Origin of the sequence: Quadrisphaera sp. INWT6 (assembly GCF_015390235.1) — a bacterium.
Lineage (GTDB): Bacteria > Actinomycetota > Actinomycetes > Actinomycetales > Quadrisphaeraceae > Quadrisphaera.
This window is the reverse complement of record NZ_VUOH01000001.1, coordinates 918014-1108529: the sequence shown is the minus strand read 5'-3', so window position 1 is coordinate 1108529 and position 190516 is coordinate 918014. Positions and strand designations below refer to the sequence as shown.

Annotated in this window: 164 protein-coding genes, 3 rRNA genes, 16 pseudogenes and 1 riboswitch (1 of these 184 only partly in view); of the genes and pseudogenes, 67 read left to right on the top strand and 116 right to left on the bottom strand. The window is 75.7% G+C overall.

The genetic code is table 11. The features are described from left to right. The 8 genes and pseudogenes from F1641_RS04985 to F1641_RS04950 form a co-directional block, all read right to left on the bottom strand. A partial coding sequence (locus tag F1641_RS04985) for an NAD(P)-binding domain-containing protein (RefSeq protein ID WP_194903413.1) occupies positions 1-852 on the bottom strand: 852 nt, incomplete at its 3' end. A gap of 65 nt (positions 853-917) precedes the next feature. Next, complete coding sequence (locus tag F1641_RS04980; protein ID WP_194903237.1) at positions 918-1205, bottom strand: MSMEG_0570 family nitrogen starvation response protein; 288 nt, start codon at positions 1203-1205, stop codon at positions 918-920. Continuing rightward, positions 1198-2132, bottom strand: a pseudogene (locus tag F1641_RS23710) (carbon-nitrogen hydrolase family protein). Before F1641_RS23710 ends, F1641_RS04980 begins: the two are co-directional and overlap by 8 nt. Continuing rightward, positions 2132-3670: an MSMEG_0567/sll0787 family protein gene (locus F1641_RS04970; RefSeq protein WP_194903236.1), complete on the bottom strand. Its 1539-nt coding sequence runs from the start codon at positions 3668-3670 to the stop codon at positions 2132-2134. Before F1641_RS04970 ends, F1641_RS23710 begins: the two are co-directional and overlap by 1 nt. Further along, entirely contained in the window at positions 3667-4770 is a 1104-nt protein-coding gene (locus F1641_RS04965) for an MSMEG_0568 family radical SAM protein (RefSeq protein WP_194903235.1), read from the bottom strand. Before F1641_RS04965 ends, F1641_RS04970 begins: the two co-directional genes overlap by 4 nt. Positions 4771-4798: 28 nt before the next feature. After that, positions 4799-5347 carry an MSMEG_0572/Sll0783 family nitrogen starvation response protein gene (locus tag F1641_RS04960; RefSeq protein ID WP_194903234.1) on the bottom strand — a complete coding sequence of 183 codons (549 nt, stop codon included), beginning with the start codon at positions 5345-5347 and terminating at the stop codon, positions 4799-4801. A 58-nt stretch (positions 5348-5405) separates the two neighbouring features. Next, positions 5406-6263, bottom strand: coding sequence for an amidohydrolase family protein (locus tag F1641_RS04955; RefSeq protein ID WP_194903233.1), 858 nt, complete (start codon positions 6261-6263; stop codon positions 5406-5408). A 396-nt stretch (positions 6264-6659) separates the two neighbouring features. After that, positions 6660-8288 carry a CYTH and CHAD domain-containing protein gene (locus F1641_RS04950; protein ID WP_194903232.1) on the bottom strand — a complete coding sequence of 543 codons (1629 nt, stop codon included), beginning with the start codon at positions 8286-8288 and terminating at the stop codon, positions 6660-6662. Between the two features lie 75 nt (positions 8289-8363). On the opposite strand from F1641_RS04950, the gene F1641_RS04945 reads away from it, so the two are divergent. Beyond that, positions 8364-8936 (top strand): GNAT family N-acetyltransferase, encoded by a 573-nt coding sequence (locus F1641_RS04945; RefSeq protein WP_194903231.1) that lies wholly within the window; start codon positions 8364-8366, stop codon positions 8934-8936. A gap of 19 nt (positions 8937-8955) precedes the next feature. After that, entirely contained in the window at positions 8956-9519 is a 564-nt protein-coding gene (locus tag F1641_RS04940; protein ID WP_194903230.1) for a GNAT family N-acetyltransferase, read from the top strand. Between the two features lie 10 nt (positions 9520-9529). Here F1641_RS04940 and F1641_RS04935 read toward each other — a convergent pair whose 3' ends face one another. Continuing rightward, positions 9530-9931, bottom strand: coding sequence for a RidA family protein (locus tag F1641_RS04935; protein WP_194903229.1), 402 nt, complete (start codon positions 9929-9931; stop codon positions 9530-9532). Between the two features lie 62 nt (positions 9932-9993). Here F1641_RS04935 and F1641_RS04930 point away from each other — a divergent pair, with 62 nt between their 5' ends. The 5 genes from F1641_RS04930 to F1641_RS04910 all read left to right on the top strand — a co-directional run bounded on the left by F1641_RS04930 (position 9994) and on the right by F1641_RS04910 (position 14431). Then, the gene (locus tag F1641_RS04930) at positions 9994-10374 is read left to right on the top strand and encodes a VOC family protein (protein ID WP_194903228.1); all 381 of its coding nucleotides are present in this window, start codon (positions 9994-9996) and stop codon (positions 10372-10374) included. After that, complete coding sequence (locus tag F1641_RS04925; protein WP_194903227.1) at positions 10374-10760, top strand: VOC family protein; 387 nt, start codon at positions 10374-10376, stop codon at positions 10758-10760. The genes F1641_RS04930 and F1641_RS04925 overlap by 1 nt, the downstream gene beginning before the upstream one ends. A 130-nt stretch (positions 10761-10890) precedes the next feature. Next, complete coding sequence (locus F1641_RS04920) at positions 10891-11868, top strand: ATP-dependent DNA ligase (RefSeq protein ID WP_194903226.1); 978 nt, start codon at positions 10891-10893, stop codon at positions 11866-11868. 146 nt (positions 11869-12014) lie between these two features. After that, the gene (locus F1641_RS04915) at positions 12015-12971 is read left to right on the top strand and encodes an aminoglycoside phosphotransferase family protein (protein ID WP_194903225.1); all 957 of its coding nucleotides are present in this window, start codon (positions 12015-12017) and stop codon (positions 12969-12971) included. A 29-nt stretch (positions 12972-13000) separates the two neighbouring features. Beyond that, positions 13001-14431, top strand: coding sequence for an FAD-binding oxidoreductase (locus F1641_RS04910; RefSeq protein WP_255514177.1), 1431 nt, complete (start codon positions 13001-13003; stop codon positions 14429-14431). On the opposite strand, the gene F1641_RS04905 is transcribed toward F1641_RS04910, so the two are convergent. Beyond that, positions 14418-14657, bottom strand: coding sequence for a toxin-antitoxin system YwqK family antitoxin (locus F1641_RS04905; RefSeq protein WP_206690477.1), 240 nt, complete (start codon positions 14655-14657; stop codon positions 14418-14420). The two genes, F1641_RS04910 and F1641_RS04905, sit on opposite strands and share 14 nt — an antisense overlap. A 37-nt stretch (positions 14658-14694) precedes the next feature. Then, on the bottom strand, positions 14695-15582 hold the full coding sequence (locus F1641_RS04900; RefSeq protein WP_194903223.1) for a methylated-DNA--[protein]-cysteine S-methyltransferase: 888 nt from the start codon (positions 15580-15582) through the stop codon (positions 14695-14697). Between the two features lie 168 nt (positions 15583-15750). Between F1641_RS04900 and F1641_RS04895 the strand changes: the two genes are divergently transcribed. Both F1641_RS04895 and F1641_RS04890 read left to right on the top strand, forming a co-directional pair. Further along, positions 15751-16983 carry an acyltransferase family protein gene (locus tag F1641_RS04895; RefSeq protein ID WP_194903222.1) on the top strand — a complete coding sequence of 411 codons (1233 nt, stop codon included), beginning with the start codon at positions 15751-15753 and terminating at the stop codon, positions 16981-16983. Between the two features lie 56 nt (positions 16984-17039). Next, positions 17040-17420, top strand: a complete 381-nt coding sequence (locus F1641_RS04890; protein ID WP_255513861.1) for a VOC family protein — start codon at positions 17040-17042, stop codon at positions 17418-17420. A 91-nt stretch (positions 17421-17511) separates the two neighbouring features. Here the strand turns inward: F1641_RS04890 and F1641_RS04885 are convergent, their stop codons facing one another. Next, positions 17512-17973 (bottom strand): hypothetical protein, encoded by a 462-nt coding sequence (locus tag F1641_RS04885; RefSeq protein WP_194903220.1) that lies wholly within the window; start codon positions 17971-17973, stop codon positions 17512-17514. A 128-nt stretch (positions 17974-18101) separates the two neighbouring features. Here F1641_RS04885 and F1641_RS04880 point away from each other — a divergent pair, with 128 nt between their 5' ends. The 3 genes from F1641_RS04880 to F1641_RS04870 are packed head-to-tail and all read left to right on the top strand — an operon-like array spanning position 18102 to position 20086. Next, positions 18102-18509, top strand: a complete 408-nt coding sequence (locus F1641_RS04880; protein WP_309225395.1) for a helix-turn-helix transcriptional regulator — start codon at positions 18102-18104, stop codon at positions 18507-18509. A 34-nt stretch (positions 18510-18543) separates the two neighbouring features. Continuing rightward, positions 18544-19110 (top strand): pyridoxamine 5'-phosphate oxidase family protein, encoded by a 567-nt coding sequence (locus F1641_RS04875; RefSeq protein ID WP_194903219.1) that lies wholly within the window; start codon positions 18544-18546, stop codon positions 19108-19110. A gap of 49 nt (positions 19111-19159) precedes the next feature. Beyond that, positions 19160-20086: an alpha/beta fold hydrolase gene (locus F1641_RS04870; protein ID WP_194903218.1), complete on the top strand. Its 927-nt coding sequence runs from the start codon at positions 19160-19162 to the stop codon at positions 20084-20086. Here the strand turns inward: F1641_RS04870 and F1641_RS04865 are convergent. The 3 genes from F1641_RS04865 to F1641_RS04855 form a co-directional block, all read right to left on the bottom strand. After that, positions 20083-21000 (bottom strand): DMT family transporter, encoded by a 918-nt coding sequence (locus tag F1641_RS04865; RefSeq protein WP_194903217.1) that lies wholly within the window; start codon positions 20998-21000, stop codon positions 20083-20085. The two genes, F1641_RS04870 and F1641_RS04865, sit on opposite strands and share 4 nt — an antisense overlap. A 134-nt stretch (positions 21001-21134) precedes the next feature. Continuing rightward, a complete protein-coding gene (locus F1641_RS04860; RefSeq protein ID WP_194903216.1) occupies positions 21135-21590 on the bottom strand; it encodes a TipAS antibiotic-recognition domain-containing protein in 456 nt (151 codons plus the stop codon). A 75-nt stretch (positions 21591-21665) separates the two neighbouring features. Continuing rightward, on the bottom strand, positions 21666-21944 hold the full coding sequence (locus tag F1641_RS04855) for a MerR family transcriptional regulator (RefSeq protein ID WP_206690476.1): 279 nt from the start codon (positions 21942-21944) through the stop codon (positions 21666-21668). Positions 21945-22260: 316 nt separating this feature from the next. Here F1641_RS04855 and F1641_RS04850 point away from each other — a divergent pair, with 316 nt between their 5' ends. The 6 genes from F1641_RS04850 (at position 22261) to F1641_RS04825 (ending at position 29212) form a co-directional block, all read left to right on the top strand. Next, complete coding sequence (locus tag F1641_RS04850; RefSeq protein WP_206690475.1) at positions 22261-23634, top strand: potassium transporter TrkG; 1374 nt, start codon at positions 22261-22263, stop codon at positions 23632-23634. Continuing rightward, positions 23627-24289: a TrkA family potassium uptake protein gene (locus F1641_RS04845; protein ID WP_194903215.1), complete on the top strand. Its 663-nt coding sequence runs from the start codon at positions 23627-23629 to the stop codon at positions 24287-24289. Before F1641_RS04850 ends, F1641_RS04845 begins: the two co-directional genes overlap by 8 nt. A gap of 81 nt (positions 24290-24370) precedes the next feature. After that, entirely contained in the window at positions 24371-25591 is a 1221-nt protein-coding gene (locus F1641_RS04840; protein WP_309225394.1) for a thiolase family protein, read from the top strand. 181 nt (positions 25592-25772) lie between these two features. Next, positions 25773-27821: a 3-hydroxyacyl-CoA dehydrogenase NAD-binding domain-containing protein gene (locus tag F1641_RS04835; RefSeq protein ID WP_194903407.1), complete on the top strand. Its 2049-nt coding sequence runs from the start codon at positions 25773-25775 to the stop codon at positions 27819-27821. 45 nt (positions 27822-27866) lie between these two features. Then, entirely contained in the window at positions 27867-28289 is a 423-nt protein-coding gene (locus F1641_RS04830; RefSeq protein ID WP_194903214.1) for a nitroreductase/quinone reductase family protein, read from the top strand. A gap of 5 nt (positions 28290-28294) precedes the next feature. After that, positions 28295-29212, top strand: coding sequence for a PhzF family phenazine biosynthesis protein (locus F1641_RS04825; RefSeq protein WP_194903213.1), 918 nt, complete (start codon positions 28295-28297; stop codon positions 29210-29212). On the opposite strand, the pseudogene F1641_RS20985 reads toward F1641_RS04825, so the two are convergent. Beyond that, a pseudogene (locus tag F1641_RS20985) lies at positions 29209-30047 on the bottom strand (GGDEF domain-containing protein). The gene F1641_RS04825 and the pseudogene F1641_RS20985 sit on opposite strands and share 4 nt — an antisense overlap. 330 nt (positions 30048-30377) lie before the next feature. Between F1641_RS20985 and F1641_RS22925 the strand changes: the two are divergent. Then, the gene (locus F1641_RS22925; protein WP_194903210.1) at positions 30378-31805 is read left to right on the top strand and encodes a CoA transferase; all 1428 of its coding nucleotides are present in this window, start codon (positions 30378-30380) and stop codon (positions 31803-31805) included. Positions 31806-31829: 24 nt separating this feature from the next. Here F1641_RS22925 and F1641_RS04805 read toward each other — a convergent pair whose 3' ends face one another. From F1641_RS04805 to F1641_RS04790, 4 genes are all read right to left on the bottom strand, one after another. Further along, on the bottom strand, positions 31830-33014 hold the full coding sequence (locus F1641_RS04805; protein ID WP_194903209.1) for a winged helix DNA-binding domain-containing protein: 1185 nt from the start codon (positions 33012-33014) through the stop codon (positions 31830-31832). Next, on the bottom strand, positions 33007-34884 hold the full coding sequence (locus F1641_RS04800; protein ID WP_194903208.1) for an ABC transporter ATP-binding protein: 1878 nt from the start codon (positions 34882-34884) through the stop codon (positions 33007-33009). The genes F1641_RS04805 and F1641_RS04800 overlap by 8 nt, the downstream gene beginning before the upstream one ends. 7 nt (positions 34885-34891) lie before the next feature. Continuing rightward, positions 34892-36358 carry an amino acid permease gene (locus F1641_RS04795; RefSeq protein ID WP_194903207.1) on the bottom strand — a complete coding sequence of 489 codons (1467 nt, stop codon included), beginning with the start codon at positions 36356-36358 and terminating at the stop codon, positions 34892-34894. Positions 36359-36467: 109 nt separating this feature from the next. Further along, positions 36468-38012 (bottom strand): amino acid permease, encoded by a 1545-nt coding sequence (locus tag F1641_RS04790; RefSeq protein WP_194903206.1) that lies wholly within the window; start codon positions 38010-38012, stop codon positions 36468-36470. Between the two features lie 231 nt (positions 38013-38243). On the opposite strand from F1641_RS04790, the gene F1641_RS04785 reads away from it, so the two are divergent. Then, positions 38244-39200 (top strand): hypothetical protein, encoded by a 957-nt coding sequence (locus F1641_RS04785; RefSeq protein WP_194903205.1) that lies wholly within the window; start codon positions 38244-38246, stop codon positions 39198-39200. Positions 39201-39221: 21 nt separating this feature from the next. On the opposite strand, the gene F1641_RS04780 is transcribed toward F1641_RS04785, so the two are convergent. The 4 genes from F1641_RS04780 to F1641_RS04765 all read right to left on the bottom strand — a co-directional run bounded on the left by F1641_RS04780 (position 39222) and on the right by F1641_RS04765 (position 45313). Beyond that, positions 39222-40268 carry a hypothetical protein gene (locus tag F1641_RS04780; protein ID WP_194903204.1) on the bottom strand — a complete coding sequence of 349 codons (1047 nt, stop codon included), beginning with the start codon at positions 40266-40268 and terminating at the stop codon, positions 39222-39224. Positions 40269-40287: 19 nt separating this feature from the next. Then, positions 40288-42276 carry a 1-deoxy-D-xylulose-5-phosphate synthase gene (dxs, locus tag F1641_RS04775; RefSeq protein ID WP_194903203.1) on the bottom strand — a complete coding sequence of 663 codons (1989 nt, stop codon included), beginning with the start codon at positions 42274-42276 and terminating at the stop codon, positions 40288-40290. A 133-nt stretch (positions 42277-42409) separates the two neighbouring features. Continuing rightward, the gene (locus F1641_RS04770; protein ID WP_194903202.1) at positions 42410-42778 is read right to left on the bottom strand and encodes a hypothetical protein; all 369 of its coding nucleotides are present in this window, start codon (positions 42776-42778) and stop codon (positions 42410-42412) included. A 393-nt stretch (positions 42779-43171) separates the two neighbouring features. Continuing rightward, the gene (locus tag F1641_RS04765; RefSeq protein ID WP_194903201.1) at positions 43172-45313 is read right to left on the bottom strand and encodes a glycogen debranching N-terminal domain-containing protein; all 2142 of its coding nucleotides are present in this window, start codon (positions 45311-45313) and stop codon (positions 43172-43174) included. A 109-nt stretch (positions 45314-45422) separates the two neighbouring features. Here F1641_RS04765 and F1641_RS04760 point away from each other — a divergent pair, with 109 nt between their 5' ends. From F1641_RS04760 to F1641_RS04745, 4 genes are read left to right on the top strand one after another with little or no spacing between them, the layout of a single operon-like run. Beyond that, the gene (locus tag F1641_RS04760) at positions 45423-46472 is read left to right on the top strand and encodes a LacI family DNA-binding transcriptional regulator (protein WP_194903200.1); all 1050 of its coding nucleotides are present in this window, start codon (positions 45423-45425) and stop codon (positions 46470-46472) included. Between the two features lie 44 nt (positions 46473-46516). Next, positions 46517-47770, top strand: coding sequence for an extracellular solute-binding protein (locus F1641_RS04755; RefSeq protein WP_194903199.1), 1254 nt, complete (start codon positions 46517-46519; stop codon positions 47768-47770). A 3-nt stretch (positions 47771-47773) separates the two neighbouring features. Beyond that, on the top strand, positions 47774-48835 hold the full coding sequence (locus tag F1641_RS04750; RefSeq protein ID WP_206690473.1) for a carbohydrate ABC transporter permease: 1062 nt from the start codon (positions 47774-47776) through the stop codon (positions 48833-48835). Next, the gene (locus tag F1641_RS04745) at positions 48835-49734 is read left to right on the top strand and encodes a carbohydrate ABC transporter permease (RefSeq protein WP_194903198.1); all 900 of its coding nucleotides are present in this window, start codon (positions 48835-48837) and stop codon (positions 49732-49734) included. The genes F1641_RS04750 and F1641_RS04745 overlap by 1 nt, the downstream gene beginning before the upstream one ends. Before the next feature lie 395 nt (positions 49735-50129). On the opposite strand, the gene F1641_RS04740 is transcribed toward F1641_RS04745, so the two are convergent. The 4 genes from F1641_RS04740 to F1641_RS04725 all read right to left on the bottom strand — a co-directional run bounded on the left by F1641_RS04740 (position 50130) and on the right by F1641_RS04725 (position 56034). Further along, entirely contained in the window at positions 50130-52973 is a 2844-nt protein-coding gene (locus tag F1641_RS04740) for an aconitate hydratase (RefSeq protein WP_194903197.1), read from the bottom strand. Positions 52974-53117: 144 nt separating this feature from the next. Continuing rightward, positions 53118-53915, bottom strand: a complete 798-nt coding sequence (locus tag F1641_RS04735; protein WP_194903196.1) for an ABC transporter ATP-binding protein — start codon at positions 53913-53915, stop codon at positions 53118-53120. Beyond that, complete coding sequence (locus F1641_RS04730; RefSeq protein ID WP_194903195.1) at positions 53912-55024, bottom strand: iron chelate uptake ABC transporter family permease subunit; 1113 nt, start codon at positions 55022-55024, stop codon at positions 53912-53914. Before F1641_RS04730 ends, F1641_RS04735 begins: the two co-directional genes overlap by 4 nt. Continuing rightward, a complete protein-coding gene (locus F1641_RS04725; RefSeq protein WP_194903194.1) occupies positions 55021-56034 on the bottom strand; it encodes an iron ABC transporter permease in 1014 nt (337 codons plus the stop codon). Before F1641_RS04725 ends, F1641_RS04730 begins: the two co-directional genes overlap by 4 nt. Before the next feature lie 107 nt (positions 56035-56141). Between F1641_RS04725 and F1641_RS04720 the strand changes: the two are divergent. From F1641_RS04720 to F1641_RS23700, 3 genes and pseudogenes are all read left to right on the top strand, one after another. After that, positions 56142-57186 (top strand): annotated as a pseudogene (locus F1641_RS04720) (iron-siderophore ABC transporter substrate-binding protein). Positions 57187-57230: 44 nt separating this feature from the next. Further along, positions 57231-57602: pseudogene (locus F1641_RS23705) on the top strand (siderophore-interacting protein); the annotation flags it as partial. Positions 57603-57685: 83 nt separating this feature from the next. Then, positions 57686-58066 carry an SIP domain-containing protein gene (locus tag F1641_RS23700; RefSeq protein WP_375541462.1) on the top strand — a complete coding sequence of 127 codons (381 nt, stop codon included), beginning with the start codon at positions 57686-57688 and terminating at the stop codon, positions 58064-58066. A gap of 34 nt (positions 58067-58100) precedes the next feature. Here F1641_RS23700 and F1641_RS19710 read toward each other — a convergent pair whose 3' ends face one another. The 3 genes from F1641_RS19710 to F1641_RS04705 are packed head-to-tail and all read right to left on the bottom strand — an operon-like array spanning position 58101 to position 61547. Next, on the bottom strand, positions 58101-58466 hold the full coding sequence (locus F1641_RS19710) for a hypothetical protein (RefSeq protein ID WP_206690470.1): 366 nt from the start codon (positions 58464-58466) through the stop codon (positions 58101-58103). Further along, entirely contained in the window at positions 58447-59490 is a 1044-nt protein-coding gene (locus F1641_RS04710) for a class I SAM-dependent RNA methyltransferase (RefSeq protein ID WP_206690469.1), read from the bottom strand. The genes F1641_RS19710 and F1641_RS04710 overlap by 20 nt, the downstream gene beginning before the upstream one ends. After that, positions 59487-61547 carry an APC family permease gene (locus F1641_RS04705; protein ID WP_309225392.1) on the bottom strand — a complete coding sequence of 687 codons (2061 nt, stop codon included), beginning with the start codon at positions 61545-61547 and terminating at the stop codon, positions 59487-59489. Before F1641_RS04705 ends, F1641_RS04710 begins: the two co-directional genes overlap by 4 nt. A gap of 72 nt (positions 61548-61619) precedes the next feature. Between F1641_RS04705 and F1641_RS23695 the strand changes: the two are divergent. After that, positions 61620-62280 (top strand): annotated as a pseudogene (locus tag F1641_RS23695) (potassium channel family protein). Positions 62281-62361: 81 nt separating this feature from the next. After that, positions 62362-63045 (top strand): TrkA family potassium uptake protein, encoded by a 684-nt coding sequence (locus tag F1641_RS22915; RefSeq protein WP_194903192.1) that lies wholly within the window; start codon positions 62362-62364, stop codon positions 63043-63045. Here the strand turns inward: F1641_RS22915 and F1641_RS04690 are convergent. The 4 genes from F1641_RS04690 to dut are packed head-to-tail and all read right to left on the bottom strand — an operon-like array spanning position 62996 to position 65437. Next, a complete protein-coding gene (locus F1641_RS04690) occupies positions 62996-63781 on the bottom strand; it encodes a DUF3159 domain-containing protein (protein WP_309225391.1) in 786 nt (261 codons plus the stop codon). The two genes, F1641_RS22915 and F1641_RS04690, sit on opposite strands and share 50 nt — an antisense overlap. An 8-nt stretch (positions 63782-63789) precedes the next feature. Beyond that, positions 63790-64179 (bottom strand): OB-fold nucleic acid binding domain-containing protein, encoded by a 390-nt coding sequence (locus F1641_RS04685; protein WP_194903191.1) that lies wholly within the window; start codon positions 64177-64179, stop codon positions 63790-63792. Positions 64180-64235: 56 nt separating this feature from the next. Further along, on the bottom strand, positions 64236-64988 hold the full coding sequence (locus tag F1641_RS04680; RefSeq protein WP_194903190.1) for a DUF3710 domain-containing protein: 753 nt from the start codon (positions 64986-64988) through the stop codon (positions 64236-64238). Next, complete coding sequence (gene dut / locus F1641_RS04675) at positions 64985-65437, bottom strand: dUTP diphosphatase (protein ID WP_206690646.1); 453 nt, start codon at positions 65435-65437, stop codon at positions 64985-64987. The genes F1641_RS04680 and dut overlap by 4 nt, the downstream gene beginning before the upstream one ends. Before the next feature lie 132 nt (positions 65438-65569). Between dut and F1641_RS04670 the strand changes: the two genes are divergently transcribed. Further along, positions 65570-66238, top strand: a complete 669-nt coding sequence (locus tag F1641_RS04670) for a DUF3093 family protein (protein WP_194903188.1) — start codon at positions 65570-65572, stop codon at positions 66236-66238. Positions 66239-66247: 9 nt separating this feature from the next. Here the strand turns inward: F1641_RS04670 and F1641_RS04665 are convergent, their stop codons facing one another. From F1641_RS04665 to F1641_RS04655, 3 genes are all read right to left on the bottom strand, one after another. Further along, the gene (locus tag F1641_RS04665; protein ID WP_194903187.1) at positions 66248-66547 is read right to left on the bottom strand and encodes a DUF4193 domain-containing protein; all 300 of its coding nucleotides are present in this window, start codon (positions 66545-66547) and stop codon (positions 66248-66250) included. A 134-nt stretch (positions 66548-66681) separates the two neighbouring features. Next, a complete protein-coding gene (locus tag F1641_RS04660) occupies positions 66682-67632 on the bottom strand; it encodes an inositol monophosphatase family protein (protein WP_309225390.1) in 951 nt (316 codons plus the stop codon). Beyond that, entirely contained in the window at positions 67629-68801 is a 1173-nt protein-coding gene (locus tag F1641_RS04655; protein WP_194903402.1) for a ferrochelatase, read from the bottom strand. Before F1641_RS04655 ends, F1641_RS04660 begins: the two co-directional genes overlap by 4 nt. A 164-nt stretch (positions 68802-68965) precedes the next feature. Here F1641_RS04655 and sepH point away from each other — a divergent pair, with 164 nt between their 5' ends. Next, on the top strand, positions 68966-70723 hold the full coding sequence (gene sepH, locus F1641_RS04650) for a septation protein SepH (RefSeq protein WP_194903186.1): 1758 nt from the start codon (positions 68966-68968) through the stop codon (positions 70721-70723). A 12-nt stretch (positions 70724-70735) separates the two neighbouring features. On the opposite strand, the gene F1641_RS04645 is transcribed toward sepH, so the two are convergent. Genes F1641_RS04645 through F1641_RS04630 form a run of 4 tightly spaced genes read right to left on the bottom strand, consistent with a single transcriptional unit; the run spans position 70736 to position 76063 of the window. After that, the gene (locus F1641_RS04645) at positions 70736-71380 is read right to left on the bottom strand and encodes a thymidine kinase (protein ID WP_194903185.1); all 645 of its coding nucleotides are present in this window, start codon (positions 71378-71380) and stop codon (positions 70736-70738) included. Positions 71381-71414: 34 nt separating this feature from the next. Beyond that, positions 71415-72626, bottom strand: coding sequence for an alkaline phosphatase family protein (locus F1641_RS04640; protein ID WP_206690468.1), 1212 nt, complete (start codon positions 72624-72626; stop codon positions 71415-71417). After that, positions 72623-73315 carry a DUF5998 family protein gene (locus F1641_RS04635; protein WP_206690467.1) on the bottom strand — a complete coding sequence of 231 codons (693 nt, stop codon included), beginning with the start codon at positions 73313-73315 and terminating at the stop codon, positions 72623-72625. The genes F1641_RS04640 and F1641_RS04635 overlap by 4 nt, the downstream gene beginning before the upstream one ends. A 30-nt stretch (positions 73316-73345) precedes the next feature. Continuing rightward, the gene (locus tag F1641_RS04630; protein WP_194903184.1) at positions 73346-76063 is read right to left on the bottom strand and encodes a GNAT family N-acetyltransferase; all 2718 of its coding nucleotides are present in this window, start codon (positions 76061-76063) and stop codon (positions 73346-73348) included. On the opposite strand from F1641_RS04630, the pseudogene F1641_RS23690 reads away from it, so the two are divergent. Both F1641_RS23690 and F1641_RS19700 read left to right on the top strand, forming a co-directional pair. Continuing rightward, a pseudogene (locus F1641_RS23690) lies at positions 76057-76341 on the top strand (nitroreductase family protein); the annotation flags it as partial. The gene F1641_RS04630 and the pseudogene F1641_RS23690 sit on opposite strands and share 7 nt — an antisense overlap. A 182-nt stretch (positions 76342-76523) precedes the next feature. Next, positions 76524-76808, top strand: a complete 285-nt coding sequence (locus F1641_RS19700; RefSeq protein WP_206690466.1) for a nitroreductase family protein — start codon at positions 76524-76526, stop codon at positions 76806-76808. A gap of 21 nt (positions 76809-76829) precedes the next feature. Here the strand turns inward: F1641_RS19700 and F1641_RS22400 are convergent, their stop codons facing one another. Then, positions 76830-79253 (bottom strand): SCO7613 C-terminal domain-containing membrane protein, encoded by a 2424-nt coding sequence (locus tag F1641_RS22400; protein WP_194903183.1) that lies wholly within the window; start codon positions 79251-79253, stop codon positions 76830-76832. Between the two features lie 138 nt (positions 79254-79391). Between F1641_RS22400 and F1641_RS04615 the strand changes: the two genes are divergently transcribed. Further along, the gene (locus F1641_RS04615; RefSeq protein ID WP_194903182.1) at positions 79392-81908 is read left to right on the top strand and encodes a DNA topoisomerase (ATP-hydrolyzing) subunit A; all 2517 of its coding nucleotides are present in this window, start codon (positions 79392-79394) and stop codon (positions 81906-81908) included. Between the two features lie 2 nt (positions 81909-81910). Here the strand turns inward: F1641_RS04615 and F1641_RS22910 are convergent, their stop codons facing one another. The 3 genes and pseudogenes from F1641_RS22910 to F1641_RS04600 all read right to left on the bottom strand — a co-directional run bounded on the left by F1641_RS22910 (position 81911) and on the right by F1641_RS04600 (position 86726). Then, on the bottom strand, positions 81911-82942 hold the full coding sequence (locus F1641_RS22910) for a GNAT family N-acetyltransferase (protein ID WP_194903181.1): 1032 nt from the start codon (positions 82940-82942) through the stop codon (positions 81911-81913). Positions 82943-83009: 67 nt separating this feature from the next. Beyond that, a pseudogene (locus tag F1641_RS22395) lies at positions 83010-84439 on the bottom strand (APC family permease). A 103-nt stretch (positions 84440-84542) separates the two neighbouring features. Then, a complete protein-coding gene (locus F1641_RS04600; protein WP_194903180.1) occupies positions 84543-86726 on the bottom strand; it encodes a type IIA DNA topoisomerase subunit B in 2184 nt (727 codons plus the stop codon). 200 nt (positions 86727-86926) lie between these two features. Here F1641_RS04600 and F1641_RS04595 point away from each other — a divergent pair, with 200 nt between their 5' ends. Both F1641_RS04595 and F1641_RS04590 read left to right on the top strand, forming a co-directional pair. Next, positions 86927-87145 carry a hypothetical protein gene (locus F1641_RS04595; protein WP_194903179.1) on the top strand — a complete coding sequence of 73 codons (219 nt, stop codon included), beginning with the start codon at positions 86927-86929 and terminating at the stop codon, positions 87143-87145. 88 nt (positions 87146-87233) lie between these two features. After that, positions 87234-87713, top strand: a complete 480-nt coding sequence (locus F1641_RS04590) for a DUF456 domain-containing protein (RefSeq protein WP_309225388.1) — start codon at positions 87234-87236, stop codon at positions 87711-87713. An 89-nt stretch (positions 87714-87802) separates the two neighbouring features. On the opposite strand, the gene F1641_RS04585 is transcribed toward F1641_RS04590, so the two are convergent. The 39 genes and pseudogenes from F1641_RS04585 to infC form a co-directional block, all read right to left on the bottom strand. After that, the gene (locus F1641_RS04585) at positions 87803-89422 is read right to left on the bottom strand and encodes an RNA polymerase sigma factor (protein ID WP_194903177.1); all 1620 of its coding nucleotides are present in this window, start codon (positions 89420-89422) and stop codon (positions 87803-87805) included. A gap of 310 nt (positions 89423-89732) precedes the next feature. Continuing rightward, complete coding sequence (locus tag F1641_RS04580) at positions 89733-90092, bottom strand: universal stress protein (RefSeq protein ID WP_194903176.1); 360 nt, start codon at positions 90090-90092, stop codon at positions 89733-89735. A 99-nt stretch (positions 90093-90191) separates the two neighbouring features. Next, positions 90192-91388 (bottom strand): homoserine O-acetyltransferase, encoded by a 1197-nt coding sequence (locus tag F1641_RS04575; RefSeq protein WP_194903175.1) that lies wholly within the window; start codon positions 91386-91388, stop codon positions 90192-90194. Then, on the bottom strand, positions 91385-92698 hold the full coding sequence (locus tag F1641_RS04570; RefSeq protein ID WP_194903174.1) for a bifunctional o-acetylhomoserine/o-acetylserine sulfhydrylase: 1314 nt from the start codon (positions 92696-92698) through the stop codon (positions 91385-91387). Before F1641_RS04570 ends, F1641_RS04575 begins: the two co-directional genes overlap by 4 nt. 59 nt (positions 92699-92757) lie before the next feature. Beyond that, a riboswitch (SAM riboswitch) is annotated at positions 92758-92873 on the bottom strand. A 129-nt stretch (positions 92874-93002) separates the two neighbouring features. After that, positions 93003-94283 (bottom strand): DUF4192 family protein, encoded by a 1281-nt coding sequence (locus F1641_RS04565; protein WP_194903173.1) that lies wholly within the window; start codon positions 94281-94283, stop codon positions 93003-93005. 96 nt (positions 94284-94379) lie between these two features. Continuing rightward, positions 94380-94859, bottom strand: coding sequence for a YkvA family protein (locus F1641_RS22905; protein WP_206690462.1), 480 nt, complete (start codon positions 94857-94859; stop codon positions 94380-94382). Further along, positions 94856-95590, bottom strand: a complete 735-nt coding sequence (locus tag F1641_RS04555) for a hypothetical protein (protein ID WP_194903172.1) — start codon at positions 95588-95590, stop codon at positions 94856-94858. The genes F1641_RS22905 and F1641_RS04555 overlap by 4 nt, the downstream gene beginning before the upstream one ends. A 3-nt stretch (positions 95591-95593) precedes the next feature. Continuing rightward, the gene (locus F1641_RS04550; protein WP_194903171.1) at positions 95594-96259 is read right to left on the bottom strand and encodes an NUDIX hydrolase; all 666 of its coding nucleotides are present in this window, start codon (positions 96257-96259) and stop codon (positions 95594-95596) included. Further along, positions 96256-97902 (bottom strand): CTP synthase, encoded by a 1647-nt coding sequence (locus F1641_RS04545; RefSeq protein ID WP_375541455.1) that lies wholly within the window; start codon positions 97900-97902, stop codon positions 96256-96258. Before F1641_RS04545 ends, F1641_RS04550 begins: the two co-directional genes overlap by 4 nt. A gap of 149 nt (positions 97903-98051) precedes the next feature. After that, positions 98052-99836 (bottom strand): DNA repair protein RecN, encoded by a 1785-nt coding sequence (gene recN / locus F1641_RS04540; protein WP_194903169.1) that lies wholly within the window; start codon positions 99834-99836, stop codon positions 98052-98054. Positions 99837-99839: 3 nt separating this feature from the next. Next, positions 99840-100814, bottom strand: coding sequence for an NAD kinase (locus tag F1641_RS04535; RefSeq protein WP_309225387.1), 975 nt, complete (start codon positions 100812-100814; stop codon positions 99840-99842). Beyond that, positions 100811-101668: a TlyA family RNA methyltransferase gene (locus F1641_RS04530; protein WP_194903168.1), complete on the bottom strand. Its 858-nt coding sequence runs from the start codon at positions 101666-101668 to the stop codon at positions 100811-100813. Before F1641_RS04530 ends, F1641_RS04535 begins: the two co-directional genes overlap by 4 nt. After that, positions 101665-101841, bottom strand: a complete 177-nt coding sequence (locus tag F1641_RS04525) for a hypothetical protein (RefSeq protein ID WP_194903167.1) — start codon at positions 101839-101841, stop codon at positions 101665-101667. The genes F1641_RS04530 and F1641_RS04525 overlap by 4 nt, the downstream gene beginning before the upstream one ends. Beyond that, positions 101838-102545, bottom strand: coding sequence for a hypothetical protein (locus F1641_RS04520; protein WP_194903166.1), 708 nt, complete (start codon positions 102543-102545; stop codon positions 101838-101840). Before F1641_RS04520 ends, F1641_RS04525 begins: the two co-directional genes overlap by 4 nt. 107 nt (positions 102546-102652) lie before the next feature. Next, positions 102653-103702 (bottom strand): HAD-IIA family hydrolase, encoded by a 1050-nt coding sequence (locus F1641_RS04515; protein WP_194903165.1) that lies wholly within the window; start codon positions 103700-103702, stop codon positions 102653-102655. Next, the gene (locus F1641_RS04510) at positions 103695-104105 is read right to left on the bottom strand and encodes a tetratricopeptide repeat protein (RefSeq protein ID WP_194903164.1); all 411 of its coding nucleotides are present in this window, start codon (positions 104103-104105) and stop codon (positions 103695-103697) included. Before F1641_RS04510 ends, F1641_RS04515 begins: the two co-directional genes overlap by 8 nt. Positions 104106-104159: 54 nt before the next feature. Beyond that, positions 104160-104972 carry a hypothetical protein gene (locus tag F1641_RS20340; protein WP_219729476.1) on the bottom strand — a complete coding sequence of 271 codons (813 nt, stop codon included), beginning with the start codon at positions 104970-104972 and terminating at the stop codon, positions 104160-104162. Between the two features lie 989 nt (positions 104973-105961). Continuing rightward, a 5S ribosomal RNA gene (rrf, locus tag F1641_RS04500) occupies positions 105962-106078 on the bottom strand. Positions 106079-106211: 133 nt separating this feature from the next. After that, positions 106212-109325: ribosomal RNA gene (locus tag F1641_RS04495) — 23S ribosomal RNA — on the bottom strand. Positions 109326-109885: 560 nt separating this feature from the next. Continuing rightward, positions 109886-111398, bottom strand: a 16S ribosomal RNA gene (locus tag F1641_RS04490). The 16S, 23S and 5S rRNA genes sit together here, the layout of an rRNA operon. A gap of 461 nt (positions 111399-111859) precedes the next feature. Continuing rightward, positions 111860-113146: a tyrosine--tRNA ligase gene (gene tyrS, locus F1641_RS04485; protein WP_194903163.1), complete on the bottom strand. Its 1287-nt coding sequence runs from the start codon at positions 113144-113146 to the stop codon at positions 111860-111862. Continuing rightward, positions 113143-113843, bottom strand: a pseudogene (locus F1641_RS20335) (DNA-3-methyladenine glycosylase). Before F1641_RS20335 ends, tyrS begins: the two are co-directional and overlap by 4 nt. Before the next feature lie 46 nt (positions 113844-113889). After that, positions 113890-115287: an argininosuccinate lyase gene (gene argH / locus F1641_RS04475; RefSeq protein WP_194903397.1), complete on the bottom strand. Its 1398-nt coding sequence runs from the start codon at positions 115285-115287 to the stop codon at positions 113890-113892. 32 nt (positions 115288-115319) lie between these two features. Then, a complete protein-coding gene (locus tag F1641_RS04470; RefSeq protein ID WP_194903162.1) occupies positions 115320-115901 on the bottom strand; it encodes an arginine repressor in 582 nt (193 codons plus the stop codon). Continuing rightward, positions 115898-116875, bottom strand: a complete 978-nt coding sequence (gene argF / locus F1641_RS04465; protein ID WP_194903161.1) for an ornithine carbamoyltransferase — start codon at positions 116873-116875, stop codon at positions 115898-115900. Before argF ends, F1641_RS04470 begins: the two co-directional genes overlap by 4 nt. Then, the gene (locus F1641_RS04460; protein WP_194903160.1) at positions 116872-118224 is read right to left on the bottom strand and encodes an acetylornithine transaminase; all 1353 of its coding nucleotides are present in this window, start codon (positions 118222-118224) and stop codon (positions 116872-116874) included. The genes argF and F1641_RS04460 overlap by 4 nt, the downstream gene beginning before the upstream one ends. Beyond that, positions 118221-119126 (bottom strand): acetylglutamate kinase, encoded by a 906-nt coding sequence (gene argB, locus F1641_RS04455; protein ID WP_309225385.1) that lies wholly within the window; start codon positions 119124-119126, stop codon positions 118221-118223. Before argB ends, F1641_RS04460 begins: the two co-directional genes overlap by 4 nt. Then, positions 119123-120286 (bottom strand): annotated as a pseudogene (argJ, locus tag F1641_RS04450) (bifunctional glutamate N-acetyltransferase/amino-acid acetyltransferase ArgJ); the annotation flags it as partial. The gene argB and the pseudogene argJ, both read right to left, overlap by 4 nt. A gap of 49 nt (positions 120287-120335) precedes the next feature. Further along, on the bottom strand, positions 120336-120770 hold the full coding sequence (locus tag F1641_RS22900; protein ID WP_309225384.1) for an ACT domain-containing protein: 435 nt from the start codon (positions 120768-120770) through the stop codon (positions 120336-120338). After that, on the bottom strand, positions 120767-121840 hold the full coding sequence (gene argC, locus F1641_RS04445) for an N-acetyl-gamma-glutamyl-phosphate reductase (RefSeq protein ID WP_309225383.1): 1074 nt from the start codon (positions 121838-121840) through the stop codon (positions 120767-120769). Before argC ends, F1641_RS22900 begins: the two co-directional genes overlap by 4 nt. A 59-nt stretch (positions 121841-121899) precedes the next feature. Further along, positions 121900-122733, bottom strand: a complete 834-nt coding sequence (locus F1641_RS04440) for an SDR family oxidoreductase (protein ID WP_194903158.1) — start codon at positions 122731-122733, stop codon at positions 121900-121902. Between the two features lie 3 nt (positions 122734-122736). Continuing rightward, positions 122737-125348, bottom strand: a pseudogene (gene pheT / locus F1641_RS04435) (phenylalanine--tRNA ligase subunit beta). Beyond that, positions 125348-126450: pseudogene (gene pheS, locus F1641_RS04430) on the bottom strand (phenylalanine--tRNA ligase subunit alpha). The pseudogenes pheT and pheS overlap by 1 nt, the downstream one beginning before the upstream one ends. A 142-nt stretch (positions 126451-126592) precedes the next feature. Then, positions 126593-127637 (bottom strand): annotated as a pseudogene (locus F1641_RS23685) (ATP-binding protein); the annotation flags it as partial. Positions 127638-127714: 77 nt separating this feature from the next. Next, positions 127715-128095 (bottom strand): ATP-binding protein, encoded by a 381-nt coding sequence (locus tag F1641_RS04420; protein WP_194903157.1) that lies wholly within the window; start codon positions 128093-128095, stop codon positions 127715-127717. Beyond that, positions 128092-129117, bottom strand: coding sequence for an RNA methyltransferase (locus F1641_RS04415; protein ID WP_194903156.1), 1026 nt, complete (start codon positions 129115-129117; stop codon positions 128092-128094). The genes F1641_RS04420 and F1641_RS04415 overlap by 4 nt, the downstream gene beginning before the upstream one ends. Before the next feature lie 71 nt (positions 129118-129188). Then, positions 129189-129578: a 50S ribosomal protein L20 gene (gene rplT / locus F1641_RS04410; RefSeq protein ID WP_194903155.1), complete on the bottom strand. Its 390-nt coding sequence runs from the start codon at positions 129576-129578 to the stop codon at positions 129189-129191. An 86-nt stretch (positions 129579-129664) separates the two neighbouring features. Further along, positions 129665-129859, bottom strand: coding sequence for a 50S ribosomal protein L35 (gene rpmI / locus F1641_RS04405; RefSeq protein ID WP_194903154.1), 195 nt, complete (start codon positions 129857-129859; stop codon positions 129665-129667). Between the two features lie 718 nt (positions 129860-130577). Beyond that, a pseudogene (gene infC / locus F1641_RS20935) lies at positions 130578-131218 on the bottom strand (translation initiation factor IF-3); the annotation flags it as partial. 301 nt (positions 131219-131519) lie between these two features. Between infC and F1641_RS04395 the strand changes: the two are divergent. The 4 genes from F1641_RS04395 to F1641_RS04380 are packed head-to-tail and all read left to right on the top strand — an operon-like array spanning position 131520 to position 134093. Then, positions 131520-131900 (top strand): DUF1844 domain-containing protein, encoded by a 381-nt coding sequence (locus tag F1641_RS04395; RefSeq protein ID WP_194903153.1) that lies wholly within the window; start codon positions 131520-131522, stop codon positions 131898-131900. Beyond that, positions 131879-132676: an alpha/beta fold hydrolase gene (locus F1641_RS04390; protein WP_194903152.1), complete on the top strand. Its 798-nt coding sequence runs from the start codon at positions 131879-131881 to the stop codon at positions 132674-132676. Before F1641_RS04395 ends, F1641_RS04390 begins: the two co-directional genes overlap by 22 nt. Then, positions 132673-133404, top strand: coding sequence for an alpha/beta fold hydrolase (locus F1641_RS04385; RefSeq protein WP_194903151.1), 732 nt, complete (start codon positions 132673-132675; stop codon positions 133402-133404). The genes F1641_RS04390 and F1641_RS04385 overlap by 4 nt, the downstream gene beginning before the upstream one ends. After that, entirely contained in the window at positions 133401-134093 is a 693-nt protein-coding gene (locus F1641_RS04380; RefSeq protein ID WP_194903150.1) for a triacylglycerol lipase, read from the top strand. Before F1641_RS04385 ends, F1641_RS04380 begins: the two co-directional genes overlap by 4 nt. 13 nt (positions 134094-134106) lie before the next feature. Here F1641_RS04380 and hrpB read toward each other — a convergent pair whose 3' ends face one another. After that, a complete protein-coding gene (gene hrpB / locus F1641_RS04375) occupies positions 134107-136770 on the bottom strand; it encodes an ATP-dependent helicase HrpB (protein WP_309225381.1) in 2664 nt (887 codons plus the stop codon). A 26-nt stretch (positions 136771-136796) separates the two neighbouring features. After that, positions 136797-138545 carry a phosphoenolpyruvate--protein phosphotransferase gene (locus tag F1641_RS04370; protein ID WP_194903149.1) on the bottom strand — a complete coding sequence of 583 codons (1749 nt, stop codon included), beginning with the start codon at positions 138543-138545 and terminating at the stop codon, positions 136797-136799. Between the two features lie 204 nt (positions 138546-138749). On the opposite strand from F1641_RS04370, the gene F1641_RS04365 reads away from it, so the two are divergent. The 4 genes from F1641_RS04365 (at position 138750) to F1641_RS04350 (ending at position 143006) form a co-directional block, all read left to right on the top strand. Further along, the gene (locus tag F1641_RS04365) at positions 138750-139514 is read left to right on the top strand and encodes a DeoR/GlpR family DNA-binding transcription regulator (RefSeq protein ID WP_194903148.1); all 765 of its coding nucleotides are present in this window, start codon (positions 138750-138752) and stop codon (positions 139512-139514) included. Continuing rightward, entirely contained in the window at positions 139511-140479 is a 969-nt protein-coding gene (locus F1641_RS04360) for a 1-phosphofructokinase family hexose kinase (RefSeq protein ID WP_194903147.1), read from the top strand. The genes F1641_RS04365 and F1641_RS04360 overlap by 4 nt, the downstream gene beginning before the upstream one ends. Before the next feature lie 93 nt (positions 140480-140572). After that, complete coding sequence (locus F1641_RS04355) at positions 140573-142693, top strand: fructose-specific PTS transporter subunit EIIC (RefSeq protein ID WP_194903146.1); 2121 nt, start codon at positions 140573-140575, stop codon at positions 142691-142693. A 55-nt stretch (positions 142694-142748) separates the two neighbouring features. Next, positions 142749-143006, top strand: a complete 258-nt coding sequence (locus tag F1641_RS04350; RefSeq protein WP_194903145.1) for an HPr family phosphocarrier protein — start codon at positions 142749-142751, stop codon at positions 143004-143006. A 62-nt stretch (positions 143007-143068) separates the two neighbouring features. Here the strand turns inward: F1641_RS04350 and F1641_RS04345 are convergent, their stop codons facing one another. Together F1641_RS04345 and F1641_RS04340 are read right to left on the bottom strand one after the other, a co-directional pair. Continuing rightward, the gene (locus F1641_RS04345) at positions 143069-143368 is read right to left on the bottom strand and encodes a helix-turn-helix transcriptional regulator (RefSeq protein WP_194903393.1); all 300 of its coding nucleotides are present in this window, start codon (positions 143366-143368) and stop codon (positions 143069-143071) included. A gap of 847 nt (positions 143369-144215) precedes the next feature. Then, positions 144216-144656 carry an SRPBCC family protein gene (locus F1641_RS04340; protein WP_255514135.1) on the bottom strand — a complete coding sequence of 147 codons (441 nt, stop codon included), beginning with the start codon at positions 144654-144656 and terminating at the stop codon, positions 144216-144218. 238 nt (positions 144657-144894) lie between these two features. Here F1641_RS04340 and F1641_RS04335 point away from each other — a divergent pair, with 238 nt between their 5' ends. The 5 genes from F1641_RS04335 to F1641_RS04315 all read left to right on the top strand — a co-directional run bounded on the left by F1641_RS04335 (position 144895) and on the right by F1641_RS04315 (position 149166). Then, complete coding sequence (locus F1641_RS04335; protein ID WP_194903143.1) at positions 144895-145830, top strand: ABC transporter ATP-binding protein; 936 nt, start codon at positions 144895-144897, stop codon at positions 145828-145830. Continuing rightward, positions 145827-146639 (top strand): ABC transporter permease, encoded by an 813-nt coding sequence (locus F1641_RS04330; RefSeq protein ID WP_194903142.1) that lies wholly within the window; start codon positions 145827-145829, stop codon positions 146637-146639. Before F1641_RS04335 ends, F1641_RS04330 begins: the two co-directional genes overlap by 4 nt. Positions 146640-146656: 17 nt before the next feature. Further along, positions 146657-147967, top strand: a complete 1311-nt coding sequence (locus F1641_RS22895; RefSeq protein ID WP_194903141.1) for a sensor histidine kinase — start codon at positions 146657-146659, stop codon at positions 147965-147967. After that, positions 147964-148581, top strand: a complete 618-nt coding sequence (locus F1641_RS04320; RefSeq protein WP_194903140.1) for a response regulator transcription factor — start codon at positions 147964-147966, stop codon at positions 148579-148581. Before F1641_RS22895 ends, F1641_RS04320 begins: the two co-directional genes overlap by 4 nt. A gap of 153 nt (positions 148582-148734) precedes the next feature. Next, the gene (locus tag F1641_RS04315) at positions 148735-149166 is read left to right on the top strand and encodes a protein-tyrosine phosphatase family protein (RefSeq protein ID WP_255513856.1); all 432 of its coding nucleotides are present in this window, start codon (positions 148735-148737) and stop codon (positions 149164-149166) included. A gap of 11 nt (positions 149167-149177) precedes the next feature. Here the strand turns inward: F1641_RS04315 and F1641_RS04310 are convergent, their stop codons facing one another. The 4 genes from F1641_RS04310 to priA all read right to left on the bottom strand — a co-directional run bounded on the left by F1641_RS04310 (position 149178) and on the right by priA (position 153793). Then, positions 149178-150821 carry an alpha-amylase family glycosyl hydrolase gene (locus F1641_RS04310; RefSeq protein ID WP_206690460.1) on the bottom strand — a complete coding sequence of 548 codons (1644 nt, stop codon included), beginning with the start codon at positions 150819-150821 and terminating at the stop codon, positions 149178-149180. Then, positions 150821-151921, bottom strand: a complete 1101-nt coding sequence (locus F1641_RS04305; RefSeq protein WP_194903139.1) for a TIGR03885 family FMN-dependent LLM class oxidoreductase — start codon at positions 151919-151921, stop codon at positions 150821-150823. Before F1641_RS04305 ends, F1641_RS04310 begins: the two co-directional genes overlap by 1 nt. A gap of 74 nt (positions 151922-151995) precedes the next feature. Continuing rightward, complete coding sequence (locus tag F1641_RS04300) at positions 151996-152991, bottom strand: SseB family protein (RefSeq protein WP_194903138.1); 996 nt, start codon at positions 152989-152991, stop codon at positions 151996-151998. 55 nt (positions 152992-153046) lie between these two features. Further along, a complete protein-coding gene (gene priA / locus F1641_RS04295) occupies positions 153047-153793 on the bottom strand; it encodes a bifunctional 1-(5-phosphoribosyl)-5-((5-phosphoribosylamino)methylideneamino)imidazole-4-carboxamide isomerase/phosphoribosylanthranilate isomerase PriA (protein ID WP_194903137.1) in 747 nt (248 codons plus the stop codon). Between the two features lie 417 nt (positions 153794-154210). Here priA and F1641_RS04290 point away from each other — a divergent pair, with 417 nt between their 5' ends. Continuing rightward, positions 154211-155614, top strand: a complete 1404-nt coding sequence (locus F1641_RS04290) for a DUF2252 domain-containing protein (protein WP_375541461.1) — start codon at positions 154211-154213, stop codon at positions 155612-155614. A gap of 35 nt (positions 155615-155649) precedes the next feature. On the opposite strand, the gene F1641_RS04285 is transcribed toward F1641_RS04290, so the two are convergent. Then, positions 155650-157308: an amidohydrolase gene (locus F1641_RS04285; protein ID WP_194903136.1), complete on the bottom strand. Its 1659-nt coding sequence runs from the start codon at positions 157306-157308 to the stop codon at positions 155650-155652. Continuing rightward, positions 157305-157987 (bottom strand): annotated as a pseudogene (gene hisH / locus F1641_RS04280) (imidazole glycerol phosphate synthase subunit HisH). The gene F1641_RS04285 and the pseudogene hisH overlap by 4 nt, the downstream one beginning before the upstream one ends. A 191-nt stretch (positions 157988-158178) precedes the next feature. Here hisH and F1641_RS04275 point away from each other — a divergent pair. Further along, on the top strand, positions 158179-159588 hold the full coding sequence (locus tag F1641_RS04275) for a D-arabinono-1,4-lactone oxidase (protein WP_194903135.1): 1410 nt from the start codon (positions 158179-158181) through the stop codon (positions 159586-159588). Further along, a complete protein-coding gene (locus F1641_RS04270; RefSeq protein WP_255514129.1) occupies positions 159588-160430 on the top strand; it encodes a glycosyltransferase family 8 protein in 843 nt (280 codons plus the stop codon). Before F1641_RS04275 ends, F1641_RS04270 begins: the two co-directional genes overlap by 1 nt. Positions 160431-160520: 90 nt before the next feature. Here the strand turns inward: F1641_RS04270 and F1641_RS04265 are convergent, their stop codons facing one another. The 7 genes and pseudogenes from F1641_RS04265 to F1641_RS04235 all read right to left on the bottom strand — a co-directional run bounded on the left by F1641_RS04265 (position 160521) and on the right by F1641_RS04235 (position 166105). Beyond that, positions 160521-160829 carry a DUF427 domain-containing protein gene (locus tag F1641_RS04265; RefSeq protein WP_194903133.1) on the bottom strand — a complete coding sequence of 103 codons (309 nt, stop codon included), beginning with the start codon at positions 160827-160829 and terminating at the stop codon, positions 160521-160523. Positions 160830-160970: 141 nt separating this feature from the next. Next, positions 160971-161513: a DUF1440 domain-containing protein gene (locus F1641_RS04260; RefSeq protein WP_194903132.1), complete on the bottom strand. Its 543-nt coding sequence runs from the start codon at positions 161511-161513 to the stop codon at positions 160971-160973. Positions 161514-161647: 134 nt separating this feature from the next. Next, positions 161648-162706, bottom strand: coding sequence for a potassium channel family protein (locus F1641_RS04255; RefSeq protein WP_309225378.1), 1059 nt, complete (start codon positions 162704-162706; stop codon positions 161648-161650). After that, positions 162703-163260, bottom strand: a complete 558-nt coding sequence (locus F1641_RS22890; protein ID WP_194903131.1) for a hypothetical protein — start codon at positions 163258-163260, stop codon at positions 162703-162705. Before F1641_RS22890 ends, F1641_RS04255 begins: the two co-directional genes overlap by 4 nt. A gap of 40 nt (positions 163261-163300) precedes the next feature. Next, positions 163301-163896 (bottom strand): annotated as a pseudogene (hisB, locus tag F1641_RS22885) (imidazoleglycerol-phosphate dehydratase HisB). An 83-nt stretch (positions 163897-163979) separates the two neighbouring features. Further along, positions 163980-165164 carry a histidinol-phosphate transaminase gene (locus tag F1641_RS04240; RefSeq protein ID WP_309225377.1) on the bottom strand — a complete coding sequence of 395 codons (1185 nt, stop codon included), beginning with the start codon at positions 165162-165164 and terminating at the stop codon, positions 163980-163982. A gap of 5 nt (positions 165165-165169) precedes the next feature. Further along, positions 165170-166105, bottom strand: coding sequence for a DUF2127 domain-containing protein (locus F1641_RS04235; RefSeq protein WP_194903130.1), 936 nt, complete (start codon positions 166103-166105; stop codon positions 165170-165172). 208 nt (positions 166106-166313) lie between these two features. Here F1641_RS04235 and F1641_RS23680 point away from each other — a divergent pair. After that, positions 166314-166844: pseudogene (locus tag F1641_RS23680) on the top strand (DUF3626 domain-containing protein); the annotation flags it as partial. A 199-nt stretch (positions 166845-167043) separates the two neighbouring features. Further along, positions 167044-167199, top strand: coding sequence for a hypothetical protein (locus tag F1641_RS22880; protein WP_309225376.1), 156 nt, complete (start codon positions 167044-167046; stop codon positions 167197-167199). Between the two features lie 210 nt (positions 167200-167409). Here F1641_RS22880 and F1641_RS04225 read toward each other — a convergent pair whose 3' ends face one another. Both F1641_RS04225 and F1641_RS04220 read right to left on the bottom strand, forming a co-directional pair. Next, on the bottom strand, positions 167410-168012 hold the full coding sequence (locus F1641_RS04225) for a helix-turn-helix domain-containing protein (protein ID WP_194903129.1): 603 nt from the start codon (positions 168010-168012) through the stop codon (positions 167410-167412). Next, positions 168005-168724, bottom strand: coding sequence for a carbon-nitrogen hydrolase family protein (locus F1641_RS04220; RefSeq protein ID WP_309225375.1), 720 nt, complete (start codon positions 168722-168724; stop codon positions 168005-168007). The genes F1641_RS04225 and F1641_RS04220 overlap by 8 nt, the downstream gene beginning before the upstream one ends. Positions 168725-168803: 79 nt before the next feature. On the opposite strand from F1641_RS04220, the gene F1641_RS04215 reads away from it, so the two are divergent. Genes F1641_RS04215 through F1641_RS04205 form a run of 3 tightly spaced genes read left to right on the top strand, consistent with a single transcriptional unit; the run spans position 168804 to position 170860 of the window. Beyond that, positions 168804-169790 carry an NAD(P)/FAD-dependent oxidoreductase gene (locus tag F1641_RS04215; protein WP_194903127.1) on the top strand — a complete coding sequence of 329 codons (987 nt, stop codon included), beginning with the start codon at positions 168804-168806 and terminating at the stop codon, positions 169788-169790. Continuing rightward, on the top strand, positions 169787-170539 hold the full coding sequence (locus F1641_RS04210; RefSeq protein ID WP_206690457.1) for a class I SAM-dependent methyltransferase: 753 nt from the start codon (positions 169787-169789) through the stop codon (positions 170537-170539). Before F1641_RS04215 ends, F1641_RS04210 begins: the two co-directional genes overlap by 4 nt. Before the next feature lie 33 nt (positions 170540-170572). Beyond that, complete coding sequence (locus F1641_RS04205) at positions 170573-170860, top strand: YciI family protein (protein WP_194903126.1); 288 nt, start codon at positions 170573-170575, stop codon at positions 170858-170860. Between the two features lie 95 nt (positions 170861-170955). On the opposite strand, the gene F1641_RS04200 is transcribed toward F1641_RS04205, so the two are convergent. Next, positions 170956-171459 (bottom strand): hypothetical protein, encoded by a 504-nt coding sequence (locus tag F1641_RS04200; protein ID WP_194903125.1) that lies wholly within the window; start codon positions 171457-171459, stop codon positions 170956-170958. Continuing rightward, complete coding sequence (locus tag F1641_RS04195) at positions 171456-171725, bottom strand: helix-turn-helix transcriptional regulator (RefSeq protein WP_194903124.1); 270 nt, start codon at positions 171723-171725, stop codon at positions 171456-171458. Before F1641_RS04195 ends, F1641_RS04200 begins: the two co-directional genes overlap by 4 nt. A gap of 121 nt (positions 171726-171846) precedes the next feature. On the opposite strand from F1641_RS04195, the gene F1641_RS04190 reads away from it, so the two are divergent. From F1641_RS04190 to F1641_RS04180, 3 genes are read left to right on the top strand one after another with little or no spacing between them, the layout of a single operon-like run. Continuing rightward, positions 171847-172791, top strand: coding sequence for a DUF1524 domain-containing protein (locus tag F1641_RS04190; protein ID WP_194903123.1), 945 nt, complete (start codon positions 171847-171849; stop codon positions 172789-172791). Further along, positions 172788-173651: an NmrA family NAD(P)-binding protein gene (locus F1641_RS04185; RefSeq protein WP_309225374.1), complete on the top strand. Its 864-nt coding sequence runs from the start codon at positions 172788-172790 to the stop codon at positions 173649-173651. The genes F1641_RS04190 and F1641_RS04185 overlap by 4 nt, the downstream gene beginning before the upstream one ends. Continuing rightward, positions 173648-174124, top strand: a complete 477-nt coding sequence (locus F1641_RS04180) for an NUDIX domain-containing protein (protein WP_194903122.1) — start codon at positions 173648-173650, stop codon at positions 174122-174124. Before F1641_RS04185 ends, F1641_RS04180 begins: the two co-directional genes overlap by 4 nt. On the opposite strand, the gene F1641_RS04175 is transcribed toward F1641_RS04180, so the two are convergent. Continuing rightward, positions 174121-174390: a hypothetical protein gene (locus F1641_RS04175; RefSeq protein ID WP_194903121.1), complete on the bottom strand. Its 270-nt coding sequence runs from the start codon at positions 174388-174390 to the stop codon at positions 174121-174123. The two genes, F1641_RS04180 and F1641_RS04175, sit on opposite strands and share 4 nt — an antisense overlap. A gap of 68 nt (positions 174391-174458) precedes the next feature. Here F1641_RS04175 and F1641_RS04170 point away from each other — a divergent pair, with 68 nt between their 5' ends. Further along, positions 174459-174941, top strand: a complete 483-nt coding sequence (locus F1641_RS04170) for a MarR family transcriptional regulator (RefSeq protein ID WP_309225373.1) — start codon at positions 174459-174461, stop codon at positions 174939-174941. A 56-nt stretch (positions 174942-174997) separates the two neighbouring features. Here the strand turns inward: F1641_RS04170 and F1641_RS04165 are convergent, their stop codons facing one another. From F1641_RS04165 to F1641_RS04155, 3 genes are all read right to left on the bottom strand, one after another. Beyond that, entirely contained in the window at positions 174998-176560 is a 1563-nt protein-coding gene (locus F1641_RS04165) for an AAA family ATPase (RefSeq protein WP_194903119.1), read from the bottom strand. 479 nt (positions 176561-177039) lie between these two features. Beyond that, the gene (locus tag F1641_RS04160; RefSeq protein WP_194903118.1) at positions 177040-178701 is read right to left on the bottom strand and encodes a bifunctional 3'-5' exonuclease/DNA polymerase; all 1662 of its coding nucleotides are present in this window, start codon (positions 178699-178701) and stop codon (positions 177040-177042) included. Between the two features lie 60 nt (positions 178702-178761). Beyond that, entirely contained in the window at positions 178762-180063 is a 1302-nt protein-coding gene (locus tag F1641_RS04155) for an MFS transporter (RefSeq protein ID WP_194903117.1), read from the bottom strand. 129 nt (positions 180064-180192) lie between these two features. Between F1641_RS04155 and F1641_RS04150 the strand changes: the two genes are divergently transcribed. Next, entirely contained in the window at positions 180193-181419 is a 1227-nt protein-coding gene (locus tag F1641_RS04150; protein ID WP_194903116.1) for an MFS transporter, read from the top strand. Between the two features lie 254 nt (positions 181420-181673). Here F1641_RS04150 and F1641_RS04145 read toward each other — a convergent pair whose 3' ends face one another. Further along, positions 181674-181937, bottom strand: coding sequence for a helix-turn-helix domain-containing protein (locus F1641_RS04145; RefSeq protein ID WP_255513851.1), 264 nt, complete (start codon positions 181935-181937; stop codon positions 181674-181676). Between the two features lie 51 nt (positions 181938-181988). Here F1641_RS04145 and map point away from each other — a divergent pair, with 51 nt between their 5' ends. Beyond that, on the top strand, positions 181989-182771 hold the full coding sequence (gene map / locus F1641_RS04140) for a type I methionyl aminopeptidase (protein WP_194903115.1): 783 nt from the start codon (positions 181989-181991) through the stop codon (positions 182769-182771). Positions 182772-182995: 224 nt separating this feature from the next. On the opposite strand, the gene F1641_RS04135 is transcribed toward map, so the two are convergent. From F1641_RS04135 to F1641_RS04125, 3 genes are all read right to left on the bottom strand, one after another. Then, positions 182996-183730 (bottom strand): class I SAM-dependent methyltransferase, encoded by a 735-nt coding sequence (locus tag F1641_RS04135; RefSeq protein WP_194903114.1) that lies wholly within the window; start codon positions 183728-183730, stop codon positions 182996-182998. A 137-nt stretch (positions 183731-183867) separates the two neighbouring features. After that, positions 183868-185184, bottom strand: coding sequence for an MFS transporter (locus F1641_RS04130; RefSeq protein WP_194903113.1), 1317 nt, complete (start codon positions 185182-185184; stop codon positions 183868-183870). Positions 185185-185290: 106 nt separating this feature from the next. Beyond that, positions 185291-186199, bottom strand: a complete 909-nt coding sequence (locus tag F1641_RS04125) for a helix-turn-helix transcriptional regulator (RefSeq protein WP_194903112.1) — start codon at positions 186197-186199, stop codon at positions 185291-185293. A gap of 158 nt (positions 186200-186357) precedes the next feature. On the opposite strand from F1641_RS04125, the gene F1641_RS04120 reads away from it, so the two are divergent. Both F1641_RS04120 and F1641_RS04115 read left to right on the top strand, forming a co-directional pair. After that, positions 186358-187383 (top strand): zinc-dependent alcohol dehydrogenase family protein, encoded by a 1026-nt coding sequence (locus tag F1641_RS04120; RefSeq protein ID WP_194903111.1) that lies wholly within the window; start codon positions 186358-186360, stop codon positions 187381-187383. An 89-nt stretch (positions 187384-187472) separates the two neighbouring features. Beyond that, positions 187473-187910 (top strand): cupin domain-containing protein, encoded by a 438-nt coding sequence (locus tag F1641_RS04115; RefSeq protein WP_206690456.1) that lies wholly within the window; start codon positions 187473-187475, stop codon positions 187908-187910. A 187-nt stretch (positions 187911-188097) separates the two neighbouring features. On the opposite strand, the gene F1641_RS04110 is transcribed toward F1641_RS04115, so the two are convergent. Beyond that, positions 188098-188664 (bottom strand): TetR/AcrR family transcriptional regulator, encoded by a 567-nt coding sequence (locus F1641_RS04110; protein WP_194903110.1) that lies wholly within the window; start codon positions 188662-188664, stop codon positions 188098-188100. Positions 188665-188804: 140 nt separating this feature from the next. Between F1641_RS04110 and F1641_RS19680 the strand changes: the two genes are divergently transcribed. Together F1641_RS19680 and F1641_RS19675 are read left to right on the top strand one after the other, a co-directional pair. Continuing rightward, positions 188805-189548, top strand: a complete 744-nt coding sequence (locus F1641_RS19680) for a zinc-binding alcohol dehydrogenase family protein (protein WP_206690455.1) — start codon at positions 188805-188807, stop codon at positions 189546-189548. Positions 189549-189649: 101 nt separating this feature from the next. Beyond that, positions 189650-189856, top strand: a complete 207-nt coding sequence (locus tag F1641_RS19675) for a hypothetical protein (RefSeq protein WP_206690454.1) — start codon at positions 189650-189652, stop codon at positions 189854-189856. A gap of 129 nt (positions 189857-189985) precedes the next feature. Here the strand turns inward: F1641_RS19675 and F1641_RS04100 are convergent, their stop codons facing one another. Beyond that, positions 189986-190516, bottom strand: partial view of a hypothetical protein gene (locus F1641_RS04100; protein ID WP_194903109.1) — the 3' portion only. The gene runs 51 nt beyond the window's last position; only the last 531 of its 582 coding nucleotides appear in the window; its start codon lies beyond the right edge, outside the window — the gene reads right to left on this strand; the stop codon is at positions 189986-189988.

Here is a 190516-nt window from a genome sequence, read left to right as displayed (position 1 = left end):
GACCCACCGGTCGATGTCGTCCTTGATGGACTCCGCGACCGCGTCGGCGGCGTCCAGCGATGCGGCGGTGGTCGGCGCGAAGCGCAGCGACGGTCCGTGCACCGCCGCCAGCCGGCCGTGCAGGTGCATGCCGTCACGCGCGAAGGCCCGCAGGTCGATGTCGCGACCGCCACCACGGCCCGTGACGTAGTGGTTGGTCGACTCCCGCTTGGAGAGGCCGCCGGCGTGCGCCTCGATGCCGACGTCGTAGACGCCCATGTCGTGCAGCCACGCCACGCAGTCACGCCCGCGGTAGCGCCGCGCCACCCGTGGCGCGCTGCCCAGGGCGAGGTGCACCTCTCGGCCGGCGAGGTGGAGGTCCTCCGCGATCTGCGCGCCGGACTGCCCCGACCCGACCACGAGCACCGCTCCCGGCGGCAGGGCCTCCGGCGAGCGGTAGCCGGCCGAGTGCAGCTGGACGACGTCGTCGGGCAGGCGCTGGGAGACCGCGGGCAGCACCGGCTGGTGGTACCCGCCCGTGGCGACGACCACTTGGTCGGCGGTGAGCGCGCCCGCCGTCGTCGCCAGGGAGAAGCCCCCGCCGGGGGCCTCGCGCAGCGCTGTCACCGACACCCCCTCGTGCAGGGGCGCGCCGAACGCCGCGGGGTAGCGGCGCAGCCACGCCACCACCTGGTCGCGGGTCATGAAGCCGTCCGGGTCGTCGCCGTCGTAGCCGTACCCGGGCAGCTGGCACTGCCAGTTGGGCGTGACCAGCGTGAACGCGTCCCACCGGCGGTCGGCCCAGTCGTGGCAGGCGGTCCCGCGCTCCAGGACGACGTGCTCCACGCCCGCCCGCACCAGGTGCCAGCTCATCGACAGCCCCGCCTGTCCCCCGCCGACGACGACGACGGGGACGTGCCGCCCGTCGAGCTGCCCGCTCACAGCGGCGGCTCGATCGACAGCACGCGCACGACGCCGCCGGTGGTGAAGGCCGACGCGCGGGAGCGGACCCCGGCAGCCGTGGCCGCGGCGCTGGTGCACGCCATCCCGTACCGGGCGCGGACCCGCTCGGAGGCCTCGTCCATCGCAGCGGTGACGCGGGCGCTGAAGTCGGCGACGGGGTACTCGCTGCCGACGGCGAGGTGGTCGTGGACCACCAGGCTCGGCGAGTAGCAGGCCTCCGTGCTGCCGTCGGGCCAGCGCACGCGGAACGTCGCCTCAGGCACGACCAGCCCCCGCGCGCTCCCAGACCGGCTCGGGCAGCGGAGCCGGGACGGCCGCCAGGGCGGCGCCGTAGGCGTCCGGGCGCCGGTCGCGCAGGTGGTACATCCCGCCGCGCGCGGCCGCCAGGCCTCCGTCGAGGTCGATGGTGGCCACCGCCGTGCCCGGCCCGGTGCCGGTGTGCGCGAGCACCGCGCCGCCCGGGTCGACGACCTTGGCCGACCCCACGTAGCGCAGCGACCCGAAGGTGCCGGCCTGGTTGGACGCCACCCAGAACAGCTGGTTGTCCAGCGCGCGGGCCCTGTCGAGGAGGTCGAAGCGGTGCGTCCACCGGTCGTCGGCCAGGACGGCGGCGGCCCCGGTGCGCGAGGCCGGCCACGCCGACATGCTCACCACCAGCTGGGCGCCGTCGAGCGCCAGCGCGCGGGCCGCCTCGGGGAAGGCCTTGTCGTAGCAGATCTGCATCCCGATCCGCCCGACCGGCGTCTCGAAGGCGCCGAAGCCGCTGCCCGCGGCGTAGGCCAGGTGCTCCCCGAGGGCTGGTGCACCTTCCGGTAGGCGCCCAGCACCGCGTCGCCGGTGAGGCACACGGCGGTGTTGTAGCGCGCCCCCTCGTCGTCGCGGGCGTCGTCCGCGCCGGCGAGCTCGCACAGGCCGACGCAGAGGACGAGGTCACCCGCGATCGCGCGCAGCCGCGCGACCTCCGGGCCGTCCAGGCGCAGCGCGGGCGGCTGCGAGCGCGCGGGCCGGGTGGGGTCGGCCACGTCGCCGTGGGAGCCGAGCGCGGACAGGTAGCCGCCGACCGCCGCCTCGGGCAGGGCGAGCAGGCCGGCGCCTCGCTCGCGCGCGTCGTCGACCAGCCGCTCGACCTGGGCGAAGCAGGCGTCGAGGTCTCGGGTGAAGCCGGCGGAGACCGCCGCGACGGTGAGCATCAGGGGTTCACCTCCAGGTGGGGAGCTGCTGGGTCCGGCTGGGCCGCGGGACCGAGACCCGTGGCCCGCCCCCCGGGGGTGGTGCCGGGGGTGGTCTCGCCGTCGGGCCAGCGCAGGAGCACGCCGGGGGCGCCGGCGCGGGCGTCCACGAGCTCGCCGCAGCGCTCGAGGCGGAAGCCGTCCACGGCCAGCAGCTCCGGGGCTGCGGCGGCGAGGTCGCGGGCGGGGTCGTCGGTGAGCAGGAAGCCGGTGCCGGGGAAGCAGGTGAGCCAGTCCCCTGCGCCCGCCGCGGTGGGTCGCGGCACGGCGGCGACGTCGAGCACGGCGCCGGTCCCGCTGGCCTCGGCGAGCATCGCCAGGGTGCCGACCACGCCGGCCATCGAGACGTCCTTGGCGGCCGCGGGACGGGTCCGCCCCACGACCCCGGTGAGGGCGCGGAGCTCCTCGGGCGTCCGGGAGGTGGTGGAGTCCCACTGCCGGCCGGCGTGGCCCCGGCGCCAGCCGCCGGCGGTGTCGACGGCCAGCCAGACCGCGTGACCGGGCCGGCCACCGCCGCCGGGGACGGGGTCGAGCCCGCCCGGTACCCGGCCGAGCGCCGTCGCCGACAGCGCCGCCGGCACGCCGAGCTGCGTGTGCCCGCCGAGGAGCGGCACCCCGTACGCCTCGCAGGCAGCCCGCAGGCCCGAGAGCACCCGGGCCGCGAATGACGCGTCGCGGGCGCCCACGGCGTCGAGCAGCCCCACGGGGACGGCGCCCATCGCCGCGACGTCGTTGACGTTGACCAGGGCGGCGCACCAGCCCGCCCACTCCGGGTCGCGCTCGACCATGGACGGGACGACGGCGTCGCACGCGGCCACGAGGTCGCTGCCGGGGACGGGCGCGGAGTCGTCACCGAGGTGAGCCCCACCGCTCAAGAGCCCCGCCAGCAGCCCGCCCAGCGGAGCCTTGGTGGCCTCCAGCAGGGTCGCGGTCCTGCCGATGGGCCAGCGCACCAGGACGTGAGGCACGGCCTCGGCCCCCGGGACGACGACGTCGCGCACGCGCTCCCAGCCGAGGCGCCGGAACATCGGCTCGGCGGAGTCCTGGACGGTCGCGTCGAAGCGCAGCGCCCCGGCCGCCTCGGCGTGCGCGCACGCGGCCCGCACCAGGGCGGGGCCGATGCGTGACGCACGGGCTCCGCGGGCCACCGCCAGGCGCGACCCGGCCCACCAGCCGACGTCCACCCCACCGGTGAGGTGCTGGCCGGCGGGCGCGAGGCGCACCCCGCCCAGCACCCGTCCCGGCGAGCCGTCCCGGGAGGGCTCGCGAGCGACGAGGACCACGGTGCGCCCGTCGTGGTCGAGCGCGTCCTCCTCGGCGGCCCTGGCGCCGAAGAGGCCCTGCTCGGCCACGAACACCTCGCGCCGGAGCGCCCGGTGGGCGGCGACACCCGCGGCGTCGGCCACCTCGATGCACCACGACGGCGCCTCGGCGCGCACCGGGAGGGGCACCGCGCCCAGGAGCACGCCGCCGACGTCGGTGCTGCCGGCGAGGCTCATGCGCCGGCCGCCTGCAGCGCGCTGCACGCCCCGCACGCCGCGCAGCCGGCCTTCTGACCGCTGCTGAGCATGCCGCGGGAGCGCAGGTCGGCGGCCACGCGGGCCGTGACGTCGGCGAGCACCTCGGGGGCGGGCGGCCGAGCGCCGTCGACGTCCACCGCGAGCGTCCCGGCGATCGGCCGGAACGGGACGACGAAGGGGTAGACCCCCATCGCCGCCAGCTCGGCGGCGCCCGCGACGAGCTCGTCGCGGTCCTCCCCCAGCCCGAGGATCAGGTACGTGGAGACCTGGTTGCGGCCGAAGAGGCGCACGCCCTCGGCCCACGCCTCGCGGTAGCGCTCGAGCGACACGGTGGCCTTGCCGGGCATCCAGCGGCGGCGCACGTCGTCGTCGAGGGACTCGACGTGGATGCCCAGGGAGTCAGCGCCGGCGTCACGCAGCTCGGCGAGCGCGCCCAGGTCCTCCGGGGGCTCGACCTGCACCTGGACGGGCAGGCCCGGGACCGCCTCCTTGACCGCCCGGACGCAGCGCGCGACGTGGCGGGCGCCGCGGTCGCGCCCGTTGGAGGTGCCCGTGGTCATGACCACCTGCCGCACGCCGTCGAGCCGGACGGCGGCCTCGGCCACCTCCGCCAGCTGCTCGGGACGCTTGACGGCGGTCGTCGCCCCGGCCCGCAGCGACTCCTCGATGGAGCAGAACCTGCAGCGCTGGTCCTCGGCGTACCGGATGCACGTCTGCACCACCGTGGTGGCCAGGACGTCAGCGCCGTGCAGGCGGGCCAGCTGGTCGTAGCGGACGCCGTCCGCCGTCACCAGGTCGTAGAAGCGGGGCCGGGCGACGGCCTCGGCCTCCAGGCCGGTGTCGACCCACACCTCTTCCGCGTCACCCGTCCCCGGGTCGCCGCAGCCGGCGGAGCGCAGCAGCCGGCCGTCGCGCACCAGGTAGGGGCTCGTCGGGTCGATCGGCAGTGCCGCGCCCCGCCCGCCGAGGCGGAGGTGGCCGTCGTCGCTCGGCCCCGCTCCGCCCCGGCGGTTCACCGGCACGCCGGTGGCGGTCCGCACGCCGCGGATGGCGACGGCGACCCTGGTGTCCAGGCTCATCGCTGGCGTCCCCCCTGGAGCCGCCGGCTCAGACCATGTACGTGCTGTTGATGATCGCGCCCTTGCTGGCGTAGTGGATGAGCGCGTCCTGCACGTCGAGCGGGTGGCAGGGGATGACGCCGGCGATGAGGTCCTCCTCGCGCAGCCCGTGCAGCGACAGGCCGAAGCGGCAGCAGTAGACGGTGCCGCCCTCGGCGATGAAGGTCTCCAGGCTGTTGTTGATGTTGTGCTCGCCGGGGAAGGCGGAGTCGCCCGTGGTGGGGAAGCCGCGGGTGGCCATGCAGTTCATGGAGCCGGGGCCGTAGAAGTACAGGACGGAGTCGAAGCCCTTCCGCAGCGCGCGGGTGGCCTGGAGGATCGCCACGAAGCTCACCGACGACTCGTGCGCGATGCCGTGGACGAGCGTGAGGTAGCTCTGGCCGGGCTCGGCCTGGTAGTCCGGGAAGATCTTGGTGGAGCCGTAGAGGCTGCTGCCCTTCTCCAGCGAGGGGTGCTGGATCTCGTTCTTCGACTTCTCGGCAGCCTCCGCGATGGCGGCGGCGGTCTCGTCGGACGTGGCGGCAGCGGTGGTGGTCATCTCGGGCTCCTCCTGGTGGGTGCGGGTGGGGTGGACGAGGTGGGTCGGTGGTGGTCGCTCAGCCGTAGAGGGCTGCGGCGTTCTCGGTGAGCCACAGGCGGGCCAGCTCGCCGTCGCCGGCGGCGGCGCGCAGCCGCGCCAGCTCTCCGGCGGCATCCCCCCAGGGCTCGTCGGAGGCGTAGAGCACGCGGTCGTGGCCGACTCCGCGGCGCTGCACCTCGGCGGCCAGCCAGCGCGGCGCGAAGCCGATGGCCCAGGAGGTGTCGGTGTAGACGCGCTTGCCGGCCTCGACCCAGTCGAAGAAGCGCGAGCCGATGAGCTTGATGTGCCCGCTCATGCCGCCGCCCAGGTGGACGAGGTGGATGGCGACGTCGTCGCCGTAGCGCTCCACCAGCTCACCGACCTCGTCGACGTCGGAGGCGGCACCCGGGCTCGTGTGCACGTGGACGACGAGCCCGTGCTCCCGCGCGGTGCCGAAGACGGCGTCGAGCTGCGGGCGGCACGCCTCGTCGCTGGCGCGCCCGCCCAGGAGGAACGACGTCTTCAGCGCGACGACGCCGCTCTCCCCCGCGAGCGCCAGGGCCGCGGCCGTGAGCTCGGCGTCCTGCGGCCGGGGTGAGACCCACAGGCCGGCGCGGACCCGGTCGTCGCGGTCGGCGGCCTCGAGCACGAGCTCGTTGAGCGCGAAGGAGGCGCTGACGTCGGGGACGCCGTAGTTGGGGATGACGAGGGCGCGCTCGACGCCCTCCTCGTCCAGCGAGCGCAGCAGCGCGTCGACGTCGGCGACGGCGGCCGTGTCGGGGTTGACCGGTGGCCCCCCGTAGAACGGGTGGGCGGGCAGCACGCCGAGGTGGCGGTGGGCGTCGTGGACGCCGCTCCCCACGCCCCGGCGTCCGCCGCCGTCCCCTGCTGCCATGCCGGGGAGTCAACGAGCGGGGTGTTTCCGCCTGGTCACATCCGTGGCAACCGAGGGTTGCCAGGTGCTCACCTCGATCGACACCTCCGCCGCGCCAGAGGCACGAACCGCAACCAGGCGCTCGACTGCGATTCCGGAGGGGTCACGAACCGCAACCAGGCGCTCGGCTGCGGTCCAGGAGGGGTCACGAACCGCAACCAGGCGCTCGACTGCGACTCCGGAGGGGTCACGAACCGCAACCAGGCGCTCGACTGCGATTCCGGAGGGGTCAGGAACCGCAACCAGGCGCTCGACTGCGATTCCGGAGGGGTCAGGAACCGCAACCAGGCGCTCGGCTGCGATTCCGGAGGGGTCAGGAACCGCAACCAGGCGCTCGACTGCGATTCCGGAGCCGGGTCAGCCGAGCCAGGAGCGGTGAGCCCCGTGGGAGACCTCGGGCCAGATGTCCAGCAGGTCGGCGCGCAGCACGCGCACCTCGGCGCGCTGGGCGGCGTGCAGCGACCCGAGCGCGAAGCCCACCTTCGCCGCCGCGGCCGCGCTGCGCGGCAGGTGCAGCGCACGGCTGCGGTCGGTCGCGAGGTGGTTGAGCACGTCAGCCGCGACGGCGGCGTCCTGGTGCTGCCCCAGCACCTCGGTGACCCGCTCGACCTGCTTGGCGAACCTCTTGGCCGGCTTGCCGAGCGCCGGCGCCACCGCCTCGGCGGCGTAGCGGACGCGCTTGGCGGTCTTGCGGGCGTCGTGCCAGGAGTCGTCGTCGCCGGCCATCCGCAGCGCTGACACCTCGCGGGCCAGCTTCTTCCACGCCCTGCGCACCAGCGGGGGCAGCACCTCGCGGCACTCCCCCTCCGCGGCGGGGGTGGTGGGCGGCGCGGTGGCGGCGTCGACCAGCCGGTCGAGGAGCGCCGCGTACCGCTCGCTGCCCAGGGCCGCGCGCGCCACGGCCTCGCCGTCGCGGTGCTGCTCGGCGAGGTGCTCGCGCAGCAGGCGCGTCGCGTCCCCCGCGTCGACCTCGGCCGGCAGCCCCTCCAGCGCCACGGCCAGGCGCTCGGCGAGCACCTCCCCGTCGCGGGCGGCCCCCAGCTCACCGGCGAGCCAGGCGAGCTCGCCGCGCAGGTCGTCGGCCCAGGCCTGGTCGAGCAGGGGGCGGAAGACGCGCAGCCCGCTGCGCAGGCGGCGCGCGGCGACGCGCATCTGGTGGACGGCGTCGTCCTCGCCGCGGCGCACGCCGAGGTCGTGGCGGCGCAGCGCCCGGACCTGCTCGGCGGTGTAGGCGCGCACGAGCTCGGCCGCGGTCGAGCGCGGCCCGACCTCGCCGGGCTCGGGGACGTCGGACAGCGCCGTCGCCGGGTCACCGAGAGCGCGCCTGGCCTTGGAGACCTGCGCGCCGAGCACCGCGCCGCCGGCCACGAGGGCGTCGGAGACGGCGTCGAGGTCGGCCTCGTCGCCGTCGTCGAGCAGCTCGACCTCGAGCTCGCGGAAGCGCCCGGGCACCACGCCCCGCGAGCCCTCGCCGGCGCCGGAGGGGACGGCGACCTCGACGTCGTCGAGCGCCGCCTCGGCGAGGGCGCGGCCCTCGGCGTCGCGCAGCACCCGCACCTCGCGGTGGGTGCGCAGCTCGGCGACCGGGCCGAGCGGCGAGACGCGCACGAGCGCCGTCACCAGGGCGGTCAGCGCCCTCGGCGCGGTCGGGTGGGCGCCCTCGGCGGCCTCGCCCCCGTCGGCGAGCGGCACGGACAGCTCGTCGCGGTCGGTGCTGGAGCCGACGGGCAGCTTGAGGTGCCACCCGTCGTCGGCGCCGCCCTCGCGACGGCGCAGGGTCACGCCCTCGCGGGCCAGGCGCAGGTCGGCGGTGTCGTAGTAGACGGCGACCATGTCGTGGGCGACGACCTCGTCGACGGCGGCCACGCGACCGGCTCCGACGAGGTCGGGGAGGGTCGCGTCCTCCCCGAGGGAGAACTTCCGCTCCGACTCCCGCGAGGTGGACACCCCGCCGGTCGCTGAGCCCTCCGACGACTTCCTGGCCATGCTCCAGACCGTAGTGATGATCACCGACGACGGCTCGCCGAGACGGCCGCCGACGCACCTGCCACGGTGGGGCGCGTGCCCGACCTCCCCCCGGCCCCCGTGCTCGACGCGGGCGGCGGCGTCGTCCTGCGCCCCGTGCGCGCCGACGACCCAGCGGAGCTCGCGGCGGTGGTCGAGCAGCACCGAGACCCGCAGGTGCAGCGCTTCACCTGGATCCCGGAGACCTACGAGCTGGTCAACGCAGAGGCCTTCCTCGCGAACGCCGAGCGCGGCTGGCGCGAGGGCGACCTGGCCACGCTCGTCGTCGACGTCGACGGCGCCTACCGCGGCACGGTCGACCTGCGGCCGGAGGACGGCGCGTGGGCCGAGCTGGGGTTCGGGCTGCACCCTGCGGCGCGGGGCCGCGGCGTCGCCACGCGGGCGGTGACCGCCCTGCTCGCCTGGGGCTTCGACGCCCTCGGGCTGGCGGGGGTCACGTGGCGGGCCGACGTCGAGAACACCGCCTCGCTGCGGGTGGCCCAGCGGTGCGGCTTCACCGTCGAGGGGCGGGTGCGCGGGCTGCTCCTGCACCGGGGCGAGCGCGTCGACGGGGTCATCGCGACGCTGCTGGCGAGCGACCTCCGCGGACCGGTGGATCACGCGGGCTGAGTCCTGTCACCGTTGCTCGGTGACCGCTGACCCGCCACCGCGACCTCCGCTCCCGCCCCGCCCGGTGCTGGATGCCGGGGGCGGCGTGCTGCTGCGCGAGCACCGCCCCGAGGACGCCGAGGCGGTGTTCGAGCAGTGCAACGACCCCGACATGCAGCGCTGGACCACCGTCCCGGTGCCCTACGAGCGCCACCACGTGGAGGGCTTCTTCACCCACCTCGCGGCGGGCTGGGACGACGGCTCGCTGGCGGGCTTCGCCATCGAGGCCGACGGCCGGTTCGCCGGCACCGTCGACCTGCGCCTCGGCGAGGCCGGGTGGGCCGAGGTGGGCTTCGGTCTCCACCCGGCGGCGCGCGGTCGCGGCGTCATGACGCGCGCCGTGAGCACCCTGCTCGACTGGGGCTTCACCGAGCTCGACCTCGTCGGGGTGCACTGGCGCGCCGTCGTCGGCAACCACGCGTCGCGGCGGGTCGCCGAGAAGTGCGGGTTCCGCGTCGAGGGCGAGGTGCGCGGCCTGCTCGTGGCCCGCGGGCAGCGCGACGACGGCTGGATCGGCTCCCTGCTGGCCACCGACCCGCGCTGAGGTCCGCTCGTCAGGGGGTGGGGACGACGGCGTCGGCCTCGACCTCCACGAGCAGCGCGGGGTCGATGAGGGCGCTGACCTCGACCATCGACGTGGCGGGGCGGATGGCGCCGAACACCTCGCCGTGGGCGCGCCCGACCTCCTCCCAGCGGGAGATGTCGGTGACGAAGAGGCGGGTGCGGACGACGTCGGCCAGGGAGGCGCCCGCCTCCTCCAGCGCGGCGGCGACGCGCCGCAGCGCCTCCCTGGTCTGCTCGGCGGGGTCGTCGGGGCCGACGACCCCGCCGCCGGGCAGGGACGCGGTGGTGCCCGCGACGCTCACCCACGGGCCCACGCGCTCCGCCCGGGAGCAGCCGACGACCTCCTCCCACACCGCACCGGAGGAGACCAGCTGCCGCTCGCTCGACGTCATGGCGGCATCTCAGCAGGTGATCGGCGAGCCGCTGTCAGGGGTCGGGTCCACGATGCGGTGGCATGCGAACGCCTCGACTGTCCATCGCCTTCGACGCCGCCGACATCGCCGCCGAGAGCCGCTTCTGGGCCGACCTCCTCGACGGCGAGGTGGTCCGCGCCGACGACGACTGGCACACCGTGCAGTTCCCGAGCGGGTCCGGCGTGCCCGACATCTGCGTGCAGCGGGCACCCGGCCACGTCGCCCCCACCTGGCCCGACCCGGCCGTCCCCCAGCAGGTGCACCTCGACGTGGACGTGGAGGACGTCCGCGCCGCGGAGCAGGAGGCCCTCGCCAAGGGCGCGAGGCTGGTGGAGGAGACGGTCGACCTCGACGCCGACGAGGGCTTCCGGGTCTACGCGAGCCCCGCGGGCCACCCGTTCTGCCTCTGCTGGGGCCAGTGATGCGCCCGCGGAACCGCCTGGTCGTCCTCGACGCGGCCGACGTCGCCGCCGAGAGCCGCTTCTGGGCCGACCTCCTGGAGGGCGAGGTGGTGGTCCCGTCGTGGTCGGACGGCCGCTGGCACAGCGTGCACGTCGACGGTCAGCCGGTGGTGGGCGTGCAGCTCTCCCCCGACCACGTCCCGCCGACCTGGCCCGACCCGGCGGTGCGCCAGCAGGTGCACCTCGACCTGGAGGTCGACGACCCCCGCGCCGCCGAGGCGGAGGCGCTCAGCAAGGGCGCCCGCCTGCTGCTGGCGGCCCACGACCTGGAGGCCGCCGAGGGCTTCCGCGCCTACGCGGACCCCGCTGGCCACCCCTTCTGCCTCACCTGGGGCGAGCAGGCCTGAGGGTGCTCCCGGGCCGACGCCGTAGGACGGCGCCGGGCCGCGCCACGTGATCTCCTCGCCCGTCAGCTGCAGGTCCACCCGGGCGACGCCAGGGGCGGCGAGCCGCCTCGGACACCCCTAGCGTCGGGGGATGGCCCGAGCAGACGCCGGTGGCGCCGAGGTGGTGGAGGGCGTCGAGCTGAAGAACCTCGACGCCGAGCTGTTCGAGGGCGCCGGCGCCACCAAGCGCGACCTCGTCGAGCACGTGCGGGCGCTCGCCGGGCCGCTGGTCGCCGAGCTGCACGGACGCCCCCTGACGGTGACGCGCGTGCGGCCGGGGCAGCGCCCCTTCGTGCAGAAGAACCTGCCCGAGTCGGCTCCGGGGTGGATCGCCACGAAGGACGTGTGGGCCGAGGCCTCGCACCGCACGGTCCGGTACCCGCTCGCCGACGACGCCCGCACCCTCGTCTGGCTGGCCGGCCAGCGCGCCGTCGAGCTCCACCCGACCGTCCTGGACGGTGACGGCGCCGTGACGCACCTCGTGCTGGACCTCGACCCGCCCGCCGAGGCCCCCTTCTCCGCCGTCGTCGCCGCGGCCCGCCTCGTGGAGCGCGCCCTCGGCGAGGCGGGGCTGGCCGGCGCCGTCAAGACGAGCGGGGCGAAGGGGCTGCACGTGGTGGTCCCGGTGCGCGACGTCGCGGCCGACGACGCCGCGGCCGCCACCCGCGCGCTCGCGGCCCGCGCCGAGCGGCTCGACCCCGAGGCCGCCACCACGGCGTTCCTGCTGGCCGACCGCGGCGGACGCGTCTTCCTGGACCCGACGCGCGCCGGCGGTGGGAGCCTGGCGTGCTGCTACAGCCCCCGGGTGCGCCCGGGCACACCCGTGTCGTTCCCGGTCCCGTGGGACGCGCTCGACGACGTCGTCCCGACGGACGTCACCGTGCACAACGCCGCACGGCTCGCCGGGCAGGCGGCCCCGACCAGCGGCGACCCCTGGCGCGACGCGCTCCCGGCGGCCCAGGTGGTTCCCCGGGTGCTGCTCGACGAGGGCCACGCGATCCCCGTGCCCCGGGTCGCCGCGATGCACGAGGGCAAGCGCCGCGCCCGCGAGCGCCGCGCGCCGGCGTGACGGCTCGTGCACCGGTGTTCCCGGAGTCCATGATCACGGACCGGAAGTGCGCCGGAGGTCCATGATCACGAGGAGGTGGGGCCGGTGGGTGAGCAGGTGGTGAACTCCGTTGCCCCGGGGCCGCAGAGCCGCCAGGGTGGGTCCCGATGCCCTCGCCGCTGCTCCACCGCGACCAGGTCCCCACCGACTCCCCCCTCGTCAGCGCGCTCCTCGCCGAGCAGCACCCCCAGCTCGCGGGCTGCGCCGTCGTCCCCGTCACCTCCTCGGGCACCGACCACGACGTCTACCGGCTCCCGGGAGCGGGCGGCGCCGGTGGCCCTGACGGGCCGGGGCTCGCGGTGCGGCTGCCGAAGATCGCGTGGGCCGAGGGACAGGCCGCCCTGGAGGCGCGCTGGCTCCCGTCGCTGGCGGCGCGGCTGCCCCTGGCCGTGCCCCGCGTGGTGGCCGCGGGCCGTCCGGGGTGCGGGTACCCGTTCGCCTGGTCGGTGGTGACCTGGCTGCCCGGCCGACAGGCCGACCCGGCGCTCGACGACGGCGAGCGCACCGCCACCGACCTGGCCCGCCTGGTCCGCGCGCTGCGCGAGCTGCCGCCGGCGCTCAGCCGCCTCGGGGGCCCGCCGGTGCGCGAGGCCGGGCGGCGGGGCGGCCCGCTGGAGGCCCTGGACGAGCAGGTGCGGACGGCGGTCTCCGAGCTCGGCGACAGGGTCCACGCGCGCGCGGTGCTGCGCTGCTGGGACCGGGCCCGCGAGGCCGCTCCGCACGCCGGGCCGCCGGTGTGGGCGCACGGCGACCTCCTGCCCGGCAACCTCCTGGTGGGCGGTGACGGGGCTGCAGCAGGTGGTGCGCTCAGCGGCGTCATCGACTGGGGCTCCCTGGGGCTGGCCGACCCGGCCGTCGACCTCCTGCCCGCCTGGAACCTCCTCACCGGTGCGGCGAGGGCGCGGTTCCGCGATGAGCTCGGGGTGGACGACGACGCGTGGGAGCGCGGACGCGGCACGGCCGTGCACCAGGCGGTGCAGGCCCTCCCCTACTACTGGGACACGAACCCGCCGATGGTCGCCCAGGCCCTGCGCGCGCTGGCGGGCGCGGTGCACGACAGCTGACCGCAGCGACTGGCAGTGTCGGGCCCGTGATGGTCGACGACGTCCACTCCGCCCTCAACGCCACCGAGGTGCTCGAGGTCCTCCGGCCGCGCGACGCCGAGGGCGTCGCCGCGGCCCTGGCCCGGGCCCGCGCCGAGGGACTGCGCCTCACCGCGGCCGGGGGGCGCCACGCGATGGGCGGCCAGCAGTTCGCCTCCGGAGGGCTGCTGCTGGACACCAGCGGCCTCGACGCCGTCGGCCCGGTCGACCGCGAGCGCGGGCTGGTCGAGGTGGGCGCCGGGGTGCAGTGGCCCGAGCTGGTCGCGGCGCTCGGCGCGCAGCAGCAGCGCGGCGACGGGCCCGCCTGGGGGATCCGGCAGAAGCAGACCGGGGCCGACGGGTTCAGCGTCGGGGGCTCGGCCTCGGTGAACGCCCACGGACGGGGGCTGGCGATGGCGCCCCTGGCCGCCGACGTGGAGTCGCTGCGCGTGGTGCTCCCGGACGGCCGGCTCGTGGACGCGAGCCGCACCCGCGAGCCCCAGCTCTTCCGGGCCGTGCTGGGCGGGTACGGGCTGTTCGGCGTGGTGGTCTCGTTGGTGCTCCGCCTGGCGCCTCGGCAGGTGATGCAGCGCGACGTCGAGCTCTCCAGCACCACCGAGCTCGCCCGGCGCGTGGACGAGCGGATCGCGGCCGGCTACCTCTACGGCGACCTCCAGCCGGACATCGACCCGGCGTCACCGGGCTTCCTCCGCGACGGGGTCTTCTCCTGCTACCGGCCCGTCGACGGACCGGCCGGCGGGTCGGCCGGCGGCTTCGAGACCGTGCCCGAGGGCCAGCAGCGCCTCTCGCGGGAGGACTGGTCGGAGCTGATCGCCCTCGCGCACGCTGACAAGGCGCGCGGCTACGCCCAGTACGTGCGCCACTACCTGGCGACCTCGGGCCAGCGGTACTGGTCCGACACCCACCAGCTCGCCGACTACGTCGACGGGTACCACCTCCGCCTGGACGCCCTGCGCGGTGGCCCGCGCGCCAGCGAGGTGATCGGCGAGCTCTACGTGCCGCCCGAGCGCCTCGCGGACTTCTGCGCGGCGGTGGCCGACGACGTCCGCGCGCACGGGGTCGACGTCGTGTACGCCACCGTGCGCTTCGTCGAGCAGGACGTCGACACCGCGCTGCCCTGGGCGCGCCACCGCTCCGCGTGCCTGGTGCTGAACATCCACACCGAGCACACCCCCGACGGCCTCACGAGCAGCGAGGCGGCCTTCCAGCGGCTCATCGACCTGGCGCTGGAGCGGGGCGGCAGCTACTTCCTGACCTACCACCGGTGGGCGCGCCCCGACCAGCTGCTGCGGGCCCACCCCGGCCTGCCCGCCCTGGTGGAGCGCCAGCGCGCCCTGGACCCCGACGGCGTCCTGCACAGCGACTGGTACCGGGAGCACGTGCTGCCCGCCGTGGCAGCAGCGGGCGTCAGCGGCGGGTGACCCTGTGGACCTCGCCGCGCCGGTCGTAGGTGGTCCACTCCCCCACCGGCTCGCCGCCCGTGAAGTGCCCCGAGCGCAGGCGGGTGCCGTCCAGGCGGTACCACTCCCAGTAGCCCTCGGGCTGCCCGTCGAGCACGGTGCCGCGGGCCCGCACCGAGCCGTCGCGGTGGTGCTCGACGTGCACGCCGTCGTCACCGAACTGCTCGGCCCCGATCTGCCCCGCCACACCGCCCCCTCACCGCTGCCGCCTCCCGGCCGGAGCGTCAGCCGCGCTCCGCGTCGAGCAGCGCGCGCTTGACCTCCAGGCCCCACCGGAAGCCTCCCAGGCCCCCGTCGGAGCGGACCACCCGGTGGCAGGGCGTCACGAGCGCGGCGGGGTTGCGGGCGCACGCCGTCCCGACGGCGCGGACCGCTCCGGGGCTGCCGACCTCGGCGGCGACCTCGGCGTAGCTGCGCGTCTGACCAGCGGGGATGCGCCGCAGCGCCGCCCACACCGCCGCCTGGAACGCGGTGCCGCGCACGTCGACCGGCAGCACCGGCCCGGCGGAGCCCCGCGCGAGGGCCCGGACGGCGCCGAGGACGTCGGTGAGCGCGTCGTCCTCGCGGGCCAGCTGCGCCAGCGGCAGCTCGCCGGCGACCTCCGCGAGGAGCGCCTCGACGTCGGACCCCAGCCGGACGGCGACGACGCCCGCGAGGGAGGCCACCACGAGCAGCTGCAGGTCCTCACCGGCCAGCGAGCACGGGCCGGCCGTCCACAGCAGGCGCTCCCCGCGACCGCCGCCGGCCCACGCCGACGGGGTCATGCCGAGCCGGGCGGCACCCTGCTCGTAGAAGGCGCGCACCGAGCCGTACCCGGTGGCGAACGCCGCGTCGAGCACGGTGTCCCGGGTCTCCGCGAGCGCCGGGCCCAGCCGGGCCGCGCGCAGGGCCTCGCCGTAGGCGCGCGGGGTGGTCCCCGTGACCTCGGCGAACCGGCGGTGCAGCTGCCGGGTGCTCCAGCCGGCCGCGGCGGCGAGCTGCTCGGGCGGGAGGGGGCCGCCGGCGTCGTCCATCGCGCGGCAGGCGGCGAGCACGCGCTCGCGCCCGTCCGCGGGGGTCGCGGGCGGGGACGGCGGGGCGGGGGTCGTCGCGCGCAGCATCTCGACGGGCATGCTGCGACGGTAGGAGCGCCGCGGTCCACCGGGCACTCCGCTGAGCGCCACCCGTCCGGGTGCCGGGCGGCCGGTGACACCCGCGCGGGGGTCACGACTCGGCACCAGATCCGACCGGACGGTCGGGATCGGGCGCCCTGGACGAGCGCCCTCACGTACGGTCGAACGGTGACGAGCCGGCCCAGCAGCCCGGCCGCCGGAGCTCCGTCGGCCCCACCCGCGACACCCCGCGGGCCGGCGGCGAGCACCCGTCTCCACGGCCTCGACGCCCTGCGCGCGGTGGCCCTGGGCCTCGGGGTCGTGCTCCACACGCTGTCGCCGTTCCTGCCCGGGAGCACGCTCGTCGACGTCACCCCGCTGGAGAGCGGCACGGCAGAGAGCACCGTCCTGGTGATCCACCTGTTCCGGATGGTGCTGTTCATGGCGCTCGCCGGGTACTTCGGCCGGCTGGTCCTCGTGCGCCGCGGCGCCGCCTCGTACGTCCGCGACCGGGCCGTGCGGATCCTCCTGCCGCTGGCGGCGCTCTCCCCCGTCGTCCTCGTGGCGATCATCGGGGTCGAGCACTACGCGGCCTGGCTGCGCGGCGAGGCCGGCAGCGTCCCGCCGCTGCCGAGCGGGGTGCCGTACTGGCTGTTCCTCGACCCGGCGCACCTGTGGTTCCTGTGGGTGCTGGTGCAGGTCATCGTCGTCGTCCTGATGGGGCGGGCCCTGCTGCTCGCGACGGCGGGCGCGGAGCGCCTCGCGCGGTGGGGCGCGGCCGCCGGGGGTGTGCTCTCGGCCCGCGGCGGGGTGCTCCTGGCCGCCGTCCCGTACCTGGCGGCGCTGCTGCTGCAGGGGACGGCGCGGCACGGCGTGCACCAGCCGCCGGACCTGCTGCCCGACGTGGTGCCGCTGATGACCTACCTCGGAGCGTTCCTCGTGGGGTGGTTCCTGCACGCCCGCTCCGACGCGCTCGCCCGCCTCACCGCGCAGTGGCGGGGGCACCTGGTGCTCGCCGTCGTCGTCAGCGCCGCGGCGGTGGCGCTGGAGCGCACGACCAGCTGGGAGACGACGCCCCTGTTCGTGCACGCACCGCTCGTGGCGCTGGCGGGCTGGGCGTGGGTGCTCGGGCTCGTGGGGCTGTTCCTGCAGCTGCTCCCCCGCGAGTCGCCGGCGGTGCGCTACCTCGCCGACTCCGCGTACTGGGTCTACATCGCGCACCTGCCGCTCACCGCCGTGGTGCAGCTGACGCTGGCGCACCTGGCGTGGGCGCCCCTGCTGCAGCTGCTCGTCGCCTGGGCCGTCAGCGGCGTGGTGCTGCTCCTCAGCTACGACCTGCTCGTGCGCGGCACGTGGGTGGGCCGCTGGCTGAACGGGCGCCGGTACCGCCCCCTGCTGGGCGCCTCGCTCGGGGCGCGCTGAGCCCGAAGGGCCGGCCGCGGCCGATGAGTCCTCCCGCCCGACGGGGTCGTCGCGGCATGGGACTCACCACCGGCATCTTCAGCACCTCCGTGGAGGTCACCGACCTCGACCGCGCGCTGGCCTTCTACCGCGACGTGCTCGGCTGCGAGGTCCGCTTCGACAGCGTGCTGTGGCCGGGCGCCCGCCTGGTCGAGGTCGCACCCCCGGGCAGCGAGGTGCTCGTCGCGCTCGTGACGCGCGCGAGCGGCCTGCCGATCGGGGTCCGCTACTGGACCGACAGCGCCGACGCCGCCCACGCCGGCCTCCTCGCCGCCGGTGTCGAGCCCCACTCGGAGGTGCTGCACCTGGAGGGGGCGCCGCCGATGTTCACCTTCTCCGACCCCGACGGGAACACGGTCATCGTGCTGGAGGGCCCGCCCGCCGACCCGGCGTCCTGAACCGCCCGAGCCGACCGAGACGGTCTGTGCAGATCTTGGCGATCGGTGGTTCATCACGGCCTCTTCGACCCACCGATCGCCAAGATCTGCGTCAACGACCGAGCCAGCGCCCGGGCCGCCTCCGCCCGCGCAGGCGCAGCGGCCGCTGCCACAGCAGCTCCTCCGGGGTGACGTGCGTCAGGTGCAGGTAGACGCCCGCGGCCGCCCACGCGACCTCCTGGTCGGGCACGAGCGCCTCCGCCTCGGGGACGGCGAGGCCCCGCCCGCGGCCCCAGGCCGCGCCGTCAGCGGTGTGGTCGGCGGAGTACCCCAGGCCGGGCACCTCGGTGCGGGCCAGCTCCAGCAGCGCCGAGGCGATCCCGCGCCGGCGGTGCTCGGGCGCGGTGTGGACGAGGTCGACGTCGTCCTCGAAGGCGAGGAACGCCACGGGGACGCCGAGCGCGCCGTCCGCCCCGCGGCGGCGCTCGAAGACGGCGAGGAGCCGGCACGTGGTGAGGTCGCGGGCGTCGACCTCGGCGACGAGGAGCCCGCGGCGAGACCCGCCCAGCAGCACGCGACCACGGTCCCACCGGAGGCGCTGATCCGGGAGGTGGTCGCGGAGTTCACCGGCGGTGAACACCGCTGGACCGCGGTGCGGGTCGAGGGGTGTGCTGTCGGGATGCAGACCCCCGCAGGCCCCCGGTGAGCCCTCGGACCGCGACCAGCGGGCTGCGCCTGGTCCGCGAGGAGCCCGCGGAGCGGCCCGTCCTGCGGGAGGTGCTCGGGGCCCGGCTGCGGAGGGCGCGGCTCGCCCAGGGGCGGAGCCTGCGCGAGGTCGCGGGTGGCGCACGGGTGTCGACGGGCCACCTGTCGCAGGTGGAGCGGGGTCTGGCGGAGGCCTCCTCGGAGGTGCTGCGGGCCCTGTGCCAGGCGCTGGGGCTGCCGATGTCGGCCCTGCTGCGGGCCGTCGCGGCGGACCTCGCCGTCCTGGACCTCGCCTCCGCGCCGTCCGCCGTGTCCGCGCCGTCCGCGGTGCCCGCGCCGGCCGCGCTGGCGGTGCTGGACGCGACGGTCCCGGCCTCCACGGCCGTCCAGGCGCGCGCCGCCTGACCACCCGGCGCCCCAGCGGGTGCACGATGGCCGCATGGCGAAGATCTACGACGGCATCAGCGACGAGCTCGCCGCCTGGATGGTGGAGCAGCCGGTCTTCTTCGTCGGCAGCGCGCCGCTCGCGGCGGACGGCCACGTCAACGTCTCGCCGAAGGGGATGGCGGGCACCTTCGCCGTCGTCGACGAGCGCACGGTGGCCTACCTCGACTACAGCGGCTCCGGCGCCGAGACCATCGCCCACCTGCGCGAGAACGGCCGCGTGGTGCTGATGTTCTGCGCGTTCTCCGGCCGGCCGACGATCGTGCGCCTGCACGGCCGCGGGCGCGTCGTCCTCGCCGGCGACCCCGGCTTCGCCGAGGTGCGGGCCCTGTTCCCCAAGGAGCGCGAGGTGGGGCAGCGGTCGGTGGTGGTCGTCGACGTCGACAGGGTCGCCGACGCGTGCGGCTTCGCCGTCCCGCTCATGGACTTCCGCGGCGACCGCGACGTGCTCGACGCCTCCCAGAGCCGCCGCGACGACGCGCACTTCGAGGAGTACTGGCGCACCCGCAACGCCGAGAGCATCGACGGGCTCCCCGCGGTGACGCTCCCACCCCGCGGCTGACCCACCAGCGCCACCGATGAGTCGCGGCGCTGCAGCCGGTCAGCCCGGCATGAGCACCCGCTGGAGCACCCGCACCCTCGACGTCCCCGGCGCCAGGCTCCACCTCGAGGTGTCCGAGGTGTCCGAGCCGGCCTCCGCGGACGGCGCTGTCCCGCCCCTGGCGCTCGTCGGCCACCCGATGGGCGCCGGCGACTTCCGCGACCTCGCCGAGCACCTCACCCGCGACCGGACGGTGCTGCTGCACGACCCCCGCGGCTTCGGCGCGAGCCCCCTGGACGACCCGACCGACGACGCCGACCCGGACCGCCTGGCCGACGACCTCGTCGCCCTCCTCGACGCCGCGGTCCCGGGGCAGCGCGTCGACGTCCTCGGGAGCAGCGGCGGGGCGGTGACCGCGCTCGCCCTCGCGGCGCGCCACCCCGAGCGGGTGCGCGTCGTCGTCGCCCACGAGCCGCCGCTGACCAGCGCGCTGCCCGGGCCCGACGCCGCCGCCGCGCGGCGCGGCTCCGAGCGCGTCGTGGCGCTCCTGCACGAGCAGGGGGTGTGGGCGGCGATGGGCGCGTTCCTGGCCCTCGCCGGCTTCGGAGCGGCAGGCGACGGCCACGACGGAGCAGAGGACGGGGCGCAGGACGGTGCGCAGGACGGTGCGCAGGACGACGGCGACGGCCAGCACGTCCCGCCCCCGGAGCAGGTGGCGGCGCTGGAGCGCATGATCGCCCACGGGCTGCTCACCGTCTGCGGGTACGCGCTCGACGTCCCGGGGCTGCGCGCGGCGCAGGACTCGGGCGTGCGGCTCGTGCTCGCCGCCGGGGAGGCCTCCGACGGGCAGCTCGCGCGGCGCTGCGCCGAGGCGGTCGCGGGGCGGCTCGGCCTTCCCACGACGCTCTTCCCCGGCGACCACGCCCCCTGGGTGGTGGCGATGGGTGACGACCCCGCGCCGTTCGCCGCTCGGGTGCGCGAGGTGCTGGGGCGCTAGACCGCAGCGGGTGCGGTCTCGGGGGTGGCGCGCCGGCGGGGCGGCGCCGTCGCCAGGACCGACCCGGCCAGCACCAGCGCCGCCCCGACCGCCGTCCACCCGGTGAGCCGCTCGCCCAGCACCACGGCCCCGGCGACCACCGCGACCAGGGGGTTCACGTACACCACCGTGGTGGTGCGGACCGGCCCGACGGCGCTCACCAGCGCTCCGAAGAGCAGGAACGCGCCCGCCGTGCAGACCACCCCGAGGACGACCACGGCGACCACCACCGAGGCGGACGGGAGCTGCGCCGGGAGCCCGGGTCCGAGGAGCACCACGGGCAGGTAGACCAGCGCCGCCAGGGCCAGGGAGCACGCCATCACGCCGACGCTCGGGACGTCGTGCAGGCGCGCCCCCAGCACCCAGGCGCCGACGGCGTAGCAGACCACCACGACGGCCATCTCCAGCACGGCCACCGGGTCGGCCGCGGTCAGCGAGACGCCCACCAGCGCCGCCACCCCGAGCGTGCCCACGCCCAGGCCGAGCGCCCCGCGGGCGCCGAGGGGGCGGTGCGGGGAGCTGTCGAGGCCGGCGCGGCGCGCCGCGGCACCCACCAGCAGCCCGACCAGCGGCACGGCGGCGATGAGCAGGGCCGTGGTGGAGCTGGGCAGCGACCGCTCGGCGCGGGCCAGCAGCAGCCAGGGCACGAGCACCTCGGTGGCGGTGTAGGCCAGCAGCGCCGGCCAGCGGCGCAGGGCGGCCAGCACCTCGCGGCGGGCGAGCGCCAGCGGCACCAGGAGCAGCGCACCAAGGGCGGTGCGCGCGAGCACCAGCACGGACGGCTGCAGCTCCGTGACGGCGATCGCGATGAAGAGGTACGGCACGCCCCAGGCGATCCCGAGGCCGGCGAAGAGCAGGGCGGAGCGGCGGTTCACGAGCGCATCACAGCGACATCCTCGGCGTCCGGGCGCTCCGCTCCGCGCCGTCCCGCGCCGTCGGGACCCGTGCGCCGGAAGGTCGGCAGGATCTCGACGGCGCGGTGGCAGGACCCGCGCCCGGCGTCGGGGCGTCAGCTCGTGCAGCCCTCCTCGACGCCGTGGCGCGCCGCGTTGGCGTGGGCGGCGTCACGGACGTACTGCGCGAGCCCGGGGGCGACGGCCTCGTAGGTGGCCGTGAAGCGCGCGTCGTCGACGTAGAGCTGGCTGACCGACCGGTGCATGGCGTGCGACATGTCGTAGAAGCGCTCGCACACGTGGAGCCGGTGGCGCTCCGCGACGTCCATCGCGCCAGCGCCGTCCGCCGGCTCCCCCGCGGCGAGGAGCGCGGCGAAGTCGGCGTTGAGCGCGTCGGCCTCGGCCTTCACCTCCTGCCAGTCGGCCTTCGTGTACCGGGCCGTGCGCTCCTGCGACTGCGTCCACTGGGGCGTCTCGCCCCAGCGCTGCTCCGCCTCGGCGGCGTACTCCTCGCTGAAGGAGTCGCCGAACAGCTCGCGCTGCTCCTCCGGCGTCAGCTGGGTCCCGCTCACGTGCACCTCCAGTGCTCTGTCGATCGCTGCGAGGAGGGCGGTGTCCTCCTGCAGCCGGGCCGTGACCGCGTCGCGCTAACGCCGCAGGTGCTCGAGCTGCCCCGAGCCGTCGGCCGCCAGCAGGTCCGCCACCTCCTCCAGGGAGAACCCCAGCCGGCGGTAGACCACGACGGTCCGCAGGCGCTCGACGTCGTCGGGCGCGTACAGGCGGTACCCGGCGGCGCTGCGCCCGGAGGGCCGGACGAGGCCGACGGCGTCGTAGTGGTGCAGCGCCCTGACGCTGACGCCCGTCGCCTCGGCGACGCGCCCCACGGTCAGGTGGTCACCGGGCTGGTCCCCGTGCTGTTCGGTCACGAGGACCACCGTGGTGCCTCACGCCGCGTCAGGGTCAAGCCCGCAGCGCCAGCGGCACCGACCACGGGGTTCCGGGCACCGATCACGGGGTTCCGGGAGCGCCTGCTGGGGCGGTGCCTCCGCGGGCCCGTGATCGCCGCAGCAGCCACCCATCCCCCGCGACGATCACGCACCTCAGCGCCACATCGACGGTCGCAGCAGACCGGAGGCGGCGCTCAGGTGCGTGATCGTCGCGGGGAAGGGGCGGACGGCGGGGCGGCGGGTCGCCCGGGAGGACGACGCCGAGGGACCGGGGGCTCTGGCAGTGTGGGCGCCCGTGCCCGACAGCCCGGCCCGCAACGCCACCCGCCGCGGTGCCCCGCACCCCGGCCGGGTGATCGCGGGGGGCTTCGCGGCGGCGATCGCGGTCGGCACGCTCCTGCTGTCCGTGCCGTGGGCGCACACCGACGGGCGCTCCGACGTCGTCGTCGCCGTCTTCACCGCGACGTCGGCGGTGTCGGTGACGGGCCTGTCCATCGTCGACACGGGCAGCTCGTGGACCACCTACGGCCACGTGGTGCTCATGCTGCTGGTGCAGCTGGGCGGCCTGGGCATCACCACGGCGGCGACCCTGATCGCCCTGGTGCTCTCCCGCCGGCTGGGGCTGCGCGCGCGGCTGGTGGCGCAGGCCGAGTCGCGCTCGCTGAGCGCCGGCGACGTCCGCACGGTGGTCCGCACGGTGTTCCTCTTCAGCATCGCCAGCGAGGCCGTCGTCGCCGTCCTGCTGTGGCTGAAGTGGGCGCTGCTCGACGGCGAGCCGGTGCTGCGCACCGCCTGGCGCGCGGTCTTCTACGCGGTGATGTCGTTCAACAACGCCGGGTTCTCGCTGTCGAGCGACAGCCTGGTCCGCTACGCCGAGGACCCGGCCACCCTGCTCGTCATCTGCGCGGCCACGCTGCTGGGCGGCCTGGGCTTCCCGGTGGTGTTCGAGCTGGCCCGCGGCGGGTTCCGCAACGGGGGCTGGCGCCACCCCCGCTCGTGGTCGGTGCTGACGCGCATCACCGTGACCGTGACGTTCTGGCTGCTGGCGGTGGGCACGGCGCTGCTCGCCGTCTTCGAGGTCCCCAATCCCGGCACCCTGGGCGGGCTCGGCATCGGCGACGAGGTGATGGGGGCGTTCACGATGGCCGTGATGGCGGGCAGCGCCGGCTTCAACGCCGTCGACATCAGCCAGCTGACGCCCGAGGGGATGCTCGTCACCGACGTCCTCATGTTCATCGGCGGCGGCTCGGCGAGCACCGCCGGCGGCATCAAGGTCACCACCTTCGGCCTGCTGGCCGCGGTGCTGTGGGCCGAGCTGCGCGGCGACGAGGACGTCGAGGTCGGACGGCGGCGCGTGCCCGCGGCCACCCAGCGCCAGGCCCTGGCCGTGGCCCTGCTGGGCATCGGCATCGTGGCGGTCGGCACGCTGGCGCTGCACGCCACCACCGACCAGCCCACCGACGTCGTCCTCTTCGAGGCCGTGTCGGCGTTCGGCACGGTGGGCCTGTCCAGCGGGGTGACGGCCGACCTGCCGACCCCGGCGCACATCGTCATCGTGGTCCTCATGTACATCGGCCGCATCGGGCCGGTCACCCTGGCGTCGGCGCTCGCCCTGCGCGAGCGCGCGAAGCTCCACCACCTCCCCGAGGAGCGGATGATCGTTGGCTAGTCGCAGAGACCCCGTCGCCGTCCTGGGCCTGGGCCGCTTCGGCTCCGCCCTCGCCCTGGAGCTGCACCGCGGGGGCACCGAGGTGATCGGCGTGGACGCCCGCGCCGACGTCGTCCAGTCGCTGTCGGGCGTGCTGCCGCAGGTGGTGACCTCCGACACCACCAACCCCGAGGCGCTGCGCGAGATCGGCATCCAGGACTTCCCCCGCGCCGTCGTGGGCATCGGGACGCACCTGGAGGCGAGCATCATCACGACGGCGGTGCTCGTCGACCTCGAGGTGCCCACGATCTGGGCGAAGGCGCTGTCCGACCAGCACGCCACGATCCTGCGGCGGGTCGGCGCCCACCACGTGGTGCTCCCCGAGCAGCAGATGGGCGAGCGCGTGGCCCACCTGGTCGCGGGGCGCATGCAGGACTGGGTCGAGCTGGGCCCCCAGTGGGTGCTGGCCAAGACCAAGCCGCCGCGCGACCTCGTGGGCATCCCCCTCGGGGAGTCCAAGCTGCGCAGCAGGCACAAGGTGACGGTCGTGTCGGTGAAGCCCGAGGGCTCCGGCCAGTACACGCACGCCGGGTACGACACGGTGCTGAGCTACGGCTCGGTCATCGTCATCGCCGGCAAGCCGTCCGACGTGGAGCGCTTCGTCGAGCTCGACTGAGGGGGCGCACCGGGCCGTTGGCCAGAACCCGGTACCGCGGGTACCGTGTAACTCGTCATCAGGCTCGACGAGGAGGTCGGCGTGCTCCAGGGGCGCGACGTGGTGTTCGTGGACGGCGTGCGGACGCCGTTCGGCAGGGCCGGCGAGAAGGGGATGTACGCGCAGACCCGCGCCGACGACATGGTCGTCCGGCTCCTGCGCGAGGTGCTGCGGCGCAACCCCGGCCTGCCGCCCGAGCGGATCGACGAGGTGGCCGTCGCCGCCACCACGCAGGAGGGCGACCAGGGCCTCACCCTCGGCCGCAGCGCCGGCATGCTGGCGGGCCTGCCGCAGTCGGTGCCCGGCTTCGCCATCGACAGGATGTGCGCCGGGGCCATGACCGCGGTGACGACGACGGGGTCGGGCATCGCCGCCGGCGCCTACGACGTCGTCCTGGCGGGCGGCGTCGAGCACATGGGCCGCCACCCCCTCGGCGCGAACTTCGCCCCCAACCCGCGCTTCGTGGCCGACCGCGTGGTCGACGGCGACGCGCTCGTCATGGGCCGCACCGCCGAGAACATCCACGACAGGTACCCCCAGCTGACCCGCGAGCGCGCCGACGCGTTCGCCGCGGCGTCACAGGCCAAGCTCGCCGCCGCGTACGAGCGGGGCGACGTGCAGCCCGACCTGGTGCCCGTGGCCACCCGCCACGCGCAGAAGGGCTGGGGGCTGGCCACGGCCGACGAGCCTCCGCGCCCCGGCACCACCGTGGAGCAGCTGGCGGGCCTGAAGACGCCGTTCCGCCCCCACGGCCGCGTGACCGCCGGCAACGCCGCCGGGCTGAACGACGGCGCGACGATGTGCCTGATGGCCTCCGGCGAGACCGCCGCCGAGCTGGGCCTGCCGGTGGCGATGCGCATGGCGGGCTTCGCCTTCGCCGGCGTCGACCCCTCGGTGATGGGCATCGGGCCGGTGCCGGCGACCGAGAAGCTGCTGGCCAAGACGGGTCTCAGCATCGACGACATCGGGCTCTTCGAGCTCAACGAGGCCTTCGCCGTGCAGGTGCTGGCCTTCACCGACCACTTCGGCATCGCCGACGACGACCCGCGCGTGAACCCCTGGGGCGGCGCGATCGCCGTCGGCCACCCGCTGGCCAGCTCGGGGGTTCGCCTCATGACGCAGCTGGCGCGGCAGTTCGCCCAGCGCCCCGACGTCCGCTACGGCCTGACCGCGATGTGCGTGGGCCTGGGGCAGGGCGGTGCGGTGCTGTGGGAGAACCCGAACCACGACGGGACGACCGGGTCGAAGGAGCAGGCGGCGTGAGCGAGCAGACCGTGCAGTCCCAGCCCGAGCGGGCCCGCCTCGACAGCGGCGGCGGGGGCGCGGTGCGCCCGAGGACCTCGTCGACCCCGCCGGCGGGGAGCGCGTGACGCACTTCCCCTGGCAGGAGGTGCCGCTCGACCCGAAGCGCGGCTCCAGCGCGGGCACCATCGCGCTGATCACCATGGACAACACCCCCGACGACCCCGACGACTTCTCGCGGCCCACCACGCTCGGCCCCGCCGGGCTGCTGCAGCTGCGCGCCACCCTCGACGAGGTCGAGGCCCTCGTGGCCGAGGGGCCGTGCGTCGCCGTCGCCATCACCGGCAAGCCGTTCGTCTTCGCCGTCGGCGCCGACCTCAAGGACGTCGCCCGCATCAGCACCCCGGGGCAGGCCCGCGGCATCGCGGAGCTGGGGCACGCCCAGCTGCGCCGCCTCGGGGAGCTCGGCGTGCCGTCGTTCGCCTTCGTCAACGGCCCTGCCCTCGGCGGCGGCTTCGAGGTCGCGCTGCACTGCACCTACCGCACCGCGTCGTCGACGGCCCGCGGCATCGGGCTGCCCGAGGTGGCGCTCGGCCTCGTCCCGGGGTGGGGCGGCACGCACCTGGTGCCGGCGCTGGTCGGCGTCGAGAAGGCCGTGCAGGTCGTCGTCGCCAACCCGCTCGCGCAGGGGCGCACGCTCACGGCGCAGCAGGCCCGCGAGCTGGGCCTGGTCGACGTCGTCCTCGACTCCCCCGACTTCCTCGAGGAGTCCCTGGCGTGGGCCGCCCGCGTGGTCAGCGGCGAGACCACCGTCGAGCGGCCGGAGGTCGACCGCGACCAGCAGCGGTGGGACGGCGTGCTCGCCGCCGCGCGCGCAGCCGTCGACGCGAAGCTGCACGGCGCTGCACCGGCCCCCTACCGGGCGCTGGACCTGCTGGCCCGCGCCCGCACCGACTCCGGACCGGACGCCCCCGAGGGCGCGCGCGACGCCGCCTTCGCCGCCGAGGACGACGCGCTGGCCGAGCTGATCCTCACCGACGAGTTCCGCTCCGGGGTCTACTCCTTCGACCTCGTGCAGCGGCGCGCCAAGAAGCCCGCCGGCGCCCCCAGCTCGAAGCTGGCGCGGCCCGTCGGCAAGGTCGGCGTCGTCGGCGCGGGACTCATGGCGAGCCAGCTCGCGCTGGTCTTCGCCCGCCAGCTGAAGGTGCCCGTCGTGCTCACCGACCTCGACGAGGCCCGCGTCGCCAGGGGCGTCGCCTGGGTGCACGGCGAGATCGCGAAGCTCGCCGCCAAGGGTCGGCTCTCGCCCGGCGCGGCGCAGCGGCTCACGGCGAACGTCTCCGGCACCACGGACACCGCGGAGGCGTTCGGGGACGCCGACCTGGTCATCGAGGCGGTGTTCGAGGAGCTGTCCGTCAAGCAGGACGTGTTCCGCGCCGTCGAGCGCGTGGTGCGCGAGGACTGCGTCCTCATGACCAACACCTCCTCGCTGTCGGTGACCGCGATGGCGTCCGTGCTGGAGCACCCCGAGCGCCTCGTCGGGTTCCACTTCTTCAACCCGGTGGCCGTGATGCCGCTGGTGGAGGTGGTCCGGACCACGGGCGAGACCCCCACCGACGACGCGACGCTCGCCACGGCCTTCGCCGTCGGCAAGGGGCTGCGCAAGTCGTGCGTGCTCGTGCAGGACGCGCCCGCGTTCGTGGTGAACCGGCTGCTGACGCGGTTCATGAGCGAGGCCAGCGTCGTCGTCGACGAGGGGACGCCGGTCGAGGTCGCCGAGCGCGCCCTCGACGACCTCGGCCTGCCCATGAGCAACTTCGAGCTGCTGCGCCTCGTGGGCCCCGCCGTGGCGCTCCACGTCGCGGAGTCGCTGCACGAGGCCTTCCCGGAGCGGTTCCCGGTCTCGGAGAACCTGCGCCGGATCGTGGAGGCCGGGCTGCCCGGCGTCTACGAGGACGGGTCGCGCACCCTGACGCCGCAGGCGCAGGAGCTGCTCGTGCTCGGGGACTCGCCCTCGAGCGCCGAGCAGGTGCGGGAGCGGGTGCTGTCGGTGCTCGCCGACGAGGCCCGCCGGATGCTCGACGAGGGCGTCGTCGCCGACCCGCGCGACATCGACCTGTGCCTGCAGCTGGGCGCCGGGTGGCCGGCGCACCTCGGCGGGATCCTGCCGCTGCTCGACAGGTCGGGCGTGGCCGAGCGGGTCACCGGTCAGCGCTTCCTGCCCCGCGGCGCCGCCTCGGTCCCCGCCTGAGGGGGGCGCAGGCGGTGCCGGGGCGGGCAGGGGCATGCTGGGCGCGTGGCTGAGGACTTCAACACGCGCGTCATCCGGGAGTTCCGCGAGAACGGGGGCCGCGTCGGCCCTCCGTTCGAGGGGGCGCCGATGATCCTCGTGCACCACCGCGGGCGGAAGACCGGAGCCGAGTTCGTCGCCCCGCTCGTCTACCAGGCCGTCGGTGACGGCTTCGCCGTCTTCGCCAGCAAGGCCGGCGCCCCCACGCACCCCGAGTGGTACGCCAACCTGCTCGCCTCCCCCGAGACCACCGTCGAGGTGGGCGGCGAGCACGGCGGCGCCGAGGTCGCCGTCCGGGTGCGCGAGCTGACCGGCGCCGAGCGCGACGAGGTGTGGGAGGAGCAGAAGCGCCGCTCCCCGGGCTTCGCCGACTACGAGGTCAAGGCCGCCCCGCGCGTCATCCCCGTGCTGCTGCTCGAGCGGCGCTGAGCGCGGTGGCCCGCCGCTTCAGCCAGGTCGACGTCTTCACGGCCGACCTCTCCTACGGCAACGCCGTCGCCGTCGTCCACGACGCCGACGGGCTGGACGACGACGCGCTGCGCGCCTTCGCCCGCTGGACCCAGCTCGCGGAGACGACCTTCCTGCTCGCCCCCACCGCCGAGGGCGCCGCGGGCGGGGCCGACTACCGGGTGCGCATCCTCACGCCCGGGCGCGAGCTGCCCTTCGCCGGGCACCCGACGCTCGGCAGCGCCCGGGCCTGGCTGGCCGCCGGGGGCGCGCCCCGCACCGGGGGCGTCGTCGTCCAGGAGTGCGGCGCCGGCCTCGTGCGCGTCCGCCGGGGCGCCGGGCCCGACGGGACGGGCGAGCTCCTCGCCTTCGCCGCTCCCCCGCTCCTGCGCAGCGGGCCCGTCCGGCACGCCGACGTCGTGGCGGCCGCGGCCGCCCTCGGGCTCGACGACGACGCCGTGGTCGACGCCGCCTGGGTCGACAACGGCCCCGGCTGGGTCGGGCTCCGGCTCCGCGACGCCGCCGCGGTGCTCGCCGCGGCGCCCCGCCCGGGCGCGGGCGGCCCGGCGAACGTCGGGCTGGTCGGGCCCCACCCCGACGGCACCGGCCCCGACGGGGCCGCGGTCGAGGTGCGGGCCTTCACCCGCGAGGGCGGCGACGACGGGCCCTGGCACGAGGACCCGGTCACGGGCAGCCTCAACGCCGGCCTGGGCCAGTGGCTCACCGCGCCGGGCTCCGACCGGCTCGCCGGTGACGGCTCCGCCGTGCTCCCCGGTCGCTACACCGCTGCCCAGGGCACGGCGCTGGGCCGTCGCGGACGGGTGCGCGTGGAGCGCGACGCCGAAGGCCAGGTCTGGGTCGGCGGCGACACGGTCGTGGGGGTCAGCGGCACCGTCGCGCTCTAGGAGCTCGGGCTGAGGACCGGGCCGCCGGTCCGGCCGGCCACCGCCACCTGGTCGCGCCCGCCCCGCTTCGCCTCGTACAGCGCGGCGTCCGCAGCGCGGTACAGCGACTCGACGTCGGGGGCGTCGACCGGGCTGTGGGCCACGCCGATGCTGACCGTCAGGGACAGCGTCCCGCCGTCGGGGAGCTCGAGCGGCGTGGAGCGCACGGCCTCGACGGCGCGCTCGCTGCACAGCAGACCGGTCAGCGGGGTGGCGCCCGGCAGCAGGACCGCCAGCTCGTCACCGCCGAGGCGGCTCACCACGGCCTCCGCCCCGGCGGCTCCCACCAGCAGGCGCCCCACGTGCGAGAGCGCGGCGTCGCCCACCGGGTGGCCGTGGCGTCGTTGACGCTCTTGAAGTGGTCGAGGTCGGCGATGATCAGCACCGTGCCCGGGCACGGAGCTGTCGGGTCCGCCCCGGAGCGCAGAGCCGTGCTGAGGGCCTCGTCGAGCACGCGGCGGGTGAGGAGCCCCGTCACCGGGTCGATCGCGGCCTGCCGGCGCAGGACCTCCAGGAGGGCCTCCTGGCGGTCCGCGGCGCGGCTGAGCAGCGCCACGAAGATGGCCGTGAACACCGTCAGGCTCGCCCAGTCCACGAGGGACGCCGGGGGCTCCAGCAGCGACAGGACGAGCACCAGCTCGGCGGCGGAGCAGGCTCCGGCCACCAGCCACGCGCCCAGGGGGCGCAGCTGCGCCGCGGAGGCCACCGCGGGCAGCAGGAAGTAGAGCTGCCCGGCAGCGGACGCGTCCCGGGTGACGAGGTTGCTGGCGAGGATGAGGCCCGACGACCCCAGCATGCAGAGCAGCCAGGGCAGCGCGCCGGGGCGCCAGCCGCGGCGCACCAGCACCACCAGCCCGACGCAGAAGGCCGCGCAGGCGGCGGTGACGGCGAGCACGAGGGGGCTCAGCTCAGCGGTCAGGGGCGTGACGACGACCAGCAGCACCGCGGCGAGGAGGACGAGCACCGACAACCACCGGGCTGCTTCCTCGGGGCGGCGGGGGGCGAAGGCGTCCACGAGGACTGTCTCGGCAGGTCCCACCCCCACCTGGAGCAGCCAGGAGCCCCGGGCACCCGTTCGTGCGGGCTGCCCCGGCGTCGCTGGCCGGCTCGGCTCGCGCGGGTCAGGATGTCGTGCGTGGCCGTCCCTCTGCTGGCGCAGGTCTGGGCCGAGCTCCTCGGAGCCCCGGACGCGGTCGACCGCGTCCGGGCCCGCGGCAGCGCCGGGCTGGGCGGTCCGCTGCCCGTCGGCCAGCTGGCCGTCGGGACGGCGGTGGCGCACCTCCTGGCCGCCCGGGAGCTGCGCTCACGGGGAGCCCCCGGCGAGCTGGCGGACCAGTACCTCCACCTCGACGCCGCCCACGTCGGCGTGGAGTTCGGCAGCGAGCGGCACCTGCGCGTCGACGGCGTCCCCCGGGCCGGCGGCTTCGCGCCCCTGTCGCGGGCCTGGCCCACCAGCGACGGCTGGGTGCGCACGCACGCCAACTACCCCCACCACCGCGCGGCGCTGCTGGCGGCCCTGGGCCTGGACGCCGGCGGTGGTGACGAGGCGACCTCCCCGCGGCTCGCTGCGGCCCTGGCCGAGCGGTCCGCCCTCGACGTCGAGGAGGTCGTCACCGCCGCGGGCGGGCTGGCCGTGGCGGTCCGCACGCCGCAGGAGTGGTCGGCCACCCCGATGGGTGCCGCCGTGGCGCGGTCGCCGCTGGTGTCGCTGCGCCGGGTCGGCGACGGCGCGGCGCAGCGGGCCCGCGGCGGGGCCGGGTCGGGGGCCGGGTCGGGGGTCGGGTCGGGGGCTGAGGGCGTCGAGGGCGCCCGGGTGCTCGACCTGACCCGGGTCATCGCCGGGCCCACGGCCACGCGGGCCCTGGCGGCCCACGGCGCCGACGTGCTGCGCGTCGACCCGCCCCACCTGCCCGAGCTGCCGGAGCAGTGGCTCGAGACGGGCCCGGGCAAGCGGTGCTGCGAGCTCGACCTGGCCGCTCCCGCGGGGCGGGCCTGCCTGGAGGAGCTGCTGGCCGGCGCCGACGTGCTGGTGCACGGCTACCGGCCCGGAGCGCTGGCGCGGCACGGCCTCGACGAGGCGTCCCTCGCCGAGCGCCACCCCCATCTGGTGGTGGCCTCGCTGTCGGCGTGGGGCGAGCAGGGGCCCTGGGCCCACCGCCGCGGCTTCGACTCCCTGGTGCAGGCCGCCTCAGGAGTGGCGGTGATGTCCGGTGGCGCCGACGGGCGGCCCGGGGCCCTGCCGGTGCAGGCGCTCGACCACGCCGCGGGCCAGCTGCTGGCCGCCGCGGTGCTGCGCGCGCTCGCCCTGCGCCGCGACGGCGGCACGTGGCACGCCAGCACCTCCCTGGCGGCCCAGGCGCGCTGGCTGCTGGCCAACGCCGTCGTCTCCGCCTCCGACGCGCCCCAGCCGCCGCCGGCCGAGGCCCCGCAGGCCGAGCGCTACCTGGTCGAGGTGCCCTCGCCCGACGGCGCCCTCACCGTGGTGCGGCCCCTGGGGGCCGCGCCGTGGGCGTCGGGGCCGGTGCGCACCGCCGCGGAGTGGCTGCCCCGCTGACGCCCGCGCGCGGCACCGGGCCGGTCACTCCGGTAGCGGCAGCCGCGAGAACGCCTCGTGCGCGGCGTCGAGGACCCCGGGGGCGAGGTCGCCGAAGGGCTCGACGGCCAGCTGGTCGCGGTGGCGGCCGGTCCGCGCCCAGGTGCCGACCGCGCGCCCGTCGGCCACGACGACCGGCCTGAACACCCCGTTGCCCCCGGGCACGACGAGCACCTCGTGCGCCGGGTCGAGCACGGCGCTGCGGTCGGCGTACCCGAGGACGACCTCGTCGAAGGCGGCCAGCAGCAGCACCTCCGCGGTGCGCTCGCGCACGGCGTCGAGGTCGGCCACCAGCCCGGCCAGCTCGGGACCGCCGACGAGGGTGCGCCCCTCGCAGGTCACGGTCACCAGCCGGCCCCGCGCCGCCGCGGCGGCCAGGGCCCCCTTGGCGACGCCGGCGGTCTGGTAGGTCCACCGGACGAGGTCGGCCACCGAGACGGGGCCGTGGCCGGCGGCGTACCGCCCGGCGAGGTCGGCGAGCAGCACGTCGTCTGGGTCGTCGCTCGCATAGTCACCGGGCCGTGAGCCCTCGGGCAGCCAGGTGCTGGCCAGGGCGACGAGCTGCTCGAACCGGCCCCCCGGGCCGCCGGTGCCCTGCGTCGGGCCGAGGACCAGCTCGCCGCGGGTGGCCAGCCCGTTGAGCAGGCGGTACGTCGTCGCGGTCCCGGGCTCGAAGCCCGCGGCGGTCCACGCCTCGCCGAGGGCGTCGCGGCTGGCGGGCCCGCCGGCCAGCCGCTCGGCGGCGACGGCGCTGGCGCGGTCGAAGGCGGCGTCGTCGAGGCCGGCGTCGAGCCAGCGCTTGGACGCCGCTCGTGCGGCGCGCGGCCCGAGCAGGCGCGTCATCCACGCGGCGTCCTGCGCGGCCAGCAGGTGCAGGGTGCCGCGCATCGGCCAGGTGCGCACCACCGCGCCGTCGTCGAGCGCGGCCCGCACCGCGTCGGCGTCGCGCTCCGGCGTGCGGCTGGCCACGGCGACCAGCGAGGCGGGCAGGTCCTGCCCCTGGACGGCGAGCAGGTGCGCGACGGCTGCGGCGGGGTCCTCGGGCAGCCCGGCGCCCCCGCCGGGTCCGGGCGGGGCGACGAGCCTCTGCGAGACCAGGCGCAGGCGCGCGACGTCGTCGGGGGTCAGGTCGGCGACGGGCGCGGGCACCGCCGGGAAGGCCTCAGGCACGGGTGGGCTCCTCGTCGGCGAACTGGGTGCGGTGCAGCTCGGCGTACCGGCCACCGGCGGCCAGCAGCTCGGTGTGGGTGCCGCGCTCGACGACGCGGCCGCCCTCGACCACGAGGATCAGGTCGGCCTGCCGCACGGTCGAGAGGCGGTGGGCGATCACGAGGGCCGTCCTGCCCGCGAGCGCCTCGCCGAGAGCGGCCTGGACGGCGGCCTCGGAGGTGGAGTCGAGGTGGGCGGTGGCCTCGTCGAGCACGACCACGCGCGGGGAGGCCAGGAGCAGCCGGGCGATGGTGAGGCGCTGGCGCTCCCCGCCGGAGAGGCGGTAGCCGCGCTCCCCCACGACGGTGTCGAGGCCGTCGGGCAGCGCCTCGACGACGTCGCGGAGCCGGGCCCGCTCCAGCGCCGACCAGACGTCGGCGTCGCTGGCCCCCGGCGCTGCGAGGAGCAGGTTGGAGCGCAGCGTCTCGTGGAAGAGGTGGCCGTCCTGCGTGACGACGCCGACGGCGGAGCGCAGGTCGGCGAAGGACAGGTCGCGCACGTCGACGCCGCCGAGGCGCACCGCGCCGGTGTCGACGTCGTACAGGCGGGGCAGCAGCGACGCCGTCGTCGACTTGCCCGCGCCCGAGGAGCCGACGAGGGCGACGACCTGGCCGGGCTCGGCGCGGAAGGAGACGCCGTGGAGCACCTGGGTGCCGCCGCGCGGGTCGAGGACGGCGACGTCCTCGAGGGAGGCCAGGGAGACCTGCTCGGCGGAGGGGTAGGAGAAGCAGACCCGGTCGAGCTCCACGGTGAGCGGGCCCTCGGGCAGCGGGACCGGGTCGGGGCGCTCGCGCACCAGGGGCTCGAGGTCGAGCACCTCGAAGACGCGCTCGAAGCTCACGAGCGCCTGCATGATGTCGAGCCGCGCGCTGGCCAGGGCCGTGAGCGGGGAGTAGAGCCGCGTGAGCAGGAGCGCGAGGCTGACCACGGTGCCGGCCTCGAGGGTCCCGCGCAGGGCCAGGAAGCCGCCCAGGCCGTAGACCAGCGCCAGCGCGAGGGCCGAGACGAGCACCAGGGCGGTGACGAAGGAGTACGACACCATCGCGGTGCGGACGCCGATGTCGCGGACCCGCTCGGCGCGGCCGGCGTACTCGGCGGACTCCCGGGCCGGGTCTCCCATGAGCTTGACCAGCGTGGCGCCCGCGGCGGAGAACCTCTCCGTGGTCTGGTCGGTCATGGCGGCGTTGTGGCCGGCGGCCTCGCGCTGCAGCCCGGCCAGGCGCCGCCCCACCCGCCGCGCGGGCAGCAGGAACAGCGGCAGCAGCACGAGGCTGAGCAGGGTGATCGGCCACGACAGGGCGAGCATCACCCCGAGCGTCAGCAGCAGCGTGACCGTGTTGGAGACGATGCCGACGAGCGTGTCGCTGAAGGCCCGCTGCGCGCCCATCACGTCGCTGTTGAGCCGGCTGACGAGCGCACCGGTGCGGGTGCGGGTGAAGAAGGCGACAGGCATGCGCTGCACGTGGTCGTAGACGGTGGTGCGCAGGTCGAGGATGACCGACTCGCCGAGGTTGGCCGAGAGCCAGCGGCTGAGCATGCTCGCCCCCGCCTCCAGGACGGCGATCAGCGCGATGAGCGCCGCCAGGCCCACCACCACGGAGGGGGCGGCGCCGTCGGTGATGGCCTGCACCACCCGGCCCGCGAGCAGCGGCGTGGCGACCGTCAGCACGGCGAGCACCACCCCCACCACGAGGAAGCGCAGGATGCGCGCGCGGTGGGGGCGGGCGAAGGCCATGACCCGGCGGAGGGTCTCGCGGGAGAAGGGGCGCTGGTCCTGCTGGCCGTAGGCCGACTTGTACAGGACGCTCCAGGCGGTCCCCTCGATGCTCACCCGCTCATCATGCGGGTCGGGTCTGACGCTCCCGGGACTCCTGGCGCTCCCGGGCCCGGCGGCGCCACGGCGCGGTGACGGCGAACAGCACGAGGAAGGCCGCCCAGCTGCCCAGGCTCAGGAGCAGCTGGGTGCGGGTGTCCGCCCCCAGGCCCATCGCCACGAGGATCGCGACGATGGCCACGATCGTGACGATCGTCAGCACCGGGTAGGCCCACATCCGCACCACCAGGCGCGACGGGTCGGTGCGGCGGCGCAGCACCAGCTGGCTCACGGAGATCAGCAGGTAGACGAACAGGATCACCGCGCCGGAGGAGTTCAGGAGGAACAGGAAGACGCCCTCGGGGTCGATGGCCGCCGCGACGACGCACAGGAACCCGACCACCGTCGAGGTGAGGATGGCGGCGCGCGGCACCCCGCCGCGGCCCAGGCGCACCAGGGCCTGCGGGGCCTCGTGGCGCTCGGCGAGCACGAAGAGCATGCGCGAGGCGGTGTAGAGGCCGGAGTTCAGGCACGAGAGCACCGCGGTGAGCACCACGAGGTTCATCACGAGCGGCGCGTACGGGATGCCCATCACGGCCAGGGCCGAGGCGTACGGCGAGACCCGCAGCTCCTCCGAGTCCCACGGGACGATGCACACGAGCAGGAAGATCGACCCGACGAAGAAGATGGCCACGCGCACGACGACGCTGCGCGTGGCCCGGGCCACGGCCTTGACCGGGTCCTTGGACTCGGCGGCGGCGATGGTGGCGATCTCGGCGCCGACCATCGAGAAGACCACGACGACGATGCTCGAGAAGACGGCTCCGACGCCGAGCGGGAACAGCCCGCTGCCCTCGCCGGCCTCGGTGGAGCCCGCGGCGGTGAGGCCGGAGAAGTCCATCGGCTGGCCGGGCCACAGACCGAGGACGAAGGCGCCGCCGAGCACGAGGAACAGGACGATCGCGGCGACCTTGATGCCGGCGAACCAGTACTCGAACTCCCCGAAGGAGCGCACCGAGACCAGGTTGGTCACCGTCATCAGGACCATCAGCACCAGCGCGATGAGCCACAGCGGCAGCCCGGTGTACTCCTTGATGATCCGCGCGCCGGCCACGGCCTCGAAGCCGACGACGATGACCCAGAAGTACCAGTACAGCCACGCCGTGGAGAAGCCCGCCCAGTCGCCCAGGGCGGAGCGGGCGTAGTCGCTGAAGGAGCCGGTGCCGGGGTTGGCGGTGGCCATCTCGCCCAGCATCCGCATCACCATGATCACCAGGACGCCGGTGAGGGCGTACGTGAGGAAGGCGCCCGGCCCGGTGCTGCGGATGACCTCTCCGGAGCCCACGAACAGGCCGGCCCCGATGACGCCGCCGATGGCGATCATCGTGAGGTGCCGCTGGCTCAGGCCCTTCTGCAGGCCCGGGCCGCCGTGCCCGCCGTGGCCGTCTGGTGCGGCCGGTCCGGGTGGGGTGCCCTCGGTGCCCGTCGTCATCGTCCCGTCCTCTCACGAGCGGTCAGGCCGTCGCCCAGGGTGCTCTCCCCCGGCGCCGTCCGCCCAGGGGGTGCGGGCGATCCGCCTCGCACGGGGGACGGCGCCGCCGTCACGACCGGCGGGCGGAGGCGTCCGGGCGGCCGGTGCGCTCGGGGTGGCCCGCGAGGACGCTGTGCTTGCGGGCGTAGACGAAGTACACGACGTAGCCGAGCGCCATCCAGACCAGGAACCGGATCCAGGTCTCCAGGCTCAGGTTGAGCATCAGGTACAGGCACGCCAGCACCGACAGCGAGGCGACGACGCCCACGAGCGGCACCCGGAAGGAGCGCTGGAGGTCGGGCCGGGTGCGGCGCAGCACCACGACGCCGACGGACACGAGGATGAAGGCGAACAGGGTGCCGATGTTCACCAGCAGGCTCAGCTCGGACAGCGGCACGAACGCCGCCAGCACCGCGATGACCGTCCCGGTGATGACCGTGATGCGCACCGGGGTGCCCGTGCGGGGGTCGGTGCGGGCCAGCGAGCGCGGGAGCAGCCCGTCGCGCGCCATCGCGAAGGCCACGCGGGTCTGGCCGATGATGAGGATCATCGTGACGGCGATGAGGCCGAGGCAGGCGCCGACGGCGACGACCGAGCCCATCCACCCCACGCCGATGGCGGTGAAGGCGGTGGCCAGCGGCGCGCCGTCCTCGGGGTCGATCTCGGTGTACGGCCGGACCCCCGTGATGATCAGCGACACCGCCACGTACAGCACGGTGACGACGGCGAGCGAGCCCAGGATGCCGATCGGCACGTCGCGCTGGGGGCGGCGGGTCTCCTCGGCGGTGGTGGCGACCACGTCGAAGCCGATGAAGGCGAAGAAGACCAGGGCCGCGGCGGCGACCACGCCGCCGACGCCGAAGACGGAGGGCTCCAGGCCGAAGAGCGTCTGCACCAGCGGTGCGGTGAGGGTGCTCTCCTCGGCGCCCGGACCACCCGCGCCGGCGCCCTGCGAGGGGGGCACGAAGGGCGACCAGTTGGCGGTGGAGACGTAGAAGGCGCCGACCACGATGACGAGCAGCACCACCCCGACCTTGATCGCGGTGAGCACCTGGTTGAGGCGGCTGGAGAGCTTGATGCCGGTGGCGATGACGACGGTCAGCCCGAGCACGAGCAGGGCCGCGGGGAGGTTGAGCACGCCGTCGCTCAGGTCGGTGAAGCTGTCGCCGGCCGTGGTGATCGCCGTCGGAAGGGTGATGCCGACCTGGCCGAGCACCACCTGCAGGTAGGCCGAGAACGACGTCGACACCGCCGCCGCACCGACCACGAACTCGAGGACGAGGTCCCACCCGATGGTCCACGCGACCAGCTCGCCGAGGGTGGCGAAGGAGAACGTGTACGCGCTGCCCGCGACCGGGACGGTGCTGGCGAACTCGGCGTAGCAGACCGCCGCGAGCGCGCAGGCGACCGCGGCGATGACGAAGGACAGCGCCACCGCCGGCCCGGCGTTGGACGCCGCCGCCTGGCCTGTCAGCACGAAGATGCCCGCCCCGACGCTGACGCCGACCCCGAAGACCACGAGGTCGAGGGCGCCGAGGCCCTTCTTCAGGGAGTGCTCGGGTTCTTCGGTGTCGGCGATCGACGCCTCGACCGACTTGGTGCGCCACAGGTCCACGGGGGCGGATCCTCGTCCTCCCGCTCGGCGGACGCCAGCCGGGGCGGGCTGCGACCCGTCACGATCCGATCACGGCCCCGCCCCTGGCCGGCAGCGGTGCGGCGCAGGCGCGGGGTGGGCGCGGTGCGGGCGTGACGCAGGGTCACCCGAGGTGTCCGCCTCGTCCCCCTCCATCCCCTCGCGGAGGACCACCCCCGCGACGCTCGGTGAGTCTCTGGTTACGGTCCTGTCATGCTCGACGACGCGGCGACCCGTCCCGGGGCTGCCCCCGAGGAGCCGGCCCAGGAGTCCGCCCAGGAGTCCCCACCCGCGTGGCGCCTCGAGCTCCGCCGGGCCCTGCTGGAGGTCTGCGTCCTCGACGAGGTCGACCTGGTGCCCACCGAGACCGGCCTCAGCCTGCTCACCCCCGACGGCCCCCGCGAGCTCTCGGCCCGCCGCGCCGCCCTCGTGGTCGGCGACCGCCGCGCGGGCGACCCCGAGCTGCGGGTGCGCCTGCGCAGCTGGCTGCGCTGCCACGCCCACACCAGCGCCGAGCACCTGCGCACGGCCGAGCTGCGGCCGCTGGCGCTGGGCCGCGGACACGCGCTGCACCCCGGGAGCGGGTGGGTCCGCGAGCGGGTCCCCGGCGGGGTGCTGGACGTCGGCCTCGGCGTCGTCGGCGTGCCCGGAGAGGCGGGCGCGGCGCCGCTGTGGCCCGACGTGGTGGAGGCCGTGGCCGCCGCCGCCGCGGAGCGCGGGCAGCAGCCGCCCGACACCGGCGCCGCGTGGGGGGCGGCCCGGCTGCACCTCGACGCGATGGGCCTGCTCGCCTCCCGGCGGGTCGAGCGAGCGCTGCAGACCCGGCTGGAGCGCGACGGCGCCGCTCGCGGCGCCGGGGGCGAGGAGGGCGACGCGGTGCTCGACGGTCCCGGCCCGGAGCTGACGGTCATCGACCCGGCCGGCGGCTGCGACGCCGTGACGCTGCTGGCCAGCGCCCCGCTGCGCCGCTGGCTGGCCCGCGCCGACGGCACCGGCCTGCGCGCCGTGGCGGTGCCCACCCGGGCCAGGGGGTGGACCGACCTGGCCCGCACGGACTCCACCTTCGTGGCCGCCGCCTGGTCGGCGACCGACGCCGACCGCCGCGGGCTGCAGCGCCCGGCCCTGGTCACCGCCGAGGAGGTCGTCCTCGCGCCGCACTGGCTGCGCTGACGGCAGCGGGACGGCCGACCGTCAGCGGAGCGGGCGGCGCCGGCCCCGCGCCAGCAGGACGCCGCCCGCCACCACGGCCAGCCCGATCAGGGCGAGGGCGGGCGCGAAGAACAGCGAGTCGCCGAAGACGTCGAACGCGAAGTACGACAGCCCGCCCACGAGGTACAGCCCCCCGACGGCGAGGTGCACCCTGCGGTCGAGCCAGACGCCAGCGGCGATGGCCGCCGCACCCAGCACCAGGTACGCGACCGCGACCGGGGTGCCGCTGGTGCCGACGTCCTCCAGCGACAGCAGGACGGCCAGGCCGGCGACGAGGACCGCCCCGAGGTGCGGCCAGAAGCCCTCGCGCCGCATGCCGCGGCGGTCCAGCAGCAGGGCCCCCGCGAACAGGCCCGCCGCCAGCAGCCAGGCGGCCACCTGGCGCCCCAGGTCGGAGTCGGTCGCGTCCCCCAGGTCGAGCACCAGCCAGCTGAGCGCGACGGTGCCGGGGGCGAGCAGGAAGCTCGCGCGGTGCCGCAGCCAGGCGGCGACCGCCGCGACGAGGGCCGAGACCTCCATCGCCATCCACGCGGAGGTCCCCCAGTCGTCGAAGGCGTCGTAGTCGGCGTACGGCGGGAGGTCGAGCAGCCCGGAGGCGGCGTGGGCGGCGTAGACCACCAGCGGCACCGTCGCCACGGCGACGGCCGCCACGACGCCCGCCGGCTGGGGGTGCCGGCGGCGCAGCAGCTCGGCGAGGAGCACGAAGACCAGCAGGTAGGTGGTGACGATGGCGAGGCCGGCCCCCGCGCCGTACGCGGCCCAGCCGCTGCCGGCGAACACCGTCATCGCCAGCAGGGCGATCACGCCACCGGTGTAGACGGCCACCTCCGCGGCCCGGGAGCGGCGGCCGGCCGGCGGCTCGTCGGTGCGCCGGAAGCGGTGTGCCGGGAGGTCGCCGGGGGCGGGCCGCACATCGGCCTGATGCACGAGCGCCGCCCAGAGGGCGGGGGCCGCCTGCGGCACGCCCGCCTGCTCCGCGGCGCGCTCCAGCTCCCCGCGGGTGACCCTGACCACCGTCTCGTCGTCCACCCCGACAGGGTGGCGCGGGTCAGCTCCGCTCGGCCAGGGGCGCGCCGGAGCGCTCGCCCGTCTGCTCGCCCGCCCGGTCGACCGGCGGCAGGCCGGCGACGCGCTCGGCGACGCCGCGGGCGATGTCCTGCGCCGTCAGTCCGGCGGCGGCCAGCACCTGGGCGCGGCTGCCGTGCTCCCAGAACCGCACCGGCACCCCGACGACGCTGACCGGGACCTCCACGCCGGCGTCGGCGAGGGCCTGCGTGGTGCAGGAGCCGACGCCGCCGGTCCGCACGCCGTCCTCGACGGTGAGCACCAGGCGGTGGTCGCGGGCGAGGTCGACGACGGCGGCGGGCACGGGGAGCACCCAGCGCGGGTCGACGACGGTCGCGCTGATGCCGTGCGCCGCGAGCCGGTCGGCCACGTCGAGCGCCAGCGGGGCGAAGGCCCCGACGGCCACGACGAGCACGTCGCGCGCGGGCCGGCGGGCGCCGTCGGCCCCTGCGGGAGCGACCTCGCCCGTGCGGGCCAGCACGTCGACGCCGTGGGGCCCCCCGAGGCGCTCCAGCGCCGGGATCCGCTCCGGGGCGGCGCCCTTGGAGAACCGGACCACGGTGGGGGCGTCGTCGACGTCGAGGGCCTCGGCGAGCTCCTCGCGCAGCGTCTCGGCGTCGCGCGGGGCGGCCAGGCGCAGGCCGGGCACGGGGGCCAGCAGGCTCATGTCCCAGATGCCGTGGTGGCTCGGCCCGTCGTCTCCGGTGATGCCGGCCCGGTCGAGCACGAAGGTGACGCCGGCGCGGTGCAGCGCGACGTCGAGGAGCACCTGGTCGAAGGCGCGGTTGAGGAACGTCGAGTACACCGCGACCACGGGGTGCAGGCCGGTGAAGGCCAGGCCCGCGGCGGCGGTCGCGGCGTGCTGCTCGGCGATGCCGACGTCGATGACGCGGTCGGGGTGCTCCGCGGCGAAGCGGTGCAGGCCGACCGGGATGAGCATCGCGGCGGTGATGCCGACGACGTCGGGGCGGCGGCGCCCCACCTGGACCATCTCCTCGGCGAAGACCTTGGTCCACGTCGGGCCGGTGGCGGCCGGCGCGAGCGACGCGCCGGTGTCGGGGTCGATGACGCCGACGGCGTGGAACCTGTCGTCCTCGTGGGCCTCGGCGGCCGAGAAGCCGTTGCCCTTGCGGGTCAGCGCGTGGACGATCACCGGGCCGCCGTACGCCTTGGCGCGGCGCAGCGCGTGCTCGAGGGCGTCGACGTCGTGCCCGTCGACGGGGCCGACGTACTTCAGGCCGAGGTCCTCGAAGAGGCCCTGCGGGGCCACGAAGTCCTTCAGCCCCTTCTTCATGCCGTGGAGGGTGTCGTAGGCCATGCGGCCCGGGGCGCCGCCGCGCGTCAGCGTGCTCTTGCCCCACTCCAGGAAGCGCTCGTACCCGCGGGTGGTGCGCAGGGTGGCCAGGTGGTGGGCCATGCCGCCGATGGTCGGGGCGTAGGAGCGGCCGTTGTCGTTGACGACGACGACGAGCCGCCGGTCGACGTCGGCCGCGATGTTGTTCAGGGCCTCCCAGGCCATGCCGCCGGTGAGGGCGCCGTCACCGACGACGGCGACGACGTGGCGGTCGGTCTGCCCCTGCTGGGCGAAGCCGCGGGCGATGCCGTGGGCCCAGGACAGGGAGGTGGAGGCGTGGGAGTTCTCGACGACGTCGTGCGCGGACTCCTCGCGGCTGGGGTAGCCGGCGAGCCCGCCGCGCTGGCGCAGGTGGGAGAAGTCCTGCCGGCCCGTCAGCAGCTTGTGCACGTACGACTGGTGGCCGGTGTCGAAGACGACGGCGTCGTGCGGGGAGTCGAAGGTGCGGTGGATCGCCAGCGTCAGCTCGACGACCCCCAGGTTCGGCCCCAGGTGGCCCCCGGTGCGGCTGACCTCGCGCACCAGGAAGGCGCGGACCTCGTCGGCCAGCTCGCCGACCTCGGCGAGGCTGAGACCGCGCAGGTCGCGCGGGCTGGTGATCTGCGACAGCAGGCCCACCGGCTGCCCCCCTCGGTGCTGGACGATCCTCGGCGGCCGCGCTCGCCGCGACCGCCCGGTGTTCGAGTCTAGGAGGCCCTGCGGATGGGGCCCGCCGACGGCCGGGCTCCTGCACCCCTCCTCCACAGGACCTTCACAGGCGGGGGCGGTGGCGGACCCCCCGCAGCGACTCCTCGACCAGGGCCACCCCGCGCACCGCGGCCATGAGCCTGGCCTGCTCGGCGTCGAGGGCGTCGAGGGCGCGGTCGAGCACCCCCGGACCCACCGCGCCTCCGAGGTCGGTGCGCAGGGTGGCCACCGCCCGGCGCTGGCCCTGCACCTGCGCCGCGACGTGGTGGCCGGCCAGCACCGCGAGGAGCAGGGGGTGGCGCACCAGCACCTCGTGGGCGCGGTACTCCGGCGGGCTCAGGTCGAGCAGCCACGCGCTCGCCGTCCTCTCGAACCCCTCGGTGCCCGGGGGATGCACCGCCGCGGGCCAGCCGGGCGGGACGTGCGCGCTCACGCGCCGTCCCCGCACGCCACGAGTTCAGACAGGTGTTCGACCACGGACGCATCACACCAGGTCCGCCGCGGCAGCGCCACCGGCGACCCCCACCGCCGCGGTCCGCACCCTCGCCCGCAGCTCCGGCTCCATCAGCTCCCCCGACGGGGCCGGAGCTGCACGCGAACCCACCTGGCGCTCAGCTGCATGATCGTCGCCGGGAAGGCCCCCACCAGCGACGATCACGCACCTGGGCGCCACCCCGGGACGCCCCCTCCGCGACGATCACGCACCTGGGCGCCACCCCGGGACGCCCCCACCAGCGACGATCACGCACCTGAGCGCCACCCCGGGAGGCCCCCCTCCAGTGACGATCACGCACCTGAGCGCCACCTGCGGCGTCGCACGGGACGGTCACACGGGGGCGTCGACCGCCAGGGCGTCCAGCGCCGGTCCCGACACCTCGACGGCGCCGTCCGCACCGGCGACCACGTCCAGCGGCGACCCGGCCACGCGCAGGCCCCTCACCGACGGCACCGACGGCACCAACGGCACCGCGGTCGGGTGCACCGATAGCCGTCCCCCGGGGACGTCGGGCCGCAGGCCCAGGACCGCCCCCAGCAGCGCCACCGACGACGCCGCCGACCAGGCCTGGGGTCGGCACGACGCCGGGTAGGGCACCGGCACCGGGACGCTCCCCGGACCGGTGCGCGGCTCGCCCCCGTGCAGCTCGGGCACCCGGTAGCCGAACGCCTCGGCCGCCTGCAGCAGGCCCTCCCCGAGCACGGCGACGACGTCGTCGTGCCCGTCGCGGGCGGCGCCGGCGACGACGATCACGGTGTCGTGGGTCCACACCGAGCCGCCGTGGTAGCTCAGCGGCGAGAAGCCCGCCGCCAGCGACGACATCGTCCGCAGCCCCCGGCCCTCGGCGAGGTCGGGCTGCACCAGCCGGGCCGCGACGAGCGCGGACTCCGCCGGCGAGAGGATCCCGGTGCCGAGCAGGTGGCCCGGGTTGGAGGTCACGGAGTCGACGGCGTCGCCGGCCGCGTCGAGCGCGATCGCGACGTGCGGCCCCGGGCCGGCGGCCCCTCCGGCGGGGTGCACCCAGAAGTGCTCGCGGAAGCGCGCGGCGAGGTCAGCGGCCCAGGCCCGCCACCGGTCACCGCCCGGGCGACCCAGCGCGTCGAGCAGCGCCGCTCCCCCGAGGGCCGCCTCGTGGGCGTAGCCCTGCACCTCGCACAGGGCGATGGGCCCCTGCGCGAGCCGCCCGTCGGACCACTGGACGGCGTCGCCGGAGTCCTTCCAGCCCTGGTTGGACAGCCCGGTGCCCTCACCGGCCCCGGCGTAGCGCAGGAAGCCCCCGCCGCGCTCGGCGGCGCGGGCGCACCACTCCAGGGCGGCCTCGAGGTGGTCGGCCAGCGGCGCGACGTCGTCCAGCGGCAGGCCCCAGCGCCAGGCGTCGTGCAGCAGGCAGACCCACAGGGGCGTCGCGTCGACGGTGCCGTAGTAGACCGGCGGGAGGAAGGCGGTGCCGCCGGCCTGCTCGGCGGTGCTGGCGGCGCGGCGCAGCTCGTGGAGCACCTTGCCGGGCTCCTCGCCGGTGGCCGGGTCGTCGCGGACGCCCTGGCGGGCCGCCAGCACCCGCAGCGTGGACGCGGCTAGGTCGGTGCCCAGCGGCAGCAGCAGCCGGGCCGCCCACAGGGAGTCGCGGCCGAAGAGGGTGAAGTACCAGGGGGCGCCCGCGGCGAGGAAGACGTCGTCGCTGTCGGCGGGGCGCATGCGCAGGGCCTCGAGGTCGGCCAGGGAGCGCTCCACCCAGCGGGCCAGGCGCTGGTCGCCGCCGGTGACGGCCACCTGCTCGACCCACCCGGCGGGCGGGGCGCCGCTGACGACGGCGGACGCGTCCGACGCCTCCACCGACCACGAGCCCGTCCAGCGCTGGCCGGGGGCCAGCTCGACCCGCCAGGTGAGGACCAGCCCGTCCTGCGAGGCCACGACCGCCGCCCCGGGGGCGGAGACGGCGGCGCGCACGCCGTCGCGCTCCCAGAGCGCCGAGGCGCCGTCGCCCCCGTCGACCGACGGGGCGACGGGGTCGCCGGTGCGGCCGGACTTCACCGCGTCCATGGCGAGCAGGTCGGCGGCGAGGTGCACGGCCACCTCGGTCACCACCGGCGCGTGCGCGGCCGAGACGAGCACCAGCTCCTCGACCAGCCCCTGCGCGCTGACGCGGCGGCGCTGCTCGAGGCGGACCGTGGGGTCGGGGGCGTCGTCGCCGAGCTGGCGGGCGACGGAGACGACGAGCTGGCCGTCTGCGCCGTCGGGGGCCGCCAGCACCGGCGCGGTCGCCTCGCCGCCGACCGTCGCGACCAGCCGGGACAGCACGCGCACGTCACCGCACCACAGGCCCTGGGCGCCCAGCGGAGCCCCCACCCGCCCCTCGACCCGTCCCTCGGGGCCGCACCACAGCTGCACCGGCGGCGCGAGGGCCGCGACGAGGTCGTGCAGCCAGGGCTGCAGCAGGCGGGGCGACGGGTGGGGTGCGGGGCTGGAGTGCACCGGTGGACTCCCTCGGTTTGACAGCGAGATCAACGGCAACGACAGTACCGACCACCGGTTTGAACGATCAAACCGGGTGAGCGGCCCTCGACGGCGAGAGGAGGCAGCGGTGGACGCAGCAGGCAGCACCCCCGGGCGGGCGACCCTCGTGAGCGTCGCGGAGGCCGCCGGCGTGTCCCGCCAGACGGTCAGCAACGCGCTCCACGCCCCCGACAAGGTGGCCCCCGACACCCTCGAGCGGGTCCTCGCGACGATCGAGGAGCTCGGCTACCGGCCCTCGCTGGCCGCCCGCCAGCTGCGCACGCGCCGCTCCCGCACCCTCGGGCTGCGCCTGGAGCACTGGGGCGGCGGCATCAGCGGCTCGGTGCTCGACAGGTTCCTGCACGCCCTGGTCGACGAGGCCCAGGCCCGCGACCACCGCGTGGTGCTCTTCACCGCCGACGACGACGCGGGCGAGGTCGCCGGCTACGACGAGCTGCTCACCACGACGCAGGTCGACGGCTTCGTGCTCACCAGCACGCACGCCGGTGACCAGCGCACGTCGTGGCTCAGCCGGCGCGGCGTGCCCTTCGCCACCTTCGGCCGCCCGTGGCCGGAGGAGGGCGCCGCGGAGGGCGCGGGTGACCAGCCCGCCCACTGCTGGGTCGACGTCGACGGCGCCGCCGGCACGCGCGCCGCCACCGAGCACCTGCTGGCCAGCGGGCACCGGGCGCCTGCCTTCCTCGGCTGGCCGGCGGGCTCCGGCACCGGCGAGGACCGCCGCCGCGGCTGGGCCGAGGCCCTCGACGCCGCCGGCGTCCCCGCCCGCGAGCGCCGCGAGCTGGCCGTGCCGGAGTCGACGGCGGCCGCCGCCTCGGCCGTGTCCGCGGCGCTGGAGGCGCCGGGCGCGCCGTCGTCGGTGGTCTGCGCCAGCGACACCCTCGCGCTCGGGGCCCGCGGCGCCGCGACCCGCCACCGCGCGGCCCTGGACGTCGTCGGCTTCGACGACACCCCCGTCGCCGCCGCGATCGGGATGAGCAGCGTCGCCCAGCCGCTGGCAGAGGCCGCGCACCTGGTCGTCGACCTGCTCGTGGCGCAGGTCGAGACCGGCGCCGGCCCGCCGCAGACCTGCCAGCACCTGCTCGCGCCGCGGCTCGTGGTGCGCAGCTCCCCCACCTGACGACCCGCCCGACCTGATCCCCCTCGACGACGAAGGAGACCCCTGTGTCCCGCACCCGATCCCTGGCCGTGGCCGCCTCGCTGGCCTCGGCGACCCTGCTCCTGTCCGCCTGCGGCGGCAGCGGCTTCGACGACGCGCCCGCCGCCGGCGGCGGCAGCGGCAGCGCGGGCACCGGCCAGCTGCAGGTGCTCATCGGCTCCTCGGGCCAGGCCGAGACCACGGCCGTCACCGACGCCGTGGAGGCCTGGAGCTCGGAGTCGGGCACGGCGGCGACCGTCACCGCCGCCTCCGACCTCAACCAGGAGCTCAGCCAGGGCTTCGCCGCCAAGACCCCGCCGGACGTCTTCTACGTCTCGGCCGACCTGTTCAACTCCTACGCCGCCAGCGGTGCGCTGGAGCCCTACGGCGACCAGCTGTCGAACGCCGACGACTTCTACCCGGTGCTCACCGAGGCCTTCACCCGCGACGGTGAGCTCTACTGCGCCCCGAAGGACTTCTCCACCCTCGCCCTCGTCATCAACACCGACCTGTGGACGCAGGCCGGCCTGACCGACGCCGACGTCCCCACCACGTGGGACCAGCTGAGGGCCGTGGCGCAGAGGCTGACGGCGAACGGCGTGACCGGTCTGTCGACGTCGGCCGAGTACTCCCGCCTCGGGGCGTTCATGGCCGAGGCCGGCGGCGGGCTCGTCACGGACGGCGAGGCCACCGCCGACAGCCAGCAGAACGTCGAGGCGCTGCAGTACGTGCAGTCGCTCATGGCCGACGGGTCCTACGCGTTCGCCGCCGACCTCGGCGCGGGCTGGGGCGGCGAGGCCTTCGGCACCGGCAAGGCCGCCATGACCATCGAGGGCAACTGGCTGGTCGGCGCCATGGCGTCGGACTACCCGGACGTCGAGTACGAGGTGGTCGAGCTGCCCGCGGGCCCCGCCGGCAAGGGCACGCTGACGTTCACCAACTGCTGGGGCGTCGCGGCGGACTCGCAGAACAAGGAGGAGGCCGTGGAGCTCGTCGAGAGCCTCACCTCCTCCGACCAGCAGCTGGCCTTCGCCAAGGGCTTCGGCGTCATGCCGTCGCTGCAGAGCGCCGCCCAGCCGTTCTCCCAGGAGTTCCCCGCCCAGGCGGCCTTCCTCGCCGGGGCCGACTACGCGACCGCCGTCCCCAACCAGGAGGGGGTCAGCGACGTCATCACCGACCTGAACTCCCAGCTCGAGGGGCTGGAGACCGGCGACCCGCAGGCGGTCCTGCAGCGCACCCAGACCAACCTCGAGGCCGCGCTGAAGAGCTCGGGCAGCTGACCCGTGGCCGCCCTCACCACCACGAGCGCGGCCACGCCCCCCACCCCGCGGCGGCGCTCCGGATCGGCGCGCCGCCGCGAGGCCGGGGCCGGGTGGCTCTTCACCGCCCCCGCGCTCGCGCTCGTGCTGCTGTTCATCGCCCTGCCCGTGCTCATGGCGCTGTGGGTGTCGATCACCGACTGGCGCGGGCGCGGCAGCCCGTTCGAGCCCGGCGTGCCCGTCGTCGGGCTGGACAACTACCGCGACCTCCTGGCCGGGGGCGGCCTGCCCACGCAGGACCTCGGGACAGCGCTGCGCAACAACCTCTGGTACGTGCTGCTCGTCGTCCCGACGCAGACCGTGGTGGCGCTCCTGCTCGCCACGGCCGTCAACGACAAGCTGCTGCGCGGCCGCGGCTTCTTCCGCACGGCGTTCTACTTCCCGTCGGTGACCAGCTCGGTCGCCATCACGGTCGTCTTCCTGTTCCTCTTCAGCGCGTCGGGTGCGGTGAACCAGGTGCTCTCGTGGCTCGGGATCAACGGGCCCAACTGGTTCGCGGACCCCGACGGGGTGCTGCACCTGCTGCTGGGGGTGGTGGGCGTCGACTCCGCGCCCGCCGTCCTGGCCGACCACGGGCTGCTCGGGGTCTCCTGGTGGGAGTGGCTCGCCGGGCCGAGCGTGGCGATGAGCGCCCTCGTCCTCCTGGCGATCTTCACGACGTCGGGGACCTTCATGCTGCTGTTCCTCGCAGCGCTGCAGAACATCGCGGGCGAGGTCTCCGAGGCCGCGACGATGGACGGCGCGAACGCCTGGCAGAAGTTCGTCTTCGTGACGGTGCCGATGCTGCGCCCGACGCTCTTCACGGTGCTGACCCTCGGCCTCGTGGGCACCTGGCAGGTCTTCGACCAGATCTACACCGGCACGCAGGGAGGCCCGGCGAAGACCACGATCACGCCGGCGTACCTGAGCTACACCGCGTCGTTCACCAACGGCCAGTGGGGTCAGGGCGCGGCCATCGCGTTCATCCTCTTCGCGATCATCATCGTGCTGACCCTCGTGCAGCGCGCCGTCCTGAGGGAGCGCTGATGGGCACCACCACCACCGCCGAGCGACCGGCCACCGCCGCTCCCGCCCCGGAACCGACCCGTCGCCCCGGCAGGCGGTTCCGGTGGACGACGGCGACCTCGTACACCGTCCTGTCGGTGCTGGCACTGGTCTACGTGCTGCCCTTCCTGGTCCAGCTGGCCAACTCCTTCAAGACCGACGCGGAGGCGGCTGCCGACCCGCTCGACCTGGTGCCGGTGCCGCCGACGCTCAACGCGTACGCCCAGCTCTTCCAGGGCCTGCCGTTCGGACTGGCGGCGACCAACAGCGTCGTCGTCGCCCTGTCGGTGACGGCGGGGCGCGTCTTCTTCAGCTGCCTGGCCGGGTACGCCCTGGCGCGCCTGCGCTTCCGCGGGGCCTCGCTGGTGATGGCGGTCTTCCTCGCCGTCATCGCGGTGCCGCCCGTCGTGCTGCTGATCCCCAAGTTCCTGGTGCTGAACCAGCTGGGGATCTACAACTCCTACGCCGGTCTCATCATCCCGCTGATGGCCGACGCCGCCGGCGTCTTCATCATGCGGAACTTCTTCACGAGCATCCCCACCAGCGTGGAGGAGGCCGCGAAGCTCGACGGGGCCGGCGCGTTCCGCACCTTCTGGTCCGTGGTGCTGCCCATGGCCCGCCCCGCGGTCATCACGATCACGATCCTCAGCTTCCAGGCGTCGTGGAACGAGCTCAGCCACTTCATCGTGGCGTCGAACTCGCCCGACCTCATCACGCTGACCAAGCTCGTGGCGCAGCTGGCCTCGGGCGGGCAGGGGCAGGCGACGCAGTACCCGCTCAAGCTGGCGGCGGCGCTGCTGATGACCATCCCGGTGGCGGTGCTCTTCTTCGTCTTCCAGAAGAAGATCATGTCGACCGCCGAGGGGGCCGTGAAGGAGTAGCCCTACCGCTACAGCCAGGCGCCGGGAGCGGAGTGCGCCCCCCCGGTCTGACGCTCAGGCGCATGATGGTCGCCGAGGCCCCCCCTTCGGCGACGATCATGCGGCCTGGCGCCACCTCCACGACGGGCAGCACGACGAGGGGACGACCCTCCGCAGCTCCCGCCCCTTCGATGCAGTTCCGGCCCCATCGACACCCTCGATGGGGCCGGAACTGCGAGCAACGTGCGCCGCGGGCGTCCACGTGGCGCTCAGGTGCGTGATCGTCACCGAGGGCCGCCCCTCCCCAGCGACGATCATGCAGCTGTGCGCCACCTCGACGTCCGGGCCCGCCGCAACGCCAGGACCCCCAGGCCGGAGGCGGCCTGGGGGTCCTGGCGCTGGTGCAGGAGCGTTGGTCAGGCGCTCAGGAGGCTCCGCAGGACGTACTGCAGGATGCCGCCGTTGCGGTAGTAGTCGGCCTCACCGGGGGTGTCGATGCGCAGGCGCGCGTCGAACTCCACCACGGAGCCGTCCGCCTTGGTGGCCTTCACCGCGAGGGTGCGGGGCGTGGTCCCGGAGTTGAGCTCGGTGACGCCGGAGATGTCGAACACCTCGGTGCCGTCCAGGCCCAGGGAGTCGGCCGACTGCCCCTCGGGGAACTGCAGCGGCAGCACGCCCATGCCGATGAGGTTCGAGCGGTGGATGCGCTCGAAGCTCTCGGTGATGACGGCCTTGACGCCGAGCAGCGTGGTGCCCTTGGCCGCCCAGTCGCGCGAGGAGCCGGAGCCGTACTCCTTGCCGCCGAGCACGACCAGCGGGGTCCCGGCCGCGGCGTAGTGCTGCGCGGCGTCGTAGATGGTCTCCTGCGGCGCGCCCTCGACGGTGAAGTCGCGGGTGAAGCCACCGGCGACGTCGTCGAGGAGCTGGTTGCGCAGGCGGATGTTCGCGAACGTGCCGCGTATCATCACCTCGTGGTTGCCGCGGCGGGAGCCGTAGGAGTTGAAGTCCTTGCGGTCCACGCCGTGCTCGGCGAGGTAGCGGCCCGCGGGGCTGTCGGCCTTGATGGAGCCGGCCGGGCTGATGTGGTCGGTGGTGACCGAGTCGCCCAGCTTGGCCAGCACGCGCGCGCCGGAGATGTCCGAGACCGGCGACGGCTCGGTCTGCATGCCCTCGAAGTACGGGGGCTTGCGGACGTAGGTCGACTCGCCGTCCCAGCTGAAGACGTCGCCGTCGGGCGTGGGCAGCGACTGCCAGCGCTCGTCACCGGCGAAGACGTCGGCGTAGCCGCGGTCGAACATCTCCTGGGTGATGGAGGTGCCCACCACCTCGGCCACCTCGGCCGCGGAGGGCCAGATGTCCTTCAGGAAGACCTGCTGGCCGTCGGAGCCGGTGCCGATCGGGTCGGTCTCCGGGTCCCAGTCCATCGTGCCGGCGAGCGCGTAGGCGATCACCAGCGGCGGGGAGGCCAGGTAGTTGAGCTGCACGTCGGGGTTGATGCGGCCCTCGAAGTTGCGGTTGCCCGAGAGCACCGCGGCGACGGCGAGGCCGCCCTCCTGCACGCCGGCGGAGATCTCCTCCGGCAGCGGGCCGGAGTTGCCGATGCAGGTCGTGCAGCCGTAGCCCACCAGGTGGTAGCCGAGCTTCTCGAGGTACGGCACCAGGCCGGCGCGCTCGTAGTACTCGGTGACGACCTTCGAGCCGGGCGCCATGGAGGTCTTCACCCAGGGGCGGACCGACAGGCCCTTCTCGACGGCGTTGCGCGCCAGCAGGCCCGCGCCGACCATCACGAACGGGTTGGACGTGTTGGTGCAGGAGGTGATCGCGGCGATCACCACGTGGCCGTGGTCGAGGTCGAAGCTCGACCCGCCGCCGACGCTGACGGACACCTTCTTGGAGGGGCGGCCGTCGGGGGTGGGCAGGTCACCGCCGGAGTGGACGGGCGCTGCGCCGTTGCCGCCGGAGCCCGTGGGCGCGTCGGAGGCCGGGAAGGTCTCCTCGAGGGCCTCGTCCTGCGAGGTCCCCGCGGTGGCGTCGACCGGGTCGGCGTCGAGCTCGTCACCCACGTACGTCGGCAGCGTCTTGCGGAACGCGGCCTTCGAGGCGGACAGCTCGATGCGGTCCTGCGGGCGCTTCGGGCCGGCGATGGAGGGGACCACCGTCGACAGGTCGAGCTCGAGGCGCTCGGAGAAGCGGGGCTCGGCCGACGGGTCGTGCCAGAGGCCCTGCTCCTTGCAGTACGCCTCGACGAGCGCGACCTGCTCGTCGGAGCGGCCGGTGAGGCGCAGGTAGTCGAGGGTGATGTCGTCGACGGGGAAGATCGCGCAGGTGGAGCCGAACTCCGGGCTCATGTTGCCGATCGTGGCGCGGTTGGCCAGCGGCACCGCGCCGACGCCCTCGCCGTAGAACTCGACGAACTTGCCGACCACGCCGTGCTTGCGCAGCTGCTCGGTGATGGTGAGGACGACGTCGGTCGCCGTGGCGCCGGCCGGGATCTCACCGGTGAGCTTGAAGCCCACGACGCGCGGGATGAGCATCGAGACGGGCTGGCCGAGCATCGCGGCCTCGGCCTCGATGCCGCCGACGCCCCAGCCGAGCACGCCCAGGCCGTTGACCATCGTGGTGTGGGAGTCGGTGCCGACGCAGGTGTCGGGGTACACGACCCCGCCGCGGTCGTAGACCACGCGCGCCAGGTGCTCGATGTTGACCTGGTGGACGATGCCGGTGCCCGGGGGGACGACCTTGAAGTCGTCGAACGCGCCCTGGCCCCAGCGCAGGAACTGGTATCGCTCGCCGTTGCGCTCGTACTCGATCTCGACGTTGCGCTCGAAGGCGTCCTGGCGGCCGAACACGTCGACGATGACGGAGTGGTCGATGACCAGCTCGGCGGGGGCCAGGGGGTTCACCTTGGACGGGTCGCCGCCGAGCTCCGCGACGGCCTCGCGCATGGTGGCGAGGTCGACGATGCAGGGGACGCCGGTGAAGTCCTGCATCACCACGCGCGCGGGGGTGAACTGGATCTCGGTGTCCGGCTCGGACGACGGGTCCCACCCGGCGAGCGCGCGCACGTGCTCGGCGGTGGTGTTCGCGCCGTCCTCGGTGCGCAGGAGGTTCTCCAGCAGCACCTTCAGGGAGAAGGGCAGGTCAGCGGCCCCCTCCACCGCGGAGAGGCGGTAGAGCTCGTAGCTCTTCGAGCCGACCTGCAGCTCGCCCCGCGCTTTGAAGCTGTCGACGCTGGTGCTCTTCGTGCTTCCCGAGCTCATGCTCGTCCTCCCGCTCGACCCGATCTCCGGTGACCGCAGACCATCCTCGCCCACGCCAGCGACTCGTTCGTCACCGGGCATGACCGACTGAAGTACCTTGAGCTCAAGATACCTCGTCGGGTCAACGGCCACCGGCCGCGCGGGTCAGCGGGGGCGGCGCGACTCCCTGCCCCGGGGCACCACCATCGGCGTCCCGGTCACCGGGTCGGGCACGACGACGCAGGCCAGGCCGTAGACGTCCTCGACGAGCTGGGCCGTCAGCACCTGCGCGGGAGCGCCCGCGGTCACCACCGCGCCGTCCTTCATCACCACGAGGTGCGTCGCGTAGCGCGCGGCGTGGTTGAGGTCGTGCAGGACGGCCACCACCGTCGTCCCCGCCTCGTGGAGGTCGGCGAAGAGGTCGAGCAGCTCGACCTGGTGGGAGACGTCGAGGTAGGTGGTCGGCTCGTCGAGCAGCAGCAGCGGGGTCTGCTGGGCCAGGGCCACGGCCACCCACACCCGCTGGCGCTGGCCGCCGGAGAGGTCGTCGACCAGGCGGTCGCGCAGCTCCTCCACGCCGGTGGCGAGCATCGCGTCGGTGGTGGCGACCTCGTCAGCCGCGCTCCACTGCCGCACCAGCCCCTGGTGGGGGTACCTGCCGCGGGCCACCAGGTCGCCGACGGTGATGCCCTCGGGCGCGGTCGCCGACTGCGGCAGCAGCCCGACGCGGCGCGCGGCCTCCTTGGGCCGGTAGCTGGCGATGGCTGCCCCGTCGAGCACGACGGCGCCCGCCTGGGGCCGCAGCAGCCGTGAGAAGGCCCGCAGCAGCGTCGACTTGCCGCACGCGTTCGGCCCGACGACGACGGTGAACGAGCCGTCGGGCACCGCCAGCGACAGGTCGCTCGCCACCACGCGGCCCTCGTAGGCCAGGCGCACCCCCCGGGCCTCCAGCCGAGCGCTCACGCCGTCCTCCTCGCCCGCACCAGGAGCAGCACCAGCAGGTACGCCCCACCTCCGACCACCGTGACCACGCCCACCGGCACCCCCGACAGCAGCCGCTGCGAGACCTGGTCGGCGCTCACGAGCAGCAGGGCCCCCACCAGGGCCGACCCCACCAGCGACAGCCCCGGCCCGCGCAGCAGCAGCCGCGCGACCTGCGGCGCGGCCAGCGCCACGAACGCGATCGGCCCGCTGCTGGCGGTCACCACCGACACCAGCGCGACCCCCACCACGACCAGGCCCAGCCGGGCGCGCTCCACGCGCACCCCGTGGGCGCTGGCGGCGTCGTCGCCCAGCTCCAGCTGCCGCAGTGCCGGCGCCAGCAGCGCCAGCGCGGGCACGAGGACGACCAGCGCGCCCAGCGCCCACGTCAGGTCGCCCCAGCCGGTGGTCGACAGCGACCCGGCGCCCCACACCGCCCCGGCCATCGCCACCTCGGTCTGGGCGCGCAGCAGCAGGTAGGTGTTGGCGGCGTGGAGCACGGCCGTCGCGGCGATGCCGACGACGACGAGGCGGTAGCCCTGCACCGCGCCGCGCACCCGCGCCAGGGCGTACACGGCCAGCGCGGTGAGCAGCCCGCCCGCGAGCGCGCCCGCCGTCGTCGCCGCTCCCCCGCCGGTGGCGCCCGTGGCCGAGCCGGTGGCGGAGGCGAAGGCGCTCGAGACGCCGCCGACCGTGAGCACGAGCAGCGCCCCGGTGTACGCGCCGGTGGAGAAGCCGATGACGTCGGGCGAGCCGAGGGGGTTGCGGGTCAGCGACTGGAAGACGGCGCCGGAGGCCCCGAGCGCCGCGCCGAAGGCGAGGGCCGCCAGCACCCGCGGCATCCGCCACTCGAGCACGACCGTCCGGGCGAAGCCGGCGCTCGGGTCGAGGGCCGCCTGCACCACCTGCAGGGGCGTGAGCGGGTAGTCGCCGGTGCCGAGCGCGACGACGGCGAGGGCGAGGCACGCGGCGGCCAGGAGCGCACCCACCACGAGCGCGCGGCGGCGCAGCGGTGCGCCGAGCACCGGCAGGCGGTGGACCGCGGTCCTCGTGGTGGTCCTCGTGGCGCGGCTGCTGGTCGTGGCGGTCACGGCGCGCTCACCCGGGACCGGCGGACCAGGGCCACGAGCACCGGCGCCCCCAGCGCGGCGGTCACCACGCCGGCGGGCAGCTCGCCCGGGCGCAGGACGACGCGGCCGAGCACGTCGGCGAGCAGGAGCAGCACCGGGGCGGCGAACGCGCAGGTGGCCACGACCCAGCGCTGGTCGGGGCCGACCAGCCAGCGCACCGCGTGCGGCACCATCAGGCCCACGAAGGCGATCGGGCCGGCGGCCGCCGTCGCCCCGCCGGCGAGCAGCGTGACCGCGAGCACCGCGGACGCGCGGACCAGCCAGACGCGGGCGCCGAGCGCGGCCGCGAGGTCGTCGCCGAGGGCGATGGCGTTGAGGGCCGGGGTGAGCACGAGCGCCACCACCAGCCCGGCGAGCAGGAAGGGGGCGACGGCCGCGAGCCCGTCCCAGCCGCGGTCGGCGAGGACGCCGCTCTCCCAGACGGTGAGCGCGGAGAAGGTCTCCGGGTCGGACAGGCGCAGCGCCGAGGTGAGGCCCGCCAGCACGGCTCCGAGGGCCAGACCGGCCAGCAGCAGCTGCACCGGGGAGCCCTTGCCCCGGCCCGACGCGCCGATGAGCTGCACGACGACGGCCGCCAGCAGCGCCCCCAGCAGCGCCGCCCAGACCCCGCCGCCGGTCGCGGTGGCGCCCAGCACGCCGACGGCGACCGCGGCGGCGAAGGAGGCGCCCGCGGTGACGCCCAGGATCCCCGGGTCTGCCAGGGGGTTGCGGGTGACCGCCTGCACGAGGGCCCCGGCCACGCCGAGCGCGGCGCCCACGGCCAGGCCGAGCGCCGTCCGCGGGAGGCGCTGGGTCAGCACCACGGACCCGTCGGTGGTGGCGGCCAGCGCACCGCCCGGGTGCCGCAGGACCTCGACGACGGTCCCCAGCCCGATCTGGCGCGAGCCGACGGCGAGGCTCAGCGCCACGGACGCGCCGAGGAGCACCGCGAGCGCGAGCAGCGCCACCGGGCGCCGTCGCACCCCCGTCATGCCGTGACCACGGGTTGAGGTTAGCCTCCCCTCACCTGGTCGCTGCGACCGTCCCCGCTCGCCGGGCCGCCGGCCGCCGCCGGACCCAGCCACCACCAGCCCCCGACCTGGAGGACCCCGTGCGCCGCCGCGCCCTCGTCTCCCCCGTCCTGATCTCCGCCGCCGCCGTCCTGCTCGCGGGGTGCTCCTCCGGCTCCGCCGAGCCCGGCGCCTCGAGCTCCGCTCCGGCCAGCTCCGGTGCCAGCTCCGCCGCCGCGGGGGCCTTCCCCGCCACCGTCGACACCAAGTTCGGCGAGGTCACCGTCGAGTCCGCCCCGCAGCGCGTCGTCGCCCTGGGCTGGGGCGACGCCGAGACGGCGCTCGCCCTCGGCGTCCAGCCCGTCGGGGCCTCCGACTGGCTGGGCTTCGGCGGCGAGGGCGTCGGCCCGTGGGCGCAGGGGCTCTACACGACCCCGCCGACGATCATCGAGACCCTCGAGCCCTCCTACGAGGCGATCGCGGCCCTGCAGCCCGACCTCATCCTCGACACCAAGAGCTCCGGCGACCAGGCCCGCTACGAGCGGCTCTCGCAGATCGCCCCCACCATCGGCGTCCCCGAGGGCGGCGACAGCTACCTGACCACCACCGAGCAGCAGATGGACCTCGTGTCCGAGGCGCTCGGCAAGGAGGAGGAGGGCGACCAGCTGGTCGACGCCCTCGAGAAGGAGTTCGAGGACGCCGCCGCCGCGCACCCGCAGTGGGACGGCCGCACCGCCACGGTCGCCGCGAAGAACCTCCAACGGCTGGGGCGCCTACATCGAGCGCGGCGAGGACGACGAGCTGGGCGGGCGCGTCGCCTTCATGGAGGGGCTCGGCTTCGAGCAGAACCCGCAGGTCGCCGCGCTGCCGGCGAACAGCGGCGGCTTCAGCGTCGACATCTCCACCGAGCAGCTCGACCTGCTCGACGCCGACGTCGTCGTCGCCTTCCCGATCTTCATCCCCACCACCGAGGTGACGGGTGACGCCGCGTGGAACGCCGTGCCCGCGGTCGCCCAGGGCCGGGCCCTGGTCATCGAGGGCGACACCCAGTCGGCGTTCTCCCTCGGCACCACCCTCGCCACCTCCTACGCCCTGCAGCAGCTGGTGCCCGAGCTCGAGCGGGTCTCGCCCTGACCCTCCAGCCCACCGAGGAGGCGGCTGAGCCCGCGGTCCGGGAGGTGCGCGTCGTGCGCACCTCCCGGGTGGGCCACAGCTACGTGCGGGTGACCCTGGCGGTCGACGACGGCGGCCCGGCCCTCGCCGACCGCGGCTGGGACTCCTGGGTGCGGCTCTTCATGCCCCGCCCCGACGCGGACGGCGCCCCGCTGGTGCTCCCCCACGGGCCCGCCACCGGCTGGTACGCCCGGTGGAAGGAGCTGCCCGAGGGCACCCGCGCCGACATCCGCAACGAGACCCTCCGCGCCGTGCGCACCGACCCGGTGACGGGGGTCTGCGAGGTCGACCTCGACCTCGTGGTCCACACCGGGCCGGACGGCGCGGTGACCGGGCCCGCGGGCCGCTGGGCCACCACCGTCCGGGCCGGTGACCGGGCGGGCCTGCTGGAGCAGGGGACGATCCTCGACGGGGCCCTGGGCCTGCACGCGGGCACCGCCTCGACGGCCCGCTCGTCCTCCTGGCCGACGAGGCCGGGGTCCCGGCGGCCGAGAGCACCGCCCGCAGCCTCGCGGCCGGCAGCCGGGCGCTCCTGGTGCTCGAGGTGCCCAGCGCGGACGACGCCCGCGCCACCTGCTCGGCGGCCGACGTCGACGTCCGCTGGGTGGTGCGGGCCCCCGGCGAGGCGTCGGGGGCGGCGGCGCTGGCGCACCTGCGACGGCTCGTCGAGGCCGACCCGTCGCTCCTGCCCCCCGACGCGCGCCTGATCGCCGTCGGCGAGACGGGCGCGGTGGCGGGGGCCCGGCACTTCGCGCTCTCCCGAGGACTGGAGCCGGGACGGGTGCGGGCCTGCCCCTACTGGCTGCTGGACCGCCCCGGGAAGCGCCGCCGCGCCTCCTGAGGAGCGGCCCGGGAGGAGCGGCCCGGGGAGCGCGTCAGACCCGCACGAGCCGCGCGACGGCCTCGACGTGGTGCGTCTGCGGGAACAGGTCGAAGGCCCGCAGCCCCTCGAGGCGGTACCCCAGCTCTCCCAGCACGGCGACGTCGCGCGCGAGCGCGGCCGGGTCGCAGGCCACGTGCACGACGGTGCGGGGCCGCAGGGCCGCCACCCGCTCCAGCACGCCGCGGCGGGCACCGACCCGGGGCGGGTCGAGCACGACGACGTCGGTGGTCTCCCCGTCGGCCGCCATCGCGGCCAGCGCCCTGTCGACGCGCCCGGCCTGGACCCGCACGTGGGGCAGGTCGCGCAGGTTGCGGCGGGCGTCGGCGACGGCGCGCGCGTCACCCTCGACGCTCACCACCACGCCGTCCTCCCCCCACCTCGGCCGCCAGGGCGGCGGTGAGCAGCCCGGCGCCGGAGTACAGGTCGGCGACCCGCTCCCCCGGCTGCAGCTGCGCGAAGCCGACGACGGCCTCCGCGAGCGCCGCCGCGGCGCCGGGGTGCACCTGCCAGAAGCCCGAGCCGGTGACGCGGAACGAGCGGGGCCCGCGGGGCAGGGCCACCTCCTGGGCCACCCAGGTGCGCCCGCGGACGCGGGTGAGGCCCTCGTCGCCGACGACGGCCAGCGAGGACGCCTCCGGCGGGGTGGGCAGGCGCAGCCGCCGGGTCCCGCCGCTGCCGGCGTCCGAGCGCCGCGGCGTCACCACGAGCAGGCGGTCCTCCCCCGGCTGCGGCGCGACGACCTCGACGCTCTCGGCGCCGGGCCACGCCGTGGCGCGGGGGTCGACCTCGGCGGCGCGGGGCGCGGCGATGCGGCAGTCGTCGACCTCCACCACGCGGTGGGAGCGGTGCTCGCGCAGGCCGAGCCGCCCGCCCGGACCCGCGGCGTACTGGACCCGGGTGCGCCAGCGCAGCCCGGCCTCCACGTCCACGCCGTCGCCGTCCACGGCCTCGACCTCCAGCGGGCGGCCGAGCAGCCCGGGCACCGCGGCGACGTCGACGCCGCCCAGGCGCTCCAGCTGCTCGGTGATGACGGCCGCCTTCAGCCCGCGCTGGGCCTCGACGCGCGCGTGCTGCCAGTCGCAGCCGCCGCAGAGCCCGGGGCCGGCCCACGGGCAGGGCGGGGTGACGCGGTCGGCGGAGGCGCGCAGCACCTGCACGGCGTCCGCGCGCCAGTAGCTGTCGCGGGGCGCGCCCTCGGTGACGCGGGCGAGCACGCGCTCGCCGGGCAGGGCGTGGCGCACGAAGAGCACCCGCCCCTCGTGGCGGGCCACGCAGTGCCCGCCGTGGGCGACGGCGCCGACGTCGACCTCCACCTCCAGGCCCACGGGCGAGGAGTCGGCGGGGACCGGTCCGCTGGTGCGGGTGGGGGGCTGGGTGCTCATCGGTCGCCTCCGTCGTGGGGGGTGGGGCTGTCGGGCCGGCCGGCGGGTCGTCGCGCGACGGCGCCCTGGCGCACCGACCCGGCGGCGGGACCGCGCCAGCGGTCCTCCGCGCCCTCGGACGAGCTCAGCTGGAAGGGCACGCTGGCCACCACCACACCGGGGGTGAACAGCAGCCGCCCCTTGAGCCGCAGCGCGGTCTGGTTGTGGAGCACCTGCTCCCACCAGTGGCCGACCACGTACTCGGGGATGTAGACGACCAGCAGGTCGCGCGGCGACTCGCGCCGCAGGTCGCGAACGTACTGGACGATCGGGCGGGTGATCTCGCGGTAGGGCGACTCCAGCGCCTTGAGCGGCACCGGCAGGTCGAGCTCGTTCCACCGCCGCTGCAGGTCGGCGGTCTCCTCGGGGTCGACGTCGACGGTGAGGGCCTCCAGCACGCTGGGCCGCGACACCCGGGCGTAGGCCAGGGCCCGCAGCGTGGGCCGGTGCACCTTGGAGACCAGCACGATGGCGTGCACCCGCGAGGGCAGCACCTTGGCCGCCGGCGTCGACTCCACGGCCATCTCCTCGGCCACCCGGTCGTAGTGCTTGCGGATCGCCCGCATCACCACGAACAGCACGGCCATGCCGAGCAGGGTGATCCAGGCGCCGTGGGTGAACTTGGTGATCAGCACGATCACCAGCACCGAGCCGGTCATCGCGACGCCGACGCCGTTGATGACCCGCGACCGGCGCATGCGGGTGCGCTCGCGGGGGTCGGTCTCGCCCGCCAGCAGGCGCGTCCAGTGCTTGACCATGCCGGTCTGGCTCATGGTGAAGGAGATGAAGACGCCGACGACGTAGAGCTGGATGAGGCGGGTGACCTGGGCGTCGAAGGAGACGATGAGCACCACGGCCACGGCCGCCAGCGCGATGATCCCGTTGCTGAAGGCGAGGCGGTCGCCGCGGGTGTGCAGCTGGCGGGGCAGGAACCCGTCGCGGGCGAGGATCGAGGCCAGCACCGGGAAGCCGTTGAACGCCGTGTTGGCCGCGAGCACGAGGATGACGCCGGTGGCCGCGGTCACCACGAAGAACGCCGGCGCGAAGCCCGCGAACACCGACTGAGCGATCTGCCCGATCACCGGGTCCTGCACGTAGGAGTCGCCCACGGGCGCGCCGTCGCGGATCAGCTGGGTGGCCGGGTCCTCGGCGAACTGCACGTGGGTCGCGCGGGCCAGCAGGATGATCGCGAACAGCATGACGATGCTGATGCCGCCGAGCAGCGCGAGCGTGGTGGCGGCGTTCTGGCTCTTGGGCTTGCGGAAGGCCGGCACGCCGTTGCTGATGGCCTCGACGCCGGTGAGGGCGGCGCAGCCCGAGGAGAACGCCCGGGCCAGCAGCAGCGCCCCGCCCAGGCCCGTCAGGCCCGCCTCGTAGCCCGGCTCGGCGACGAGGCCCAGCCCGGCGCTCTCGGCGGCCGGGAGCTCGCCCAGGGCCCAGCGGACCCCGCCCACCACGGCCATCGCCCCGATGGCGGCCATGAAGACGTACGTGGGGATGGCGAACGCCGAGCCCGACTCGCGCACCCCGCGCAGGTTGAGCGTGGTGAGGACGACGACGAGGCCCACCGCCAGCAGCACCTCGTGCCCGTTGAGGAAGGGCAGCGCGGCGGCGGCGTACTGGGCCCCCGAGGAGACCGACACCGCGACGGTGAGCGTGTAGTCGCACAGCAGGGCCGCGCCGACCGTGACGCCGCCGGTGCGCCCGAGGTTGGTGGTGACCACCTCGTAGTCGCCGCCGCCCGAGGGGTAGGCGTGCACGTTCTGCCGGTAGGAGGAGACGACGACGACGAGCACCAGCACCACCGCGAGCGCCACCCAGGGCGAGAGCAGGTAGGCCCCGGTGCCCGCGATCGCGAGCGTCAGGAGGATCTCGTCGGGGGCGTAGGCGACCGAGCTGAGGGCGTCGGAGGCGAACACCGGCAGCGCGATGCGCTTGGGCAGCAGCGTCTCGCCGAGCTTGTCGCTGCGCACGGGACGACCGACGAGCAGTCGCTTCACCGCATCCGTGATGGGCACGAGCGACGATGGTAGGTCGCGCTGGCGGTGCGGGCGCGCACCGCGGCGCGGTCCGCCTGTAGGTTCGCAGCCGTGCGAGTGGTCATCATGGGCTGCGGCCGCGTCGGGTCCGCGCTGGCGCTGCGCCTCGACGCGCTGGGCCACCAGGTGACGGTGGTCGACCAGAACCCCGACGCGTTCCGGCGGCTGGGGGCCTTCGACGGCCTGCGGGTCACCGGGATCGGCTTCGACCGCGACACCCTCGCCGAGGCCGGCATCGAGCAGGCCGACGCGTTCGCCGCGGTCAGGCAGCGGTGACAACTCCAACATCCTCGCCGCCCGCGTGGCGCGGGAGACGTTCGGCGTGACCAACGTCGTCGCCCGCATCTACGACCCGGGCCGCGCGGAGGTCTACGAGCGCCTCGGCATCCCCACGGTGGCCACGGTGCCGTGGGCCGCGGACCAGGTGCTGCGCCGGATCCTCCCGCAGGGCGCCAAGAGCGAGTTCACCGACGCCACCGGCGCCGTCTCGCTGGCGCAGACCGCGGTGCACCCGGGGTGGGTGGGCACCCGCCTGACCCACCTCGAGGCCGCCACGGGCGCCCGCGTGGCCTACCTGGTGCGCCTGGGCCGGGCCCTGCTGCCCGGGCCGGACACGGTCCACCAGGACGGCGACCAGCTCTTCGTCCTGGCCCCCGTGGGCGAGCTCGACGCCGTCGAGCGCTCCCTCGGGCACCCCCCGGCGCAGGACTGACGCCGTGGCGCAGCCCCCGTCGTCCCCGCCGCCAGCGGACACCCCGCCCCACCAGCTCCCCCAGACCCCCCGGAGGCCCTCGTGCGCGTCGTGATCGCCGGAGCCGGCAGCGTGGGGCGCTCCATCGCCCGCGAGCTGCTGGGCAACGGGCACCAGGTGCTCCTGGTCGACCGCGACCCGCGGGCCATGAAGATGCAGTCCGTGCCGGAGGCCGACTGGCTCCTGGCCGACTCCTGCGAGACCTCGACCCTGTCGGAGGCGGCGCTCGACACCGCCGACGTCGTCGTCGCCGCGACCGGTGACGACAAGGCCAACCTCGTCACCAGCCTGCTCGCCAAGACCGAGTACGGGGTGCCCCGCACGGTGGCGCGCGTGAACAACCCCAAGAACGAGTGGATGTTCGACGAGGCGTGGGGCGTCGACGTCGCCGTCTCGACGCCGCGGCTCATGACGGCGCTCGTCGAGGAGGCCGTCTCGATCGGCGACCTCGTGAGGATGTTCACGTTCCAGCAGGGCGGGGCCGCCATGGTGGAGCTGACGCTGCCGGCGTCCTCGCCGCTGGCCGGCACCCGCGTCGGCGACGTCGCCTGGCCGCTCGACACGGTGCTCGTCGGCATCATCCGCAGCGGCCGGCCGATCGCGCCGTCACCCGACGACGCCCTCGAGGGCCGCGACCAGCTGCTCCTGCTCACGGTGCAGGACAGCGAGGCCGACCTCAAGGAGCTGCTGGTGCCTCCGGGCCCGACCGGTCCTGCGGCCGGCTGACCCCGGGGTCGCCGTCGCCGTCGCCGTCGGCGGCGTCGGCGTCGCTGGCGTCGGGGCCGGGGCCGACCCGGCGCAGCGCGAGCCACGTCACCCACGCAGCGGCCGCGAACAGCGGGATCCCCATCGCCAGGCGGGCCACGCCCAGCGCCGTCACCGCACCCGCGAGGTACAGGGGCGTCTGCACCGCGAGGCGCAGCGCGAACAGCCCCACCCACATCCAGGTCAGCCGCTGGTGCAGCCGCAGCTGGGCGGGGTCGGTGCGCCAGGCGCTCCCGCCGCCGGTCGCGGCGGCCACCAGGAGCCCGGTCACGGGCAGCGGCCCGCCGGGCAGCGGACCGGCCTTGGGCAGCGGGAGCGTCGAGACGGCGAGCACCACCGCGTAGACGGCGTTGAGCAGCAGCCCCCACCAGTAGAAGTCGGCGGCGTCGCCGGTGCGCCACGCGGTCAGCGCGCAGATGCCGACGCCGACCGCGCCGGCCAGCGCCTGCTGGAGGGGCTGGCGCGAGACCAGCCGCGCCACCGAGGCGACCGCGGCGACGCCGAGGGCGAGGCCGCCGGCCCAGGCCAGCGACCGGGTGGCGGTGATGGTGACGACGAACACGAGACCGGGCAGCACCGCCTCGACCACGCCGCGGGGGCCGCCGATCGCGTCGGACAGCGAGAACCTGTCGGCGGTGGCGACGCGGCCCAGGCCGGGGCGCGGGACGTCGGGGGACGAGCTCGTCGAGGGGCTCACCGCAGGGCTCAGGCGACCGGGGCGGGGACGATCTCGTAGCGCGGGTTGTACAGCGTCTTGGTGCCGTCGTCGCAGCCGACGAACCCCTCCACCCGCACGGCCGCGCCCGGCACGATGCCCGGGATCTCGCGGCGGCCCAGCCAGATCACCGTGAGGGTGCCGGTGCCGTCGAAGAGCTCGGCGACGAGGGCGGGCACCCCGGCGCGCGGGCGCAGGGTCACCGTGCGCAGCGTCCCGGAGACGCTGGCGCGGCGGCGGCCCGACAGGGAGGCGCAGGGCGTGCCCCCCATGGCGGCAGCCCGCTCCTGGGCGTCCTCGGCCAGCAGCTGCTCGTTGCCCGCCGACAGCCGCGCCAGGGCGCGTCGCAGGGGGTTCCGAGTGGCACTCAGCGGACTCATGTGCTCGAGGGTAGGCGCTCGCGCGGGTGCGCGTGCCCGGGTCCCTCGGGCGGCCCTCAGACCTGGGGGCCGGGCTGGCCGTCGGGCTGGCCCTCGGGCTGGGCGCCGGGCTGGGCCGCCGCCTGCGGCGGGGCGGGCAGCGGGGGCTGGCCCTGCGGCAGCTGCAGCGGCAGCAGGTCGCGGGGGGCCATGGCCTCGCCGCCGCGGACGACCACGAGGGAGCGCAGCAGCGCCTCCAGCGGGACCGCGGCCTCGGAGTCGACCGCGGCGGGGCCCGAGAAGACCGCCCGCAGGAACCACCGCGGCCCGTCGACGCCCACGAAGCGCGCCGGCGCCGTCCCGGGGGTGCCGTCGGGCGCCTGCGCCGGCACGCGCGCCAGCAGCTCGGTGCCGTAGGGCCCGGGCACCTCCTGGGTGGCCCCGCCGGCGCCGGCCAGCGACGCGGCGATCTCGCCGCGCACCTCGGCCCAGATGCCCTGGGTGCGGGGCGCGGCGAAGGCCTGGAACTGCGCGGTCGAGCCGGCCAGGGCCACGGTGACGGCGATGACGCGGCGCGAGCCGTCCTCGACCTCCAGGCGCAGCTCCATGCCGGGCACGCCGGGCACGCGCAGCGCGCCGAGGTCGACGCGGTGCACCTCGTCGGTCACCTCGGTGACGTCGAAGGGGCCCTGCGGGCGCGGCGACAGGCCGGCGGGCGCCGGGGCGGCGGCCGCCTCCGCCGCGGCGGGGGCGTCCTGCACGCCGGAGGCGCCCTCGGCGGCCTCGTCGGCCCCGGTCTCGGCGGCCGGGCGTCGGCGGAACAGGCTCATCGTGGGACCTCCGTGGTGGTGGGCGCGTCCCAGCCGCCGGTCGAGCCGTGGCCCCCGGCTCCGCGCTCCGTGGTGTCGAGGGCGGTGGTGGTGGTGAAGCGGGCGCGGGCGACCCGCTGGAGCACGAGCTGGGCGATGCGGTCGCCCCGGCGCACCTGGAAGGGCTGCTCGAGGTCGGTGTTGAGCAGCGTCACGCGCACCTCGCCGCGGTAGCCCGCGTCGACGGTGCCGGGGCCGTTCAGCACGGTCACGCCGTGGCGGGCCGCGAGCCCGGAGCGGGGGTGCACGAACGCGGCCCACCCCTGCGGCACCGCGACGGCGACGCCGGTGGGCACCGTGGCGCGCGCGCCGGGGGCGATGAGCGCGTCGGCGGCGGCGCGCAGGTCGGCGCCGGCGTCGCCGGGGTGGGCGTAGGAGGGCAGCGGCAGCCCGGGGTCGAGCACCTGCAGGGGGACCTCGAGCTCCTCGGCACCGCTGTCCGGACCCGCGGGGGCGGACGCCGGGAGCTCCGCCCCTGACTGCGCTCCGCGACCAGACACGCGAGGAGAGTAGGCGCCCGAGCGACGTGGGAGGCTGGCGGGGTGGCCCAGGCAGCACCTCACAGCGGTCCCGGCGGCGGTCCCAGCGGCGGTCCCGGCGGCCGCTCGCCGCGCGCCTTCTCCGAGCGGCTGTGGCCGTCGGCGGCGACCTGGCTGCTGGTGCCCCTCGCCGGGGCCTTCGGCGCGGCGACCGGCTACGTCGGCGGCCCGGCGTGGGCCGCCGTCGGCGGCGTCGTGCTCGCCGCCGTCGTCGTCGCCGTCATGGTCTCCGCCAGCACGGTGGTCTCCCTGTCGCCCGAGGGCGTCCTCCGGGTGGCGCGCGCCTCGATCGGGGTGGAGCACCTCACCGGCGCCGTCGCCGCCCGGGGCGAGGAGGCCCAGGGCCTGCGCGGCCCGTTCCTGGACGGGCGGAGCCACCTGTGGGTGCGCGGCTGGGTCGACCCGGTGGTCGCGGTCGCGCTCGGCGACCCCGCCGACCCCACGCCGTCGTGGGTGTTCTCCACGCGGCGCCCCGAGGAGCTGGTGGCGGTGCTGGCGGAGCACGGCGTCGTCGGGCCGGTGCCGGTCCACCGGCCCGCCAGCAGCGCCCGCGACGAGGCCGCGGCGCTGGCCCGGGCGGCGCAGCAGCGGACCGCCGGGCTCCGCGGCGGCCCGGACAGCACGACGCCCCACCCGGAGCTGGGCTCCGAGCGGGGCGCGGAAGGGCGCTGAGCGCTCGCGTCAGGCGGCGCACTCCGTGCAGACGAGCTGTCCGCCGGAGTCGCTGGCCAGCTGGCTGCGGTGGTGCACCAGGAAGCACTGGGAGCACATGAACTCGTCGGCCTGCCGGGGCAGGACGCGCACCGAGAGCTCCTCGCCGGACAGGTCTGCGCCCGGCAGCTCGAAGCCCTCGGCGGCCTCGGTCTCGTCCTCGTCGACCGAGGCGGTGCTGGGCTCGTTGCGGCGGGCCTTCAGCTCCTCGATCGAGTCCTCGGACAGCTCGTCGTCGGTCTTGCGCGGTGCGTCGTAGTCGGTCGCCATCGTGGCAGCTCCGGATCTGGCTGGTGGTCTGGCTGGTGGTCTGGGCCGGCCCGGCCGTGGGGCGGGCGGTGCTGGTGCAACGCCCCAGCCGGTGCTGGCATGCCCGGCTGCGCGTGGATGATGCCCTACGGACCTCAGCGCTGCTCGGCGGGGCCGCCGCCGGAGCCGTCAGCGGGCTCCGCGGGCGGGCCCCCGGAGCGGCTGGCGGCGGTGAGCGCCGCGGCCAGCTCGTCGGCCAGGGCGGGCGCGGCGGCCACCAGCATGTCGCGGCTCGCGCCCCGGCCGGCCGTGCCGTCGAGCCCCACGAGGACGGCTCCGGCCTCGGCGGCCACCAGCCAGCCCGCAGCGGCGTCCCACGGGTTCAGGCCCCGCTCGTAGAAGGCGTCGAGGCGGCCGCTGGCGACGGCGCACAGGTCGAGGGCGGCCGAGCCGATGCGGCGCACGTCGCGGACCCGCGGCAGCAGGTCGGCGACGACGGCGGCCTGCTCGGCCCGGCGCTGCGCGGTGTACCCGAACCCCGTGCCCACCAGCGCCTCCGCCAGCGGCGGAGCACCGGGCCCGCTCAGCGGCGCGCCGTCGAGCCGCGCCCCCGCGCCGAGCACGGCCGTCCAGGTCTCGCCCGTGACCGGGTTGTGCACGCACCCCGCCAGCGGCTGCCAGTGCGGCGGCTCCGGCGGGCCCGCCACCACCGCGACGCTCACCGCGTAGGCGGGGATGCCGTAGACGTAGTTGACGGTCCCGTCGATGGGGTCGAGCACCCACGTCAGGCCGGTCGCACCCCCACCCGCGGGCGCGCCCGAGGACGCGCCGCCCTCCTCCCCCAGGACGGCGTCGCCGGGGCGCTCCGCCAGCAGCAGCGAGCGCAGCAGCTCCTCGGAGGCGGTGTCCATGGCGGTCACCACGTCGGTGCGGCTCGACTTGGTCGCGGTGACGCCGCCGTGCTCGGCCCGTCCGCGCAGCACCAGCTCGCCGGCGGCCCGGGCCGCTCGCTCGGCGAGCTCGCCGAGGCGCGCCAGCTCCTCCGCGCCCAGGCCGGCGCCCGGGTCGGCGCCGGGGCCGCCGCTGGGCCCGCCGGCGGGGCTCACGGGGCTGTGGCGGTCGCCGGGGCGCTGGTGGGCGGGTCGACCCAGTCCAGCCCGCACGCCGCCGGGCGGTCGGGAGCGCGCAGGTTGGCGCAGCACCCCACGGGGCACACGTCGTGGCTGGGCCCCAGGGAGCCCGTGGCGGCCCGCTGGGGGCCCTCGCCCCGCTCGGCGGCGGCGCGCTCCAGCACCAGGTCGACCAGCGCGGTGACGAAGGCGGTGTGCACCCCCGCCGTCGCGGCGCGGGCGAACGGCAGACCGATCTCCGCGGCGGTCTCGGCGGCCTCGGTGTCGAGGTCGTACTTGACCTCCATGTGGTCGCTGATGAACCCGATGGGGGCGACCACCGCGGACGCCGCACCCCGCTCCCGCAGCGCGGTGAGGTGGTCGTTGACGTCGGGCTCCAGCCAGGGCTGGGTCGGCGGGCCCGAGCGCGAGCAGTAGACGAGGGCGCTGGGGTGCTCCACGCCGGTGACCTCGGCCACGCGGCGGGTCACCTCGGCGACGACCGACTCGTGCTGGCGCTCGTAGGCGTGCCCGTCGGGGCCCGCCGCGGCGGCCATCGCGTCGGGGATGGAGTGCGTGGTGAAGACGAGGTGGGCGCCGTCGCGGACGTCGTCGTCGAGCTCGGCCAGGGCGGCCAGCACGGCGTCGGTGTTGGCCTGCACGAAGCCGGGCGCGTTGAAGTAGTGGCGGACCTTGTCGGCCAGCAGGCGCCGGCCCTCGCCGGCCAGGGCGATGAGGGAGGCGGCGACGTCCTCGCGGTACTGGCGGCACCCCGAGTACGACGCGTAGGCGCTGGTGGTGAGCACCAGCACCCGGCGGGCGCCGGCCTCGTGGGCCTCGCGCAGCGCGTCGGTGAGGTACGGGTCCCAGTTGCGGTTGCCCCAGTGGACCGGGAGGTCGCCCGCGCCGCGGGCGGCCAGCTCGGCGCGCAGCGCGGCCAGCAGCTCGAGGTTCTGCTCGTTGATCGGGCTGCGCCCGCCGAAGGCGAAGTAGTGCTCGCCCACCTCCACCAGGCGCTCGCGGGGGATGCCGCGGCCGCGGGTGACGTTCTCCAGGAACGGGACCACGTCGTCGGGGCCCTCGGGTCCCCCGAAGGAGAGCAGGACCAGGGCGTCGTAGGGCGCGAGCAGGGGTGCGGGCGCGGCGGGGGCGGCGCTCTCGGGGATCACCCGGACATCTTGCCCTCCGACGCCCGGCGGGGCGCGGCGCGTCCGACGCGGCGCCTCGACGGGCGGGGAGCGCGGGTGGCACCCTGGCTGCTTCGGTTCGCGGCGGGTGCTGCGGCACCGCCGTGCGCCGGGTGCGAGCGGCGCAGAGACGAGGAGGCCGTGTGCGCGAGGGGCTGGAGGACGCCCGCGGGGGCGCCGCCGCCGGGGTCGGCGGGTCCGCCGGCGCCGTCGAGGTGTCGCTGGTGGGGGCCGACCCCTCCGACCCGTCGGTGCTGCTGCTCCGCGCACCCGACGGGAGCACCGTCCGCCTGCCCGTCGACGGCCGCCTGCGGGCCGCCGTGCGCAGCGCCGGCCCCGCCTCCGCTCCGCTGCCCGCGGTCAGCGAGCCGCTGCGCCCCCGCGACATCCAGGCCCGGATCCGGGCCGGCGAGACGGCCTCCGACGTCGCCGCCGACGCCGGCGTCCCGATCGAGCAGGTGCGCCGCTACGAGGGGCCCGTGCTCGCCGAGCGGGCGCACGTCGCCAGCCTCGCGCGCCTCGCCGTCGTCCGCGGCGGCCCCGGCCGCCTGACCCTCGAGGACGCCGTCCGCACCCGGCTGCTCGCCCGCGGCGCCGACCCGGCCTCCGCCGCGTGGGACGCCTGGCGCCGCGACGGCGGCTGGGCGGTCCAGGTGGCCTTCCGCGCCGCCGGGCGCGACCGCTCCGCCCAGTGGTCCTTCGCGCCGTCCTCCCGCGTCCTGGAGCCCCTCGACGACGAGGCCCGCTGGCTCACCGCCCCCTCCGACGACCCCACCGGCCGCCGCCTCGCCGCGGTGCGCGTCTACGACGTCGAGACCGACGACGGCGGCGTCGACGGGCTGCCGGCGCTCGCCGTGCCCGGTGACGAGCCCGGTGACGAGCCCGACACCCCCACCGGGCGGGGCGCTCCGGTGGACCGGTGGGACGCCCGCCACGAGGAGCACCGCGACGACCGCCGCGACGACCGGGCTCCCGCCCCGTCCGAGCGGCAGCCCGCCTCGCCGTCCGGTGAGCAGCGCCCCGCGGCGCCGCTCGTCGGCGCGGGCGGCGGCGCGGCCCCCGAGGCGCCCTCGGCGGCGGGTGACGACACCGACGGCGCTGACGAGGCCGAGGGCGCCGCGGACGGCCCCGACGACCTGGCCTCGCGCACCCTGGAGCTGCTCGACGCGCTGCGCGACCGGCGCGGCCGCCGGGTGCCCCTCGACCTCGACCCCGACGGCAACCCGTGGGACGACGACGAGGAGGACGACGACCTGCTGAACGCCCTGCTCGACCTCCCCCCGGGCTCGCACCCCGGCTCGGAGGAGCTGCAGGAGGAGGTCGACCGCGCCCGCGCCCGCCTGCGCATGGTCACCCCGCCCCGGGGCCTGTCCCTGGGCGGACCTGCCGACGACGACGGCGCTCGTGACGACGACGCCGCCGACGGGCGCTCCGACGCCCCGGCCCCCGGGGAGGGGACTGCGCCCTCCCCCGCCCGCGCCCCGCTGGGCCTCGTCCCGGCGCCCCCGCCCACCGAGCCCGTCGCGACGAGCCCCCGGCCCCCCGCTACCCCGGTGGCGCCGGTGCGCACCCTCAGCGCCGCGCCGCCGCCCGCCGCCCGCGACAGCGGGACCCCTGCGCGCACGCCGGCCCCGGCCCGCCCGGGCGGCACCGACGCCGGCGACGCCCCCCGCGAGGAGGCCTCCGCCCCGCTGAGCCGGCGCGAGCGCCGCGCGGCGGAGGAGGCCGAACAGCCCGCGGCCCGCGCTGACCGGGCCGACCGCGCTGACCGGGCCGACGGGGCTCCGGGGGCCCAGGAGGCCGAGCACGACGGCGACGACCCGTCCGAGCAGCCCGCCAAGCGCCGCCGCAGCGTGCCCAGCTGGGACGAGATCGTCTTCGGCGCGCCCCGCCGCGACTGACGCGGCGCCGCGTCAGTGGACGGCGGCCTCCCGGCCCAGGTCGATGACGGCGCGGTGCGCGGCGGCGGTCTCGCGGCGCATGTGGTGGCGGCGGCAGAGCACCTCGTAGCCCACCTCGCCGGCGTCGGCGGCGACGTCGCCGACGACCACCTGGGCGCCCTCCACCACCATCGTCCCGTCGACGGTGCGTGCGTTGTGGGTGGCGCGGGCCCCGCACCAGCACAGCGCCTCGACCTGCAGCACCTGGACCCGGTCGGCGAGCTCCACGAGCCGCGCGGAGCCGGGGAACAGGCGGGTCATGAAGTCCGAGGTGATGCCGAAGGCGTAGACGTCGACGCCCAGCTCGTCGACCACGCGCGCGAGCTGCTCGACCTGCGCGGGCGCGTAGAACTGCGCCTCGTCGCAGACGAGGTAGTCGATCGGGCCGCCGTCGCGGGCGGCCACCGCGACCACGCGCTCGAAGTCGGTGCCCTCGGTGACCTCGTGCGCGGGGCGCTCCAGGCCCAGGCGGCTGGAGATGACGTCGGCCCCGGCGCGGTCGTCGCGGGTGAACAGCAGGCCCCGGCGCCCGCGGGCGCGGTGGTTGTGGTCGACCTGGAGCGCGAGGGTCGACTTCCCGCTGTCCATGGTCCCGGAGAAGAAGACGAGCTCGGCCACGGCGCCATCCTCTCGCGAGGGGTCGCGCGGGGGTTCAGCCCCCCAGGCCGCGGCCCGCGGCCACCAGCAGCGGCACCAGGACCTCCTCGGGCGTGCGCCCCCCGTGCATGCCCACCAGCCCCTCGAGCTCCGGGCGCTGGACGCGCGAGTCGTGCACCGAGACCGGTGCCGTCGCGGCGGTGACGACGTCGCCGGCGCGGGGCAGCACCCGCGGGTCGACGCCGGCCGGGCCGAACCACCCCTCGTCGACGGCCTGCTCGCGGGTGACCACCTCCAGGACGTGGCCGAGCCGCTCGCGCCACGCGGCCAGGACGTCGGCGGCGGCCCCGGGGGCGCAGTGCAGGTGCGGCGCCCGGGGCTCACCGGCGACCACCTCGACGCCGGCGGCGAGGTCGGGCTCGCGGGCGACGTCCCAGCGGGCGTCGTCGGGCACGTCGACCATGCCGTGGTCGCCGGTCACCAGCAGCAGCGCCCGCGGCGGCAGGCCGGCGGCGAGGTCGGCCACGGCGGCGTCGACCCGCTCCAGCTCGGCCCCCCAGGGGGCCGACTCCCACCCGTGGGTGTGGCCGGTCTTGTCGAGGTCGCCCCAGTAGACGCTGACGAACGCCCGGGAGCGCTCGCGCGCGGCGGCGCGCAGGGCCCCGAGCCCCACCTCGACGCGCGCGTCGAGCGTGGAGGCGGTGCGGAACCGCCCCCCGCGAGAGGCCGCCTCGGTCAGCCCGGAGCCGTCGAAGAAGCCGGGGCCGGTGCGCGTCACGGCGACCCCGGCGGCGGCCAGGTGCTCGGCGACCGTCGGGTGCGGCTGCCAGCGCCGGGGGTCGGGGGCGCGGGCCCCGCGGGCGGCGCCCGGAGCGGGCTCCCAGGACAGCTCGTTGAACAGCGTGCCGGTGTCGGGGTCGCGCACCTGGTACCCGAGCAGGCCGTGCTGCCCGGGGTGCAGGCCGGTGCCCAGGGAGGCGGTCGAGGTGGCCGTGGTCGAGGGGTAGCCGGAGGCCAGCACCGCGGCGCCGGGTGCGCGGCCCGCGGCCATCGAGCGCATCCGGGGGGCGTGGCCGCCGCGGGCGGCGAGCAGCTGGGCGCCGAGCCCGTCGACGAGCAGCACGCACACCTGCTGGACGCCGTCGTGGGCCTCGGCGAGCGCAGCGGTCAGCGGGGAGGGCTCGGGGCGGACGGGGGCGCCCAGCAGGTCCGCGACGGCCGGCATGACGTCGGCCAGCCCCCCGCCGACGAGGGGCGACCCGGTCACGGGCGCGGGGCGCGGGTGCCGCGGGTGAGGCTCCGGGCGAAGCGCCGGGCCGCCAGCACCGCGGCCTCGCCCTCGGCGTCGGCGCTGATGCGCAGCGACACGTCGTCGGCCGTCGTGGTGCCGGTGTACCCGTGGTCGGCCTCGCACTCGGGGTCGCCGCAGGTGGCGGGCTCGACGTCGACGCGGTTCAGCGTGCCCCACGCGACGGTCAGGGTGAGCTCCTGGGGCGCGGCACCGGGGCGGTGGCGCTCCGGGGCGGTGACGCGGTGGCCCACGACCACCGAGCGCACGTCGCGCAGGGGCACCGACTCGGCGGAGGCGACGGCCACCGGGGCGGCGCCGGCCTCGGCCGGGTCGTGGTCGTCGACGTGCGCGGTGACCAGGCGGGTCTGGGTCAGGGCGAGCACGGTGACGTGACGGCGCACGGCGTCGGCGTCGAAGGTGGTCTCGAGGTGGACCAGCGCGTCGAGCAGGGGCTCGCCGGCCAGCGACTGGAGCACGACGTCGGCCAGCAGCTGCGGGTAGTACCCGGTCTGCTCCAGCTCGGCCACCAGCTCGGCGGGCAGCTGCTCGTGCTCGCCGTCGTCGCCGCTGCGCCAGCCCGCGGGCACAGCGGCGCGCGGCGCTCCCGGGACGTCGCCGTGCGCCTCGTCCGACCGCCGCCTGCCTGCGCCGTCACCACCCCACACGCGCGCCATCCTCCCACCCGGGCGTCGGCGTCAGGCGGGGAGCACCCGCCGGCCCGCGTCGGAGCGGCCCACGGGGACGGCCAGCTCGACCGCGGCGCCGAGCACCGCGAGGCCCCGCTCGCCGACCTGCACCGGCGACAGCTCGCTGGAGAACACCTCGGGCAGGTCGTCGGCCATCACCGAGACGCGGGCCAGCAGGTCCTCCAGGGAGGCGACGTCGACGGCGGGGGTGCCCATGTAGCCGAAGAGCCGGGGCGAGGCGCGCAGCGTGCGGACCAGGTCGGCGACGTCGACGTCGGTGAGCGGCGGGATCCGGTGGGACACGTCGCCGAGCAGCACGGTGGTGTCGCCCGCGAGACCGAAGGACACCAGCGGGCCGAAGAGGGGGTCCTCCAGGGTGCGCACGAGCACCCCGATGCCGGTGCCGGCCATGGCCTGGACCAGCAGCGCCGGCTCGCGGGCGGGCCCGCCCGCGCCGTCCTCGCCCGCGGAGCCGCCGCCGGCGGGGCCGGCGAGCATCGCCTCGACGTGGGCCCGCAGCTCCCGCTCGCTGGCGATGTCGAGCCGCACGCCCCCCAGGCCGGGGTGGCGCAGGTGCCGCTCGGTGGCCTTGACCGCCACCGGCCAGCCGACGCGGTCGGCGGCGCGCACGGCCTCGTCGGCGCTGCGCACCCGCACCGACGGCCACAGCTGCACGCCGTAGCAGGCGAGCAGCGCGGTGACCTCCTCCGGCTCCAGGCGCAGCGGGTCGTCGTCGGGCGTGCGCCCGACCAGGAGCGACTCGACCAGCGCGCGCGCCGCCCGCGAGTCGGTGCCGGCGGGGGCGACCCGGGTGCCGTGGTCGCGGCGGCGCCAGGAGGCGTAGCGGACGGCGGCGGCCAGCGAGCGGACCGCGTCCTCCGGGGTCGGGTAGACCGGCAGGGCGCGCACGGCCGGGCCCCCGTCCTCGGCGGGCGCGGCGGACAGGCTCAGGGCCTGCTCCGAGCCGCCCACCAGCGCCACCAGGCACGCCGCGCAGGGCTTGCCGGCCGCGGCGGCGACCTCCTGCAGCGCCTGCACCACCTCCCGGTCGACCTCGGCGACCGGCGGGATGAGGCAGGCGACGACGACGTCGACGTCGGGGTCGGCGAAGACCCGCTCCAGGGCCTCGCGGACCCGGGCGGCGTCGGCCTCGGGCGCCACGGTGACGGGGTCGGCCACGTCCAGGCCCCAGGACACGGCGGCCTCGGCCGCCAGCGCCGCGAGGGCCGGGGAGTTGGCGACCACCCCGACCCGCTCCCCCGCCGGCAGGGGCTGGGTCTGCAGCAGCTGCGCGACGTCGAAGAGCTGGTGCACGTTGTCGACGCGGATGACGCCGGCCTGGCGCAGCATCGCGTCGAGGGCGTCGCGGGGGGCGCGGGTCTCCCGGACGGCGTGCCCGGGCGGCACGGTGAAGGAGCTCACACCCGACTTCACGACGACGACGGGCTTGGTGCGCGCGAGCCCCCGGGCCACGCGGGAGAACTTGCGCGGGTTGCCGACGCTCTCGAGGTAGAGCCCGACGACCGTGGTGGCGGGGTCGTCCTGCCAGTACTGCATGCAGTCGTTGCCGGAGACGTCGGCGCGGTTGCCCGCGGAGACGAAGGAGGAGACGCCCAGGTGGCGGCGGTGGGCGGCGTCGAGCACCGCCACGCCGAGCGCGCCGGACTGGCTGAACAGGCCCAGGCCCCCCGGCGGCGGGACCACCGGCGCCAGCGAGGCGTTGAGGCGCACCGCCGGGTCGGTGTTGATGACGCCGAAGGAGGTGGGCCCCACCAGGCGCATGCCGTTCAGGCGGGCGAGGCGCAGCAGCTCGCGCTGGCGGGCCAGCCCCTCCTCACCTGTCTCGGCGAAGCCGCTGGAGACCACCACCAGGCCCTTGACGTCCAGGCGCGCGCAGTCGGCGACCACCTGCGCCACCGCCTCGGCGGGCACCGCCACCAGCGCGAGGTCGACGGGGCCCGGCACGTCGGCGGTGGAGCGGACCGCGGGCACGCCGCGCACCACGTCGGCCTCGGGGTGGACCACGTGCACGGCGCCGGTGAAGCCGCCCTCGACCAGGTCCTGCAGCAGGCGGCCGCCGACCGACCCCGGCCGGCGCCCCGCCCCGACGACGACCACCGAGCGGGGGTGGAGCAGCCGCCGCAGGCTCTCGGCCTCGGCGCGGTGCTCCCGGGCGGCCATGACCTCCAGGGAGCGGTCGGTGGGGGCGATGTCGACGGTGAGCATCACCACGCCGTCCTCGACCTCGCGCGTGGTGGCGAAGCCCGCCTCGGCGAAGACGTCGAGCATCCGCCGGTTCTCGGGGAGCACCTCGGCCACGAAGCGGGTCAGGCCCTGCTCGCGGGCGGCCACCACCAGGTGCTCCAGCAGCACCGAGCCCACGCCGCGGCCCTGGTGGGCGTCGGAGACGTTGAACGCCACCTCCGCCTCGGAGGGGCCCACCCGGTCGTAGCGGCCGACGCCGATGATGGCGTCGCCGACGAGCACCACCAGCGCCACCCGGTCGGAGTGGTCGACGGTGGTGAAGCGGGCGAGGTCGCGGGACGACAGCCGGGGCATGGCGGCGAAGAACCGCAGGTAGGTGGAGCGGGGCGACTGCGCGACGTGGAAGGCCTGCAGCGCGTCGGCGTCCTCAGGGCGGATCGGCCGGATGTGCGCCGCTCCGCCGTCCCGCAGGACGACGTCCGCCTCCCACGCTCGGGTCCACACCGGGTGGGTGGGTGACACGCTCCGAGGGTAGTCCGACGGCTGCGGCGCGGCACGGTCCCGGTGCGAACCCGCCGGTCCCCCTGCGCGGCGCCGCGCGCCGCCGTGGCACGGTCGGCGCCGTGGAGCTGCACGAGGCCGTCCGCCGCCGACGCGCCGTCAGGAGGTTCGACCCCGCCCCCGTCGCCCCGCGGGTGCTCGACCGGCTGGTGGACCTCGCGGCCCACCACCCGAGCGCGGGCGGCAGCGGCGGGCGGGCGCTGCTCGTGCTGCACCGGCCCGACGACGTCGGGCGCTTCTGGCGCGCCGCCAGCGACGACGTCGACGCCCCCGACCGCTGGCTGGCGGGGATGATGATGGCGCCGGTGGTGGTGCTCTGCCTGGCGGACCCCGGCGCCTACGCCGAGCGCTACGCGCGCCCCGACAAGACCCGGGCGCGGGGCGACCTCGGTCCCTCCCCGAGGACCCGGCCAGCTGGCCGGTGCCGTGGTGGGACGTCGACAGCGGGATGGCGGGCCTGCTGCTCTGGCTCGCCGCCGTCGACGCGGGCCTGGCCGGCTGCCTGGTGGGCGTCCCGGGCCAGCGGTGGGACGCGGTGCGGGCCGCCTTCGGCGTGCCCGCCGAGCACCGGGTCGTCGCCGCGGTGGCGCTCGGGCGGGCGGCGCCCGAGCAGCCCGTGGCCCGCCGCCGGCGGCCGGTCGGCGAGGTGGTGCACGACGGCGCCTTCGGGCGCCCCTGGACGGCGGCCGGGCCGCCGCGGGCCTGAGGCCGGGCCGCTCGCGGACCGTCAGCGCAGGGCGCGGACCCAGCCGAGGGCGCGGCCCGCGTCGCGGCGGGCCTGCTCGATCCGCACGGCCAGGACGATCACCAGCGCTCCCGCGGCGAACAGGCCCACCGACGCGGGCAGCCGCAGGGCGTACGGGCCGAGCTGCCCGACGGCCACGACCAGCGCCGCGCCCGCGCCGAGCACCACCGGCGCCTGCCAGCCCCACCGCACGCCCGCGGCGCACACCCCGGCGGCGACCACCGCGACCACCGCGACGCGCCACCCCCCGGTGACCAGGACCCCCTCGGCAGCGCCCTGGAGCGCCGAGGGCAGCAGGCCCGCGGCGAGCCCCGGGCCGAGCACCACCCACGAGCCGAGGCCAGGGTGGCCCTGCCAGACCAGCACGCCGACCGCGAGCGCCAGGACCGCCGGTGGCAGGGACCACCACTCGACCCCCGCGCCCGCGGGGGCCAGGTCGCCGACCTCGGTCCACCACGCGGCTGACAGCAGCGCGACGCCCGGGGCCACCCAGCCGGTGCGGGTCGGGTCTCCGGCGCGCAGCAGCGCCGCCAGCCCGGCGACCCCCAGCACCACCGCGACCGGCACCGGACCGTCGGCGGCGGAGGCGGCGCCGACGAGCACGGCCACCGCCCAGGCCGCCACGAGCACCACCTCGGTCGAGCGGCGGACCACCGCCGACGCCGCGACCAGGGCGGTGGTGGCCACCAGCGCCACCAGCACGGTGGCGACGGAGCTCGTGGGCGGGGGTGCCAGCAGGTTCCCCCCGACCACCGCGAGCCCGGCGGCGGCGGCCCACGGGCTGCGGGCGACCTCGAGCTGGCGTCCCGCGGCGTGGCGCAGGCGCAGCTCGGCCCACGGCAGGGGCGCTGCCGCGGGTGCTGGGCGCCGCAGGCCCGCGAGCGCCGAGGCGGCCGCCAGCGCGTACCAGGCGGCGGGGCGCCACCAGGTGCCCTCGGTGGTGCCGACCACGGGCTCGGACAGCAGGGCCCCGCCCGCCAGGGCGAGGGCCGCGACCACCACGGGCCAGGGCAGCAGCCGCGGCCGCGCCGCGAGCAGGACGGCGACGGCCGTGGAGACGCCGAGCGCCAGCAGGAGCATCGCGAACGGGCCCCCTGCGGCGGCCAGGGAGACCACCGCGCCCACCACACCGGCGTAGCCGGTGACGACCGCCGTGCGCTGGACGCGGGGGCGACCCGCCAGGAGCCGGCCGAGCGGCCCGCCCGGGAGCGCCTCCGACCGCCCCTCCACCCGACCCTCCGGCTGGCCGCCGGGAGGTCCCGCGGGACGGCAGCGCGCGGCCAGCCACGACGCGGCCCCCGCCAGCAGCGCGAACTCCAGCGCCGCGCCGAAGGGCTCCCAGGAGCCGGGCCCGGCGTCGACGTCGACCACCAGCAGCACGAGGACGCCGCCCACCAGGTGCGCGGCGCCGACCACCAGCCCCGTCGCGCCCAGGCCCGCGGAGCGGCGGTCCAGGGCGCGGGTGGCGACCACCGACAGGACCGCCAGCACCAGCGACGCGGCGGCCCAGGTCAGCAGCTCCCCGCCGACGGCCGCGGTCAGCAGCGACGGGACGGCCGCCGTCGCCAGCACCGCCGCCCACGCCAGCGAGAGCGGGTGCCCGCCCGAGCGCAGCCAGCGGTCACCGGCGGCCGAGGCCGCCACCACCGCGAGCAGCGCCCCCAGCGCGTAGGCGTCGGCGTCGACAGCGCCCACCCCCAGCACGTCGAGGGCCCTCGCCGCACCCAGCAGCACGACCAGGACCACCACCGCCAGCACCGCGAGCGCCTCGGCGCTGGCCGCCAGGTGGCGCCGCGCCGAGGCGCGCGAGCCCGCGGCGGCGCCGGCGCACACGCCGAGCAGCACCGCGGCCTGCCCGAGGACGCCGATCGCCGACCACGCACCGGAGCCGAAGACCACGGCGGCGACCACGACGAGGAGCACTCCCGTCACCAGCAGCAGCACCTGGGCACCGAGGCGACGCGGCGGCCTCGGTGGGGCGGTTCCCCCGCGGGTCGGGGGCGTCCTAGCGCTGAGCTGGGTACGTCCGCGCGTGGTCCGCGCGAAGGGGTCGTGCGCGGTCGCCAGGGCGGCGGCCGGGGCGGTGGCCGGCGCTGTGGCCGGCGCTGCGGCCGGCGCTGGGACGGGCCTGGCGGGGGCGGCCTCCGGAGCCGTCCACGCGCCGCCCCTCCCCGAGGCGGGACGAGCCGATCGCGGCGTCGGGCGCTCGCGGGTGCCCGCGGACAGCGACGCCAGGAGCTCGGCCCGGCGGCGCTGCATCACGGCCAGCTCCTGGTCGAGCGCCCACAGGTCCGCGGCGTCCTGCCCGACCAGGCGCAGCCCGCAGGCCCCGCACCGGGGCGCGCCGGCGACCAGGGCCGCAGCGCAGCGCGGACAGCCGGGCACGGGGGGTCGGGCGTCGCTCACCCGGCCACTCTGGCAGCGGGCGACCCCCGGCGTCAGCGCCCGACCGGTGCCTGTGGACGACGGCCGCGACCGCTGCGCCGCAGGTCCTGCTCGGCCGACCCCGCCCCGGCTGTCGGGGCCCCGCGCCAAGATGGGGGCATGGCCCGCCGCAGCACCTCACGACCCGCCGACCAGGGACCGCCCCCCGCGGAGCGCATCCTGGACGTCGACGTCGACGAGGAGATGCGGTCGTCGTTCCTGGAGTACGCGTACTCGGTCATCTACTCCCGCGCCCTGCCCGACGCCCGCGACGGGCTGAAGCCCGTGCAGCGCCGGATCCTCTTCCAGATGGGCGAGATGGGCCTGCGGCCCGACCGCGGCCACGTCAAGAGCGCCCGCGTCGTCGGTGACGTGATGGGCCGCCTCCACCCCCACGGCGACACCGCCATCTACGACGCGCTCGTGCGCATGGCCCAGGACTTCTCCCTGCGCCTCCCCCTCGTCGACGGCCACGGGAACTTCGGTTCGCTCGACGACGGACCCGCAGCTTCGCGGTACACGGAAGCGCGGATGGCGCTGTCGGCCACGGCCATGGTCGACGGGCTCGACGAGGACGTCGTCGACTTCGTCCCCACCTACGACAACGCCGCCACGCAGCCGTCGGTGCTGCCCTCGGCCATCCCGAACCTGCTGGTCAACGGGGCCTCGGGCATCGCCGTGGGCATGGCGACCAACATGCCGCCGCACAACCTCGGCGAGGTCGTGGCCGCGGCCCGGCACCTCATCGCGCGCCCCGACGCCACCCTGGACGACCTGATGCGCTTCGTGCCCGGGCCCGACCTGCCCTCGGGCGGCAGGATCGTGGGGCTCGAGGGGATCCGGGACGCCTACGCCACCGGACGCGGCACCTTCCGCACCCGGGCCACGGCCCGCATCGAGGACATCACCGCGCGCCGCAAGGGCATCGTCTTCACCGAGCTCCCCTACACGGTGGGCCCGGAGAAGGTGATCGAGAAGGTCAAGGACGCCGTCAGCGCCAAGAAGCTGCTCGGCATCGCCGCCATCGACGACTTCACCGACCGCGAGCACGGCCTGCGCCTGGTGGTGGAGGTGAAGACCGGCTTCACGCCCGAGGCCGTGCTGGCGCAGCTGTACAAGCTGACGCCCCTGGAGGACTCCTTCGGCATCAACAACGTGTGCCTGGTCGAGGGCCAGCCGCGCACGCTGGGCCTGCGCGAGCTGCTGCAGGTCTTCATCGGGCACCGCCTCGAGGTGGTGCGCCGGCGCAGCACCCACCGCCTGGCCAAGCGCCGCGAGCGCCTGCACCTGGTGGAGGGCCTGCTGATCGCGGTGCTGGACATCGACGAGGTGATCCAGGTGATCCGCACCTCCGACGACGGCGCCGCCGCGCGCAGCCGGCTGGTGGAGGTCTTCGACCTGTCCGACGTGCAGGCCGAGCACATCCTGGAGCTGCGGCTGCGGCGGCTGACGCGGTTCTCCCGGCTGGAGCTGGAGACCGAGCAGGCCGAGCTGCTGGCGGCGATCGCCGAGCTGGAGGCGCTGCTGGGTGACGAGGCGCTCCAGCGCGAGGCGGTCTCCGACGGGCTGGCCGAGGTGGCGCGGGTGCACGGCACGCCCCGGCGCACGGTGCTGCTGGAGGCGGGTGCCGCCCCGGCGACGGCCGCGGTGCCGCTGCAGGTGGCCGACGACCCGTGCTGGGTGCTGCTGAGCGCCACGGGCCTGCTGGCGCGCACGGCGGGCTCCGAGCTGCCCTCCGGTGGGCCGCGGACCGCTCACGACGTGCTGCGCAGCGCCGTCCACAGCACCGCGCGCGGTGACGTCGGCGCCCTGACGTCCCGGGGTCGGGTGCTCAGGGTCGGGGTCGTCGAGACGCCGTCGCTGCCCCCGACGGCGGGGGCGCCGAGCCTGTCGGGGGGTGCTCCGCTGCGGGAGTTCGTCACCCTGGAGGCCGGTGAGGAGGTCGTGGCGCTGGTGCCGCTGACCCAGCAGCCCGGTGACGGCGAGGGCGCCGGCCTGGCGCTGGCGACGGCGCAGGGCGTGGTCAAGCGCGTGGCCGCGGAGCCGGTGGGGGCGAAGGACTCCTGGGAGGTCATCGGCCTGGACCCCAGTGACGCGGTGGTCGGCGCGGCGTGGCTCGCGCGCGGTGACGAGGAGCTGGTGCTCACCACCAGCGACGCCCAGCTGCTGCGCTTCAGCGCGTCACTGGTGCGCCCGCAGGGCCGGGCGGCCCGCGGCATGGCCGGGGTGCGCGTCAGCGCAGGGGCACGGGTGCTGTCGTTCGCGGCCGTGCCCGCCGACGCCGCAGACCAGGCGGTGGTCGTGACGGTCGCAGGAGCCGCCGGTGCCCTGCCCGGGTCGCCGGGGGTCACCGTGAAGGTGGCGCCCTTCGACGAGTACCCGCCCAAGGGGCGGGCCACCGGTGGGGTGCGGTGCCACCGGTTCCTCAAGGACGAGGGCGAGCTGGCTCTGGCCTGGGTGGGCCTCGGTCCCGCCCGGGCGACCAGCGCCACGGGGGCCCCGGTGGAGCTGCCGGCCCCCACGGGGCGCCGCGACGGCTCGGGGGTGCCGCTGGCCGGTGCCGTCGTCGCTGTCGACGGGACGCGGGGCGACCTGCCGGACGGGCTGCCGGAGGCGGTGACCGGGGGCCACCTCTGAGGTCAGCGGGGCACGGCGAGCCCGTAGACGACCTCGACCTGGCGCGGGACGTACCCGAGGCGCTCGTACAGGCCGAGGGCGCCGCTGGGGTTCTCCCTGTCGACGTCGAGGCCCGCGGCGTCCATCCCCGCGTCGGCGAAGGCCCGCAGGCTCGCCGCGAGCAGCGCCCGGCCCACGCCGCGACGGCGGTGGGCGCGGCGGGTGCCCAGCAGGCCGGTCCAGCCCTCCCTGACCCCGTCGGTCCAGTCCTGCTGGAAGGCGAAGGCCACGGTGTACCCGGCGACCTCCGGCCCGGCACCACCGTCGGGGTCGTCGACGAGAGCGACGAAGCTCCAGTCCGTCCGGGCGTCGCGGTGCCCGCTGACCCAGCGCTGCCAGTCCTCGCGGGTGCGGGGCTCGCTGCCGCGGTGGTCGGCGAAGGCCTCGTTGTGGGCCAGGCGCACGGCCTCGTCCAGGTCGGCCGACCACGGGACCAGGCGCACACCCGCCGGCACGTCGACGTCGGGCAGGGGGGCGGCGTCCGGACCGGTCAGGCGGCGCTGCATGACGAGGTGGTACCGGCGCACCTCGAACCCGGCGCGCTGCGCGAGGGCGGTGCGGTCGGCCATCCGCTCGTCGACGTGGAGCACCAGCTCGCCGGGCGCGCTGCCGGGCGCTCCAGCCACCAGCTGCCGCGCCCGCGCGCACTGCCAGTCGAGCAGCGCCGTCCCGGTGCCGAGGCGGCGGTGCTCGGGGTGCACCCCGCCCCACAGGTGGGCGCGGACCGCGCCGACGTCACCGGGCCGCACGTCGACCAGCCCGAACGCCACCACGCGGCCGGCGCCGTCGACGGCCGCCAGCGACCGGTGCTCGGGGTCCTTCCAGGAGCCGCCGAGCAGCTCGTCGTGCAGGTCGTCGGGGGTGAAGCGCTCGGCGGGCGCGTCGACGGCCTCGATGGCGACGACGGTCTCGTGCCAGGCCGGGACGTCGTCAGCGGTCAGCGCCCGCCAGGTGAGGCCGGGTGCGCTGGGGACCGGGACGTCGGAGGGTGCCACGCGCTCCGACGGTACCCAGGGCCCACCCGTCGCGCACGCTCCCGCTCGGGGGCCTGTGGCGGACGCGTCAGCCCAGGGCGGCGGGGTCGTCGACGCGCGTCGCCTGCCCGCTGCGGCGGCGGTGCAGGAACGTGAAGAACCACAGCACCAGGCCGAGCGCGAGCAGCGCGCCGGCGATCGAGTACTGGATCGGGTCGCGGTCGGTGAGGGGGGTCACCAGGTAGAGGCAGACCGCCGCGCCCAGCCACGGCAGGAAGGTCGGGGCCTTGAAGTGCTGGTGCTCGACGGTGTCGCGCCGGAGCACCAGCACGCAGATGTGGACGACGGCGAAGACGGCCAGCAGCAGCAGCGACGTGGTGCCACCCAGGTTGGCGACCACGGACGACTCCGGGTCGGCAGCGGCCACCGCGGACACGACGCTGATGAGCACCAGCGACAGGCTCGTGCTGAACAGGACCGCGGTCCACGGGGTGCGCCGTCCGCGCAGCACCCGCCCGAGGAAGCGCGGCAGCACGCCCTCGCGGGACATCCCGTAGATCAGCCGCGACGCCATGAGCATGTTCAGCAGCGCCGTGTTGGCGACGGCGAAGACCGTCACCAGCGCGAAGACCTCCAGCGGGAAGCCCGGGGCCCCGGCGGAGACCACCTGCAGGAGGGGCTGGTCGCCCTCGGAGAGCTCCTCCAGGGGCACCAGCGTCACCGAGATGACGCCCACCAGCAGGTACAGCACCATCGCGATGCCCAGCGCGGTGAACATCACCTTCGGGAAGGTGCGGACCGGGTCGTGCGTCTCCTCGGCCATGTTGACCGAGTCCTCGAACCCGACGAGGGCGAAGAACGCCAGCGCCGTCGCGGCGGTGATGGCGGCGAAGGGCGTCTGGTCATCAGCGAGGTCGATGGCGGTGGCCCTGGAGAGGTCTCCCTGGCCGCCCAGGATCGCCCAGGCACCGACCCCGAGCACGATGAGCAGGCCGGACAGCTCGATGCACGTCAGCACGACGTTGGCCTTGACGCTCTCCCCCACCCGCGCAGGTTGACCAGGGCCACCAGCACCATGAACAGGAGCGCCACCACCGTCACCACCAGCGGTGCGGGGGTGTCGACCCCGAAGACCGTCAGGACGTTCGAGGAGAACGCCCGTGACGCGGTGGACGCCGAGGTGATCCCCGAGCACATGACCGTGAAGGCGACCATGAACGTCACGAGGTGGATGCCGAACGCCTTGTGCGTGTACAGCGCCGCCCCGGCCGCGCGCGGGTACTTGGTGACCAGCTCCAGGTAGCTGGCGGCGGTGACCATCGCCACGGCGAACGCGACGAGGAAGGGGATCCACACCGCCCCGCCGACCCGGCCTGCCACCGTCCCGGTGAGGGCGTAGATGCCCGTCCCGAGCACGTCGCCGATGATGAACAGCAGCAGGAGCTTGGTGCCGATGGCACGCTTCAGCTCCGGCTGGTCGGTTCCGCCGGAGGCGGTCACGGGTGTCGGCGTCGCCACCCGCCACAGAGTGGCCCGGGTGCCTGCCGAGCGCCAGACCAGGGGCCCCCATCCGCCGCCCGCGTGCGTCGCAGGGCCCCGCCGCGGCGGGGCCCTGCGCGGCTCAGGCGTCGATGCGGTCGGAGTCCAGGCCGCTGGCGCCCTCGACGATGAAGTCCTTGCGGGGGGCCACGTCGTTGCCCATCAGCAGCTCGAAGACCCGCTCGGCGGCGGCGGCGTCGGCGATGCCCACGCGCCGCAGGGTGCGGTGGCGCGGGTCCATCGTGGTGCCGGCCAGCTGGTCGGCGTCCATCTCGCCCAGGCCCTTGTAGCGCTGGATGTCGGGCTTCCAGCGGCGCCCGGAGGCCTTCAGCCGGGCCAGGGTGCTGGCCAGCTCGGCCTCGGAGTAGGTGTAGACGAGCTCGTTCTTGGCCTTGCCGCTCCCGACGACCTCGATGCGGTGCAGCGGCGGGACCGCCGAGTAGACCCGGCCCGCCTCGACCATCGGCCGCATGTAGCGGAAGAACAGCGTCAGCAGCAGCGTGCGGATGTGGGCGCCGTCGACGTCGGCGTCGGCCATGAAGATGACCTTGCCGTAGCGGGCCGACTCCAGGTCGAAGCTGCGGCCCGACCCCGCGCCCACGACCTGGATGATCGCCGCGCACTCCGCGTTGCGGAGCATGTCGGCGATCGAGGCCTTCTGGACGTTGAGGATCTTGCCGCGGATGGGCAGCAGGGCCTGGAACTCGCTGGAGCGCGCGAGCTTGGCGGTGCCCAGGGCGCTGTCTCCCTCGACGATGAACAGCTCGGAGCGCTCGACGTCGTTGCTGCGGCAGTCGGCGAGCTTGGCGGGCAGCGAGGAGGTCTCCAACGCGGTCTTGCGGCGCTGGGTCTCCTTGTGCTGGCGGGCGGTGACGCGGGCCCGGGACTCGGCGACCACCTTGTCGAGCAGGGTGGCCGTCTGGAGCTTGGTGGACTTGGCGGGGCTGGAGAAGAGGGCCGCGACCTCCTTCTCCACCACCCGCGCGACGATGCCGCGCACGGCGGAGGTGCCGAGGACCTCCTTGGTCTGGCCCTCGAACTGCGGCTCCGGCAGGCGGACCGTCAGCACGGCGGTCAGGCCGGCGGTGACGTCCTCCTTGGAGACCGGCTCCTCCTTGGCGCCCACCTTCAGGCGGCGGGCGTTGTCGGCGACGGCCTTGCGCAGCGTCTTGAGCAGCGCCGCCTCGAACCCGGCGACGTGGGTGCCGCCCTTGGGCGTGGAGATGATGTTGACGAAGCTGCGCAGCTCGGCGTCGTAGCCGGTGCCCCAGCGCAGCGCTAGGTCGACCTCGCACTCGCGCTCGACCTCCTGGCTCACCATGTGGCCGCGGTCGTCGAGCATCGGGACGGTCTCGCGGAAGCGGCCCGAGCCCTGCAGGCGCCAGGTGTCGGTCACGGGCGGGTCGGTGGCGAGGTGGTCGACGAACTCGGTGATGCCGCCGTCGTGGCGGAAGACCTCCTCGTGGGGACCGGCCTCGCCCGGGGTGCCGGGCACGCCGCGCTCGTCGCGGATGCGCAGGCTGAGCCCGGGGACGAGGAACGACGTCTGGCGGGCGCGCGTCACCAGCTCGTCGTAGGAGAACGCCGCCTCCTTGAGGAAGATCGTGGGGTCGGCCCAGTAGCGCACCCGGGTGCCCGTGCGGCCGCGGCGCACCTTGCCGGCCAGGCGCAGCTCGGAGGCGTCGGTGAACGGCGTGAAGGCGCTGGTCGGAGAGGGCTGCGCGGCGGCGCCGGTGCCCGGGTCGGCGAAGGTGCCCGGCTCGCCGCGGCGGAAGCTCATCGCGTGCGTGGCGCCGCCCCGGTCGACCTCGACGTCCAGGCGCGCCGACAGCGCGTTGACGACGCTGGCGCCGACGCCGTGCAGGCCGCCGGAGGCCGCGTAGGAGCCGCCGCCGAACTTGCCGCCGGCGTGCAGCTTGGTGAAGACGACCTCGACGCCGGTCAGCCCGGTGCGGGGCTCGACGTCGACCGGGATGCCGCGCCCGTCGTCGCGGACCTCGACGGAGCCGTCGGCGTGGAGCACGACGTCGATCGCGGTGCAGTGCCCGGCGAGGGCCTCGTCGACGCTGTTGTCGATGACCTCCCACAGGCAGTGCATCAGGCCGCGGGAGTCCGTCGAGCCGATGTACATGCCGGGGCGCTTGCGCACCGCCTCGAGGCCCTCCAGGACCGACAGGTGGCGAGCGGTGTAGTCGCCTCCGCCGGAGGCGCCTCCGCTCCCGCTCCTGGGCCCGGAGGACGCGGGGCGCTGGGGGGTCGACGTCACCCGAGGAGCGTAACGACCAGCACCGACAGCCAGGCCGGTTCCGCCGGAGGGGGGTCGGCCGCGTTACGCGCACGGCGAACGGGTCGCGTCGACCTGCCGGGAAGCCCCGGGGCGTGGTTCGATGCTGTACCGGGTGGACGTCATCCGACGCCCGGCCACGGTGCCCACCAGCACCACCACGCTCCTCGGAAGGGGCCCCAGTGACCGCTGTCCTGACGACTCCCCCCATGACCGCTGCCGAGCGGTGCGACCGCTGCGGCGCGCAGGCGTACGTCCGCGTGCTCCTCGCCTCCGGCGGAGAGCTGCTCTTCTGCGCCCACCACGGGCGCGAGCACTCCGCGAAGCTCCGGGAGGTGGCCGCCGAGATCCACGACGAGTCGGCGCGCCTGACCGCTGCTCCGTCCGACGCCGAGCGCTGAGCGCACGACGCCGGCCGTCAGCACCGCTCAGCGGCCCCGCGGCCGCTGAGCCCCTAACCCCCGACCGCGCAGGGCGCCGGTGGGGAGCGTGATCACGCTCCTCGCCGGCGCCCTCGTCGTCGTCGGGCTCGTCGGCATCGTGCTGCCCGTCCTGCCCGGCAGCCTCCTCGTGGGGCTCGGGGTGCTCGTCTGGGCGATCGCCCAGGGCACCCTCGGCGGCTGGCTGGTGTTCAGCGCCGCCGCCGTCCTGCTGGCGTGCGGGTGGGCCACGTCGTACGTGTGGACCGGCCGCCGGCTCCTGCGCGCCGGCGTGCCTACCCGCTCGCTCGTGGTGGGCGCCCTCGCGGGCGTCGTCGGGATCTTCGTCATCCCCGTGGTGGGGCTGGTCGTCGGATTCTGCGTCGGCCTCTACCTGGCGGAGGCGGTGCGCCTCGGGTTCGGCAGGCGCTCGTGGGAGTCCACGCGCCTCGCGCTGACCACCGTGCTGCTCTCCACCGGCGTCGAGCTGGGCCTCGCGCTCGTCGCGACCACCGTCTGGGTGCTCGCCGCCTGGAACGCCGCGACCTGACCGCCGCGGTCGCCTCGCCCGGTGACCGCAGCACGACGAAGCCCCCGCTCCGGCCGGAGCGGGGGGCTTCGTCGTGCTGGCTGGAGAGGTCAGTCCAGGTAGTCGCGCAGGACCTGCGAGCGCGAGGGGTGGCGCAGCTTGCTCATGGTCTTGGACTCGATCTGGCGGATCCGCTCGCGCGTGACGCCGTAGACCTTGCCGATCTCGTCCAGGGTCTTCGGCTGCCCGTCGGTGAGCCCGAAGCGCATGGAGACCACGCCGGCCTCGCGCTCGGACAGGGTGTCGAGCACCGAGTGCAGCTGCTCCTGGAGCAGCGTGAAGCTCACGGCGTCGGCCGGGACGACGGCCTCGGAGTCCTCGATGAGGTCACCGAACTCGGAGTCGCCGTCCTCGCCGAGCGGGGTGTGCAGCGAGATGGGCTCGCGGCCGTACTTCTGGACCTCGACCACCTTCTCGGGGGTCATGTCCAGCTCCTTGGCCAGCTCCTCCGGGGTGGGCTCGCGGCCCAGGTCCTGGAGCATCTGGCGCTGCACGCGGGCCAGCTTGTTGATGACCTCGACCATGTGCACCGGGATGCGGATGGTGCGGGCCTGGTCGGCCATGGCGCGGGTGATCGCCTGGCGGATCCACCAGGTGGCGTACGTGGAGAACTTGTAGCCCTTGGTGTAGTCGAACTTCTCCACCGCGCGGATCAGGCCGAGGTTGCCCTCCTGGATCAGGTCCAGGAAGAGCATGCCGCGACCGGTGTAGCGCTTGGCCAGCGACACCACGAGGCGCAGGTTGGCCTCGAGCAGGTGGTTCTTGGCGCGGCGCCCGTCGTGGGCGATCCACTGCAGCTCGCGCTTGTAGGCGGGGTCGAGCGTGGCGTCCGAGGCGAGGGTCTCCTCGGCGAACAGGCCGGCCTCGATGCGCTCGGCGAGCTCGACCTCCTGCTCGGCGTTGAGGAGGGCGACCTTGCCGATCTGCTTGAGGTAGTCCTTGACCGGGTCCGCCGTGGCACCGGCGGAGACCACCTGCTGGGCGGGGGCGTCGTCGTCGTCGGCGTCGGACACGACGAAGCCGGTGTCGGAGTCCTTCTCGCCCTTGCCGGCGGGCTTGGCGTCGTCGGCGTCCGCGTCGGCCTCGACGTCCGCGGCGGCCTCGGGGCTCTCGTCGGCGACCTCGACGGCCGCGTCGGCCTCGACGTCCTCACCGACGAGCGCCTCGACGTCCTCGGGGGTCTCCTCGTCCGGACCGTCCTCGGAGGCCTTGGCGGAGCTCTTCGCGGGGGCCTTGGCCGCGGCCTTCGGCTTGGCGGCGGCCTTCGGCTTGGCGGCGGCGCGCGGCTTGGCCGGGGCCTTCGCGGCGGGCCCGTCGGCCTCGGGCGACGGGGCGCCGTCGGCCTCGAGGGTCGCGGTGGAGGAGGTGGCGCGGCGCGAGGCGGCGGCCGCGACGGCCCGGGCGGGCTTCGCGGCGGCGGGCTTCGCGGCGGCGCGCGGCTTGGCGGCGGCCTTGGCGGGCGCGGGCTGCTCGACGACGACCGTGACCTCGGCCGCCTCCAGCGCGCGCAGCACCGCCTTCATGCGCTTCATGGGGACCTGGGCGTCCTCGCAGGCGGTCCGCAGCGACGCTGCCTGGACCGAGCCGCTGGCGGTGCCCTCCCGCAGGAGCTCCTGCAGGCTGGGGTGGCTGAACTCCGGCGGGAGCGTGGGCGTGGAGACCGACGACACGGACTGCCTTTCGTCGACTGCGGATCTCGGACTGGGGGGCGGTCTGCACCGCCCTGACAGGGTTCACAACACCCGGAGTGCCGGCCTGCTTCCCGCCTGGACCGGAAGAGGGCATGCGTCGCCGAGGACCTTGGCAAGCATTGTGCCACGTCCGGCGCCGTCCCGGAGCCCCCGGTCCCAGGTCGACCCGTGCGGCCCAGCCGACCCCGCCGCGCGGGACCGCGGGAAGCGCCGGGACGACCGCAGGACGACGACGGGCGGACCCCCTCCTCGGGGGTCCGCCCGTCGTGCGGCGCCTGGGCGCCGGGCCTCACTGCTGCGGCTTGACCGTCAGCACGGGGCACGGCGACTCGAGCAGGATCCGGGTCGCGTTGGCCCCGAGGATCAGCTTGCCGACGGCGCTGCGCCGCCGCAGGCCGATGACCACGAGCTCGGCGCCCTCGGCCGCGGAGATGACCTCGTCGGCGGCGTCGCGCACGACGGCCGGCGGGACGACCTCGGTCTCGACACCGGACGCGGCGAGCTCCGCGTCGATCTCACCGGGCGCCATGGGCTCCCGGCCGGTGTCCACCACGCGCAGGGAGGTCTGCCGCTGCACGGCCTCGGCCACCGCCCGCCCCAGCGCGGCGCGCCCCTCGTCGGTCCCGGCGTAGCCCACGACGACTGCCACAGCAACCCCCTCGCTCCCCCGCCCGCTCGGGCGAGCGCCGGCGCGGTCCGTCCGACTGGCGCACCGTACCCAGGTCACGGCACCCGCGGGGCACCGGCCTCAGCCGCCGAGCAGCTCTTCGGCCACCTTGGCGATGGCCCCGCTCTCGATCAGGAAGCCGTCGTGGCCGTACGGGGAGGCCACGACGTCGAGCTCGGCACCGGGCACGGCGTCGGCGACCTCCTGCGACTGGGAGACCGGGTAGAGGCGGTCGCTGTCGACCGCGACCACGCGGGTGCGGGCGCTCACCCGGCGCAGCGCGGCGGCGGTGCCCCCGCGCCCCCGGCCGACGTCGTGGCTGTTCATCGCCTCGGTGAGCACCACGTACGAGCCGGCGTCGAAGCGGCGCACCAGCTTGTCGGCGTGGTGCTCGAGGTAGGACTCGACGGCGAAGCGGCCCCTGCCGCCCAGCGGGTCCTCCCCGGGCTGCGCCGCCCGCCCGAAGCGGGAGTCCAGCTCGGCCGCCGAGCGGTAGGTGGTGTGGGCGATCATCCGGGCGAGCCCCAGCCCGCGGTGGGGCCCGTGCCCGGGCGGGGCGTCGTGGTAGTCGCCGCCGCTCCAGCCCGCGTCGCCGCGGACCGCCGCGAGCTGCGGCGCGCACCAGGCGATCTGGTCGGCGGAGGTGCGCGCCGTCGTTGCGACGGCGAGCAGCCGCGCCACCCGCTCGGGGTGGGTGACGGCCAGCTCGAGAGCGCGCATGCCGCCCATGGAGCCGCCGACGACGGCGGCCCAGGTGCTGACGCCGAGCGCGTCGGCCAGGGCCACCTCGGCGGCGACCTGGTCGCGGACGGTCAGGTGCGGGAAGCGGCTGCCCCACGGCCTGCCGTCGGGGGCCGTCGAGGACGGCCCGGTACTGCCCTGGCAGCCGCCCAGCACGTTGGGCGCCACCACGAACCAGCGGTCGGTGTCGACGGCGAGCCCGGGGCCCACCAGCTCCGACCACCACCCGGGGGTGGGGTGGCCGGGGCCGGCGGGCCCGAGGACGTGGCTGTCCGCCGTCAGGGCGTGGCAGACCAGCACGGCGTTGTCGCGGGCGGGGCTGAGCTCGCCCCAGGTCTCGTAGGCCAGCCGCACGGGCAGCGAGCCACCGGTCTCCAGGGCGAGGTCACCGAGGTCGGCGAACCGGCGGTCGCCCGCCGGGTCGCCCTCGCGCCACGCCCCGCTGGCCGGGGGCCGGGGACGCAGGGCCGGGGGGACCGCCGACGCGGCGGTGGTCGGCGCCGCCGACCCCGGCTGCCCGGGACCGGCCCCGCTCATGCGCCCTTCGCGGCGGTGAAGCCGGCCTCGAGGTCGGCGAGGACGTCCTCGACGCCCTCCAGACCCACCGACAGGCGCACCAGGCCGGGCGTGACGCCCGCGGCCCGCTGCTGCTCCTCGGAGAGCTGGCTGTGGGTAGTGGAGGCGGGGTGGATGACGAGGCTGCGCACGTCGCCGATGTTCGCGACGTGGCTGTGCAGGGACAGCCCCTCCACGAAGCGGCGCCCGGCCTCGGCCCCCCCGGCGATCTCGAAGGCCACGATGCCGCCGACGCCCCGGGGCAGCAGGCGCTGGGCTCGCTCGTACCAGGGGCTCGAGGGCAGGCCCGCGTAGGAGACGGACTCGACCTCGGGGCGGCCCTCGAGCCACTGCGCGACGCGGGTGGCGTTCGCCACGTGGCGCTCCACGCGCAGGCTCAGCGTCTCCAGGCCCTGCGCCACCAGGAAGCTGTTGAAGGGGGCCACCGAGGCGCCGAGGTCGCGCAGCAGCTGCACGCGCGCCTTGAGGATGTAGGAGAGGTTCGCCCCCAGGGCGCTGCCGACGCCGAGGTCACGGGCGTACACGAGGCCGTTGTAGCTGTCGTCCGGGGTGGTGAAGCCGCGGAAGCGGTCGCCCTGGCCGTAGTCGAACCGGCCGCCGTCGACGATGACGCCCGCGATGGCGGTGCCGTGCCCGCCGAGGTACTTGGTGGCCGAGTGGACCACCACGTCGGCGCCGTGCTCCAGCGGCCGCAGGAGGTAGGGCGTGGCGACGGTGTTGTCGACGACGAGCGGCACCCCCACCTCGTGCGCCACGCCCGAGACGCCCTCGAGGTCGAGCACGTGGGAGCGCGGGTTCGAGACGGTCTCGGCGAAGAACGCCCGGGTGCTCGGGGTCGCAGCGGCGCGCCAGGCGTCGAGGTCGTCGGGGTCCTCCACGAAGGTGACCTCCACGCCGAAGCGCGGCAGCGTGCGGCGCAGCAGGTTGTACGTGCCGCCGTACAGGCTGGCGCTGGCCACGACGTGGTCGCCGGCCTCGGCGACGTTCAGCAGCGCCAGGGCCTCGGCGGCCTGCCCGGAGGCGACCGCGAGCGCCCCCACGCCGCCCTCGAGGGCGTTGACGCGCTGCTCCACCACGTCGGTGGTGGGGTTCATGATGCGCGTGTAGATGTTGCCGAACTTCTTCAGCGCGAACAGGTCGGCCGCGTCAGCGGCGTCGCTGAAGACGTAGGACGTGGTCGAGTAGATCGGCAGCGCGCGCGCACCCGTGGCCGGGTCGGGCGCCTGGCCCGCGTGCACCTGCTTCGTCTCGAAGGACCATCCGTCGCTCATGTCGCACTCCCTGGGGTCAGGGCCGGGCACGGCGGCGCCGGGGCGACCACCGGGCCGCTGGCCCGCGCTTGCCGCGACCCGGAACGGGGCGAGGCCCGGTCATCACCCGGGGCACCCCACCGCGAGCGAGGGTTGCCGGCCAGCGAGCCGGGGCTTGGTGCTGGCACTCATGACCTGGCGCGAGGATAGGCGGGCGCGAGCGGCGGCCTCCACCGCATCTCACGATGTGGACACCGATCGGCCCACAGCAGCGGCCCCGGCACCGCCCGCCGCACCGCCCGCCGCACCGCCCGCCGCGGTGTGCTCACCCGGCGCGCCGCGCCTCCCGCACCGAGGGCGGAGGCACCCCCAGGCGGACGCTCTGCAGGACCAGCCCGCTGAGGGAGTGCCCGGGGTCGTCCTCCAGGGCGAGCTCCGCGAGCACCCCGGCCGGAGCCGACGCGCCCCGCGACCACTGCACGTAGGCGGCGCACCCGAGGGGTGCGGCCCTGCGCCCGGGCGGCGCCAGGCGCGCGAGGTCCTGCAGCACGCGCACCGCGGTGGCCGCGTCGTCGTCCTGCTCCGCGCCGGTCCGGACCCGGGCCGCCCCCGGCGGCGGGCACAGGGGGCAGTCGTCGCTGCCGCCGTCCGCCTCGCACCCGAAGGGGCAGGGCAGTGACGCCTCGGCCACGACCGACCCCAGCACGGCGTCGCGCACCGGGACGCGCACCAGCGCGTCGAGCAGCACGGCCGCGGCCTCCGGACCGACCCCAGGACCCACCTCAGGACCGGCTCCCGGGCCGACGGGGCCGACGGGGACGCCCCCGCGCCCGAGCTCGAGCAGGCCGCGCCACAGCTCCAGCGCGACCACCGGCGGCTCGTCACCCGGCTCCGCCCACCCGTCGCGCTCCCAGCGGCGCCACCGCCGGTCCGCGAGCTCCAGCAGGTCGGCGACCTCCGCGACGGCTCCGGCGTCCGCAGGGGCGACCGCGGCGCGCTGGGCGGCCTCCCACTCCTCGCGGTCACCGGCCAGGCCGCGCCCGGCGAGGACCATCTCGGCGGCGACCCGCGTGGAGTCGACCTCCTCGACCGGCAGCCCCTCCGGCGGGCAGCAGGGGCGCCGGCACGTGTAGGAGTGCAGCCGACCGCGGTGCACGAGCCACAGCTCGGGCCGCACCCCCGCCTCGCGCAGGGCCGCCGCGGCGAGGTGCGCGACGTCGGCCCCGGGCAGGTGCGCCCGCCGGTCGCCGCGCCCCGCCGGCGGGAGGGGGCCCGCCGCGCCAGGAGCGGACCGGTGGCCGCTGCGCGGGACCGGCACGGACGCCGCGAGCGCCCGCCCCGGTGCCGCGGCGGGCGGCAGCTCACCGGTGTCGGTGGCGACGACCACGAAGGCCCGCCCGGCGCCGTCGGCCCTCAGGTGGTGCACCAGGTCGGGCACGGCCGCCGCGGCGTCGGCGAGGTCGGCGCGGGCGACCAGGCCGCTGCGCCAGCGAGGGGGCCTCAGCGACACCACGACCAGGCTCTCCCGGGGGCGGAAGCCGAGGGTGCGCTCGGCGAGGGCCAGGACCTCGAAGGGGCTGCTGCTGCGGATGGCGGTGGGTTCCACGAGCGCCAGGCTCCGCGAGCCGGCACCGCCGCGACACCCCTCGGGACGGCCTGTGGACGGGGTCCCGCCGCGGGGGCGGCTGTGGGCGGAGCGGCGTCAGCCGATGACGTCGCCCTGCACGACCTCGGGGCCGTCGTCCGGCCGCGAGCTCCCCCACCGCCGGCGCGGGCCCGCCGCGGGCCGCTCCGACGACGGCCCGGTGCTCGCGCCCGGGGCCGGCCCCGCCCCGGCGCCCCGCTGCTGCAGGCGCTCCCACTCCAGGTAGTCGCCCACCTCGGTCATGAGGGCACCGGCCAGCCAGGCGAGCACGGCGGCGTCGTCGGCGAGGCCGATCGGGCCGAGGATGCCCTCGGGCAGGAGGTCGACCGGGGAGACGACGTACCCCGCGGCGGCCACCATGAGCCCGAGCTTCACCCGCGAGCAGCCGGTGTAGCGGCCTGCCGCCGTCGCCGCGGCCATGCGGGGCAGGGCCTTCAGCAGCTCGGCGGGCTTGGGGCCCCCGCGCGTGCGGCTGCGGCGCATCGCCCACCACAGGGAGCGCGCAGCGCCCGAGGCGCTGCGTCCGGCCGCGCTCACCGCTCCTGCCCCTGGGTCCCACCGCCGGAGACCGCCCCGGCCGTGCGCAGCGGGAACGCCTTCTTGGCGCCCTTGACGGTGCGGCGCAGGGCGTAGACGTCCAGGCCCGCGCCGAGCAGGCCGCCGGCCAGCGGCAGGCCGCGGCCCAGGCGCGACAGGCCCGACCGGCCCAGGCGCGAGAGCAGCTGGAAGCCGATCGCCTTGTTGAGCACCGCGAGCCCGGGGCCGGCGAGCTGCTTGCGGGCGAGGCGGGTCACCAGGCCGCCCGGCCCGGCGAGGCCGAACTTCGACAGCAGGGCGCCGCCGTCCTCGTCGGCGAGGACCAGAAGCACCGCCGAGCGCACCTCGGGCGAGGAGAGGTCGTAGCCGCGCAGCGCGGCCGTGCCCGCGACGGTGCGCGTGGCGATGACGTAGTAGCCCAGCAGGTTGGCCGGCAGCGCGACCGGCAGCGTGACGAAGCCGCCGAGCCCGGTGACGAAGCCCCCCACCGCGGCCGAGCGCGTGGCGCCCGAGACGAGGGCGCTGATCGCGTCCTCGACGTCGGGGTGCTTGCGGCGCACCGACTCGGCCGCCTCCGCCGCCGGCGACAGGGGCCCCGCGCCGTCGATGCCCAGGTCGACCAGGCGGCGCACCAGCTGCGTCGCGGTCTGCGACAGGCGGCCCTCGTCGGCCGCGTCAGCAGCGGCGCCAGCGCCGTCGGAGGAGGACTTCGAGCGTCGGAAGAGGGCCATGGGTCAACGGTAGGCCCGGTGCTGGGGCCACGGCGCGTCGGCGGCCCGCAGGCCCTCCCACCCGCGCTCGCGCAGGGTCCAGGCGGCCAGCACCCCGGCGACCAGGCTGGGGCTGTGCAGGTCACCGGCGAGCACCGCGTCGCGCACGGCCGCCAGCGGCACCCACGCCGAGACCATGCCGGCCTCCTCGTCGGTGCGGGCGTGGCGCTCGTCGTCGGGCACCGGCGACAGGTCGCGGGCGAGGAAGAGGCGGAACGCCTCGTCGGACCCGCCCGGGGAGAGGTACCAGTCGAGCAGCACGTGGTAGCTGCCGGCGCGCAGGTCGGCCTCCTCGGCCAGCTCGCGGGCGGCCGCCAGGTGCGGCGGCTCCCCCGCGACGTCGAGCAGCCCCGCGGGCAGCTCCCACAGCAGGTGCTCCACCGGGTGGCGGTACTGGCGGACGAGCAGGATGCGCTCGTCGTCGTCCAGCGCGAGCACGCCCACCGCGCCGGGGTGGCGCAGCAGCTCGCGGGTCACCGTGCCGGAGCCCAGCGCCCCGTCCGCGACGCCGTCGAGCTCGACGACGTCGCGGACCAGGTCCCAGACGTACCCGCGGTGCAGCAGCTCGCGGGTGCGGGGCGCCGAGGTGACCAGCTCGTCGCGCGGCGCCCCCGCACCCGCGGGGGTCACGCGGGGACCTCGAGCAGGCGCTCGGAGGCCTGGCGCGCGAGCGCGGCGGCGATGAGCCCCTGGAACAGCGGGTGGGCGCGGTCGGGGCGGGAGCGGAACTCCGGGTGCGCCTGCGTGCCCACGTAGAAGGGGTGCACCTCGCGCGGCAGCTCGACGTACTCCACCAGGCCGCGGTCGGGCGAGGTGCCGGAGAAGACCAGGCCGGCCTCCTCCAGGCGCCCGCGGTAGGAGTTGTTGACCTCGTAGCGGTGGCGGTGGCGCTCGGAGACCTCGGTGGCGCCGTAGGTCTCGGCGACCACGGAGCCCTCGGCGAGGACCGCCGGGTACAGGCCCAGGCGCATGGTGCCGCCCATGTCGCCGCCGCCGGAGACGATGTGCTCCTGCTCGGCCATGGTCGCGATGACCGGGTCGGGCGAGTCCGGGTCGAACTCGGTGCTGCTGGCGCCCTCGATGCCGGCGACGTGGCGCGCGTGCTCGATGACCATGCACTGCAGGCCCAGGCACAGGCCGAGGGTGGGCACCTGGTTCTCCCGGGCCCACCTCAGCGCCCCCAGCTTGCCCTCGATGCCGCGCACTCCGAAGCCGCCGGGCACGCAGACCGCGTCGACGCCGGACAGCTCGCGGCGCGCGCCCTCGGGGGTGGCGCAGCCGTCGGAGGCGACCCAGCGCAGCTGGATCTTGGCGTCGCACGCGATGCCGCCGGCGCGGATGGCCTCGGTCACCGAGAGGTAGGCGTCGGGCAGGTCGATGTACTTGCCGACCAGCGCCAGGGTCACGGTGTGCGCGGGGCGGTGCACGCGGCGCAGCAGCTCGTCCCACGCGCCCCAGTCGACGTCGCGGAAGGGCAGGTCGAGGCGGCGCACGAGGTAGGCGTCGAGGCCCTCGGTGTGCAGCACCTTGGGGATGTCGTAGATCGAGGCGGCGTCGACGGCGTTGACCACAGCCTCCTCGTCGACGTCGCACATCAGCGCGATCTTGCGCTTGACGGACTCCGGCACGGTGCGGTCGCTGCGCAGGACGACGGCGTCGGGCTGGATGCCGATGCTGCGCAGGGAGGCCACGGAGTGCTGCGTGGGCTTGGTCTTCAGCTCGCCCGAGGGGCCCAGGTAGGGCACCAGCGAGACGTGCACGAAGAAGCAGTTGTCGCGGCCCACGCGCTGGCGGACCTGGCGCGCGGCCTCGAGGAACGGCAGCGACTCGATGTCGCCGACGGTGCCCCCGACCTCGGTGATGATGATGTCCGGCGCCGGCTCGCCGTCCGGGCCGGGCACCGCCTGGGCGCGCATCCGGTCGACGATCTCGTCGGTGATGTGCGGGATGACCTGCACGGTCTGCCCGAGGAACTCGCCGCGCCGCTCCTTGGCGATCACCGAGGAGTACACCTGGCCGGTGGTCACGTTGGCCGCCGCGTCGAGGTCGACCCCGAGGAAGCGCTCGTAGTGGCCGATGTCGAGGTCGGTCTCGGCGCCGTCGTCGGTGACGAACACCTCGCCGTGCTCGAACGGGTTCATGGTGCCCGGGTCGACGTTGAGGTAGGGGTCGAGCTTCTGCATCGAGACCCGCAGGCCCCGGGCCCGGAGCAGGTGACCGAGGCTGGAGGCCGTCAGGCCCTTGCCCAGGGAGGAGGCGACCCCTCCGGTCACGAAGATGTGCCGCGTCGTCGTACCGCGTCGTGCTGATGTTCCGCGCTTCGCCACGGGCTGCCAACCTACCAGCGCGCTCCGCCGGGTCACCCCCGGCGCCGCGAGCACCGCCCGTCCGGCTCCCCCCTCGACGCTGCCTCGACGCTCCCTCAGCGCTCCCGGGCCGCCGCCACCAGCAGCTCCTCGGCGTGGGCGCGCGCGGAGCCGGAGTCCTCCTGGCCCGCGAGCATCCGCGCCAGCTCGGCCACCCGCTCCTCGCCGTCGAGGGCGCTGACGCCGCTGACGGTCACCTGGCCGTCGACGGCCTTGGCCACCCGCAGGTGCTGGTCGGCCCACGCCGCCACCTGCGGGAGGTGGGTCACCACGATGACCTGCCGCTCGCGCGCCAGGCGCGCCAGGCGGCGACCGATCCCCACCGCGGCCCTGCCGCCGACGCCCGCGTCGACCTCGTCGAAGACGAACGTCGGCACGACGTCGCTCGCGGCGAGCACCAGCTCCAGGGCGAGCATCACGCGGGAGAGCTCACCGCCCGAGGCGCCCTTGGCGATCGGGCGCTCCGGCTGGCCCGGGGAGGGCCGCAGGAGGAACGCCACCTCGTCGGCGCCGCTGGGCCCGAGCCCGGCGAGCGACGGCGCGCCGTCCTGCTCGCCGTCGGGCTGCGCGGGGGTCACCCGCACCAGGAGCTGGGCGTGCGGCATGGCCAGCTCCGGCAGCTCGGCGGTCGCCCGCGCCGACAGGTCGAGGGCCGCCGCCGTGCGGGCCTCGGTGACGGCGCCGGCCAGCTCCAGCAGCTGGGCCACCAGCCCCTCGCGCTCGCCGCGGAGCCCGGCGGTGCGGTCGTCGTCGCCGTCCAGCTCCAGCAGGCGCGGGGAGGCGACCTCGGCCCACGCCAGCACGGCGTCGACGCCCTCGGGCACCTCCGCCGCGCCAGCCGCGGCCAGCTCGGCCGACCGCTGGGAAGCGGCGGGCAGGGCCCGCACCAGCGCCGAGAGCTCGGCGCGGCGGTCCTGGACGGAGGCCAGGCGCACCGGGTCGACGTCGACGGCCTCGGCCGCCGTGGCCAGCTCGGCGGCGGCGTCGGCGATCAGGTAGCCGACCTCGGCGAGCTGGTCGGCCAGGGAGCCCAGGTGCGGGTCGTGCTCGCGGACCAGCTCCAGCGGGCGCCGGGCGGCGTCGACCAGGGAGGCGGCGTCGGGGGCGTCGTCGGCGAGGGGGTCGCCCGCGAGCGCGGCGTGGGCGAGGGCGGCCGCGGCGCGCAGCTCCTCGGCGTGGTCGAGCCGGTCGGCCTCGGCGGCCAGGGCGCGGTCCTCCCCCGGCTGGGGGGCCACCGCCTCGACCTGGGCCAGCCCGGCGCGCAGCAGCTCGGCCTCGGCGGCGCGCTCCCGGGCCGCGGAGGTGATGGCGGCGATCTCGGCGTCGAGGGCCGACAGCCGGCGCCACAGGGTGCGGTACCGGGTGAGCGGCTCCCCGACGGCGGCGCCGGCGAACCTGTCCAGCGCCTGGCGCTGGCGGGCCGAGGAGCGCAGGAGCACCTGCTCGGACTGGCCGTGGACGGCGACGAGGTCGTCGGCGAGCTCGGACAGCACCGCGACCGGGACCGCGCGGCCCCCGGCGTGGGCGCGGCCGCGGCCGGTCGCGGCGACGCTGCGGGCGACGATGAGGACGTCGTCGTCGAGCTCCGCGCCCGCCTCGACGGCGCGCTCGGCGGCGCGGCTGCCGGGGGTGACGGTGAAGCGCCCCTCCACGACGGCGGTGTCGGCCCCGCGGCGCACCGAGCTGGCGTCGGCGCGGGCGCCGAGCAGCAGGCCGAGCCCGGTGACCAGCATGGTCTTGCCGGCGCCGGTCTCACCGGTGATGACGGTGAACCCCCCCGACAGCTCCAGCGTGGCGTCGGTGATGACGCCCAGGGAGCGGATGCGGACCTCCTCGAGCACGCCTCAGCCTCCCGCAGGGCCGGTGCTCGGGGTGGCGCGGGGACCGGTCGCCGGGGGCGCGGGGTGCGCGGGGGCGGGGTGCCCGCGGCCCTCGCCGTCCTCGGGGCCGCGCCAGCCGCCGACGGCGAGGCCGAACTTGGCCACGAGCCGGTCGGTGAACGGGCCGGTGGAGATGTGCGCGAGGCGCACGGGGGCTGCGCCGCGGCGGACCTCGATGCGGGCCCCGGGGTGCACGGGCACCGCCCGGCGCCCGTCGCACCAGACCACGCCGTCGGTCTGGTTGCGCTCCAGCACCTCGACGGCCATCACCGAGTCGGGGCTGACCACGAGCGGGCGGGCGAACAGCGCGTGCGCGGAGATCGGCACCATGAGCAGCGCCTGGACGCCGGGCCACACCACGGGGCCGCCGGCGGAGAAGGCGTACGCGGTGGAGCCGGTCGGGGTGGCCATCACCACGCCGTCGCAGCCGTAGCTCGACACGGGGCGCCCGTCGACCTCGGTGACCAGCTCGAGCACCCGCTCGCGGGCGCCCTTCTCGACGCTGACGTCGTTCAGGGCCCACGAGGTGGCGCGCACGACGCCGCCCTCGACGACGTCGACCTGCAGGGTGAGCCGCTCCTCGACGCTGTACTCGCGGGCGGCGACGTGCGCGACGGTGCTCTCCAGGGCGTCGCGCTCGGTCTCGGCGAGGAAGCCGACGTGCCCGAGGTTCACGCCGAGCAGCGGGACGTCGGTGCCGTGGACCAGCTCGGCGGCGCGCAGCACGGTGCCGTCTCCGCCGAGGACCACCACCAGCTCGAGGTCCTCGACGGCGCCCGGCTGCACGCGGCGGACGCCCGTGCAGTCTGGGATGTCGGCGGCCTCGTCGTCGAGGAGCACGGGCTCCAGGCCGTGGTCGACCAGGAGGCGCACCACCTGGCGGGCGGCGTCGACGGCCTCCTCGCGCCCGGTGTGCGTCAGGACCAGCACGCGCCTCACGAGGCACCCCCTGCTGCGACGGCCGGGGTGGTGGCGCCACCGACGGGCCCCTCGGCGACGGCGGTGCGCACGAGCCGCTCGACCTCCTCGAGCGCCAGCGGCTCGCCGCGGCGCAGGTGCACGAAGTACTCCACGTTGCCGCTCGGGCCCGGCAGCGGGCTCGCGGCGCAGGCGTGCAGCCGCAGCCCCAGCGCTGCGGCGGCGGCGACCACGTCGCGGACCGCCAGCTCGCGCAGCGCCGGGTCGCGCACGACGCCCCCGGAGCCGAGGCGCTCGCGCCCCACCTCGAACTGCGGCTTCACCATGAGCAGGAGGTCGGCGTCGGGGGCGGCGGCGCCCGACAGGGCCGGCAGCACCAGGCGCAGCGAGATGAAGGACAGGTCGGCGACCACCAGGTCGGGGGCCGGGGCGACCTGCTCGGGGGTCAGCTCGCGGACGTTGGTCCTGTCGAGCACCTGCACGCGCTCGTCGGACTGCAGCCGCCACAGCAGCTGGCCGTAGCCCACGTCGACGGCGACGACGGACGCCGCGCCGGCCCGCAGCAGGACGTCGGTGAAGCCCCCCGTGGAGGCCCCGGCGTCCAGGCAGCGCCGGCCCGCGACGGGCGTGCCGGTCGCCTCCAGCGCGCCGAGGAGCTTGTGCGCACCCCGGCTCGCCCAGCCGGCGTCGTCGGCGTCCTCCCTGACGACGACGGGGGCGCTGGCCTCCACCTGGGTGGCGGGCTTGGCGGCGACGGCGCCGGACACCGACACTCGGCCCGAGGCCACCAGCTCGGCCGCGTGCTCGCGCGAGCGCGCGAGACCGCGCCGCACCAGCTCGGCGTCGAGGCGCTGACGGCGAGCGACGGCGCTCATCCGGCGTCGGCCAGGCGGGCGCGGAGCGCGTCGTGGGCGGTGGCCAGGGCGCGTGCGGACTCCAGCGGGTCGGCCCCCGGGGCGGTGGCGCCGGTCAGCTCCGCCAGCGCGGCGTCGACGGCGGCGTCACCGGTGCGGCGGTCAGCGGGGGGCGCGGTCAGCGGGGCGCTCACGGGCGCCCGCCGGCGTTCTGCCCGTCATCACCCGCAGCGGGCTCCTCGACCGTGGGCTCCTCCGACGCCGTGGCGGACGCCTTGACGGGCGCCTTCGCGGGAGCGCGCCGGGGACGGCGGACGGGCGTCACGCCGTGCTCGGCGGCGGTGGCCGTCGAGGTGCTGGCGCCCTCGGCGGGACCGGTGTCCTGCCCGGCGGTCTCGGCGGTCTCGGGCTTCGTGGCGGTCCGGCGCCTGCGCGGCGCGGGGGGCTGCGGACGCTGGTCGGCGGCGGCAGGGCCCGGCGTCGCGGCGCCGTCGGTCGGAGGGGCCGCCGGGGCCGCGGGACGGGACCGGTGGGGCGAGGCGCCCGCCGGCGGGCGGTCTCCCACGGGGGCCCGACCGGTGGCGCGGGCGCGCGCGGCCGAGGGACGGCGGGCGGGGCGGGCAGCGGCGCCCTCCCCCGCCGACGTGCTGGGGGTGGTCACCGGCGGAGCCGGCGCGCCGGCGGCCGCGGCCTCCAGGACGACGACGCGGCGCTGCAGACGGTCGACGGTGCGGCGCAGCACCGCGACCTCCTCCGCGCTGGCGAGCCCGACGGCCGCCCCGGCCTTCTCGACCTCGGCGCGCACCGCCTCGCGCACCGACTCCAGGAGCCGGGCCCGGGCGATGCTGGACAGGTCGTTCGCGGCCTGCGCGTACCCGCGGAGTCCCTCGAAGGTCATCACAGCGCTCCTGTCGGATCCGTGCTCGTGCGGGTGGTGGCTGGTCGGCGCGTCGTCGCGGGGTGCTCGCGCGGCGCCGTCGTCACGCTACCCGCCAGCGCCGACGCTCACTCCCCGCGGCGGCAGCGGGTGGACAGCTCCTCCAGCAGGGCGGCGAGGTCGCCGTCGGGCTGGAGCGCGGGGCCGTCGACGCCCCACGCCGCGGCGCACGCCGCGCGCAGGAGGTCGGCGAGGTCCTCCAGGGGCGCGCCGGTGCCGGGAGAGCCCGGAGCCGCGACGAGAAGGGCACCGTCGACGACGACGCGCGCCTCACCGCAGACCGCCCCGCCCTCCTCGAGGCGGGCGGTGGCCGGAGGGGCGGCGTGCAGCGCCGCCAGCGACGTCAGGACGAGGTCGGGGCGCTGGGACTCGTCAGCCGCCAGCAGCTCCGGTGCCCCGTGCAGCCCGGTCAGCACCAGGGCACCGGTCATGCCGGCGCGGACCGCACCGGCGACGTCCGTGTCCAGCCGGTCGCCCACGACCAGCGGCTTCGAGGCACCCACCCGCTGGGCGGCGGCCTGGAAGAGCGTCGGCTCGGGCTTGCCCGCCACCAGCGGGTCGACGTCGACGGCGTTGCGCACCGCGCCCACCAGCGAGCCGTTGCCCGGCGCCGGGCCGCGCTCGGTGGGCAGCGTCAGGTCGGTGTTCGTGGCCACCCACAGCGCACCGCCGCGGATCGCGGCCGCGGCGTCGGCCAGGTCGGCCCAGCCGACCTGGCGCCCGAAGCCCTGCACGACGGCGGCGGGTGAGTCTCCGGGGCCGACCAGCTCGTGGCCGGCCTCCTGCAGGGCCGTGCGCACGCCCGGGCCACCGACGGGCAGCACCCGGGCGCCGTCACCCAGGTGGTCGGTGACGAGCTGCGCCGCCGCCTGGGAGGAGGTGGTGACGTCCTCGGGGCGAGCCGGGACGCCCAGCCGCTGCAGGTGGTCGGAGACCTCCTGCGGCGTGCGGGAGGCGTTGTTGGTGGCGTACCCGGCGGCGCGTCCCTCGGCGTGCGCCCGGGCGAGCGCGTCGACAGCCCCCGGCACGGCGTCCTCACCGACGTAGACGACGCCGTCGAGGTCGAAGAGCAGCAGGTCGTGGGCGTCGGCGAGCACCGCTCGACCCGTGTCAGCCACCGGTGGACTCCTTGCGTGCGCGCAGCGTTGCTCTGGCCTGGTGGAGGGTGTCGCGGTACTCGGGGCGGTCGGGTCGCATGGCGACGGCGAGCGCGAGGTGCTCGACGGCCTCGGGGAACCTGTCGAGCCGGGTCAGGCTCAGGCCGAGGCCGAAGTGGGCGTAGTCGGCGTCGGGGGCCGTCTCGACGAGCGCGGCGAAGGTGGTCGCCGCCTGGCCGACGCGTCCGGCGTCGAACTGGGCCCTGCCGAGCGCCTCGAGGATGCTCGCCGAGCCCGGCTGGTCGCGGTTCGCGCGTTCGAGCAGCACGGCAGCCGCCTCCGCGTCTCCGCTGCTGAGCAGCGCGAGCCCGCGCTGCAGCCACTCGTAGGCACCACCGCTGGGCGCTCCGGGGTCGCTCGCCACCCCGCGACGGTACGACGCCCCGTCGCGGGGTGGGCCGCCGGGCCCGCGATCAGCTCAGCGCTGGTCGCTCCCGGCGTCCTGCTCGGAGTCCGCGGCGTCCTCGGCGTCCTCGGCGTCCTCGGCGTCCTCGGCGTCCTCGGCGTCCTCGGCGTCCTCGGCGTCCTCGGCGTCCTCGGCGTCCTCGGCGTCCTCGAGGAGGTCGTACACGACGACGTCCTCGCGCACGTCACCGCGCAGGCGCTCCGCCGCACCCGTCTCACCCGACGGGTCGGCGGCGGCTGCGCGCTGCAGCCACTCCTCCGACTCCTCCAGGCGACCGGCGGCGGCGAGGGCGTCGGCGTACGCCGAGAGCAGGCGCGCTCGCCACGGCTCGCGTCCGCGGCTGGTGAGCTCGGGACCCTGCAGAGAGACGACAGCGGCCTCGGCCTGGCCCAGGTCGATGCGAGCTCCCGCAGCGACGATCCGCATCTCGATGCGTCCGGAGGCGTCGAGGCGGGACGCCTCCGGGGTGGCTGCGAGGTCGAGGGCGCGCTCCGGTCGGCCGAGACCCCGCTCGCAGTCGGCGAGCACCGGCAGGTGGTCGTCGGAGCCGGTCAGGCGGCGCGCCGTGCGCAGCTCGCGCAGGGCGTCCTCGTAGCGGCCGGCGGCGTAGGCGGCCAGGCCAGCGGCCTCGCGGACCGACCCGATGCGGCCGGCGCGGCTCGCCGCAGCCGCGGCGTGCTGGTAGGCGGCCTCGGGGTCCTCGTCGATGAGCCGACCGGCCATCACGAGGTGGCGGGCGACGGCGTTGGCCGTGTCCTTCGTGAGGGTCAGCAGGTCGGAGCGGACCTCGCGGTCGAGCTCGGCGCCGGTGATGGACTCCGGCACGCGCGGCTCGTCACGGCGGGACGTGGCCCGGCGGGGCGACGACGGCGCGGTGCGGTCGCGCTCCCACGGACGCGCGGGAGCACCGGAGCGGTCGGCCTGCTGGCGCACCGAGCCGCGGCCCGCGGCGCTGCCACCCGAGGCCGGGCGACCGGGAGACCACGTGCGCCCGCCCGACGGGGCGCCAGAACGAGGACCGCCCGACGGAGCACCGGTGCGCGGGGCGCGGTCGCTGCGAGAGGGGCCCCCATCGCGGCTCCAGGAGGAGCCGGCAGGACGACCGCTCGACGGGGGGCGCCCGGGGGCGTCGCGCCGCTGGGGTCCACCGTCGTAGGAGCGGGGAGCCTGTCCCCCGCGCGCGGGCCCTCCGGAGCGGCGGTCCTGGTCTCCGCTCCCGGGACGTCCCTGCTGAGCGTCCCGGCTGCCGTAGCCGCCGCCAGCGGGGCGACCGCCGTAGCCACCACCGGAGGGGCGACCGCCGTAGCCACCGCCGGAGGGGCGGCCACCCTGGGAGGAACCGCCCGAGGAGGGACGGGTGGAGCGACCATCGCGGGGACCGTCGCCAGATCGCCCGGCGTACCCGTCGCCGGCGGGGCGGCCGCTGTAGCCGCCGCCAGCCGGACGACCCTGACCGCCGCCGTAGCCGCCGCCCGCCGGACGACCCTGACCGCCGTCGCGGCCGCCGCCCGCCGGACGCCCACCGAATCCGCCTCCGGAGCGGCCGGGCTGCCCGCCGCGGGCACCGCCTGCGGACGAGCGGCCCTGGTAGCCGCCGCCGGAGCGAGGTGCCTGACCGCCCCGGGACCCACCCGAGCTGGGACGGCTGTCGCCATCACGGCGGCTGGACGGCCCGCTGGCACGACGGTCAGAGCTGGGCTTGCGGTCGTCGTCCTGCACGGGGTCCTCCTGGGGATGTCGAGACACGAGAAAAGCACCGAGGGGAGCCGTCTACCGCAACCGTGCGGATAGACGACTCCCCTCAGCGAAAGGATGTCCGGCGGTGACCTACTCTCCCACCCAGCTCCCCGGGCAGTACCATCGGCGCAGGTAGGCTTAGCTTCCGGGTTCGGAATGGGACCGGGCGTTTCCCCACCGCTATGACCGCCGTAACACTATCGAGTTCTCGAGCACCACCCACCACACCGAAGCGCAAAGGTGATGGCCGCCCGTGACTCGGGAACCGCACAGTGGACGCGAACAACAGTTCTTCACTCTTTGACACCCACCCCAAGGGTGGAAGTGTTGAGCAAGTCATCGGCTTATTAGTACCGGTCAGCTACAACCATTACTGGTCGTCCACATCCGGCCTATCAACCCAGTAGTCTTCTGGGAGCCTCTCACCCCGAAGGGCATGGAGACCTCATCTCGAAGCAGGCTTCCCGCTTAGATGCTTTCAGCGGTTATCCCTCCCGAACGTAGCCAACCAGCCGTGCTCCTGGCGGAACAACTGGCACACCAGAGGTTCGTCCGTCCCGGTCCTCTCGTACTAGGGACAGCCCTTCTCAAGTCTCCAACGCGCGCAGCGGATAGGGACCGAACTGTCTCACGACGTTCTAAACCCAGCTCGCGTACCGCTTTAATGGGCGAACAGCCCAACCCTTGGGACCTACTCCAGCCCCAGGATGCGACGAGCCGACATCGAGGTGCCAAACCATGCCGTCGATATGGACTCTTGGGCAAGATCAGCCTGTTATCCCCGGGGTACCTTTTATCCGTTGAGCGACCGCGTTTCCACAAACCACGGCCGGATCACTAGTTCCGACTTTCGTCCCTGCTCGACCTGTCAGTCTCACAGTCAAGCTCCCTTGTGCACTTACACTCGACACCTGATTGCCAACCAGGATGAGGGAACCTTTGAGCGCCTCCGTTACTCTTTAGGAGGCAACCGCCCCAGTTAAACTACCCACCAGGCACTGTCCCTGATCCGGATTACGGACCGAAGTTAGATGTCCAGAACGACCAGAGTGGTATTTCAACGATGACTCCACCGACACTGGCGTGCCGACTTCACAGTCTCCCACCTATCCTACACAAGCCGTACCGAACACCAATACCAAGCTATAGTGAAGGTCCCGGGGTCTTTCCGTCCTGCTGCGCGTAACGAGCATCTTTACTCGTAGTGCAATTTCGCCGAGTTCGCGGTTGAGACAGCGGAGAAGTCGTTACGCCATTCGTGCAGGTCGGAACTTACCCGACAAGGAATTTCGCTACCTTAGGATGGTTATAGTTACCACCGCCGTTTACTGGCGCTTAAGTTCTGAGCTTCGCTGGCAAAACCAGCTGACCCGTCCCCTTAACGTTCCAGCACCGGGCAGGCGTCAGTCCGTATACATCGTCTTGCGACTTAGCACGGACCTGTGTTTTTAGTAAACAGTCGCTTCTCCCTGGTCTCTGCGGCCGTCGCGCCTAACCCGCAAGGGTTTCAACGCTAGGGCCCCCCTTCTCCCGAAGTTACGGGGGCATTTTGCCGAGTTCCTTAACCACGATTCTCTCGTCGCCTTGGTATTCTCTACCTGACCACCTGAGTCGGTTTGGGGTACGGGCGGCTTGAACCTCACGCCGAGGCTTTTCTAGGCAGCATAGGATCACCCTGCTTCCCGCTATCGCGGTCACCATCAGGTCTCAGGCATCATGAGGTGCGGATTTACCTACACCTCGCCCTACACCCTTGGACGTGGACTACCATCGCCACGCGGTGGCTACCTTCCTGCGTCACCCCTGTTAATGCGCTTACCTACTACCGGATCGGGCCGTGCGCTCCCCCAACATCTCCCGAAGGATCCGCTGGCTTTGGGCACTTAGCATCCCCGGGCTCGGTATGGGCGGTTCTTCGCCGGTACGGGAATATCAACCCGTTGTCCATCGACTACGCCTGTCGGCCTCGCCTTAGGTCCCGACTTACCCAGGGCGGATGAGCCTGGCCCTGGAACCCTTGGTCATTCGGCGGACGGGATTCTCACCCGTCTTTCGCTACTCATGCCTGCATTCTCACTCGTGTAGCGTCCACGGCTGGATCACTCCGCCGCTTCACCCGCCACACGACGCTCCCCTACCCATCCATACGACTGGACCCACTACAAGAGTGAGCCGATCAAAGTATGAATGCCACAGCTTCGGCGGTGTGCTTGAGCCCCGCTACATTGTCGGCGCGGAATCACTTGACCAGTGAGCTATTACGCACTCTTTCAAGGGTGGCTGCTTCTAAGCCAACCTCCTGGTTGTCTGTGCAACTCCACATCCTTTCCCACTTAGCACACGCTTAGGGGCCTTAGCTGGTGGTCTGGGCTGTTTCCCTCTCGACTACGAAGCTTATCCCCCGCAGTCTCACTGCCACGCTCTCACTTACCGGCATTCGGAGTTTGGCTGACGTCAGTAACCTTGTGGGGCCCATTAGCCATCCAGTAGCTCTACCTCCGGCAAGAAACACGTGACGCTGCACCTAAATGCATTTCGGGGAGAACCAGCTATCACGAAGTTTGATTGGCCTTTCACCCCTACCCACAGGTCATCCCCCAGGTTTTCAACCCTGGTGGGTTCGGTCCTCCACGCGGTCTTACCCGCGCTTCAACCTGCCCATGGGTAGATCACTTCGCTTCGGGTCTAGAGCACGCGACTGATTCGCCCTGTTCGGACTCGCTTTCGCTACGGCTTCCCCACACGGGTTAACCTCGCCACGTACCACTAACTCGCAGGCTCATTCTTCAAAAGGCACGCCGTCACCCCTGCTAAGGAGGCTCCGACGGATTGTAGGCACACGGTTTCAGGTACTATTTCACTCCCCTCCCGGGGTACTTTTCACCATTCCCTCACGGTACTGTCCGCTATCGGTCACCAGGGAGTATTCAGGCTTAGGGGGTGGTCCCCCCAGATTCACACGGGATTTCTCGGGCCCCGTGCTACTTGGGATCCCTCAAAGGAGGCAACGTCATTTCGTCTACGGGGGTCCCACCCTCTGTGCCGGGCCTTTCAATGCCCTTCGACTATGACGGAGCTTTCTTACTCCTTGACCGGGTGGTAGCCCGATCCATGAGGTCCCACGACCCCGACCATGCAACGCCTACCAGCTATCACACATGACCGGTTTAGCCTCTTCCGCTTTCGCTCGCCACTACTCACGGAATCGCGGTTGCTTTCTCTTCCTGTGGGTACTGAGATGTTTCACTTCCCCACGTTCCCTCCACACACCCTATGTGTTCAGGTGCGGGTCACTGGACATGACTCCAGCGGGGTTTCCCCATTCGGAAATCCTCGGATCAAAGTTCGGTTGCCAACTCCCCGAGGCTTATCGCAGGCTCCTACGTCCTTCTTCGGCTCCTGGTGCCAAGGCATCCACCGTGTGCCCTTAAAAACTTGACTCAACATCCGCACACACACCACCAGCTGACCCACCCGAAGGCGAACCCACCGGGGCACATGCGCGATGCAAAGACTAAAGATGCTCGCGTCCACTGTGCAGTTCTCAAGCAACGGGTGAACCCGCGACCGCGATTCCAGCGCCTACCCCCACCACCCACAAAGGCAGCAGAAGCGGTTCGACCGACCGGTCACGGCCCATCAAGGAAAACCAACCCAGCAACCCCACCCACACCGACCGCAGACGCAGACCGTGCAGACAAGACCACCGAGGTTCGTTCCCTCAGGACCCAACAGCGTGCCCAGCCCCACTCCCCCACACCCACCGTTCCCACCACCACACCACCTGCGAACAGGTCACCCCTTGCGGGATGCGTCCCCGAGAAGACCCAGGAACAGGAGTGCCGGCGTACTGAGTGAGCGCGAGCTCATGAAGCCATGTCGATGTTCCACCCGTGAGCTCCACCTGCGGGGCGTTCGCCCGCAGCATGGGCCTGAGCCACCCGCGCCCCCACCCCACGAAGGAGGTGATGAGCCTGTGCAGATGACCAGATGCTCCTTAGAAAGGAGGTGATCCAGCCGCACCTTCCGGTACGGCTACCTTGTTACGACTTCGTCCCAATCGCCAGTCCCACCTTCGACGGCTCCCTCCCAAGGGTTAGGCCACCGGCTTCGGGTGTTACCAACTTTCGTGACGTGACGGGCGGTGTGTACAAGCCCCGGGAACGTATTCACCGCAGCGTTGCTGATCTGCGATTACTAGCGACTCCGACTTCACGGGGTCGAGTTGCAGACCCCGATCCGAACTGAGACCAGCTTTTTGGGATTCGCTCCACCTCACGGTCTCGCAGCCCTTTGTACTGGCCATTGTAGCATGCGTGAAGCCCAAGACATAAGGGGCATGATGATTTGACGTCATCCCCACCTTCCTCCGAGTTGACCCCGGCAGTCTCCTATGAGTCCCCACCATGACGTGCTGGCAACATAGGACGAGGGTTGCGCTCGTTGCGGGACTTAACCCAACATCTCACGACACGAGCTGACGACAACCATGCACCACCTGTGCAGGATCCCTTGCGGACCCGACATCTCTGCCGGATTACCCTGCATGTCAAGCCTTGGTAAGGTTCTTCGCGTTGCATCGAATTAATCCGCATGCTCCGCCGCTTGTGCGGGGCCCCGTCAATTCCTTTGAGTTTTAGCCTTGCGGCCGTACTCCCCAGGCGGGGCGCTTAATGCGTTAGCTGCGGCACGGACCTCGTGGAATGAGGCCCACACCTAGCGCCCAACGTTTACGGCGTGGACTACCAGGGTATCTAATCCTGTTCGCTACCCACGCTTTCGCTCCTCAGCGTCAGTTACAGCCCAGAGACCCGCCTTCGCCACCGGTGTTCCTCCTGATATCTGCGCATTCCACCGCTACACCAGGAATTCCAGTCTCCCCTACTGCACTCTAGTCTGCCCGTACCCACTGCAGGCGCGGAGTTGAGCCCCGCGTTTTCACAGCAGACGCGACAAACCGCCTACGAGCTCTTTACGCCCAATAATTCCGGACAACGCTTGCACCCTACGTATTACCGCGGCTGCTGGCACGTAGTTAGCCGGTGCTTCTTCTGCAGGTACCGTCACTTGCGCTTCTTCCCTGCTGAAAGAGGTTTACAACCCGAAGGCCTTCATCCCTCACGCGGCGTCGCTGCGTCAGGCTTTCGCCCATTGCGCAATATTCCCCACTGCTGCCTCCCGTAGGAGTCTGGGCCGTGTCTCAGTCCCAGTGTGGCCGGTCACCCTCTCAGGCCGGCTACCCGTCGTCGCCTTGGTAGGCCATCACCCCACCAACAAGCTGATAGGCCGCGAGCCCATCCCTGACCGAAAAACTTTCCACACCACCCCATGCGAGGAGGTGTCATATCCGGTATTAATCCCGGTTTCCCGAGGCTATCCCAGAGTCAGGGGCAGGTTGCTCACGTGTTACTCACCCGTTCGCCGCTGATCCCCCCGAAGGGTTCACCGCTCGACTTGCATGTGTTAAGCACGCCGCCAGCGTTCGTCCTGAGCCAGGATCAAACTCTCCGTTGATGCGTTAGCCACCAGCAACCCACCCGAAGGCGAGAAACCGACAGCATAAGCCGACCCCCACCGAAACCGGTGAGAGCGGAGAAAGATGCTGACCCGAATGAATCCGCTGACATCAACAACTGACATCAGTCAAAATCTCATCGAGCCAACCGCTGGTTCAACCAGCAATGGCATCGACATTCGGCACGCTGTTGAGTTCTCAAGAAACGAACACACACCACTTACTGGGCCTTTCGGCCGGTTCAGCGGGATGTCTCCATTCAACCACGACTGGACCCCGGTCGTTTCCGACCGGTTCTGATCGAGGTGGCTCCCCGGCTCCGGGCCAGACCCTGTGGGCCGGCCCGCCCTGCCGGGCGAACAAGTAGAACATTACGTGACGGACCGGAGAGCGTCAAACGCCGGGGTCCCCCGTCGTGTCCTCCCGGTGACGCGCACGTCACCGGGAGGACACACGGGCGTCACACGGGGCGCGCGTCGACGGCCGCCAGCGTGCGCTTGCCGCGGCGGAGCACCAGCCAGCGACCGTGGAGCAGCTCCGACGCCGGGACGGGCGCGTCGGCGTCGTCCCACCGCTGGTTGTTCACGTAGGCACCGCCCTCGGCCACGGCCCGCCGGCCCGCCGAGGCGGAGGCCACGACGCCGGCCTCCGCCAGCAGGCGCGGCACCGACAGGGGCTCCCCCGCCGCGGGCCGGGCGGTGGGCAGCTCCGCGAGCGCCGAGCCGAGGGTCGCCTCGTCGAGGTCCGCCAGGTCCCCCTGGCCGAACAGCGCGGCGCTGGCCGCCTCCACGCGCGCCGTGGTGCCGGCTCCGTGCACCAGGGAGGTCACGTCACGGGCGAGCATCCGCTGGGCGGCGCGGGCCTGCGGGCGGGCCGCCGTCTCCTCCGCGAGCGCGGCGAGCTCCTCCTGGGTGCGCTGGGTGAAGACGCGCAGGTACCAGTCGACGGCGGCGTCCTCCGCGGCCAGCCAGAACTGGTAGAAGGCGTAGGGGCTGGTCATCTCCGGGCTCAGCCACACCGTGCCCGACTCGGTCTTGCCGAACTTGGTGCCGTCGGGCTTGGTGATGAGCTGCGTGGACAGGGCGTGGACGGAGGTGCCCTCGACGCGGTGGACCAGGTCGACGCCGCTGGTGATGTTGCCCCACTGGTCGGACCCGCCCGTCTGCAGCACGCAGCCGTAGCGGCGGTGCAGCTCGAGGTAGTCCATCCCCTGGAGGATCTGGTAGCTGAACTCGGTGAAGCTGATGCCCTCGTCGGAGGCCATCCGCGCCGACACCGCCTCCTTGGCGAGCATCCGCCCCACCCGGAAGTGCTTGCCGACGTCGCGGAGGAACTCGATGGCGCTCATCGGCGCCGTCCAGTCGAGGTTGTTCACCAGGCGCGCGGCGTTCGGGCCCTCGAAGGAGACGAACGGGCGCACCTGCGTCGCGATGCGCTCCACCCAGGACGCCACGACCTCCGGGTCGTTCAGCACCCGCTCGCCGCTCATGCGCGGGTCGCCCACCAGGCCCGTCGACCCGCCGACGAGGACCAGCGGCGTGTGGCCGGCGTCCTGCAGGCGCTTGGCCGTCACCAGCTGCACCAGGTTGCCCATGTGCAGGCTGGGCGCCGTCGGGTCGAACCCCACGTAGAAGACGACCGGGCCGGCGTCGAGGGCGGCGCGCAGCGCCTCCTCGTCGGTGCTCTGCGCCAGCACACCGCGCCAGCGCAGCTCGTCGATGATCCCGGATCCGGGGGTCCCAGTCACTGCGTGCTCTCCTCGTCGGTGGTGGTGCTCGCGCCAGAGCCTGCCCGACGGCGCCGCGGCGCCGCCACGCGGTAAGCGGAGACGGTCGGCTCCCCGGCAGCCAGAACCGCCACGGGTACCGCTCCCCGTCTCCCCCGGGGCCGGAGACGCCGACCCGGGGACCGGTCACCGCGGCCGGGCGGGGGGACGACGGGACGGGCGGTGCCGCGCCAGCGAGCACCCGCAGCGCTGACGTGGGGGCGCACAGGTCGGCACCGTCCTGCGCCCTGTCGAGGCCCAGCGCCGCCGCGAGCCGCGCCGGGCCTCGGGCGAGGTCGACGTCCCTGCGCGCAGCCGGCCGGCGCGAGCGGGCCAGGTCCAGACCGCCGACGACCTCTCCCCCGCGCAGGAGGACGGCGGACGCCGTCCCCTCGGGGCCGCACACCAGGTTCGCGCACCAGTGCATGCCGTAGCTGAAGTAGACGTAGGCGTGGCCGGGCGGCCCGAACATCACCGCCGTCCGCGGGGTGCGGCCCCGCGCGGCGTGGGAGCCCGGGTCACCCGGCCCCGCGTACGCCTCCACCTCGGTGAGGCGGACCGCGACGTCGCCGTCGTCGGAGGTGTGGACGACGACGCGGCCCAGGAGGTCGCGGGCGACCTCCAGCACCGGCCTGTCGAAGAAGGCGCGCGGCACGGCGGCGGTGTTCGGGAAGTCCATGATCACGGCCGGGAGGTGCGCGGGAAGTCCATGATCACGGTGGGGGTCAGGCGAGGGCGGTGGCAGCGGCGCGGAGCTCGGCGAGCTGCTCGGCCACGCGTGCCGGCGCCGTGCCCCCGCGGGCGTCGCGGGAGGCGATGGAGCCCTCCACCGTCAGCACCGCCCGGACGCCGGCCGGGTCCTCCCCCAGCCGCGGGTGGATCGCGGCGAGGTCGGCGTCGGGCAGCTCGTCGAGCTCGCAGCCCAGCTCCTCGCAGCGGCGCACCGCGGCGCCGGCGGCCTCGTGGGCGTCGCGGAACGGGACCCCCAGGCGCACGAGGTGGTCGGCGACGTCGGTCGCCAGCGAGAAGCCCTGCGGGGCGAGCTCGGCGAGCCGGGCGGTGTCGAAGCGCAGCGTCGCGACCATGCCCGTGAAGGCCGGCAGCAGGACCAGGAGGGTGTCGGCGGCGTCGAAGACGGGCTCCTTGTCCTCCTGGAGGTCGCGGTTGTACGCGAGCGGGAGGGCCTTGAGCGTGGCCAGCAGGCCGGTCAGGTCGCCGATGAGGCGCCCCGCCTTGCCGCGGGCGAGCTCGGCGATGTCGGGGTTCTTCTTCTGGGGCATGATGCTCGACCCCGTCGAGAAGGCGTCGTCCAGCGCCACGAAGCCGAACTCCTTGGTGGCCCACAGCACCACCTCCTCCGCCAGGCGGGAGAGGTCGACGCCGACCATCGCGGCCACGAAGGCGAACTCCGCTGCGACGTCGCGGCTGGCGGTGCCGTCGATGCTGTTGGGCACCGACCCCGCGAAGCCCAGCTCGGCGGCCACGGCCTCGGGGTCGAGCCCGAGGGACGAGCCCGCGAGCGCTCCGGAGCCGTAGGGCGACCACGCCGCGCGGGCGTCCCAGTCGCGGAACCGCTCGACGTCGCGCAGCAGCGCCCAGGCGTGGGCGAGGAGGTGGTGGCCGAGCAGCACGGGCTGGGCGTGCTGGAGGTGGGTGCGGCCGGGCATCGCCGCGGTGGGGTGGGCCTCGGCGGTGGCGGCCAGCACCTCCACGAGCTCCAGCAGGTGGGCGCGGACCGCCCCGGCCTCGGAGCGCAGGTGCATCCGCAGCAGGGTGGCGATCTGGTCGTTGCGGGAGCGGCCCGCGCGCAGCCGGCCGCCCAGGTCGGCGCCGGCGCGCTCCAGGAGCACGCGCTCCAGGGCGCCGTGGACGTCCTCGTCGTCGTCGGCGGGCCGGAGGGCGCCGGAGACGACGTCGTCGTGGATGCCCTGGAGCACCTCGAGCATCCGGCCCAGCTGCTCGTCGTCGAGCAGGCCGGCGCCGTGGAGGACCCGGGCGTGGGCCATCGAGGCGCGGACGTCGTGCGGGGCCAGGCGCCAGTCGAAGTGGGTGCTCCTGGACAGCGCCGCGAGCGCCGCGGACGGACCGCTGGCGAACCGGCCGCCCCACAGGGCGCCGTGCACGGTCGTCCCGGCGGAGGAGGGGGTGGTCTGGCTCACGGGGTCTCCTGGGTGGTGCTCTGCACGGGGCTGGGGGTGGGGTCCTGGCGGCCGTCGGCCAGGGCGATCATCCGCGCCGCGAGCGCGGGCCCGCCGGCGGGGTCGCGGGCGACGAGCAGCACGGTGTCGTCTCCGGCGATGCAGCCCATCACCTCGGGCAGGGCGGCGTGGTCGACGGCGGACGCGAGGAACTGCGCGGCGCCCGGAGGGGTCCTGACGACGACGAGGTTGGCCGAGGCCTCGGCGGTGACGAGGAGCTCCTCGCACAGCCGCGCCAGGCGGGCGGAGCGCCCGGCCTCGGGGACGGCGGGACGGGGGGTGCGGTCTCCCCCCTCGGCGGGGACCCCGTAGACGAGGGCTCCCCCGAGGCTGGCCGAGCGCACCTTGACCGCGCCGAGCTCGACCAGGTCGCGCGACAGCGTGGCCTGGGTGACGACGACGCCGCTGGCCGCCAGCAGCTCGGCGAGCTCCGTCTGGGAGCGCACCGGCTGCTGGCCGATCAGCGCGGCGATGCGCGCCCGCCGGGCGGTCGGCGTCGTCGGCGTCGTCGGCGCGGCCGACGGGGAGCTGCCGGTCATGAGCGCCGCTGGTCTCCGCGGGCCTCGAGCAGCGCCACGAGCAGGGCCTTCTGGGCGTGGAGGCGGTTCTCCGCCTCGTCCCACACCCACGAGCCGGGCCCGTCGAGGTAGGAGGCGTCGACCTCCTTGCCGCGGTAGGCGGGCAGGCAGTGCAGCACGCCCGCGCCGGGCGCCGCGCCGGCCATGAGCTCCGGCGTCACGGCGAACGGCACGAACGGGGTCTCGCGGTCAGCGGCCTCCGCCTCCTGGCCCATCGACACCCACGTGTCGGTGGCCACCACGTCGGCGCCCTCCACGGCCTCGGCGGCGTCGTGGACGACGGTCACCGAGCCCCCGGTCGCCGCCGCGGCGCGACGGGCGTCCTCCAGGACGCCGGCGTCGGGCAGGTGCGTCCCGGGGGTGCCGACGCGCACGTGCAGGCCGGCCACCGCCCCGCCCAGCAGGTAGGAGTTGGCCATGTTGTTGTTGCCGTCGCCGACGTAGGCGAACACCGTGCCGGGCAGGCCGTCGACGCCGCCCGGCCTGTGCTCGGCGACCGTCTGGAGGTCGGCGAGGACCTGGCACGGGTGCAGCAGGTCGGTGAGGGCGTTGACCACCGGCACGCTGCTCGCGGCGGCCATGGCCTCCAGGTCGGCCTGGGCGAAGGTCCGCCAGGTGATGGCGGCCACCTGCCGCGACAGCACGCGCGCGGTGTCGGCCACCGGCTCCCCGCGACCCAGCTGGCTGGTGGAGGCGTCGATGACGAGCGGGAACCCGCCCAGCTCGGCCACGCCGACGGAGAAGGACAGGCGCGTGCGCGTCGACGGCTTGTCGAAGAGCAGCGCCGCCGTCTTCGGGCCCTCCAGCGGCCGGCGCGGGTGCCGTCCAGCAGCGCGCTCGGCCTTGAGCTCGACCGCCAGCCGCAGGACGTCGGCCTGCTGGGCCTGGGTGAGGTCGTCGTCGCGCAGGAAGTGCTGCGGGAACTGGCTGGTCATTCTGGGCTCCCGGTCGGGGCGGGCTGGGCGGGGGCCGCAGCCGCAGCACGGGCGGCGGCGGCGCGGGCGAGGATGCCGGGGAGGGCGTCGGTGAGCTCGGCCAGCTGCGCGTCGGTGATGACGAGCGGCGGGGCGAGGCGGACGGCGTCGGGCGCGACGGCGTTGACGATGAACCCGGCCTCCAGCGCCGCGGCGGCCACGTCCTTGGACGCGGGGGCGTCGAGGACGAGGGCCTGGAGGGCCCCGACGCCGCGCAGGCCGGTCAGCAGGGGGGCTCCGTCAGCGACGAGGGCGTCGACGGCGGCCTGCAGCTGCTCGCCGACCCGGGTGGCGCGCTCGGCGAGGCCGTCGCGCTCCACCACGTGCAGCACCGCGAGGCCCGCGGCGGTGGCCAGCGGGTTGCCGCCGTAGGTCGTGCCGTGCTGGCCGGCGCCGAGCAGCCCCGCGGCCCTCTCGGTCACGGCGACGGCGGCGCCCACGGGCACCCCGCCGCCGAGGGCCTTGGCCAGGGTGACGACGTCGGGCAGCGTGCCGGCGTCCAGGCCCAGGCCGGGCAGCTGGTGGGCGAACCACGCGCCGGTGCGCGCGATGCCGGTCTGGACCTCGTCGAGCACGAGCAGCGCCCCGGCCTCGGAGGTGAGGCGCCGCGCGGCGGCGAGGTAGCCGTCGGGGGCGGGCAGCACGCCGCCCTCCCCCTGCACCGGCTCGAGCACCACCGCGGCGACCTCACCGGCGGTGTGGTCGGCCAGGGCGGCCGCGAGCGCGTCGACGTCGCCGTAGGGCACGTGCTCGACACCGCCCGGCAGCGGCGCGAAGGGCTCGCGGTAGCTGGGGTTCCACGTCATGGCGAGGGCGCCCATGGTGCGGCCGTGGAAGGCGCCCTGCGCCGCGACGATCCGCGGGCGGCCGGTGCGGCGCGCGATCTTGAAGGCGGCCTCGTTCGCCTCGGCGCCGGAGTTGGTGAAGAACACGCGCCCGCCGGGCTCGGCGCGCGTGATGGCGAGCAGCTGCTCGGCCAGGGCCACCTGCGCGGGCGTGGCGAAGAAGTTGGAGACGTGCCCCAGGGTGGCCAGCTGGCTGGTCACCGCGGCCGTCAGCAGCGGGTGCGCGTGCCCGAGCACCGACGTGGCGATGCCGGCGAGCAGGTCGACGTAGCGGCGCCCGTCGGCGTCCCAGACCTGGGCGCCCTCGCCGCGCACCAGGGTGCGCAGCGGGGTGCCGTAGGTGCCCATGACGGCCCGGCCGTGGCGCTCCAGCCAGGCGGCGCTCCCGCCGTCGGGGTGCGCGAGCGCCGGGGGGAGCTCTGGGGCCGGTCCGGTCGCCGCCTCGGAGAGGTGCCTGCCGGTCACGGCTGCACCATCGTGCCGACGCCGGAGTCGGTGAAGACCTCCAGCAGCAGGGTGTGGGGCACGCGGCCGTCGACCACGTGCGCGGCCTCGACGCCCCCGCGCACCGCGCGCAGGCACGCCTCCATCTTCGGGACCATCCCCGACTGCAGGCCCGGGAGCACCTGCTCCAGCTCGGCGGCGCTGATCTGGCTGACCAGCGAGGTGCGGTCGGGCCAGTCGCTGTAGAGGCCCTCGACGTCGGTGAGCACGATCAGCTTCCTCGCTCCGAGGGCCACCGCGAGGGCGGCCGCGGCGGTGTCGGCGTTGACGTTGAGCACGCCGTCGCCGCTCTCGTCGGGGGCGACGGTGGCGACGACGGGGATGCGGCCGGCGTCGAGCAGGTCGAGGACGGCGCGGGGGTCGACCGCGACGACGTCGCCGACCAGGCCGACGTCGACGGGCTCGCCGTCGACCACGGCGTGGCGGCGGCGCGCGGTGAAGAGGCCTGCGTCCTCGCCGCTCAGGCCCACGGCGTGCGGGCCGGAGGCGTTGAGCAGACCCACGAGCTCGCGGCCCACGGAGCCGGTGAGCACCATCCGCACGACGTCCATGACCTCGGGGGTGGTGACGCGCAGCCCGCCGCGGAACTCGCTCGGGATGCCCAGGCGGCCGAGCATGCGGGAGATCTGCGGTCCGCCGCCGTGGACGACGACGGGGCGCAGGCCCGCCAGCCGCAGGAAGTTCACGTCGGCGGCGAAGGCGCGGGTGAGCTCGTCGTCGACCATGGCGTTGCCGCCGTACTTGACCACGACGAGGGCGCCGTGGAACTGCTCGAGCCACGGCAGGGCCTCGACCAGGACGGCGGCCTTGTCGCCGGCGCCGAGGGCGCGCAGCGCCGCGGACGGGGCGGTGGAGGCGCTCACGTCGAGTACGCGCTGTTCTCGTGGACGTAGTCGTGGGTGAGGTCGTTGGTCCACACCACCGCGGACTGCCCGCCCGCGTGGAGGTCGACCACGATGCGCACCTCGCGGCCCGACAGGTCGACCCCGGAGCGGTCGTCGCCGATCCCGCCGGCGCGGCAGACCTGGACGCCGTTGAAGGAGACGTCGAGGGCGTCCGCGTCGAAGGCGGCGGCGGTGGTGCCCACTGCCGCCAGCACGCGGCCCCAGTTCGGGTCGCCGCCGAAGATCGCGGCCTTGAGGAGGTTGGAGCGGGTGACCGCGCGGGCCACCTCGACGGCGTCGGCCTCGGAGGCCGCGCCGACCACCTCGACGGCGACGTCGTGGCTGGCGCCCTCGGCGTCGGCCACGAGCTGGCGGGCGAGGTCGGCGCAGACCGCGGTGACGGCCTCGCGCAGCGCCTCCCCCGTGGGCGCGGCGCCCGACGCCCCGGAGGCCAGGAGGAGCACGGTGTCGTTGGTGCTCATGCAGCCGTCGGAGTCGACCCTGTCGAAGGTGACCCGGGTGGCCGCGCGGAGCACCGCGTCGAGCACGGCGGGCTCGGCCACGGCGTCGGTGGTGACGACGACGAGCATCGTGGCCAGCCCGGGGGCGAGCATGCCCGCGCCCTTGGCCATCCCGCCGACGCTCCACGCGGGAGCGCCGTCGGCGCCGTCCACGTGCACCACGGCCTGCTTCGAGACCGAGTCGGTGGTCATGATCGCGGTGGCCGCGTCCGCGCCGCCCTGCGCGCCGGAGCCGTCGAGCGCCGCCGCTGCCGCGGTGACGCCGGCGAGCAGCTTCTCCATCGGCAGGCGCTCGCCGATCAGCCCGGTGGAGCAGACGGCGACGTCCGCGGCGCCGACCCCGAGGGCCGTGGCCACGGCCTCGGCCGTCGCGTGGGTGTCGACGAAGCCCGGGGCGCCGGTGCAGGCGTTGGCCCCGCCGGAGTTCAGCACCACGGCGTCGCAGCGACCGTCGGACAGCGCCTGGCGGGTCCACCTCACGGGCGCCGCCTGCACGCGGTTGGTGGTGAGCACCACCGCGGCGTCGTGGCGGGGACCGTCGTTGACCACGAGGGCGAGGTCGGGCTTCCCGCTGGCCTTGAGACCGGCGGTGGTGCCGGCGGCGCGGAACCCGGCGGGGCGGTGACGCCCGTGCGGACGGCGCGGTCCGCGCGGTCGGTCGAGCTGGTCATGCGGCCAGCACCTCCACCTCGTGGCCCGCGGCGCGCCAGGCGGCGCGCGCGGGCGCGGTGCTGCTGGCGGGCACCAGGACCCAGTCCGTGGCGAAGGTCGAGACGGCGAACACGCTGATGCCTCCATCGGCGAGCGGGCGGAGCAGACCGGCGAGCACGCCGGTCAGGGCGGAGTCGGTGGGACCGGCGACCTCGTAGGCCGCGTAGGGGCCCTGCACGGGGCCGGGCAGCTGCTCGGGCACCGCGAGGGTGGGGCAGACGACGCTGAGCTCCTCGGTGCTGCGGGTCACCGAGACCAGGGGGCCGCCGCGGGCCCAGCTGGGCTCGGGGGCGTCGGCGGGCAGGCGCACCACGGAGACGGCGCCCCGGTGCTCGTGGAGCACCACGCCGCGCCCGCCCGTCACCTCGGTCGAGCCGGTGGGGGCGCTCACGGGGCCAGCCCCACCGCGGTCAGCCCGGCGGTCTCGGGGAACCCGAACGCGAGGTTCAGGCACTGCACGGCGGCACCCGCGGTGCCCTTGACGAGGTTGTCCTCGGCGGCGACGACGACGACGCGGCCCACGCGCTCGTCCAGGACCAGGCCCATCGAGACGGCGTTCGAGCCGAGCACGTCGGCGGTGCGCGGCCAGGAGCCCTCGGGCAGCACGGTGACGAACGGCTCGTCGTCGTAGGCCGCCTCCCACGCGGAGCGCAGCTGGGCGGCGGTCACCCCGGAGCGCACCCGGGCGGTGCAGGTGGCGAGGATGCCGCGCGGCATCGGCGCGAGCGTCGGGGTGAAGCTGACGCTGACGGGCTCGCCCGCGGCACCCGACAGGTTCTGCTCGACCTCGGGGGTGTGGCGGTGGACGCCGCCCACGCCGTAGGGGCTCATCGAGCCCATGACCTCGCTGCCCAGCAGGTTCGCCTTGAGGCCCTTGCCCGCGCCGGAGGTGCCCGAGGCGGCGACGACGACGACGTCGGCCGGCTCCAGCAGGCCGGCGGCGAAGCCCGGTGCCAGCGCCAGGGAGATCCCCGTGGGGTAGCAGCCCGGGACGGCGACGCGGCGGGCGCCGACGAGGGCGTCGCGCTGCTTCGCCGGCGCTCCCGCACCCCCACCCGTCGGCCGGGTGGGCAGCTCGGGCATGCCGTACGGCCAGGTGCCGGCGTGGTCGGTGCCGTAGAAGGTCTTCCAGGCCACCGGGTCGGCCAGGCGGTGGTCGGCGCCGCAGTCGAGCACGACAGGGCTGCGGTCCAGCTGCTCGAGCTCACGGCTGAGCGCGGCCGAGGCGCCGTGCGGCAGGGCCAGGACCACGGCGTCGTGCTCGGCGAGGAGCTCGGGGGTGGTCTCGGCGAGCACGCGGTCGGCGAGCGGCAGCAGGTGCTGGTGCACGGTGCCGAGCCGCGCCCCGGCGCTGGAGGCGGCCGTGACCGCCCCGACCTCGACCTCGGGGTGCCCGAGCAGGAGGCGCAGCGCCTCACCCCCGGCGTACCCGCTCGCCCCCGCCACAGCCACCCTGATCACCCGCAGATCATACAGAGGCGTGCATGACCATGCAAAGGCCGGGTGGGTCGGTGACGCGCTCAGCGCAGCGGGTCGTCCTCGCCCCAGGGGCGCAGCCGCAGGGTGCGGTCGTCGTCGTCCAGCCCCGCGGCCGCGCGCGCCGCGAGCGAGGCGGGGGTGTCGGCGCCGGCGCGGACCATGCGGCCCGACCACGCGTCGAGCTCGCCGCGGGCGAAGGCGACCGCGAGCGCGTCGACCTCCTCCTGCGAGGTCCACTGGTCGCGCTGGCGGCGCTGCTCGTGGGCGGCCATCGCCAGCGTCATCGGGGTCCGCACCACCCCGGGCGCGAGCTCCAGGACGGAGATGCCGTGCGCGGCGCCGGCGACGTGGAGGTTGCCGCCCAGCCGGAAGAGCCCGGCCTTGGCGGCGTTGTACGCCGAGTACACGGGGCTGTCCTTGATGCCGGCGCCGGAGTCGAGGTGGAGCACGCGGCCCCCGCCGCGGGCCACCATGCCGGGCACCACGGCGCGGACCGCGTGGAAGGCGCCGACCAGGTCGACGTCGACGACGCGGCGCCACTCGGCGGGGTCGGCCTCCCACACGGGGACCTCCACCGCCTCGATGACGCCCGCGGCCGAGACCAGCAGGTCGGCGGGGCCGAGCTGGGACTCGAGGTGGTCCACGGCCCGCTGGAGGCCGGGCAGGTCGACGACGTCGGCCGGCACCGCGGCGCACCGGGCGCCGGTGGCCCGGACCTCCTGCAGCGCCTCGGCCAGGCGCTCGCCGTCGCGGCCCAGGAGCCCGACGGCCAGGCCCGCCCGGCCGAGGGCGGTGGCCAGGCCGCGGCCGATGCCGCTGGTCGCGCCGGTGACCAGCGCGACCCTGCTGGGCGCCGGGGCGCATCCCTCCCCCACGGCTCAGGCCCCCCGCAGGACGGCGCCGTGGCGGCGGGCGGCCTCGGCCACCGCCGCCTCGCGCACGGCCGCGGCGTCGGCGGCGGTGAGGGTGCGGCCCTGGGCGCGCAGGCGCAGCGAGAACGCAAGCGACCGGTGGCCCTCGGGCACCGGGGCGCCGGTGTAGACGTCGAAGAGGCGGACCTCCTCGACCAGGGACCCGGCCCCGACGCCCTCCTCCGCGGAGGCCGCGCCGGCCAGCAGCGCCTGTCGCACCGACTCGGCCGGCACGGAGGACTCGACCACGAGCGCGACGTCCTCCTTGGACGGCGGGAACGCCGACAGCCGGGGCGCGGGCACCAGGTCGGGCGCGGCCGCCACGAGCGCGTCGAGGTCCAGCTCGAACGCGCAGGTGCGCGCAGGCAGCTCCAGCGCGGTGACGACGGCGGGGTGCAGCTCGCCGGCGTGGCCGACGGTCACCGGGGTCCCGTCCTCGGTCGGCAGCGACAGGCGCGCGCAGCGGCCCGGGTGCCACGGCGCGACGGCGTCGTTGCTGAGCTCCAGCTCCAGGCGCAGCGCCCCGGCGACCACCTGGGCCGCCGCGACGGCGTCGTGGACGTCGGCGGCGCGGCCCGGGCCCCACCAGCCCTCGCGCTCCACGCGCCCGGACAGCACGCCCGCCAGGTGCACGGGCTGGTGCGGCACGGCGGCCTGGAGCGCCTCGAGCTCGGCGGCGGACGGGCGGTGGTCGACCCCGGGGCGCGGCGCCGGGCGCTGCCCGGCGACGACCTCGGGGTCGGGCAGCGTCACGCTGCCCAGCTCGAACAGGGCCGCGTCGGCGGCGCCGCGGCTGGTGTTGCGGCGCAGCACGTCGAGCAGGGTCGCGAGGACGGAGGTGCGCAGCAGCGGCTGCTCCTCCGAGAGCGGGTTGGCCAGGCGCAGGGCGACCCGGCGGGGGTCGTCGGCGGGCAGGCCGAGCTGGTCGCTGCGCCCGGCGCTGGTGAACGGGTACGAGCGCACCTCGACCAGCCCGGCGGCGGCGAGGGCGTCGCTGACGCGGCGGCGGGCCCGCTGGGCGGCCGTGAGCCCGCGCCCGGGGGGCGCCGGCGGCAGCTCGGACGGGATCGCCTCGTAGCCGTGCAGGCGCACGACCTCCTCGACCAGGTCGACGGGCTGCACCAGGTCGGGGCGCCACGTCGGCGGGTGGACGGCGAGGTCGTCGCCGGCCTCCTCGACGCGGCAGCCGACCTGCTCCAGCAGCTCGACCACGCGCCGCGAGCCGAGCTGGTCGGCCGGCACCCCCGACAGGCGCGCGGCCAGCCCGACGGGCAGGGAGACCGCCGCGGGCTCCAGCACCGCCCCGGGGGCGACCACGTCGGTGGCGGCGGGGTCCGCCGTCCCCCCGCCGTGCTCGACCAGGAGGCGCACCGCGAGCTCGGCGGCCGCGGCCTGCAGCGCCGTGTCGACGCCGCGCTCGAAGCGCTTGCTCGCCTCGCTGGGCAGCTTGTGGCGGCGGGCCGACCTCGCGATCGTCACCGGGTCGAAGCGGGCGGCCTCGACCAGCACGTCCTGCGTGGAGGCGCTGACCTCGGTCTCGCGGCCGCCCATCACGCCGGCGATGCCGATGGCGCGCTCGCCGGCGGGGCCGTCGGCGATGAGGAGGTCCTCGGGGTCGAGCGTGCGGACCACGCCGTCGAGGGTGGCCATCCGCTCCCCCGCGCGGGCGCGGCGGACCACGAGGGGCCCGTCGAGGGTGGCGAGGTCGTAGGCGTGGAGGGGCTGGCCCAGCTCGAGCATCACGTGGTTGGTGACGTCGACCGCCAGGGAGATCGGCCGCATGCCCGCCTGCTGCAGGCGGCGCTGCAGCCAGTAGGGCGAGGGACCGCTCGCGTCGACGCCGCGCACCACGCGGGTGACGAACCGCGTGCATCCCGGGGCGCCGTGCACGGGGGCCTCGTCGCGCAGCTCGACGGGGTGGCCCCCCGAGGTGGGGGCGGGGACCTCGACGTCGGCCGGGTCGCGGAAGGCCGTCGCCACGTCGAGCCCGGCGCCGTGCACGTACTCGCGGGCCAGGCCGCGCACCGAGAAGCAGTAGCCGCGGTCGGGGGTGACGTTGACCTCCACGACCTCCTCGGTGAGCCCGAGCAGCGCGAGCGCGTCCTGGCCGGGCTCCAGGGCCGAGGCCCCGGCGCCCAGGAGGCGCTGCAGCACGATGATGCCGTCGTGGTCCTCGCCGAGGCCCAGCTCGCGGGCGGAGCAGATCATGCCGTCGGAGACGTGGCCGTAGGTCTTGCGCGCCGCGATCGGGAACGGGCCGGGCAGCACCGCCCCGGGGTGGCGACGACGACCAGGTCGCCGGCGGTGAAGTTGCTGGCGCCGCAGACGACGCCGCGGGGCTCCTCGCCGCGGGCCAGCTCACCGGTGTCGACCGAGCACCAGTTGATGGTCTTGCCGTTCTTCTGCGGCTCGGGGTCGGCGGAGAGGACGCGGCCCACGACCACGGGGCCGGTGGTGCCCCCGCTGTGCAGGCCCTCCTCCTCCAGGCCCACGCGCACGAGGGCGGCGGCGACGTCCTCGCCGGTCGCGGTGGCGGGGACGTCGGCCCACTGGCGCAGCCAGCTCATCGGCGCGCGCATCAGAGGGCCGTCCCGAGTCCGGTGCCGAACGCCCGGGAGAACCTGGCGTCTCCCTCGACCATGTCGCGCATGTCGCCCACTCCGTTGCGGATCTGCAGGATCCTCTCGATGCCCATCCCGAAGGCGAACCCCGTGTAGCGGTCGGGGTCGACGCCGCAGGCCCGCAGCACGTTCGGGTTGACCATGCCGCAGCCCCCCAGCTCGAGCCAGCCGCTCCCGGACCCGTCGGGCCGCTCGAACCAGACGTCGAGCTCCGCCGACGGCTCGGTGAAGGGGAAGAAGCTGGGGCGCAGGCGCGTGCGCGCGCTGGGCCCAGCACCGCCTGCGCCAGCCGGTCGAGCGTGCCGCGCAGGTGGGCCATCGTCAGGCCCTCGTCGACGGCGATCGCCTCGAGCTGGTTGAAGACCGGCGTGTGCGTGGCGTCGAGCTCGTCGGTGCGGAAGGTGCGGCCCGGGCACACCACGTACAGCGGCGCACCGCGCTCCAGCAGCGACCGCGCCTGGACCGGGGAGGTGTGCGTGCGCATCACCAGGCCGGCGCTCGGCGGGTCGACGAAGAAGGTGTCCTGCATCTGGCGGGCGGGGTGGTCGACGCCGAAGTTCAGGGCGTCGAAGTTGAACCACTCCGCCTCGACCTCGGGGCCCTCGGCCACCTCGTAGCCCATGGCGGTGAAGACGTCCTCGAGGCGCTCCGCGACCAGGGAGAGCGGGTGGCGGGCCCCGACCGGGCCGCGCAGCGCGGGCAGCGTGACGTCGACGGTCTCCTCGACCAGCACCCGCGCGTCGCGCTCGGCCTCGAGCTCGGCCGTGCGCCGCTCCAGGGCGGCGCGCACGCGCCCGCGGGCCTGGCCCACGAGCTTGCCGACGGCGGCGCGCTCGGCGGGCGGGACCTCGGCGATGGCGCGGTTGGCGAGCGCCAGGGGGCTGCGGTCACCGGCGTGGGCGAGCCGCACCTCCTTCAGCTCCGCCAGGTCGGTCGCGGCCGCCAGGGCCTCCAGGGCGGCGGCGACGCCGGCCTCGACGGCGGCCTCGCTCAGGGGACCGCCGGAGGGCTCCGGCGCGGCCGCGGGCGCAGCGGCGGGCTCGTCGTTCTGCTGGGGCACCGGGCAAGCCTGCCAGAGCGCGGTCGGCGCCCGCTCGGGCCACCACCCCGGCGGGCCAGCCGCGGGGAGCGGGTCAGCCCCGGCTGGTCGCCCGCCGGTCCGCGCCCCGCCGGCGGTCCACCAGCGCCGTCGGCGGCAGCTGCACGAAGTCGGGGACGGCGGCCGGCAGCGTGAACCGGAACCGAGCGCCTCCCGCCGGGGAGGCGCCGACGGTGATCCGCCCGCCGTGGGCCTCCACCAGGCCGCGCACCACGTACAGGCCCAGGCCCGTGCCCCCGCGCCGCGAGCCCCGCCAGAACTTGGTGAAGACGACGCCGATGTGCTCCGCCGGGATGCCCTCGCCCTCGTCGTCGACCACCACGGCCACGCCGTCGCCGTCGGGGTCCGCGGCCACCACCAGGTCGATCGTCCCGGCGCCGTGGCGCACCGCGTTGCCGACCAGGTTCGACAGCACCTGCTCCAGCCGGTCGGGGTCGGCCCACACCTCCGGCAGCGGCGAGGCGAGCGCCACCCGGAACCTCTCGGCGGGCTGCCCGGTGGCCACCATCCGGTCGACCTGTCCGCGCACCATCGCCGGCAGGTCGACCACCTGGCGCTTCACCTCCAGGCGCCCCGCGTCCATGCGGGAGATGTCGAGCAGCTCGGCGATGAGGCGGGTGACCCGGTCGGCGTCGGCCTCCACCGTCTCCAGCATCAGCCGCTTCTGCGCGTCCGTGAGGCGCTCCCAGCGGCGCAGCATCGTGGACGTGAAGCCCTTCACCGACGTCAGCGGCGAGCGCAGCTCGTGCGCCACCGTCGAGATCAGCCCGGCGTGGTCGTTCTCCCAGCCTCCGGCGCGCCTCGGTGTCGCGCAGCTGCAGCACCACCCGCTCCACCGGTGCGCTGCGCCCGCTGCGCACGTAGCGCGCCGTGACCAGCACCTCGTGGTCTCCCGGCAGCACCAGCAGGCGCTCGCGGTGCCCGGTGCGGGTCGCGAGGCCGCGGAACGGGTCGGTGCAGGCCCACCAGTCGCGGCCGGTCGTGTCCTGGAGCGGCAGGGCCGTGCGCACGTCACGGCCCAGCAGGTCCTCGCGGCGGATGCCGGTGCAGCGCTCCGCGCTGGCGTTGACCACCTGCACGCGCGCGTCGGCACCGACGACGACGAGGCCGTCGGGGAGCTCGTCGACGAGGTCCCGGGCACCGTCCACGCGGCGACCGTACCCCCGCCCGGGAGTGGCGCGTCACCAGTGGTGACGTTCCGCAGTCACTCCCGCGGGGCCGCCGGTCAGGCGGGGGCGCTCCCGACGTGGAGCTCGAACCACACGATCTTGCCGATGCTGTCGTCGCGGACGCCCCACCGCGTGGTGAGCAGGTCGACGATGAACAGGCCCCGCCCGTCGAGCGCGCCGTCGTCGGCGGGCTGCAGGTGGGGGTGGCGGGAGTTGTCGTCACCGACCTCGATGCGCACCAGCCCGGGAGCGGTGCTCACCCACAGCCTGACGTCGGAGCGGCCGTGGACGATGGCGTTGGTGACCAGCTCGCTGGTGCACAGCAGGGCGCTGTCGCAGGTGTCCGGGGGCAGGTGCGCGTCCTGGCAGGCCCGCGCCACGAGCCGGCGGGCCTGACCGGCGGCTTCGGGGCCGCAGGGCAGCACGGTCTCGGTCACGGCAGCCGCTCCGCCGCGCCGGCGCCGCCCGGGGGCGTCGTCTCCTCCACGGGACCAGTGTGGACGACGGCGCCCGCGGACCCGCCGAGGCCCTCCGGCGCGTCGCGGCGGGCTCCCCGCCGGGCCGCGCGCTGGGCCGTCCGCTGGGCCCGCGCGCTGGCGTACAGGCAGACGGCCGCGGCGGTGGCGAGGTTCAGGCTCTCGGCGGACCCGTGGAGGGGCACGCGCACGGCCAGGTCGGCCAGCTCGCGCTCGGCGGGCGACAGGCCGCTGGCCTCGTTGCCGAACAGCCAGGCCGTCGGCCCGAGCAGCGGTCCGGTGCCGGCGGCGGCGTCGTCGAGGAGCTCGTCGAGGTCGGCGCTGCCCCGTCCGGGGACGCCGTCGGTGGCGAGCACCACGAGGCCGGCGGCGCGCAGGGCCTCGACGGACGCAGCGGCGTCGACCCCCTGGACGACGTCGAGGTGGAAGAGGCTGCCCGCGGTCGAGCGGACCACCTTCGGGTTGTGGACGTCGACGCTGCCGCGGGTCAGGACGGCCGCCCCGGCGCCCGCGGCGTCGGCGACGCGGATGACGGTGCCGGCGTTGCCCGGGTCCTGGACGCGGGCGAGCAGCGCCACCAGGGCCGGCGGACCGGGGCTGCCGGTCGAGCGGTCCGCGCCGCGCAGGACGGCGTCGAGGTCGGGGCGGACGGCGTCGCACACGGCGACGACGCCCTGGGGGGTGCGGGTGCCCGACAGGGCTCGGAGGACCTCGTCGGTGCAGGTCAGCAGCTCGGCCCCGGCGCGGGAGGCGCCGGGGCCGAGCTCGGGGTGCTTCTCGAGGGCCGCGGGGACGGCCACGACGGTCCGCACGCGGTGCGGGGCCGGGGCCGCCAGCGCCTCGCGGACCGCCTGCGGGCCCTCGGCGAGGAAGGCCCCGGAGCGCTCGCGCCCCGGGGCCGTGGCCAGGCGGGCCAGGGAGCGCACGCGGTCGGCGCGGGGGTTGGCCAGGGCCACCTCCGGCACCGCCCGGGTGGTGGCCACCCGGGCGGTGCTGCCCGCACCCGTCACGCCGCGCTCTCCCGACCCCGCCGGACCGCTGCTCCGACCGGCCCTCAGGCCGCCGAGGCGGCGGGGGCCGAGGTGTCCGCGGGGAGGGCGGCGCGAGCCGTGCCCACCAGCGCGGTGAAGGCGGCCGGGTCGCTCACGGCGAGCTCGGCGAGCATGCGGCGGTCGACCTCGACACCCGCGGCCTTGAGGCCCTGGATGAAGCGGTTGTAGGTCATGCCGTTGTCGCGGACCGCGGCGTTGATGCGCTGGATCCACAGGCGGCGGAAGTCGCCCTTGCGGGCGCGGCGGTCGCGGTACGCGTAGACGAGGGAGTGGGTGACCTGCTCCTTGGCCTTGCGGTACAGCCGCGAGCGCTGGCCGCGGTAGCCGCTGGCGCGCTCGAGGGTGGTGCGGCGCTTCTTCTGGGCGTTCACTGCCCGCTTGACGCGTGCCACGGGGGTGCTCCTGGGTCTTCTCGGGGGTGGTGTGGGGCGCCCGGCCGCTGGTCAGCGGCTCGGGCGGGGCGCGAGGTGCGCGGAGGTCAGAGGCCGAGCAGGCGCTTGGCGCGCCCGACGTCGGCCGGGGAGAGCTCGGTGTCGACGGCCAGAGCGCGCTTGCGGCGGCTCGACTTGACCTCGAGCAGGTGGCGCAGGTTGGTGCGCTCGCGCGTGATCTTGCCCGACCCGGTGACCTTGAAGCGCTTCTTGGCGCCGCTGTGGGTCTTCATCTTCGGCATGGTGACCGTCCTCCTGGTTGATGCCCGGGCAGGGTGCGTGCCCGGCTTCCGTGCTGCGTGCGCCCGGGAGGGTCTCCTCCCGGGCCGTGGGCTCCTCAGCCCCGGTGCGACCTCAGTCGTCCGAGGGCGGCGGGGCCGTGGGGCGTGCGGGACGCGGGGCCGGGCGCGGCACCGGCCGCGGTCCGGGGGTGTCACCCGCCGGGCGGGCCGCCGGGGGCCGCGGCGCCGGAGCGCCGCCCGGGACGGGAGCAGCGGGTGCTGCGCCCTCGCGGGGAGCCGACGGGCCCGGTGCCGGGCGACCGGCCGGGGCCGGGCGCGCGCCCGGGCCGGCGGGGGTGGCGCTGCCCGGGGCCGTGGCCGGACGCGGCGCGGGCCGCAGCGGGCGCGACGGCGCCCCCGGGCTCGTGCCGCGGGTGGCCGCGGGCCGGTCCGGGCGCTCGAAGCGCTCGGGGCGGTCCGACCGCTCGGGACGGTCCGACCCGGGACGCTCGAAGCGCTCCGGCCGGTCCGACCGCTCGGGACGGTCCGAGCCCGGACGCTCGAAGCGGTCGGGCCGCGACGGGCGCTCGAAGCGGTCGCCGCCGCGGGAGGGCGGGCCGCCGTAGGGGCGCGAGGAGCCCTCGCGGCCGCCGGCTGCGGCCGGGGCGGGCGCGGCGGACGGGGCGCGGCGGACGAACAGCGGCTCGTCGCCCTCGGCGATGATCGGGGAGACCTCGGGAGCGGGGGCGGGGGCCGCCTGCTCCTTCTCGGCCTGCTCGGCAGCGACCTTCTCGGCGCGCTCGATGCGGGCGGTGCGGTCGGCGTCGCGCTTGGTGCGCTGCTCGGCCTTCTGCTCCGACTTCACGTCGGCCTTGCGCCGCGAGGGGCTCATGACCATGACCATGTTGCGGCCGTCCTGCTGCGGGCTCGACTCGATGGAGCCGAAGTCCACGACGTCGTTCGCGAACCGCTGGAGCAGGCGCAGGCCCATCTCCGGGCGCGACTGCTCGCGGCCGCGGAACATGATCATGACCTTGACCTTGTCGCCGCCCTCGAGGAACTTCTGGGCGAAGACCTTCTTGGTCTCGTAGTCGTGCGGGTCGATCTTCAGGCGCAGCCGGACGGTCTTCAGCACGGTGTTCGACTGGTTCTTCCGAGCCTCGCGGTCCTTCATCGCGGACTCGTACTTGAACTTCCCGAAGTCCATGAGCTTGCAGACCGGGGGCTTCGCCTCGGGGCGACCTCGACCAGGTCGAGGTCGGCCTCCTCCGCCAGGCGCAGCGCGTCCTCGACGCGCACGATCCCGACCTGCTCACCGTTCGGCCCGACCAGCCGCACCTCGGGGACGCGGATGCGGTCGTTGATGCGCGGTTCGCTGATGTGCCTTGCTCCTTCACGACGGGCTGGGAACCACCGTCGCGGGAAGGGTCTCCCCCGGCGGACGCGTCGCGAGGGCCTGACCCGGCTCGTGCGGCGCGGGGCGTCGCTCGAGAGCCGCACGCGCTCCGAGAACTTCCGGGGCGGTGCGGTGGACCGGGGACCCGGCGGCCCGGGAGGGCCGACGCGGGTGGGAGGAGGCCTCCACTTGGCGCACCGGACCCCGTGCGGCGCTCGCTCCGGACGGGGTCCGGTGCGGGTGCGCGCTCGAGGTCGCGGTCGGTCAGTCGCCTAATGTAGCAGTGTGAGCGACCCGCAGCCCAGCAGCACCGTCCCGGCCGAGGGCGGGACCGACGAGGCGCGCGCCGTCCGCGACATCGCCGACGTGTCCGCCGTCGAGGTCGTCACCTCCGCCGCCGTCCACCTCATGAGCGCCGCCGCCGTGAAGTGCGGCCTCGCCGAGGACGCCGAGGAGGGCGCCCACCTCGACCTCGGGGAGGCCCGGGTGCTCATCACGGCGCTGGCCGGCCTGGTGACCGCCGCGGCGCCCGAGATCGGGAACCAGCACGCCCGCGCCCTGCGCGACGGCCTGCGCTCGCTGCAGCTCGCCTTCCAGGAGGCCTCCCCCTTCCCGGACGCCCCCGGCGCCGGGCCCGGCGAGAAGTGGACCGGCCCGGTCCGCTGAGCACCCCGGCGCAGCGGCTGGCGGTCGAGGAGCTGGGGTCCCCCGCCGCCGCTCCGGTGGTGCTGGTGCACGGCATCGGCTCCTCGGGCGCGTACTTCCGCCCGCTGGCCGACCGGCTCGCGCAGCGCTGGCGCGTGCTCGCCCCCGACCTGGCTGGACACGGCCGCTCCCCGCGGCCGCGGGCCCCGCTGACCGTGCGCGAGCACGCCGACGCGCTCGCCGCCCTGCTGGCCGAGCGGCTGGCCGGGCAGCCCGCCGGGCGCGACGCGCAGCGCCCCGTGCTGCTCGGGCACTCCCTGGGCGGCCAGGTGGTGGCCGCGCTGCTCGCGCGGCACCCGGGAGCCGCCCGCGCCGCCGTCCTGCTGGGCCCCACCGCCGACGACCGGGCGCGCAGCCCCCTGCGGCAGGGGCTGCGCCTCGCCCGCAACAGCCCGCGCGAGCCGCTCTCGCTGGCCCCGGTGCAGGCGGCGTCGTACCTGCGCTGCGGTCCGCGGACGTACCTCGGCACGGTCGGTCCGATGCTGTCGGACCGCGTCGAGGAGCACCTGGCCTCCACCAGCGCGCCGGTGCTGCTCGCCCGGGGCCAGCACGACCCGGTCGCGCCCCGCGCCTGGCTGGACCGCCTGGCGCTGCGCGTCCCGGCCGGGCTGCTGGTCGGCGTCCAGGAGGTGCCGGGTGCCCACCACGTGGCGCAGTGGTCGCACCCCGGGGTCGTCGCCGCGCTGGTCGAGGTCGCGGCCGAGGCCGCCGACCGCCGCCACCGGGGTCGGGCGTGAGCACGCCGACGCTTCACGTGCGCACCGCGGGCGAGCCCGGCGCCCCCGCCGTCGTCCTGCTGCACGGGATCGGGTCGTCGTCGGCGTACTTCCGGCGGCTGGTCCCCGAGCTCGCGGGCACCTGGCGGGTCGTCGCCCCGGACCTGCTCGGGCACGGCCGCTCCCCCCGCCCGCCGCGGGCCCCGGGCCGCCTGCTGCGCCCCCTGATCAGCATCGCCGACCACGCCGACGCCGTCGCGGCGCTGCTGGCGGAGCAGGGGGTGGGGCCGGCCGTCGTCGTCGGGCACTCGATGGGCAGCCAGGTCGCGGTGGAGCTGGCCGTGCGCCACCCGGGCGCCGTCGCGCGGCTGGTCGCGGTGACGCCGACCGTGGACGCCGGCGCCCGCACCCTCCTGCGGCAGACCGCCTGCATGCTCGCGAGCCTGGTGCGCGAGCCGCTCGGGGTTCTGCCGGTGCAGCTGGCCTCGCTCCTGGCGTGCGGGCCGGTCACCTACCTGCGCGCGGTCGGCCCGGTGCTGCGCCACCGCGTCGAGGACCACCTGCCCGACGTCGCCGTCCCCGTCACCGTCGTGCACGGCGAGCGCGACCCGCTCTGCTCCGACGGGTGGTCGGAGCACCTGGCCCGGGTGGCGCGCCGCGGCCGGCTCGTGGTGGTGCCCGGCTGCCACGTGCTGCAGTGGTCGCACCCGGCCGAGCTGGCCGCGGCCGTGGGCGGGCCGACGGCGTGAACGGCGCCGCCGTCGCGTGGTGGTGGGTGGCCGACTGGGTCTACGCGCTGCGCTGGCAGGTGCGGAGCCTGCGGCGGGGCTCGCCCCCGCACGACGGGCCGCCCGCGCCCGGCTGCCGCGACGTGGTGCTGGTGCCCGGCGTCTACGAGTCGTGGCGGTTCCTCGCACCGCTCACCGAGGCGCTGCGCGGGGCCGGGCACGCGGTGCACGCCGTGGAGGCCCTCGGCTTCCAGCGGGCGAGCATCCCCGACGGCGCCGACCTGGTCCGCCGCTTCGCCGCCGAGCGGGGGCTGCGCGGCGCGGCGCTGGTGGCGCACAGCAAGGGCGGCCTGGTGGGCAAGCTGCTCCTGGTGCAGGATGCCGAGAGCGGAGCCCCCGGCGGCCAGGACGCGGCCTTCGAGCGGCTGGTGGCGGTCAACACCCCGTTCGCCGGCTCGTCACTGGCCCGGTGGGTGCCGCTGCTGCGCTCGGTGCGCGCGTTCCGTCCGGACGACCCGCTGATCGCCCGGCTGGCCGCCGCCCACGGCGCGGACGACCGCATCACGGCGGTGCGCAGCGCCGTCGACCCCACCACCCCGCGCTCGCGCGACCTGCCCGGGGCCCGCAACGTCCGGCTGGACGCCGTGGGGCACTTCCGCGTGCTCAGCGACCGCCGGCTGCACCGGGCCGTGCTCGACGCCCTGCGCTGACGCCCGGGGCGGGTCACGGGGCGAGCGGGTCCTCCGGCCAGGCGTGCTTGGGGTAGCGACCGCGCATCTGCGCCCTCACCTCGCGGTAGGCGCCGCGCCAGAAGCCGGCCAGGTCGGCCGTGACGGCCAGCGGCCGCCCCGCCGGGGAGAGCAGGTGGACGACGACGGCGACGCGCCCGTCGAGCACCCGCGGGGCAGCGGTCCAGCCCAGCACGCGCTGGAGGCGGACGGCGAGGACGGGCGCCGCGGGGTCGGACCAGTCCAGGCGGGCGCTGCCCTCCTCGGCTCGGGGCCCGGCGCCGCGCGGCCCCGCGCCCGCCGGCAGGGGCAGCCGCTCGGGCGCGAGCTCGTCGAGGCGGGTCGCCTCGGGCCACGGCAGCAGGCGCCGCAGGGCGGACGTCGTGTCGGTGCGCGCGAGGTCGGCGCGGCGGCGGGCCCCGGCCAGCTCGGGTCCCAGCCACTCGGCGGCCCGGGCGAGCAGCGCGTCGTCGTCCACGGCGGGCCACGGGTCGCCGAGGGCCGCCCGGCACGCGGCGAGGCGCTGCCGCAGCCGCACCGCGCCGTCGGGCCAGGGCAGCAGCGCGAGCCCGGCCTGCGCCAGCCCGTCGGCGAGGGCGCTGGCCACCAGGCCGCGCTGGCGCTCGTCGAGCGCGCCGGTGAGCGGACGGCTGGCCAGCTCGACGGCGCCGAGGCGCTCCACCCGGCGCGCGACCACGTCGCCCCCGGCGCCTCCCTGCCAGGACACCTCCTCGCCCTCGCGGACCAGCTGCGGCGCGGCGGCGCGGGCGCCGTCCTCGTCGAGCGCGGCGGCGGCGCGCACCCGCGCCTCGGGGTCGCTGCCGGACCTGTCGGCCACGGCGACCGCCAGCCAGGGCGCCCCCCGCAGCCCCGAGCCCGGCGCCAGGCGCACCGCGGTGCCGCCGGCGGTCAGGTAGGAGCCGCCAGCACCGGTGGCCGGGCCGCCGGGGCGCACCCGGGCGAGGCGCTCGGGGTGGGCCAGGCCGACGACCAGGGCCGCCGCGGCGTCGTCGCCGAGGCGCGACGACCGCGCGCCACCGGCAGGGCGCTGGTCGGCGGGCACGTCCGCGAGGGCGCCGGCCAGGCGGCGGACCTCCGCGCGCCAGCGGGCGGACCGGCCGGGGTCGTCGTCGCGGCGCAGGGACCTCCAGCTGGCGGCCACGTCGTCACCACCGGCGGCGCCGCTCCCCGGGCCTCCTCCGCCCACGAGGCCGTCCTCGCTGAGCAGGGCCACCACCTCGGCGGCCGTCCGCTCCCCCACGAGGGCCGCGCCGTCGAGCAGCGCGCGCCCCCACCGCGGCTCCAGGCCGAGGGACGCGACGGCGCGACCGCGAGCCGTGGGGCGCGCGGTGGCGGCGTCGTCGCCGTCGAGCAGGCCGAGGTCGTGCAGCACGCGGACGGCGGCGGCCGTGGCTCCCGCGGGCAGCGGGTCGAGCAGCGGGAGGCCCGCGCCGTCGGCCCGCGACCACGAGGCCAGCGCCAGCACCGCACCCGTCAGGTCGGCGGTGGCCACCTCGGGCTGCGGCTGGGCGGGGAGCCGCTCGTGCTCCAGGGCGGTCCAGCAGCGGTAGACCGCGCCGGGGGCCTCGCGGGCCGCGCGGCCGGCGCGCTGCTCGGCGGCGGCCCGGCTCACCCGCACCGTGGCCAGGCCGCCGAGGCCGCGGGCGTGGTCGGTGCGGGGCACGCGGGCGAGCCCGGCGTCGACGACGGTGCGCACGCCCGGCACGGTCAGGCTCGACTCGGCGACGGCGGTGGAGACCACGACGCGGCGGCGGCCGGGCGACGAGGGGGCCAGCGCGGCGTCCTGGTCGGCCGTGCTCTGCCGGCCCGAGAGGGCGAGGACGTCGACGTCGCCGCTGACCGTGGCCGCCAGGCGCGAGCGCACGCCGCCCACCTCGGCGGCGCCGGGGACGAAGACGAGGACGTCGCCGTCGCGCTCGGCCAGCGCGCGCCGTGCAGTGGCGGCGACGTGGTCGAGCAGCGCCGGGTCGGTGCGGGTGCCCTCGGGCGGGCGCACCGGCCGGGTGGGCGGGGCCCAGACCACCTCGAGGGGGTGCACGGGCGCGGTGGCGACGACGACGGGGGCGGGCCGCGCGGCGTCGACGTCCTGCTGGTCGTCGGCGTTCCCCAGCACGGCGGCGAGGCGGGCGGCGTCGGGGGTGGCCGAGGCGGCGAGGACCTGCAGGTCCGGTCGGAGCGCGGCGCGGGCGTCGAGCAGGAGGGCGAGGGCGAGGTCGGCGTCGAGGTGGCGCTCGTGCACCTCGTCGAGGACGACGGCGGCGACGCCGGGCAGCTCGGGGTCGTGCTGGACGCGGCGCAGCAGCAGGCCGGTGGTCACCACCTCCACGCGGGTGGCGGCGCTGGTGCGGCGCTCGCCGCGGACGCTCCAGCCGACGCGCTGCCCGACGGGCTCGCCCAGGAGCGAGGCCATGCGGCGGGCGGCGGCGCGCACGGCCACGCGGCGGGGCTCGGCGACCACCACGCGCCCCGCGCCCACCGGGAGGGCGCCGGCGAGGGCGAGCGGGACGAGCGTGGTCTTGCCGGTGCCCGGGGGCGCCACGAGCAGGGCGGTCCCCCGGCCGGCGAGCGCGGCGACGACGTCGTCGAGCACCTCCCGGACCGGCAGGTCGGTGCCGGGGGTCCCGGGAGGTGGCAGCACGCCGCCATCCTCCCGGGCCGGGGACCTCAGCTGCCCAGGAGGACCTCGCGGGCCGCGGCGCGGGCGGCCGCCGCGTCGTCGGCGGCGACGGCGGCGCGGGCCGCCTCCTGGCAGGCGGCCAGCTCGACCGAGGCCAGGCGGGCCCCGACGGAGGAGATCGCCGATGCGGCGCACGACAGCGACGTGATGCCCATGCCCACGAGCACCGCGCCGAGCAGCGGGTCGGCCGCGGCCTCGCCGCAGACGCCCACGGGCTTGCCGGCCACCGCGCCCGCCGCCGCCGTCAGCGCCACCAGCTGCAGCAGCGCGGGCTGCCACGGGTCGTTGAGGTGGGCGAGGTCTGCCGAGAGCCGGTCCGCGGCGAGCGTGTACTGGGCCAGGTCGTTGGTGCCGATGGAGAGGAAGTCGACCTCCCGCAGGATGCGCTCGGCGTGCAGCGCGGCCGCGGGGATCTCGATCATCACGCCGGCCTTGAGCCCGCGCTGGCGCACCTGCGCGGCGAACTCCCGGGCCTCGGCGGCGGTGGCGACCATGGGGGCCATCACCCACGGCGAGGTGCCGGTCTGCTCGGCGGCCAGGGCCACGGCGTCGAGCTGGCGGGTGAGGATGCCCGGCTGAGCCCAGGAGATGCGCAGGCCGCGGACGCCCAGGGCGGGGTTCTCCTCGTCGGGCGCGGTCGCGAACTTCAGCGGCTTGTCGGACCCGGCGTCGAGGGTCCGCAGCACGACCTTGCTGCCCTCGCCGGCGCCCTCGGCCCGCTCGGCGAAGGCGGAGAGCACCTCGCCGTAGATGCGCGCCTGCTCCTCGACGGAGGGCTCGGTGTCGGCGTCGAGGAAGCAGAGCTCGGTGCGGAACAGGCCCACGCCCTGCGCGCCGGTGGCGGCGGCCTTCGCCGCGCCCGCGCCGTCCTGCACGTTGGCGAGGACGTCGACGGCGTGGCCGTCGGCGGTGGCGCCCGGCCCGGTCCACGCGGCGACGGCGGCGCGCTCCCGCTCGGACTCCTCCACGCGCGCCCGCGCGTGGTCGCGGTCGGGCTCGACGCCCACCTCACCCGAGGTCCCGTCGACCAGGACGAACTGCCCGGTGGCGACGTCGTCGAGGCCGCCGACGGCGACGACGCAGGGGATGCCCAGCTGGCGGGCGATGATCGCGGTGTGGCTCGTGGGGCCGCCGCGCGTGGTCGCGATGGCGAGCACCAGCTCGGGCTGCAGGCCCGCGGTGTCAGCGGGGGCGAGGTCGTCGGCGAGCAGCACCGAGGGGTCGGCCGGGGTCGGCACGCCGGGCTCCTCCTGACCGGTGAGCTCGGCGACGAGCCGGTCGCGCAGGTCGGCGAGGTCGGTGACCCGCTCGGCCATGACCCCGCCGAGCTCGGTGAACATGGCGCTGAACTGCTCGGCCGCACCCACGACGGCCTGGTCGGCGGGGGCGCCGGCCTTGACGCGCTTGCCGACGGCGGCCAGCAGGCCCCGGTCGCGGGCGAGGCCGGCGGTGGCCTCCAGCACCTCGGCGGCGGCGCCCGAGGCGCGCGCGGCGCGGCCCTCGAGGCGGCCGGCGACGACCTCCGCGGCGGCCTGGAAGCGCTCCAGCTCGCCCGCGCGCGCGTCCTCGGCGACCGAGGGCTCCCCCGTGACCTCGGGCAGCCGGGGCCGGTCGGCGGGCCGGACGACGGGGCCGGCGCCGACGCCGGGGACGACCGGGATGCCGACCAGGACCCGACCGGTGGGGCCCTGCGGGGACGTGCCGGACGACTGCGGAGTGGTGGCGACGCTGCTCATCGAGGACTCCCGCGCTGGAGTGGGGGGCCATCAGCGGCCCTGGTCTGTCGGGCCCCAGCCTGCACCGGAACCACCCCTTGACACAACAACATGAACGGGCGTAGAACCACACATCACAAAGTTGTTTCCAACACGGTCCCACACACGGGGGACGCGAGCACCACCAGGAAGCAGCACGGGACCCAGGCACGAGGGAGTGCGCGGTTGTACGCGACGGAGCGCCACGAAGCGATCGCCGGACTGGTCCGCCAGCACGGCCGCGTCGCCGTGGCCGACGTGGCGGCACAGTTCGGCGTCACCACCGAGACGGTGCGGCGCGACCTGGCCGCCCTCGAGCGCGCTGGGCTGCTGCGCCGGGTGCACGGCGGCGCCGTCCCCACCAGCGCCCTGACGGTGGTCGAGCGCGCCGTGGCCGACCGCGACGCCGACCGCGCCGAGGTGAAGGACCGGATCGCCCGCGCGGCGCTCGACCTGGTGCCTCACGGCGGCTCGATCGCCCTCGACGCCGGCACCACCACCGTGCGCCTGGCCCGCCTCCTGCCCACCGACTCCCCGCTGCTCGTGGTGACCAGCGCCGTGCCGGTCGCCGCGCAGCTCGCCGGGGCCGGCGCGATCGACCTGCACCTCATCGGCGGCAGGGTGCGCGGCACCACGCACGCGGCGGTCGGCCCGGAGGCGCTGCGCGCCGTCGAGGCGCTGCGCGTGGACACCGCCTTCGTCGGCGCCAACGGCATCACCCCCGACCACGGCCTGACCACGCCCGACCACGACGAGGCCGCCCTCAAGCGGGCCCTCGTGGCCGCCGGTCGCCGCGTCGTGGTCCTCGCCGACGCCTCGAAGATCGGCAGCGAGCACCTGGTGCGGTTCGCCCAGCTCGACGAGGTCGACGTCCTCGTCACCGACGCCAGCGCCCCCCGGCGCGACCTGAAGTCCTTCGAAGCACGCGGAGTGGAGGTGGTGGTGGCGTGATCGTCACCCTGACGGCCAACCCCGGCCTGGACCGGCTGGTGCCCCTGTCCGGCCCCCTGGAGCGCGGCGGCGTGGTCCGCTCGGCGGCCGCCGTCGACGAGCCCGGCGGCAAGGGCGTCAACGTCGCCCGCGTGGTCGCCGCCGGCGGGCGCACCGCCGTCGCCGTCCTGCCCGGGCACCCGGACGACCCGCTGCTCCTCGCCCTGCGCGAGCTGCGGCTGGTGCACCGCGCGGTGCCGATCGCGGCCTTCGCCCGCGTGAACCTGACCCTCGCCGAGCCCGACGGCACGACGACGAAGGTCAACGCCCCCGGCGCTCCGCTGGGCCCCGCCGTGCGCGCCGGCCTCGCCGAGGCCCTGCAGCGCGAGGCCGCCGGTGCGCGTTGGGCGGTGCTGTCCGGCTCCCTGCCCCCCGGCGTCTCCGCCGGCTGGTACGCCGAGCTCGTGGCCGCGCTGCGCTCGACGGGCGCGCGCGTCGCCGTCGACACCTCCGGCGCGGCGCTGCTCGCCACCGCCGGCCCGGGCGCCGACGCCGCGGGCCTGCCCGACCTGCTGAAGCCCAACGCCGAGGAGCTCGCGGAGCTCACCGGCGTCGACGCGGGGTCCGCCTCGGCGGCGGGCGCGGCCTTGGAGGCCGACCCCGCCGCCGCCGCGGAGGCGGCACGCTCGCTGGTGGAGCGCGGGGTCGCGGAGGTGCTCGTCACGCTCGGCGGGCGCGGCGCGCTGCTGGTCACCGCCGACGGCGCCTGGCACGCCCAGCACGCCCCGGTCACCCCCGTCAGCACCGTGGGCGCCGGCGACTCCACGCTGGCGGGCTACCTGCTGGCCGACCTCGACGGCGCCGACGAGGCCGAGCGCCTCGCCGTCGCCGTGGCCCACGGCACCGCCGCCGTCCAGCTCCCCGGGTCGTCGCTGCCGACGCCCCAGCACCTGCGCCGCGACCTGGTGACGTCGCAGCGCCTCTGACCGCACCACCCCTCCCAGCTCCCCCGCTCCCCCCAGCACTCCCCAGCCGCTCGACCCAGACCGCCGACGACGTCGGCCAGACCAGGAGGACCCATGTCCACCGACACCTCAGCCCCGGCGGGGCTGATCACGCCGGAGCTCGTGCGCCTCGACGCCGACCTCGGCTCGCGCAAGGAGGACGTCATCGCCTCCCTCGCCGCGGTCGTCGCCGGCACCGGGCGCGCCACCAGCGCCGAGGGCCTGCAGCGCGACGCGATGGCGCGCGAGGCGCAGTCGGCCACCGGCCTGCCCGGCGGCATCGCCATCCCCCACTGCCGCTCGGAGGCGGTGACGACGGCGACCCTCGCCTTCGCCCGCCTCTCGCCCAAGGTCGACTTCGGCGCCCCCGACGGCGGCGCTGACCTCGCCTTCCTCATCGCGGCCCCGGCCTCCGGCGGGCAGGAGCACCTCAAGCTGCTGACCGCGCTGGCCCGCGCCCTGGTCAAGCCCGCCTTCACCGCCGCACTGCGCGCCGCGAAGACCGACCAGGAGGTCGTCGACCTCGTCACCGACGTGGTCACGCCGAAGCCGAAGGCCGCTAGCACCGACAGCGCAGCGAAGCAGGCGACCTCCACCCCCGCCGCGACCGCGAGCGCCGCTCCGGCCGCCGCCGGCGCCGCCTCGGCGTCGGTCGCCTCGGAGACCAGCGGCAAGGTCGTCGTCGCCGTGACGGCGTGCCCCACCGGCATCGCGCACACCTACATGGCCGCCGACTCCCTGGTCGCCGCCGCCGAGCGTGCGGGCATCACGCTGAAGGTCGAGACGCAGGGCTCGGGCGCCACCACGCCGCTGCCGCCGTCGCTCATCGCCAGCGCCGACGCCGTCATCTTCGCCACCGACGTCCCGGTGAAGGGCCGTGAGCGCTTCGCGGGCAAGCCGGTCATCGCCTCCGGCGTGAAGCGCGCCATCAACGAGCCCGACGCGATGGTCGCCGAGGCGCTGACCGCGTCGACCGACCCGCAGGCGGCCCGCGTGGCCGGCGGCGGTGCGGGGGCCGGCGCTGCAGCGGCGACCGCGGGCCAGGGGGGCGACGTGTCGTTCTGGGTCAAGGTGCGCCAGGTGCTGCTGACCGGCGTCAGCTACATGATCCCGTTCGTGGCCGCCGGCGGTCTGCTGATCGCCCTCGGCTTCCTGTTCGCCGGGTACCGGGTCACCAACCTGCCCACGGGCGCCGACGACATCCTGCTCAACAACTCGCTGTGGAACCTGCCGGACGTCGCCGCGCTGAAGGCGGCAGACCCGACGCTGGCCGGCAACGCTCTGCGCGACAGCGCGCTGCTCGTCTACCTGGGTGCCGTCTTCTTCAAGATCGGCGGCCTGGCGTTCGGCTTCCTCGTGCCGGCGCTGGCGGGCTACATCGCGTTCGGCATCGCCGACCGCCCCGGCATCGCCCCCGGCTTCACCGCCGGCGCGGTGGCGGGCTTCTCCGGCGCCGGCTTCCTCGGCGGCATCGTCGGCGGTGTGCTGGCGGGCCTGGTCGCCTACTGGTTCTCGCGCCTCGACGTCCCGAAGTGGCTGCGCGGCCTCATGCCCGTGATGATCATCCCGCTGGCGGCCTCGATCGTGGCCGGTGGCCTGATGCTCCTCGTGCTCGGCCGTCCGCTGGCCGCCGCGACCAACGGCCTGACCGACTGGCTGAACGGCCTGTCCGGCAGCGCCGCGATCCTGCTCGGGATCATCCTCGGCCTGATGATGTGCTTCGACCTCGGCGGCCCGGTCAACAAGGCGGCCTACGCCTTCGCCACCGCCGGACTCGCCGCGCAGACCCCGGCCTCGTTCCAGGTCATGGCGGCCGTCATGGCGGCCGGCATGGTGCCGCCGCTGGCGATGGCACTGTCCACCGCCGTCCGCCCGAAGCTGTACTCGGCGGTCGAGAAGGAAAACGGCAAGGCCGCCTGGCTGCTGGGCGCCTCCTTCATCTCCGAGGGCGCCATCCCGTTCGCGGCGGCCGACCCGCTGCGCGTCATCCCGGCCTCGATGGTCGGTGGCGCGGTCACCGGTGCGGCGATCATGGCCTTCGGAACGGAGCTCCGCGCCCCCCACGGCGGCTTCTTCGTCTTCTTCGCGATGCAGCCCTTCGTGACCTTCTTCATCGCGGTGCTCCTCGGGACCATCGTCTCGGCGCTGGTGGTCACGCTCCTCAAGGCGACGGCCAAGACCCCGGTCGCGGCCTGACCGCCGCTCTGATCGACTCGTCCCAGACACGCCCCCTCACGAAGGAGAGAGCACCGTGCCCAGCACCACCGTGACCGTCGGGTCCGCCGTCGGCCTGCACGCCCGCCCCGCCGCCGTCATCGCCCAGGCGGCGACGGAGACCGGCGCCGAGGTCACCCTCGCAGTGGCCGGCGAGGAGCCGGTCGACGCCGGCTCCGCGCTGCTGATCATGACCCTGGGCGCGGCCCAGGGCGACGAGGTCACCGTCGAGTCCGACGACGAGGCCGCGATGAAGGTCGTGGCCGACCTGGTCGCCAAGGACCTGGACGCCTGACCTCCCGCTCCACCTGCTCCACCTGACGAGGGCCCCCGCCGATCCCGGCGGGGGCCCTCGCGTCATGCCCCGACCGCACCTCGTCCGTGATCATGGGCTTCCGCCACCCCTGGCGCGCGCTCGACGGTGATGAGGTCACCGGGCTGGCAGCCGAGGGCGTCGCACACGGCGGTCAGCGTCGAGAAGCGCACCGCGCGCGCCCGGTCGTTCTTGAGCACCGACAGGTTGACCACGGTCACCCCGGCCAGCTCGGACAGCTGGACCAGGGTCATCCCCCGCTCCGCGAGCAGCGCGTCGAGGTGGCAGCGGACGCGGTGACCGGTGCCGTCGTCGTCCTCGGCGGGGGTCCCGCGGGGGCTCAGACGAGCCCCTCGGCGTCGCGGGCGAGCTTCTCGCCCTGCCGGAACGCCTCGGCGAGCGCGAGCAGGAGCCCGATGACGAGCAGCGGCGCGAGGTCGAGGGGGACGTGGACACGACCAGCGGCGACCCGGGTCCGTCGAGCCCCAGGCGCGCCAGGACCCGTGCGGCGGCCGCAGCCGGCAGGAGGGGGGCCGCGTAGGAGGCGACCGCCACCGCCCCTGCGACCACGGCGAAGCACCGGGCTCCCCCGGGTGCGAAGGGCTCGCCCCGCCCCACCCCCATGACGAGGCGGCGCAGCGCCAGGGCGGACGCACCGGCCGCGGTCCACCGCAGGAGCGCGTCACCTCGCGCGAGCGCCCACTCCCCGCGGGTCGCCTGGCCGTGCGCCCGCAGCTCGAGGTCGGAGTTGGGGACCTCGAGCCGCAGGGAGACCTGCGCTGCGATCGCGGCCGGGACGAGGCCGTCCGGGAGGGGGAGGTCGACCACCGCGGGGCGCTCCCCCGGCGCCACGAGCTGGTCGGCGCCCGCGGCCGAGAGGGCGACGGGAACGCGGACCAGAGCGCCCGCCTGCGTCAGCCCGTTGACCCAGTAGGCGGGGCCGGCGACCAGGGCGACGACGCCGAAGATCCCGAGTGCGGCCTCGACGAGACCCAGGGCCCAGGGCTTGGCGTACCGCTTCTCGGCGATGCTCACACCGCACCGTGGCCCATCGACAGTCGATGGGGCAAGAGGCGCGACGGGGTGGCGGACGCCCATGATCACGAGGGGTGGCGCGACGGCGGAGTCCAGGGGCAGGACGGGGCCGATCACGGCCCTGGACTCCGCCGTCGCGGAGGCGAGAGCCTCAGCTCAGGCGGAGCGCTCGGCGAGCAGCACCAGGCGGTCGAGGCGGCGCCGCTGTCCGCAGCCGGACAGCGGCGCGGCGAGGCGCTGCACCAGCGGGCCGAGCGGCCCGCCCACCTCAGCGCGGAACTCCACGCGGCTGCCTCCGCCGGGGGCAGCGCTGACGAGCTGGGAGTACCGCAGCTCGTGGCCGGCGGCCCGGGTGCGCCAGCGCATCCCGCCGTCCGGGACCACCTCGGTGACCTCCATGGTGGTCGCCGGGCCGAACCACGGCTTGACGCGTCCGCGCCACCCCGGGTGCACCCGCCCCTGCGCCGGGTCGGTGCGCACCACGTGCGGTGACCAGAGCGGCCAGGACGCCACGTCGACGAGCAGGTCGTGGACGACGGCGGGGGCCGCCGCCGTGGTCCGCTCCCGGGTGATCGGGGGCGCCGGGCGCAGGAGCATCACCGCCTCACGGTGGCAGCGCCTGCACGTCCCCGCGAGGCGTGCGCGCCCCTCCTGCCCACGACGATCACGCACCTCAGCGCCATCTCGGGCGCAGCTCGACGCTCGAGGTGGCGCGCAGGTGCGTGATCGTCGCGGGAGGGGGGTGACGGGTGTCATGCCCGGGGCGTGAGGAGCGCACCCGCACCCGTGAGGGAGCGCACTGACCGCGGGCCCCGCGCCGCGGGAGCGTGGAGCCATGACCACGACAGCAGCCACCCCCGCAGAGCGGACGAGGACGGCGGACGACCTCGTCGTCGACGTCCGCGGACTGGTCGTCGCCTACGGCTCCTTCCGCGCCGTCGACGGCGTGGACCTCGACGTCCGCCGCGGGGAGGTGTTCGCCCTCCTCGGCACCAACGGCGCCGGCAAGACCTCCACGCTGGAGGCCCTGCAGGGGTTCCGCCCCCGCGCCGCCGGTCAGGTCGACGTGCTCGGTGAGGACCCGAAGGTCTCCACCCGCCGCATCCGCGCCGCCTCCGGCGTGATGGTGCAGGAGGCGGGCTTCGTGCCCGAGGCGACGCCGGTCAGCGCGCTGCAGCTGTGGGCGTCGCTGAGCAGCCGGGTGGACGACGTCGACGCCGTGCTCGAGCGCGTCGGCCTGGCCCACCGCCGCGGCGTGCTGGTCAAGGACCTCTCCGGCGGCGAGCGCCGCCGCCTCGACCTGGCGCTCGCGGTGTGGGGCGCCCCCGACCTCATCGTGCTCGACGAGCCGACCGCGGGCCTCGACCCGGAGTCGCGCGCCACGCTGTGGGGCTTGGTCCGCGAGCTGCGCGACGGCGGCACCACGGTGCTCATGACCACGCACCACCTCGAGGAGGCCGAGCAGCTGGCCGACCGGGTCGCGATCATGCACCGCGGCCGCATCGCGGTGCGGGGCACCCTCGCGGAGGTGCTCGACCAGCGCCCTGCGCGCATCACCGCGGTGCGGCGCCTCGCCGGCCGGCCCGACGAGCAGGTCGACGTCCGCACGCACGACCTGCAGGGCGACCTGCTCACCCTGCTCCTCGACGCGCAGCGCACCGGTGCCGAGCTGCACCGGCTCCGCGCCACCCCGGCCTCCCTCGACGAGGTCTTCCACTCCGTCGTCCGCTCCACCCCCGAGCCCAGCACCGCCGAGGAGGCGTCCCGATGAGCACCCTGACCACGAACGCTCGCCAGCGACGCACCGTGACGCCGGCGCAGCGCGTGCTGCGCCTGGCCCGCTTCGAGACGCAGATGCTCGTCAAGCAGCGCACCACGCTGCTGACGCTGCTGAGCGGCCCGCTCGCCATCCTCTTCCTCGTCTCCGTCACCCCCGGCGGGTCCCCCGAGGCGCTGGCGGCGCTCATCGGCATGGGCGTGGTGGTCGTCATGGCCGTGACCTCGCACCTGGCCGCGGTGATGCTGACCGTGAACCGCCGCGAGGCGCAGGTGCTCAAGCGGCTGCGCACCTCAGAGCTGAGCAGCGGCGAGCTGGTGGCCGGGATGTACCTGCCCCTGGTGGTCGTGGGCGTCGTGGAGGCGTTCGCCGTGCTCGCCGTCGTCGTCGGGCGCGGTGGCCCGCTCCCCGACGCGCTCGGCTGGGCGCCGTGGCTGGCGGGCGTCGCCATCGCCTCGGTGGGCTTCGTGGCCGCGGGCGCGGCGATCGCCGGGATGGCCGGCAACGCCGAGAAGGCCAACTGGGCCGCGGTGCCGCTGCTGTTCCTCATCGCCGCCGCCGCGAACATGCTCACCGTCCCGGTGCTCCCCGAGGCGATGCGCCAGGTGCTGCTGCTGGTGCCCTTCACCAGCGCCGTCGACCTGCTGGCCCGCACCTCGTCGGCCGGGGTGGGCCTGGTGGAGCTGCCGGTCGTGGCCGGGGTGGTCTCCCCGGTGCTGGTCGACCTGGCGCTGCTCCTGGCGTGGACGGCGGTGTCCGTCTGGCTGGCGCGCCGCCTCTGGCGCTGGGAGCCCCGCGGCTGATGCAGCACCCTGTCCGTGTGACGACGGAGCGGGGAGCGCCACCACGACGGACCGGCCCAGCGGGTCGCCCGACGTGGTGGCGCTCGCCGCGCGCGTGGTGGGCGTCCCTGTCGCAGGTCCAGCGGGTCGAGGTCTACACCGCGCAGGTCCTGTACTGGCTGGGGGTCCCCGCGCCGCTGCTCCTCCTCGTGCTGACGCGAGGCACCGGCCCGGGGTGGCTGCTCGCCCTGGTGGTGGGGCTGTCCGCCGCACAGGGAGCTGCAGCGTTCGTGGTGCTGAGGTCGGGGCTGGAGCCGCACTTCGCGCGCCAGCAGCGGAACGGGCTGCTCGCGCTCGGTGCCACGACCGCCGCGCTGCTGGCGAGCGCGGCCCTGGTGCCGCCCGCCGCAGAGCTGGCGGGCTCGCCCCGCCAGGCCGTCGTCGTCTACACGGTGATGTTCTCCCCCGCTGCCGTTGCCGTCGTCCACCGCCGCGCGGGCTGGCTGCTGCCGCTCCTCGCCGGCGCCGCGACGGGCCTGGCCGCGGCCAGCGGGGGGACGACGCCGCTGGTGGCGGGCGCCACCGCCGTCGTCACCGTGCTCGCCTCGGCGTTCATTGTCATGACCGTGCGGCTGTCGGTGTGGCTGCTCGACGTGGTCCGCCAGCTCGCCGACGCCCAGGGCGACCGCGCCCGCCTCGCCGTGGCCGAGGAGCGGCTCCGGTTCGCCCGCGACCTGCACGACGTGGTCGGCCGCGACCTGTCGGCCATCGCGCTCAAGAGCGAGGTCGTGGCGCGCCTCGCCGAGCGCGGACGGCCCGAGGCCGTGGCGGAGGCGATGGCGGTGCGCGAGCTGGCGCAGTCGTCGCTGGCGGAGGTCCGCGCCGTCGTCCGCGGGCACCGCCGGGCCGACCTGCTCACCGAGCTCGCCGGCGCGCGGGCGCTGCTCGCGTCCGCCGAGGTGGCGTGCGAGGTGCGCGTCGACGACGCGGTCGCGACAGCCCTGCCGGCTCCCGCGCAGGAGGCCCTGGCGTGGGCGCTGCGCGAGGCGGTCACCAACGTGGTGCGCCACGGGCACGCGCGCACCTGCGCGGTGTCGCTGTCGGTCGTCGACGGCGCGGCGGTGCTGGTGGTGCGCAACGACGGCGGCGACGCTGCGTCCGACGGCGCTCGCGACGGCGGGTTGCGCCCCGGTGCGGGGCTGTCCGGGCTGCGCGAGAGGCTGGAGGCCCGGGGAGGCTCGCTCGACGTCCGCCGCGAGCGCGGCCGGGTGGTGCTGACCGCCACCACGCCGGCCGACGCCCGGACCGGACCGCGCACCCGACCCCACGAGCAGGAGGCGCACGCGTGACCCCCTCACCCATCAGGGTGCTGCTGGCCGACGACGAGCAGCTCATCCGCACGGCGCTGGCCACGCTGGTCGACCTCGAGGACGACGTCGAGGTGGTGGGCCAGGCGGCCTCCGGCACGGAGGCCGTGGCGGTGGCGCGCGCGCTGCGGCCCGACGTGGCGGTGCTCGACCTGCAGATGCCGGGGCTCGACGGCATCGAGGTGGCAGCTGCGCTGAGGGCGGAGGTGCCCGGCTGCGGCGTCGTCATCGTCACCGGGCACGGGCGGCCCGGTCACCTGAAGCGGGCGCTGTCCACCGGGGTGCGGGGGTTCCTGCCGAAGACGACGTCGGCGGCGGTGCTGGCGCAGGTGATCCGCACGGTGCACGCGGGCGGGCGGCACGTCGACCCCGAGCTGGCGGCCGACGCCATCGCCGCGGGCGACTCCCCGCTGACGCCGCGCGAGGCCGACGTGCTCGAGCTGGCGGCCGGCGGGGCGAGCGTCGAGGAGATCGCGGTGCGGGCGTCGCTGTCCCCGGGGACGGTGCGCAACTACCTGTCGGCCGCGGTGCAGAAGCTCGGGGTGGCCAACCGCCACGAGGCCGTCAGCCGCGCCCAGGCCGCCGGCTGGATCTGAGCTGCGGACAGCGCCGCCCCACCTGGCGCTCACGCGCACGGTCGTCGCAGCGGGCGGCCCTTCATCCCCCGCCCCGCACGACCATGCGCCTGAGCATCACATCGCGGAGCACGCGGCACTGAGGTTCGCGGTCGTCGACGGAGGGGCAGCGCCGTGACCGAGCAGGAGGTCTGGCCCCTGGGGGCTGCCGGCGTCGTCGTCCTGCCCTCGGGACGGCGGGTGCGGGGCCGCGGAGTGCGTGCCGGTGCTCCCCCACCCGGTCTGCAGCCCGACGTCAGCTACCAGTGCACCTGGCAGCGGCCCGCACCCCGGGCGTGGCCGGTGCGCTGGGTCCGCTGGCCCGACTTCGGGCTGCCGCTGGTGCCGTCCGACGCCCGGGCCGCGCTGCGGGAGGCGTGGGAGCGCGCCGCCACCGAGCGCGTCGAGGTCACCTGCGTCGGCGGGAACGGGCGCACGGGCACGGCGCTCGCGGTGCTGGCGGTCCTCGACGGGGTCCCACCGGGGCGGGCGGTGGCGTGGGTGCGGGCGAGCTACCGGCCCACCGCGGTCGAGACCCCGTGGCAGCGGTGGTGGGCGGTGCGCTGACCCGGGCTGCCTCAGGTGTCGCCGAGCCAGACCTTGCCGTAGCGGGGCAGCTCCACCTCGAACGAGCCGTCGGGGACCGTGCGCGGGGTGGCCGTCAGCAGCTCCACCAGCTCCGTGCCCGGCTCCACCACACCGCCGGGCACGGTCACGGTCACCGGCTCCGCCGACAGGGAGTGCAGCGCCAGCACGGTGCGCCCCCGCCACGTCATGGTGTGCGCCAGCACCGCCGGCTCCCCGACGTCGAGCAGCCGCAGCTCGCCACGACCGAGCTCGGGGCGACCGCGGTAGGCGCGCAGCATCTTGCGGAAGAAGTGCAGCAGCGAGTCGGGGTCGCGCTCCTGGTCGGCCACCACCGGGCCGGGCCCTGCGTCGCCGGTGGACCACGCCATCGGCGTGCGGACCGACATGCGGCCGGGGATCGACAGGTCCTCGAGCTGCCCGACCTCCTCGCCGTAGTAGAGGACGGGGGTGCCCGGCAGGCTCCACGTCAGGCAGTACGCCAGCTCCAGGCGGTCGCGGTCGCCGTCGACCATCGTCGGCAGGCGCAGGCGGAGGCCACGACCGAACAGCTGCACCTCCTCGTCGGGGCCGAAGGCGTCGAAGACCTCCTGGCGCTCGGCCTCGGAGAGCTGGTCGAGGGTCAGCTCGTCGTGGTTGCGCACGAAGAGGCCCCAGCTCTTGCCCTCGGTGAGGTCGGGTCGCGACTCCAGCGCCCCGCGGACCGGAGCGGCGTCCGCGCGCGCCATCGCCAGGTAGAACGCCTGGTTCAGGGTGAAGTCGAAGCACATCGTCATGCGCTGGCCCGCGCCGCCGAAGAACGGGGCGATCTCGTCGCGGGGCTTGTTGACCTCGCCGAGCATCACCGCCTCGGAGCTGCGCCGGGACAGGAAGGTGCGCATGACGTCCAGCATCGCCAGCGACTCGTCCAGGGCGGTGTCGGCGTCGTGCTGGTCGTCCCGCTCACCGGCGGAGGGGCCCGGCGGGGCGGCGTCGTCCGCATCACCGGTGCGGGTCGCGGTCTCCGCCAGGAAGGGCGCGGCGTCGACGCGGAACCCCGCCACGCCCAGCTGCAGCCAGAAGCCCATGATGCGGCGGATCTCGTCGCGGACCTCGGGGTTCGAGGTGTTGAGGTCGGGCTGGTGGCGGTAGAAGCGGTGGCGGTAGTAGAGCCCCGCCACCTCGTCGCGGCTCCAGACCGAGTCCTCGGCGTCCGGGAAGATGATGTCCGCGTCGGCGTCCTCCGGGTCCGGCTCCTCGCGCCACACGTACCAGTGGCGGTAGGGGGAGTCCGGGTCGGAGCGGGCCGACTGGAACCACGGGTGGTCGTCGCTGGTGTGGTTGACGACGAGGTCGACGATGACGCGCATCCCGCGCTCGCGGGCCGCGCGCACCACCTCGACGAACTCACCCAGGGTGCCCATGCCGTCGTCGACGCCGTAGTAGTCGGAGATGTCGTAGCCGTCGTCGCCCTCGGGCGAGGGGTAGAACGGCTGGAACCACAGGAAGTCGACGCCGAGGTCGACGAGGTGGTCGAGGTGGGCTCCCAAGCCGGCGAGGTCGCCGCGGCCGTCGCCGTCGGAGTCGGTGAAGCGCTTGATGTCGAGGCAGTAGCCGACGGCGGTCGCCCACCACTCATCGGCGGTCGTGGTCAGCATCAGAGGATCCCCGTCCGGGTCGTGGTGGCACTGGCAGCAGACCGGTCCGTCGCCGGTGTGGTGCCTCCCCCGCGCTCTGCGAGCGCCTGCGCCGTCGTCCCGTCGCCGGTGCGGCCCACCAGCTCCGGTGGGGCCGTCGGCGAGAGCCGTGGCAGCACCCGCTCCCCCGCCTCGTCGATCCACGCCTCGAGGTGCTGGCCCACGTGGTGGAGGTAGACGCCGTCGAAGCCGAGCTCGGCCCACCCCGCCAGGGTGTCCGCGACGTGCGCGGCGTCAGCCGAGACGAGCACCGACTCCTCGAGCTCGGCGGGCTGGACCCGCAGGCCGATGTCGTCGAACTGCTCGACGGTGGCGAGGTCGGCGAGGACCTTGGAGCTGAAGACGTTGTTGCGCCACTGCTCGTGCGCCACGGCCAGGGCCTCCTCGTGGGTGGGCGCCCAGGACAGGTGCACCTGGAGGTTCACCGGGCCGGTGCCGCCCGCCCCGCGGTAGGCGTCCACGACGGATCGCATCTGGTCGGGCGGGGCGTTCACCGTGATGAGGCCGTCGGCCCAGCTCGCGGCCCACTCCGCGGTGCGGGGGGTCAGCGCGGCCGCGAGCAGCGCCGGCGCGCGCTCGACGGGGGGACGGCTGAAGACGCGCGTCTCGTGCACGGTGACGCGGCCGCGGTGCGTGACCTCCTCGCCCGCGAGCAGCCGGCGGACGACGTCGACCACCTCCGCCAGGCGCGCGTCGCGCTCGTCCTTCGGCGGCCACCCGTCACCGGTGACGTGCTCGTTCATGTACTGGCCGCTGCCGAGCGCCGCCCAGAAGCGCCCGGGGAACATCTCGGACAGCGTCGCGATGCCCTGCGCGGTGACGGCGGGGTGGTAGCGCTGACCCGGCGCGTGCACCACGCCGAAGGGCAGCCGCGTGCGGGCGAGCGCCGCCCCGAGCCACGCGAACGCCAGGCCCGACTGCCCCTGGGCGGTGCCCCAGGGCGTGATGTGGTCCGAGCACATGGCGGCGGTGAACCCCGCCTCCTCGGCCCTGACGGCGTACTCGAGCAGCCTGCTCGGCGGGACCTGCTCGTGGCTGCAGTGGAAGCCGATCACCGTCACGCGCAGCGACGCTAGGGCGACCCCGGCCAGCAGGCACGTCGGGCACGACTCCGCGACCGGTGGTAAAGACGTGGTCAAGACCGGCGGTCAGGCACCGCCTCGAGGGCCCGAGTGCCGTCCAGGACCTGCGCCCCGGTGCTCCGCCGGAGGCGTGCGGCCACCCGGAGCGCACCGCTGCGCGTGGCCGCGGAGGTCGGCGTCCGGACGGCGCCGCCGTCCTGCGCGTGGTGCAGCACGACCTCCCACCGGTGCATCACACCGCCGGAGGCGCGCCCCACCGTGACGACGGCCCCCGGCAGCTGCTGCGCGAAGAGCTCCAGGGAGTCGACGCGCCGGGAGACGACGGCGTCCTCCCCCAGCAGGCGCGCCACCCCGGTGGTCACGTCGGCCAGCCCGGCGGCGTCGAGCCCAGCGACCACGTCGAGCACCACGCGCAGCTCCGCACCACCGCGGCCCGGCTCGCAGCTGGACCGCACGACGCCGGTGACGGTCTCGGCCGCCGCGCGCACGCCGGCCGCCACTGAGGGGTCGCGCCACGACGGCGTCCACGGCTCCCCCTGGGCCAGCGCCCACAGCGCAGGACGCGGGACGACGACGGATCCGGTGGGGCCCCTCACCCCCGGGTCGAGCACCAGCAGCTGCTGGCCCTCCTGCACCGCGCTGACCGCTGCGCGCCGCGCCTCGACGGGGACGGGGCGGGCCTTCGCGCTCCACGCGGTCAGGGCGGCGACGGAGGTGAAGACGGGCAGCGCGTCGCGGCCGTCGGGCGACCGCAGGGTGGGGATGGCCATGTCGGCGCCCAGGTCACCGCCGGTCGCCTCGTCGGTGCCGGCGGAGACCGCCGTCACGGGGACGAACAGCCGGGCCCCCGGCAGGGCGGCGAGCAGCGCCTCGACGTCGACCGGCTCCCCGCTGGCGCGCGCCGCGTCGAGGACGGCGGCCAGCGCCGGGGCGAGGCCGCCGTCGTCACCGGCGAAGGGGTTGTTGGTCAGTGTGCGGCCCGCCCACGGGGTGCCGGCGGAGTCGCCGTGGGCGTCGCCGTGGCGGCCGGAGGTGTTCGGGAGGTCCATGATCATCCCCGGAGGCGAGCGCGGAGGGAGGCTGTGATCACGGGCGGGGTGGGGGTCAGGGGCGGCCGGCGACGTCGAGGGCCTCGGGGAGCGTGAACGCCCCCGCGTACAGCGCCTTGCCGACGATCGCGCCCTCCACGCCGTCGCCCACCAGCGCGCGCAGGGCGCGCAGGTCGTCCAGGGAGCTCACGCCGCCGGAGGCGATGACCGGGGCCTTCGTGGTGGCGCACACCTGCGCGAGCAGCTCGGTGTTCGGGCCGCGCAGCGTCCCGTCCTTGGTGACGTCGGTGACGACGTAGCGGGAGCAGCCGTCGCGGTCGAGGCGGGCGAGCACGTCCCACAGGTCGCCGCCCTCCTTCGTCCACCCGCGGGCGGCCAGGGTGGTGCCCCGCACGTCGAGGCCGACGGCGATGCGGTCGCCGTGGCGGGCGATGGCGCTGGCGGTCCACTCCGGGTCCTCCAGGGCCGCGGTGCCGAGGTTCACCCGGCGGCAGCCGGTGGCCAGGGCGCGCTCGAGGGAGGCGTCGTCGCGGATGCCGCCGGACAGCTCGACGTCGACGTCGAGGGTGCCGACCACCGAGGCGAGCAGCTCGGCGTTGGAGCCGCGCCCGAAGGCGGCGTCGAGGTCGACGAGGTGGATCCACTCCGCCCCGCCCTCCTGCCAGGCGAGCGCCGCGTCGAGCGGGGAGCCGTAGTGCGTCTCCGAGCCGGCCTCGCCCTGCACCAGGCGGACGGCCTGGCCGTCAGCGACGTCGACGGCGGGCAGCAGCTGCAGGCGGGGAGCTTCACTCACACCCGTCATCCTCCCAGGGACCCCGGGCACCTCCGGCCACCTCCCCTCCCGACCTCTCCCCACCCCTCCCCCGCGATGATCATGCAGATCCGCGCCACCACCGCGCTGCAGACCACCGCCTGGTGGCGCCCAGACGCATGATCGTCGCGGGGATGGCGGACAGCGGGGGGCCACCCCACGGCGGGGCTGGGCTCCGCTGCAGATGACGCCCCTTCCCCTCAGCTGACGCCCCTTCGCCGGCCCCGAAGGGGCGTCATCTGCGGGGAAGGGGCCGGGAGTGCGGCCCGGCGGCGTGACCGCTCGGTCGCCGGCCGGTCCTGGGGCGGAACCAGCCTTCCACCTGGCGCTCAGGCGCATGATCGTCGCGGGGGTGGCGCGGAGGTGCCGCGGTGGGCGTTCGGGGCCAGGCTGGGCGCCGTGATCGACATCCAGCCGGAGAGCCCGCCGCACGCCGTCGTCGAGCTGGCCCGCCGCCGGGACCCGGAGCAGCGCCGCGAGCACCTCGTCGCCGTCCTGCTCGACGCGTTCGCACCGCTCATCGAGGCCGACCCGGCGGCCTTCCGGAAGCGGTTCCGGAAGATGGCCGCGAGCCCCTGGACCTTCTACCGCGGCAGCGCGTGCCTCTTCTACGCCGACGTCGCGGCGGACGAGGTGGCGGGCACCGACCGGTGGGCCGACGAGCGCACCAGCCGCGTGTGGATCCAGGGCGACCTGCACGCCGAGAACTACGGCACCTACATGAACGACCAGGGCCAGCTGGTCTTCGACGTCAACGACTTCGACGAGGCCTACCTGGCCCCCTTCACGTGGGACGTGTGGCGGATGGCGGCGTCCCTGGCGCTCCTGGGGGTGGCCAAGGCCTTCGCCGACGCCGACATCGAGCGCATGGTCACCGCCTACTGCCGCGCCTACACCGAGCAGGTGCGCGCCTTCGCCACGAAGGACGACGACTCCGCCTTCGCGCTGCGCCTCGACAACACCGACGGGCCCGTCCACGACGCCCTCGAGCGGGCCCGCGCGGCCCGGCGCATCGACCTGCTCGACGCCGAGACGGTCATCTCCGACGGGCCGGGCTCCACCATCGACCGCCGCTTCCGCGAGAGCCCGCACCACCGCCGCCTCGACGAGGCGGAGCGCGCCGCCGTGCAGGACGCCTTCGACAGGTACCTGGAGACCATCCCGGACGCCAAGCGCGGCGAGCGCATCGAGTACGTCGTCAAGGACGTCGTCGGGCGCTCCGGCATCGGCATCGGCAGCGCCGGGCTGCGGACCTACAGCCTGCTGCTGGAGGGCCGGACGCAGGCGATGGAGAACGACGTCGTCCTGTCGATGAAGCAGGGGGTGGTGGCGGCGCCCTCGCGGGTGGTGGGCCGGCCGGTGGGGCACGACGGGTCCACCGAGCTGTTCACCGACCACGGGCACCGGACCGCGGTCAGCCAGCGCGCGCTGCAGGCCCACGCCGACCCGTGGCTGGGCCACACGAGCATCGACGGCGTCGGGTACGTGGTCAGCGAGGTGTCGCCGTACACCGCGGACCTGGAGTGGGACGACGTCGACGAGCCCGACCAGGCCGTCGCCCTCCTGCGCGACCTGGGCCGCGCCACCGCCAAGGTGCACTGCGTGGCCGACGCGGCCAGCGACTCCGGGGAGGGCAGCGCCGTCCCGTTCCAGGTGGAGGAGGCCGTGGTCGCCGTGCTCGACGCCGCGGGCGGCGACGAGGAGTTCGCCGCCGACGCGGTGGCGTTCGCGGCGGGGTACGCCGAGGTGGTCCGCGACGACTTCCGCCTCTTCGTCGACGCGTTCCGCAACGGCGCCTTCCCCGGCCTCTGACCCCAGCCCGCCCCCTCCACCACCGTGGTGTCAGGTCACGCGGTGCGGTGCACGGGGGTGCCGCCGACCACCGTGAGGACGACGGGCGCCGCCGCGAGGTCTGCTGGCGGGGCGGAGGTCGGGTCGACGCCCACCGCTGTCAGGTCTGCCGCGGCCCCCACCCGGACGACCCCGCGCGCCGCGTCGCCGGCCGCGAGCGCCGGGGCGCGGGTGTACCCGGTGAGGGCGGTCGCGGCGCTGATGGCCTGGTCGGGGCCGACGGGCGGGGCGTCGTCGTCCTCGACGGGGCGGCGCAGCTGGGCGGCGGCCATGATCGCGCGGGCGTCGTAGTGGGCGACGGGCCAGTCGGAGCCGAGCACGACCAGCGCGCCGGCGCCCAGGAGGTCGCGGATGCGCCAGCCGCGCCCGGCGCGCTCGGGGCCGAGGCGCACCGACCAGTTGTCGCTGCCGTCAGCGGCCACGAAGTGCGAGCAGTGCGTCGGCTGCATCGAGGCCGTGACGCCGGAGCGGCCGATGCGGGTGACGAGGTCGTCGGGGAGGGTCTCGAGGTGCTCGAGGCGGTGCGCGGCCCGGCGACCGGGCGGGCCGTCCAGCGGCGCCGGCGGGCCGAGCGGCTCCAGCACGTCGAGCACGAACCGCACGCCGCCGTCGCCGATGGCGTGCGTGACCGTGGGGACGCCCGCGGCGTCGAGCGCCCGCACGACGCGGGCGTAGGCCTGCGGGTCGCGCCAGTACGAGCCGGTGCTCTCGCCGTTGGCGTCGGGGTGGTCGAGCCACGCGGTGCCGCCGTCGACCGTCCCGTCGATCATCAGCTTCACCCCCGCCACGCGCCAGCGCCGCCCGGTGCGCTCCTGCCACGCGACGAGCTCGGCGACGCCGTCGTCGTCGACCCCCGGCATGCAGAACGGGGCGACGCGCAGCCGCAGCGGCAGGTCGCCGTCGCCCTCGAGGCGGTCGAGCAGGTCGAGGGAGGCGGCGTCGCCGTCCATGACGTGGGCGCCGACCAGGCCCTGCACGGCCATGTCGTCGAGCAGGGAGCGCAGCCGGGTGCGCAGCTCGGCGTCCGGTGCACTGGGGGCGTGGCGGTCGGCGAGCGCCATCGCGTCCCACTCGAGCAGGAACCCCGTGGGACGCGGGCCACCGGGGGCGTCGTCGCAGACGACCTCGGCGGTGCTCGCGAAGCGGCGCGGACCGTCGATGCCCGCGGCCCGCAGCAGCGACGTGCTGGCCAGGGAGGAGTGGGCGTCGGCCATGCGGAGCAGGCAGAGCGCACCGCCGAGCACGTCGTCGACGAGGTCGGCGCGCGGCACCCCGCCGGGGAAGACGTCGGGCACGAGGCCCCAGCCCTGCACCCAGCCGTCGGTGCTCTCCCGGGCCAGCCGGGCGAGGCGGCCGCGCAGCTCGGCCAGCGTCCGGACGCCGGTGAGGTCGGCGCCGGCTGACATCGCGAGGCTGCCGACGGGGTGGGAGTGGCCGTCGACCCAGCCCGGCGTCAGCGCCGCGCCGCCCAGCGGCAGCACCTCGGTGCGCGCACCGCGCCACCGCTCGGCCACCTCGTCACCGCCGACGTCGACGACGACCCCGCGCGCCACCGCCACGGCGCTCGCGCGCGGGAGCGCCGGGTCGAGGGTGACGACGTCGGCGTCGACCAGCAGCAGGTCCGCCGCGGACGAGCTGCTCGACGGGCTGCTCAACGGAGGGAGGTGACCCAGTTGCGCAGCAGCTGCGCCCCGGCGTCGCCGGACTTCTCCGGGTGGAACTGCGTGGCCGAGAGCGGCCCGTTCTCCACGGCGGCGATGAAGCGGGTGCCGTGCGTCGACCACGTCACCTGCGGCGGGCGGCGGCGCAGGGAGCCGTCCTCGCGGACGTCCTCGTCCATGGCCCACTGCTGCACCCCGTAGGAGTGGACGAAGTAGAAGCGCTCGGACTCGACGCCGCGGAAGAGCACCGAGCCGGCCGGGGCTCGACGGTGTTCCACCCCATGTGGGGGACGACGGGCGCGTCGAGGCGCTCGACGGTGCCCGGCCACTCCCCCAGGCCCTCGCTGGTGGTGCCGTGCTCGACGCCGCGCTCGAACATCACCTGCATCCCGACGCAGATGCCCAGCACGGCCCGCCCGCCGGCGAGGCGGCGGTCGACCACCTCGGCACCGCGCACGCCGCTCAGCCCCTGCACGACCGTCTCGAAGGCCCCGACACCGGGCACGACGAGGCCGTCGGCCTCCTGGGCGGCGCGGCGGTCGGCGGTCAGCTCGACCTCGGCACCCGCCCGCTCCAGGGCGCGCACGGCGGAGCGGAGGTTGCCGGAGCCGTGGTCGAGGACGACGACGCGCGGGCGCCTGCCAGCGCCGCCAGCGGTGGTGGCGCTGGTCACGGGGCCGGTGGAAGGGGTCTCCGCACTCACGTGACCAGGCTAGGCGCCCCTGGCGTGTGACCCAGACCACTCGCTCCTGGTCAGCGACCGCCGCGTGATCCGGTTACCGTCGCCCAGCACCAGGTCCCGCCCCGCGCCGGACGAGCCGCCCACCGGGCTGGCCGGTGCACCCGCGCGAGAGAGGTCTGACCATGGCTCCTGTGCGACACCCCTACCCCCGCCGCGACGTCACCACCGACGACGCCGGCCGCGTCATGAACTGGGCCCGCAACGCCGAGCTGGCCCCCGCCGGGTCGAGCGCGTCCGTCGTCTCCGCGACCTCCGAGGCCGAGGTGAGCGCCCTGCTCGCCTCCCGCCCGGGTCGCGTGCGCGTCGTCGGCAACCGCATGTCCTCGGGCCGCCTGCTCGCCCCCGTCGAGGGCGAGGTGCTGCTCGACGTCGTCGCGCTGCGCGGCCTGCTGGCCCGCGGTGACGACTGGGCCACCTTCGCCGGCGGCACCACCATGCAGGAGGTCTACGACGTCCTCGCCGAGCACGGCCGCGAGCTGCCCGCCTCCCCCGGCGTCATCGCCGAGCAGACGCTCGCGGGCGCGCTGGCCACCGGCACGCACGGCCAGGGCCTGCAGCAGAGCTCCATCGGCGACACCGTCCTGTCGATGCGGCTCGTGCTCGCCGACGGCACCGTCGAGGAGTTCGCCGCCGACCACCCCTGGTTCGGCGCGCTGCAGCTGGGCCTGGGCTCCCTCGGCGTGGTCACCGCCGTCACCCTGCGCACCGTCCCGGGCCGGATCCTCACGTGCGCCAAGAGCGCCTCCAGCGCCGCGACGCTCGAGAGCGACCTGGTCGCGTGGAACCACGACCACGAGATGAGCAAGGCGTGGTGGTTCCCGGAGGACGAGCGCGTCCACGTGTGGACCGCCCGCGAGGCCACCGCCGCCGAGGCCGAGGAGCACCGCGCCGGCGGGGGCGCGCTGGTGGAGCGCACCGAGCGCAGCACCGCCATGAACGAGGCGGTCGACGCGGCGCTCGCTCACATGCGCGCCGACACCCGCATCGTCGACTCCCAGGGCAAGCCGTTCCGCACGGTGACCCGCTTCAAGGACTTCTCCGACGTGACCGGCGACGTCTACCAGGTCTTCATGCGGGGCATCGCCACGCCGCAGATCAACGTCGAGATCGGGGTCCCGCTGGAGCGGGCCGCCGCCGTCGTCCAGGAGCTGCGCGACTGGTACGACCGGACCAACCCCCACCTGCACTACCCGATCATCCTGCGCGCGACCGGGCCGTCGCGGGCGTGGCTGAGCCCGTCGCACGGGCAGGACACGCTCTACTTCGGCTTCGTCGTCTACTACGCCGAGGACGGCTCGCTGAGCACCGAGGGCGCCGAGTTCCTCGTCGAGGTCGAGAAGCTGCTCGCGGCCCACGGCGGTCGCCCGCACTGGGGCAAGTACTTCGACCCCGACCTGTACGACTGGTCCGCGCTGTACCCGCGCTTCGAGGAGTTCGCCGCCGTGCGCGACGCCCTCGACCCCGAGCGCGTGTTCCTCAACGCCTTCACCGACCGGCTCTTCGCCCGCGCGTCCGTGGGAGCCGCCGCGTGATGGCCTGGGCCGCGCTGCTCACCGAGCCGTCGTACCTCGTGGGCGTGCGCGCGCTGCACGCCTCGCTGCGCCGCACCGGCACGCAGCACCCCTTCGTGGTGATGGTCACCGACGGCGTCGACGACGCCGCGCGCTCGCTCCTCGAGGGCGAGGGAGCCCTGGTGCGCGAGCTGCCCCGCGCCGCCCCCGACCCGCGGCTCGAGGCGCACTACGCCAACGCCCGGTTCGTGGAGGTGTGGAGCAAGCTCGGCGCGTGGGGCCTGACCGAGTTCGACAGGCTCGTGGTGCTCGATGCCGACATGCTCGTGGTGCAGCCGATGGACGAGCTGTTCGAGGTGGAGCTGCCCGAGGGCGGCCTCGCGGCGTGCCACGCCTGCCGGTGCAACCCGAACCGCATCGCCAGCTATCCCGCCAGCTGGAAGCCCGAGAACTGCTTCTACACGCACTGCCGGGGGGCCTCGCACGTCTCCGAGCCCGGGGTCGAGGACTACTTCAACGGCGGGTTCCTCGTCATCGAGCCCGACGCTGCGGTGCACGAGGCGCTCATGTCCCGCCTGGCGGGCCTGGACGACCTGACGGCGTACCAGTTCGCCGAGCAGGACTTCCTCAACGAGGTGTTCGCGGGCCGCTGGCGGCAGATGCCGTACGTCTACAACGCGCTCAAGACGCTCCCCCACCAGCACCCGCAGCTGTGGGACGCCTCCGAGGTGAAGAACATCCACTTCATCATCGACAAGCCGTGGGAGCGCCGCCCGGAGCCGGGCGACAGGTACGCCGAGCTGCACCAGCTCTGGTGGGACGCGGCCGACGCCGTCCCGGGCCTGGTGCCGGCGCACGCCTGACCCCGCCCCCTCTCCTCGCAGCCGAGCGCCTGGTTGCGGTTCCCGACCTCTGGGAACCGCAACCAGGCGCTCGGCTGCGAAAGGGGTGCGTCAGCTGGTGACCTGCACCTGGCGGGGGTCGAAGGCCAGGTACCCGGAGTAGTCCGAGCCGACCCGGTCGAACGAGGCGGGGTACGGCTCGGGGTAGCTCCACGCGCCGTCGTCCGCCGTGGCACCACCGGGCGCGGTGACGTTCCAGTACTGCGCCACGCCCTTCCACGGGCAGGTGTAGGGGGTGGGGCTCTTCGACAGGGCCCCCTCGACCACGCTGCTCGGCGGGAAGTAGGCGTTGCCCTCGATGCGCACGATCGCGTCGTCGTCGGCCTCGGCCACCACGACGCCGTCCAGCACTGCCTTCACGGTCTCTCCTCCAGCTCGTCCGGGGACGTCTCGTGCCCTACCCCTCCCAGCGACGATCACGCGCCTGCGCGCCACGACACCCCGCCCGCACAGCGCGTGGTGGCGCTCAGGTGCGTGATCGTCGCGGAGGTGGGGGCGGGATCAGCGGGTGACGCGGCGCAGCAGGTCGACGACGGCGTCGACGGCGACCCCGTAGAGGACGTGCGACCCGCCCTCCCAGACCCACCACGCCCTCGGCAGGCGGCCCACCGGCGCCTGCACGCCCATCGCGGGCAGCGCCGTGCCGTGGAAGGCGGCGAACAGCGCCGCACCGCCCACGGCCCCGCCACCGGCGCGGGCCAGGGGCACGCGGCGGGTCAGGACCGCGTAGAAGACGGGGTAGCCGTACGCCATGAGGCGGTGGAGCCACTGGGCGCCGGCCTCGAGCTCGTCGTCGTCCAGCGCGTCAGCGGCCGCCTGACCCTTCCGCGCCGCGACGAGCTTCCGGTACAGCAGCGACGGGGGCATGCGCTCGCCGTGGCCCTCCGGGTCGGCGCCGTCGAGCTCCTTCTGGCCCGGCTCGGGCGGCAGCTTCCGCTCGGCCCAGGGCTGCAGCGACGACTCCGCCCAGGCCTTGGTCTGCGTGCCCGCCCAGCCGGCGGCGAGGCCGACGACGACGTCGGTGAGGATCTTCGAAGAGGCCACCCGCAACGAGTACTGCACGCGGCACCCCGCCGCACCCGGAGATCCCCCGGCCCCTGAACCGCAGCCGGGCGCCTGGCTGCGGTCCGAAGGGGTCGGCGAACCGCAGCCGAGCGCTCGGCTGCGGTCCGTCCGGGTCAGTCCAGGCCGTCCTCGCGGGAGGCCACGAAGAGGATCCGGTCGTCGGCGCGCAGCTCGGTGAGCGCCGGGTCGCTGTAGCGCAGCATGCGGCCGTCGCGCCAGACGCCGACCACGGGCACGTCGCAGTCGCGCGGCCGCCTGCCCACCTCGTCGGGCTCCACGCGGCGCTCGTCGAGGTCGAGCCCGGAGCCGAACGAGAGCATGTCCTCGACCACGCTGACCGAGTCGGGGCTGTCGGTGGCCAGGCCCAGCAGGCGCCCGGCGGTCTCCGACGACACCACCACCGAGCGCACGCCGCTCTCGCGCAGCAGCTCGGCGTTCGCGGCCTCGCGCGCCGACGCCAGCACCGTGACGCGGGGCGCGAGGCGACGCAGCGTGAGCGCCGCGAGCACGGCGGTGTCGTCGCGGTCGAGCGCGATGATCACCGTGCGGGCCCGCTCGACCTGCGCCTCGGCCAGGGCCGCCTTGTGCGTGGCCGACCCGACCACCACCGCGTACCCGTCGCGGCCCGCCTGCGCGGCGGCCACGTGGTCGTGCTCCACCACGACGACCCTGTCGGCGGGGTGGTCGCGCAGCCTCAGCGCGCGGACGGCGTTGCGGCCCTTGGTGCCGTAGCCGAGGACGACGACGTGGTCGCGCATGCGGGCCTTCCAGCGGTGGACGCGGATCTCGGTGCGGGAGCGCTCGGTGAGCGCCGAGATGGTGGTGCCGACGAGGATGATCACGAACATCAGGCGCATCGGCGTCACGACCAGCGCGTTGACCAGCCTGGCCTGCTCGGTGACGGGGGTGATGTCGCCGTAGCCGGTCGTGGAGAGCGTGACGGTCGTGTAGTACAGCGCGTCGATGACGGACACGTGCCCGTCGGCGTTGTCGGTGTACTGGTCGGCCTCGAGCAGCACCAGGCCCCAGTTCACCAGGAGCAGCAGCACCGCCAGGCCCAGGCGGACCCCGATCGAGGCCAGCGGCTTCAGCCGCCGCCCCGAGGGCAGGCGGAGCCCGTAGCGCGAGCCCACCGGGCCGCCGCGCTCGGCGCTCTCGACGGCCGGGCTCACCCGCGGGAGGTGCGGCGCGGGCGCAGCAGGGAGCGGACGGCGCTCCAGCGCCCCCGGCCGGCGCTGGAGACCGCCCCGGCGGCGTCCGCCGGGTCGAGCCGGCCGAGCAGGAGCCGCAGCACGTCGCCGTGCCAGGTGGCGAGCAGCAGACCCGCGGGCCGGCCGCCGGTGGCCTGCTGGCCCCCGCGCCACGTCTGCGCGTCGACCTGCCCCTCGCCGGAGCCCGCCCCGTCACCCGGGGCCGGCGCACCGCCGGCGCCGTCGCCACCGCCGACCAGCAGCAGGACGACGTCGACCCCGCGCAGCAGGCGGCTGGTGCGCTCCGCGGCGTCGACGCCCGCGAGCCCCGGGCCGACCCCCTCGCGGGCGTCGGGGACCACCACGACGCCCGCACCGGAGACCGGCACGCACGTCGCGGCGACGCCCCCCAGGGCGCACAGGTCAGCGGCTCGCTCGGCCGAGGCCACCGGCAGGACGACGACGGCGCGGTGGGCGCCCTCGGACGGGTCGAACGACGGGCCGCCGCCCGTCCCGGGGAAGCTGTAGCCGCTCACCGAGAGCACCGACCGCTCGCGGCGTCGGTGCTCTCGGCGGTCACAGGGCGCCCTTGGTGCTGGGGACGCCGTCGACGCGCGGGTCGCGCGCCACGGCCGCCCGCAACGCCCGGGCCACCGCCTTGTACTGGGCCTCGGCGACGTGGTGCGGGTCGCGCCCCGACAGCACCCGCACGTGCAGGCACACGTGGGCGTGGAAGGCGATCGACTCGAAGACGTGCCGGGTGAGGCTGCCCGCGTAGGGGACGCCGCCGCCCCGCCGCCGATGAGCACGTGCTCGTAGCCCTCGGGCTCTCCGGTGTGCACGCAGAACGGCCGGCCCGACACGTCGACCACGGCCTGGGCGAGCGCCTCGTCGAGGGGCACGAGCGCGTCGCCGAACCTGGCGATGCCGCGCTTGTCGCCCAGGGCCTGGCGCAGCGCCTGCCCGAGCACGATGGCGGTGTCCTCGACGACGTGGTGGGCGTCGATGTGCGTGTCACCGGTGGCCTGCACCCGCAGGTCGACCAGCGAGTGCTTGGCCAGGGCCGTGAGCATGTGGTCGTAGAACCCCACGCCCGTGCTGATCTCGGTGCGACCGGTGCCGTCGAGGTCGAGCTCGAGCACGATGCTCGACTCGCTGGTGGAGCGCTCGATGCGCGCCGTCCGGCTGGGCTGCTGGACGGGCTGCTGGACGGGCTGCTGGGCGGGCTGCTGGACGGGCTGCTGGGTGGGGGTGCTCACTGCTGCTCCTCGGCGTCCTCGGGGTGGGCGGCGAGCTCGGCGGCGACGACGACCTCGGCCAGGGCGGCGAGCACCGCGTCGGTCTCGGCGGCGGTGCCCGCGGTGATGCGCAGGTGCCCGGGGATGCCGACGTCGCGCACCAGCACCCCCCGCTCCAGCAGCGCCTTCCACGCGGCCGGGGCGTCGTCGAAGCCGCCGACGAGCACGAAGTTCGCGTCGCTCGGCAGCGCCTCCAGGCCGAGGGCGGGCATCGCGGCGACGATCCTGTCGCGCTGGGCCTTGGTGTCCTCGACGGTCTCGAGCAGCTGGTCGGCGCAGCCCAGGGCGGCGGTCGCGGCGGCCTGCGTCAGCGACGACAGGTGGTACGGCAGGCGCACCAGGCGCAGCGCGTCGACCACGGCCGGGTCCGCGGCCAGGTAGCCGACCCGGGTGCCGGCGAAGGCGAACGCCTTGCTCATGGTGCGGGTGACCACGAGCCGCGGGCGGCCCGGCAGCAGCGTCAGCGCGCTCGGCGTGCCCGGGCGGGCGAACTCGGCGTAGGCCTCGTCGACGATGACGACCCCCCGCGTCGCGCCGTACGCGGCCTCGACGACGTCGAGCGGGAGCGCCGTCCCCGTGGGGTTGTTCGGGCTGGTGAGGAACACCACGTCGGCGCCGTCGTCGCCGGCCGCGGCGACCTGCTCGGCCACGGCGAACGGGTCGAGGGAGAAGCCGTCACCGCGCTTCCCGTCGACCCAGGCGGTGCCGGAGGTCTGCGTGATGATCGGGTGCATCGAGTACGACGGCGTGAAGCCGACCGCCGTGCGCCCCGGGCCGCCGAAGGCCTGCAGCAGCTGCTGCAGCACCTCGTTGGAGCCGTTGGCCGCCCACACGTTCCCCCGGGTCAGCGGCACGCCGTGGGACGCCGGCTGGGCGACGAGGAACGCCGCGAGCGCGTCGCGCAGGACGTCGGCCTCGCGGTCGGGGTAGCGGTTGAGGTGCGGCACCTGCTCGGCGAGGGCGGCCACGACGGCGTCGACCACCTGCGGCGGCACGTCGTGGCTGTTCTCGTTGGTGTTGAGGCGCACGGCCACGTCGAGCTGCGGCGCCCCGTAGGGGGTGTGGCCGCGCAGGTCGTCGCGGAGGGGCAGGTCGTCGAGGGTCGTGTCGGACACGAGGCCCTGCGGCGTCACCGGGTTCACGGTCGTCAAGGGTAGTGAGGGGTGCTGACCTGGGGCGCGGCGGCGGCGTCCGCTCGCCCGGTCGGACCCGTGACCGGGGGCCGGTCGGCGGTGCCGGCGCTGCCGGTGGTGCGGCTGCTGCCGGTCGCGCTGGCGAGGGTGCGCTCCAGGGCCGACCAGCCGGAGTCGGCCTCGCGCTCGGCGGCCTCGGCCCGGCCGCCTCCGCGCAGGCCGAACAGGCGCTTGGCGAGGAGGAGGTAGACGACGACGGCGAGGTTGAGCGCGAAGAGGGTGACGCCGGTGGCGGAGGCGCCGTCGCTGAGGTCGATGACCTCGGGCACGAGGAGCACGCTCGTGGCCACGAACGTCAGGTACTCGGCCCAGCGCCGGCCCAGCCACAGGCCCACGGCCTCGGTGGCCTCCAGCGCGGCGTAGGCCACCAGCCCGACACCGATGAGGAGCAGGTGGCTCGACGGGGTGTCGAACCAGCCGGTGACCTCGGCGATGGACCCGTGGGCGGTGTCGACGACCACGCCGTGCTGCTGCACGAAGTCGAGGCCCCAGGTCCACCAGCGGTCGAGGGTGCCGCGGTGCCCCGAGAAGACGATGACGGCAGCGGCGAGCAGCCCCAGCCCGACGACGTGGACGACGCGGTCGAGGGCGATCAGGCGCAGCACGTACCGGTCGCGCAGGGGACGGCCCCGCAGCGGCAGCTGGATCCGGTCGCGGGGCGGCAGGTGCTCGGCGGCGGGGTGCTCCGGGGCGCTGCGCGGCAGCCAGGCGTCGCAGCGCAGGCAGCGGTGCCAGCGCAGGCCGTCGGCGTCCTCGCGGAGGACGAGGGCGTCGTCGGGGCGGACCGCGGCGACGTCGTGCCCGACGGTGCGGTGCCCCTGGAGGGAGCAGTCGAGGAGGTCCCAGCGGACGCGCGGGAGCCGGCGACGACGGCGCTGGTCAGAGGCCACGAGGGACCGTAGTACTCGCGATCTCTGGGAGGCACCTGGATGCCTGCGGCACACTTCCTGACCCCCACCTCCCCGTGGTGTCAGCGGACGTCCCGAACACCTCCGTGACGCCGGACGGGCAGGACCCCGCCCGGCGCCGCCACCGGCTGCCCTGCAGCCGCCTCTGCCCGTCCGGCGTCACGAGCCGCCACCCTGGGGAGGTGGAGACGTGGCAGCGAGCGGTGGCCCACGTCGCCGAGAGGGTGGCCGCCGCCGGGGGCGGCCTCCCCTGGCGGCCGGCGCGCGCGTCGTCGTCCACCTGCACCCCGACCGCGTGGTGCCCGCCACCGGCCGGCTGGTGCTCGCCCAGCTGGCGCACGACGGCCGCTACCGGTCGCAGTTCGAGACCGGCACGAGCGCGGGCGGCCTCACCGCCCACCCCGGAGGCGACCGGTGGCGCTGGGAGTCCGAGCTGTTCGGCGGCGCCTACGACGACGCGCCCGCTGACGAGCGGCCGGTGTACGGCGCCCTGTCGCTGGACGGCGACCCCAGCGGCGCTGCCCTCCGCTTCGGCTCCTGCCACCTGCGGCTGCGTGCCGGCGCCCTGGACCGGGTCACGCTCGCCTTCCCCGACAGCGCGCTCGGGCCGGAGGCCCTCGGAACGGCGGACGCGGCGCCCGCGGTGGCGGCTGCCGGGGCGTCGCGGGCGGCGGGGCGGTTCGACGTCCTCGACGACCACGTCGAGGCGCACGTCCACGGCCAGCTGCTGCTCGCCCGCGACGTCGAGGCGGTGGTCCTCGACCCCTGCTTCCGCGGGCAGCGCCGTCGAGGCAGCCGCCCGGGAGGTCGCGACGACGTCGGGCGCCGCGCTGGAGTGGCACCGCGGGTGCGCCCTCGACGCGGCCGCGCTCGGATCGCGGGCGGAGTGCGTCGCCTACCGGGGACCCGAGGTGGTGCGGGTGGCGCACGAGGTGGCGGGGGCGCTCACGCGCGACGGGGTGCTCGACGCAGCCGTCGTCGGCCGAGCGGTGGCGCTGGGCCGGTGGGACGCGCAGCGCCTCAAGCAGGTGTGGCACTGCGTCGCCCGCTTCGGCTCCCCTCCTCGGCCCGCGTGACGCCGGGCGGGCTGGACCCCACCGGGCCCCCGATGACCCCGGTCCGAGGCGCTCCTGCCCGTCCGCTGTCACACCCGGGGCGAGGGCGTCGACGCGCAGCTCCAGCGCCCCGTCCCGTCGGGCATGCACAACGACGTCGGCGGAGCCCTCCTGCGGCACCCCCACCGGCCTCGTGCATGCTCGGCGGGACGCGGTCAGGACCCGCGGTGGTCAGTCGCGGCGGGTGCGGGCCCTCACGTGCATCCGCTCCCCCTGCGGCCCGAAGAGGCTGAGCAGCTCCGCCGGTCCCGGCCCCGGGTTGGCGAACCAGTGCGGCGTGCGGGTGTCGAACTCGGCCACCTCGCCCTCGCGCAGCACGACGTCGTGCTCGCCCAGCACCAGCCGGATGCGCCCGGCCAGCACGTAGAACCACTCCCAGCCCTCGTGGACCTTCTGCCCGTCGCCCTCGGGGGTCCGGTCGGGCTCGGGCGGCATGACGATCTTCCACGCCTGCAGCCCGCCGGGCTGGCGCGTCAGGGGCACCACCGTCCGGCCGTTGTGCCGCTGCGGCCGCAGGTGCACGCGGGGGTCGCCCGTGGCCGGGGCGCCGACCAGCTCGTCGAGGGCCACCCGGTGCGCCTGGGCGAGGGGCAGCAGCAGCTCCAGCGTCGGCCGCCGCTGGCCGGACTCCAGCCGGCTCAGGGTGCTGACGGAGACGCCCGTGGTCTCGGACAGCTGCGCCAGCGTCGTCCCCCGCTGCAGGCGCAGGGCCTTGAGCCGCGGGCCGACGGCGTCCAGCACGCCGTCGAGGCCCTCGCCGGGCGCGTCAGCCACGGCGGGGCTCCAGCTCGACCACGACCAGCTCCCCCGGGTCTCCCCCGGCGGTCGCCAGCAGCGACCCGTCGGCGGCGTGCACCGCTGACCCGCCGGCCGTCTCCGGGAAGCCGTGGCGCGGTCCCACCGGACCGGCGGCGCTGGCCACCGCCACCGGCGCCCGGCACGCGCGGGCGTTGGTGACCGCACGGGAGCGGATCACCGGCAGCGCCGCGGGCTCGTCGACCACGCCCGCGGCGTACAGGTCGACGTCGAGCGCGGCCGTGGCCGCCGTGTGCTCGGCGATGCCGGTGTCGCGGCAGACGGCCAGCCCGACGCGCCAGCCGTCGACCACCGGCACCGCGGCTCCGGGCCCGGCCTCGAACAGGTCGAGCTCCTGGCCGTAGAGGTGCGCCTTGCGGTGGACGACGCGCACGCCGTCGCCGTCCACCGCGACGACGGCGATCGCACGCCCGCCCCCCACCTCGACGGGGGCCCCGACCAGCGTCGTGGTGCCGTGCTCCGCGCAGGCGCGGACGAGGGGCTGCCACGCCGGGTCGTCGAGGGCGACGGCGGGCGCGTCGAGCACGTACCCCGTCAGCGACAGCTCGGGGAACACCACGAGCCGGGCGCCGGCGCGCTCCACGGCGTCGGCGTGCGCGGCGGCGGTGGCCGGCACGTCGCCGTGGACGACGGCGGGCTGGGCGACGGCGACGCGGAGGGGTCTCAGCACGCGCGCCATCCTGGGGCTGGAATTGCTGTTCTGGCAACAACGCTTGCCGACGTCACACCTCCCCGCGCAGGCTCTCCGCATGACCGAGAACCCCCTGGACGAGCAGTACGACGTGGTGGTCGTCGGCGGCGGCGCCGCGGGCCTGGCCGGTGCCGTGGCGCTGTCGCGCATGCGGCGCCGAGTGCTCGTCGTCGACGCCGGACAGCCGCGCAACGCCCCGGCCGACGGCGTCCACAACCTCCTCGCCCGCGAGGGCACCGCCCCCGGCGACCTGCTCGCGGCGGGGCGCGCCGAGCTGGCGGGCTACGGCGGCGTCGTCGTCGACGGCCGGGTCACCTGGCTGCGGCGCACGAGCGTCGACGGCGAGCCCCTGCGCTTCGGCGTCGAGCTGGCCGACGGCCGGACGACGGCGGCGCGGCGCCTCCTGCTCGCCCACAGCGGCACCGACGTGCTGCCCCCGGTGCCCGGCATCGCCGAGCTGTGGGGATCGGGAGTGCTGCACTGCCCGTTCTGCCACGGGTGGGAGGTGCGCGACCGCACCGTCGCGGTGCTGTCGACGGGCCCGATGACCGCCCACGCAGCGCTCATGTGGCGTCAGGTGAGCGACGACGTCGTCGTCCTGACCCACACCGGCCCGGCGGTGGCCGACGAGCAGCGCGAGGAGCTGGACGCGATCGGCGTGCGACTCGTCGACGGCGAGGTGGCGCGGCTGGAGCGGAGCGGTGACGGCGTGCGCGTGCACCTCGCCACCGGCCGGGCGCTGGAGGTGGGGGCGGTGGTCGCGGCGTCGCAGGTGCGCGTCGACACCTCGCTGACCTCGCCGCTGGGCGTGGAGGTCGCCGACGTGGAGGTGATGGGTGCGGTCATGGCGACGGGCGCCGTTACCGTCGACGCGACCGGCCTGACGAGCGCGCCCGGCGTGTGGGCGGCCGGCAACGCCGCGGCCCCGATGACCGTGGTGCCGGCGGTGACCGCGGCTGGCATGCAGGCCGGCGCGGCGATGACGATGGACCTGGCCCGCGAGGACGTCGCGGCCGCCCTCCGACTGCAGGGAGCAGCACGATGAGCGACCACGGCCACGAGCACCAGCACGGCCACGGCCACGGCCACGCCCAGCAGCAGGGCCAGGGGCACGAGCACGGCCACGACGGGCCGCCGCCGGGGATGCCGCCGCTGCCCGACTCCGCCGACGGTCTGCCCGCCTGGTGGGAGGAGCTGTACGGCGGCTCCGACCTGCGGTGGAGCGGGAGCGCCAACGCGCGGCTCGTCGAGGCGCTGGCGCAGCTGGGCGTCGCACCGGGCAGGACGCTCGACCTGGGGTGCGGCGAGGGCGGCGACGTCGTGTGGCTGGCCGAGCAGGGCTGGGCGGCGACCGGTGTCGACGTCGCGCACGCCGCCGTCGCCAGGGCGCGCCGCGTGGCGGAGGCGCGGGGCGTCGACGTGGTGCTGGAGCGGCACGACCTGACGCAGACCTTCCCCGAGGGCGAGTTCGACCTGGTGAACGCCCAGTTCCTCCAGGCCCCGGTCGGCTGGCCGCGGGCCGAGGTGCTGCGCCGGGCGGCGTCCGCCGTCGCGCCGGGCGGTCACCTGCTGGTGGTCGACCACGCCGACCCGCCGCCGTGGGCCGACCTCGACGAGCAGGCGCGGATCGGCTTCCCGACGCCCCAGCAGGTGCTCGCCGACCTGGACCTCGGCGACGGCTGGGCGGTCGTGCGGGCGGAGGTCGCGGCACGTCCCGCGACCGGCCCGGCGGGGTCCGCGGCGCAGCACGGGCACCTCAACGACAGCGTCGTGCTCGTCCGACGCCTGCGCTGAGCGCCCGCCGGGCGGGGTGGCAGGGTGGGTCGCATGGCCGTCTTCGTCGCGACGTACTCCTACACCTCCGACAGCGAGCGCCGCTCCGCCGTGCGCCCGGCCCACCGCGAGTGGCTGCGCGGCCAGCCGAGCGTGCTGGTGTCCGGTCCGACGGACGCCGACGGCGCGGTGCTGGTCTTCGAGGCCGCCTCCGCCGCCGAGGTGGAGCAGCTGCTCGACCACGACCCGTTCGTCCTCGACGGCGAGATCGTCGCCGAGCGGAGGGTCGTCGGCTGGAGCGTCGTCACCGGCCGCCTGGCCGACGCCTTCCCCTCCGCCTGACCGCACCCCTTCGCCACCCCTCGCAGCCGAGCGCCTGGTTGCGGTTCCTGACGGGTCAGGAACCGCAACCAGGCGCTCGACTGCGGGTGACGGGGTCAGTCCTCCTCGGGGAGGGTCCAGGCCAGGTGCCAGGTGGAGGTGAGCCAGCTGGCGAACCAGAGCACGAACCCCACCGAGAACGCCGCCGCCGCGGCCCCGGCCCCGTCAGCGCCGGTCGCGGTCTGCACCGCCACCAGCACGGCGAGCAGCGACAGCAGCAGCCTCGGCCAGTGCGTGGCGGTGGCCGACCTGTCGCGCTGGGTCCGCTGCACCTCGTCGAGGCTCGCCTCGCGCCGGTCGTAGAGCCCGCGGACCCCGAGGTTCACCACCGAGTGCAGCGGGACGAACAGCACCAGCCCCACCACCCAGACCACGGCGAACACCCCGCCCACCAGCACGCCGTGCCCGGCGGCCAGGGCCGCCAGCGCCAGCACGCCCACGAGCACCGCCTCGCCGGTCACCCCGGCGCGGCGCACCGAGCGGCGGCGGGTCCAGGAGTACCGGTCGTCCTCGAAGGTGGCGGCCAGGTCGGTCGGGCGGGTCTTGGCTGCGGCGCTCATCGGGCTGTCCTTCCGTAGACCTCGGAGCTGAGGGGGGGCAGGGGGTCGAGGCTGAAGACGGCCTCGACCGGCAGGTCGAAGAAGCGGGCGATGCGCAGGGCCAGCACGAGGGAGGGGCTGTACTCGCCCCGCTCGAGGTAGCCGATCGTCTGCGGGTGCACGCCGACGGCCTCGGCGAGGTCCTTGCGGCTCGCACCCCGTTCGGCGCGCAGGACGGCGATGCGGTGGTGCACCGCGTCGTCGTCGGTCTTGGGCGTCCTTCCCATGCACTATTCGTAGCATTAATACTACGAGCGGCACAAGGTGAGCGACAGGCGACCTCCCCGCCGTCCACAGCGCGCGATCTGGCCCTGCACGCTCCGCCACCGCCGTGGGACGCTGCGCGACGTGTCCCGGACTTCCCCCCGGGGGGCCTCCCGCCCCGTCCGCTCGCGCGTCGGCCTCGTCGTCGGCGTCCTCCTCGTGCTGCTCGTCGTCGTGCTCGCGGTACGCGCCGCGGGCGGCCTCGGCGCGGCCCTCGACGCCGCGCTCGGCCCCGACCCCACCGAGGCGGTGGAGCAGGCGCCCACCGGCTCGGCGCTGGCGGCGCTGCGCGACGTCCCCGTCAAGGGCAAGGCCCCCAAGACCGGGTACAGCCGCGAGCAGTTCGGAGCGGCGTGGAAGGACGTCGACGCCAACGGCTGCGACACCCGCGACGACGTGCTCGCACGCGACCTCACCGACGTCTCGTACAGCAGCGACGACCCGTGCCAGGTGCGCAGCGGGGTCCTGGTCGACCCGTACACGCCCAAGCGCATCAGCTTCGAGCGCGGTCCGCGCAGCGCCGACGTCCAGATCGACCACCTCGTGGCCCTCTCCGACGCCTGGCAGACCGGTGCGCAGCAGTGGTCGGAGGACACGCGGGCGCGCTTCGCCAACGACCCCCTGAACCTGCTGGCCGTCGACGGGCCGCTGAACTCCCAGAAGGGCGACGGCGACGCCGCCACGTGGCTCCCGCCGAACAAGGAGTACCGCTGCCCGTACGTCGCCCGGCAGATCGCGGTGAAGGCGAAGTACGGCGCGTGGGTGACGCAGGCGGAGCGCGACGCGATGGTCGACGTCCTGTCGACCTGCCCCGACCAGCAGCTGCCCGTCGACGACGGCGGGATCACCAGCGGCGCGGTCGGCGGGAGCGGAGCTGACGGCAGCGGGGGCGGCGGGACGACGACGGTCACCGGGCCCTTCGCGAGCTGCTCCGCCGCCGAGGCGGCAGGTGCGACGCCGCTGCGGCAGGGTGACCCGGGGTGGAACCCCCGGCTCGACCGGGACGGCAACGGGGAGGCGTGCGCGTGACCAGCAGAGGGGCCAGCAGAGGGACCGGCCCGCGGGTGGCGGTGACCGGCTCGACCGGCCAGGTCGGCGGGCGCGTGGCCCGCGGGCTCGCGGCAGCGGGCGTGGAGCAGCGGCTGCTCGTGCGCGACGCCTCGCGGGCGCCCGACCTGCCGGGCAGCACCGTCCACACGGCTCCCTACGCCGACGGCGACGCGGCGCGGCAGGCCCTGGAGGGCGTCGAGCTGCTGTTCATGGTGTCGGGTTCGGAGAGCGCCGACCGCGTCGAGCAGCACCGCACCTTCGTCGAGGCGGCTGCGGCCGCCGGCGTCGGGCACGTGGTCTACACCTCGTTCCAGGGCGCCTCCCCCACCGCGACCTTCACGCTCGCCCGCGACCACCACGTCACCGAGCAGCTGCTGCGCGGCACGGGTGCGTCGTGGACGTTCCTGCGCGACAGCCTCTACGCCGACGTGCTGCCGCTCTTCGTCGGCGACGACGGCGTGCTGCGGGGCCCCGCCGGTGACGGCCGCGTCGCCGCGGTGGCGCAGGACGACGTCGCCGCGGCCGCCCTCGCCGTGCTGCGCGACCCGGCCGCGCACGCCGGCGCCACGTACGACCTCACCGGACCCGAGGCGCTGACGCTCGCCGAGGTGGCGGAGACCATCACGCGGGTCACCGGGCGGGAGGTGTCGTACCGCGCCGAGTCGCTCGAGGAGGCCCGCTCCTCCCGGGCCGTCTACGGCGCCCCCGACTGGCAGCTCGAGGCGTGGGTCTCCACGTACACGGCCATCGCGGCCGGGGAGATGGCCGGCACCAGCACCGCCGTCGCCGACCTCACGGGCCGCCCCGCCACGAGCCTCGCGCAGCTGCTCGCCCGGTGAGCGACGCCCCCTGGCTGGCCTCGGCCGCGCGCCCGGTGACCGCCGCCGGGGCGCTGGTGCGCGACCCGGCCGGCCGGGTGCTGCTGGTCGAGCCGACGTACAGAGCGACGTGGGAGGTGCCGGGCGGGCTCGTCGAGGCAGGGGAAGGACCCGCGGCGGCGTGCCGGCGCGAGCTGCTGGAAGAGCTGGGCCTCGACGAGACCGCGCTGCCGCTCGGCCGCCTGCTGTGCCTCGACTGGTCGAGCACGCCGCGAGGTGACGCACTCCGCCTGGTCTACGACGGCGGGGTGCTGGCCGACGCCTCCGGGCTGCGCCTCCCCGCCGACGAGCTGGCCTCAGCGGGGTTCGTGGACCTCGACGTCGTCGACCGCCGGTGCGGCGAGCCGCTGGCCCGCCGGGTGCGCGCCACCGTCGAGGCGGTCGAGACCGGGGCGCTCGACGAGCTGGAGGACGGCCGGCCGCGCCGCTCCTAGCGCTGCTCGGCCTCCGCGCCGCCCGCGCCGGGCGCCGGGGGCTGCTCGCGCGACGGCGGCTTGGTCACCAGGTAGGTGCGCCCCGTGGCGTCGCGGTGCATCTCGTACTCGCCCTGCACGCCCGTCAGGCGGTGCTCGGCCTTGGCGGCCTGCGTGCCCATCGAGCGCTCGTCGACCTGCGCGCCGCCGTAGACGGCCTTGAGGTTCTCCTCGACGGAGCCGACGGCGCGGTTGAGCCTGCCGAAGAACCGGCGGACGAAGGACATCCGAGCATCCCTTGCACTGATCGGTTGTGGACAACTCGATGGTACGCCACTGGACGTACGATGGCGGTGTGAGCACGACCACCCCCGCCGTCGACGGCACGGCCAGCGGGAGCGGCGGGACCGACCTCCTCGCGCTCGACCAGCAGGTCTGCTTCGCCCTCGCCGTGGCGGCGCGCAGCGTCATCGGCCTCTACCGCCCGGTGCTCGAGCCGCTGGGGCTCACCCACCCGCAGTACCTGGTGATGCTGGCGCTCTGGCAGCACCGGCGACTGACGGTCAAGGGGCTCGGGGGGCTGCTCCAGCTCGACTCGGGCACGCTGTCGCCGCTGCTCAAGCGCCTGGTGACCCTCGACCTGGTGACCAAGACCCGTGACGAGCGCGACGAGCGCAGCGTCGTCGTCACGCTCACCGACGCGGGCAGCGCGCTGCGCGAGGAGGCCCTCGCAGTCCCCCGGGCCGTCATGGCGCGGCTCGGCATGGACGTGGGCGACCTGGTCTCCCTGCGCGACTCGCTCACCGCCGTCATCACGGCCGCCACCTCCCCGCCGTGATCATGGGCGTCCGCCACCCCACGGACCCGCAGGGTGGCGGAAGTCCATGATCACGGTCAGTGGATGCCGTGCGCCCTGGCCTGCTGGGCGGTCATGACCACCTGCACCCCCGGCTCGTAGCTGCCCTCGTACTGCACCGTCGAGCCGTCCGGGTCGTCGGGCTCGTCGGACTGGTCCGCCGGCACGCCCAGCAGCGCGCGGGTGAGGGCCTGGCTGGAGTCGAGGAGGTCGTCGAGGGCGCGCAGCAGGTGCCCACCCGTCACCTCCTGCACGGCGGTGACGGCGTCGGCGTGGGTCATCGCCGCCTCCAGCACGGCCCGGCGCACGAGCTCCTTCACGAACGACGCCGTGACGCCCTCGCTGCGCGCCACCACCTGCTCCACGACGTCGTCGTCAGCGGTCAGCGGCACCGAGCGCGCGTACAGGCGCAGGAGGCGGCGGCGGGCGTCGGCGTCCGGCAGCCCGATCTCGAGGGCGACGTCGACGCGTCCCGGGCGGGCCGCGAGCGCCCGCTCCAGGGCCTCGGCGCGGTTGGTGGTGAGGAGGAAGAGCAGGTCGGCGTCGGCGGCGGCGCCGTCCATGGCGTCGAGCAGCTCGAACAGGACGGGGTTCATCCCGTGGCCGTAGGAGCGGTCCTCGGCGACGAGGTCGACGTCCTCCAGCACGACGACGGCCGGCTGCAGCTCGCGCGCCATGGCCGCGACGGACCCGATGAGGTGGAGGGACCTGCCCGACAGCAGCAGGGCGGTGGTGTCCGGCAGGTGCGTCACCACGTAGCGGGTGGTGTGGGTCTTGCCCGTGCCGGGCGGGCCGTAGAGGAGCAGGCCGCGCTTGAGGTGCTGACCGCTGGCGCGCAGGACCTCGCGGCGGGCGGCGACGGCGAGGGTGTGCCGCTCCACGCGGGCGAGCACGGCCTCGGGGAGGACGACGTCGTCGCGGTCGGTGCGGGGCAGGTCGGGGAAGCGCAGGGCGACGCCGCCGTGCTCGTTGGTGCTGATCTCCAGCACCTGGCCGCGGTAGACGTTCTCGGCCGAGCGCAGCGCCTCGAGCTCGCCGAGCAGCTCCTGGGCCTGCGCGGTCTCCAGCCCGGCCACCTCGACGGTGAACCCGCTGTGCCCGTGCTGGTCGGCCGGGCCACGGACGTGCAGGGCGTGGCGGCCGCGGGCGTCGGTGACGAGGAGCAGCACCGCGCGCCAGACGGCCGTGGTGCTGGTCGGGCCGGAGGGCAGGTCGTCGACGGGCGGCGCGGTCATGCGCAGCGGCGGGAGGTGCGACCCCTGGAGCATCTGGGCCACGTCGACGGTGCCGAAGTGCGGCGGGATCGTGTAGCCGACCACCTCGACGGTCCTGCCGGGCTCGGAGGTCCACGCGTCCAGCGCCAGCTGCAGGTTGACCCTGTCGAACACCGCGAACTCGCGGCTGACGACGGCGGCGTCACGGGCCCCCTGGCCGAGGTGGTCGCGCAGGCGGGTGACCAGCGGAGGGACCTGCTCGGCCGCGGTGTCGCGCGCCCAGTCGACCAGGCCCGTGAAGGCCCGGGCGAAGGCGACGCGCTCGTCAGCGGCGGCGGGGGTCTGGGTGGTGGGGGTCTGGGTGACGGGGGTCTGGGGGTCGCTCACCCCCGCATCGTCCCGGCGCTGATCACCGCGGCGCGTCATCCCCGGGCCGGACCTCGGCAGCCCGTCCAGGGGGGCTCCTGAGCGGCCGAGGTAGCGCCGTAGGTGCTCGGATGGCCCCATCGGCACTCGTGATGGGGCCATCCGAGCGCCCACGGGGCCATCTGGGCACTGGGCAGACGCAGACGGCGCAGTTGCCGCCCCTTCGTCGCAGCTGCCGCCCCTTCGGCACTCCCGATGAGGCGGCAGCTGCGGCGAAGGGGCGTGAGCTGCGCGGCCGCACCTCGCGCCGCCGCGGGTCAGCCGGCGCCGGGCCAGACGAGGCCGACGTGCACGTCGAAGGCCCGCATCCTCCGCCCGGAGGTGTCGGGTCCCTGCCGCGACGTGTCGGAACCCGAGCCGGGTTCCGACAGCTGGTGCCGGGGCTCCGACACGTGGTGGCCGGGTTCCGGCAGGTCGAGACCCGCCGGTGGGGTCAGGCGTCAGTGCCCGCCGGCGTCGCTCCAGGCGCGGCCCACGTGCACGTCGAGGGGGAAGGTGATCGGGAAGTCGCCGTAGAGCAGCCGCCCGGCGCGCTCTGCGGCGCCGCGGACCGCGAGCGCGACGTCGTCGGCCAGCGCTGCGGGGGTGTGCACGAGCACCTCGTCGTGGAGGAAGAGCACCAGGTGCGGGCGCTCGGCGACCCGGCCGCTCCCGAGGCGCCACAGCTCCTCGCGCAGCAGCGCGACCCAGCTGGAGGCCCACTCCGCCGCGGACCCCTGCACCACGAAGTTGCGGGTGAAGCGGCCCCAGGAGCGGCGCTCGCGCAGGTCGGCGTCGCTGGCGGGCTGGTCGGGGGCCTGCTGGGTCCACGAGCCCGTCGGCACCGGCGACCCGCGCCCCAGCCAGGTGCTCACGGCCTCGCCCCGCTCCCCCGCGGCCGCCGCGAGCTCGAGGTGCTCCACCGCGCGGGGGTACCGGCGCGCCAGGTGATCGACCATGCGCCCGCCGCTGCCGGCGGTGGCCCCGTACATCGCGCCGAGCACCGCCAGCTTGGCGTCGGCGCGGGTGGCGACGGCGCCGCTGTCGACGACGCCCTGGTAGAGGTCACCGCCGGCCGCCGCGCGGGCCAGGTCGGCGTCGGCGCTGACCGCGGCGAGCACGCGCGGCTCGAGCTGGGCGACGTCGGCGACGACCAGGCGCCACCCGTCGTCGGCGACCACCGCGGGACGCAGCACGGCGGGCACCGACAGCGCTCCCCCGCCCTGCGCCGCCCACCGGCCGCTGACCACGCCGCCGGGCAGGTGGTCGGGGCGGTAGCGGCCGTCGCGGACCCACTCGCGCAGCCAGCGCCAGCCGTTGGCGGCGTGCAGCCTGCTCAGCCGCCGGTGCTCCAGCAGCGGGACGACGGCGGGGTGGTCGAGCTGCTGCAGCGTGCCCGAGCGGGTGTCGGGCGGCTCCAGACGGACGCGGCGCAGGGCGCGCAGCAGGTCGGCGGGGCTGTCGGGGTTCAGGGTGGGGGCGTCGAGCGCCGAGCGCGCCTGGTCGAGCAGGTGCACCAGCACCCGCGGCTGCTCCCCCGCCGGCGGCTGCGGTCCGAGCTCGTCGACGAGCAGCCGGTCGTGGACGTCGGCGCGCCACGGCAGCCCGGCGTGCGTCATCTCCGCGGCCACCAGCCCGGCGGCGCTCTCCGCCGCGGCCAGCAGCTGCAACCGGCCGCGCAGCGGCGACGCCGCCACCGCGGCCTCCTGCCGGGCGAGCTCGGCGGCGGCGTCGAGGGAACCCGCCGGAGCGGCCATCTCGAACAGCCCCTCCGGCGCAGCGCCGCCCGGAGCGCCGGAGCTCGCGCTCACGGGCGCCAGCTCGTCCCAGGCGGCGGTGTCCGGACCGGCGAGCAGCTCTCGGTCGACGGCCGTCGAGCGCCGCAGCACGCGGTGCACCAGGCGCAGGTCCGTGCAGCGCCGCACGCGCACGCCGGCAGCGAGGAGCGCGGGGTACCAGCGGGTGGTGTCGTCCCACACCCACCGCGGGCCGGCGCCCTCCGCCTCGAGCCGGCGGACGAGGTCGGCGAGCTCCTCCTCGGGGACCTGGACGTCGCGACCGTCCGCTCGGACCACGACGCCCCCACCCCGGCGCTGCAGCAGCACCTGCTGCGGACCCGTCACGCCCCCAGTCTCGCCGCCCCCTCCGACACCCCTCCCCCCTCCTCCGCCCCCCGGCGACGATCATGCAGATCCACGCCACCTCGTGCCGAGGCCCGCCCCCGCGGCGAGGAGCAGCGCGACGACGACGAGCGCCGCAGACCCCACCCACGGACCGGCGCCGTCCACGAGCCCACCCACCAGGGCAGCCCCGACGGCGCTGCCCGCAGCGCTCGCCGAGCCGGTCCACGCCAGAGCCTCGGTGAGGACGGCGCGCGGCACCTCCCGCTCGAGCACCACGGCCACCTGCACGACCACCACCGGGACCACCAGCCCCGCCAGCGCCAGCCCGACGGCCAGCCCCCCGACCGACACCCCGACCACCACCGCGGCGCCCGCACCGGCGACGAGGCCGGCGCCGAGGCCGGCCAGCGCGGTGAGCCCGCACCCGGTGGCGATGCCGCCCGCCGCCAGCGCCACCTGGACGAGCGGCGGGGTGCGCCAGGTCCGCAGCCCGCAGAGCCAGGCGCCGAGCAGCCCCGCACCGCTGGACACCGCGACCAGCGGCGCCACGGCCCCCGGGCCGCCGAGCAGGTCGCCCCACGCCGCCGTGGTGATCTGCAGCCCGCCGAAGTGCACGCCGAGCAGTCCGCTGCACAGCACGAGGACGACCGGCAGCCGTCGTCGCAGCGCGCGCCGCGGTGCGACGTCCGCAGGCTGGGAGCCGCGCTCCCGCCGTCGTCCTGCGGGGTGAGGAGCGGTGCGGCGCTGGAGCGCGAGCGCGAGGCCGCCACCGACCACGAGCGCCGCGGCACCCGCGCTCCCCGCCCACGGCGGGGCACCGGCGGCGAGGGCGCTGACGAGCACCGGGCCGAGGAGGAAGGCGACGGCGTTGGCCAGCGACTCCAGCGCGAAGGCGCGGGGCAGGGCACCGGGATGCCCGTCGAGGAGCGCGGCCCAGCGCACCGACGACAGCGCCCCCAGCTGCGGCACGCTCGCGCCCGCGGCCGCGGCTGCCGCGACCACCGCCGCGACCGGCGCTCCGCGAGCGACCGCCCCCACGAGCACGACGACGGCGGCCGCGTGCGCGGCGAGCACCGCCGGGAGCACGAGGGTCTGCCCCCAGCGGTCGACCGCCCGGGCCACCTGGGGGCTGGCGACCGCCTCCGCCACGGCGAACGCCCCCACAGCCGCTCCGGCCGCCGCGAACGAGCCGCTCGCGCCGTGCACGAGCCAGACCAGGCCGAGCCCGGTGGCGGCGACGCCGACGCGTCCGGCGCTGGCAGCGGTGAAGAAGCCCAGCGCTCCTGGCAGGGCCAGCAGCTGGCGGTAGCTCCCGCCGTCGGTCTCGGGGCGCTGCGGCGCGCCCGACGTCCTCGTGTGCACGAGGGTCCCTCTCGCGGCCGGACCGGCGAGCGGGGCTCGGCGGACGGGCGTCTCGGTGCGGCCGGGCAGGCGCCTCGACGTGGGCCATCCTGCCACCGGCGGGTGACCCCGCGGCCTAGCGTCGACTTCGTGGGTGATCACTCCGACCGGCGGAGCCAGCGCGGGCTGCTGGTGGCGCTGGGCGTCGACAACCTGGGATCGGGGCTGTTCCTGCCGCTCGCGCTCGTCTACACGACGGCGGTCGTCGGGGTGCCGCTCGCGCTGGCGGGGGCCCTGGTCACCGCCGGCACGCTGGTCGGTCTGGCGGCGCCGCCGCTGGCCGGGGCCGTGGTCGACCGGCACGGGCCGAAGCGGGTGGTCGTCGCCTCGGCGGTGCTGCAGGCCCTCGGCATGGCGGCGTACCTGCTGGCCACCGGGCCGGCGACGGTGCTCCTCGCGGCCGCCCTCGTGGCCGCCGGCGGCCAGACCTTCTACGCGTCGGTGTTCGCCCTCATCGCCGACGTCGCCCCCGAGGGCCCGAAGGACCACGCCTTCGCGACCGTCGAGGTGGTCCGGTCGGCGGCCTTCGGCGTGGGGGCCCTGGTGGCGGCCGCGCTGGTCTCCGCCGCGGAGCCGGGGGTGCTGCGGGGCGCCGTCGTCGTCAACGGGGTGAGCTTCGTGGTGGCGGGCGCGCTGCTCCTCGCACTGGTGCACCCGCGGCGGCACGCCGACTCCGCCGCTCCGGGCGTCGCTGCGGAGCCGCCGCGAGCCGGGCGACCGGTGCGGCAGAACCGGCCCTACCTCGCGCTCATCGCCGTCACCGTGCTCCTCGCGCTGCCGACCGACCTGCTGCTCGTCGGCGGCGCGCTGTACCTGCGGGAGGTCGCGCCCGCCGCGGCGTGGGCGGCCGGGGCGAGCATCGCCGTCCTCACCGCGCTCATCGCCGTGCTCAACCGCCGGGTGGTCCGGTGGACGGCGCACTGGCGGCGCACCACCGCGATGGCCGCCGGGGGCGCGTGCCTCGCCGTCTGGGCGCTGTCGCTGGCGGTGGCGGTGCTGCTGCCGGCGGGGTGGGTGGGGGCCTGGGTGCTCGCCTCCTCCCTGGTGCTGGCCGCGGGGAGCCTGCTGTTCGGCACCCGCGTCAACGCCCTCGCGGAGGCGGCCGCTCCACCGGCCACCCGCGGGCGCCACCTCGCGGCGTTCCAGTACGCCTTCACCGCGGCCGCTCTGGGCGCCCCGCTGCTGGTGTCGGTCTCGGCGGTGTCGCTGTGGCTGCCCTGGGCGGTGGCTGCGGTCATGGCGACGGCGGGTGCGGCGGGCGTGCTCGCGCTGGCGCGGCACCTGCCGCCGTCCGCCGTGCGTCCAGAGCGCGACTGACACCTCTGGACGTCAGTGCGTGGTCTTGCCGCGGTGCCGTGGTCCTGGAGCTGCCCGTGGTCGGGAGGTTCGAGGTGGCCGTGGAGGTCGTCGACCGCCCGAGCCCCTCGCCGCCTTCGCGGTGCCCGCCGACCGCTACCGGGAGGCGAGCCGGGCCGCTGCGCCGGACCATCCCGATGGGAGCGCCTCACCGTGAGCGCTGGATCGACCGCGGTCGACCAGGTCGGACCGGGTGCTCCAGGCGCTCGCCCGGGTCAGTGTCGGACCGTGGTCGGCCCGCCCACCTGCTCCCACAGCACGTCCAGCGAGACACCCAGCACACCCGCCAGGGCGGCGACGGTGGAGAAGGCGGGCGTGGCCACCTGTCCACCCTCGACCTTGCGGACCGTCTCCGGCGAGAGCCTCGAAGCGGTCGCCACCTCCAGGACCGAGCGCGTCCCGCGAGCCTGGCGCAGCGCGGCACCCAGGCGGCGTCCGCGCTCCAGGTCGGCAGGCGTCAGCGCCGGGCGAGCCATCATGGTCGGATTCTAATACAGTATTGTTATTGGCATGGGTTCGCGGAGCACGTCATGATCGAGGTCCTGGACGCCGGGCAGGTGCGCCGCGCCCGTGTCGCCGGCGCCCTGGTCGCCGACATCCTCCAGGCCCTGCGCACCCGCGCGAGCGTGGGCACCAACCTGCTGCAGATCGACCAGTGGGCCGAGGAGATGGTCCTGGCTGCCGGCGCGACGTCGTGCTACGTGGACTACGCACCCTCCTTCGGGCGCGGTCCCTTCGGCCACTACATCTGCACCGCCGTCAACGACGCCGTCCTGCACGGCCGGCCCCACGACCACCAGCTGGCCGAGGGGGACCTGCTCACCCTGGACCTGGCCGTGGTCAAGGACGGCGTCGCCGCAGACTCAGCGGTGAGCTTCCTGGTCGGTGCCGCCCGACCCCCTCAGGCCGTGGCCCTGATCGCGGCCACCGAGCGCGCGCTCGACGCAGCGATCGCCGCAGCTCGCCCTGGTGGCCGCACCGGTGACATCTCCCACGCCATCGGCACCGTGCTCACCGGAGCCGGATACACCGTGAACAACGACTTCGGCGGTCACGGCATCGGCTCGACGATGCACCAGGACCCCCACATCGCCAACACCGGTCGCCCTGGGCGCGGGTACAGGCTGCGTCCCGGTGTGCTCCTGGCGGTGGAGCCGTGGGTGATGGCGGACACCGACGAGCTCGTCACCGATCCGGACGGCTGGACCCTGCGCAGTGCGACGGGGTGCCTGACGGCTCACAGCGAGCACACCATCGTCATCACCGAGCACGGGGCCGAGGTGCTCACCCTCCCCAGCCCCGACCGCGGGTAGGGACGTCGCGGGGAGGTGCGGCCCGTGCCGTGCCGAGACCGCTGGCTGCACCGAGCTGTGCTCTCGGGGGCCGTCGGCTGCTGGCGCCGCTGTCGGCGCCAGGTGGAAGCCTCGGCCGGACGCAGCGTCGGTCAGCGATGGCCTGAGCACACCGTTGGCACCCACGGATCCCCGACCGGGCACTGCTCCCGGGCGAGCGGCACCGGTCCGCTGACTGCTGCGCGTCAGACGGCGCGCAGCAGGTACTTGGCGAAGATGCCGTCCTCGCTGTGCTCGGCCACCTCGATCGCGAAGCCGGCGCGGGTGATCATCGGCTCCAGCAGCCAGGTGAAGGTCGAGTGCTCATCGCGCACGTGCTCCTCGTGCTCCGCGCGGCTCCACTCACCCTCGACCACATCACCACCCGTGGCGCACCAGGCCTCCAACCGCTCGGTGGCCTGGTCGGCGGGGAAGTCGTAGACGACGTCCCACAGCCGCAGCAGCCCACCGGAGCGCAGCATCTGCCGCATCCGGACCAGCGCGATGGCCTTCCAGGCGTCGGGCAGGTGGTGCAGCGCGTAACGGGTGTAGACGACGTCGGCGGGCTCGCCGTGGTGCTCGTAGGTCAAGAACCCGGCCTGGACCACCTCGACGCTGTGTGCCCCCGCGGCAGCCGTCTTGGAGCGCAGCAGATCGAGCATGACCGGGGAGACGTCGACGGCGACGACCCGCGCGCACACCGGCGCGGCGGCCAGGGCGAACTGGCCGGTGCCGGTCCCGATCTCCACGACCACCGATCCAGCGCCCAGGCCGAGGTGCTGCAGCAGGGCGACCTCAGCGGCGGCGTCGGCGTCTTCCTTGCCGTCGTAGCGGGCGACGTGCTCGGCGTCGAGGTTCTCCCTCCCCGCGCTGGCCACCTCGTCCAGCAGCCAACCGGGCTGGCCCGTGCCGGCAGTGCGTGCGGCGTCGGTGACCGTCATGCGAGTGATCGTGGCAGCGACGGCCTGATCGAGGAAGGAGCGTTCAACAACAGTTGCCCTCAGACGATCGTTGAGCGGGTGCGTGCCGCCGCGGAGCGCGGCGACCGATCGTCAGCGTGCCGCTGACCGGACAGTGGTCAGGCGCGGGCGTGCTGTTCGGCACTGCTGGCGTCGCCCACGTCCTGGAGCGAGGAGTTGGAGCGCTCGGCGGGGGTGTGTGAGACCCCACTCGCGCGGCGCGTGCTGAAGACGGCCAGGGCGACCACAGGCACCAGAGTCAGCGTGATGATGACCACACCCACCGCAGGCGGGCCGGTCAGGCCCAGGGAGGTCCCCAGCGCCGCACCGGCCGCGGCGGTGCCGACCGCGGTCCCGGTGTTGAACGCCGAGACGCTCAGCGCCGAGCCCAAGGTCGCCGCGCGACCGGCGTGAGTGACCGCCAAGTGGATCAGTACGCCGTTGGCGGACAGTCCGAACAGGCCCAGCAGAGCCACCAGCGCCACAGTGGTCCAGGTCGATCCCTGCACCGCCGTCAGCACCGCGAGCAGGACGATGGTCACTGCCGGGGTCACCACCGTCACGCGGTGGGGGTAGGCGTCCCCGAGGCGCCCGGCCACCAAGGTGCCGATGAAGGAGCCGATACCGAAGACGGTCAGCACCAACGGGACGAGCCCGGCGGACAAGCCGTCGCGGTCGGTGAGTATCGGGGAGATGTAGGAGTAGGCCGCCAGCACTCCGCCGGTGGTTGCCGCGCACGCCGCCAGGGCCAGCCACAACCGCCCAGAGCGCAGCGCGGACAACTCCGAACGCACCGAGGGCGCGTGCTCCTGGACAGCGTCGCGGGGCACCAGCTTGGCCACGCAGACCACAGCGATCGCCGCGGCCAGCGCCAGGGCCCAGAACGTGCCCCGCCACCCCACCAGCTGGGCGACCAGCGCACCGGCTGGGATGCCCAGAACGGTCGCCAGCGCTCCACCTGCGGTGACGACGCCGAGCGCCTTGGCACCCTGACCGGGGCCGGCGCCGCGGGAGGCGACGACAGCGGCGACGGCCCAGAACGCTCCCGTGGCCATCGCGGTGACGAAGCGTGCCGCCAGCAAGGTCGCGAAGTGGTCGCTCAGGGCGACCACGACGTGGCCGACCACGAAGACCACCAGGGCGAGGATGAGGGTGGGGCGCTTGGCCAGGCGCAGGGTTGCCATCGCCATCAGCGGTGCCCCGACGATCATCCCGGCGGCGAACACGGTGATGAGCAGCCCGGCCCGGCCCAGGCTGATGCCCAGGTCGGTGGCGACCTCGGGCAAGATGCCGGCCACGACGAACTCGGTGGTGAGCATCAAGAAGGTGCCGAGGGCCAGGACGTAGACCACCAAGGGAAGTCGGGCAGGTCGTGTCGTGACAGTGGAAGGTCTCCGGTCTGCCGCGGAAGTGGCGGCGCGCTCAGGAGTGCTCATGGGTCCTCACGAGAGGTACGGGTGGATGGGCTCGCCCATCAGGGCGCGGCGCAGCGGGAGGGGATCGCTGTAAGGGGGTACTGCCACCGCCGCCCGTGAGCGATCGTCACCGGGACGCTTCCTCGTCGGCAGCGGAGCGGGCGGGCAGTCCGGTGGCGGCCCAGGAGGCCAGCAGGCGCAGCGCCTCTGCGGTGGGGCTGGCCGGCTCTGCTGCGTAGATGGTCAGGGTCAGGCCGGGCTCGGAGACCATGTCCATCGACTCGTACGCCAGGTCCAGGCGTCCGACGGCGGCGTGGTGGAAGGCCTTGCTGCCGGCGCCGTGCAGGCGCACGTCGTGGGCGCCCCACAGGCGGCGGAACACCTCACTGCGGGTGGACAGCTCACCCACCAGGTCGTGCAGGTCCTTGTCGTGCGGGGCGCGCCCGGCCTCGGTGCGCAGGATCGCCACTGCGGTGGCCGCAGCGGTGTCCCAGTCGGGGTAGAACCGCCGCGCGTCCTGCTCGAGGAACGTGTACCGGGCGAAGTTCGGGAGCGCGCCGGAGGCACCCGTCGCGACGGACTCGTACAGCGAGGAGTGCATCGCCCAGCCGAGGGTGTTGGTGGCCAGCAGGTCCATCCGCCCGTTGCGCACGATGGCGGGGCTGACGGTGATGGCGTCCAGCGCCCACTGCAGGCTCGGGCGCGGTGCCCACCGCCCGGTGGAGCGGCGGCGCGGGCGGGCCAGGGCCGCAGTGCCGTCAGCGGCCTGCGCGAGGTCGAACAGGTGGGTGCGCTCGGCGTCGTCCATCTGCAGCGCCCGCGCCAGTCCCTCCAGCACCGAGGCCGAGACTCCGGCGATGGTGCCGCGCTCGAGCTTGGCGTAGTACTCCACGCTGATCCCGGCCAGGGAGGCGACCTCAGCGCGGCGCAGCCCGGCCACGCGACGCTGACCGACGGTCGGCAGGCCTGCGTCGGTGGGGCTGACCTTGGCGCGGCGCGTGGTGAGGAACTCACGGACCTCGGCGCTGTTGTCCATGCCTCGAACGCTAGGCGCCGGTGAGAGCGGCAGGGAGTCTCTGAGCAGGGGTGCACCAGCAGTACACCCCTCATCAGGGCACCGGTGATGGCGGTTCACCGGCGTCTACCTGGGCAACCCTGGCAGTGCACCACCCCACACCCCCGAGGAGATCTGCTGTGCGCGCTGTCGTCATGCACGCCCCCCGCGACGTCCGCGTCGAGGACGTCGCCGACCCGGTGGTCCAGAAGCCCACCGACGCGATCATCCGCCTGGCCGCCACCTGCATCTGCGGGTCGGACCTGTGGCCCTACCGCGGCACCGATGAGGTCAGTGAGCCCCTCCGCATGGGCCACGAGTACTGCGGCACCGTGGAGGAGGTCGGCGCAGACGTCCACGACATCGAGGTCGGCGACTTCGTCATCGGCTCCTTCTTCGCCTCGGACAACACCTGCGAGATCTGCCGCGCCGGGTACCAGACCAGCTGCATCCACCGCGAGGTCCTCGGCACCAGTGGCGGCGCCCAGGCCCAGCGCATGCGCGTCCCCCTGGCCGACGGCACCCTCGTGGCCACCCCCGGCCAGCCCGACCCCGAGCTGATCCCCTCGCTCCTCGCCGCCTCTGACGTGCTCGGCACAGGCTGGTTCGGCGCCGTCGCCGCCGAGGCGGGGCCCGGCAAGACCGTCGCCGTCATCGGTGACGGCGCTGTCGGCCTGTGCGCGGTGCTCGCGGCCAAGCAGCTCGGCGCCGAGCGGGTCATCATCTCCAGCCGGCACGCCGACCGGCAGGCCCTGGCACGGGAGCTCGGCGCCACGGACGTGCTGTCCGAGCGCGGTGAGGCCTTCATCACCAAGGTCAAGGAGCTCACCGACGGCCTGGGCGCGCACTCCGCCGTCGAGGCCGTGGGCACCCACGAGTCGATGCACCAGGCCATCGGCGCCACCCGCGCCGGAGGCCACGTCGGCTTCGTCGGCGTCCTGCACGACGTCGCCATCACCGGTGAGGACATCTTCATGACCCACGTGCACCTGCACGGCGGTCCGGCCCCGGTGCGCCGGTTCCTGCCGGAGCTGGTCCAGCTGATCTGGGACCGGAAGATCGACCCGGGCAAGGTCTTCGACCTCACCCTCCCGCTGGACGGAGCCGCCGAGGGCTACCAGGCCATGGACCAGCGCAGGGCCACCAAGGTCCTGCTCACCGTCTGAGGCCCACCCCCGCCGGCCCCGGAGACACCGGAACCGCGACCGGTCCTGCACCCGCAGGACCGGTCACCTCGACCCGGAAGGGACCCGCGTTGCAGCTCAACACCCCCGCCCCCACCCAGCGCCCCACCGAGACGTTCACCGGCGAGGTGCTCATGACCCCGCTGGCCACCGGTGTGCAGCCCTCCCGCCTCGGGGTCGCGCACGTGCGCTTCACCCCCGGCGCGCGGACGTCCTGGCACGTCCACCCGCTCGGGCAGGTGCTGCACGTCACCGACGGCACAGCCCTGGTGGGCACCCGCGACGGCTCGGTGGTGCGCGCCCGCGCAGGTGACACCGTCGTGTGCGCACCCGGGGAGGAGCACTGGCACGGCGCCACCGCCGACGCCTCCACCGCTCACCTGGCCATCCAGGAGGCGGCCCCCGTCGACGGTGAGGACGGCACGTGGAGTCCGGTCACCTGGCTCGAGCCGGTCCCCGACGACGTGTACGCCGCGGCCCAGCACCAGTCGGCACAGGACGAGCGATGAGCTGATCAGGCGAGCCACCGGGTGCCGAGCGCTGCCGGACGTCTTGCTCGACGACCGACGGCCGAGCAGGTGGAGCCTCGTGGCGGCTCCGTCGGTGACTCCGATCCCCGCGGCACTCGGGGATCCTCACCCAGGCAGCACCGGCGAGCGTCGGTCCCCGCCGGACACGAGCCGACCCGGGGTGCGTTCACACAGGAGCAGCCGGCACGAACAACCTGTCGAAACACGCATCAGTGACATCCCCGAACGACCGCTCCGCCGTCTCCGCGAGCCACGACTCCAGCGCCACGTGCAAGACCGCGACGGCGGCCTCGGCCAGCAGGGCAGCTCCCAACGGATCAACACCACGAGCAAGCAGACCCGGACGCAGGACGCCGACGAGGTCATCGCGCTTCTGCGCGTCGCGTTCGCGCAGCGCCGGTTCAGCGAGGATGACCTCCCGCCGCCGGCGGACCTCCTCGCGGCGACCGTCGAACCGCTCCACCCCGACCCGGCGCAGACCGTGGCGCAGCAGCGTCAGCGGGTCGACGTCGGCCGGGGCCTGCTCGAGCAGGCGGCGCGCCGCCTGCGGGATCGCATCACCGTCGAAGAACACCTCGCGCTTGTCCGCGAAGTGACGGAAGAACGTCCGCGTCGTCAGCCCGGCGCGCTCGGTGATCTGCGGGACGGTCGTCGCTGCGAACCCCTGCTCGACGAACAGCTCCAGCGCCGCCTGTTCCAGGCGCCCTCGGGCGCCTGGAGTCCACCTGCCCACCGGCTCAGGCTACGTGACGACACGTCGTGCCGTCACGTGCGATGATGGCACGACGTGTCATCGACGAGAGGCAGCACCGTGCTCGACGTGGTCGCAAGCGGCACCGGAACCGTGGTCGTGCCCGAGCCGGCGGGTGCCCGGTGACCGAGACGAACGAGGCCCTGTGGCTCGCCTCACCGCGTGCAGCCCTGCGGGTGGGCCCCGCCCCGGTGCCCCGACCCGGTCCCGGTGAGGTCGTCGTCCGGGCCCGGGCGGTCGCGGTGAACCCGGTCGACGCCGTGTCGGGGTTCGCCCGCCACCGGTTCGTCTACCCGTGGCTGCACCACCCCGCCGTCCTCGGCACCGACGTCGCCGGTGAGGTGGTGCAGGTCGGCGCCGGTGTCACCTCCCTGGCCGTCGGGGACCGCGTCGCCGGGTTCGCCACCGGTCAGGAGCGGTTCCGCAACAGCCCCGCCCACGGCGCGTTCCAACGGTTCGTGGTGCTCGCCGCCGACCTCGCGACCGTGCTCCCGTCGCAGACGGCGTTCACCGACGCGGTGGTGCTGCCGCTCGCCGTGAGCACCGCCGCCGCCGGCTTGTTCCAGTCCGACCAGCTCGGCCTGGCCCTGCCCGCCGCGGGCGCGGGTGAGCGCGGGGAGACCGTGCTGGTGTGGGGCGCCTCCACCAGCGTCGGCAGCAACGCGGTCCAGCTCGCTCGGGGGGCCGGCTACCGAGTGGTGGCGACGGCGTCGCCGCACAACCACGACCTGGTGCGTTCGCTCGGGCGGCGGACGTCGTGGACTACCGCGACCCGGACGTCGTACGAGCCCTGGTGGGTTCCCTCCAGGGCCACGTCCTGGCCGGGACGGTGGCGATCGGGGCGGGTTCGCTGTCCCGCGCCGTAGCCATCGCCCGGCGGGTCAGCGGCAGCGGTCGTGTCGCGTCGGCCTACCCGACTCCCGTCACCGCTGCTCGTGGACTGCTCGCGCGTCCCTTCGGGGTGCGCGTGTCGGCGATCTGGGGCGGGACGCCCGCGCAGAACCCCATCGGTCCGGCCGTCTTCGAGGGGTACCTGCCCGACGCGCTCCGCGACGGCCGCCACCTGGCCGCGCCGGCCGCCGAGGTCGTCGGTGACGGGCTCGGCGCCGTGCCCGGAGCGCTGGACCGTCTGCGCGCTGGGGTCTCGGCGCGCAAGCTGGTGGTCACCGTGTGACCCGGGGTGGTCGCGGGCCAGACGTCACAGCCACCGATGTCTGCACCGGTCTGACGCCCGCCGTGTCTGTCTCCTCGACCATCGCCATCCGACTACCTGACTCCCGCTGGCGTCGTCGGAAGGCGCCTCCTACGAGGCCGGGTAGGCGGCCAGGAACACCTCAGCGGGGTACTCCGGGTCATCGTCGGTCGCATGTGCAGATTCCAGCGACGACTCGCTGGGCAGCTGGTCGCGCTCGACCACGACCACGGTGCGGTACACGTTGCGGTCCGTACTGCACGCATTACCGATGCCGCTGTCGAAGTCCTCGGTGACGACGACATGGCTTGCCTCGGCGAGGCGCACCTGTGAGAGCCACCCCGAGCAGCTGCCGGACTGACCCCCGGACCACAGCGCCACCGCCTGCACGCCGAAGTCGACATCGGCCAGATCTCCATAGACGCCGAAGCGCGTCGGGTCACCTTCTCGCGCAGAGAGCCCGGGTGGAACGTTCTCCTGCCACATCCGCTGGGCTGCCTCAAGGTCGTAGGCGACCTCCAGAGCGGAGAACACCTGTGGCGGGGTGATCAGATCAGCGCGCCACCCGTCAATCTTGGCAAGCGTGCGGACATCGTCAGTGGCCGCCTGGGGCATTGCCGCACAGCCGCTCAGAACAAGGGC

What these genes read in the sequence shown, in the direction of transcription:
- F1641_RS04970 (WP_194903236.1), bottom strand. Translation starts at nt 3,670, where the DNA reads ATGAGCCTCGCCGGCAGCACCGACGTCGGCGGCGTGCTCCTGGGCGCG.
- F1641_RS04965 (WP_194903235.1), bottom strand. Translation starts at nt 4,770, where the DNA reads ATGAGCCTGGACACCAGGGTCGCCGTCGCCATCCGCGGCGTGCGGACC.
- F1641_RS04960 (WP_194903234.1), bottom strand. Translation starts at nt 5,347, where the DNA reads ATGACCACCACCGCTGCCGCCACGTCCGACGAGACCGCCGCCGCCATC.
- F1641_RS04955 (WP_194903233.1), bottom strand. Translation starts at nt 6,263, where the DNA reads ATGGCAGCAGGGGACGGCGGCGGACGCCGGGGCGTGGGGAGCGGCGTC.
- F1641_RS04950 (WP_194903232.1), bottom strand. Translation starts at nt 8,288, where the DNA reads ATGGCCAGGAAGTCGTCGGAGGGCTCAGCGACCGGCGGGGTGTCCACC.
- F1641_RS04935 (WP_194903229.1), bottom strand. Translation starts at nt 9,931, where the DNA reads ATGACGTCGAGCGAGCGGCAGCTGGTCTCCTCCGGTGCGGTGTGGGAG.
- F1641_RS04930 (WP_194903228.1), top strand. Translation starts at nt 9,994, where the DNA reads ATGCGAACGCCTCGACTGTCCATCGCCTTCGACGCCGCCGACATCGCC.
- F1641_RS04925 (WP_194903227.1), top strand. Translation starts at nt 10,374, where the DNA reads ATGCGCCCGCGGAACCGCCTGGTCGTCCTCGACGCGGCCGACGTCGCC.
- F1641_RS04920 (WP_194903226.1), top strand. Translation starts at nt 10,891, where the DNA reads ATGGCCCGAGCAGACGCCGGTGGCGCCGAGGTGGTGGAGGGCGTCGAG.
- F1641_RS04915 (WP_194903225.1), top strand. Translation starts at nt 12,015, where the DNA reads ATGCCCTCGCCGCTGCTCCACCGCGACCAGGTCCCCACCGACTCCCCC.
- F1641_RS04910 (WP_255514177.1), top strand. Translation starts at nt 13,001, where the DNA reads ATGGTCGACGACGTCCACTCCGCCCTCAACGCCACCGAGGTGCTCGAG.
- F1641_RS04900 (WP_194903223.1), bottom strand. Translation starts at nt 15,582, where the DNA reads ATGCCCGTCGAGATGCTGCGCGCGACGACCCCCGCCCCGCCGTCCCCG.
- F1641_RS04890 (WP_255513861.1), top strand. Translation starts at nt 17,040, where the DNA reads ATGGGACTCACCACCGGCATCTTCAGCACCTCCGTGGAGGTCACCGAC.
- F1641_RS04875 (WP_194903219.1), top strand. Translation starts at nt 18,544, where the DNA reads ATGGCGAAGATCTACGACGGCATCAGCGACGAGCTCGCCGCCTGGATG.
- F1641_RS04870 (WP_194903218.1), top strand. Translation starts at nt 19,160, where the DNA reads ATGAGCACCCGCTGGAGCACCCGCACCCTCGACGTCCCCGGCGCCAGG.
- F1641_RS04835 (WP_194903407.1), top strand. Translation starts at nt 25,773, where the DNA reads ATGGACAACACCCCCGACGACCCCGACGACTTCTCGCGGCCCACCACG.
- F1641_RS22925 (WP_194903210.1), top strand. Translation starts at nt 30,378, where the DNA reads ATGTCGTGCGTGGCCGTCCCTCTGCTGGCGCAGGTCTGGGCCGAGCTC.
- F1641_RS04795 (WP_194903207.1), bottom strand. Translation starts at nt 36,358, where the DNA reads ATGACGACGGGCACCGAGGGCACCCCACCCGGACCGGCCGCACCAGAC.
- F1641_RS04785 (WP_194903205.1), top strand. Translation starts at nt 38,244, where the DNA reads ATGCTCGACGACGCGGCGACCCGTCCCGGGGCTGCCCCCGAGGAGCCG.
- F1641_RS04745 (WP_194903198.1), top strand. Translation starts at nt 48,835, where the DNA reads ATGGGCACCACCACCACCGCCGAGCGACCGGCCACCGCCGCTCCCGCC.
- F1641_RS04740 (WP_194903197.1), bottom strand. Translation starts at nt 52,973, where the DNA reads ATGAGCTCGGGAAGCACGAAGAGCACCAGCGTCGACAGCTTCAAAGCG.
- F1641_RS04725 (WP_194903194.1), bottom strand. Translation starts at nt 56,034, where the DNA reads ATGACGGGGGTGCGACGGCGCCCGGTGGCGCTGCTCGCGCTCGCGGTG.
- F1641_RS04710 (WP_206690469.1), bottom strand. Translation starts at nt 59,490, where the DNA reads ATGAGCACCCAGCCCCCCACCCGCACCAGCGGACCGGTCCCCGCCGAC.
- F1641_RS04685 (WP_194903191.1), bottom strand. Translation starts at nt 64,179, where the DNA reads ATGAGTCCGCTGAGTGCCACTCGGAACCCCCTGCGACGCGCCCTGGCG.
- F1641_RS04680 (WP_194903190.1), bottom strand. Translation starts at nt 64,988, where the DNA reads ATGAGCCTGTTCCGCCGACGCCCGGCCGCCGAGACCGGGGCCGACGAG.
- F1641_RS04665 (WP_194903187.1), bottom strand. Translation starts at nt 66,547, where the DNA reads ATGGCGACCGACTACGACGCACCGCGCAAGACCGACGACGAGCTGTCC.
- F1641_RS04615 (WP_194903182.1), top strand. Translation starts at nt 79,392, where the DNA reads ATGGCCCGCCGCAGCACCTCACGACCCGCCGACCAGGGACCGCCCCCC.
- F1641_RS04575 (WP_194903175.1), bottom strand. Translation starts at nt 91,388, where the DNA reads ATGAGCGGGGCCGGTCCCGGGCAGCCGGGGTCGGCGGCGCCGACCACC.
- F1641_RS04570 (WP_194903174.1), bottom strand. Translation starts at nt 92,698, where the DNA reads ATGAGCGACGGATGGTCCTTCGAGACGAAGCAGGTGCACGCGGGCCAG.
- F1641_RS04555 (WP_194903172.1), bottom strand. Translation starts at nt 95,590, where the DNA reads ATGGCCCTCTTCCGACGCTCGAAGTCCTCCTCCGACGGCGCTGGCGCC.
- F1641_RS04530 (WP_194903168.1), bottom strand. Translation starts at nt 101,668, where the DNA reads ATGAGCGCCGTCGCTCGCCGTCAGCGCCTCGACGCCGAGCTGGTGCGG.
- F1641_RS04520 (WP_194903166.1), bottom strand. Translation starts at nt 102,545, where the DNA reads ATGACCTTCGAGGGACTCCGCGGGTACGCGCAGGCCGCGAACGACCTG.
- F1641_RS04470 (WP_194903162.1), bottom strand. Translation starts at nt 115,901, where the DNA reads ATGACCGGCAGCTCCCCGTCGGCCGCGCCGACGACGCCGACGACGCCG.
- argF (WP_194903161.1), bottom strand. Translation starts at nt 116,875, where the DNA reads ATGACCAGCCAGTTCCCGCAGCACTTCCTGCGCGACGACGACCTCACC.
- rpmI (WP_194903154.1), bottom strand. Translation starts at nt 129,859, where the DNA reads ATGCCGAAGATGAAGACCCACAGCGGCGCCAAGAAGCGCTTCAAGGTC.
- F1641_RS04370 (WP_194903149.1), bottom strand. Translation starts at nt 138,545, where the DNA reads ATGAGCAGCGTCGCCACCACTCCGCAGTCGTCCGGCACGTCCCCGCAG.
- F1641_RS04355 (WP_194903146.1), top strand. Translation starts at nt 140,573, where the DNA reads ATGTCCACCGACACCTCAGCCCCGGCGGGGCTGATCACGCCGGAGCTC.
- F1641_RS04340 (WP_255514135.1), bottom strand. Translation starts at nt 144,656, where the DNA reads ATGCTCCTGCGCCCGGCGCCCCCGATCACCCGGGAGCGGACCACGGCG.
- F1641_RS04335 (WP_194903143.1), top strand. Translation starts at nt 144,895, where the DNA reads ATGACCACGACAGCAGCCACCCCCGCAGAGCGGACGAGGACGGCGGAC.
- F1641_RS04330 (WP_194903142.1), top strand. Translation starts at nt 145,827, where the DNA reads ATGAGCACCCTGACCACGAACGCTCGCCAGCGACGCACCGTGACGCCG.
- F1641_RS04310 (WP_206690460.1), bottom strand. Translation starts at nt 150,821, where the DNA reads ATGCTGACCACGACCGCCGATGAGTGGTGGGCGACCGCCGTCGGCTAC.
- F1641_RS04300 (WP_194903138.1), bottom strand. Translation starts at nt 152,991, where the DNA reads ATGGACCTCCCGAACACCTCCGGCCGCCACGGCGACGCCCACGGCGAC.
- priA (WP_194903137.1), bottom strand. Translation starts at nt 153,793, where the DNA reads ATGACGGGTGTGAGTGAAGCTCCCCGCCTGCAGCTGCTGCCCGCCGTC.
- F1641_RS04275 (WP_194903135.1), top strand. Translation starts at nt 158,179, where the DNA reads ATGGCTCCTGTGCGACACCCCTACCCCCGCCGCGACGTCACCACCGAC.
- F1641_RS04270 (WP_255514129.1), top strand. Translation starts at nt 159,588, where the DNA reads ATGGCCTGGGCCGCGCTGCTCACCGAGCCGTCGTACCTCGTGGGCGTG.
- F1641_RS04215 (WP_194903127.1), top strand. Translation starts at nt 168,804, where the DNA reads ATGACCGAGAACCCCCTGGACGAGCAGTACGACGTGGTGGTCGTCGGC.
- F1641_RS04210 (WP_206690457.1), top strand. Translation starts at nt 169,787, where the DNA reads ATGAGCGACCACGGCCACGAGCACCAGCACGGCCACGGCCACGGCCAC.
- F1641_RS04205 (WP_194903126.1), top strand. Translation starts at nt 170,573, where the DNA reads ATGGCCGTCTTCGTCGCGACGTACTCCTACACCTCCGACAGCGAGCGC.
- F1641_RS04200 (WP_194903125.1), bottom strand. Translation starts at nt 171,459, where the DNA reads ATGAGCGCCGCAGCCAAGACCCGCCCGACCGACCTGGCCGCCACCTTC.
- F1641_RS04195 (WP_194903124.1), bottom strand. Translation starts at nt 171,725, where the DNA reads ATGGGAAGGACGCCCAAGACCGACGACGACGCGGTGCACCACCGCATC.
- F1641_RS04175 (WP_194903121.1), bottom strand. Translation starts at nt 174,390, where the DNA reads ATGTCCTTCGTCCGCCGGTTCTTCGGCAGGCTCAACCGCGCCGTCGGC.
- F1641_RS04145 (WP_255513851.1), bottom strand. Translation starts at nt 181,937, where the DNA reads ATGATGGCTCGCCCGGCGCTGACGCCTGCCGACCTGGAGCGCGGACGC.
- map (WP_194903115.1), top strand. Translation starts at nt 181,989, where the DNA reads ATGATCGAGGTCCTGGACGCCGGGCAGGTGCGCCGCGCCCGTGTCGCC.
- F1641_RS04135 (WP_194903114.1), bottom strand. Translation starts at nt 183,730, where the DNA reads ATGACGGTCACCGACGCCGCACGCACTGCCGGCACGGGCCAGCCCGGT.
- F1641_RS04130 (WP_194903113.1), bottom strand. Translation starts at nt 185,184, where the DNA reads ATGAGCACTCCTGAGCGCGCCGCCACTTCCGCGGCAGACCGGAGACCT.
- F1641_RS04125 (WP_194903112.1), bottom strand. Translation starts at nt 186,199, where the DNA reads ATGGACAACAGCGCCGAGGTCCGTGAGTTCCTCACCACGCGCCGCGCC.